Here is a 230,686-nt window from a genome sequence, read left to right on the forward strand (position 1 = left end):
TTGAGGCAAGCGCCAAACTGGCGATTAATATTGAATTTCGATATTTCATAGATAATAACCCTTATTTTTATAATTAAGCCGGCAAACTGCTCTCTTCATACAAAAAATCCTTTACCGATATTTGGTAAACATTTTAATCAAATTGTCACATATTGCGAATTAAACTTTTTAATTTTTACCAACAGTTTTAAGAAAAGTCGCTCAGCAATCGATGCGAATTTTGTGTTTACAGCACCTCTATGGCCTGCTGTAAACTATTTACGCCCATCACCTCCATACCGGCAACGCCGCCTTTCGGGACATTGGCTTGCGGCACGATTGCCCTTTTAAAACCGTGCTTAGCCGCTTCAAACAGGCGCTCTTGTCCACTGGGTACAGGGCGTATTTCTCCCGCTAACCCAACTTCGCCAAACACAATTAAATCTTGTGGCAAGGCTTGATTGCGCAAACTGGAAAGGATCGCAATCAATACGGCCAAATCCGCACTGGTCTCTGATACTTTGACGCCCCCGACGACATTGAGATAGACATCTTGATCCCCTGCTTGAATACCGGCATGCCGATGCAATACGGCCAGCAACATGGCAATCCTATTTTGGTCGACCCCCACTGTGACCCGACGCGGCGATCCATAAGGGGACTCATCCACTAAGGCTTGAATCTCTACCAAGAGCGGTCGAGAACCTTCCCAAATCACCATGACCACAGAACCAGGTGCGGGCTCTTCGCCTCGTGAAAGAAAAATGGCTGAGGGGTTTTTCACCTGCTTCATCCCCTTATCTGTCATGGCAAACACCCCCAACTCATTGACCGCTCCAAAACGGTTTTTGATGGCGCGCAGCGTACGGAAACGACTATCAGATTGCCCTTCTAAAAAAAGCACGGTATCCACAATATGCTCAAGTACACGCGGCCCCGCCACTTCACCAGATTTGGTCACATGACCAACTAAAAAAATGGTTGTCTGTGTCTGTTTAGCAAATCGAGTCAAAAAAGCTGCGGTTTCACGCACCTGTGACACGCCACCTGCCGCCCCCGACACTTCTGCTAACTGCATGGTTTGAATCGAATCCACCACCATAATTCTGGGTTTTTCCAGCTCTGCTGAGGTCACAATGGCCTCAACATCTGTTTCGGTCAATAAGCGTAATTTGTCATCTGGTAACTGCATGCGTTTCGCGCGCATCGCCACTTGTTGCAAAGATTCCTCACCGGTGACATAGAGCACAGGCAGCTGCTGACTGAGTCCGCACATCACTTGGAGTAACAAAGAAGACTTCCCCACGCCAGGATCGCCGCCAATGAGCACAACGGAGCCCGGGACAATACCACCCCCTAAAACACGATCTAACTCTGAAATACCAGAAGGGGTCCGCGGTTGCTCAGCTAAATCCACCTCTTGAATGCCACGAACACGATTTTCAGTCAGCCCAGTATAACCCGTCGACTTTGTTCGCTGCTTTTTCTGACTTTGCGAAGCGCCGAGCCGCACTTCTTGAAGGGTATTCCATTCCCCGCAAGCGGTACACTGCCCTTGCCACTGTCCATAATCTGCACCACATTCTGTACAGACATAAGCACGTTTTGCCTTTGCCATATGCTTTTCATTTACCTAATAGAAGAGACCTTTGCACGAGATGGCTCGACAGCTCACTCATGCAAAGGTCCCTAGAAAAAACCCATGCGACCTCAATCGGTTTACATGGGTTTTAAATGGTTTAAACCTATAGAGACCCTTGTCCCTACAAAAGCCTATTTTTTGACATCACGCCAATACTCTTTTTTCAACAGATAAGTCAAAATAAAGAAGAACGCTAAGAAGAGAAGAACCTTCCACCCCAAGTCCCAGCGTTGAGTTTTCACTGGCTCACTCACATACTCTAAGAAATTTGCCAAATCTCTGACATTTTGCTCAACGACCGCTTTCTTTTCATGGCGCTCAAGACCCAATAAAACATTGGGCATTGCCGTACCGGGTAGCAGTTGATTATCCCATTGCCCCTTCTCTTTTTGATAAAACCCTAGAAGGAAACTATAAATATAATCTGTCCCTTTTAAGCGCGCCATTAATGATAGATCTGGCGCAACCGTTCCAAAGACTTGATGCTCTACATCCGCTGGGATTCTTTGAATCACATCGTCGTAGAATTTATATTGGGTAAACGCCATCTTTTGCAGAACCTCTTTCTCGGTCCAGCCCAAATCTCTCGCAATGCGATTGAAGCGCATATATTTTAGACTATGACAGGAGAGACAATACTCTGAAAAAAGAATTGCACCTCTTTGTAAAGAAGCTTTATCCCTCAAATCGTTATTCGCCTTTTGTAATTGAATATGCCCCCCACTTGCCATGGTCACGCTCGAGAGTGACATTAAGAAAAAGCTGAGAATTGTAATCATTTTTTTCATCTAACTCACCCTCTTTGGTAATGGCTTCGTATGCTCGTGTGCCGAAGTGAATGGCAAAATTAGGAAGAAAGCAAAATAAGCAGCCGTAAAGATTCTGGCTAATTTTGTCAATTCAGGCGTCGCAGGCTGCGTGCCTAAATAGCCTAAAGCCAAAAAGCTGATCACCAACATGGCTAACAAAAGCTTATAAGATAGACCCCGATAGCGGATAGAACGGACTTTGCAGCGATCCAGCCAAGGTAATGCAAACAAGACGGCAATCGCCCCTCCCATCGCCAGCACCCCTAACAACTTGTCTGGGATGGCGCGTAAAATCGCATAGAAAGGAGTAAAGTACCACACAGGCGCAATATGTTCCGGTGTTTTCAACGGATTGGCCGGTTCAAAATTAGGGGGTTCCAAAAAGAAGCCACCCCCTTCAGGGAAATAAAAAATAACTGCCGCAAAGAAAAACATAAAGGCCACCGCCCCCATCGAATCTTTGACGGTATAGAATGGATGAAAAGGAATCCCATCCACTGGAAGCCCATCTTTATTCTTGTTCTTTTTAATATCAATCCCATCTGGGTTATTGGAGCCCACTTTATGTAAAGCCACAATATGCATAAAGACCAGAATCAACAGAACCAATGGCAATGCAATCACATGCATGGCGAAGAAGCGGTTGAGCGTAACATCAGAAATAACGTAATCGCCACGAATCCATAAGGCTAAATCAGGACCGACGACAGGAATCGCGCTAAAGAGTGAGATAATCACCTGAGCGCCCCAATAAGACATTTGTCCCCAAGGCAACAGATACCCCATAAAAGCCTCGGCCATTAGCACCAAGAAAATCATCATACCAATGAGCCAAACTAGTTCTCGGGGCTCTTTATAGGAGCCATAGAGTAAGCCGCGGAACATATGCAGATAGACAACGATAAAGAAAGCGGAAGCGCCGGTGGAGTGCATATAGCGAATCAACCACCCCCAGTCTACATCCCGCATAATATATTCAATTGAATTAAAAGCCTCTGCTGCACTGGGTTTATAGCTCATCGTCAGCCAGATACCGGTAACGATCTGATTGACTAAAACCAGAAGCGCTAGGGCGCCAAAAAAGTACCAAAAATTTAGATTTTTAGGCGCATAGTATTGCGCAATATGTTCATTCCAGGTACTAATCAGTGGATAGCGCTGGTCTAACCAATGCAGCAGTGTGCCTTTTTTTGGGCTGTTTGAAGTTGCATGATTCATGCTTGCGCCCCCTCTTTGACAGTTTTAGGATCTTCTCCAACCTTAATCACTGTGTCTGTGACATAGCGATGCGGTGGAATTTCTAAGTTAATCGGTGCCGGCACCCCTGTATACACTCGTCCGGCTAAATCAAAGCGAGAACCATGGCATGGGCAGAAAAAGCCCCCTAACCAATTTGGCCCTACTTCCTCAGCACCCGGATTAGGTCGATACATCGGAGCGCACCCTAAATGCGTACAAACGCCCACCACAACAAGAAATTCAGGTTTAATGGAACGCGTTTTATTTTTGCAATATACCGGTTGCTGACTCTCATCTGAGTTTGGATCTCTTAATTCAGGCTCTACTTTAGACAAAGTCGCTAGCATCTCGGGGGTACGATTGACCACCCAGACGGGCTTTCCTCGCCAAGCAACCGTCAGCATTTGACCCGGTTGTGCGGCACTAACATCAATCTCCACTGGCGCTCCAGCCGCCTTTGCTTTTTCACTTGGCATCCAAGAGCTCACAAATGGTACCGCCAACATAGTTGCCCCTGTGGCCCCGACCACACCGACCGCACCGGTTAAAAGTTGTCGGCGTTTAAGTCGATTTATACTGATTTCTTGTTTATCAGACATAGCGTCCTTCCTAATTTAAACCTTATGCTGTCATCGACGAGCATTCAGAGTTATCGCATAATTTGAATGTCTATATCATATAAGCAAATTACAAACAAAACCATAAATTATATTTATGACCTTATTATAGATATCAGAAGAAACTAATGTAATCTTCTTGTAACTTTTTGTATTTTTTAAGATTACTATTTTATTCTAGAACCTTAACTTATTTGGAAACTTATTCAGTACGCGCCTGACTACACCGGATTATCTATATCAATAAACTGTGTATCCACACCAAATTTCTGTTGCAAATGTTCGCCCAAAGCCTTCACGCCATAGCGCTCTGTTGCATGGTGACCTGCAGCCAGATAGTGAATCCCTAACTCTTTAGCGAGATGTGTGGTCTGCTCAGAAACTTCCCCTGAAATATAGAGATCCGCGCCCATCTCCGCTGCCTGCTCAATATAATGCTGCGCGCCACCGCTGCACCAAGCGACTTTCTGAATAACCTGCGGCCCACCTGGTAGATGCAAGGGCTTGCGCTTCAAAGTTTGGGTCACCCGTTGCATAAATTCCGCCATCGATACCGCAGCGTCAAGTTGTCCAATACGCAAAAGGGATCCAGGTTCACCCAAATCTTCAATTTGCCATAGCTTTGCTAATTGCGCATTATTCCCCAGCTCTGGATGCGCATCCAATGGCAAATGATAAGCCAATAAATTGATCTGATGCGCTAATAATTTTTGAATACGTCTCTGTTTATAGGAGGTAATCGTCTGCCGCTCATTTTTCCAAAAATAGCCATGATGCACCAACAAGGTATCTGCACCCGCCTCAATCGCAGCCTCAATCAAATCCAAAGAAGCCGTCACGCCGGTCACGACTTTATTCACCGTTTCTGAACCGGCGACTTGCAATCCATTAGGAGCATAGTCCTTAAACTGAGAGACTTGGAGTAACTCCTCTAAATAAGCCAATAATTCATCTCTTTGCATCTTGTTCTCCTATTAGACACAAAAAAGCCAAATGTTTCGGTAAACTTTTACCGAAACATTTGGCCGATTTTTTAAGAAACCTTTGCATGCATGACACTCAAGCTAAAATTTCAGCCATTTGTAGCCGTAGCATCATGTTGTACAAAGGCTTTGCGGAAGATAAAGCTAATCTTTCACCCGATAACGTGCTGAAGCTGCATGCGCTTGTAAGCCTTCTCCATCTGCCAAAGTGGCTGCAATACGCCCTAAATGACTGGCCCCTTCTTCAGAGCACATAATCAAACTCGAGCGTTTTTGGAAATCATACACACCCAATGGAGAGGAAAAACGGGCGGTACGAGATGTAGGTAGAACATGATTGGGTCCAGCCACATAGTCTCCTAGCGCCTCAGCCGTATAGCGACCCATAAAAATGGCTCCTGCATGACGGATTTTAGGCAGTAGCGCTTCAGGATCGTCCACAGATAACTCCAAATGCTCTGGGGCAATCTTATTGATCATCTCGATGGCTTGGGCTTCATCTTCCACCACAATCAGCGCACCACGATCTTCCAAGGCTTTTTGGATAATGGCTTGACGAGGCATCTCAGGCAGTAACTTGTTCATGCTTTGATAGACTGCTTCGGCAAAATCGGCATCTTGCGTCACTAAAATCGCTTGCGCATCTTCATCGTGTTCAGCCTGTGAGAAAAGATCTACGGCAATCCAGTCAGGATTGGTTTTCCCATCACAATAAACAAGAATCTCTGAAGGACCTGCGATCATATCGATGCCCACTGTGCCAAAGACTTCGCGCTTAGCTGTGGCCACATAAATATTCCCCGGCCCCACAATTTTATCCACTGCTGGAACGGTTTCTGTACCATAAGCTAAGGCGGCAACCGCTTGCGCTCCACCTAAAGTAAACACACGATCCACACCACAAATGGCAGCAGCCGCCAGTACCATCTCATTGACCTCGCCCTCTGGCGTTGGTACGACCATAATCAAGTTAGGCACCCCCGCCACTTTAGCGGGGATCGCATTCATAATCACAGAAGAAGGATAGGCTGCTTTTCCGCCTGGTACATACAAGCCAACACTGTCTAGACAGGTCACTTGTTGTCCCAAAAGGGTGCCATCTGCTTCACGGTAAGACCAAGAGTCCATGACCTGTTTTTCGTGATAATCTTTAACCCGTTGTGCCGCAATCTCTAGCCCTTCTCGTTGATCTTGTGGAATATTGTTTAACGCTTCATGTAAGCGGGCCCGCGGGATCTCCAACTGATCAGCAGAATCCAACTGTAACCGATCAAATTTCGCAGTGTACTCCAACAGCGCTTCATCCCCACGTTGACGGACATCCTGTAAAACTTGTTTAACCACTGCATTGACCGAATCATTGGATACGGTATCCCACGCTAAAAGTTGATCTAATTCTTCATGAAAGCCCACATCATTGGCAGATAATCTTCTAATCTTCAACATTTCTCTTTCTCTCAATTAATGGCAGTTTTAAATTTTTCGACGATCTCATTCACCTGATTAAATTTGGTTTTATAGGCATGCGCATTCACAATTAAACGCGAACTGATATCCGCAATATGCTCTAGTGGCTGCAACCCATTGGCTTTTAAGGTATTCCCCGTATCCACCAAATCGACAATGCGATCGGCCAAATCAATTAAAGGCGCAATTTCCATTGAACCATACAATTTAATTAAATCGACCTGCTCCCCTTTTTGCGCATAATAGGCGCGCGCTGATTTTAAATATTTCGTCGCAATTTTCAGACGATGGCCATGTGGCTTCTCATCAACAGGCCCAGCCACCATCAATTTACATTGCGCGATTTTCAAATCTAAGAGTTCATATAAATTATCCGACGGTGCCTCTATTAAAACATCTTTACCAGCCACCCCCAGGTCTGCCGCACCATGGCTCACATAAGTGGGGGCATCGGTTGCGCGTACAATCAACAGACGAATATGATCATGATTGGTTGGAATGATCAACTTTCGACTTTGGCTAGGATCGACCAAAGGCCGAATATCTGCCGCTTCCAGCAATGGCAAAGTGTCTTTATAAATGCGCCCTTTAGACAAGGCAATCGTCAACTGTTCAGACATATTTATTATCCTACTCGTACAATATCCGCACCCAATCGGTGGAATTTTTCTTCAATGAGTTCATAACCACGGTCAATATGATAAATGTGATTCACCACGGTCTCTCCTTCAGCGGCTAAACCGGCCAAAATCAAACTGGCAGAAGCACGCAAATCTGTAGCCATGACAGGGGCGCCTTTCAATTTTTCCACCCCTTTAATATATGCCGTATTGCCTTCTACAAATATATCCGCCCCCATGCGAATTAACTCCGACACATGCATAAAACGGTTCTCAAAGATAGTCTCTTCTACTTTGGAGCGCCCTTGTGCTAAAGCATTCATGACCACAAACTGTGCTTGCATATCGGTAGGAAAACCTGGATAAGGTTCGGTGACAATATCCACGGGTTGCAGTGTTCTTCCCTGCATATCCAGTGTAATTTGATCTGCTTCAACCTCAACCTTAGCCCCAGCTTGTATAAATTTTTCTAAAACTGCAGTTAAATGTTTTGGAATGACTTTGGTGACAGTCACCTTCCCATAGGTCACAGCGGCGGCTGCTAAATAGGTACCCGCCTCAATACGATCGGGAATCACCCGATAAGAAATTCCCTCCAGTCTCTCCACACCTTCAATCTCAATGACATCTGTTCCAGCGCCTCGAATCTTAGCTCCCATAGCATTTAAGAAATTGGCCAAGTCAACCACCTCAGGTTCCTTCGCAGCATGACGAAGCGTGGTTTTCCCCTCAGCTAAAGCAGCAGCCATCATCAAGTTTTCAGTACCGGTCACCGTCACCGGCGACATGACAATCTCTGCACCTTTAAGGCGCCCATTCACTTTGGCATTAATATACCCCTCTTCGACCACCACTTCTGCCCCCATCTTTTCCATCCCATTAATATGAATGTTAACAGGACGGGAGCCAATGGCGCAGCCGCCTGGCAAGGCAACTCGAGCCTCTCCAAATCGAGCCAGCAAAGGACCTAAGACTAAAATCGAAGCGCGCATGGTTTTCACCAAATCATAGGCGGCTTCCTTAGAGGTCACATGCGTTGGGTCAATTTCGATATTCAGATGCTCGTCAAACAACAACTCAACACCCATTGAGGCCAGTAACTGTAAGGTGGTCGTCACATCTTTAAGGTGTGGAATATTTGAAAGCGTCACGGGTGTTTGCGCCATAATACAGCCCATTAAAATCGGCAACGCAGCGTTCTTAGCACCTGAAATCTCAACCTTACCCTGAAGCGGAGCCCCTCCCTGAATGACTAATTTATCCATAAACGATTTCTCTGCCCTTCACTCGTGCTCTGGCACTTTAGTCTTGATTGAGAGGGCATGCAAAGCCCCTGACTCAAGATAAGGTTTAAAAATGTCATTAATCATGCGGTGACGCTGTAAGGGCGACTTGCCCACAAAAGCCTCACTGGTCACTTCAATGGTAAAATTGCACTCTTCCCCCGCCGTTGTGACTTGGGCATCAGGCAGTTGCGCCTGAATCATTTCTCTAATTTTCTCTGGAGACATAAGCTTTTTTCCAAAATTTAATGGCGTATTTTAACGCCTTTTTTTAATAAAATCAGGTTTATCCCTGTCAAAAGTAGCAAGAATCCCACCGTAACTCCTAAGCTCAACCAAGGATTCACGTCCGATTGTTGAAAAAAACCATACCGAAAACCATCAACCATGTAAAAGAATGGATTCAAGTGCGAAAAGTGTTGCCAGAAGGGTGGCAGATCCCGAATTGAGTAGAAAACCCCACTGAGGAATGTCAAAGGCATAATCACAAAATTCTGAAATGCCGCCAAATGATCATATTTTGTCGACAAAATTCCCGCCATTAAGCCAAAACTACCGAGCACTGCCGCACTGAGTACCGCAAACAAAAACACCCAACCAGGCATCAATAGGGTCAAATGATATCCCATCACACCCACTGCTAACACACCAAGTCCAACCACTAAACCGCGCACCACCGACGCCGCCGTAAATGCCAAGTAGATTTCTAATGAAGAGAGTGGACTTAACAATACAAAAGTCAAATTCCCATGCATCTTCGCTTGAATTAAACTTGACGAGCTATTCGAAAAAGCGTTTTGCATTAATGCCATCATCACCAGACCTGGAATTAAAAACTCGCTATAACCAACGCCTTGAAAGGGATTGAGCTGAGTATCGATCACCTGACCAAAAATCAACAAATAGAGGAGCGTGGAAACAATCGGTGCAAAAATGGTTTGAATCGCTACCGAATAAAATCTTCTGACCTCTTTTTTAAATAGGGCCCAACAGCCCGCCCAATTGAATGTAAAATTATGCATGATTTTTCCCCACCAAATCTAAAAACACCTCTTCTAAAGACGCATCTCTTGAAGAAATATCCGTCACCTCTATACCCGCTTCATTGAGCCAACCGAGCATTTGATTTAATGGCACGGATTTTTCTAACTTAAACAGCGCGCCATCCGTTTCGACCTCTTCCAAGCGTTCTAAAAGTGGTGGTGTCCACTGAATCGGCATCTGCTGAACTTTGACGCGTATATAACGATAGGGATGACGGTTTAATAAATGGTCTGTCCGATCCAAGGCTTTTAGCATGCCTTGCTGTAAAACCGCTACCTGTTCACACAAAGCTTCTGCCTCTTCAAGATAGTGTGTTGTCAAAATAATGGTATGTCCTTCCCGATGCAACTCTTGGGCAAAAGCCCAAAGCGTATGGCGTAGATCCACATCCACACCCGCTGTCGGCTCATCTAAAACAATAACCTCCGGTTTATGCACCAGTGCCATGGCAATTAATACGCGCCGTTTCATTCCCCCTGAAAGCTGATGCGTAGCTGCATCTGCTTTATCTTCCAACGCCAAACGCTGCAAAAGCATCTCAATCCACCGCTTCTGCTCTGGCCCATTTAAACCAAAATAACCGGATTGGATGGTGAGTAATTCACGAATGGAAAAAAAGGGGTCTGCAATTAACTCTTGTGGCACCAACCCTAAGGAGCGGCGGGTTTGACGATAATCTGCAATGACATCCTTACCCATGACTTTTATCTGACCCGCAGTCGGAATCACCAGTCCTGCCGTCGCATTAATCAGCGTTGACTTTCCTGCGCCATTCGGGCCTAACAAACCAAAAAAACTTCCTTTGGGGATTTGAAAACTAATCTGCTCTAAAGCCGTAAATTCCCCATACTTTTTATAAACATCACGATACTCAATGGCTGACATGAATACTTTTCCTTTCAAACTAAAAAACCCTGCTTATGCAGGGCCATAAAATAACATGCAATGCGTGCAGTAGCCGGCTTCAACTAGCCTTCAAAAACCAGAATTTTTTCTAAATCATAAAGCTGACGTAAAGTTTTTAAAGCTTCTGAAGTATGACGAACAATAATTGAACCCGTCCCCAGCCGGTGTTTGACTGCCTGCAGCCACAATAAAAAAGCCAAAAAACTACTGTCCACTGATTGAAGCTGCTGACAATCTATCACTTTGATTTGGTGAGCAATGGCATATAACTCTTGATGCAATTTTGTAATATTTTTAACTGACACTTCTCCCGAAAGCTTGACAGTCTCTGTCTCGATGACGACTTCTAACGGCTGCGGCTGCTGAATAGACATCTCACTCAAACTCTTTATTTTTTGCGCACATTTCAGAGATCACTCCCTCAATCCCTTTTTGCTGAAAGGCTGTCGCATAGGTTTTACGATAATTGAGTAACATCGACACCCCTTCAATCACCACATCATAGAGTTTCCATAAGTGCGTTTTTCGATCTTGGAAAGCCCGATACTGCACTTTTGAAACATTCCCGTCCGCCTGAACCACCTGAGAGCTGACAATCACCCGATCACCACGACTACCTTCTGGGCTCACACCTGTCACTTCAAAGGATTTAATTTTCAGATTCAACATGCTGTTTGCATAAGACCGCAGCAAGGTTACGGTAAATTCATGAACAAAAGCTTTTTGTTGCGCTGGCGTTGCTATGCGCCAATAGCGCCCCATTACATAACGCGCCATCTTTTCGGTATCCACATAGGGTAAAATATATTGATTTGCAAAGGCTTTAATTTTTTGGGGATGATTACTTAATTCCTCCCGTTGTGCGTTTAACTGTGTTATCACGGTTTGCGATAAAGTCTGCACCAACTTGACAGGATCTGTTTGATCGACCTGAACATCAGCCGTCGCATTAACCGTACTTACAATTAATCCCCATCCAAATAAACAGCTTAATAGGATTCTCTTCATTTTATTTATCCTTATTTATCACTCAACTTCACTAAAAACTGACCAATTAAGTTTTCTAAAATCAGTGCTGATTGGGTGATGGTAATTTCATCTCCATCTTGTAAGAGGTCTTCTTCCCCTCCTGGGGTTAAACCTATATATTGATCTCCTAATAGCCCTGATGTCAAAATTGCCGCAGACGTATCGATTGGAAACTCATGGTAGTCTTGATATATTTTCATCTCTACTTTTGCCATAAACGTTTTTTGATCTAAAGAGATATTTTCCACTCTCCCCACCACAACGCCGCTGACTTTAACCGGTGCTCTGACCTTGAGCCCACCAATGTCTTGAAACTTTGCCGTCAAATGATAAGCAGGGCGATCTTGAATACTGGAAAAGTTACTCACCTGCAAAGCGATAAACATTAAAGCAATCATTGCGATTAAGACAAAAATCCCAACCCAGATCTCAATTTTGGTTTGTTGTTTCATTCCTTTTCCCTAAAACATTAAAGCCGTTAAAATAAAGTCTAACCCGAGCACACCTAAAGAGGCGTGTACCACCGTTTTCGTCGTAGCAGAGCTCACCCCTTCTGAAGTCGGCATCGCCTCCTCACCTTGAAACAGTGCGACGACTGCAATCAGAAAAGCAAACACTATAGACTTAATCACACCATTTATCACATCATCGTGCCAATCGACTGCATGATTCATCTGCGACCAAAAAGCCCCAGAATCGACGCCTAACCAATCGACCGCGACCAAATAACTTCCCCAAATCCCCAGTCCTGTAAACATTAAAGTCAGCAATGGCAGGGTAATTAAAACCGCAAAGAAACGGGGCGCAAAAATAAACTTTGTAGGGTCTACTGCCATCATTTCCAAAGCCGAAAGCTGCTCTGTGGATTTCATCAAGCCGATTTCGGCAGTCAAGGCCGAACCTGCTCGACCTGCAAAAAGTAAAGCGGCGACAACAGGTCCAAGTTCACGCAGCAGTGACAAAGCGGTCATGGTACCCACTGCATTTTCAGAGTTGTAATCCACCAAGACATTGTAGCCCTGCAAACCTAAAACCATCCCCACAAACAGACCCGCAGTCAGAATAATTGGCAAGGAGAGTACGCCTGTAATATAAACTTGTTTCAATAATAATGGAAAACGATACAGTACATAAGGCAGTGCGGGAAACATTGACAGAAAAAAGAAAAAACCTCTTCCCACTGTGGCCGTCAACTCGAGAAAATGCTGACCTAACCTTTGTAAAAAAGCCATCAATCCCTTCATGCGACCCCACCCCCTAAGACATCCTCCAAATAGGGCTGTGCTGGGTAGTGGTAAGGCACAGGACCATCAGGCAATCCTTGTAAAAACTGCTTAACAAACGGCGAATCTGAGTGAATAATCTCATCTTTATTGCCTTGCGCCACCACCTGACCCTCAGACATCACACACACAAAGTCTGCAATCGATAACACCTCATCTACATCGTGAGAAACCACAACACTGGTTAAGCCAGGTAAACTGTCATTCATTTTCTTAGTCAAGGCCACCAGCACCCCCATGGTAATCGGATCTTGCCCCACAAAAGGCTCATCGTAAAAAATCATCTCTGGATCCAATACCATCGCTCGAGCCAAGGCTGCTCTACGCGCCATACCTCCAGACAGTTCGGCAGGCTTTAAGGTTTGTGCACCACGCAAACCGACTGCTTGTAACTTCATTAAAACTAAGGAACGAATCAATGCTTCGGGCAGATCGGTGTGCTCACGCAAGGGAAATGCGACATTGTCAAAAACCGTTAAGTCAGTCAATAAGGCGCCACTTTGAAACAGCATGCCTAAAGTTTGCCGCATCTGATAAAGCCGCTGCCGGGACATTTTATGCACATCCTCACCATTGACCAAAATCCGTCCACTGTCAGGTTGTAACTGTCCAGCAATCAATTTTAAAAGCGTTGTCTTCCCCGTCCCACTCGGTCCCATGATGGCGGTAATTTGATGACGTGGGATGCTTAAGGAAAAGCCATCAAAAATTTTCCGACTGCCTCGATAAAAGGTGAGATCTTCAATTTCAATAATGGCATCCGAAACCGTACTTTGTTCTGGCATTGAAACTCTCTTTCAAAAGGTTGAGCCATTATTGTGGACAATTTATGCCGATGAAGCAAGTTTATTCCATTTCTGCGCGCTTTATGCCAACATTTCCAGCAATAATTTTAATGATTGTGCTTGCGCCACTGTTTGTGGCCGAACAAAATGCCCTCCTTCACCACCTACAAATACGGGTATCTCAGAAACCCTTATTTGTGAAGTCTGTTGTAAAACTTGAGCAAAAAATTCTTTAGCCCACTGCCCTTGGGCCTTAGGATTCGTTATCGAAACTGGGTAGATCCCCAACCACATCACATCTTGCCCCAGACTCTGCTGATACAGACCAGCCCCCTTTGACACCAGCTTTTCAGAGTCAATGGCCCCACCACAATAATCGCCCAAAACAGAGCACACTTGCTGCAGCCTTTCCGTTTCTTGTGCATTCAATGGATGTTCAACGGATAAATAAAACAGAAAAGGTGGCTGTGCATCATAAGCCTCTTCATCCTCAAAATCATCTTCATCTAATTGTACAGAATCCAGCCATTCCTCAATCTCCTCTTCTTCGGCATTCAACCATTGGCTGTGAGGCACTAACACTGTTCGGAAATAATTCGCATAAAAATCCAACTGCCATTCTTCAGGTAAATCTTCTGGATAAAACGAATGCTCCCACTGAGACCACTGCCAGCCATAACATCCCACTCTCACTTCAACCTCCATTCACCCCTATTAATCCACTATGACTCGTTATAAATTTTCTTTATTCAATAAGCAAATCGGTGTAAAATATCGCGATCATTTTTTGATTTTATAAAAAGCAGATCAAAAACTTTTCAAAATTATACATGACGAATGGAACCTTTATGACCGAATTGATCTTACCAGCCATTGGACTGGTCATTGGCCTTTTTTTACTGGTAAAAAGCTCAGATTACTTCATTGAAGGTGCAGCCAGCACTGCTGTTCATTTAAATATTGCCCCCCTCATTATCGGGGTCGTCGTATTGGGTTTTGGGACCTCTGCACCAGAGATCATTGTCTCTATCTTAGCTTCCTTAGATGGTAGCCCTGGACTGGCCATTGGCAATGTCGTCGGATCAAATATCGCCAATATTGGTTTAGTGTTAGGAAGCGCAGCTCTTATCGCCCCCATTGCCGTCAAGTCGTCTATTCTGAAACATGAACTTCCCTTACTTCTCCTTATCAGCACGGCCAGCATTTTATTAATTATCGATGATGATCTAGACCGAATTGATGGCATTATTCTCTTGATCACCCTTGTGGGAACAATGTTTTGGATGGTTAAAACCAACAGCAGCCCACAGGCTAAATCCGATCCCATGGAACAGGAAATCGAACAAGAGCTGAATGAAATCCCTAAGCTCACCCTTAGACAATCCATCACCTATTTGCTCTTAGGCCTCATTGTACTTATGCTCAGTGCCAAAATGATGGTTTGGGGTGCGGTTGAAATTGCACATTTTTTTGGTGTTTCAGAAACCATTATTGGTTTGACGATTATTGCCATCGGTACCAGCCTGCCGGAATTAGCCGCTTCAATCACTGCAGCACGCAAAAATGAAGCGGATCTAATGATCGGTAATATTTTAGGGTCTAACCTTTTCAATCTGTTAGCCGTCATGGCCATGCCAGCCCTCATCGCACCCGGTAAAATTAATGATTCAATCTTACTCCTAGACTATCCTATTATGCTTGCTTTAACCCTAGTCATGCTGCTGGTGGCGATCCCCAGAAAAAACTTAGCGGTCATTACACGTATTGAAGGGGCGATTTTACTCGCCTCCTATATTGCCTATCTTCTCTTTTTATATTATCGTACTGTTTCAGCCTAATTTTTGAGACCATAATTATGAACTATTCGCCAGAACTGCAAACTAAAGCACGTCAAATTAAACTGCTTTTACTGGATGTGGATGGTGTATTAACCGACAACAAGCTTTTTTATGGTGACAATGGCGTAGAATATAAAAGTTTTCACACTCGAGACGGCCACGGTATGGTCTTACTACAAAAAAGCGGCATTGAAATTGGCATTATTACCGGTAGAAAATCCGAACTCGTTAAACGACGAATGCAAGATTTAAAAGTCGCCCATCTCTATCAAGGCGTCCCCGACAAACTCCCGACCTTTCTCAAATTGGTGGAACAACTGGGGCTCGAAATGGATGAAATTGCCTATATGGGCGATGATATTTTAGACCTACCCATTCTTACCCGTGTTGGGCTGTCTTCAACCGTGGCCAATGCCGATCCAGAAGTGTTAAGTCGAGTCGATTTTATCTCTCAATACAAAGGCGGAGAGGGCGCCGTCAGAGAGTTATGTGAATTGATCCTCAAATCTCAAAGCCTCTGGCAACAACACATGGACTTTTTTCTTCGGTCATGAGCCAGACAAAGCGTCTCCTTCCTTGGTTATTACTCATTATGCTCCTTCTGGGACTCTTTCAATACTTTTCGCAACACGTCTCTTCCAAATCATCTCTTAATGAACACGCTCTCGAAGAACGTACACAATGGCATATCACACAAGTCCACCGTTGGCAAATCAATCCTCAACAAGACAAACAAATCTACCTACAAGCTCAGTCTGCAACGCAAACCGAATTAAAGGGAAAGGAACACCTTTATTTTACACAGCCACAAATAGTGGTGATTTCAACAAATAGAAATCATTATATAGAGAGTCAAAAAGGGGTCATGATCAAAACCCCTAAAAAACAACTGCTCACTTTAGAAGGGGACGTTAAAATGCTCAGCCGTCGTGATCCAACAGACCCTTTACAAACCCTAACCACAGAACTGGCCATCTATGATCTCTCTCGACAATTATTATTTGCCCCCAATTTTGCTAGAATAACGCAACCCAATATAGAAATCACTGGGATAGGTTTAACTGCTGATCTTCAACAGGAGCAGTTTCAGTTAAAATCCTCTGTGAAGACCTACTATGAACCCCAACAACAAAGTACCCCCTAATGAAAAGTTTAACCAAACACATTTTTCAAACTCTCCTCTTAAGCTTAATCACTCTCTGGCAAATCCCCGCTTGGTCCGCAGAAAATGAAGATCCAGATGCCCAAAAACCCATAGAAATCACAGCAGATCAATTAGAATTTTCCAAAAAAAGTGGAAAAAGCATCTACACCGGTCACGTCATTGTGACGCAAGGCTCCATGAAACTCACTGGAGACAAAGTCATTATTCTTCACCCACAACAAAAAATTCAAAAAGTAGAGGTGTATGGTCGTCCCGCTTATTTTAAAAAATATCTCCCAACTGAAAAAAAATGGAACCAAGGCCACGCCCAAATCATTATTTATTGGGCCACCAGTAAAAAAATACGCCTGATCGGTCAAGCTTTTTTCCAACAGGGTAACAGCAACCAAATTTCCGGACCTGAACTCATTTATGACATGAATCAGCAAACACTACAGGCGCACGCAACTGAGCAAGAAAAATCTCGCATCCATGTGATCCTGCAACCTGAAACGACAGAGAAACAGTAACCCTAATGGCACATTTCTATGCAAGAGGCTTGGCTAAAGCCTACAAAAAACGCACTGTAGTCACATCCGTTGACATTGATGTTTTCAGTGGTCAAGTAGTCGGTCTCCTAGGGCCCAATGGCGCAGGAAAAACCACCACCTTTTATATGATGATGGGGTTAGTCACCAATGATGCAGGTGAGATTTATCTCAATGATGAAGAGATTTCTACACTTCCCATCCATGAAAGAGCCAAAAAAGGGATTGGTTATCTGCCACAAGAGGCTTCTGTTTTCCGTAAACTTACCGTCAAAGAGAATATTATGGCCATTTTAGAAATGCGGCCTGAACTGTCTCGTGATCAAAGAGCGCAAAAATATGAAGCGCTGATTGATGACCTCCAAATAGGACACATTACCACCCAACTAGGCCAAGCCCTCTCTGGTGGCGAGCGACGGCGCGTAGAAATTGCGCGTGCACTGGCAATGGAACCCAAATTTATCTTACTGGATGAACCTTTTGCCGGCGTAGACCCTATTTCGGTGAAAGACATTCAAGCCATTATCCGTCACTTAAAAAAGAAAAAGATTGGCATCCTGATAACCGATCACAATGTGAGAGAAACGCTCGGGGTTTGCGATACCGCCTATATTCTTCATGCAGGCACGATCTTGGCAAAAGGCACCCCTGAGACGATTTTACAAGATACCAAAGTTCGACAAGTTTATTTAGGCGAAGACTTTCAGTAATTTCTCTTCCCTTCGCCTGTCCACACTCTTCTAAGCATGATATACTGAAACGAAAGAATCTTGTGGATTCAAAAATGGGCTCAATATTGCACTCATTAGCATAAAAAAACACAACTCGATGAGCGCTTGAGTTTCGGACAGTCATCCCTATAAAAACATTATGAATATTATAGGTGGGATTTAATAAGGAGAAAAATATGCAAATCAATATTACTGGACATCACATTGAAATTACAGATGCACTTCGTAACCATGTGACTGAAAAATTACAAAAATTAATGCGTCACTTTGATCATGCCACTAGAGCTAATGTGATTTTAACGGTTGAACCTCATAAAGTTCAGCGTGCTGAAGTAGAGCTTCATGTCCCAGGTGCAAATTTATTCGCAAAAGCGGAAACACATGATATGTATGAGGCGATTGATACTATGGTCGATAAATTAGACCGTCAAATTATTAAGTATAAAGAAAAATTAACTGACCACCACCAAAAATCTGGTGGTATCAATGGGATTGAAGAAGTCGAAGAAGCTTAAGATACCCTAAAACATACCCACCTACTCATTAAGGGGCTCAAGATAGAGCCCTTTTTTATGCAAACCGGATTCTGACTATGAGTGAAAAACTGCTCTCCAGCGAAAAAGTAAAAATTACAGATCACCTCCTTAAAGCGCTCGAAAACAGCGATCAGGCTCAACTTCAATCCCTAATTCAATCGCTTTCCGAAGAAGATATTGCTGAAATTTTAGAAGCCACCCCACCTTCTCAAAGAAATGCACTCTGGGATAACCTCCCTCCCGAGCTCCAGGGCCAAGTGTTGGCTCACCTTAATGATGAAGTAAAAAATAGCCTTCTAGACCGATTGAATCAAGAGGAAATTATCGAGGTCGCCGGAGACCTGGAAACCGATGAGCTGACCGATTTGATTCAATCCTTAGAAGGAGATGAAAAACAAAAAGTTCTAGATGCCCTGGATCAAAGGGAAAGGGCTGCAGTCGAACAAGCATTACGCTACCCAGAGGATACCGCCGGTGGTTTAATGAACACCGATGTGATCGCCATCCGAGAAGATGTGACTGTCGGTGTCGTTTTACGCTATCTTCGTAAACTAGGCGAACTTCCCGAAAATATACATGAGCTTTATGTGGTCGATCGAGAAGGACATTTTATTGGCGCATTACCGATTACCTACTTGCTTACCCAAGATGAAGACACCCCTATTGCCAAACTGGTAGATAAGTCTCAACCTTCCATTAAAGCTTACACCTCTGCCCAAGAAGTGGCGCATCTGTTTGAAAAATATGACCTCATCGCTGCACCCGTAATTGATGAAAGTGGCAAATTGATTGGGCGCATCACCGTAGATGACGTGGTAGATGTCATTCGAGATGAAGCTGAGCATGCACAAATGGCCAGCGCCGGTTTGGATGAGGATGAAGATCTTTTTGCCCCCCCCATTAAGTCAGCCAAAAGCCGGAGTTTTTGGCTGGGCGTTAATCTCATTACCGCGATTCTCGCTTCCATGGTGATTGGCCTCTTTGACGGTACCATTCAACAGGTCGTCGCTTTGGCTGTTCTCATGCCGATTATTGCCAGTATGGGCGGTATCGCCGGCACACAAACTGCCACCATTGTGATTCGCGCCATTGCAACCGGTAAATTAACGCCTAATAACAGCCGCCTTCTGCTCTATAAAGAGCTAGCTGTCGGTTTTCTTAATGGGTTGATTTGGGCCATTTTAACTGGCATCGCAGTCGCCTGGCTTTATCAGGATATTTCACTCGCGGGGATATTTGCAGCAGCAATGATCATTAACCTTGTTGCAGCCGCTTTAGCGGGCACCATTATTCCACTCGTTTTGGAACGCATGAAAATTGACCCCGCTTTGGCTTCAGGACTGTTACTAACGACGGTCACCGATACACTCGGCTATTTCGTCTTTTTAGGCCTAGCTTCTTGGTTACTGATACATCACTAATGTTCTCGTGTCGCCACAAATTGTAAATTGGGCCAGCGCTCTTCGGTCAATTGTAAATTAACACGCGTGGGTGCAATATACACCAATTGATCGGCGGCATCATAGGCCACATTCTCATGCACCTTCGCCAAGAATTTCTCAATCTCCTCAGGCTCACCAATCACCCAACGCGCCGTGGCGACATTGACCGCTTCAAATTGACAGGTCACATTATATTCATCTTTCAAACGCTGAGCGACCACCTCGAACTGCAACACCCCAACCGCGCCTAGAATCAAATCATTATTGGCAATGGGACGGAACAACTGGGTAGCCCCCTCTTCCGAAAGCTGTTTTAACCCTTTCTGCAGCGCTTTCATCTTCATCGGATCTTTTAACACTGCACGCCGGAACAATTCAGGTGCAAAGTTCGGAATACCGGTAAACTTCAGATCCTCCCCTTCAGTAAAGGTATCCCCAATTTGGATGGTGCCGTGATTATGCAAGCCAATAATATCTCCGGCATACGCCTCTTCCGCCTGCTCGCGTTTATTCGCCATAAAAGTAATTGCTTTCGCCACGCGAATCTCTTTACCTATGCGCACATGTTTTAACTTCATGCCCTTTTCGTACTTACCAGACACAATCCGCATAAAGGCCACTCGATCTCGGTGCTGTGGATCCATATTGGCTTGAATTTTAAAAATAAAACCGGTCAGTTGAGGCTCATCGGCTGATACAAAGCGCTGTCTAGCGCCACGACCTTCAGGCGGTGGGGCAAACTCGGCAAAGCCATCCAATAGCTCTTGCAGACCAAAATTGTTCACTGCCGAACCGAAAAAGACTGGGGTTAACTCTCCAGACAAAAAGCGTTTAAGATCAAATTCATGACTGGCCCCTCGAACCAACTCGATTTCATCTCGCAGCTCTTCAGCCTGCTCCCCTAAAATCTCATCTAATTCTGGATTGTCCAACCCTTGAATCAGCTTGCCTTCTGCAGCATGAATGCCATCGGCTTTTTCAAACAGGCGTACTGTATCATTCTGCAGGTGATAGATGCCCTTAAAGCGTTTCCCCATGCCAATTGGCCAAGTCACCGGGGCACAGTCTATTTTTAAGACTGACTCTACCTCATCCATTAAATCGATCGGATCTCGACCTTCACGATCCAGTTTATTAATAAAGGTTAAAATGGGGGTATCTCGTAATCGGCAGACTTCCATTAATTTAATGGTGCGCTCTTCCACCCCTTTAGCCACATCAATCACCATTAAGGCGGAATCAACAGCTGTCAAGGTTCGATAAGTGTCCTCTGAAAAATCCTCATGCCCTGGCGTATCCAGCAGATTGATAATCACCTCTTTATAGGGAAACTGCATGACAGAAGATGCCACCGAGATGCCCCTTTCTTGCTCCATCTTCATCCAATCTGAGGTTGCATGGCGATCCGTTTTTCGACTTTTTACCGCACCCGCCAATTGAATCGCGCCTCCATAAAGCAACAATTTTTCTGTGACGGTAGTTTTCCCTGCGTCTGGATGCGAAATAATCGCAAAAGTCCTTCTTTTAGTAATTTCTTGCTGAATGGGACCGTTTGACATGGATTAAAAACCTTAATAGATATATGGAGAGAAACGGGCATTCTACAAATAAAAGGAGACACAATCAACTGACATTTATCTGTCATCCATTTGTCATGAAAGTTTGTAAAAATAAAGAGTCAATCATTTATAAGAACGGCAAACAAAAAGATGGTCATCAATATTCGCAAAACGATTCTAGAAAAATCTCCAAATTTTGAAAAGAAGATCGGTGGTAAGCAGCTTATCCAGTTACTAGAAAAGCTGACACACCAAGATGACATCAATCAATTTATTTTAGAAAACCAACATCTCAAAGGATTTGCTTTCTTAGATAAGGCGCTAGAACATTTTAATTTCAGCTATCAAATTGACAACCGTTCTTACAATCACATTCCCTCAGAAGGGCGGGTGATTATTGTCTCCAATCATCCCATTGGTTCATTAGATGGATTGGCGCTCCTCAAGCTGATTCGATCCATACGACCCGATGTACGTATTGTGGCCAATGAACTACTGAATCAGGTGACCCCTTTTCAAGGCCTCTTTTTAGATGTGGACAATATGTCTCAAAAAACCAGCCACAAATCGCAATTCAAAGCGATGCTTCAAGCTTTAGAAAACGACGAAGCCTTGATTATTTTCCCGGCTGGGGAGGTCTCTCGTATCCGTCCCCAAGGCGTCCGCGATGGGAAATGGAAAACAGGCTTTTTAAAACTTGCTGAAAAAACTCAAGCCCCCATTTTGCCTATCTATACCGATGCTCGCAATTCAGCGCTGTTTTATGGATTATCGACTATTTATAAACCGCTTGGAACGCTCATGCTGGTTAAAGAGATGTTCAATAAACAGAATCAAACCATCCATTTTCATGTGGGCAATCTCATTCCCTGGAAATCTATCCAAAACAGTCGCTTTAATTACAAACAAAGCGCACAGCTGATACGCAAGCATATCTATCGTCTCGATAAACCCAAAAAAGCAAGCAAAAAACTGCCATTTAAAGTGGAAGAAACCATCGCCCACCCTGTCGACCGAAAAGCACTTAAACAAGCCTTAAAAGCTGGAGAATTACTGGGCAAGACTGCCGACGGAAAAGTGATCTATCTTTTTGATTATGATTCTGATTCCCCCGTCATTCGAGAAATCGGTCGTCTGCGTGAATTAACCTTCCGCACTGTAGAAGAAGGCACAGGCAGTGCTTTAGATTTAGATCCCTATGATGCAGACTATAAACATCTCGTCCTCTGGGATGAAGAAGACTTAGAGATAGTCGGTGCCTACCGGATGGGAGAAGCGGGTAAAATCATCGAAAAGAAAGGTAAAGAAGGCCTTTATACCAACACCTTATTTGATCTTAAAGAAGCATTTGACCCAATTTTGCCTAACGCTTTGGAAATGGGACGCAGTTTTGTTCAACCGCGCTACTGGGGCAAACGCAGTCTAGACTACCTCTGGTATGGAATTGGGGCTTATATTAATCACCATCCTAATATCCAATATATGTTTGGTCCTGTCAGCCTTTCAGACGCCTACCCTCATGAAGCCAAAGAGCTGATTATTGCTTTCTACTTGCAACAATTTAGCGCTACACAAAAATTGGCAGAGGGCAAACGACCTTTTAAAGTTTCAAAAACTGTTAAAACCTTAGCCGAATCTGAATTCAGCGGTGATTATAAAGAGGCCTATACCAAATTGAACACTCTGCTTTCAGAGTATGGCATTAAGGTCCCCACCCTGTTTAAACAGTATGCAGAACTATGTGAACCAGGCGGCACGCAATTTATCGACTTCAGTATCGATCCTGACTTCAATAATTGTGTAGATGGCTTAATTATTGTCGATCTCAATCAGATCAAGCCTAAGAAACGCCAACGGTATCTTGCCTCTTCTATTTCTTAAAATCGCACTTTCAGCTACAATGATGCTTATTTTTATGCATTATAATCATGAATACTGAATTAGAAGCTTGCAAACACGCCTTAGAAGCCACAGGGGACTATCAAGTCCTTGTGCGCTTTAAACCGATTCCTCAATATCACTCGCCCCAAAATGTCAAAACCTTTAAAGCCTGCATCATTGATACAGAAACCACAGGGTTAGATACTGAAAATTGTGAAATTATTGAACTTGGCTACCAAGTGATTGAATTTGATTCTGCGGGTAACTTTTACCGCGTTTTATTGACGCAAAACTTTCTCAATGAACCCGAAGGGGGGATCCCAGAAGAAGTGACGCAAGTGACTGGCATCACACTAGAAGAAGTTAAAGGACATCAAATTCCTTGGGAACAAGTGGTCACAGAACTCAACGATATGGATCTGTTTGTGGCACACAATGCAGGATTTGATCGCCCCATCCTAGAACGCTACCATCCGCTTTTTGCTGAAAAAGTTTGGGGCTGTTCAGCAAGCCAAATTGACTGGTTTGCACTGGCACATGTGAGCTCACGCAGCCAAGAATTTCTCTGCTGGAAAGTCGGGAAATTCTTCTATGATGCACATAGAGCCATAGATGATGTACAAGCGTTGACACACCTCTTATCCCAACCGATAGGCGAGCCCCAACACCCTGCCTTTTTCTATCTCTTACAAAGTGTCCGCCAATCAAAAATTATGATTAAAGCCACCGGCGCCCCTTTCGATGTTAAAGATGATCTCAAAAAACGCGGTTACCGTTGGAATAATACTGAAAGGGTCTGGCAAAAAGTCCTACCTGCCGCCACTCAAGAAGAAGAGCTCAATTGGCTCATAGAACACAGCACACCCAATCCCCAAGTCATAAAACTCAAAGCCACCGACACCTTCTCTGTTCGCGCCCAATAAAAAAGCCCGTTAAAACGGGCTTAAAAAATGCAAAGTGTGCTTGATGCTTACAGTTGTGGAAGATATTCAGGCAAGCGCTTGCGAATCTCTTCTGCAGACATTTTGGCCACATCTTTAGCCTCTGTATGCGCCACAATACGCGCAATTTTACTGTCCAACTCTTTTTTCAGCAATCCTAAGAAATGCGCTGGTGCCACCAAATAAAGCTGTTCAAATTCATGATTATCAAACCCTTTCTTTAATTCCTTAGCCAACTCTTTAGCAAACATAATGGCCTCTTCTTCTGTTGGTAACACCTTAGGCTCATAATTATGCGCACCTATTCCTGTATCATTACTATGACGACCTGGCAGATCCGTCACCAACTGCTGATCGTGAATTTTGGCAGCGATATGGGTTAAATCTTTCAACTCCTCTAAAGGCGCTGTAGGCGACTTGGTGGTAAAGATTCTTGCTCTTGCACTGTCTGCAACTAAAATCCAACTTTTTTTCATTTTTTTACCTCTCTTTTTGCTTTTTATTATTCTGTACGTTCAGTCACTTCCACTAAATGATAGCCAAAAGCCGTTTTAACTGGCCCTTGGACTTCTCCAACCGGAGCAGAAAAACAGACTTTGTCAAACTCTGGCACCATCATTCCAGGTCCAAATTGACCTAAATCCCCTCCAGATCGTGCAGAGGGACATTGAGAATGCGCTTTGGCTAATTCTGCAAAGTCGGCCCCTTCTTCAATCTGCTTTTTCAGATCCAAACACTTCTCTTCACTGTCTACTAAAATATGTCTTGCGGTCGCGAATGCCATTTTTTACTCCTTTTTCTCAGCCACAATTCTAACAAACCTGCCAACTTTTTGTGGCGTATTAGCCACAATCTCAAAGCCTCCCATCTCTAACATCGCGACGATGTCTTCTGGATGATAGCGATTATGCTCTAAAAAATGCTCAAAGGCATCTTCCAAATCTTCCACAGAAGTTTGATCATCATACGGTGAAATGTCTGGGTAACGGTAAGCCAGATACTCGGCTAAAGGTTGGCGCACGATATCAATCACGCATAATCGCCCTCCCGGCTTTAACCATTGATAAGCCGCTTTAAACATTTTGATAGGTTGCGTCAATTCATGCACCACCATATTCGCCATGACCATTCCTAAACTATTCGCCTCAATGGGTGCATGCGGATCATGTAAATCATCTACCAAAATTTGAGCATTCTCTGGCAAATCTAACTGAGCTTCTAACATATAGGGCGCTGCCTCAATACCATATACAGTGGATTTAGGGTAGCGCGTTGCACACGCTGCGACAAATTGACCAATGCTTGCCCCTAAATCCAGAATGCCATCACCAGGCTGGTAGTTCTTAGCAACCGACTCTTCCCAAAATCGCCAAAAATCCTCATCATGCCGCTTATCAAAGGTTTTCGCTATCCTTTCACACGCTTTTGCACCATCTCCGCCATGATGTTTCAAAATCTGTTGCTGGGTCTTTTCGAGTGTCATATTCTCTCTCTTCTTTATTTCTCTTTTTGATATATAGTACCAAACCCGTCCTGGTTCAAGCCATCGCCTCGCAGGAAAAGAGAAAAAACTACACAAATTAAAATTTCTTGTTTGATGGATTTGACACGCTGTTAAAAGCTCTCTATAATACGCATCTCTTTTGAGCCAGTGTGGTGAAATTGGTAGACACGTCGGATTCAAAATCCGATGCTAGTGATAGCGTGGCGGTTCGAGTCCGCCCACTGGTACCATTCTTTGTACGACCGTAGCTCAGTTGGTTAGAGCACCACCTTGACATGGTGGGGGTCGGTGGTTCGAGTCCACTCGGTCGTACCAATTCCTATTTATGATCCAACGCACGAATCAGAGCTTTACCCAAACGTTGATTCAGCATAGCGGTGGTCACAGCATCTGCAGAGTTTGCAATCACTTTATCCCCGAGTGTTCCGCCTAATTGTCGAGCAATTTCATCGCTTACTAAATCGGATAACGAGCTAGCTGCAAGATTTTCTAAGGCTATGCCAAATAAACTAAAATTTCCAATGAGACTTGGTCGCACGCCATAGACAAACGCAATATTTTTAAGGGTACGTAAACTCACCCATAAGAGGCCTAAAGTTTGAATCAGCGCATTGGGACTTAAAAAGGCAATGGCACCTGCGCGTATATTTTCTTGTTTTAAAGTGGATTGAGCCTGCTTCAAAATAGGCATCCGCACCTTTTCTTGATAGATTTGTAGCACTTCTTCAGCCGAATGATGAGGCTTAATCATTTTTAGAAAGCGTTGATAGTGTTGATAAGCAGGACTTTGACGCTCAGCATGCGTATAGTATTGGGCAAGTTTTTTTAAAATCACCTCTTTATCACCTATGGTCTTTAATTCTTCTAAAGTAAAAGGCTTATGCGCAATGGCTTTTAAGGTCATCACCCCTTTCATTTCACGATAAATCAGAAAAAATAATCCTAAGACCAACCCCACTAACAAACTTCCCAAACCGATAGATAAAATGGGATCTGTTTTCCATAAGTGAACAAGGGTTAAATAAGCTTGGAGCAAAGAAAAACTCATTAAAACAAACAGCGCAAAACCGATAAATTTTAGCCAGCCACTTAACGTAGACTTGGGCGCCTGCAATGGCATCTCTGGGGGAGATAGGTTTGAATCTTTAGGTGTCTCTATTTCAGGTTGCGGTTGATTTAATACTTTTTTCTGAACGCGTGCTTCATACGGTGGTCTGTCCATGGTCATGCCTTTTTAAGATTGGATGATATAATCCATTAGTTTATCAATGCCTTGTGCATGATTCATTCTTGCCAGCACATCTTTGGGCACTGCCGCTTTTATCGCAGGATAAATATGATTGTCCTCTAACGCCTTTAGGGTATTGGGAATGGGATCGAAGCACCACTCTTGATATTGCCCTGCTTCATCCGTGAACCTTAAACAGTTAGGGTGCTCACCGGGATCCGTCACTTGTATGGCTGAAAGTAAAAAGTGCTGAAATTCGACCTGTTGCGCTTTAAGATGACAACGCACACCTGAAGTCAAATCTTGTAACAACTGCATTAAATGATCGTGCTCAACTGTTGGAATCAAATCTACTTTTGTTGCCACAAAAGCTACTTTGCTAATCTGTTCTCCGAATAAAATTTTCGGCTTATACCACTTATTCGCACCATAGACAAAGCTGTTCGCTAAATTACTCAGCGTCTCTTTAAGTTGCGCTAGATGCGCCCGGCTGTGGCTTAGACCTTCATGCAGATCCAGCAAAATGATCTGTTTATCGGCCTTTGAGAAGTAGTTTTCTTGTAACGGACGCAACCAATCTTGCTGAAAGTTTTGATAGTGTTGCTGAAAACATTGGGTCCAAGGATGGCTCGGGTCACTGCTAATGTGACTCGGCAAAGGGGCAAAACCTTGCTTCTGCCAATCCCAAACGGGCGTCTCCACCAGTAGCGTTCCAGGTTGCAAGAGGGTGATGCCATAGGATTTAGCCGTTTTTAAATAGTCTCTGTAGGCTTCAATATAGAGATTGATCGAATCTTCAGTCGGCGCACGATCAAAATCAAAATTGGCAACCCATGCTTGCCAATCCTGTGCATAAAATTTTTGGGGTGGATTGCACTGCTGTGACCAAGCGGTATTGGACCATTCAATAAAATCCATTTGCAACATAGGTAAATCCGTCAACAATTCACCCGGATAATCATAAAAGCGAAACACCATTTCTGAAGAAGACGTAAAAACTCTTTTCAGGGGATGCGTCTGCTTGAGTTGAATCACTAATTCAAAGCCATAAATCTGATCCGTTGAAGATGGCCATTGCCCATTTTGCAACTGGTTAAGACATTGATCTAGCGGGAAAAGGGGTTCCCCTGGAATGGGACGGAGCTCAAAAGACTCTATAAGCGGTTGCGGCAAAGCTTTTAACAGTGGCAGAGGGTCTATGGTCTGGTTGACTCTTTGCCCGAGTAACGACATCAGTGTGGTAAAAAACATCGTTTTACCACTGCGACTTAGGCCGGTGATAATAATGTCATGTGACTCTCGGCGGAGCAGTGCGTCTAACTGCTCTGCCCCTTCATTGACTAAACGGCTAAAGCCTTGTTCAACTTTATTGAATAAGGCCTTCAAACAGACTTCCTGACGATGTCTCTACGAAACAATAAGCAAGCTTTATCCATTGGTTTTAACAGGTGTTAACTGCCAGATATCCTGGTTATACTCACTAATGGTTCGATCGGTTGAAAACAGACCACTTCTTGCCGCATTAATAATACTCATCTTCGCCCAATGGTCTGTATCTTGATAGAGTAACGCGGCTTTTTCTTGTGCATCGACATAGCTACGAAAATCTGCCAAAACCATCCAAGGGTCGTGAGGGGATTTAAGGGCATGAAGCACATCATCAAAAATATGGGGTTCAAATTGATTAAAGTGTCCCGACTCTAAAAGCGCCATAACCGCCTTGAGTTCTTCATCATTATCAATATAGTCCTGCGGCTGATACTGAGGTCTTAAGGCCTCCACTTCCTCCTTTTTTAAACCAAACAGAAAGAAGTTCTCTTCTCCAACTGCTTCGAGAATTTCAATATTGGCGCCATCTAAAGTCCCTATGGTCACGGCTCCATTCATCATGAATTTCATATTACCCGTACCTGAAGCTTCTTTTCCAGCAGTTGAAATCTGTTCAGACAGATCTGCTCCTGGACAAATGACCTCCATGACGGACACTCGGTAGTTGGGAATAAAAACCAGTTTCAACTTATCACCAACTTCATGATCATTGTTGATAATATCCGCAACATTATTGATTAATTTAATGATTTTTTTCGCCATTTGATATCCAGGCGCAGCTTTACCGCCAATCAAAACACAGCGATTGGTCCAATGATCGGTCTCCCCCTTTTTAATCTTCAAATAGAGACGAATCACATGCAAAACATTTAACAATTGACGCTTATATTCATGAATGCGCTTCACTTGCACATCAAACAGGGAATCTACATCAAAAACCACCCCCGTCGTTTTCTCTACCAAAGCCGCCAACCGTTCTTTATTTTCACGCTTAATGGCTCGCCAGGCTTGCTGAAAAGCGGGATCTTCTGCATAAGCTTCTAGTTTACTCAGTTGCGCAAGGTCTGTTATCCACCCTTCTCCAATTTTTTCATTTAATAGCGCACGTAATCCTGGATTACACCCTGCAAGCCAACGTCGTTGAGTCACCCCATTGGTTTTATTGTTAAAACGCTCGGGCCACAGTTCATAAAAGTCATGAAATAGATCCTCTTTTAGCAGTTGAGAATGAAGTGCAGAGACACCATTAACAGAGAAGCTGCCCACGATCGCCAAATACGCCATACGGACATGATTTGTTTCATCAATTAATGACATACGCTGATAGCGTTCCCTCTCTCCTGGCCACTTCATGGAAACTTCTTTGAGAAAACGTCGATTGATTTCGTAAATAATCTCTAACAGTCGCGGTAGAAGTCTTTGGAAAAGCGCCACTGGCCAACGTTCTAGCGCTTCGGGCAACAGCGTGTGGTTGGTATAAGCCATACAGTGCAAAACAATTTCCCAAGACGCTTCCCAATCCATATGATAGTCATCTAGGAAAATGCGCATCAATTCCGCCACCGCCAAACTCGGATGCGTATCATTTAACTGAAAAACATTACACGCTTCAAAGCGACTAAAATCGCCTTGGTATCGCTCATCCCATTGCGCCACCACGTCCTGTAATGAAGCAGAAACCAAAAAATACTGCTGCTTCAACCGCAACTCTTTACCATTTTCGCTGGTATCATTTGGATAGAGCACTTTGGTGATATTTTCTGCCTCGGCCTCTTTGGCAATCGCTTCAAAATAAGAACCGGCATTAAACTCAAGCAGATTAAACCCTTCTTCGGAAATGGCTGACCAGAGTCGTAACGTATTGACGGTATTATTTTTATAACCGGGAATTGGGACATCAAAAGGCATGGCAATCACATTTTCCGTCTCTTCCCATAACACTGTCAGTTTGCCAGTTTGCGAATCCGTAAATTGATGTGTATGTCCCCCAAACTTAATTTTGCGGGCATACTCCATTCGCTGAATTTCCCAGGGAAAAGCACCAAAAGCGAGCCAATGATCAGGCTCTTCAACTTGATAACCATTTTGAATGCGTTGTTTGAACATGCCATACTCATAACGCAAACCATACCCTAATACAGGCAGTTGCAGAGTCGCACAAGAGTCCATAAAACAAGCCGCTAATCGCCCTAAGCCTCCATTACCCAGTCCTGCATCTTTTTCTGCTTCTTCAACCTCTTCTAGGGATAAGCCCAACTCATAGAGTGCATCCTCTACTTCATTTTCTATCCCCAGGTTCAGCAGGTTATTGGTTAAAGAGCGGCCAATCAAAAATTCCATGGAGAGGTAGTAGGCTTTTTTGTAATCCGTTTGATGGTAGGCTTTCCACGTCCCTTTCCAATTTTTGACCAGTCGATCGCGCACGGTATAAGCCATTGATTGAAATTGATACTCAGGCTTATCCTCAACACTGCGTCCAAGAAACGCATATAAATAATGAACAAAATCATTTTCAATATTATTTTTGGACAAACCCAGACCTTCTTGGCATTTCGAGATTTGTTGCGCAAGCTTTGTTTCTTTTTTCTTAGACATTTTAAATTCCTTCTTTAAACAGGGTTAAATACTGCTTAGCACTTTTCTTCCAACTAAAATCCTGTTTCATTGCGGTTTTTTGAATCTTTTGAAAGGTTCTTTTTTTACCCAGAATAAATAACGCATGAAGCAAGGTCGAATTTAATGCGTGGACAGAGGGGTCATAAAAAACAAAACCGGTCGCCGTTCCATTTTTAATATTCTCTTCAGTGGCGTTGACAACCGTATCTGCCAAACCGCCCGTGTGATGCACAATCGGTAAAGTGCCATACACTAAGCTGTACATTTGGTTCAAGCCACAAGGCTCAAAGCGTGAGGGCATTAAAAACAGATCTGCTCCTGCTTCCACCTTATGTGCCAAGGCTTCAGAATAACCAATATAAACCATGACTCGTCCTGGATAGCGATGGGCCAATTCATTCAGAGCATATTCATAACCCGCATCTCCAGAACCGACAATAATAAATCGAGCAGAGGTCTGTTTAATCAACTCTGGCAATGCTTCTAACAGTAAATCGATCCCTTTTTGTAAAACAAGCCGCCCAACAAACCCCACAACCGGCGCTTCTGAGGCAGCTTCCTCTTCTGTTAAATCCCAAAAATCGAGTAAATCTTTTTTATTCACTTTTTTAGCGGCGACACGCCCCTTGTCCACATCATAATGGCGTTTAATGTAAGGGTCATTTTTAGGATTCCAAATCTCGGTATCAATGCCATTCAAAATCCCCACCAAACGCCCTTCTGCATGGCGTTTACATAATACCCCTTCTAAACCATAACCATATTCAGGCAGACAGATTTCACGCGCATAAGTGGGACTCACGGTTGTCACCCAGTCGGCATAGAGAATGCCTGCTTTCAACATTGAGAGATTGCCATAAAACTCTACCCCTTCAGGATTCCACCACTCCCAAGGCAACCATAAACACTCAAACAACGATTTTGGAAAAAGCCCCGCATAGGCCATATTATGAATGGTAAATAGGGTTTTTGGACGTTGGGCTTCCAAAGAGAGCAGTGCAGGCACCAAACCGGTCTGCCAATCATTACTATGCACCAAATCCGGCTGCCATTCTAAGCCAACACGTCCCATTGCCACTTCAGTCACCGCTTTAGCAAAGACGCCGAATCGCTCACCATTATCCCACCAATCATCCCCTTCAGGGGACAAGTAAGGATTGCCAGGACGCTTGTAAAGTTCAGGAATATCCACTAACCAAACAGGTACATTTAACCCTTTTGCCTTAGCTTTAAAAAGCCGGACATGGTATTCTCGATGACATCCCCCCACTTTAAAGTCTGTCAGCGCTTTGACCTCTTTAACCTTTTCCCAAACATCTCCATAGGCGGGCATGATTAACTTAACGGAATGACCCAGTTTCGCATAAGCACTGGGCAGACTGCCTGAAACATCCCCTAATCCACCTGTTTTAATTAAAGGATAAGCTTCGGAAGTAGCAAATAAAATCTTCATCTTGATTGACTCTCTTTAAACATTGTCGACCCGTTTAAGCACAATGATGGCTAAAGGCGGTAAAGTTAATTCAACAGAATATGGGTGGCTCATCCAAGCAATCTCTTGTGTAGAAACCCCATCAGGGTTGCCCATATTGGCCCCCCCATAGCATTCGGCATCGGAATTTAACAGCTCTCGATAAACGCCCGCCTCAGGAACGCCAATACGATAGTGCTCATGGGGCACTGGGGTAAAATTACAAATACAGATTAAGGTTTCATCCTCTGCGAGGCGCCTAAAACTCAAAATCGATTGTTCATAATCATGGCAATCAATCCATTCAAATCCACTGGGTTCAAAATCTCTTTGATGCAGTGCTGGATGGGCTTGATAAAAATGGTTGATCTCACGGGCCCATAATTGAACCCCCCGATTTTCGGGCTGATCACATAAATACCAATCTAAAGCTCGTGCTTCTGACCACTCTTCATATTGAGCAAACTCTCCCCCCATAAATAGGAGTTTCTTACCTGGACTTGCCATTTGATAGCCAAACAGGAGCCTGAGATTCGCCATTTTTTGCCACAAATCACCTGGCATTTTATTGACTAAAGAGCCTTTCATATGTACCACTTCATCATGCGATAAGGGCAGGATAAAATTTTCTGAATACGCATACATCTGACTAAAAGTCAGTTCATTATGGTGATATGGACGATAAATGGGATCTTTCTCAAAATAACTTAAGGTGTCATTCATCCATCCCATGTTCCATTTCATGGAAAACCCTAATCCGCCCATCCAGGTTGGGCGTGAAACCATGGGCCAAGAAGTCGACTCTTCTGCCATCATCACACTGCCGACACACTGACCATGCACCTCTGTATTTAAGATTTTCAAAAATTCCATGGCTTCCAAATTCTCTCGTCCGCCATATTGATTGGGGATCCATTGCCCAGGTTCCCGCGAATAATCCAAATAGAGCATAGAGGCAACCGCATCCACTCTTAGACCATCGATATGAAACTTTTTTATCCAGTAAAGGGCATTGGCAATCAAAAAATTGCGCACTTCATTGCGCCCATAATTAAAAATATAAGTCCCCCAATCTTGATGCTCGCCCTGTCTAGGATCTTCATGCTCATAAAGAGCGGAACCATCGAATCGAGCTAAAGCAAATTCATCTTTTGGAAAATGCGCCGGCACCCAATCCAAATACACGCCAATACCATTTTGATGACAATGATCAACGAAATAACGAAAATCATCTGGCGTACCGAAACGAGAGGTTGGAGCATAATAGCCAGTGGTTTGATATCCCCAAGATTGATCCAACGGATGCTCTGTAATCGGCAAGAGCTCAATATGAGAAAAGCCCATCCATTTCACATACTCGACCAGACGATGGGCAATCTCGCGATAATTCAAAAAACTGCCATCGTCAGCTCTCTGCCAAGAGCCTAAATGGACTTCATAAATATTCAGCGGGGATATGGCCCATTGATCCTTGGCGCGTTCAGTCAACCACGCCTCATCCCCCCATTCATAATCCGAGTGGTAAACCACGCTGGCCGTCTTGGGACGCAGTTCCATCCATTGCGCATAGGGATCCGTTTTAACCAAACAATGCCCCGTATGTGCATTACGAATTTCAAATTTATAGAGATCTCCAGGTTGAAGCCCCGGAATAAACAACTCCCAAACCCCACCACCGACTGTTCGCATCGGATGACGCAAACCATGCCAACCATTAAAGTCACCGACCACTGAAACGCGGCTGGCTGCGGGAGCCCACACGCCAAACTGCACACCTGCAATACCATCAATGGATTTATAGTGCGCACCGAGCACTTCATAAATTTGCCAGTGACGACCTTCTTGAAAGAGGTGCAAATCCAATTCACCCACCGTCGGCAAAAAAGTATAAGGCGAAATCACTTCATGGCTGCTGCCATCAGCCTCTATCCACTGTACTGAATAATGTTGAGGCATCGTTTTTTTATCTGTTGGTTTGATTTTGGCCACAAAAAGCGCTGTGCCCTCAATGCGTGTTAATTTATGCGTATGTGCTACAGTTGCCTGCTCAGCAGTGGGCAACCAAACTCGGATCTCCCAGTGGTCGCCCACCTGATGCCAACCCAACACCTGAAAAGGATCATGGTGGGTGCCTGTTTGTAAGCGCTCTAGGTGTGATTTCAATTTTTGTTCAGATCGTTGCATAGTTTCTCTTTATGTGCCACTCAAGGCGGATATTTTGGGTGCCATCGGCCCCTCTCGATGATAGATCTCAGTTAAGTGTTTAATTCGGTTCGATAAATGTTCTGGAAGGTCTTGCCAATCTAGTTGCCAAGCCCAATTCCCTTCGCAAGTCCCTGGAACATTCATTCTCGCCTCAGTCCCCAATCCTAAATAATCTTGCATCGGAGCGATCATCATAAAGGCTGGCGAAGCCATAGCCGCAGCGATCATGGGCCAAGGCATCTCGCCGGCAAACTGATAATCCGCTAAGGCCGCAGTCACTTTTTGCCGAGCTTGTTCTTCTAATTGGTTCCACCAACCTAAAGTGGTATCATTATCATGGGTACCGGTATAGACGACAGAATTCTCCACTTGCGACTGCAAACTATTTGGATTCTGCTGAGGATCCCCTTCAAACCCAAACTGTAACACCGACATGCCTGGTAAATGAAACGCCTCTTTTAACGCTTTCACTTCTGGCGTAATTTCCCCCAAATCTTCTGCCACCAGTTTCATCTCTGGAAACCGTTGATGTAATACAGAGAGCAACTCTTTACCTGGCACAGGCTGCCAATGGCCGTGTTCAGCCGTTTTCTCTTGAGCATCAATCTCCCAGCAAGCCACCAATCCGCGAAAGTGATCAAAACGAATATAATCAAACTGTGCCATCATCTGCGCAAAACGTTTGATCCACCAATCGAATCCCGTCTCGGCCATCACTTCCCAATGATAAAGCGGATTACCCCAATATTGACCCGTTTTGGAAAAGTAATCAGGGGGGACCCCTGCCACCACGCTCGGTTTAAGCGCATCATCCAATTTAAATTGATCGGGATTCACCCATACATCCGCACTGTCATAAGCCACAAACATTGGCATATCCCCAAACAGCTGAATACCTTTGGCGTGAGCATCGGCTTTCAATTGCTGCCATAGCTGATCCAGCATAAACTGCTGTTGTTTTAACAAAGTTATTCGAGATTGATGCTGTTGTGCAAACTCGGCAAGCGCTTGCGGATCCCGTTTTTTATAGGCCTCTGGCCAATCTGACCAGGGTTGGCATTGAAAGGTTTCTCTTAAAGCGATAAACAGTGCATAATCATGGAGCCAATGGGGGGGATGGTTTAAAAACTGCTCATAAGCCGCTTTGTCTAGTTGCTGCTGCCAATTATCCGGTAAAAGTGCAGGATTCATGGCGAATGCGGACAGACTTTGATAAGGCGATAACCCTTGCGCTGGCTGGGTCAGCGGCAACATTTGCCAAACACTCAAACCTGATGCCACCATCCAGTCTAAAAATCGCCAGGCCGCTTCATCCAACTTACCCAACCCACTGTTATTCGGAAGTGAGGTGATATGCATTAAAACGCCCGCTTGCCTGGTTCGCTTCATTCAGACACCCCTCTTTGCATGACGCCACCATTTTCCATGTCTCCGCCGCCTTTAGACAAAGGCGTATGCAAAGAATCCGGGACGGGGGCCTCTAATAACTGATAGAGTTTTTGTAGATGTCGGCGGTACAGCGCCTCAAAATCCTGCACACTACTGGCTGGATTATAATCGCCCAACCACCAGAACCAATCTGAACTTTCACAAATGGCCAATTGCCCAGTGGCTGCCGTTTTTTGTTCATCGGTCAATTTCCCAGAAGCGACCACTTGATCATAGGTTTGTTTGGCTTCAACCAACAGATCCCAACCCGCATTTTTATGCGGCTCACCAATCCAAGTCGAAAAAGAGCCATACACCCAACTGCCTGCCCTCAACACCGGTAAAGCTCTTAAAGGCACCTGCTCTGCCAAAGCCTCAGCAAAGGTGGTCATTTTAATTCTTGGATCTTTTGCCAGTTTGGCATAAAAAGTACTCAAAAAATGGTAACCGTTCTCTGGATAATACTCCCAAGCATTCTCCCCATCAAGAATCACCGACACCACATGCTGTTCCACCTGTTCGCCTAGAAAATCAGCAATATTGTGTAGATGGCTTATAAAATTATTAACTGCATCCTCTGCATTCCACGTCTTGTATTGAAATCCGATTAAATCGGACAAGCCATCATCTCTAAAAAACAGGGCGCACTTTTGTTCTGCATGCTGGAACGGCTGATAAAGTGCTCTTTTAGAAGAGATGTCATGATTATCTAAATGGGAAGCTTCACAAGAGTGTCGCCAGACCCCTTCACCAGAAGCTGTCCACTGAATGCCATATTGATCTAATAACGCCACCGCTTCACTACTCACGCCACCTTCCGATAGCCACACCCCTTTAGGTAGGGTGCCAAAATAGTGTTGAAAAACTTCAAAACCTTTCTCCAACTGCCATTGTGCACGTTTCTTTCCACCCGGGTAATAAGGGCTTGATGGCATCGGTGCATAAGGCATCGCATCCTTCATCGCCTTAAAGTCAATTAGCAGCGGAATCATCGGATGACTATAGGGAGACATGGAAATTTCAATCTGGCCTGTTTCCATTAAGGCACGGTAGCGGGGAATCAGCCCTTCCAAAGCATCGGCCATCACCTCAATGACGGTTCGCTGATCTTTCGCTGAAAAATGCGCGCCTAAACTCCCTTTTTGAATGAGCGCCGCCACTCTCTGATCTGTCAAACGCAAACTGGTGCCCATCCATGCCAAGTGATACCACATTAACAGATCGATAAAATACTGATCATTAAAATAGACCAGTGCTTTAAAATCCTTAAAAGGAATCTCATTATCGCACTGAGCCATCTTCACCAGGCTTTTAAAAGCCGGATAAGGATCAATCATGGTAGGGGCAAACGCTTTTTGGCAAGCTTGCACAATCTCCAAGCGTTGTCCATAGTCAGGGGTGATGGCCGTGGCGCCGCTGACCCAATTCAGTAAAGGGTCACACATTTCTTGACCTGAATTCAGCCAAGCGCGCATTTGCTGCGCATAATCCTCTATCTGCTCTAACAGTACAGGCGTGAAATTCACCACCACTTTTGCCTTGGGGGTATTTTCTAAATGCGCTGCCATATCGGTGTAATCTTTAATGGCATGCAGATAGACCCAAGGCAAACGATAAAGGCCATCTAAACCATCTCGATAATGCGGTTGGTGCATATGCCAACAGATCACCAATTTAAGCTGTTTGTTTTTCATCCATTATCCTTAGCGTACAAAATGTAACCGTTGCCCCAACATCTCTGATGTCACTAAAACAATTCCCGAACTGGGTTCCACATAAAAATTTTGCGCATCCGCTTCAGGATCTTCACCAATCACCATCCCATCGGGAATCACGGCCCCCTTATCAATCACTGCATTTTGAATACGACAGTGCCTACCGACTTGAACCTTAGGCAACAAGACGGAATCTTTAATTAAACTGTAACTATGAACACGACTGCCACTTGATACCACTGAACGCTTAATACGCGCACCAGAAATGATACAGCCACCGGCCACCATGGAGTCGATGGCCTCACCTCGACGCCCTTCATCATCAAAAGTAAATCTCGCTGGCGGCATCTGTGCTTGATAGGTCCAAATCGGCCAATTACTGTCATACAAGTTCAACTGCGGCACAATACTGCACAAATCCAGATTGGCTTTCCAATAGGACTCAATAGTGCCCACATCTCGCCAGTAGGCCTGCTCTCCGTGTTCATTCACAAAGGGATAAGCTTTTACTCGGCACTCATTAATTAGGGAAGGAATAATATCCTTACCAAAATCATGGGTTGAATTGGGATTATCGTAATCTTCAATCAACTTTTGAAACAGAAATTCCCTTGAAAAAACATAGATGCCCATCGATGCCAATGCCTTATCGGGTTGATTGGGCAGCGTATCCGGTTGATCGGGCTTCTCGGTAAATTTCGTAATGGTCAAATCCTGATCGACTGACATTACCCCAAAACCTTTCGCCTCTTCAATGGAGACTTCAATACAACCAATGGTCACATCCGCACCCGAATCCACATGTGCCAGCAGCATTTTGCTGTAATCCATTGAATAAATATGGTCCCCTCCTAGGACGAGCACATACTCTGGTGTATGGCGGCGTAAGATATCCAAATTTTGAAATAAAGCGTCTGCAGTGCCTCGATACCACTCTTTATCCACTCGCTGCTGAGCAGGCAGCAGCTCTACAAACTCTCCCACTTCATAACGCATAAAAGACCATGCGCGCTGGATATGTCGAATTAAAGAGTGTGCCTTATACTGGGTCAAAACGCCAATTTTGCGGATGCCTGAATTGACACAATTGGAAAGTACAAAATCGATGATTCGGTATTTACCCCCAAATGGGACAGCCGGCTTTGCACGCCATTTGGTTAAATCTTTTAATCGGCTTCCTTCACCGCCTGCCAACACCAACGCCAAAGTATTTTTGGTTAAATCACTCTCTGTTTTCATATCACGATAATACTTCATGCCACCCCCGTTTTTATCTGTTAAATTTTTGTTTAGCCAAATAATAGGCCCCTAACAAACCGATCTCCTCACTCATCACCAAGTACACCGGCATCGATTGCACCCAATTCGAAAGTCGACCTTTGGCGGTCATCGCTTGCTTAAAATAGGGTTGCTGTAACCAATCATAAATCTTAGGCGCAATCCCACCTGCAATATAAATACCCGCTTTAGCCGACCAAAAAAGAGCAAGATTTCCAATGTAGGCGCCATAAATTTCGACAAACATTTTCATCGCTTGCTGTGCAATGGGTTCACCTGCATTCGCTTGCACATGCACCTGTTGCGCAGTCTTCACCGTCTTTAATAAAGCAGGCCGCTCGCCCAGATTTTTGGCGTGGTAAAAGGCATACAGACGTTCCAGACCTTTCCCAGAAAGAAGCCGCTCATAAGAGACATGCGTCCATTGATTTTCTAAGACTTGTAGTAGCTCAAACTGCTGCGCATTCGCAGGCGCAAAATCCATATGCCCGCCTTCTGAGGCTTCGGGAATCCAGTTGCCGTCGCAATTTTTAATGGGCGCTACGCCCAATCCCGTTCCAGCGCCGACAATCAGACGATTCCCCTTTACCTCTTGCTTACCAACCTGTAAACAGCGCATTTCTTCGACAGACAAAAGGTTAAGTCCCCAAGCGGCAGCGGTAAAGTCATTCTCTAACATCACCTGGTCAATATGACAAGTCGCCGCTAAAGCCTCAGCATCGACGACCCAAGGTAAATTAGTTAAATGAACTCTACTTGAAGTCACAGGTCCGGGAAGCCCCAAACAAGCAATGTCAAAATGGGGTAAAGAAAAGGTTTGTTGAAAGGTTTGAATCAGTGCGGTTAAGGAAGGAAAATCTGCGCTGAGATAGCGTTTTTGAGCCAGCGGGAGATCGGCTTCAACCTCATAGGCCGAAAGCAACACTTTGGTCGCACCGACATCCCCCACTAATAACCTGCCCATAAAAGGCTCCTCAACTTTCAACTTTACATGATTTCAATTCTAGCATGAAAATTGAGGTTAAAATGACAATTCAGTGAAAATCAATCTCTTCTGGGATAATTCCCCCGAGCGATTAAGCCACCATCTAAGGTCAACACAGAGCCGGTCATCCAACTGGCTTCATCTGACAACAGATAGGCGGTCGCATACCCCATCTCTTCTGGTGTACCATACCGCCCCAATGGCATATTTTGCGTCCACTTTTTCTCCATCGCGGGTTGGCTTAAAATCGCCTGTGTTCGCTCCACTGGCACCACGCCAGGGGCTAATACATTGACGCGAATCCCATAGGGTCCCCACTCAACGGCTTGCGCTTGGGTCATCGCATCTAAGCCCGCCTTTGAGGCGGCATAAGCAGAAAACCATTCACAAGTGGCTTGCGCGTGAATACTGCTGTTATTTACAATCGCTCCACCTTGTTTGGCCGCTATACAGGCTTGGGCAAAAGCGGTTGAGAGCAGATAAGGCGCTTGAAGATTGACCGCTAAGGTCTGATTAAACTGTTCGCCCACAGGATCTTTTAAAGCCAAACTTTTGGTCACAATACCCGCATTATTCACCAGAGCATCCAGCCCTTCAAAACAGTCCCATGCCTTTTGAAAAAAGGGCTGAACCTGTGCCAACTGACGAAAATCACACTGCAAAACCTCAGCTTCGGCGCCTAATTCAGTCACCGTTTGCAAAGTCTGCTCAATGCCGGATTGATTTTGGTTGTAGTGTAAAACCAAACGACAACCCGCTTCCGCCAAGACTTTTGCCATCCCTGCACCTATGCCGCTTGAGGCACCGGTAATCAGGACCCGTTTATTTTCCAAACCTGATAACTTCATAAACATTTCTCCAAAAGTTCAACGATTTTTTCGGTGGCGTGATGAGGCGCCTGCTGACGAATCGCTTGCGAAGCTTGCTGTAATTTTTCTTCAGCCAGCCAAGTTTCCAACGCGCATTTCAGTCTCTCTTCCGTCAACTCTAACTGCTGAATCACTTCACCGCCCCCCATCTCAACCAACACTTGGGCATTGGCCGTTTGATGGTCATCGACCGCATAGGGAAAAGGCACCATAATGGCTGGCCGAGCGGTTGCCATCAATTCACTCACGGTCAAAGCACCGGATCGACAGATCACCAAATCCGCCCATTCATAAGCCTCTTGCATCTCAGCAATAAATGGCGTCACCTTAGCTTCAACGCCTGCTTGTTGATACGCTTTTTGGGCTTGCTCAAAAGTTTTCTCACCGCTTTGATGCCACACTTGTGGTCGCTTATCCGGGGAGAGTTGGGCTAATGCGAAGGGCACAATCTCATTTAAAGCCAACGCTCCCCGACTACCTCCCAACACCAATAAATGGCGCGGCTGATGCGGCTGAACAGGGGGCACCTTTTCTAACTCTGCACGCACGGGATTGCCCACCAACTTCACTTTATCGCCCTTCAAAGAGGCTTGCGGAAAAGCGGTGAACACTTGGTCCGCTAAATGCGCTAAAAGACGATTGGTTAACCCAGGAATCGCGTTCTGCTCATGAATCACCAAGGGTAAGCCTTTCATTTTAGTCGCCAGCCCGCCAGGACCACAAACAAAACCGCCCATCCCCAAAACCAAATCTGGTTGCTGCTGCTTTATAATCGCCTTTGCTTGCCACATCGCACGCGTCACATTGATGGGCGCTTGCAGCCAACCCAATAAGCCGTTGCCACGCAACCCACGAATATCAATCGCATCAAATGGAATTTTTGCTTTTTCTACCCAAGGTTTTTCCATGCCCACCTGTGTCCCCAGCCAAACGACTTCAATGCCTTTTTTGCGCAACGCATGGGCAATCGCGATGCCTGGGAAAACATGTCCACCCGTTCCTCCGGCCATAATCATCACTTTTTTCGTGGTCGTCATGCGTGCTCCTCCCGCTTCATTGCAAGCTGGCGTGTTTCATAATCCACACGGAAAACGATTCCCAACGCGATTAAAATCAATAAGGCACTCGACCCCCCATAACTCATCAATGGTAAGGTCAGCCCCTTAGTGGGGAACAGACCTAAATTGACCCCCATATTAATAAAGGCTTGCAAAATAATCCAAATGCCCACGCCATAAGCGATCATGCCACCAAAAAACAACCCTTTTTCCAGCGCACGACGACCAATCGCAAATATTCGGAACACCATAAACAGATATAACGCCACTAAAACGACAACGCCGATTAAGCCAAACTCTTCAGCAAAGATGGAAAATAGAAAATCGGTATGCGCGTCTGGTAGGTAGAGCAATTTTTGCACACTTTCGCCCAAGCCTACCCCATCCCAGTAACCTCGCCCTGAAGCGATTAAGGCCTGCGACAATTGATAGCCTTTACCAAATGGGTCAGCCCAAGGATCCAAAAAGCTGGTCACGCGCTGCATGCGGTAGGGGCTGGTCACCACCATAATCGCCAAAAAAGTCGCCATAGGAACCACCGCAATCACAAAATACCGCCAAGGCGCACCGGCAATCAACAACATGCCCGTAATCACCACCGCGATCACAAAAGTCGAACCAAAATCGGGTTCCAATAAGAGCAACATGGCCGTCAATCCAAAAGGCAGAGCCAAACGGATCACTGCCTGAAAGTTCTCCCGAACCGCCTCAGCATGTCGATCCAAATAACCGGCCAAAAAGATAATGACCACAATTTTCATAAACTCCGAAACCTGAAAATTCATCAGCCCCAACGGTAGCCAGCGTTTGGAACCATTAATCTCACGACCTACCAATAACACCAGCAGCAGTGAAGCCAAGCCAATTAATAACAGCAGTTGCCGTTTTTTTTCCCAAAACACTAAGGGCACTCTAAACACTAAAAAAGCAGCAAAAGTGCCTAGCCCCATGGCAAATGCTTGGCGCAATAAATAATGAAAAGGAGAGCCGAAGCGTTGTTCACTGATGGCAATCGACGCGGAAAACACCATGGTTAATCCCAAGGTCATTAAAATGGCTATCGCCGCCATCAAACCATAATCCACTGGCCAGCGTTCATGGTTTGGAAAAAGATCCAGCCCCTTCAACATGACGCATCCTTATTCAGGGCGAATACCGAGCGCTCAAAGGCTTCACCACGCGCCACATAGTTAGCAAACTGGTCAAAACTGGCACAAGCGGGTGAAAACAGCACAATATCCCCCGATTCCGCCAATTCAAAAGCCTTTTGCACGGCCTGCTGGAGCGTTTCCACCTGCTCTAGCTTTAATTCACTAGGCAGGACTGGGGATTTTGACAATTTTTTCTCTTTTTCTGTGCTCTGAGCATCTGTCAATGGCTGAGCTAAGCTTTGAGCGATTAAGGGCCCATCTTGACCGAATAAAATTGCCGATTTACAAGATAAAACGGCGGGTTGTAAAGCTGTAAAATCGGCGGCTTTACCTACTCCACCGGCAATTAAAATCACTTGACCTTGTCTCTCCGCCGCTTGGGGCACAAAACTCTCAATGGCAGCAAGGGTTGCACCCACATTGGTGCCTTTAGAATCATTAATCCATAAGACCCCATCGATCTCAGCCACAGGTTGTGTCCGGTGTGGCAACCCCTTAAAGCTTTTTAAGACCTGTTGATAAACAGAGAGTGGAAGCTCAAAAGGTTCGGTTAAGGCCATTGCAGCCAAGGCATTAAGCTGATGATGTCGAGTTTGTATCATCATCTCTGGGACCGCAATTAATCGCGCCAAAGTTCCATCCGCATTTTTTCTGACTAAAAAATCGCCCTTCTCAAAAGAAGCACGACCATAATGCCCGACTTGCTGCGGCGGTTGCAAACCAAACCGGATCAGACGCTGAGGATGGTTCATTGGCAAAAAGTGAAAATCTTCCGGCACTACGGCCAAATCCGTTTGATCTAAAAGGCGTGTTTTCGCTTGAATATAGGCTTCAAAACTGTCATAACGGTCCATATGGTCTTCACTGAGATTCAAGACACTGCTAGCAGTGGTTTCCAACGAATAGGTGGTCTCCAGCTGAAAACTAGACAGCTCTAATACATAAACTTCATATGCCTGATCATCCAGCAGCAGATCTAATGCGGGTGTGCCGATATTACCCCCAATCCCAACGCGATAGCCGGCTTGCGATAAAAACTGCCCCACTAAAGTGGTGACCGTACTTTTCCCATTTGAACCGGTAATGCCAATAATGGGTTCGCCGACCGCACGTGCAAACAGCTCGATATCCCCAATAATCTCTTTCCCCAGAGCTTTTAAATGCTCAACCCAAGGTTCAGATTGCGCAATGCCTGGACTGAGAACCACCTTATCAAACTTTGTTAACCATTCCGTTGGTAACGCCCCCACTGCGAAAGGAATGGTTGGAAACGCCTCCTTAAGTGCTGCGAGCTCTAAATCCGTTCGCGTATCAAATGCAAAGCAGGGCTCCTCCATTTGTTGAAAATAGCGTAAAACCGACTGTCCTGTAATGCCTAAACCTGCGACTAAATACATTGTCTCTACCGAATTTTTAAACTGGCTAAGCCAATCAAAACTAAGATAATGGTGATAATCCAAAAGCGCACAATCACCTGTGATTCATGCCACCCTTTCTGCTCAAAATGGTGATGCAAAGGGGCCATTAAAAATATGCGTTTCCCATTGCGCAGACGGTATGAACCCACTTGTAAAATCACCGAAAGGGTCTCTGCGACAAAGATCCCGCTCATAATAAAGAACACCAACTCTTGTTTAACTGAAATCGCCACCACCCCCAGTGCCGCACCAATGGACAAGGAGCCAACATCCCCCATAAAGACTTGGGCCGGATGCGCATTAAACCAAAGAAAACCTAAACCCGCACCCGCCAAAGCTCCACAAAAGATGGTCAACTCTTCAACGCCGGGGATATAGGGAATGTGCAGATAATTTGCAAAATAATAGTGTCCAGAAGCATAGGCAAACACCCCTAATGCAGCGGCAATCATCACCGATGGCATAATAGCCAACCCATCAAGCCCATCGGTAAGATTCACCGCATTGGAGCTCCCCACGATCACAAAATAACTTAAAATAATGCTCCAAGCGCCCAGGTAAATATAGGTCTCTTTCATATAAGGGATCAACAGATCTAACTCTGCGGGCACTTGATGAAAGGCATAGAGACTGTAAGCGGCAACCAACCCCACAATCGATTGCAAGGCATATTTGACCCGGGGCCGCATCCCTTCCGGGTCTTTATGCACCACTTTCATATAATCATCCCAAAAACCAATCAACCCAAATGCCAACATGGTGAAAGCCGTAATCAGTAGATAGTGATTAGTCAGTTCACCCCACAGTAAAATCGAAACCCCGACTGAGAACAGAATCATCACCCCGCCCATCGTCGGCGTACCCGATTTCACTAAATGGGTCTGCGGACCATCTAAACGGATACTCTGCCCAACTTTCAGACGAATCAACCAGCGAATGACTCTTGGACCAATATAAAAGGAGATCAATAGCGCGGTTAACACCGCCATAATCGCACGCAGGGTGACGTACTTAAACACCCCAAATCCAGAAATATAGTGCTGAAGATAATCTGCCAAATAAATTAACATCTTGTAATCCTTATCATTTAATGGGATGCTTGCAAGGCTTGCTGCAAAGCCTGCACCACCTTTTCCATCTGTGCGGAACGTGACCCTTTAACCAAAACATGAGAAATGCCGGCTAATTGCCCCTGTTGTAATTGTGTCTTTAAGGTTTCCGCCAAAGCCTCTGCCGTTGGAAACCCCTGACTGCCCTCACCAAACGCCAAAGCGGCCGGTAAAGCCGACTCGCCTGCCGTCCAAAGATGCGATACCCCCATCTCTTTCGCAAAGCGTCCCACCTCTTGGTGAAGCTGAAAACTTGAATCACCCAACTCCGCCATCGCCCCTAAGCAGAGAATCGTCTGCCCTTGTGTAGCTTGCCCCAAGCTCACCAATGTCTCTATGCCTGCCTTAACCGAACTCGGATTGGCATTATAACTGTCATCTATAACTGTGATTTGCGGACGCGATTGATCAGCTGTTGTGGGTAAAGTTTGCACTTGTAAACGTCCAGACTCCCCCACATAATTCTGTAAAGTCGCCGGCACCAATCTCAAATCCAACTTCAACGCCAAACAGACCGCAAAAGCTGCACAGGCATTCATCGCATTGTGTCGACCAAAGGTGGGTAAACAGAGATGAAACTGCTGTCCACGCCAACTTGGATGATTGACCTGCAAGCTAAAACAGATGCGATCTGTTTTTTGTTCAAAATCCAATAATTGCACATCTGCATTTGCAGACTCACCAAAGGTTAAAAAGGCTCTCCCCAATGCCTGACACTGCTGTTGCCATACCTCACTGCCTATGCTCTCTGCAGGAAAAATCGCAACGCCGTCCTCTAGCAAACCCTGAAAAATTTCCCCTTTGGCCTGAATAATATTTTCAAGTCCCCCAAACCCTTCAATATGCGCGGGCGCTAAGCTGGTGATTAAGGCAATATTAGGTTGTGTTAAGGCGGTGAGGTAAGCGATCTCTCCTAGATGATTCGCTCCCATTTCAATCACGGCAAAAGCGTCTTTAGGCGTCACCGTAAGTAAGGTGCGCGGCACGCCCAATTCATTATTCAAATTTCCTTGTGTCGCCACTGTCGAGGCAAAATTTTCTAAAATGGTTCTCAAAAGGGTTTTCGTTGTCGTCTTACCATTACTGCCAGTCACCCCTATCCACGTGGTCTGCGTCAATTGCTGACGGTGCCATGCAGCAAAGGCACCCAGTGCCTGCCGAGTATCCCTGACTACCACCCAAGCAACCTGAGCATCATACTGCGGATGCTGTTGCCGCAATGTTTGCAGTTGAGATTCATAGGTCGATTCCAATAGCACAGCGACCGCACCGGCTTCTATCGCTGGTAAAATAAATTGATGGCCATCAAAACGCTCCCCCTTTAAGGCGATATAGAGCGCAGGCGCCAAAATTTGTCGGCTGTCGGTAGAAACCGAGCTAAAAACCGTCTCTATTTGTTCTGGATTTAAACAGTGCCCGCCCACTTTTTCCGTGGCCTCTACGAGCTGTTTAACACGCCATTGGGTCTGCTGCATGAGATTTCCTTTTTTGCAAGGCGGCTTTGGCCACTGCCTCATCTGAAAAATAGATTTTTTCTTTGCAAAACTGCTGCGTTGTTTCATGACCTTTTCCGGCAATCAACACCCCTTCTCCAGGCTGCGCTTGGCGAATGGCCCACTCGATCGCACGCGCTCGATCTTCAATAATCTGCGCGGCTTCTGGATGCTGAAGACCTTGCACAATCTCTTCAATAATGCTCATTGGCGATTCACAACGCGGATTATCACTGGTAATCACTATTTGATCCGCCAAGCGCTCTGCAACGGCGCCCATTAAAGGGCGTTTTCCCCGATCTCGATCTCCACCGCACCCAAATACACAAGTCAATTTCACATTCGGCAGATGTTGGCGAAATGCGGCCAACGCTTGCGCCAGCCCATCCGGTGTATGCGCATAATCAATCACAACCATAGGCAATTTGCTCGCCTCTTGCGTCTGCAACTCAACGCGTTGCATGCGCCCAGCAACCGGTTGTAGCGCCTTTAAATGTCGAGCAAGTTTGGGTAAAAAATCCGCTAAAGCATCCTGAGTCTGACCGCTGACAATACCGATGGCACATAACACATTCTCAATATTGAATGCCCCCAATAAATGCAGCTGGCAAGTTTCATGCACGCCGGAAAATTTTACGATACCGTGGATACCACTGGGCAGAAATTGCGGTTGCCCACAAGTCAAATCAATCGCTTCGGAGTCCACACCTTTATCAAAGGCGGCATATTTAAGACAAGCGTGCCCCTTTTGCGCTGCACAAATGGCTTGTCCCACCGCATCACTGACATTCACCACCCAGCGTTTTGCCGAATGCCCATACTTTAAAAACAGCTGTTTTTTGGTTGCCTGATAATTCGCTTCACAGCCATGAAAATCGAGATGGTCACGTGTCACCTGCGTCAGCGCCAGCGTATGAAATTGCACAGCCTCAATTCGACCCAAGGCAATGGCATGCGAAGAGACCTCCATCACCACCGCTTCTGCCCCCTTGCGGGCAAACTCCGCCAATAATCGATGCACGGTCACCACCTCTGGCGTCGTATTGAGACTGGGGGTTAACGCTTCTAAAAAGCCACACCCTAAGGTGCCAATAACCGCCGTCGGCTTACCCAAAGCCTGTAACAACTGCGCCGTATAAAAGGCTGTAGATGTTTTGCCATTCGTGCCGGTAATACCAATCACAGCGAGCCGTTCTGAAGGGGCATCATAAAACCAATGGGCAAAAGCCCCCAGCCGTTCAGATAGCCCCTTGACTTCTAATACGCGCTGTCCCTGAGCGCGCAGCATTTGGATTTTGGCTTGAATCTCAGGCGAGGCCTCATCCGGCGTTAAAATGGCCACACAATTTGTATCGCCCTTGATAAAATCCAAACCGTGCGCCTGAGTGCCCGGCAAGGCAATAAAAACCGCATTCGCCGTCAACTGACGGCTGTCTGTTGTCAGCTGCCAAACATCCCCGTCGATACCCTCGTTATTCACGTCCAACCACGCAGCGATTTGTTGAAAAGACTTCCTCCAACTCGGATCCATGGTGTCATTTTTAGAGACTATGTCAGACAAACCCTTACTCCTTCAAGTCAGAAGAGGGATGACCATCATGAGCTAACCCCTTTCCATCTCTGTTTTTCGTCTGTGCATCATAAGGGATATGCTTTAAACGCAACACTTCTTGCATCACCTCTTTAAAAATCGGCGCAGCGACCAGTCCACCATAGTAGATCCCACGACTGGGTTGATTGACCACAACGGTCATAATAAATTGCGGATTGGAAACCGGCACTATGCCTGAAAAAACTGCACGATAGGTATTTTTTTCATAACTCCCCTCCTTACTTCTATGCACTGTGCCCGTTTTACCCGCGACACGATAGCCTGGAATGGCCGCTTTAGGCGCGGTTCCCCCTTTTTCAGTCACCGCCTCCATCATCTCTAACACTTTTTGAGCCACTTCAGGCGAGATCAGTTGATGGTGTTCAGTCGCTTGATTAGGCTGTTTTTTTAGCATGGAAAGGGGCATAATGGCACCTTCATTGGTGAACAGTAAATAAGCATGCGCCAGTTGTAATAAATTGATATCAAATCCATAGCCATAAGAGGCCGCCGCCTGATAAACTTTGCTCCAATCTTGCCAAGTTTTCATAAACCCCATGGATTCTCCTGGCAAAAACAGACCACTGTCTTGACTAAATCCCAATGCATGATAGAAATGCCAAATCTGTTCAGGTGTCATTTTTAACGCCACTTTTAACGCCCCAATATTACTTGAGTGTTTAATAATCCCTGCAGGGGTTAAAAGCCCATGATTACGCGTATCCGAAATCACTCTGTCAGCGATTTTGACATAGCCAGGCGCTGTTTGAATTTTCGTACTTTCATCAATTACCCCCTCATCCAGAGCCTTAGCAATAATAAATGGCTTAACGGTTGAACCCGGCTCCATCAGATCGGTAATCGCACGATTGCGCAAACCGGTACCCGCTATTTGACTTCTATCATTGGGGTTAAAGCTTGGCACATTGACCATGGCCAAAATTTCGCCGGTTTTCGCATTCAATACCACTGCAGAAGCCGACTTAGCTTGATGCTGAATCAACGCCTTTTTTAGTGCTCGATAGGTAAAATATTGAATATCCTTATCAATGCTTAAGGTGATCTCATGACCCGGTTTTGCCGGTTTCAAATCCTTAACAAACTTAACCACATGGCCCGCTCTGTCCTTAATCACCAATTTTTTCCCAGGGACCCCTTTTAACCAATCATTATAGGTGTACTCAATACCATCCTGACCTTGGTCATCAATATTGGTATAACCCACCACATGGGCCAAGATCTCTCCTGATGGATAATAGCGCTTATATTTTTCTTCTAAAAACAGACCGGGAATGTCTAATTTGGCTAACTCCTCAGCGATATTCGGCAGCACCTGACGCTTTACATAGATAAAACGTTTGTCCTGATAGGCCATCGCTTTTAAACGCAAGGATTCCGATGAGATCCCCAATGCTTTTGCCAATTCAGGTAGCCGTTCTAGATGTCGATTAAAATATTTTGGATCCACCCACACATCCACCACAGGAGTGCTCAACGCCAACAGCTCTCCATTCCGATCGAAAATTTCACCCCTTGGTGCAGAAATAGCCATCTCTCGAATTTGACGCTTATTTCCTTCTGACGCTAAAAAGTGGTGTTGATAAATTTGAATATAAATAGCGCGCCCTAAAACAGCCAGTGCCGTCAAAAAGATGATGGCTAAAATTAAAATATCACGACGCATTTTCAATCGAGAAAAGTGGTTCATTGTGAGTCTTCACCGTTTGCATTCTGAGGCAGATAAATGGTCTGAAGATTTTTGAGTTTTGGATTTTTCTCTAACCGAAGATGCAGCTGCTTTTCCGCAATCTGCTGAACACGCGCCCTTGCAGTCAAATGAGACTGTTCTAACCGCAACTTTCCCCATTCTGTCTTTAAGGCTTGTTGCGTCTTCATTTCAGCATAATAATTTGTTTCCAGATGACGCACTTGATGCTGTACCCAAACATTCAAAACCGCCAAAAGTAAGACGATCAGCAGAAGACTCGTCAATAATCCAACCGAAAAAAGCCCGCGCCGCTGTGCGATCCAGCGGGCGGGCTCAAAGCGCCTTATCCAACTCATAAAGCTTTAAAAACTAATCGGCTTGACGGCGTAGGAAAGCGGGAATATCCAAATAGTCTTGACTCCCTGTCTGTGCAGTAGTGCGACTGTTAACCGCCACCTTAACCACTTCCGGCTCGTCAATCGCCAAAGAAGGTTGTTGTGCAGATCCTTGTGCCAAAGGAGAGATGACCTTCTCCTGAGTTTGCGCTTCAACCTCTACAGAATCTGCCCCTGCAGCATGCGCCAATTTAACTTGAGGCTGGTCAACATTTACTTCCGTTGATTTTTTCTCTTGTTGGCTTGATTGAGGTCGATTCAACTCTACACGCTGAGGTTTTGCAGAAGCCGCTCTCGCCTCTTCCAATCCAGTTGCCACCACGGTAACACGAACCTCATCTGTCAAGGTTTCATCAATTGAGGTTCCAATAATCACGCGCGCGCCCTCAGCGGCCACCTCTTCAATGAGGTCTCCCACTTCATTGAATTCACCCAAGGTAAAGTCTAAACCACTGGTAATATTGACCAACACCCCGCGTGCACCCGCAACGGTCACTTCTTCTAATAATGGGTTGGCGATGGCTTTTTGTGCCGCTTTTACTGCGCGATCTTCACCTGTTGCCAGTCCCATGCCCATCATAGCCAAGCCGCGTTCGCTCATGACTGTGCGTAAATCTTCGAAATCCACATTAATTAAACCAGGACGCGTCACCAACTCTGAAATCCCTTGAACAGCGCCATGCAAAACTTCATTGGCATAATCAAAGGCTTTTGCCAAAACAAAATCCTTGCCTAACACATTCAACAACTTATCATTCGGAACCGTAATCAAGGAATCTACATGTTGTGTCAACTCGGCAATCCCTTCCTCTGCGACTCGGTCTCGACGTTCAAAACGGAAAGGTTTTGAAACCACACCCACCGTCAGAATCCCCATTTCACGCGCAGCTTGTGCCACGACAGGGGCAGCGCCTGTTCCTGTGCCACCGCCCATACCTGCGGTAATAAACACCATATCAGAGCCACGAATCGCTTCTTTTACCTGTTCAATATTTTCTTTGGCGGCAGCCCCCCCTTTAGTTGGATCTGCACCCGCACCTAAGCCATTTTCTCCCAATTGAATGCGAATATCCGCTTGAGAATTGGCTAAAGCTTGTGCATCCGTATTGGCCACAATAAAATCCACGCCCTCAACTTGAGAACGCACCATATAATCAACGGCATTACCGCCGCCTCCGCCAAGCCCAACGACTTTAATGACAGGCATTCCAGCTGGTTGAACAGGTGTCGTTTCTTTTCCAACGAACTTCATGACATTGACTCCCCTCAATGGTATTTACGTTAATTTTTCCGCCACACGCAGCACCGCACTGCGCGCTCTTGGATTCTGAGTTTGTTCCATACTAGATGGAAAAATGGGTTTCCCCACCCGTTTCAGCACAGGCTCAACGCCTGCCACTGGCACGGGGGACTCCGGAAATAAATCGATATAAGTCGATTTATCTCGCATAAACTGTTTCACAATACGGTCTTCTAAAGAGTGAAAACTGATCACTGATAACCGGCCGCCAGGCGCCAATACCTCCACTGCGCCTTCTAACACTTGATGTAAAGCGTCCAGCTCACCATTCACAGCAATCCGAATTGCCTGAAAAGTTCGGGTTGCTGGATGCTTATGTTTTTCAGTTTTTGGTGAGACGCGTTTTACTAATTCCGCTAAATCTAATGTCGTTTGCAACTGACCTGCGTTCACCGCCTCTTTAATCGCGCGCGCAATGCGCCCCGAAAAACGTTCCTCTCCATATTGACTCAACACTTTTTTCAGTGTCTGCTCATCCACCTGCTCCAGCCAGGCTTTAGCACTCAAGCCTGTCTGTGGATTCATCCGCATATCTAGTGGACCTTCTCGCATAAAGCTAAAGCCTCGGCTCGCATCATCCAATTGTGGCGAAGAGACACCTAAATCTAATAAGACGCCCTTTACTTTTCCCACCCAATCACGCGCTTCACAATAGGTTTTAATATCAGCAAAACTGCCATATTGAATCTCAAAACGCGGATCTTGAAAATGGGTTTGTGCATATTCAATGGCGACTGGATCTTGATCAATGGCCAATAAGCGACCTTGTGATCCCAACTGTTCCAATATCTTGCGACTGTGGCCACCGCGGCCAAATGTGCCATCAATATACTTTCCTTCCGCCTCAATCGCCAGTGCTTCCACAGACTCACGTAACAACACTGAATCATGGCTAAATGTTTGCGGCTGGCTATCCATTTATAGGCTCAAATTAGTTAAGGCTTCAGAAGGCTGCTGAGTCGCGGCTTCATCCAACATCTCAGGTCGACTCGCTTCCCACTCAGCCTGGGACCATAATTCAAATTTATTCCCCTGTCCGAGCAAAACTGCTGCTTTTTCTAATTTTGCATGCTCTCGTAACATGGGGGGAATCAATACACGCCCTTGTCCATCCATCTCCATTTCGGTCGCATGTCCCAAAAGCAAACGCTGATAGAGACGAGCTTGTGGGTCTACATTCGGTAGAGCCATTAATTTTCTTTCAATCACTTCCCACTCATCCAATGTATAGAGCAGCAGACAAGGGCTATGCAGATCAATGGTGGCAACCAGTTGTTTATCGCTTGCCTCTGCAATCGACTCACGGTAACGCTTGGGAATCGCAATGCGTCCCTTCGTATCCATATTGATTGCATTGATGCCTCGAAAAAACAACATTGTAATTCCACTTTTCACCACTTTTCACCACTTGTCGCCACTATATTCATTTTCTCCCCACTTGTCAACACAATTGAACCCAATAACAGATAAATTTGCATTAAAAGACAACAACTTAGCTCACAAAGGGAAAGTTGTGGACGATTTTATATTCTTGTTATTTTTCATTAAATTAGGATAGAAACTCAATAAATAGGATGAGATAGATTTATTAAGACATTGAATAGACAGCCCTTATGAGTTTACCGAAGTAAAACTATATATTGTGTCTATGAAAAACAGACCTACTACATAGAGTGGATATTGTCAGGTGGGGAATTTTTTTAAAAAAAATTTATAAAAATGGTAAAAAACAGTAAAAAAGGAGAAAAAAAATCATTAAGTGGGTCTATAAGCCGGGTTCTGTACCCCTTTGCAGGGCGACAATCATTCATCTAGGACAAACATCACTGTTTGCCTCAAGCAACCTACCCGAAAACAAGGTGCGAGCCACACCTTGCGCCAAAGGCGCCTGTTTTCCTATTTGGTCTTGCACCGGATGGGGTTTACCCTGCCACAAACGGTTACCCGTTGTGCGGTGCGCTCTTACCGCACCCTTTCACCCTTACCTGTGATATCAGGCATACACCTGATATCCATCGGCGGTCTACTCTCTGCTGCACTTGCCGTCGGCTCACGCCGCCCAGCCGTTAGCTGGCATCCTGCTCTATGGTGCCCGGACTTTCCTCGAGTCTATCGACGCGCGATTGTCCGACCCACTTAATGAAGGAGAAGCATTATGCCTATCTATTGAGTCAGTGTCAAGGAGAACCTAAAAACGCTTAACATTAAGCGACTCAATAACTTAGAGAGACCTGTGCACGGCTAAAATTCATTCAGAACTACAACTCATCTGATGCCAAACTGTTTTCTTCATCGGCTTGTTTGAAAGCCAGTACTTGCTGATAAACCGCATTCTTTTTTAAACCTAAATAGGCCGAGACAATCTGAGCCACCTGCTTGACGGGCAAACCTTGTTCCAATAGCAAACGTATTAAACCTTCGCCAGAGGCCACTGCTTTTTCCACTTTCGGCGCGCCTTGCAACATGATGACAAACTCACCCCGCACCTTGTCAGGATGGGCATAAAAATAGTTCAACACCTCTTGCACACTACCCGAGACAAACTGTTCGAACTGTTTGGTTAACTCTCTAGCGACCACCATAGGGCGATCGCCTGCAAATACTTCAGAGAATGCCTGTAAACTCTCCAGCAATCGATGTGGACTTTCATAAAACACCAAAGTCCTTGGCTCAGTTTTTAAAGCTTGCAAAGTTTGCAACCGTTTTTGCGATTTCGCCGGCAAAAACCCTTCAAAAGTAAAACGATCGGTAGGCAGCCCCGCAACTGACAAAGCGGTAATGATGGCTGAAGGGCCAGGAATAGGCACCACCCTGACGCCTTCCTGGCGCAAAAGGTGCACCAAATGATAACCAGGATCACTAATTAAAGGGGTTCCGGCATCTGAAATTAAGGCACCTTGCTCTCCAGCCTGCAACTTCTGATGTAAAAATTCGCGCTTCTGTTGCTCATTGTGATCATGTAAGGCAATGAGCGGTTTTTTAATACCCAAATGCTGTAATAACCTTTGCGAGTGGCGCGTATCTTCCGCTGCAATCCAATCCACCTGTTCTAAAGTTTCAATTGCTCTTTGGGAAAGATCTTTTAAATTCCCAATGGGCGTCGCCACAATATAAAGCGTGCCACACTTTTCTGTTTGCATATATAATATGTCCCACTAACGAATTTGAGTCTTGAGTCATTATACCCAGCATGCAATTTCCCACTCGAACAAATTTTATCCGTCCCTTCTTATGGGCACTCACACTCTGGAGTTTTTTCTCACTCCATGGCTGTGGCACCGCACCTAAACAACCGCCTAAAGTGCCTGGGCAAACCAGCCAAGAACTCCCACCACCCCCTCCACAACAAGCGCCAACCTTAACGCCTCAACAACTTGAACAACAGGCACGCCAAGCCTTAGAAGATCAAAACTATGCCGAACTTACTCGGGTGGCACAGCAACTTTGGCAATCCACCAATGACCCTGATCAACGCGCGGCCATTCAGTATCAACTCTGGCAAGTGTTTAAACATTTAACGCCTGAACAACTTGATGCGCTGCAAACAGATTCTAAAATGGAAACTGACATGGATATGGAATCTGAAGCGAGCTCTGAAATGGATTCTGAAATGACATCCGACACGGAAACCATGCTCAACACCTGGGTGAATCTAGCCAAAGCATGGCAGACGCAGCAAGGGGTCAATCGACTCAGTGCCATTGAAAATGAACTCGATTTTATCGATAACCCGGAATTTTTTGCCCCCGTCCTCATGCTCGCTAAACACGATGCATTGCGACCACAGCCGCTCAAAAAATTGGCCGTTTTTTTACCATTAAGTGGAAAGTATCAACCGCTGGCTTTTCAAATCAGGGATGGTTTAATTAAAAACATTTTATTAAAACACCCAGAAATTTCAGTCTCATTTTATGACACTGAAGAAAACCCAGATATGGTGACCCTTTACCAACAAGCCATGTCTGAGGGCAATGATTGGGTCATCGGCCCCATCAAAAAACAGAATATCCAACAACTGGAAGCATTACCGGCCACGAATATTACGGCGCTCAACCAATTGGACACCCCCACCGATTTTATGCAATTCAGTTTACGCACGGCATCCGAACCGGTACAAATTGAAGACAAACTCTGCCAGTCCCACTATCGACATCTTGGGATTCTTTCCAGCCAGACCCAAAGTGACCTCAACTTAGGTCAGACGCTGACTTATCTTTGGCGTCAAATCCCCCTGCATCATGCCACTTTTAACAGCTATCCAGCACGCCGTCCTAACTTACGCAAAGCGCTGGGCGATCTGATCAATGAAACGCAATCTCAATCTCGTAAAGCAAACTTGCGCTGGTTATTACAAGAAAAGCTCTACTTTTTTCCGCGTACGCGCAAAGATTTACAAGCTATTGTGCTGATTGGCAATCGAAAAAGAGTGGCGGTGTTTAAGCCTCAATTCAAATTCTTTAATCTGAAACTGCCTGTCTATGGTAGCTCAAATTTATCCCCCACCAACCTGCAACAGGCTGAGCCGATCAAAGACTTAAGTGATGTGGTTTTCCCAACCTATCCAGCCGTTGTTTCCCCTTCGCCAGTGATGACGCTATTAGAAGCCTTCGGTTGGGACAGCGTTGAACTGACACTCAACCACACACGCTTAGCGCCAAACCTCTGCTTTAATCCAAGTCTAACCGGCGCCCTACAAATTGAGTCGAATAAAAAAGTGGATCGCCACTTAATCTGGGCGAAATACAGACGAGATGGCACCATCCAACCGATTGAATAAATTGAAAGCGATCTAATGGGACTTTTTAGCAAGCTCAAAGGCCATGCGGTGGAAAATCGCATGGCTGACTGGCTTAAACAACAAGGGCTCACGCTCATTGCGCAAAACTTCCACTGTAAAGGCGGTGAAATTGACCTCATTGGCTTAACCGCACCTCAACCCCTCAGCCGCTTCAATCCAAAGCCCCAATCCATCTTACTGTTTATAGAGGTCAAATACAGCCAAAGCGATCAATATGGAGAACCCTTTGAACGGGTTGACCGGCAAAAACAGCAGCGTCTGATTCGCTGCGCCCAATATTTCCTCAAGACCCATCCGCAATATCAAGCCTATCCGATGCGCTTTGATGTGATTAGCCAGATAGGCGAGGAATCCCCTCTCTGGCTACAAGACGCTTTTCAAGCATCTTAAACGGCTATGGTCGACACTTCTACCCACTGATTGACATCACTGAAATAGAGCACCCAGCGCTGCGCATTGTCCTCTTGTTGGGCAAATAGCGCACCATAGCGTGCCAATTGCGGTCGATAATACGCTGCCTTCTCTTTTAGCCACTCATCCAATTCCGTTTCATTCCCTGCAAAACGTGAGGTTTTATAGTCCACAATCCAACGCACCCCTTGGTCATCGATAAAGGTGCGATCCACAATATGCTGAACCACGGTTTGATCTGGCAACACTTCATGTAACGCCAACTCAACTGCCGACGCTGGGTGGCGACTGTCCAATGCCCAGCACAATTCCTCATGCGCTAAGGCGTTTTCCAACCCTTGTAACAACCGCTGACACCCCATTTCCGCTTCAGTCACTGTCAACCCCTGCTGTTGCAACCAAGTTTGATACAAGGGCTTCTGTTTAGGTAACATTTTCGCAAACATCTTTTTTTGCTCGGGCGTAAACCCTTGCCGCACCCACTGCTCCAATTGCTGATGCAATAGCACCCCCACCAGACGTCCCGTTTCATTCGCCAAATAAAAAGTGGACTCCGTGTCCGGTTTCGCCAATTCTGACGCTGTCTGCACTGACGGTTTTGTAGGACGATGGATCGGTTTTAAAAAACCGACCTGAGACAAAGCGGACAATGGCAGCCGTGGGACACAGAGCTTAAGCGGCTCTTCGGGCTGATCGCACTCAAAATCCACCTCCGTTAATAAGGGGGCAAATTCTTGCTTCACTTCCGGCCACATTAATTCCAATAAGCTGCCCGCTTGGGGTCTTAAAGACGCCTCATCTGCCATCTGTTTTTCTGTGTAGGTAACCGTGGCAAAAAGATGCAGCTGCTTTTTGGCTCGCGTCGCAGCAACATACAGCAGACGCAAATTTTCATACTTCTGTTTTTCTTGATCATACTGCTTAATCAGATTTAACAAGGCTGGGCGATCTTGGCTATTTTTTTGGGTTAAGGGTGCAAGTACCCAATAGGCTTTCTCACCCTGACGAAATTGCAGCCAATTTAAAACCTGCTCCTCATTATGCCGTCCCTTTTTCCCTAAACTGGGGAGCAACACTGTATCAAACTCCAAACCCTTAGATTTATGCATGGTCATCAACTCAATCTTGCTCGCAGTCTCCTGAGTATCTGGCAATGCATAAAGATGCTCTAGCTGCTGCTCAATGGTGTCAAAACGCAATTCAGATGCGGGTATTTGCCCCAACATCTGCAAATAAGCCTCAATATTTTCCAATGCCGTCGCATCCGGCACGGTCTGTGCGCCCAAAAGCGCTAACCAAGTCGCTTTCACCAGCGCCACCGGATGTTCAGAGTGCCACTGATTTAACGCAGCCTGCAAAACGGGCACTGCCTTTTTCAGCCTAAACACCCCCTCTTCAGACAACTGATAAAGCTGTTTTTCTGCCAAATCGCGCAAGCAGGACTGGGAATTCTGGCTTTTTTCTAAGTTTTTGTCAGGGTGTTGTGCCTCCGCTTGCCAAAGCGCATTAAGCGCCTGCAAAATCTGCCATAAGCTCCATTTTTTTTGTTCTCCAGGGGTTAAACCAGCCAATACGGTTAAGTCGGGCAAATTTAAGCCGATCAAAGGCGAACGCAGCAGCGCCAACCAAGCATCTCGATCTCCCAAATGCAATAGCGCACGCGTCAAGGCTTGAATGTCCTGCACCTCTTGTCGCTGATTAAGCTGCTCCAACTCCACCGCCCGGAAAGCGATCCCTGCTTGTTTCAGTTGCACCGCCACGGCAACCAAATGACTGCGACTTCGACCCAGTACGGCGATTTTTTCCTTTTCTGGCAACGCTGAAAGCCGCTGTTGGATGACCTCGACCATCTGCTGATAATGCTCAACATCTGTTTGGTTAATCGCCCAATGCGTCATAACAGAGACGGCATCGTGCTCTTTTTCCGCAGCGGCTGCTTCAGCTGGGCTATAGCTCACAGCGCCCTTTGCCATATCGTTCTGTTTAGGGAACAAGCGCTTAAACGTCTGGTTGACCCACTTAATTACCCCTTGGGTTGAACGAAAGTTCACCTGCAACTGCAAAGGCGTGAGTGCAACCTCTCCTAATGCGGCCTGATGGTTTTCTGAACCCCATGCCTGCAAAAAATTCCCCACTTCTGCTTCTCGAAATCGATAGATGGACTGCATTGGGTCGCCGACAATAAACAGTGTCCGCCCATCATCCGGCTGCCAACCCGCCACCAACTTTTTCAACAATTCACTCTGCGTGACACTGGTGTCCTGAAACTCATCAATCAACAGATGTTGAATGCGATAATCCAACTGCAAGGCTAAATCGGTCGGCGCCTCTTCAGACCCCAAAGCTTGATTGGCCGCCAACGCCACTTCAATAAAATCACTTTCTCCACTCTGAATAAAAAGCAGTTTCAAATGTGCAGCCGCTTGCTTCATTAAATCCATTAAATGCTGTAAATCCTGCCACTGCGCTTCTTCATAATGGGGTTGTGGCAAATCTCGTAATTTTGCTAACGCCTCGTCTGCACCTGCTATCTCTCTAAGGTCGTTTAAAAGCGCTAACATCTGATCCTTTTTCTCTTTTGCCGCCCCTTTTCCTGCGGGAAAACCTTGTGCTTTAGTGATCTTTTTAAGAATAGTGTTCTTCGAAGTCAATACCCAATTTGCCAAAGCCTGCCAATGTGGCAATGAATCCAATGATTCAGTTAAATCAAACCCCACCACTTTCTCTAGAGGCTGCTCAGGTTCATGCGCAATCGCATCATCGGCTAAAGCAATGATTTGCGCTAAAATGGATTTCGCCGGTTGCAAAGTTTGCAAAGCGGCCTGCATCTCCTGCTGCACAATCACGGCTAGGGCAGCTTCCAAGTCGTGCCTATTTTGCCCATTAAACACCGCGCCTAGCCATTGATCCCGTTTGTAAAGCATGGCGACAATCAGCTCCACCGCTTGTGAAAAACGCCCATTAACCAGTCTTAATAAAGCGCTGCTGGCCTCTTGCGCGGTTTCATCCTGCAATGCTTGCACCGCTGCTTGGCGATAGAGTGTATCCACCTGCTCACTCACCTTAGATTGCGCACCAAATCGGGACAGATAGGGCATCTGCTGGACTAAGTAGCCGTTCATCGAATCCAAGGTACGAATGCGTAATCGTGAAGGATTTTCCAGTAGATGCCAACCTTGCTGGTTGCTGTGCGCTAAAGCAGCTTGCGCCAGTCGGTGGGTATTGCGATCATACAGCGAATCGGAGGAGGGTAAAGGCTGCTGACCAGCTTGTAACGCTTCTAAAATACGATTGCGCATCTCTGCAGCCGCTTTTTTGGTAAAGGTCATCGCCACCACTTGCTCAGGAGCTTGCACCGTACATAACAGTGCTAAAAAACGCTGGGTTAAAAGCGCCGTTTTCCCTGAGCCTGCAGGGGCCTGGACAATATAGGATGCAAAAGGATTAATCGCCTCTTTGCGCTGAACGCCATCCGCCAAGGCGTGATCTACTTCCAATTGCTGCCATAGATCTTTAATCTCCATCCGACTCCCCTTTTTGCTTATTGGCTTTTTTGAGACCTTTGCACGAGATGGTTCTACGGCTAAAAATGGCTAAAATTTCCCATACCGTTGTTGGAAAACTTGGCAATAGCTGGCTATTTTCTGCGTTTCCCGCCTAGATATGGAAAATTTTTTCTCATTTTTAGCTCGCATCCCACTCATGCAAAGGTCTCATTTTAATATCAGCCCCTCTTTTTTGGGATGCTTTTTACCTTAAAACAATACCGCCTGCTTTTTATCCTGCACAATTCCTGATAAACTGATAAAAATTTGTAATTAGAGACTGGGTATATCGCATTGAAAACGCTTAAAATCGCACTCTTAAGCACTTTATGGCTTGCAACACTCGCAGGTTGCAGCAGTGAGTCACCGAAAAAGGGATTTGATCAGAGCAGTTATGATCGACAACAAAATGCCGCCAAACAAGCTGACCGCGAGCTTGACCATGAAGTCCAAAAAATAAAAAAATAAATCACAAACCCTATGCACACACCTTCACACTACGCTCAAATTCCCATGAAATCCGTGGGGCCGCTTAAACTCATTGGAGATATTGAAGCGGAGGATATTCTGGTTCCTTTAGCCACCTATGAAACCCCGCTCTGGCCCTCGGTCGCGCGTGGCGCGCGTGTCACCCAAATTGCGGGCGGCATTCGTGTCACGGTCATAGATGACCGCATGAGCCGCTCAATTTTATTGGAAGCGCCACATGCAGCCGCTGCGCGTCAAGCCGTGCAAAGCATTCAGAGTCGGCAAATGGATTTACAAACCGTGGTCAGTGAAAGCAGCCGTTTTGCCCAATTATTGGCCATCCATCCGCAAATTGTGGGGAATCTCATTTATCTGCGATTTGAATTCCAAACGGGCGATGCCTCTGGACACAATATGGTTACACATGCAGCCGACCGCTTAATTCCATGGCTGCTTGAGCAATACCCAACGCTCAATTATGTGTCTATTTCCGGCAACTACTGCACCGACAAAAAAGTCTCTGCTGTCAATGGTATTTTAGGACGTGGCAAAAATGTCGTCTGCGAAACCCTCATTCCACGCAAGCTCTGTAAACGTTTTTTAAAAACTACCCCAGAAGCCATTGTGAATCTGCACATTAAAAAAGATCTAATTGGCAGCATTGTCTCTGGCGGCCTGAGAACCGCGAATGCCCATGTAGCGAATATGCTGCTGGGCTTCTATCTCGCAACGGGCCAGGATGCAGCCAATATTGTAGAAGGCTCTCAAGCGATCAACCATGTGGAAGTCACTGAGCGCGGCGAGCTCTATTTTTCGACCACTTTGCCCAATCTAATTGTGGGCACAGTGGGCAATGGTAAAGGGCTGGACTTTGTACAAGCCAATCTCGAACAGTTGGGCTGTACCGCTGCAGAGAAACAGCCTGGCGATAATGCGCGCCGCCTTGCTTGTATTGCCGGTGCAACGGCCTTATGTGGGGAACTTTCTCTGCTGGCCGCCCAAACCAATCCTGGCGAACTGATGGCTGCCCACCTTAAGCTTGAACGTCAATCTGGAGATGCCTCTTAAGATGAGTGGCATCACCCAACGCAAACAGGATCACATCAGCGCCTTGGCAGAAGATCCGGCAATTGAGCGTCAACAAAGTGGATTTGACCAAATTCAGCTAACGCATCGCGCTTTACCTGAACTGGATTATCAACAAGTCGATCTCTCAGCCCCTTTTTTAGGAAAAACCCTCAGTTTTCCTTTTCTGATTTCCTCCATGACCGGTGGCGGTGCAAACAACCTTCATCGCATTAACCAACATTTGGCAGAAGCGGCAGAAACGTGTCAAGTCGCTATGGCGGTGGGCTCTCAACGCAGCATGATTTTAGAACCCGCCGCTGCCAAAAGTTTTCAGTTGCGTCGCTACGCCCCCACAGTTCCTTTAATTGCCAACCTAGGTGCGGTGCAGCTCAATGAAGGCTTTGGCCTAAAAGAAGCCCTTCAAGCCATTGAAACCTTAGAAGCGGATGCGCTCTATCTCCACCTCAACCCTTTGCAAGAAGTGATTCAACCCGAAGGCGACACCAACTTTGCCCAGCTATTACCCAAAATTGAACAACTGAGCAAACAGCTCCCGGTTCCCATTATTCTCAAAGAGGTCGGTTGCGGCCTTTCCAGTGAAGACATTCGTCGAGGCATTGAAGCCGGTATTCAATGGTTTGACCTCGCTGGACGGGGCGGCACCTCTTGGAGCCGAATTGAAGCGCATCGCGCCAAAGAGGGTCCCCAAAACGAACTCGGAAAACTGTTCCAAGATTGGGGACTGACCACCCCGCAAAGCCTGCAACAAGCGGCCCCCTTCCAATCCCAAGCGCACTTTATCGCCAGTGGCGGTATCCGCAATGGTATTGATATGGTGAAATGTGTTATAATGGGCGGCTGCGTTTGCGGGGTTGCAGCGCCGCTAGTTCAACCGGCTCTAGAACATCCTCAAGCCGTTGTCGATGTGATTGAGCGCTTTAAGACGGCTTACCAAACCGCACAGTTTTTGTTGGGTGCACCGAATTTTGACCACCTTTTTTTAAATTCAGATTTGATTCTGCCCAGTTAATGGCCAGCAAATCTTTTAAAGACATAGATTCAACCTTATGACAAATGTTGGCATTGATTTAATTCACTTCGCAACCTCAGACTATTATTTGGGGCTGGATACCTTTGCCAATCAAAAAGGGATCGATTACAACAAATACAAAGTAGGCATTGGGCAGGAAAAAATGTCCATTGCGCCCCCGGATGAAGACATTGTGACCCTAGCCGCCAAAGCGGCAGATCCTATTTTGCAACAGATCAATCCTAGTGAAATTACCGCGGTGCTTTTTGCGACCGAATCTGGGGTTGACCAGTCAAAATCGGCCGGTGCTTTTTTACATGGCTTGCTTAACCTGTCTCATCGTTGCCGGGTGATTGAATTTAAACATGCCTGCTATGCAGGCGCCGCTGCCTTGCAAATGGCGAAAACCATGGTGCAAGCCAATCCTAAAGAGCAGATTCTGGTCATCGCCTCTGATATCGCCAAATATGATATTGACTCCTCAGGAGAAGCCACACAAGGGTGTGGTGCGGTCGCTATGCTCATTAAAACGGCTCCGCGTATTTTAGAGCTCGAATCTGGCTCCGGCTATCACACCGACGATGTAATGGATTTCTGGCGTCCCAATTATCGCAGCACAGCGCTGGTCGATGGTAAATATTCCACCAAGGTTTATCTCAATAGCCTCAAACACGCTTGGCAACACTTTACTGAAGAAACGGGGAAAGGATTTCAAGAGATAGACTATTTCTGCTACCACATTCCTTTCACTAAGATGGCGGAAAAAGCGCATAAAGCCTTAGTCAAACAAGCTGGTATTTCCTTAAGCGAAGAGGAATTTAACCAACAATCACAACCCGGTCAAATCTATAACCGTGTGGTGGGTAATAGCTACAGCGCCTCGGTATTTATCGGTTTCTGCTCTCTATTGGACAATGCACCTGAAAATTTAGACAATAAGCGCATTGGCTTTTTTAGCTATGGTTCCGGCTGTGTGGCTGAGTTCTTTACCGGTAAAATACAGCCCGGCTATCAGTCCGTGCTGATGACCCAAAGTCATCAACAGCAAATTGCCCAGCGCACGCCTTTAAGTTATGAGCAATATCTTGCCTTCCACAAACTGATGAACAGCAGTGAAGAAAATATCACCTATCCCGTTTATAATCGAGGCCCCTACCGATTGGCGGAAATCAAGGACCACAAACGCATTTATCAGCGTCAGCAAATCCCTCAGGAGTCTTAAATGACTGCACTGCACTGCACCGCACCGGCGAAACTTCTAATCACCGGTGAGCATGCAGTGCTCAATGGCATTCCTGCCTTAAGCTTAGCCATTAACTTACATAGCCATACGCAGTTACAACACCAACCACAAACGCCCGATAGCTTACTGATTGAACTGAAAGATTTTCAACAGCTGTATGAGTTCCCTTTTCCACTTTGGGAAAAGCTGGCGATTGAGGCCGAAGCACGCTATCAAAACTTCTTAAATCACCATCTGCCTATTCAAGCGGTCTTAAAAACGCCTGTTGATTTGGTTCTACTGCTTTTCTATCACTTCCATCAACACCATCCGCTTAAAAAAGGCTGCTGGAAACTGAGCCTAAATTCAGAGATCTGGCAAGGACGCGGGCTGGGTAGCTCGGCCAGTATTATCGTCTCCTTACTTTCAGCCCTCAATGAGGCACATGGTAAGCCACTGTCTCTTGTAAACCTCAAACAGTTGGCGCAAACCATTGAAAGTCGACAACATGGGCATGCCAGTGGTGTCGATACCACGACCGTCATCCTAGGCGGCTTGATTCAATATCAATGGGTCGACGGTGTCGCCCAAATAGAAACCCTGCCCCAGCGACCTTTACAAGGTTATTTGATTGATACTGGCAAGCCCAAAAGTACCACTGGAGAGTGTGTGGAACACGTGCGACAACATTTCCCACAGACAGACCCCATCTGGCAGCAATTTAGAGCCGTTTCAGAAAAAATGATTCAAGCTTGGCTCGCCTCCTCCAGCAAACAGTTAAAAAACCAAATCCGTGAAAACCAAGCCTTATTAGAACGCATTGGTGTCGTCCCTTCCCGAGTCGCTCACTTTATTGAAACGCTCCATCAAGATGAACACACTGCGGCTAAAGTGTGTGGTGCCGGCAGCCTTAAAGGTGAGCATGCCGGGGTGGTGCTCTGCTTAGCACCGGAACCGCCCAAAGCACTTTGCGAACACTATGGCTATCGCTGGCAAAAAATCAAAATCGCCCCACAAGGAGCTCAGTGTGAATCTATCTAAGCGCTTTTACAGCCGAGCCCCTGCCAATTTAATGCTAATGGGAGAACATGCGGTTGTACATGGCTATCCCGCACTTGCTTGCGCCATTGATCAGTGGATTCAGATTGAGTGGCAATGCCTGCCGAAGAGTACTCAAGTGCAAATTCATTCCGATTTGGCACATCACACCACCGATTGGCAAACATGGGAAATTCACCCGCAATTGCAATTTGTACAAGCTGCCTTAGCCACGGCTCGTCAAACCCTACAACCCCAAAAAATTGGCCTCAAACTCACCATTCAAAGTGAATTTGCTTCAACGCTTGGATTGGGGAGCTCCGCAGCGGTCTTAGCCGCCACCTTGAGCGGCCTCTATGCGATAACACAGCCTGAAAAAGCGCTCACCACAGCGTGCAAACAGCAACTGTTTCAGACTGGACTGAAGATTATTCATCAAATTCAAAAACGCGGCTCCGGTACTGACCTGGCCGCCAGTCTATTTGGGGGGTTGATTTATTTTGAACCCAATAGGGCTAAAATTACGCCGCTTCCCCTTTCTCAACCCCTGCCATTAACCTTAATTTACAGTGGTTATAAAACACCAACTGCTGAAGTGCTGCAAACCGTCAACCAGCAGTGGCAAACCGAGCCCAAATTGTTACAACAGCTCTACCAACTGATGGGTGAAACCACCCAAGCGGCCAATCAAGCTTGGCAAACAGGGGATCGGCAGCGCTTTGATCATTTAGTGAACGCCTATCAAGGTCTCATGGATGCGCTCGGCGTGAATGATGCCACCTTAAGCCAAATTGTCTATCAACTCCGAGAAACGCTTCCCGCCAGCAAAATTTCGGGCAGCGGACTGGGTGATTGTGTCTTAGGCTTTGGAGAACTTTCGCCTACATTACACTCAAAATTCTCCACCCCCATGCAAGTTTTTTCTCCTAAAATTTCTCCGATTGGATGCCATCTAAAATGAATAGACAAACGTTTATTGACCAATTTTTACCGCATAAAACTCCGACTCATAGCAAGAGCTTCGGTGAAGCGCCTGTCAATATCGCTTTAGGTAAATACTGGGGCAAACGTAATCTGGACCTCAATCTCCCGATGAACAGCAGCCTCTCCATCAGTCTGCCTGGCTTAGGGACACAAACCCAAATTCAACTGTTAGACAGTGCGCAAAGTGATGCCGTCATCCTCAATCACAAACTTCTACCCATAGATCACCCCTTCGCGCAAAGAGTGCAAAAATTTTTAGACCTCTTTCGACCCGATGCAGACTGCTATTTTGAGATAGAGACGCGCAACAGCGTGCCAACTGGCGCTGGACTCGCCTCTAGCGCTTCCGGATATGCTGCTTTGGTCTTGGCATTAGAGGCATTATTTCAGTGGGGATTGACTCGACAACAGCTCTCCATCTTAGCGCGTATTGGCAGCGGTTCAGCCAGCCGTTCACTGTTTGATGGTTTTGCCATTTGGCATAGAGGAGAACAAGCGGATGGCCTGGACAGCTTTGCCGAGCCCATTGCCGACACTTGGCCTGAGCTCTGTATTGGATTGGTCAAAGTGGATATTTCAGAAAAGCCTATTGGATCCACAGCAGGCATGCAAAGAACCGTAGAAACTTGTCATCTCTACCAAGCCTGGCCGCAGCAAGCAGAACAGGAGGTTCAAACCCTACAGCAAGCCATAGCCGAAAAAAACTTTTCCCTCTTGGGGCAAACCGCAGAGCACAATGCACTTAGCATGCACGCCACCATGATCGCCACCTGGCCCCCCATTCTTTACTGGCAGGCCGATTCGATCAAGGCGATGGAAAAAGTTTGGCAATTACGTCAACAAGGCTGTGAAGTCTACTTCACGATGGATGCCGGTCCCAACTTAAAGCTGCTGTTTGAAGAAGCTGACATCTCAACCCTTCAGAAGGCTTTTCCTGAGATGGAAATCATTCGACCTTTTAAAGTGGTGTCTAAATAAGAAAAGGCCAGGTGCTTTTATTTCACGACTGAAAGATGAGGCCGTTTTTTACCCTTTTTCTCTTTCGTTGCCGTTCCGCTTTGAGCCTTGTCCCCTTTATCCCCTTTGCCTTCAATGGTAGAAAAGACCGACTTCTCTTCTTCCGCAGCCGTTTCTTCCACCTCTTCAGGATAGGGTTCGGGCGGGAATGGCATACCTTGCCCATTTTCACGGGCAAATATTGCTAAAACAGCCTCTGGCGGAAAACCTAAATCCTGTTCCACGCCGCCAAATCGAGCACGAAAGTGAATCCAATCATTTTCTATGCGTAACCCCAGTACCGCATTCGGACCGATGTTTAAAATAATCATCCCATTTTCAGCATGCTCAAAAGGAATCTGAATGCCTGGCCAATTGGCATCCACCTGAAGATGCGGCGTCCAACCATTGTCTACGATCCATTCATACATGGCTCTCAGAAAGTAAGGACGATTTGAAATTTCACTCATGGAACACATCCTTAAATATCGTCACGCATATCAATTTCATCATCGCTCAAGCTATTTGGAAACTCTTCGCGAGCCAGCATCCGTTTGGCATAATCACTGATAGGCTTCGCGGATTTTGGCAATTCAATCCCTAAATAAGGCAAACGCCACATTAACACAGAGAGACTCACATCCACTAAAGAGTAGTCGTCACTCATAAAATAGGGCTTATGCTCAAACACTGGAATCATCTGAATCAAACGCTCTTTCAGTTCGCGTCGCGCTTGTTTCACCTTCGCTTCATCTTCCGAGGCTTGAATGGTCTCCACTAATGGGTACCACTCCATCTCAATCTGACGCAGCATCTGACGCGAACGCGCGCGAGTTGTTGGATCCACTGACATCAAAGGTGGGTGTGGGAATCGTTCATCTAAATACTCTAAGGCTGTTTGCATATCATACAAAATCAAATCCCGATCCACTAAAGTCGGTACGGTTCCATAAGGGTTTAATTCCAAGAGATCCTCCGGTAAATGATTCGGATCCACATCAATAATTTCCATGGGAATCTCTTTCTCTTTCGCCACAAGACGAATACGGTGAGAGTTGGGACTTTTAGGGTCTGAAAACAAAACCATGGTCGAACGCTTAGTAACAGGAATATCGGACATACGCACCTCGTTATCTCTTATGAATTAATCTATTATAAACCCCATGTCAAGTCCTTTAACCTTCCCCCTACCTTTAATCTAGATAAAAAGAGAGCGTGGAACGAATATCGGTCCGTGATTGCTGTAACATAAAAAGACGGTCTACCCCCAATGCAATGCCGCTACAGCGGGGCAAGGGGTGTTGTTGCAGCGTTTCAATTAAAGCGAGGTCTACCAGGACTGGGGATTTTGACATTTTTTGACGCTTAGCCAAGGCTTTTGTAAACGCGGTTTGGTATTCTTCGGCTTGCTGCAATTCAAGATAGCCATTGGCGAGCTCCATGCCATCGATATAGATTTCAACGCGCTGAACAAGCCACGGTTTTTGTGGATGCGGTTGCGCGAGAGAGGCGATATGATTCGGGAACTCAGTAACGCAGGTAATTTGGCGCTTACCTTCTGCGTCTCTTCCTAATTGCGGTTCAATGATTTCAGTGAGCAAAAGTTGCTCCCAAAGGATTTTATCGTTTTTTTCAACCCCCACAATTTCAGGTAGCCCATGCTGTTGGTAGGTTTGATAACAGGTTTCAGCAGATGCATGGTGAATATCGGCGATCCCTAAAACGCTTTGAAACAGCTGCTGATAGGTCAAAGTTTCGCTCGGTAACGCTTCACCTAATACTTGGCGACAGAGTTCAACGGTTTCAACGATTAAATCTTTTAACTCAAAGCCAAGCCGATACCATTCAAGTAGCGTAAATTCTGGCTGATGTCGGGGGCTTAAATCGCCATCTCTAAAAACCTTACCTAAATAGAACAGATCTCCAGCACCTTCTGCCAATAATCGCTTAAGCGTATATTCCGGTGACGTGTGTGCATACAGCTTCTGTGGCTGCGCAAAACCTGGCAGATGAAATGGCGCTTGAACACTGTCTAAATGTGCATCTGGCGTAGCATAGGGCGTAAAAATGGGGACATCGACTTCGGTAACGCCTCTTTCATAAAAAAACGCCCGCAACTGTTGTAGCAGTTGCGAGCGCTTTTGAAGTGTGGGCCAATCAGCGCCCTGCTTGAGCTGAAGGTCAGTCATTATTTTGCGCGGGACACATATTCTCCCGTTTGCGTATTCACAATCACCTTATCGCCAATCTGCACAAACAGCGGCACTTGCACCACAGCACCGGTAGAAAGGGTAGCTGGTTTGCCGCCCGTTCCAGCAGTATCCCCTTTTAAACCTGGATCGGTCTCCACCACTTCAAGCGTCACTTGCTTCGGTGGTTGTACCGCGATTGGCTCACCATTCCATAGAGTCACCGTACACATGTCCTGTTCAATTAAGAATTTTTCAACATCCGCCACAGCAGATTGCGGTGCTTGATATTGATCAAAGGTTTCAGGATCCATAAAGTGCCAAAACTCACCATCGGTGTATAGATACTGTAAATCGGTATCTATCACATCAGCTGCTTCTACTTTTTCCCCAGACTTAAAGGTTTTTTCTAAAACACGCCCAGTCATCAAGTTACGGTATTTAACGCGGTTAAAGGCTTGCCCTTTTCCAGGCTGAACAATCGTATTGTCTAAAATGGTGCAAGGCTGACCATCCATCAAAAACTTTAACCCATTTTTAAATTCATTGGTGCTGTAAGTTGCCATGTCTTTTCTCACTTAATCTCGTAAAATAGTCGCACTATTCTAACCGACAGCCAATTTTTTTACCAGTTATGCACTTTAAGTCCCTGACCGAATTCGCCGATTTTATAGCGCTCTCTTTAGAAGACCTAGCCGCTTTAGGCGGGGATGCGGAAAGTGATTTTGCGCTGAAGGTCCCCAAACATTTTGCCGAGAAAATTCAAAAAAATAACCCGCATGACCCGCTGCTATTACAAGTTTTACCCCGCAAGGTAGAAAAACAAATCACTGTCGGTTTTAGTCAAGATCCAGTAGGAGATCTGCAAGCCAACCCCACCCCTGCCCTGCTGCATAAATACCATGGACGCGCTCTATTAATGACCAGCCCACGTTGTGATATTCACTGCCGCTTCTGCTTTCGCCGCCATTTTCCCTATGAACACCAGATTAAACAGTCGCATTGGCAAACGGCGCTACAGCAAGTGGCACAAGATCCCAGCCTAAAAGAACTCATTCTAAGCGGCGGCGATCCCATGACCTTAAGTGAGCCGCAACTCGTGCATTTATGTCAGCAGATTGAACAAATTGAAACCCTGCAAACACTTCGCATTCACAGCCGCACACCGATTGTTGCTCCCGACAAAGCGCCCAGTCATCATTGGCTCACATTTTGTCAAAACACTCGCTTAAAAGTCGTGCTGGTAGTCCATTGCAATCATCCACAAGAACTTTCTGCACAAACCGCAGCGCTCTTTAGACGCTATCGACAAGTGGGCATCACCCTGCTTAATCAAAGCGTGCTGTTAAAAAATGTGAATGACAATGCCTCAACTTTAGAACAACTCAGTCATGCGCTCTTTCAACAAGACATCTTACCCTACTATCTCCATCAACTGGACAAGGTGCAAGGGGCAGCACATTTTGAAGTGTCTGATGAACAGGCCTTATCCTTAATGCAGCAGCTTCGCCAACGCCTGCCCGGCTACCTCGTACCCAAATTGGTGAGAGAAATCGCCGGTGCAGCATATAAAGTCCCTGTAGATTCACATTTAACTTGTTAAAATGAGCTTTTTCCAACCGACTAGTGCCCATGCCTTCAGCCAAACTGTTTCAACTAGATGAGATACCGCGACACCGCCCTGCGCTCTGGCTGATTGCCGGCTTGACCCTGCTGCATCTCTTGTTAGCGGGGCGAGTGAATTTAAGTGTCGATGAAGCGCACTATGCACTCTACGGTTTAAAACTGGATTGGAGCTATTTTGATCATCCGCCGATGGTCGGCTGGCTCAATGCGCTGCCTGCGCACTTTTTCCCTTCTGATTTTGGCATGCGCTTGTTGCCCATAGGGCTCTATGCAATAAGCAGCTGGATACTTTATCGCCTGACGTTGCGTCTATTTACCCACCGAAATCACCCCCAAGCGCCTTGGCTCGGTTTTTGGACACTGGTGCTGTTAAATTCGGGCATTATGATGCAGCTGCTCAGCCAATCCATGCTGCCCGATTCACCTTTAATGCTGTTTGCCCTTTTGGTAGTCTGGCAGACGCTTAATTTGCGGCAAGCGCCGACCTTGAAAAATTGGGGATTGCTGGGCGTGTGGCTGGGACTGGCCGGTCTGTCAAAATATACCGCCATCACCTTGGTGCTTTCACTGGTGCTCTTGGTAATCATTGAGCGACGCTGGTGGTGGTTCAACTGGCGCTATGAATTTTATAATGCCGGCATCTGGGGTCTATTGACTGCAGTGGGCATCGCTTTTATTCTCATTACGCCGGTGATTTACTGGAATGCCACCCATGACTGGATTTCGATTCTCTATCAGCTCAACCATGGTACTCACCATGCGGACTGGCGCTGGTCACGTGTCTGGGCCAGCCAAGGCACTCAGCTGGTGGTCTATAACCCTGCACTCTATTTAATCGCCCTGTTTTTAATGGTTCGTTTTGGCTTATTACTCAAATCAAAACTCGAAACGGCCGCAGAGCATACGCGCTTTCTTGCCCTGTTTGCGCTGCCTATCGTATTGCTATTTGCCCTAAACTCCGGTCACGAAATGAGCCTGCCCCATTGGACGCAACTTGCGTGGCTGTTTATGGCGCCTGCGGTGACTTATTGGCTATGGATGCATTGGCAACAAAAAAGCTGGCGGTGGTTTACCCTCAGTCTCACCGCTATCAGCTTAGCGCTCACAGCCCTTCTACTTTCACACCTTGCCAAACCTTGGCTACCTTTTAAACCGGGTCAAAATCCTGTGCAAGAGCTGCATGGTTGGCCGCAAGCTCTAAAACGCGCGCAGCAATATCAAACCCAATTCAAACGGGACGCTCACCAACCTCCCCTGTTTGCAGCCAACTGGACGCAAGCCAGTCATATCGGTTGGTATGGGCGGCCTCAGCCGGTGTATGTCACCGATAATCGCTTTGACCAATTTGATCTATGGTATGGGAATCCGCCCTCTGGCAGCGATGGGATTGTCATCATTCCCAACTATGAGTCCGCTTTTAAACACTATCAACGTATCAGCCAAAGCCCTCAACCTCCCACGCCGGGGCAATTTGAGAAGTGCCAAGCGCTACCAAGCTTAAATTTTGATTATTCTCCCGCCTTTAGCGGTCAAACCACGCTATTGGTGGGCTACCACTACTTTTATTGTCAACATTACCATCCACCCCGTTATCAGGGATGGATCAGTCAACTGCCAATTGTGAGCCAGCGCCATGAGTCATCTCATTAAACTCCTCCTTTCTATTGTCATTGTGGCCGTTATTCTCTATAAGGTGGATTTTGCCAGTGTGTGGCAGCTCATGCTTTCTGCCAATCCTTGGATGCTCTTAGGGGCACTCTTTTTCCAAATTTTGAGCTATATTGTAGCCGCTTACCGCTGGTATTTGATTATGCAACTGCTCGCTTTTAAGCACCGGTTTTTCTTTTACCTGCAAAGTTACTTTAAAGGCGCGCTTTTCAACCAAGTCCTCCCCACCAGCATTGGAGGAGATGCCTATCGAGTAATGGAAGTGGCCAGCAAAGGAGGCTTAGCCAAAGAAGCTTTCTATGGCGTATTTATTGACCGGATTGTGGGACTGGTCGGGTTGTTGATTCTAAACTTTTTCGCCAACCTATTTGAGCATAACCTTTTACCCCGTGAAGTGTTTTATGGAATCAATTTCATTACCCTGGCTGCGATCTTGGGACTGCTGGTGTTAATGGCTTTACACAAATTTCCGATTTTAGAGCGCTACAAAGCGACACGTCTATTTTTTGAGCTCTCACACCGCTTCCGCTTTATCTATAAAACCCCCATCCGTATTTTTCAACAGATCGGGTTATCCATTCTCATTCACTTTTTCTCTATCTTTGCCATTTTCGGTATTGGGCACAGCGTTGGCATTAATGAACCGATTGATGTTTTCTTAATCCTTGTGCCGCCTGCACTGCTGCTGACACTCCTGCCGATCTCTTTTGCCGGCTGGGGGGTTCGTGAAGGTGCTTTAGTCGGACTCTTTATGCTGATTGGCATCCCGAAAGAGCAAGTGCTGGCGATGAGCTTACTCTATGGTATCATACTCATTTTAAGCAGCCTGCCTGGGTTGTATTTCTATCTTAAAAGCCAACATAAATATTTATAGAGTTCTCCATGAATGTAGATTTAATGCGTAAAATTGACCACCATGTGGGCATACCACTCACCTTTATCAGCACGCTGGTACTCAAACTGGTTTGGAAATTGACACGCCAAAAACCCACACCCGTCAAAAAAATCCTCTTTATCGAGCTCTCAGAAATGGGCAGTACCATTCTCGCCGACCCTGCCATGCGCCATGCGCAACAAAAATTTGACGCTGAACTCTATTTTGTGATTTTCAGTAAAAATAAACCCAGTTTAGATCTGCTCAATACCATTCCACAAGACCATATCTTTTGCCTACGCGAAGAGAGTCTTTTCACACTGATTTATGATGCCATTCGCTATCTTTTCTGGTGCCGTAAACAGCAAATTGATACCGCCATCGATTTAGAACTGTTTTCGCGCGTTTCTGCCCTACTTACCGGCTTTAGTGGTGCCAATAAACGCGTCGGTTTTCATAATTTTCATGGCGAAGGGCTTTATCGTGGCGATATGCTCACCCATAAAGTGCTCTACAATCCACATATCCATATTGCGCAAAACTTTATGGCCCTTATCCATCCTTTAGAAACCGAAAAAGACGAGCACCCCTTTTCTAAAGTGCAAATCCCTTTAGAAAGCATCCATCTCAAACAGATGACCTATTCAGAGGCGCAAAAAGAGAAAATACGCCAAGTCATTCAACAATGCTATCCAGAATATCAAGCGGACAAACATCAACTGGTCTTAATCAATCCCAATGCCAGCGATCTATTGCCTCAAAGACGTTGGCCGAAAGAGAAGTTTATTCAGCTGATGCAACGCATTACTTTGCAATATCCTAACGCACTCGTGCTCATTACCGGGGCGCCTGGAGAAAAGGAAGAGGCGGAAGCACTGCGCAAAGCGGTGAAACATGAACGCTGTCTTAATTTTGCGGGACAGTTGAAATTATTAGAAATGCCGATTCTTTACAGCATTTCCTCATTAATGGTGACCAATGATTCTGGTCCGGGACATTTTTCCGCCATCACTCCTTTAAAAACCTTTGTCTTATTTGGACCGGAAACACCTAAACTTTATGGCTCGCTCGGCAACAGTACGCCAATTTACGCTGGGCTGGCCTGCTCACCCTGCGTCAGCGCGGCCAATCACCGTAAAACTCCCTGCACCGATCCTGTGTGCATGCAAGCCATCTCTGTGGATGAGGTTTTTCAAGCCATTGTGAAGACATTAGGCGAGCCTTTAATGGCAGATCCAGCTTAATCTAACAAGCCACCCTTATTCCGGTAGTGGGGTGTTCAGATAAAAATTGTTATAGCGATAAGCAAGGCCATTAAGACACGAAATGGCTTTTTATCTGCGCATTGACAACCTGAATCGCTAAGCAGTCGCATAGGGTTCTCATTCTGGTGAGGCTAACGGATGCCATCAGATGCAATGCGTTACAGATAAGATAAGGCATACTAGCCACAGCTTAATGGTCAAAAAAAGCCCCTAATGACAATGTCATAGGGGCTTCTAAAGAAATTTTATCTATTGATAAATTAAGTACTTACTTGGTATAAGCCGTTACTTTAATATTTGTAACTAAGCCTTCTTTATGTTGAGAAGGATCAATCCCACCTAATCTAATTGTGACCGCATTCCGATTAGGCATTCTCCCACCAACAATGCCGCCAGCAATTGGCGCCTGATACATTCTTACACCATCAATAAATACTTTGATGCGACCCTCTTTTTGTTGAATCACAAAGTGATGAATTTTGTCCCCTTCTACCTTCATTTTTTGTAACACCTGGTCAGACCATTTGGCATATTTATCAAAAGGCCGCCAGAATAGGTTATCTGGGCTGTGCTCATTCCCTAAATAGAGGCTCATATTAGGATGCCACCATTTAGAGGGTAAAAACAGGTCGGCTTCTACGGCAAACGCTTGTGGCAAATCGATTTTTTTGGTGACCACCACATCTCCACTTAATGCTCTCAACCACTTTTTGCCATTAAATTGTGCAACTTCAACCTGTCCTTTAACCAAGGTTAAACTGGTGGGTATGTCTCCTACTTGATATTTGGAAAAGTCCTCTGCAAATAACACCTTATCGCCAGGAACAAATGTTTCACCCCCGCCAATAATCCCGCCGGAAACTGGCTGAGCTGCAGGTGCAGCCTGTGGTGCTGATGAATTCACGGGTTGACCATTAGGTTGATAGCGATAGTAATTTTCAGGAACTAACTGTGAAATGCTTTGTACCGCATTATCGATCATCACCCTCACCGCTTTTTCCATGGGCGTGTTTTTATAAACACTCAGCCCACCGCCTAAAGCGACTGAACCAACAAGGCCTCCTCCTAAGCCACCGACTTTCCAATTACTGGCTTTACCTTCAACCGTCGTTGCATTAATCACGCGCCCAGTTCGCACATCAATCAAACGAATATCTGCTGCAATATAGGCCTCTTTTTTTCCCACTTTAACGCCGCCAATTAAAGGCACATTGCCTGGAATCACAATACCCCCTACTCCCATGCCTGATGCATTCGGCTCAAAGGCGGTAATGGATCCAATGACTAAAATATCCGCCCCTTCCATCAACCCTTTACGAGCTGCTTTGGACGGCTCAATATAGCCAGAACCTGAAAGATTTAACTCTTCCTTAATGGCCTCTAACCCTTCCCCTCTTTCAAGGACAATAAATCTTCCACTCTGAAAAAGAGAGGTTGACAACATATCGGATACGCCATCCCCAATCTCACCATTACATTTAGCTGCCTTACATTTAAAACCAGCAATCGCAATACGTGCCTTAGGTCCCTGATAGGTCACTGCTTGTTTAACTGTTGGCCCACCTGTTTTTACATTCGTAGACACCTGAGAGCCACATCCTGCAACAAACATGACAAAAAGTGGCATCAGCCACCACCAAATTTTCTTCACCATCGTTCCTCTCCTTTTGAGTTATCCCAATTAAATTATGGTGCCTTAAGAGATATCCTTCAAGATCATAATAAAAAAAATTTGATTACAATCAAAAAAGAAACATTAATATGAATACGGTTTTACAAAGGTTAGAAAAAATAGATAAAGCGAATCAAACGCAAATTCACAGCATTAAGAAAAAGAGAGAACAAACGAAGGAGAAAAGTAGAGAATAATGGAGGCTGGACCCGGAGTCGAACCGAGGTCCACGGATTTGCAATCCGCTGCATAGCCACTCTGCCATCCAGCCATTGGAGCGGGAAACGAGGATCGAACTCGCGACCCCAACCTTGGCAAGGTTGTGCTCTACCGCTGAGCTATTCCCGCAAATAATGATGGTAGGTATTATAGAGACTTTTTAAAGAATATCAAGTTTTTTAAGCGACTTAATCTCGAGTGGATTCCATAATAACCGGTAAGGCAGCTTTAACGTATTGCACCCAAGTCACGACGGTTAACACTGCAGCGATATACAGTGCAGGAAAGCCTAAAGCGCCCCAATTGACCCCCCATAACTCTCCGCCATAGATAAGCCAGGTCAAAGCCGCCAACTGCGTGGCGGTTTTGACTTTTCCCAATTTAGAAACCGCCACCACTTCTCTCGCATTATTTTCAGCCATCCATTCACGCAATGCAGAAATACTGATTTCTCGCATCATAATCAAAATGGCGGAGATCAACACCCAAAGATTGTCATGATATTCCGCCGAGACCACAATTAAAGCCGCACTGACAATCAATTTGTCGGCTACTGGATCCAAAAAAGCGCCCAGTTTACTGTCTGTGCCCAATTTTCGAGCCAAATAGCCATCAAACCAGTCGGTAATAGAGGCAATCATAAAGGCCAAACCCGCCCAAAATCTCGCATCTTCAATCGGCGCGTAATAACAAACAATAAAAACCGGGATTAAGATGACCCGAGACCAAGTCATCCACATGGGGATCTGTTTAATTAAGGAATTCTGCATCAGGCACAAGCTAATCAATAAATAGAAAGAGAATTATACTGCATGCAGCACCTATTTCGGGCTCGATAGCCGAATTTTCTAATAAAAATTTTCAATCCCACAAGCCTTTCATTAAGCCTTTACAACAGGTTGACTTTTATTCACCATGAAAAAAGTCATAGATCCGCTGCGCTTTTTCAGCACTAATGCCTGGCACCTTTTTTAACTCGGAAACCGCTGCATTTTTCACTTCTGCCAGTCCACCGAAATGGCTAAGCAGTTTTTGTCGAGTTTTCGGACCGATGCCCTCTATCTGCTCTAAGGTCGATTGTGTTTGCGCTTTCTGTCTGCGTTGGCGATGACCTGTGATCGCAAATCGGTGCGCCTCATCTCGAATATGATTGATTAAATGCAACGCTTTATCATCTGGCGGCAGAACAATGCCTTCCGTCTCATGGGGCGTATATAGCACCTCCAATCCAGCTTTACGCCCCTCCCCTTTAGCGACAGAAACCAAAGGCAGCGTGTCGAGCTCTAGCGTTTTTAACACCTCAATCGCTTGATTCAACTGCCCCTTTCCGCCATCGACAATAATTAAATCGGGCAAATTTTGCCCCTCTTTTTTCTGTCTCTGATAGCGACGCGTCAAAGCTTGATACATGGCCGCATAATCATCGCCGGGTTGAATGCCTTCAATATTAAATTTGCGATAAAGCCTAGGTTCTGGCACCCCATCCACAAACACCACACAACTGGCAACCGTTAATTGTCCCTGCGTATGACTGATGTCAAAACACTCCATCTGCTTGGGCAACTTTTCCAACATCAGCACCTCTTGTAAAGCTTTCAGTCGATCAAGTTGAGACGCTTTTTGGGTTAAATGCTGTTTTAAGCCCGCTTTCGCATTGGTTTGCGCCAACTGCATTAAGCCTTTAGCTGTCTCTTGCACAGGCGTTTTGAGCTGAACCTTGCGCGCATGCTCCGCCTGCTCACTTAGCCAAGTGGACAATAGTCGTTGATTCGTCAATTTGAGCGGCAATAAAATTTGGGCAGGAACCGGATGATGAGCATAATGTTGCGTAATAAAAGCCTCTAATAAGGTTTGCGACTGTTCTGCCTCCGTCTCTCCCACTAAGGATTTCGTATTGGGATAGTAGTTTTGACTGCCCCATAGATTCCCCCCGCGATACATCATCAGACTTAAACAGACCTGCCCAGCTTGCCAAGCCACCCCGATTACATCCAAATCTTTCTGTCCGGGTTGATTGATCAGATGCTGACTCTGAATCGCCCGCAGTGCTGAGATCTTATCGCGAATCTCAGCCGCTTTTTCAAATTCTAACGCAGCGGAATAGGCTTCCATCTGTTTGGCCAACTCTTCAACCACCTCAAAGCTTTTGCCTTCTAAAAACATTAAGGTATGACGGACATCTCGGTCATAGTCCGCTTTGGACACCAAACCGGCAACACAGGGGCCAGAACAACGCTTAATCTGATACTGCAAACAGGGACGAGAGCGATGCGCAAAAACACTTTCCGCACACTGACGTATGGGGAAAATTTTTTGTAAGGCATCTAACGTCTGATGCACTGCGGCCGCATTGGGAAAAGGTCCAAAATAGCGCCCGGGACGGCGTTTTGCCCCTCGATGGTAACTTAAAGCGGGAAACATTTTACCCGTTGAGACATAAATATAAGGGTAGGATTTATCGTCTCGAAACAAAATATTGTATTTAGGTTTATGGCGCTTAATCAGCGTATTTTCTAAAATTAACGCTTCGCTTTCTGTATCGGTGACCGTGACCTCAATTTTAGCTACTTGCGCCACCATTGCCGCTGTTTTCAAATCATGGTGCTGCTTTTTAAAATAGCTACTGACGCGCCGTTTTAAATTTTTCGCTTTGCCCACATAGATAATCTCATCTTGTGCATTGAGCATACGATAAACGCCCGGCCGCTCGGTCAGGTGTTTTAAAAAGGCTTCGATATCAAAATCTGGCTTCTCTGTCATTTTGACTCTGATTTTGTTTAAAATAAGTGAACAAATTTAAGGAGTGAAAGATGAGCGATTATAACAATTCTGATTCTGGCTGGGGCGTTCCTGAACACCCCCCGAAACAATCTACTCAAAACCCAGACCATCTGGCGAAACTCTCCGACTTGGCAGAGAACTATCTCAAACAGGATCGCTGGAGCCGTCGCTGGACCAATCTACTGAAAATTGCCGCTATTGTCTATATCGTGGTGTTACTCATCATGACCACCCAACAATTTGGTGAACTGTCAGAGGCAGAATTGATTGACAGCAAACCTCACGCAGCGATTGTGAAGCTCGAAGGCACCATTATGCCTGGTAATGATGCCAGTGCAGAAAAGATGATTCCCCTCTTGCAAGCCGCCTTTAAAGATCAAAATGCCAAAGGTGTCATTATTCAAGCCAACTCTCCAGGCGGCAGCCCTGTTCAATCTGCACTGATTAATGATGAAATCTTTCGATTAAAAAAATTGTATAAAAAACCGGTGTATGCTGTGGTCGAAGATATGTGTGCTTCAGGCTGTTACTACATTATTTCGGCGACGGATAAAATCTATGCCAATAAAGGCTCTATTGTCGGTTCCATTGGCGTGCGCATGGACAGCTTTGGCTTTACCGGCTTAATGGAAAAATTGGGCATTGAAAACCGTTCCATGACCGCAGGTAAACACAAAACCTTTATTAACCCTTTTGGTCCAAAAGATGAAGAAGGGCGTGAATTTTTCCGCAAACATGTCCTCGAACGTACCCATCAACAATTTATCAATACCGTGAAAAAAGGGCGTGATGATCGCTTAGACAATGATCCAAACCTCTTTACTGGTCTTGTTTGGCTTGGAGATGAAGGGATTCAGAAAGGACTCGTCGATGGTTTAGGCGATACCGGCTATGTCATGCGTAATGTACTCAAGGTGAATCACAGCCGCACCTTTGAAACCCAAAAACCTTTGCTTAAACAGTTAATGGGGACCATGGGAGAAACGACAGCCAGTCAGCTTTCTCTACTGCTCAAAACTTTAAACTAATATAACTCATCTCAAGCAGATATAAAAAAAGGGCCTTTGAAAGGCCCTTTTCTATTTATGCTTTAAACTCTAGTCAGCTCGACGCATGTGCGGGAATAGCAAGACATCCCGAATCGAAGGAGAATCGGTGAAGAGCATCACTAAACGGTCAATCCCGATGCCTTCCCCAGCAGCAGGCGGCATACCATGCTCAAGTGCGGTGATGTAATCGGCATCATAATGCATCGCTTCATCATCCCCGGCATCTTTGGCCGCGACTTGCGCTTTAAAGCGTTCAGCCTGGTCTTCCGCATCATTCAACTCTGAGAAACCATTGGCAAGCTCACGACCACCAATAAAGAGTTCAAAGCGATCGGTGACAAAAGGGTTTTCATCATTACGGCGTGCCAAAGGGGATACTTCTGCTGGATACTCGGTAATAAAGGTCGGATCCATTAGGCGCTCTTCCACCGTGGTTTCAAAGATCTCTGTCATCACTTTGCCCAAGCCATAGCTCTCTTCCCAATGCACTCCTAAACGGTCTGCCACCGCGCGTGCCCCTTCAAGGCTTTCCAACTCTTCTGCTTTGACTTCTGGGTTGTATTGCAAAATGGATTCTTTCATGGTCAAACGCGCAAAAGGTTTGCCAAAATCAAATGTTTGTCCTTGATAAGGAACCTTAGTATCGCCCACTGCAAGCTCTGCCAACTCTTTAAGGAGCTCTTCGGTGTAATCCATCAAGGTTTTATAATCGGTATACGCCTCATAAAACTCAACCATGGTGAATTCCGGATTATGGCGAGTTGAAAGGCCTTCATTACGGAAATTGCGGTTGATTTCAAATACTTTCTCAAAGCCGCCCACCAACAAACGCTTAAGATAGAGCTCGGGGGCAATACGCAAATAGAGCTCCATATCCAGTGCATTGTGATGGGTAATAAATGGTTTTGCAGTGGCACCTCCAGGAATCACTTGCATCATGGGCGTTTCCACTTCTAAAAAGCCTTTACGGTTTAAAAAGTCCCGCACATGCTGCACAATTTTGGAACGCAAAATAAAGGTCTCACGACTCTCTTGGTTCACAATCAAATCGAGATAACGCTGGCGATAGCGCACTTCTTGATCTTGTAAACCGTGGAACTTATCAGGTAAAGGTCGCAGTGCTTTGGTGATTAACTCAATGTTTTCCACGTGAATTGAAAGCTCACCTGTATTGGTCTTAAACAGATAACCTTCGACCCCTACAATATCCCCTAGATCCCATTTTTTAAACTGCTGGTTATAAAAACCTTCAGGCAGGTCATCGCGTTGCACATAAATTTGAATGCGGCCAGTCATATCTTGCAAGGTAGCAAAACTGGCTTTTCCCATAATACGACGCATCATCATACGACCCGCCACCTTAACGCGAACTGGGGCTTGCTGCTCAAGCGCTTCCTTGCTCAAAGCATCAAATTCTTGATGCAAATCCGCCGCTAAAGCATCACGACGAAACGTATTTGGATACGCATTGCCTTGTTCACGCAGGGCTTGTAACTTAGCGCGCCGCTCTGCAATAATTTTATTCTCATCTTGTTTTTCTGCCTGACTACTTTTTTTCTGCTCTGTCATCTGTTCTCTCGCCTTTTATGCTTCAATGCCCGCTTTTAAGCTGGCCTCAATAAATTGATCTAAATCCCCATCCAACACGGCTTGAGTATTACCGGTCTCAACACCAGTGCGTAAATCTTTAATCCGTCCTGAATCCAACACATAGGAACGAATCTGACTGCCCCAGCCAATATCAGATTTGGAATCCTCCAGCGCTTGCTTTTCCTCATTGCGCTTCATCATCTCCAATTCATACAGTTTTGCACGCAACTGTTTCATCGCATCAGCTTTATTTTGATGCTGTGAACGCCCATTTTGACATTGAACCACCGTATTAGTTGGAAGATGCGTAATCCGTACTGCCGAATCGGTTTTATTGACATGCTGTCCACCTGCCCCACTGGCACGATAGACATCAATCCTAAGATCAGCCGGATTAATATCGATTTCAAAACTGTCATCAATCTCAGGCGACACAAACACCGAAGCAAATGAAGTGTGACGACGATTGCCCGAATCAAAGGGGGATTTGCGCACCAGACGATGAACGCCCGTTTCTGTTCTCAACCAACCATACGCATAGTCGCCTTGGATATGCACGGTCGCACCTTTAATGCCGGCAACTTCTCCAGGTGAAATTTCTGTAATTTCAGCTTTAAAACCATGACTGTCCGCCCACCGCAGATACATGCGTAACAGCATATTGGCCCAGTCTTGCGCTTCTGTTCCGCCAGAGCCGGCTTGGATTTCTAAATAAGCATTATTCGCATCCAGCTCACCGCTGAACATGCGCTGAAACTCCAATTTATCCAGCTGCGCTTCTAAGGTTTCCAGTTCAGAAACCACTTCATCGACCATCTCTTGATCTTGATCCATCTCCGCCATCTCAAGCAGCTCTTTTGCTGAACTCAGGCCATCATCCAGGTTCTGAATGGTCGACACTACAAATTCTAATTGAGACTTCTCTTTGGCTAATGCTTGAGCCTTTTCAGGTTCGTTCCAAATATTCGGATCTTCTAACTCTCGCTCAACTTCAGTCAAACGCTCTTGCTTAGCCTCATAGTCAAAGATACCCCCTCAGCACATCGGTGCGTGCTTGGTAGTCTTTTATTTTTTGATAAATAGCACCCAGTTCCATCTATTTTTTCCTTCAATTTAATCGGAAAATCATACCACTTTTTTGCTTTTTTTTCTTGATGGATTTTCATCTTAATGAAGCTCAAGAAAATCCTTTTTTCGCCGATTATAAAAGATAAGTCATCCTACAATAATTAGGAGTATGCTATGGCCATCACACCGACCTCCATTTCAAAACAAGTTCTCTCAGCTTATCAAATACAACAGTCTGCTGCTTCACAAAAGACTAACCATGCTGAGTTGAAAGAGGTGACGGTTCGCAATGAAAAACAAGCGGTTTTTGTCTCTCATTTTTTTGAAAATAGTCAGGATCAAAAAGAAGGCGCCTTGAAAATCACCTATCAACTCGCCATTGAAAAGCTCAATGAAAGGTTAGAAGCCGATAGCGGTCAAAAAAATACCCTCTCAGAAGAGAAGCTTAAAAAACAAGGGGGCATTGACTACTGGTCACCCGAAAATGTAGCACAGCGTATTGTACAAGGGGCAACTGGATTTTTAGATGACTATCAAAAAAATCATCCTGAACTCTCAGGCGAAAAGCGCATCAATTCATTCTTAGAGCTCGTCGGTAATGGGGTTAAAAAAGGCTTTTCTGAAGCGCAATCCATTCTTAAAGAGCTCAAAGTGTTTGACGGTGAAATCGCTGACAACTACCACAAAACATTTGATCTCGTACAAAAAGGGTTTGAAGCCTTTAGAAGACAGCAACTGGGCTTGCCCCCTTTGGAAAATCAAGAAACAACGGCTGATGAAAAATCCGTTGACGTTGAAACCGCCGATAAATAATAGGCAATAAAAAACCCTGGCTAAAAAGACAGGGTTTTAGAATATGGTGGGTCGTGCGCGATTCGAACGCGCGACCAATTGGTTAAAAGCCAACTGCTCTACCAGCTGAGCTAACGACCCTTGTATTAGTGCGCTCAGCGATGGGTGCGTATTATACAGTCGTAACTTTTGAGCGCAAGCTTTTTTCTAAAAAAAAATTAAACTTTCGCCGTCAGACTGTTCTGATAGCGTGTTGGATCCTGAATACCCGCTTGTTCAAAGCCTTGCTTTCTCAAGCGACAGGAGTCACAAACGCCGCACGCCTCCCCAGCGTCATTTGCTTGATAACAAGAGACCGTCAAACTGTAATCCACGCCTAATGCTAAGCCTTTTTGAATAATCTGCGCTTTGCTAAGGTGAATCAAAGGCGTTTGGATTTTTAAAGGATGCCCTTCAATGGCGCGCTTAGTCGCCAAATTGGCCATTTTTTCAAAAGCTTCAATATATTCAGGTCGACAATCTGGGTACCCTGAATAATCAACGGCATTGACACCAATAAAAATATCATCTGCGCTTAAGACCTCTGCCAAAGCCAGACCATAAGAAAGAAAAATGGTATTCCTAGCGGGCACATAGGTGACCGGAATCTCATCTTCGACACCTGTGGTGGGTACGGCAATCTCATTATCCGTTAGCGCCGAGCCGCCAATATTTCGCATATCGACTCTCATCACGCGATGGGTTTTGGCGCCCATCGCTTGCGCCAATTTGGCTGAAGCATTCAATTCTGAACGATGACGTTGACCATAGTCAAACGCCATCGTATGACATTCAAAACCTTGTGATTTAGCAATGGCTAACACCGTCGCGGAATCTAAACCACCAGACAGCAAGATCACAGCAGGCTTCTGACCGCTCATTTCGCTCATTTGGCAGCGCCTTTGTTGGAAGCGGCTTTTTGAGTTTGGGTTGAGGAAGCCTCCTGCGCTTTTTCAGCGATGGTATCGGCTAAAATTTTTAAACGCTTTTGCACGCTTTTGGCGGCTCGAGAATTCGGATACTGTTTCGCGACTTGTTGATAAAGCTTTTTCGCCTCTTCCATTTTCCCCATCAACACTAAAGTATCCGCTTTTCGAAGCATCGCATCCGGCACCTTTAAACTATTTGGATAGCGATTCAACACCTGATCAAACGCCTTCAAAGCCTGCGCATTCTGTTTTTGCAACAGACTGACCTCACCCAACCAATAGGCAGCATTGGCCGCTAATTTACTATTAGGGTACTGTTTGACAAAAGTTGTCAATGCTTGAGTCGCTTCTTGGTACTTGCCCTCTTTAATTAAAGCAAAAGCAGCCTTATACGCTTGCTTCTCTTGATCGGTCGGGAAATGCGTCTGAACCGGTTTTTCTTTAGATGGAGATAACGGGCTTAATGGCGCCTTTGCTGCTTTAACCGCTTTTTCTGCTGGCTTCGGTAAAGGGGTCGCTACGGAACTGACATCAGCCGATGGCGTGTCCGATTTTGGCTCAACACCTAATGGCAACCTCTCTTCTTTTATCGACTGCAGTTGAGATTGAATTTGCTTGAGTGCCGCCTCTAGTTGACTGAGACGATCGTCGTTTTCTGTATATCGTTTATCCGCTTGTTTTTTGAGAAGATCCACCTGATACACCAGCCGATCCATACGATCTTGCAAACGCTGTACCTCTTTTTCTTGCGTTTCAAGTCGGCGCATCAATTTCAGATAGATGGGATTTTCAGCCATTTTTTCCAGCCGCTGCAAACGGTGGTCTAACTCGGTGGTGGTGACTGCCTGTACAGAGGAGATCACGCCCAACAAAGAGACCATCACAACCAATTTTAAGCGTTTTAATACGATTTTCATAAGACGATTCATTAATAGATCACAATTTCAACACGACGATTTTTGGCCCACGCCGCTTCATCATGTCCTTCTACCGCAGGCTTCTCTTCTCCATAGCTGATCACTTCAAAGCGATCCGGCTCAACCCCAAAAGTCATCATCACTTCTTGCACCGCTTTGGCTCGCCGTTCACCTAAAGCTAAGTTATATTCGGGCGTTCCGCGCTCATCTGTGTGCCCCAATAATTTAACTCGCTTCATCGGCTCATCCAATAAGATTTGTGCATAATAACGAACAGTTTGAATGGCTTCATCTGATAAAGCATTCTGATCATAATCAAAATAAACCACCGGTTCAAACTCGATAGCCCTCTCTTGTTTTGATTTTTCTGCGCTTTGTTCTTCCTCGGAGCTTAAATCGACAGTTTTCAGTTCCGTACCTTCAGGCATCGGCTCCTCCGATTGGATACCTAAGACTTTAACTTTATCTTGTGTTTCTTTATCCGGCTGAACATATCGCCATTTATTTTTTTTCGGTGCTTGTTGTTCTGTCGACTGCTCTTCCATTTGTCTGGATTCATCCGGTTTTACATTTTTTTCCCCAACACAAGCTGTCAAAAAGAAAGACAGCCCTAGGACGGATAGCACATAAATAGGGTGACGCCAATTTAAAATTTTCTGCAATTTCATCTACTCTTCTTCCTTATCATTTATTTAAGGTAAGGTCCCCAAGCGGGTTCCCGAACCTCTCCATCCTTCACACTGAGCGTAGTTGAAGCTTTTCCATCAATGTCGACTACCGCCAATTCCCCTTTGCCATGTTTATTCATCGCATACAAAATCATTTCACCATTTGGCGCAAAGGTTGGGGATTCATCCAGTTGGGTATGGGTTAAGACCTTAAAATCATTCGTAAACAGATCTAACAATCCAATATGGAATCCTTCCCCACCTGGCGCATGCACCATGGCCAAATAACGTCCATCAGGTGAAACCACTGGATTCGCATTATAGCGCCCATCAAAGGTCACACGACGCGTTTCTCCAGTATCTAGAAACCCTTGAAAAACTTGTGGTTGACTCCGTCGATCTGAATTAAAGAACAGTGAATGTCCACTGGGTGCCCATACGGCCTCAGTCTCAATTGCCCAATGACGCGTGACACGACGTGTAATTTTTCGGGTTTTCAAATCCATTAAGTAGATATCGGCACTGCCATCTTTTGATAAGGTCAGCGCCAACTGCTTGCCATCAGGTGAAAACGCCGGTGCCCCATTAATCCCTTTAAAGCCAGCCAGCTTCACTCTCTGTTGACCATCTAAGGTCTGCATAAAGATTTCTGAGCGGCCGTTTTCAAAAGAAACATAGGCTAACTTTTTCCCATCCGGCGACCAAGCGGGCGACATAATCGGCTCATTTGAAATAAGAATCGGCTGTTCATTCGCGCCATCCGCATCCGCAACATTGAGTGTATACACTTTCCGTCCGCCGACTTTTTTTAACACCACATAGGCGATTTGGGTATTAAAGGCGCCTTTGACACCCGTGAGCTCTTGATAAAGAAGATCGCTTATCTGATGAGCCACACGCCGCAACAGTTTTTGAGGCACATGGTTCCAACGTTTGCCCATTACCTGCTGTTTGCGCAGAATATCGACAAAGCGCATCTCTACTTGATAAAAACCTGGCGACTCTTCTTTAATTTTGCCAATCAAAATATTATCGACATCCAAACTTCGCCAAGCTGAATAGTCGATATCCGCCAATCGATGGGGAATTTGCGGCAAGTTCTCTTCGGCAATCGGTTTAAATTTACCACTGCGACGCAAATCATTGCCCACAACCTCACTGATGGTTTCAGGTAGAGGTTCGTTAGGCTTAAGGCCTTGCCACTCAAAAGGCACAACCCCGATGGGCACGGCATTTTCATAGCTGTCATTGATTTCAATGGTCAAAGTCGCTTGAGCCATTTTCGCAACAAGCAGAAAAGCCAGCGTTAACCATAGTTTTTTTATTAAGTTGTTTTTAATCATAAGACTCTCTAGGGTTTAAACACAAAACGAATATTTCGTTCAAACAATTCTTTTTCTGGTGGAAGCGGCAGAGGCTGAGCACGATAGACCGCATCTTTTGCTGCCTTTTTAAATTGTGGTGAAGCATAGCGATTACAATTTTCTACTTTGACACTACTCACATACCCTGAGGGGGTTTGCGTGATGTACAGATCACACTGAGCTTTGTCCGAAATCTTCGCTGCCGTTCGCCAATTTTCTTGTACCTTTGCTCTAATCGCTGAAATATAGGCCTGACGCAAACTTTCTAACTGTTTCTGTCTCTCTGCTTCACGCCGTTTCGCCGCTTCTTCTTCCATTTGCCTCTGAAGTGCGGCCTCCTCTGCTGCCTGTTCCTGTTGCAATTTAGCTAAAATAGCAGCTTGCTCTAATTTCTTCTTCTCTTCCGCTTTACGTTTGATCTCAGCTTCCAAAGCTTTTTTCTTCGCCTCTTCCAAAGCGCGTTTTTTCTTGGCTTCTGCTAACAGACGCTGCGCCTCTTTTTTTGCTTTTTCCCGTTCTTTGGCGGCCAATTCTGCTTTACGCTTGGCTTCAGCAGCTTTCTTTTTTAAAGCCTCAGCTTTCTGTTTCTCCAACTCTGCCAATTTTTTGGCTTCTAAGGCCTTACGTCGTTCAGCCTCCGTGCGTTTCTTCTCTTCTTCAGCTTTTTTCTTCGCCAAAGCTAATTTTCGTTTTGCTTCCTCCGCCTGTTTACGCGCTAATTCTGCTTTACGCTTCTCTAATGCCTGACGTTTTTTAAGCTCTGCTAATCGTCTTCGTTCTTTTTCCGCTTGTTGGGCTAAGGCTTTCTGTTTTGCCAGCTTTTCTGCTTGCTCTTTTTTAATCCGGGTAATCTGCTGCTGAACCAAATCCTGATCAACCGTAAACGTGTGCATCGGTTCCTCTAAAGTCGGCGTATTTTTACGATTTTGAGGGGCATGAACAGGCGCCGTCAAGGGCTTTGGGGATGAATTCAAACCAACCACTGTGGGCTTTTCCGTCTTTGTTTGCCAGACAAATAAACCCACAATGCCCACATGCAACAACAAGGCCGCTAAAAATGCAAAAGGGTGCTGCAAAATAAAACGGATCATGATTCCGGCTCCGTTAATAACGAGACTTGAGTCACCCCATTAGCTTTTAACAAGGTAAATAAATGCACTACCTTACCATAAGGTGCAGCCTTATCGCCTTGAATATAGATGGGCTGTTCAGGGTTCAGTTGTGCACGCGCCATGGTTTCAGCGACCAACTTTGCCAACTCCCTCTGATTAATCACAACATTCGGCGCCTCACTGGTTCTATAAAGCCCCTCTTTGGTCACCGTAATAATAAAAGGCTCCGCCGCTGTTTGCTTCGTTTGTTTTTTGACGGTCGGGGTTTGGGGTAGATCAACGGTGACCGCTTGCTGCACAATTGGCGCTGTCACCATGAAGATAATCAATAACACCAATGTGACATCAATATAGGGCACAACATTAATCTCAGCCATCAATTTTTTGCGCCCCAAAGTTTGACGACGAAAACCTGATTGATTCATAGAGTCAACCTTTATGCCGCATCACTGGGTTTGGAAAGCAGATGCGCTTGGCGTTGCAATACAGATAAAAAGCCATCTGCAAAGATTTCATACTGTCCTAACACCTTATCTGCCTGACTGCTCAAATGGTTGTAAGCGATCACCGCTGGAATCGCTGCAAAAAGACCGACGGCTGTGGCAATCAAGGCCTCTGCAATCCCAGGGGCGACTGCGGCCAACGTGGCATGTTGGATATTCCCCAAGGACAAAAAAGCGTGCATAACGCCCCAGACGGTGCCAAATAGACCAATATAGGGCGCTGAAGAACCGATTGTCGCCAAAGTCGGCAGCTGCGCTTCTAACCGTTCCGCCTCTTTAGAAAAGGCCACTTTAATTGCTCTTTGCGTACCTGCCAGCAAGTCATTAATATCACAGACCCCCTGTTTTTTCAGCCGCACAAATTCTTGGTAACCGGCTTCAAACAGTTTTTCCATGCTTTTATTTTTAGGGGTTTGCTGATGAATGTCATAGTAAAGTTGCGTTAAGTCATCTGCTAAATCAAATCGCTCTTGAAATTTCTCCGCTTGTTTAGTCGCCTTACGAATTTGCGCCCGTTTGGCAAAAGCAATTGTCCAAGCCAAAATGGACATGAGTAATAACAAAACAATCACCGCCTGAACCACGGGGCTGGCTTGTAAAAGAATCTGCAGTATATTTATTTCATTCATTCAATCGTTTCCTTTCCATCCGGTAATTTCAATCCTAAATGTTGATAGGCGTGTGGGGTGGCAATACGACCTCGCGGCGTACGCATTAAAAACCCATGCTGCACTAAAAAAGGTTCAATCACATCCTCAATCGTGCCTCGCTCTTCGCCCAGTGCCGTCGCCAAACTTTCAATACCGACCGGCCCACCCGCAAATTTTTCGATCATCAAAGACATCATGCGTCGATCCATCTTATCCAAGCCCAATGTGTCCACTTCAAGCATATCTAATGCTTGGGCGGCGATCGGCTGCGTAATCACGCCATCGCCTTTCACTTGCGCATAGTCTCGTACCCGGCGCAAGAGACGATTGGCGATCCGTGGTGTGCCCCGTGAACGACGTGCCACCTCTTCCGCGCCTTTTTCTTCGGCTTCAATCCCTAAAATCAACGCCGATCTTTGCACGATTTGGGTCAATTCTTCCACTGAATAAAACTCCAGCCGCTGCACGATCCCAAAACGGTCTCTCAAGGGTGAAGTCAACAAACCTGCTCGCGTGGTCGCACCCACCAAAGTAAAGGGCGGCAGATCAATTTTCACACTCTGCGCAGCGGGCCCTTCCCCGATCACAATATCCAGCTGAAAATCCTCCATCGCTGGATAGAGCACCTCTTCCACGATCGGGCTCAATCGATGAATTTCATCAATAAACAGCACATCATTCGGCTCTAGGCGCGTCAAAATCGCAGCCAAATCGCCAGGACGCTCAATGACCGGTCCAGAAGTTTGCCGCAACTTGACCCCCATCTCATGGGCGATAATATTGGCCAGCGTTGTCTTGCCCAATCCCGGCGGGCCATAAAGCAGCACATGATCTAAATGCTCTTTGCGCATTTTTGCTGCATAAATGGCCATCGACAGCTGTTCGCGCACTTTGGTTTGCCCGATATACTCTTCAATATGATTAGGGCGCACTGAGGGCGCCGCATACATATCTTCTTCGGTCTCCAAATTGCCGACGATACGATCTGTTTCAATCATGTCAGCTTCACCTGCTGCAGCGCTTGTTTAATCACGACTTCCAGTGTCAGGCCTTCTATGTCAATGCCATTTAACAGCGATTCTGCCTGTTTCGCCGTATAGCCTAGGGAGATTAAAGCCGCCAAAGCGGATTCTGCAATCTGATTCTGCTGCTGACGCGTGTCCATTTCAACCACTGGATTTTCAGAGGGTATTGTATCGGCCGCTTGTTGCAGAAGTGTGTCATCTTTTAATTTATCCCGCATCTCAATCAGCAGCCGTTCAGCGGTCTTTTTCCCCACCCCAGGGATACGCGTTAAACTCACAATGTCATCTTGCATGACATAGCCGCAAAATTCAACCACTGACATTGAAGAAAGGATGGCAAGTGCCATTTTGGCGCCTACCCCATTCACCTTAAGCAACAGGCGAAACAGCTGACGCTCTTCTTCTGTGGCAAATCCATAGAGCAGCATCGCATCTTCGCGGACATGCATATGGGTTAAGATCACCACCTCTTGGTCAGGCGAAGCTTGTTGCGCCAATTGGTAAAACGTGCTCATTGGCGCTTCCACCTCATACCCCACGCCGTTGACATCAAGCAATAGCAGCGGCGGCTGTTTACTGACCAGCTGTCCGCGTAAAAAACCAATCATTAAAAATGCGTTCCTTTCTTTAAACGAGCGGGATCAATGCCCAAAGTCAGATAGCGATCATGACAGAGGGCGCAGGCCAAAGCGTCGGCGGCATCCTCTTGGGGAGATTCGGTCAATTTTAATAGATTTTGCACCATATATTGAATCTGTTGCTTATTCGCATGTCCTCGACCGACAATGGTATTCTTAATTTGGGTGGGCGTGTACTCCATAATCGGGATCTCTTTCAACGCCGCCGCACAGAGAATGACGCCACGCGCTTGCCCTAATACAATGGCACTATTGGGGTTTTTATGGACAAACACTTTTTCGATTGCCATAACGTTAGGCTGATACTGCTCGATAATCTGTAAAATGGATTGAAAAATATTTTTTAACCGCTCGGCCCCTTCAAGCTTCTCAACCCGAATCACCCCACTGACTAAATAACGCGGATGATAGCGACCCGATTCAATCACCCCAAAGCCAGTTTTGCGTGAACCGGGGTCAATGCCTAAAATGCGTTGCAGTTGCGCCAAAACCTCTCCAAAAAACCGTCAAAAAATGCCAAAATCCCCAGTCCTGCCTATTTTGGGGCGGCAGAAATCAACCCTTGTTGACGCGAAAAATCCAACATTCTCTGAATGGATGCCTCGGCTTTTTGCCGGACACTTTCCTCAAGCAGAATTTCCCCTGTTTCCTGTTCTAAACAAGCCGCCAGATTTTCCAAACTGTTCATCGCCATCCAAGGACAGTGTGCACAACTCAGACACTGTTTTTCTTTGCTGCCCGTCGGGGCCACAATCAACTGTTTTTCTGGCGCCAGCTGCTGCATTTTGTAAAAAATGCCATAATCGGTTGCCACAATAAATTTCTCATCGGGCAAATTCTGCACCGCATCGATCATCACGCGGGTTGAGCCGACCACATCTGCCAATTCAATCACCTTTGCCGGTGACTCAGGGTGCACCAAAACTTTCGCATCTGGATGTTTCGCTATCAGCTGCTCCAGTTCAAAAGTCTCAAATTCATCGTGCACAATACAGTGCCCCTGCCAGCGAATCATCTCAATGCCCGTCTCTTTTTCAATCCAGTGCCCCAAATGACGATCCGGCGCCCAAATAATTTTTTGTCCTTGCTCTTTGAGATGAGAGACAATTTGCAAAGCATTGCCTGAAGTGACCACCCAATCAGCAACCGCCTTCACTTCCGCACTGGTATTGGCATACACCACCACTTGATGTTCAGGATATTGAGCGCAGAACTGAGCAAATTCATCCGCAGGACAGCTTAAATCCAACGAACAGGTCGCCTCTAAATCCGGCATTAAAATCCGCTTTTCTGGAGAGAGAATCTTAGCCGTCTCCCCCATAAAGCGCACGCCGCACACCACTAACATTTCAGCATCAGCCTGCGCGCCAAAGTTGGCCATCTCGAGTGAGTCCGCCACCTTACCACCGGTCTCTTCAGCTAAGGCTTGCAGCTCATCATCCACATAGTAATGCGCCACCAATTTTGCATTTTTCTGCTTTAACAGCTGCTTAATCTTCTGCTTAAGCTCTGCTTTTTGCGATGCCGTTAACCAAGGCGCTGTTTTCGCCGATTGCGCCAATTGGTCAATCCGGCTCTGCAGCGATTTCGGTAAACGCTCGGCTAACGACGCTGTATCCTGAGACATTAAGCTTGCTCCAATCCTTTGCGAAAACGCAGGCCTAACTCTTTCAACTGCTCATTGCTCACTTCACCTGGCGCTTCGGTCAATGGACATGCTGCCGATTGTGTTTTCGGGAAAGCAATCACATCACGAATAGAGTCGCGTTCTGCCATGAGCATTACCAAACGATCCAAACCAAATGCCATTCCAGCATGCGGTGGACAACCATACTTTAAGGCTTCTAATAAGAAACCAAACTTATCTTCAGCTTCCTCGTCAGAAATGCCTAACAATTTAAACACGGCCGCTTGCATATGAGTGTCATGAATCCGCTCAGATCCCCCGCCCACTTCAATGCCATTAATCACCAAATCATAGGCTCGAGACAGCATCTGTTCTGGGTTTTTGTGGTTCAAAATCTCTTCTGTGGTCGCTTTTGGCTGCGTAAAGGGGTGATGGATGGCGGTCATTCGCGCTGTTTTTTCATCTTCTTCAAACATTGGGAAATCCACAACCCAAACCGGTGCCCATTTTTGCGTGATCAGGCCTAAATCTTCACCAATCTTCACTCGCAAAGCCCCTAAGGCTTCATTCACCACCTTCGCTTTATCTGCACCAAAGAAGACAATATCCCCATCTTCTGCGCCCACGCGCTGCATAATTTCCATCACTTGATCAGGGAAGAATTTCACAATCGGTGACTGCAATCCCTCTAAGCCAGCGGCAATATCGTTCACCTTAATATAGGCCAACCCTTTGGCACCATAGATACCCACAAACTTGGTGTATTCATCAATCTCTTTACGCGTCAGTTTGGCGCCACCGGGCACTTTTAATGCTGCCACACGCCCTTTCGGATCCTTAGCTGGGCCTGCAAACACCTTAAACTCAATGTCTTGCAACAGATCCGCCACATCCACTAACTCCAAAGGAATGCGCAGATCGGGGCGATCAATCCCAAAACGTCGAATCGCCTCTGCATAAGGCATTCTTGGGAAATCGTCTTTAAACTCGACGCCAATTCCCTCTTTAAAGATGGTTTTCGTCAGCCCTTCCATCAGTGCCATCACCCCATTTTCATCGAGGAAAGAAGTCTCAATATCCAATTGGGTAAACTCTGGCTGACGATCGGCACGCAAATCTTCATCCCGGAAACAGCGAGTGATCTGATAGTAACGATCAAAACCAGACATCATCAGGAGTTGTTTAAACAGCTGAGGCGACTGCGGCAATGCAAAAAACTTATTGGGATGTGTGCGGCTTGGCACCAAATAATCCCGTGCCCCTTCAGGTGTGGATTTGGTTAAGATGGGCGTTTCCATATCGATAAAGCCATGGTCATCTAAATAACGACGCATGGAACGCGTTACCTTGTAGCGCAACAACATGGCTTCACGCATCTCATCTCTACGCAGGTCAATATAGCGGTATTTTAAACGCACCTCTTCTGAAATGTGCTTATCATCCAGTTGGAAAGGAATCGGTTCCGCCATACTTAAGACCTCTAAATCTTGTGCGAGAATCTCGATCTGCCCTGTTTTCATATTGGGGTTTACCGTCCCTTCAGGACGCTCACGCACCAATCCAGTCACTTTTAGCACACACTCTACGCGCAGACGCTCGGCCTTAGCAAAAATTTCCGCTGTGTCCGGATTCACCACCACTTGCACTAAACCTTCACGATCTCGAAGATCAATAAAAATCACGCCCCCATGATCTCGGCGACGGTGAACCCAACCTGCCACGGTGACAGTTTGATCTAAAAGTTTTTCTGTAACTTCTCCACAATAGTGTGTGCGCATCTGTTTATTTACCTTTTTATAGCTATTTTTTAAAATATTTTTTACTGATTTTTTGTTTGTTCAGAAAGCGTCTCCGCTTCATGCGTTAATTTTGCGACATGAGTGTGCCAATCTGGTACCACAACCCCACCCGAGATCACCATTTTCAAGGCATCATCGACTGGCATCTCAAGCTCAATAATCTCATTTTTGGATGCCATAATAAAAAAGCCAGAAGTTGGGTTCGGTGTCGTCGGGACAAAGAGATTAACGACCTCATTTAACCCTGTCTTATATTGGGCTTCGCCTTGCGTCTCACTGGTCTGAAAGGCTAAGGTCCATAAGCCATTTCGTGGATATTGAATCAAAAACGCTTTTTGAAAGGTTTGCGAACCTGATCCCAAAACCGCTTCGGCAATCTGCTTCACCGCAGAATAGATGGAACGCACCAAAGGGATACGGGACAAAATATTCTCCCAAATGCGCATGATCCGGTTGCCCAAAAAATTGGCCACAAACATTCCGGTGAGCAAAATAATTCCCAATGAGAGAATAATACCTAACCCTGGAACCCGAAAACCTAACCATGTTTCAGGCCGCAAATGCTCAGGCAGTAATAGCAAACTTTGGTCAAACAAGTTCACTAGAAAAATCAATGCAGCAATCGTCACTCCAAGCGGAAGCCACACCAACAAACCAGCAACCAAATAGCGCTTAAACCAACCCATGGCTTACCTCGGCCTTTAATCATTCAAATAGGGGAACATTATAAAGTAAACCTAATGCCTTTGCATAAGTGATACACAGGCAAAAAATGCCGCCCACACAGAAACACCCCCACGGGCGTGGGGAAGACCTTGAATTAAAAAAGCACCTGTTACTATATTATTTAGAGGGTCGCATTAATCGCTTTTAGCGTTTCGATAGGGTTTTCAGACTGTGTAATCGGACGGCCAATCACCAAATAGTTTGCGCCGGCTTGGATGGCTTTTTCTGGTGTCATCACCCGTGTTTGATCTCCCAAGGCTGCATTTGCTGGACGAATACCTGGGGTCACTAATTGAAATTCTGGGGTTACGATTGTTCGTAAAGCTTCGGCTTCTTGCGCAGAACAGACCACGCCATCTAAACCTGAGGCTTCGGCCAATTGAGCTAAGCGCAGGACATTTTCTTGTGCTGTGCCTTGCAAACCGATTTCATGCAGTTCTTCATCCGAATGGCTGGTCAAAATGGTCACGGCAATCAACAAGGGCTGATGTTCACAGGTGGAAATGGCCTCTTTTGCTTGCATCATCATTCTTCGCCCACCCAGTGCATGCACATTAAGCATCCAAACCCCCAGCTTGGCCGCCGCTTGGCACGCTTTGGCAACTGTATTAGGAATATCGTGATACTTTAAATCTAAAAAGACATCAAACCCTTTGGCCACCAATTTTTCGACTAAAGCAGGACCGGCGACCGCAAAGAGCTCTTTACCGACTTTGAGTTTACATAAATCTGGGGTAAGCGGTTCAACAAACGCTAAGGCTTGTTGTGCGTTGTCAAAATCTAGAGCGACAATGACTTTAGGATCAATTTTTGCATCATTTTCAACCATTTTTTAACTCTTCTTATCTGGCAGGACTGGGGATTCTGGCAAATTTTCATCTTGCTGTGAATGTGATTCTGCTTTTTTCATTAGCTGTTGGGCGTTGAGGTCTACAATTTTCGCTTCAGCACGATCTAAGGCTTTTTTCTGTTTGGCTAAACGCCATTTGCAAGCGATGAGCTGCGAGGAAAAAATAAATGCGGTGATGAGCATGCCTAAAATAAAGCTGAATGCCAACAACAAGGAGAGTGGGTACTGTCCGCGAAAGAAGTAGCCATCAAATAGGACTTCATGCGGGTTGAGCAATCCTAAAATGAGACCCAATAGGATAAACAGAATGGCGATTAAGATTGAAATGAGCTTAAGCATAAAATTCACGCTTCTTATATCTGAGTGAAAGGATATTTTAACGCAAATTGACCGAGCAGATTTTCATTAATGTCTAAGAAAAAAGCCACCCTAAGGTGGCTTTTTTATCAAGTCAAAACGAATTATTCAATAATCTCTGTGGTTTCTTTAGCAGCATCCACTCTTTCACGCAAAGCTTTTCCAGGTTTGAAATGTGGGACTCGCTTTGCAGGCAGAGCCACTTTCTCTCCTGTTTTTGGGTTGCGACCCATTCGCGCTTTTCGATGATGGAGACTGAAACTGCCAAAACCGCGAATCTCAATTCGTTCACCTGCAGCCAAACTTTCAATCATTGAATCAATGATCTGATTGACGGCAAGTTCAACATCTTTTTGTGTAAACTGAAGTTGCTTTCTCGCAATCAATTCAATAAGTTCAGATTTTGTCATCTTTAAAAGACTCTTTTAAAGAGACCCAGAAAACTGGGCCTCGATCGTAAAAAATAAAATTATAAAAGCTCTGTTAGCTCAAATTATTTTTCAGCGATCTTGTCTTTTAAAAGATCCCCTAAAGTTGCCGCTGCAACTGGTTCTTGATTGCCAGAGAAGTTTTTCAAAGCTTCCGCTTCTTCTTGCGCTTCTTTTGCTTTCACTGAGAGAGAAATTGAGCGGTTTTTACGGTCAATGTTCATAATCTTCGCTTCAACCTTGTCGCCTTCTTTCAACACTTGACGCGCATCACGAGTATCTTCATTCAACTCAGAGGTACGAAGGAAACCTTCAACTTCATCGGCCAACTCGACCACTGCACCATTTTCTTCAACAGACTTCACAGTCCCTTTAACGATGCTGCCTTTTCCATGTTCTGCCACATATTGACTGAATGGATCTTGTTCAAGCTGTTTTAGACCTAAAGAGATACGCTCTCTTTCAGGATCGATTGACAAGATAACTGTTTCTAGCTCATCGCCTTTCTTGAAGTTACGAATTGCTTCTTCACCTGGCTCTGACCAAGAGATATCGGTCAAGTGAACCAGACCGTCAATACCCCCTTCTAGGCCGATAAAGATACCGAAGTCAGTGATAGACTTAATTTTACCTGTAATTTTTTCACCCTTAGAGTGTGTCGCAGCAAAAGCTTCCCAAGGATTGGTGGCAGTTTGCTTAATACTCAATGAGATACGGCGACGCTCTTGATCCACATCCAATACTTTCACTTTAGTTTCTTGACCTAAGTGAACCACTTTAGATGGGTGAATGTTACGGTTGGTCCAATCCAATTCAGAGGTATGTACCAAACCTTCAATGCCTTCTTCAATTTCAATAAAGGCACCATAGTCGGTGATATTCGCAACTTTACCCATCACTTCAGAGCCGATTGGGTAACGTGCAACCATATCTGACCATGGATCTTCTTCAAGCTGTTTCAAGCCGAGAGAAACGCGGTTTTTCTCTTTGTCAAACTTCAATACTTTCACTTCAATTTCATCACCGACTTGCACCACTTCTGATGGGTGATTGACACGACGCCATGCCATATCGGTAATGTGCAACAATCCATCTACCCCACCAAGATCGATAAAGGCACCATAATCAGTCAGGTTCTTAACAATCCCTTTCAGAACTGCGCCTTCTTCCATATTGGCCAATAGGGCTTCGCGTTCAACGCTGTTTTCTGCTTCAATCACCGCACGGCGAGAAACAACGATATTGTTGCGCTTACGATCGAGCTTAACAATCTTCACTTCAATTTCTTTGCCTTCTAGGAAGCCAAAGTCACGCACGGGACGCACATCCACAAGTGAACCAGGCAAGAATCCGCGAACACCATCGACTTCAACGGTTAAACCACCTTTAACCTTACCGGTGACCAAAGCTTTAACCGTTTCATCGTTTTCCATAGCTTGCTCAAGACGATCCCAAGTTTTCGCACGTTTTGCCTTTTCACGAGACAGACGCGTTTCACCACTGCCATCTTCTAATGACTCAAGGTAAACTTCAACTTCATCGCCAACTTGAACTTCCAACTCTCCGTTGGCGTCTAGGAATTGACTCTTAGGAATGGCTGATTCAGACTTCATGCCTGCATCGACCAATACGGTTTCTTTATCAATGGCAACCACTTTACCTTTGATCAAGGTACCTGGCTTAAACTGTTCTTGCTGTTTTAAAGATTCTTCAAATAATTGTGCGAAAGATTCACTCATGGATTGTTCCAAAATTTTATTACTCTAACCAGATTCAAGTTGTCAAAGTTGGGTATCTCACTCTATCTGGGTCAGTTAAACAAAAACAAATTGCCCAACCAATTTGCGTTTAAAGAAATTGATAAAATAAAAATCCCTGAACACAGTTCAGGGACTTAAATTTAAGTTATTTGATTATTATAACTAATTTTTCAATCAGTTAGAAGCGCCTGAGGGATTTTTTGTTGAATTATTTCCACTGCGCGATTGACAACCTCTTCAATCGTTAAATGGCTGGTATCGATCACCACAGCATCGTCTGCAGGTTTTAAGGGGGCGGTTTCTCGATTTTGATCGCGTTCATCTCGGACTTTTATTTCAGCCACAATGGCCTCAAAATCTCCCTGCTCGCCTTGTTGTGCCAGCTGCTCAAGGCGTCTTTTGGCACGCACTTCTGCACTGGCGGTTAAAAAAAGCTTAACCGGCGCATCTGGAAAAACCACGGTTCCCATATCTCGTCCATCAGCAACCAAACCCGGCGGTTGGGCAAATGCTCTTTGTCGATTCAAGAGCGCTTGCCGCACCTCGGGAATGGCCGCTACCTGGGAGGCGATGCCGGCAATGGTTTCATTGCGGATGGCTTGAGAAATATCTTCCCCTTCATACCAAACCTTACCCTGCTCAAACTTGACCGGCAGCTGTTCTGCCAACTGAATAATCGCCTGCTGATCGTCAATGGCCAATCCTTGTTTAGACACCCCATAAGCTAAAGCGCGATAAATGGCACCACTATCCAGTAAATGGAAGCCTGTTAGCTCGGCCAATTTTTGCGCAAGGGTGCCCTTACCGACCCCACTGGGGCCATCAATCGTAATTACGGGAACTTGACTCATTGGACTGCCTCCTCAGACACCTGAATGCCAACCTTATTTGCCAACTGTAAAAAGGTAGGGAAAGAGGTGTTCACATTTGCACAATCCTCAATCACCACTTCAGAAGGGGCACACATGCCGGCAACCGTCATCGCCATCGAAATACGATGATCGTGATGACTATCAATCTCACCCTGTTGGGCTTGAAAGCCTACACCAGCAGTTCCGTGAATGATCATGCCATCTTCGGTTGGCTGCGCGTTGACGCCCAACGCTTGCAAAGCATCTGCCATTACTTGAATGCGATCGGACTCTTTAACACGCAACTCTTCCGCACCGGATAACACCGTTGTCCCTTCAGCCATTGCAGCGGCCACAAATAAAACCGGAAATTCATCAATGGCTAAGGGCACCAAAGCTTCTGGAATCTGAATGCCTTTTAAAGGCGCGTAACGAACATGAATATCTGCAACCGGTTCTCCACCCACAACCGTTTCGTTTTCTAAAGTAATCTCTGCGCCCATACGTTTTAAAATCTCAATCACGCCGGTACGCGTCGGGTTCACCCCCACATGTTCAATCACCAGGTCGGAGCCGGGGACGATACTGGCAGCCACCATAAAAAAAGCCGCCGATGAAATATCTGAAGGGACATCAATATGCGTGGCTTGCAGCTGCCCGCCTCCTTCTAAACAGACTTTTGTGCGTTGCGTATCTAATTTTTCCACTTGCACTGCATAGCCAAATCCCTGTAACATCCGCTCAGTATGATCTCGAGTCGGTGCAGGCTCCGTCGCACAGGTACGCCCTTGAGCATAGAGCCCTGCCAGTAATACACAAGATTTGACTTGAGCACTGGCCATTGGCAATCGATAATCGATCGCTTTTAATCCTACTTTTCGCCCATGAATTTTTAACGGAGGCCTGCCGCCCTCTGCGGTCTCGATTTCTGCCCCCATCTGACGCAATGGCTCGGTCACCCGCCCCATGGGTCTGCCTGAAAGCGATTCATCTCCAATCAATTCACTGTCAAATGCCTGTCCTGCCAAAATGCCAGCCATTAAACGCATGGCCGTTCCAGAATTACCCATATCTAAAGGGGCTTGCGGCGCTTTTAAGCCATGCAAACCGACCCCATGCAAGGTCACTTTACCGTTATCAGGGCCTTCAATTTGCACCCCCATCTGACGGAAAGCCTCTAAGGTTGCCAGACTATCCGCCCCTTCTAAAAACCCGGTCACCGTGGTGATGCCTTCCGCTAAAGAGCCGAGCATAATGCTGCGGTGGGAAATGGACTTATCGCCAGGAACACGAATACGACCTTTGATCGGGCCACTGGGCTGAACTTTAAATCTAATCATAGGGACTGACTCTCTTCAAAATCGCAATCTTGCATCGTTTCTGCATCGCGGTTAACAATATGTAAATCTCGTGCCTCTTTGGCAGCGGTAAACAGCTCAAACAACTGTTCCCCTTTTTGCGCTTCCACTAACTGGATCATCTCTCCTAAAGCCTGCTGGTAATTGCGTAACCACTTCACAATAGCGTCACTATTATTGACCGCAATATCCCGCCACATAGTGGCATCACTGGAAGCGATGCGGGTAAAGTCGCGGAAACCTCCCGCTGTATATTGGAAAACATTGCCTAATTCTTCATGCTCATTGAGCAGATCCACCAAAGTAAAGGCGAGTAGATGGGGCAGATGGCTGGTTGCCGCCAGGACTTCATCATGATATTCAGGTGTCATCTCAGACACACATGCCCCCAAGCTTTGCCACAGCTGCTTGACTTGCTGTAGCGCCTGAACATTTGTCTCCGCAGTGGGCGTCAGAATCACGCGATGATTTTCATAAAGATCTCCATCCGCTGCTTCAACACCACTGCTCTCTTTACCCGCAATAGGATGACCGGCAACAAAATTTTCAGGTATTCGGCCAAACACTTGCTTAGCCGATTGCAACACGCATTTTTTTGCGCTGCCGGCATCGGTCACAATGGTTTCCGCAGTAAGATAGGGTTGAATTTCTGCCAACAGCTGCTCAATCGCACCCAATGGCACCGCCAATAAAATCAAGTCCGCTTTCGCCACGGCTGTGGGGAGATGCATTTCATAACGGTCTAACACCCCCAACTCAACCGCTTTTTGCAGTTTGGCTTCATGAAATCCAAATCCGACCACTTCTTGGGCGAGTTTGCGTTGACGAATCCCTTTGGCAAAAGAGCCGCCAATCAACCCCACACCCATCACTAAAACCGTCTTCAAGGGGGCAGGACTGGGGATTTTGGCATTTTTTTCTGTTTTTTCAACTGCTTGATTCAACTTGCGTATTCATCCTTTTCGATTTCATCCGTTGCAACCGGTTCAATGATCTGCATGGCGAGTAAAACTTCTCTCAACACGCGCACTAAATACTGCATTTCAGAAGCGGAACCAATGGAAATTCTTAAATGGTGCGGCAGCCCGTAGTTAGCAATTGGACGCACAATTACCCCATTTTGTAATAAGGCTTGATTCACTTCCGCGGCTTTCTTTCCTATCTCTACAGTGACAAAATTTCCGGCTGAAGGGATATAGGCGAGTTGATGGCGCTCTAAAAACTCAATGAGTGCAGCCCTGCCTTGTCGATTCAAGACCACTGAACGCTGAATAAAACCTTGGTCTTGTAAGGCAGACTCTGCTGCAACCAATGCTAAGCTATTGACATTAAAGGGTTCACGTATGCGATTCAAATAATCCACCACTTGCGGATGGCCAACTAAATACCCCACACGTAACCCTGCCAAACCATAGGCCTTAGAAAAGGTGCGTGTGATCACCAAATTGGGATAACGATCTAAATAATCCAGTCCATTTGGGTAATCGTCTGCCTCCACATACTCCAAATAGGCCTCATCCAGCACCACCATCACATGTTCTGGCACCTGTGCCATAAAGGCTTCCCATTCTGCTCGACCAAATAGGGTGCCGGTTGGATTATTGGGATTGGCTAAATAGATCACCTTGGTTTTCTCGGTCACCGCTTTCGCCATTGCTGGCAAATCATGCCCATAGCCTTTTGCTGGCACCTCTACGCCTGTCGCTCCGACCGCTTTTGCGCTCAACGCATAGACAATAAACGCATACTGGGCATAAATAATTTCATCGCCCTCTGCAGCAAAAGCTCGTGCGACCAATTCAAGCACCTCATTGGAACCATTTCCAATCACCAGCTGTTCAGGCTGCACCCCTAGATGTTCACTCAAAGCCTGTTTCAGCGCATAAGCATTCCCATCTGGATAGAGACTCAAATCTGTCAAATGGTTTTGAATTGCCGCTGTGGCTCTCGAACTGCAACCCAATGGATTTTCATTTGAAGCGAGCTTAATCACCTGCTTAATCCCTAACTCTCGCTGCAACTCACTAATCGGTTTGCCAGGCTGGTAGGGGGTCATTTCAGCGACTTGAGGGCGCACAAGCTTTGAAAAAGGTTTTGAAGAAACAGGCATTTTTGACATGAATTTTTCTTTCTTTGTCTAATCTAATGGAGAAACGGGAAAGGAGCCCAAAATTTTAAAAAACTGCGCATGATCAGCCACTTCATTTAATGCTTGCAACACATTGCTTTCTGCTTGATGCCCTAAAATATCAATATAAAATAGGTAATCCCATTTTTTATTCAGCGAAGGGCGCGAGATAATGCGTGTCATACTGATCTGCCGATCTGCAAAACTTTTTAACACCTCGAGTAAAGCTCCTGCCTTATTGGGAATGGATAAAATCAGTGCGGTTTTATCTTCTCCACTCGGCTCAGTCTGCTCTTTACCCAGCACCCAAAATTTGGTGGTATTATCATGCTGATCTTCTATATGCTTTTGCAACACGCGCAATTGATACAATTGCGCAGCCTCTTCTGAAGCGATGGCGGCTAAGGTCGCATTTTCTTGTGCCATTTTGGCGGCCAAAGCATTGGAAGAGACCGCTTCAGCCTCTGCCCAAGGCAGATTGTTCTCCAACCAATGCCGACACTGACCAAGCGCTTGTGGGTGGGCCACCACTTTCTGAATGGATTCAAGCGTGTCTACTTGCGACAATAGGCAATGATGAATTCGTAAATCGACCTCACCGCACACTTTAAGATCAGTCGTTAAAAGCGCTTCCTGAGTGGCTTTAACAACACCTTCCGAAGAGTTTTCGACCGGCACCATACCATAATGAGCCTCCCCTTTTTCCACCGATTGGAAAACTTCTTCAATACTGGAGACCGCAAGCGGCTGCACAGATGAGCCAAACTGCTTCACCACACTGGCATGGGAATAACTGCCTTCAGGCCCCAGATAAGCCACGGTCATTGGGTGTTCAAGCGCTAAACAGACCGACATAATCTCGCGAAATAAGCGCGCCATTTCATTATCGGGAATGGGGCCCATATTGCGAACCTTTACCGCTCGAAGCACTTGAGCTTCGCGCTCAGGTCGATAAAACACCGTCTCAACCTTGCCACCCTGCGTTTTAATTTCGGCGACCTTCTGAGCACACTTAGCACGCTGGGTAATCAGTGCTTGAATCTGCCGATCAATGGCATCAATCTCTTCCCGAATTTTCAGCAGCTGCGCTTCTTCACTCATAGATTACACCCGATTTTGTTCAAACTGCTGCATAAACTCTGCCAGTGCGATTACCCCTTCTTCCGGCATCGCGTTATAGATACTGGCACGCATCCCCCCAAACACCTTATGACCCTTGAGATTCAGTAACCCAGCTTGCTTGGCTTCAGCAATAAACTGTTTATCCAATGCCTCATCTCCAGTGGTAAAAGTGACATTCATGCGGGAACGATAACGAGGGTCAATGTTATTTTGATATAACTGGCTGTTGTCAATCACCTCATATAAGCGATTGGCCTTGCGTTGATTAACTTCTGCCATCGCCTCAAGACCGCCCTGCTCTTTCACCCAATCAAAGACTAAAGCCGCTAGATACCATGAGTAGGTCGCCGGAGTATTAAACATGGACTCATTTTCAGCATAGGTTTGCCAGTTCAGCAAGGTTGGGGTTACTGGGCGCGCATGACCAATCAAATCTTCGCGAACAATGACAATGGCTAAACCTGCGGGGCCGATATTTTTCTGCGCACCCGCATAGATCACCCCATATTTAGAGACGTCCACTGGACGCGATAAGATATTAGAGGACATATCGGCGATCAAAGGAACCGATACCTCAGGTTCTTGCTGAAATTCAACCCCAGTAATGGTCTCATTGGAGCAGATATGCAGATACTTCGCCTCATCACTGAGTTGCCAGGTTACAAAATCCGGAATGGTGGTTTGTGCTTCAGCAACAACATTGACATTCACATAGCGACTGGCCTCTTTGATCGCTTTGGTGGACCAAACGCCCGTATTGAGATAATCCACTGTATCCTCCGCTTGCGTCAAATTCAGCGGAACACCTGAGAACTGCATTGAAGCGCCCCCATGGGTCAGCAACACCCGGTAATGGTCCGGAATGGCCATAATCTCTCTTAAAGTCGCCTCTAAATGGTGGGCCAACTCCATAAACTCGGGACTGCGATGGCTCACTTCCATCACTGACATCCCGGTATTTTTCCAATCTAAAAACTCTGCTTGAGCTTTACGCATCACCGCCTCAGGCAGCATGGCTGGGCCGGCACTAAAATTAAAAGGTCTCATTAATCTATTATCTCACTTTCATTTTCATTTTTATCCATAGAGGCGTCTGTTTCTGTGGTTGTCTGAGCGTCTGTCATCTGCTCGTCTGTATCCGCATCGGCATCCGGCTCTACTTCGACCACCGCAGCACTGACCACCATCTCATCTTGTCCAACATTGATGAGCTTCACCCCTTGCGTATTGCGACCGACGACAGAAATCTCCGCGACACGCGTTCGCACCAAGGTGCCCTTATTCGTAATCAGCACCACCTCTTGTTCGGGTGTCACCGAAAGCGCAGCCACGACTTGACCATTGCGCTCACTGGTCTTAATAGAGATCACCCCTTGGCCGCCACGATTAATGGTGGAATAGTCCTCAACCGGTGTACATTTTCCATAACCGTGCTCGGTCACTGTCAAGATCAACTCACCAGGTTGGGCGACTTGCATGCTGATCACTTTTTGCCCTTCTTTCAGCTTCATGCCTCGCACACCGCGTGCTAGTCGACCCATTACCCGGACATCGATTTCCTTAAAGCGAATCGCCTTACCAGCATTATTAAACAGCATAATCTCTTGATCACCATTGGTCAGGGCCGTGCCTACCAATTCGTCATCGTCCAATAGATCTACGGCAATAATGCCATTGGCTCTAGGACGCGAGAAATCCGCTAACTTAACCCGTTTGACAATGGCATTCTTAGTCGCCATAAAGACAAAGTGCTGATTATCAAAATCGCTGATGGGGAGAATTGAGGTAATCTCTTCCCCCTCTTCTAAAGGCAGGATATTGACGATGGGCTTCCCTCTCGCATTGCGACTCGCCAATGGCAACTGCCAGGTTTTCTGCCAATACAGTTTCCCTTTATTGGAGAAGCAGAGCAGCATATCATGCGTAGAGGCCACAAAGAGTTGCCCGACTTCATCCTCTTCTTTCATCTGCGTCGCCGCCTTACCTCGCCCACCTCGGCGTTGCGCTCGATAGTCGCTCAACGATTGCGCTTTGATATAGCCATCGCGAGACAGGGTAATAATCCGATCCTCTTCTGCGATCAAGTCCTCTTCATCCAGATCCTGTGCATTGTGATCAATCTGGGTGCGACGTTCATCACCATAGGTTTCTCGGATCTCTATTAATTCCTCTTTAATCACCTCTGTTAAGCGATCTGGATTGCGAAGAATCTCCAAGAAATAGGCAATTTTTTCTAATAACTCTTTATATTCTGCAATAATCTTGTCTTGTTCCAGACCGGTTAAACGGTGCAGACGCATCTCTAAAATCGCTTGCGCCTGGGCAGGTGACAGATGGTACACGCCGCCATCTTCCCCATAACTTTCTGCCAACCCTTCAGGACGCACATCGGACATTTCCACTTTTTCCAGCAGCTGCGTCACTGAACCAATTGGCCAAGCACGCTCGAGCATACGCTCTTTCGCTACCGATGGACTGGGCGAAGCCTTAATCAGCTCGATCATCTCATCAATATTGTTCAGCGCAACGGCCAAGCCTTCTAAAATATGCGCTTTTTCTCGGGCTTTGCGTAGATCAAAAATGGTGCGACGCGTCACCACTTCACGGCGGTGTTTCACAAAGGCTTCAATGATCTGTTTCAGATTCAGCAGCTTGGGCTGACCTTCAATCAAGGCCACCATATTAATGCCAAATACCGTTTGCATCGCAGTCTGCTTGTAGAGATTATTAATAATCACCTCTGGCACTTCACCACGACGCACTTCAATTACAATGCGCATGCCATCCTTATCAGACTCATCACGCAGTGCGGTAATGCCCTCAATTTTTTTCTCTTTGACCAGTTCCGCAATACGCTCAATCAATTTGGCTTTATTAACCTGATAGGGCAGTTCACTGACAATAATGGCCGATTTACCAGATTTATCAGTCTCCACAAAAGTCTTAGCACGCATTTTGACGCGCCCACGCCCAGTCTCATAGGCTTCACGAATTCCACCCGAGCCATAAATAATGCCATGTGTCGGGAAATCGGGTCCAGGCAAATGCGCCATCAATTCAGGCAAGGAAATATCAGGCTGATCAATAAACGCTAGGGTCGCATTCAGAGTTTCGGTTAAATTGTGCGGTGGGATATTGGTCGCCATCCCCACAGCAATCCCTGCTGAGCCATTGACCAATAGATTAGGAATTTTCGTTGGAAGGACATTCGGTTCCGATTCTGAACCATCATAGTTAGGCGTGAAATCAACGGTCTCTTTATCCAAGTCGGCCAATAACTCATGGGCAATTTTGGCCATGCGCACTTCCGTGTAACGCATGGCCGCCGGCGCATCTCCATCAATCGAACCGAAGTTCCCCTGCCCATCGACCAACATATAGCGCAGTGAAAACGGTTGCGCCATACGCACAATGGTGTCATAAACCGCAGTATCGCCATGCGGGTGATATTTACCGATCACATCCCCAACAATACGCGCTGACTTTTTGTAAGGTTTGTTCCAGCCATTACCCAGCTCATTCATCGCATAGAGGACACGACGGTGAACCGGCTTCAACCCATCTCGCACATCCGGAAGTGCACGTCCAATAATTACACTCATCGCATAACTTAAATAGGACTGCTCCATTTCATCCACTAACGAAATGGGTAAAATTTCTCTTGCAAACTCAGACATAGATTCCCGTTTTCCCTACAGAAAATAAAGGAGAATTATACCTTAAAAACGCCAAAGATTCATGGCTATCTGGTGAGGGGAGCCAAGCGTTTACCTTCGACATGAAGGGCGCTTGACTTTGCTAGGGTAAAGGATTCAATCAGAAAAGGATGAATGCCACTTTAATGGGCTAAAAAATCGATAATCGTCGGTTCTATTTCTGTTTTATCAATGACGGTATCTTGCACAATTGGTAAAGTAAACAGTTTTTGAATCTGTGGCGGAACCTCTATGCCCGCTAACTTTGATACACTTTGCAAGGCTTCAAGATCGGTCGCATCTTCCTCACCTGTGAGCGCATTGGCGACCGTTGGAGAGAATTTGGTCCACTCAGCCGTAGAATAAGCAATCGTTTTAAGCTCTGGTTTTGCTCGACTGGTCTCATAAGGCTTTAAACAAGTCGCGGTATGCGGCTCCATCAAATAACCCTGCTCAAAAGCTTGCTTAATATAAGCTTTGCCTTCGTCATCATCACAGTAGTCCGCAGCAAAAATGGATTGCAGTTGCGCCAACTCTTCAAAGGTCAGTTCATAATATTTTTCTTGATCCAACTGCTGCATCAACGCTTTAGTGCGCTCAGCACCAAACAGATCGAATAAAACCCGCTCGATATTGGAAGATTTTAAAATATCCATCGCCGGAGAGGAGGTGTGAATGACATGTAAATGACGCAAATCATAAATCCCTTCTCGAATCAGTTTAGTCAGCACATTATTTCGATTAGAAGCAATCAAAATCTGCTCCACCGGCAAGCCCATTTTCATCGCATAATAGCCGCCTAGAGCGTTCCCAAAGTTTCCGCTGGGCACATCTAGATAAACCTTCTCACCTATTTCAATCGCGCCCTGACGCACCAACGCCAAATAGCTGTATATATGGTAGATGGTCTGAAATATAATTCGTCCAAAATTGACTGAATTGGCGGCTGATAGATGGATCTGCTGCTGCTCCAGCGTTTGATTAAATTTTTCTGAAACCAGTAGGGTTTTCAATGCATTTTGCGCATCATCAAAATCACCACGAATACCGATCACCTTCAAATTGCGACCATCTTCAGTCACCATTTGTAAGCGCTGGACATCGGAAGTCCCGCCATCTGGATACAAACACGCCACTCGAACATTCTCTCGGTTTTTAAAAGATTCGAGCGTCGCAGGGCCGGTATCTCCGCTGGTCGCTGCTAAAATCAGATACCCTTCATTTCGCTGCTGCGCCAAAGAGGACAAGATTAAACCAAATGGCTGTATGGCCATATCTTTAAAGGCACGCGTGGGCCCATGGTAAAGCTCGCTAATATAGAGATCTTCATACAGCTTTACGACAGGCACTGGGTCTTGTGGATCATCAAAACGGTCATAAAGCGCCAGAGCTTGATCAACAATTTTCGAGTCAATATCAATTTCAAAAGCCTCTAAAATCGCTTTCGCCACTTCTTTATAAGAAGCATGCAGATGCTTCCGTAAAAATTCCTCGCCAAGCTTCGGCAGGGTTTTGGGGGCATAAAGCCCACCAAATGAGGACATCGGACTCAGAATAGCTTCAGAAAAAGTGACTTCAATGGGGTTTTTACCATCATTACCACGGGTTTCAATAAAGTTCATGGCGCTTATAACCTGTCTATCTATAAAAAGTAGTCATTATACAATATGAAGCCTTAGCTCGAGAGATCAAACGACTTATTGCTGATCTCCATTAATTTTATCTTGATCTAATTTATGGAATAGACGTCCCATAAAGAATAAAGTGATCCCATCAAAAAAGAGGCTAATCCCCACAAAAAGTCCGACCATCCACATTGAGCTAAATGGCCAATCCATCACAAACAGAATACCTAAAGCGAGTGAGAGCAACGCATTCACGAGCCACCAGCCCCAACCTTTATTAGGACGCATATCCATGGCAAGGGTAAAGCTACTAAAGCTATCCATAAAGAAATAAACTGCGAATAACAGTCCCATTGCGGCCACGCCAGGGAAAGGATAAAAAAGCATCACGCCGCCCATCAGCACCAGAATAAAACTTTTCAGCCAGCCCATCCAATTGCTGCGATCAGAAATCCAAGTAAAATAGCCGGCAACAATCCCACTTAACAGCATCAACCAAGCGACAAAAACAACCACCACGACGGACATAATTTGCGGAAAAAAGATACCCGCCAACCCTAACAACATCATAATCGCACCCGCGATCTTGGCATGCTTACTTAACTGCTTAAGCAAATCATTTTCCATCGGATAACCCCACATAATACACTCCTTTAATGGTTATAAAATCTCACGTAACTTTTTACTTGTGGTCAAAAAATCTCAATTCAAGGCCATCAATTAGCACAAGCTTTGACATTTTCCTCGTCGCTCATTAAAAATGGTGCAGATAAAATACAGCTTTCACTCAACAGAGTCTTGCACCTTTATATGCGCAATTAAACAATCAATAAACCTCTCTTCAACGCTTTCTCATTCTACGCCATTTTCATAACACTTCAGCAAAAATAAAAGAAAAAACCCCAGTCCTGATTAGGTACTGGGGTTTTATATGCACATGTATTGATGTCACTATTTTTGTTTTTGCGCCAATTTGGCTTCTCTTTTGGCCTCAGCTTCCAAAAAGGCTCTCTGCAATTCCGCCTCAGCCTCTTCAGCGGTCTGACCACTTTTTTCTGGCTTCATTAAATCGGCTTTAGAGACCCCCAATGCCAAAGCGATGGCACTGGCGATATAAGTGGATGAGTAGGTCCCGACCACAATCCCGACAATCAAAGCCAGCGCAAAATTATGAATGATCTCTCCACCCAAGAAAAAGAGAGCTAAGAGCACCACTAAGGTCGTCAGAGACGTCATAATCGTCCGCGACAGCATCTGGTTGACCGCCACATTGGTCACTTCGACCGGCGAACCTTCACGCATGGTACGGAAATTTTCCCGCACACGGTCAAAGACCACAATCGTATCATTCAGCGAGTAACCAATTACTGCCAAGATCGCTGCCAATACAGTCAAATCAAATTGGAACTGACCCCAAGCAAAAACGCCCAGCGTGATGATCACATCATGAATCAAAGCCGCTACAGAACCTACGGCAAAACGGAATTCAAATCGCAAGGCGACATAAATCAAAATCCCAATCAGTGCATAGATCACTGCTAGGGCTCCCTGCTCAGTCAACTCGTCCCCGACTTGTGGACCGACAAATTCCACTCGACGTACATCGATATGTTCACCCTCCGCGCGCAAGGTATCCAGCACCTTATTGCTGATTTGAGCCGAATTCATCCCCTTTTGTGGTGCAATGCGAATCAAAACATCCTCAGCAGCCCCAAAGTTTTGAACGGTGATGGATTTAAACCCCTTTTGTTGAAGAGAGGTGCGCACTTTGTCAATATCGACAGGCTTATCATAAGCCAGCTCTATAATAGTACCGCCGGTAAAATCAATGCCGAGATTCAAGCCTTTGACAAATAAACCAATTAAGGAACCGATCACCAGCACAATGGAAACAGCTGCCGCCAATTTCCGTTGCCCCATAAAATTAATCATTTTCTGTTGTTCCATCTCTCTCTCCTAAATGGGCAGCTTTTCAACCGGTTTATTACCATAGAGCCAATTCACAATCGCACGTGTACCAGTAATGGCGGTAAACATAGAGGTGATAATACCGATACTCAGCGTAATGGCAAAGCCTTTAATCGGCCCAGTACCAAAGCTAAAGAGCACAATTGCGGCTAATAAGGTGGTGATATTGGCATCGGCAATGGTGACAAAAGCTTTCTCATAGCCTGCATGGATGGCCTGCTGTACCGAGCCATTTTTCAACTCCTCTCGAATTCGCTCAAAAATCAGAACATTGGCATCTACTGCCATCCCCACGGTTAACACAATCCCCGCAATCCCTGGCATTGTCAGCGTTGCCTGCAGCAGCGATAGAATGGCCACAATGAGAATTAAGTTCAACATCAGCGCCATATTAGCAATCATGCCAAACACTTTATAACGCCATGCCATAATCACCAGCACCAATAAGAAACCGACCACGACCGACATAAAGCCTTGACGAATATTGTCAGCCCCTAAACTCGGCCCAATGGTGCGCTCTTCAACAATCTCCATGGGGGCGGCCAGAGAACCTGCACGTAACAGTAAGGCAAGATCTTGAGCTTCTTGAGGACTGTCCAAACCGGTAATTTGAAAACGGTTAGCAAATTGGCCTTGAATCACCGCCGCATTAATCACATCTTTAGTGGTGGTGCGTTTTTTCACCTTCTGGCCATTCTTTTCTACGGTAGTCAAGTGGTTTTCAATATACACCACGGCCATGCGCTTGCCGATATTGCGTTTGGTCACTTCATTCATTTTGCGACCCCCAGCAGAATCTAGGGTCACACTCACCTCTGGCGTGCCTGAACGCGTATCAATCCCTGACTGAGCATTGACCACATTGTCTCCAGAAACAATAATCTCACGTTTTAATAGAATAGGACGCCCATCTCGGAAATGGTATAACTTGGCACCGTAAGGCGCATAACCAGATTTCTCGGCACGATACGCATCGCCTCGCTCCTCGACTAAGCGGAACTCCAATGTCGCTGTCGCGCCCAAGATCTCTTTAGCACGCGCAGTATCTTGCACCCCTGGCAACTCAACCACAATTCGCCGTTCACCTTGTTGCTGAATCACCGGCTCAGCCACACCCAGCTCATTAATACGGTTACGCAAGGTGGTAATATTCTGTTTTAAGGCGTAACTTTTTGCTTCTTTAATCGCTTTAGGGGAAAGTTTGAGAATAATTTTAGGGGGCTGATGCGCTGCATCGGATTGAATTTGGAAATCCGCTGCATATTTTTCCTGAATAACTTTAAGCCCTTTTTCAAAATTTTCTTGATCTTTAAAGCTAATTTCCAACTGCTGGTTTTCGTAGACCACACTTAAATAACGCGCGCGAACTTGACGCAAGCTCGACTTAATATCATCGATATAACGCAAGTAATGCTTTTCAATGGCGGCATCCATATCCACATCCATTAAAAAGTGCACCCCGCCTCGTAAATCCAACCCTAAATACATGGGCTTGGCACCAATGGCTTGTAACCATTCAGGGGTAGCAGGCGCAAGATTTAACGCAACGACCGCTTTTCGTCCCAACACATTTTTAATCACACTCTTTGCTTTTAACTGTGCTTCCGTGCTGTCCAACCGAATTAAGATCTTACCTTTTTCAAACTTGACCGATTTAACCTGGATGCCTGCCTGATTTAAAGCTTGCACCACTTGTTGTTTCACCGACTCATCAAATTGCACGGATTTAACTGGAGAAATCTGTACCGCAGGGTCATCCCCATACAGATTCGGTAAAGCATAGAGAATCCCCAACACGGTCACCAGTACGAGTAGTACATATTTCCAGGCTGGGTATTGATTTGAAATCACTTTTTGTTGCGATTGGAACATAGCGTTATCCATTCAGAAACTTGAAACAGAAGGGAGACCCCCCATAAACGACAAAAGGGGCCACTGCCCCTTTGTCTAGAGTGTGCTTTTTATTCGCCTTTTAAGGTGCCTTTAGGGAGCACACGCGCAATATTTTGGCGTTCGACTTTAACCACCACATTGTCCGCAATCTCTACCTCTGCAAACACATCTCCTAAATCGCGAATCTTGCCCGCTAGACCACCATAGGTGACCACTTCGTCGCCCTTTTTCAAGGACTCAACCATCTGTTTATGCTCTTTGACTTTCTTCTGTTGTGGACGAATCAATAAAAAATAAAACACCACAAAGAGCAGCACCAAAGGCAACAATTGCATTAATACATCCCCCTGAGGCGCCGCTTCACCTGCAGCCATCGCATCGCTGATTAAAAACATCTTTTTCTCCTTTATTTAGAGACCGTTGCACGAGATGGTTCTACGGCTAAAAATGGCTAAAATTTCCCCTATCGTTGTTGGAAAACTTGGCAATAGTTTGGCTAATGCCTACGTTTACCGCCTAGATATGGAAAATTTTTTCTCATTTTTAGCTCGCATCCCACTTATGCAAAGGTCTCTTTAAATTTAACCCGTCGTATTGTGACACAAAATTCCTAAAAATTCATCTTTCTTCATAGCGGCGGAACTGGCTCACCTCTTTGTGCATAAAAATCACGCACAAACGCTTCCAGACGCTGCTCACTAATCGCTTCACGCAACCCTTTCATTAGACTCTGATAATAGTGCAAATTATGAATCGTATTCAAACGCGCGCCTTGAATTTCACCACATTTATCTAGGTGATGTAAATAAGCACGGGTATAATTTTGGCAAGTGTAACAATCACATTGCGCATCTAACGGCTCTAAACTGGTTTTGTGTTTGGCATTGCGGATTTTGACCACACCATCATGGGTAAACAGAAATCCATTGCGTGCATTTCGTGTTGGAATTACACAATCAAACATATCGATCCCACGGCGCACCGCTTCGACGATGTCTTCAGGTTTCCCCACGCCCATCATATAGCGCGGCTTATCTTTCGGCAGATGAGGCTCCGTAAAATCCAAGGTCGCCATCATCTCCTCTTTCGGCTCGCCTACCGAAAGCCCACCAATGGCATAGCCATCAAAACCGATCTCTTGTAACGCCTGCGCTGACTCTTGACGCAAATCTTCATACATTCCCCCTTGCACAATGCCAAACAGTGCCGCCGGATTATCCCCATGAGCCACTTTTGATCGCTGCGCCCAGCGCAGAGAAAGTCGCATGGAGTCAGCAGCCACTTCATGAGAGGCTGGATAAGGGGTACACTCATCAAAAATCATGACAATATCCGAGCCTAATTTGCGCTGCACCGCCATCGACTCTTCTGGTCCCATAAAAATTTTTGAGCCATTAATAGGACTTTGAAATAGCACCCCTTCTTCGCTGATTTTGCGCATTTTCCCCAAGCTGAAAACTTGAAAACCGCCAGAATCGGTCAAAATCGGACCTTTCCAGTTAATAAAGTCGTGTAAATCACCGTGCTGTTCAATAATCTCTGTCCCTGGACGCAAAGAGAGGTGAAACGTATTGCCTAAAATAATCTGCGCACCGGTTGCCGCCACCTCTTCTGGCATCATGGATTTCACCGACCCATAGGTTCCAACCGGCATAAAGGCGGGGGTATCGACCACACCACGTTCAAACTGCATCTGTCCACGGCGTGCACGGCCATCGGTTTGCATTAAAGTAAATTTCATTGCCTAAGACTCTTGTTTACGATGCACCAACATGGCATCACCATATGAAAAAAATCGATAACGCTCAGCAATCGCGTGTTGATACGCTTGCATCGTCTCTTGATACCCCGCAAAAGCGGAAACCAACATAATCAATGTAGATTCTGGTAGATGAAAATTGGTCAACAGCACATCCACCACCTGAAACGCATAGCCGGGTGTAATAAAAATATCTGTTTCTCCAGCGTAGGCTTGTAAAGGCTGGCCTTGCGGCATGCCGCTTAATTGCGCCGCACTCTCCAAACAGCGCACTGAAGTCGTGCCCACAGCCACCACTCTTCCCCCTTTGGCTCGCGTCTGTGCAATCTTCTCCACCAACGCTTCAGAGACCTCTATCACTTCTGAGTGCATTTTATGATCTGCAATGTCTTCCACCTGCACTGGTTTAAAGGTCCCCGCCCCCACATGCAGGGTCACAAACCCAATCTCCACCCCTTTTTCGGCTATTTTGGCCATTAAAGCCTCATCAAAGTGCAAGCCCGCGGTCGGCGCAGCCACCGCACCCGGTTTTTCCCCATAAACCGTTTGATAACGCGCTTGATCTTCTGCTTCATCGCTACGCTCTATATAAGGCGGTAAGGGCATATGACCATAGGTTTCTATTAGAGAAAGGATGGTGGATTCCACAGGTGATACTAAAGCCAACTCAAATAGAGCGCCCTCACGACCTAAAACCTCGACCTCAAACGCCTCAGCAATCTGCAATCTCGCACCGGGTTTTGGTGCATGACTGGCTCGAATATGACTGAGCACCCTACGATCGTCTAAAACCCGCTCGATTAAACACTCAATCTTCCCCCCAGTCATTTTCTGACCAAACAGTCGGGCAGGAATCACTCGGGTATTGTTAAACACCATTAAATCATTGGGTTGCAAAAACTCTAAAATCTGCGGAAATTGACAATTCTGCACGCCCCCATCCGGCTGCATCACCAGTAAGCGGCTATCGGTACGCTTTTCAGGCGGGTATTGTGCAATCAACTCAGCAGGTAAATCAAAATAGAAATCTTGTCGTTTCAAAGGGAGGACCGTTTTGATCAAAACGGATATTTTACCGAAAAGTAGGAGAGAACTCTGAATAAATTCAGGCTCAAGCCAATCTAATGACTTGAGCCTGCTGAAGTTTATTTTGTCTCAGTCAACCAAATATCAATTTGTTTCACGGAAGGCACGCCACCGGCATGCACAACCTTGCCATTAATGACCACACCAGGCGTCGACATCACACCATAACTGGCAATATCAGCAATCTCTTCAACTTTTTCCAGCTGAATGGGTACGCCTAACTTTTCGGCCTGTTGCTCAAATAGTTGATAGGTACTGACGCAGTTCGCGCAGCCGGTTCCCAAGACTTTGACTACTAAAACACCTTCTGCAGCAGTTTCATCCTGAGCTTCACTTGATCCCTGGGCAGAGTTTGAGGTTGTCGTCGCATCTTGCTCCGTTTCTCCCCCCGAACAACAACTAGAACTTTCCTCTGCTTTGCTCTCACTGCCTGTGCAACAGGTCCCTGTGGTATCTGCACCACAGCAAGCGCCTGTTTCAGGATCTTGTCCAAAAAACTTCGCCATTGGACAGAAACCGGTAAAGGTAGCTTGAATCATCATCACCGCCATAAAAACCGGAATCCACAACCAAGTTGGCTGGGTAAAGTCCGCTTGGCCACTCCACTGCGCTAAAATGGATGAAACAATAATACCTAATCCAATCAAACGATAAATAGGATTTCCCTTCATTTTGACTCCTTTCTATGATTAATAAAAATTAAAAAATTGGTGTTTATGATAACAGAAGATTAAAAATCCAACCGACCCCCATAAAGGCAATTGCAAGGACTGAAGCATAGAGCGCCAAAGCTGGCCAACGAATCACTTTGCGCAAAATCAACATTTCCGGTAGAGAAAGTGCAGCAATGCTCATCATCAGCGCTAAGGTCGTTCCGATCGGCACCCCTTTGCCCAACATCGCCTCGGCAATCGGGATCACCCCCGTGGCATTGGAATATAGCGGAACCCCTATTAAGACGGCTGCCGGCACGCTCCACCAATGCCCCTCTCCAGCTAAATTTTCCGCCACCCACTCTTGAGGGACATAACCATGAAACGCAGCACCGACGGCAACCCCAATAATGACCCATTTCCAAAGGCGTCGAATAATCTCTTTGACCTCATGCACCGCAAATTGGTGATGCGCTTTTAAAGTCATCGAGCGTTTCTCGGCTTCCCCCGAAGATTGCGCCATATGAATTTTCCATACATAGTCCTCCACCCAACGCTCGGTTTTAAACCATTCCATCACAATACTTCCGACATAAGCCACCACCATGCCGGCGACCACATAAAGAAGGGTAATTTTCCAGCCCACCACGCCGATTAACACCGCCACAGCGACCTCATTAATCATGGGACTCGCAATCAGAAAAGCATAGGTAATACTTAAAGGAATACCCGCTTCAACAAAACCGATAAAGAGGGGAACTGAAGAACAGGAACAAAACGGCGTTACAGACCCTAACAAAATAGCCATTAAACGCGCTAACCATTTAGGTTTACCTCGCACGATATCACGAATTTTTTCAGGCGTCATAAAGGCGCGCAGAAACCCCATGACATAGATAATGGCGAATAACAGCGCAAAAATTTTGGTGACATCCATCACAAAAAATTGCACCGCATTGCCCAAATGACTTGTGGGATCTAGCCCTAAAAGTTGAAACGCGACCCAATCTCCTAGCTGTTGAAACATGTTGCTTATCCTCTAACCTCTAACCTCTAACGCTCAAGAATTTTTTAGTATTATATATGGATATGCAAATATTAGCAATTTATTTACACCTATTGACAAGATAAACTATAATTAAATATATGAATACTTTAGAACAACACGCTCAGATTTTTAAGGCGCTTAGTGAACCCGTTCGCTTGCGAATCGTCTGCCTACTTTTACAAAGGCCGTCACTTTGTGTCTGCGATTTAGTCACAACCCTGGAACTTGGACAGAGCCTTGTTTCCCGCCACCTGACAACCTTAAGACACGCTCAAATTGTTGAAGCTGAACGGCAAGGGCCTTGGATGAACTATCGAATTACAGAAACGTTTAAACAGAACGCGCCTCATTTGATTCAACACCTAGAGGATCTGTTACAAAAAGACGCTCAGCTAAAAAAAGACACCCAATCTCTTGAACAGTATGAACTCGGCCCTAAAGGGTGTGAAATAGATCAATAAACCATTATAACCATTGATGGTGGGCTTGGTCAGCACGAATACTCTTGGGCTCTTGGTGAATGATGACATCAGCAGGCGAAAATGCCTGCTTCAATTCTGCGGTCACCTCTTCTGTAATCCGATGTGCTTCATATAAGGGCAGCGTGTCTTCTAATTCCAAATCGAGTTGAATAAAAGTGATCGGCCCTGAACGATAGGCACGCAAATCATTAAAGCCCGCCACTTCGGGATGGGCCGAAATGATTTCTGAAATTTTGGCTTGGTCTACTTCAGACAGCTGGCGCTCTAAAATTTGATCTAAGGCCCCTTTCAGTAGGGAGGCGGCACTCCAAAGTAACCACAGACTTAATAATAAACTCAGCCAACCATCTACACCGATATACCCCAAACCCACCAGCCATAATCCGATTAAAACTAAAATATTGCTGATTAGATCCGCTAAATAGTGCAAAGCATCCGCAGCAATGGCTTTAGAGTCTGTTTGTGAGATGACATAATATTGAAAAAGATTCAGCAGTGCCGCCAAAACAATCGACACCACCATCACCCAGATGCCAATGGCCAAATTTTCAACCGCTTGAGGATGAAAAATGCGATTAACGGAATAGACCATCAAAAAAAGCGCGGCGGATAAAATAAAAGTGCCTTGAACAAGAATCGCCAAAGGTTCGGCCTTGCCGTGCCCAAGACGATGTTCATTATCCGCAGGTTTTTGGGCAATATTGACCCCAACTAAAATAATTAAAGCCGCCAGTAAGTCCATGCCTGAATCTGCCAGAGAAGCTAAAATACTGACAGAATCCGTATGCCACCAGGCATAGAGTTTTAATAAAATTAAAATAACAGCAACCGAGACCGACGCATAGGTCGCCCAGCGGGTTAAACGAAATTGCCGCTGTATCTCTTCGCTTGAATTTTGATGTGTGATATTTTGAGTCATGAATATATTATAAGGTACGCCTGTCATCATTTTATGACAGGATAAAAAATTTTATCCTGGGTTATGCTTGAATATTCTTGGGGGATTTCCTAAACTAGCTGAAATCAATAATTAAAATTAACATCTCACTAGGAGCTTTAACTATGAAAAAAATTGCACTGATTGTCATGACCTCTCTTTTTATCTCTGCCAATGCATCCGCTAATGAAGCCCCTCAAGGTTTTGGTGCTGACATGGCGGCTGGCTTTATCGCTTGGAAAAAAGATCTTCAACGTTACGGCGGTAAAGAGGGTCAATTATTGAGCCATGAAGTGGATACTTGGATTCAAACTTTAAAACGTGTCGCACAAACGCAAAAAAACCGATAAGATCCTTAAAATATTTTCCTCTCTAAGCCGGTTATTAACCGGCTTTTCTTTTTTACCTTAATGTCAAACGCTTACCTATGCATTTTCATCCCATCCGTTCATTGAGGCACCGACAGCTTATTCATATTCTGCATAAAAGCAAAATCCCACTTAAACTGTGGCATCAAGTCACTGCTAAAATGCCGATGATGCAGCGCTATACAGCTGAAGAAAGAGCACGATTGAGAATTTTGGCCAGTGATATTCTCTATCGTAAAACCATCAGCCCAGCTCGGGGCATGAAATTAACGGATGAAATTCGCGTCACGCTGTCTGCGCAAGCCGCCATCCTTATTTTTGGTTTAGAAGACCCTGAAGAAGATCCTAGCTTAGAGTGGTTCCGCAACTGGCATGAAATTGTGGTTTACCCGACCCCTTTTCGAAATACAAAAAAAGCCGTCTTTAATGCTGAGGGCTGGTTGGTGAGTTGGGCCGGCATTGAAACTGGAGAAACACAATATCAAGGGCCCGTCATCATTGACTGGAGCAATGATAAACCTCATCCGTTACGCAGCCATGCGAATCAAGTACTCATGCATGAATTAGCACACAAATTAGATATGCTTGATGGCTCGATCAATGGCCATCCACCTCTACATCGCGGCATGTCAGAGAAAGATTGGTATGAAGCCTTTGAACCCGCTTATGAAACGTTAAAATCAGCTGCACGCAATGGTCGCCATACAGCAATCAATCCTTATGCAGCGACCAATCCCGCTGAATTTTTTGCCGTCACAACGGAATATTTTTTTGAAGCGCCGGCAAGGCTACACCAAGTTTACCCAAAAGTTTATCGACAACTTTCACACTTTTATCGTCAAGATCCGTTGCAACGAGAAAGAATTCTTAAAAGAATTAAACACCATTAGGCACCCTTAAAAGGACTTTCCTTCCGGATATAGAGATAGAGAACAGGCAGTAGAATACTTTGAAGCGCCTTAAAATATAAGCTCTTGAAAAATAGGAGAAATAGATAAAATCAGAAATGGCGGTGGGACAGGGATTCGAACCCTGGGTAGGCTACAAACCTACAACGGTTTTCAAGACCGCCGCCTTCAACCGCTCAGCCATCCCACCATGTTTGGAATGGTGCGTATTATAAAGGCTGGATTTTATTTTGCAAGCAAAATACACCCTAATTCAAAGAAAAAATAAGCTTAAAACGCACCCGCAATGAATGCAGGACTGGAGAATTTAACTCAAAAAACTGATTTTTTCAGAATGGATTGAATTGGTTTATAAGAGTGACGATAACCCTCTATTAAACCATATTTTTTAATGGCGGCTAAATGCGCTTGAGTGGGATAGCCTTTATGTTGAGCAAATCCATAGTGTGGATAGCGTTGATCCAAAAGTTGCATCTCTCTATCGCGGGTCACTTTGGCCAAAATAGAAGCCGCAGCAATCGCCGCCACCTTACCATCACCCTTAACCACCGCTCGACAAGGTTTATCAACATTTGGGCAACGGTTACCATCCACCCACACCTCATCATATGGCTGCTTTAATTGAGCCACTGCACGCCGCATGGCTAATAAGGTCGCCTGAAGAATATTGAGGGTATCAATCTCTTCAGGCGAGGCAAACGCAATTGCATAATCAACGGCTTCAGATTGAATCTGTGCAAATAACGCTTCGCGTTTAGCTGCCGAGAGTTTTTTAGAGTCGTTTACGGGCAAGTCACACCCTTCCGGAAGAATAACGGCAGCTGTGACCACATTGCCAATTAAAGGTCCGCGTCCGACTTCATCCACCCCCACAATCACCGGTTGCTTGGCTTGGTGTGCAAAATCCAACCCTAATTGACTCATAAATTCGCCCATCGACAAATCGCATCACTTGCCAGTTTTGCGGATGGTTGTTTAAGTTGTTCGGCTTGCTTTTTAAACGCAGTGAGCTGTGCTTTCCGTTTGGAAATATCCACGACCAAACGCCCCAATTCAAGCGCAATTTTTTCTGGCGTCGCCTCCTGTTGAATCAATTCAGGCACAACTGACTGTTGCGCCAATATATTCGGCAAGCCAATCCACTGGGTGGTCGCAAGACGCTTCATAATCCAGTAACTAATGGGGTGCACCTTAATGGAAAGCACCATCGGCCTTTGCATCAAAGCCGCTTCTAGTGTTGCCGTCCCCGAAGTGACGATTAATTGATCTGAAGCCTCCATAACGGTTTGCGCTTGTTGTCGATAGAGGTGAATGGGCAACTGTGGGGCAAATTGGTCGATCGCTTGCTGCATTCGCTGTTGTGCTTTTTCATGCACACAAGGAACCAGAAATTGCATTTCAGGATAGAGCAAAGCCAGCTGTCTGGCTGCTTGAATATAAATATCCGCCATCTTATCAATTTCGCTCATACGCGAGCCAGGCAGAATGCCGGTAAACTGCCCCTGTTCAGGTAAACCCAATTTTTTCCTAGCACGCTGTGCATTCGGGGTTTCTGGCACCTGATTGGACAAAGGATGACCGACATATTGAACGGGAATCTGATATTTATCATAAATCGGCGGTTCAAATGGAAAAAGCACCAACATGCCATCTACAGCATGCTTGATTTTCTCTAACCGTTTCTCACGCCACGCCCAAACAGAGGGGCCAACATAATGCACAGTCGGAATCCCTGCCGCCTTTAATTGGCGCTCAACAGTAAAATTAAAATCTGGCGCATCGATGCCAATAAAGACATTGGGTTTTAAAGCAAGCAGGTTTTGAATTAAGTCTTTGCGAACTCTCAACAACTCAGGTAAATGCTTCAGAACCTCAAACAGCCCCATGACCGACAGTTTTTCCATCGGTACCCAACTTTCAAAACCTAAAGCTTGCATTTTAGGACCACCAATGCCAACAAAACGGGCATGCGGATAACGGCTTTTGAGTTCTTGAATCAGATCTGCACCTAAGGTATCACCAGAAGCTTCTCCGGCAACCAGAGCAAAAACAGGAAAATGCGCTATGGACGCCATAGGAGTTAGCGAACAATGCCTCGCTGGCTTTTTTTAAGGAATTCGATCAGATCGCTCAGCGTGCCCTGTTCATCATTGAGACACTCTATTTCAACCAAGGCCTCTTCCAAGCGACGCCCCGTGCGATAAAGCGCTCGATAGGCTTTTTTAATCAGTTGAATCTGATTTTTATCAAAGCCTCGACGCTTGAGCCCTTCAATATTGACCCCTCTTGGACCTGCCAAATTCCCAGAGACGGTAATAAAATTAGGGACATCTTGATTGATCACACTCCCCATGCCACAGAAGCTGTGAGCACCGATGTGACAAAATTGATGCACTAAGGTATAACCTCCTAAAATGGCCCAATCCCCTACCACAACATGCCCCGCCAAAGCGGACGCATTGGCAAAAATACAGTGATTGCCCACTTCACAATCATGCGCAATATGCACCCCTGCCATCACCCAGTTGTCATCTCCTATGCGGGTTTCCCCTCGATCTTGAGCCGTTCCGCGATTTAAAGTGACATTTTCTCGAAAGGTATTTCCCTTTCCAATCACCAAAGTGGTCGGCTCACCCGCATATTTCTTATCCTGAGGTGCGGCACCAATCGAAGCAAACTGATAAAAGGTATTGTTTTCACCAATCACCGTTGGCCCTTCTATCACCACATGCGGTCCAATTTTACAACCTGAAGCAATTTTGACATCAGCCCCGACAATGCTGTAAGGTCCAATGCTCACATCATCAGCAATTTCAGCATTTTTATCAATAATGGCCGTTGGATGGATCATAGGCTTCCTTAATTAAACTTTTCTTTCCGCACACATCATATCGCAAGAAGCGATAATTTGACCATCCACGCGCGTTTCACACTCAAATTTCCAGATGCCGCGTTTGTTGTTGACCGTTTTGACATAAAAATCTAAACGATCACCAGGAATCGCTGGTTTACGAAAACGACAATTATCGACCGCGGCTAAATAGTACATGGAAGTGCCATCAGGCTTCACTTGCTGGGTACGAAAAGCCAAAATCCCTGTACATTGTGCCATCGCTTCAATAATCATCACGCCAGGCATAATCGGGTTTTCAGGGAAATGCCCAGTAAACTGAGGTTCATTATAAGTCACATTCTTATAGGCTCTTAAGGACTCTCCCATTTCAAATTCAGTGACACGGTCAACCAAAAGGAAGGGGTAACGATGAGGTAAATACTCAAAAATTTCTCTAACATTTAAAATATCTTCTGACATCTGGGATCCTAAAACATGAAATAAAAAATATGATTATACACTGCATACCCTGCTTAGAAACTGGAAACCTTAGCGCCCAGGCTAGAAAAGCCGTCGGTTTTACAATTTCGATTCTAATTCTGCTAACTGCTTCTGCAGCATTTTTAATTGCTTGGCCATCTTATCCAGCTGACGACTGCGAACCGTATTTTTTTGCCATTCTGCGGTTGGCTGTGCCGGAAACCCAGAATAAGATCCGGGTTGTTTAATCGAATGGGTCACGCCCGATTTTGCCATAAACTGACAGCCGTCAGCCGTCTCAATATGTCCGGCAAAACCGACCTGTCCCGCAATAATATTTTGCTTACCTATGGTCGTACTGCCTGAAATGCCCGTTTGCGCAACAACCGCTGTTCCAGCGCCCAATTGAACATTATGGGCAAGATGCACTAAATTATCGATAATACAATCATCTCCAATTTGCGTATCTTTTAGCGCGCCACGATCGATGGTCACATTATTGCCGATTGAAACACGATTGCCGATGACCACGCGGCCAAGTTGCGGAATCTTTTCCCAGCGCCCTTGATGGGGTGCCCACCCAAAGCCATCGCCACCAATCACTGCGCCCGCTTTAATAATGACCTGATCGCCGAGTATACAATCGTGATGAATCACCACATTCGGCCCAATACGGCACCCTTCACCAATTTGCACATTGCGTCCTATAAAAGCGCCTTCTCCAATCACACAATGCGCGGCTATCTGTGCACCCTTTTCAATTGTCACAAATGCTGAAATTTGGCTGCTAGGGTCCACCATTGCACCGCCATTCACCTCCGCTTTGGGATGAATACCCGGCTTAATGGCTGGCAGAGGATTTAATAGCTGTGCCACAATCGCATAAGCATAATAAGGATCTTGCACCAAGAGCTGAACGGAAGACAGCCCCTCCTCAGGTTCACGTAAAAGAACGGCGCCCGCATTCGTGTTACCTAGCTGCGATTTTAACTTTGGATTATTAAAAAAGGTGATGTGTTGCGGGCCAGCCTCATCCAGTGGGGCGACTTGTTCAATTTCAATATCGTTAGAACTTTCAGTTTCAGGAAACAGCTTAACCTCAACGCCTCGTGCCTCAAGTTCCTTTATAATCTGAGAAAGTTTCATACCTAGCCTATTTATTAAATTCTGTTTGCTTCTGTTTGTTTAATTTTTCTAAATATGCTAAGACCTTTTTGGTGATATCCAACCGATTATTGGTATAAGCAATCCCTTCATAAAGAATTAAATCAAAATGCTCTTTTTCCCCGACTTTTTTAATCGCTTCATTGACCAACTTTTGGATTTGCGCAAGCTCTTCATTACGGCGAAGATTTAATAATTCTTGAATGTCATTTTTTTTGCGTTGAATTTCTCGAGATAACAGCGCCAACTCTCGCTCTTTCGCCTGTTTTTGAGCGTCTGTCATCACCAGTTTATTTTTATTGTACTCAGACTGTTTTTTATTTAAATCCATTGCCAGTTTCTGCAGGGCTTCTTGTTGCGGCATAAACTCTTGTTTTAATTTTTGACTGGCTGCAATGGCTTGCGGAGACTTTTCTAAAAGCAGGGCAACATTGACCACCCCTAATTTAGCTGGTTTTTCAGCAGCTTGAAGGCTAGGCATTCCGCCGATCAACAATCCAATGGCTAGGATTAAAGTTTGAATCTGTTTTCTCATCATGTTTTCCTTTATTAAGTACTTTGCCATTTTATAAAAAATGAATTCTTTTTGCATAAATTCCATTTTTATCACAATGGTACCCCTAAAACAAACTGGAAAGTTTGCAACTCATCCGCATCACTATACCCCACTGGGCGCGCAAAACTAAATGAGAGTGGCCCAACAGGTGTGATCCAAGAGAAGCCAACCCCCACGCTGCTGCGTAAACTTTCTATGCGTGCTTCATCCAAACTCGCGTACACATTCCCTATATCCATAAATAGACTTAAGCGCATATTACTGGAATCTTCTATAAAGGGCATAGGAGAGACCAAGGCAAAAGTAGAAGCGGCTTTAAAATCTCCACCTGCTGGACTGCTGCTACCATCCGTTGCAGAATCATATTGCGGCCCTAAAGAGTTCGGTTCAAACCCTCTGACACTGCCAATTCCTCCAGCATAAAAGCGTTCATAAAAAGGTAACCCTTTAAATTGCCCAAAGCCATCCCCATAGGCCAAACTCAATTTAAATTTAAAGGTGATGGCCGAACTGACGGGGTGATACCATTTTTCATCAAAATAGAGTTTATAAAACCCTGCGTCTTTCTCTAAATAGGGCGTGACGGCAACATTGATGGCACTGCTTTGCCCTTTGGTCGGGAAATAAAAACCATTTTTATCATCATAACGCCACCCCATTGAGAGTGTCGCAGAGCTGGTATGCTTACCATAGTCAGCCACATGATTCGTACATACAGTAAAGGTATCAGAACATATCAACTCCTGGTCCTGCAAGCTCACACTATAATTCAGCCGCGTATATTCAGAAGTCGGGTAAGACAAATTAAGATCACCGCCAAATGTATTGGTAGTGTAATCTGCGACGCCAAGCTCAGAAGCATCAACCTGATTATAGAAAAGACCATAGCCTAAGCTAACCCCTTCTGGAGTAAAGTAAGGATCCGTTAAATTAAAACTAAATGACTGTGTTGAGCTACTGTAGCTAGCCTTCAAATCTAAACTATGACCGGTTCCCAGTAGATTGCGTTCTGAAAGACCTAAATTAAACCCTGCACCATCTACTTGAGAATAGGTGATCCCTGCCATAAAAGAACCGGTGGGTTGCTCCTCGACATTCACCACCAAATCCACCTGATTAGAAGAGACACGACGCGTTTCAACCTTCACAGCCTTAAAATAACCTAAACGTTCAAGACGACGCTTAGAGTCTCTTACCGCTTTAAGCGAATAAGGGGCGGTCTCAAATTGTTGCATTTCTCGCCGGATAACGGGGTCTTGCGTTCGGGTATTGTTTTCAATCAATATCTTACGCACATAAACACGATCCTTCGGTTCAATTCTAAAATCTAATACCACCGTTTTTTTCTGATCATCAAATTTGATCAGAGGTTCAACTTCAGCAAATGCATAGCCTTCCTCACTTAAGCGATCTCGTATGCGATTGAGCGCACCAATAATTTTCTTACGTGAATAGAGTTCACCAGACTGAATATCGACAATGGTGTTGAGTTGCGCCGGTTTTAAAACCGTTTCTCCTGAAAACTTCACCTGCGCAATATGATACTGTAACCCCTCTTCTAGGTTAATGGTGACAAAGACCTGCGTGTAATCCAAAGAGAGGCTGACTTGTGAAGAGCGAATTTTAAAGCGGGCAAATCCATTGTCCATATACATCGAACGAATGGTTTCAAGATCTGCCTCAAGTTTCGGTTTCGCATACTTATCGCCTCCGCCAGTCCACGAGTGCTCAGAAAGCAATAAACGACTTTTGATCTTATCATCCCTAAAGTAATGGTTGCCAACCAAGGTAATGCGACCAATTGTGGCCGGTTTTCCTTCAACCACCACCAGCTTAAGCGCAACTCGGTTGCGAGGAAGGGGCGTCACTTTAAATGAAACCTCTGCCCCATAATACCCCTGATTTTGATAACGGCGCTTCAAATCCAATACAACTCGATCTAAAGTCAACTGATCTAAAATACGCCCTTTTTTAATCCCCAGCTGCTCGAGCGCGGTCTTCATATCCTCTTGACTGATCAGCTCATTCCCTTCCATGGAAATTTCAGCAATGGCGGGGCGCTCTGCTATTTGAATAATCAGCGTAGCGGGTTCTTGGTGATAAACTTGAACATCTGAGAAAAAATGTGTCTGATAAAGGTCGTGAATGATTTTTTTAACTTTCTCATCGTCCACGTCATCCCCGATCTCTACTGGCAGATAACTATGAATGGTTTCATAACTGATGCGCTGGTTTCCAACCACCTTAATCTCTTTGACCTGGAAGTCAAACGCATAAACTACACTGCCCCAAAACCAGCAAAAACTGATTAAAAGCGCAGTAAAAGGTTTGAAATAGGAGGGACTTAATGGGTGCTTAAACATAATCTCTCTTTATTTTAAGAAGCAAATAGTTTGCTTAAATCGTTAAAAATTGCAAATAGCGTTAAACTCAAAATCAAAAACAGCCCAACCATCTGGGCCGCCTGTTGAACTGAATCACTCAAGGGTCGCCCGCTTACCATTTCTATCAGATACATAAACAAATGCCCCCCATCTAAAACAGGAATGGGCAATAAATTTAATAACCCAAGACTTAAACTCAATACGCCTAGAAAGCTGATAAAACTGATCACGCCACTTTGTAATGCCTGACCTGAAACCTGAGCAATACCAATCGGTCCGGATAAACTTTCTGTCCCTACATCCCCTACGAGCATGCGTTTAATCATCTGGCCGGTTAATACCGTTAAAGACAAACTCTTTTCAATCCCCAATTTTAAAGATTCCCACACATTATAGGAAGTTTTGACTAAATAGGGTTTCAATTGATCCGCTGAAACTTGGACGGCCACACCCATAAATCCTGTCGTTTCCCCTTTGACAACCTTTTCGCCCAGCTTCACTTTTATTGGAATCTTTTTTCCTTGTCGTAAAACGGTAAAGGTCGCCGTCACCCCGGGATGTTCAGAGATCCACTGCACCAACTCTTGCCATTGCTGAATGGGTTTCCCATCAATCGCCACCACTTGATCACCTGGCTGCAACCCAGCGATTTGTGCGGGAGAGTCGGGCATCACTTGGCTGATAACAGGGGGAATCGGCGGCCGATAAATTTTGATCCCATTAGCATCAAACCACTGCTTTAACACCGTTGAAGCGTCCTGAATCGGCATATGTGTGCTCTTAGGGGGCGTAAGATTGAGTTCTAAATATTGGGATCTATTAAACGCTTTCACCATGAGCGTATGGTCTCGTGAAGCCTCTTCATCATTTAAGATTTTTTGTAAAAATAGTCTTTGAAATTGCGTCCAGCTTTGGACTGGCTGAGCATCCAGTGCCACCACTTCCCAAGGCTGATAATCCGCTTTTGGCAGCTCAATCAGAGGCTTCAGCTGAGCCACCCCCAACCCATAAACCAGAGCAAATGCCAACCAGGCAAAAATAATATTCACCGCTGGCCCCGCCAAGACCACCAAAAATCGTTTCCAAACCGGTTGACGATTAAAGGCGCGCGGTAAGTCGGCCTCATCCACGGGGCCTTCTCGCTCATCCGTAAATTTAACATAGCCACCTAAAGGGATGGCCGCCACTTGAAACTGGGTCTCGCCCCACTGCCGCATCCAAATAGGACGACCAAAGCCAATGGAAAACCTTTCTACCTTAATATTAAACAAGCGACCGACAATATAATGGCCCCACTCATGCAGTGTGACTAAAATACCGATCGACAACACTAACCCCAAAAGAGACCAGAGAAAACTCATTTCAGCATACTCCCCAACCAGAGCAAGGCAAAAAGCGGCATGGCAATTAATAAGCTATCGATACGATCCAAAATGCCACCATGCCCCGGTAAAATATGTCCACTGTCTTTTAAACCGACTTGGCGTTTCAAGACACTTTGAAAAAGGTCGCCATACACGGACAATAGAGCGATCAATGTACCTATGACTGTAAATAGCCCAATCGACAGTGTGCCTTGTTGAATGCCGATTAAGCTTCCTAAAAGTAGCACCGCAAAAGCCAGTAATCCACCGCCAATCACCCCTTCCCAAGTTTTACCAGGACTGACATGCACGGCTAATTTAGTTTTGCCGAAACGGCGCCCTGTAAAATAAGCACCGGTATCAATCGCCCATACCGCTAGCATTGACAGTAAAATCTCTGAAGGTGAAAGGGTTGCTCTTAACAAAACCATCGCATAAGTAAACAAAGCGATCATCCACACCCCCAACAACAAGATCACGCCAGGATGGGTGAGCACTGCTTCTTGCCCCTTCTTTTTTTGATAACGCGACACCCAGACAACAATCGCCAACAATAGAGGGATTGAAGTGAGCAGCGGTATGGCTGCGGTAAAATAATCATCGCGCCAATCGGTATTCCACGCCTGAACTAGGCTATAGCTCACAGCAAAGACCACAATCATAAAAGCAATTCTTTCAGGCAAACGATCCCTCTTGGCAAAGGCTGCCCATTCCCACGCAGAATGTACGGCTACCCCCAAAAAAGCCCACTGCCAAACTTGTTGTGAAGCTGCAAACAAGAGCCACAATACGACTGCCACTAACACAACGGCAGTAAGCACACGCTGTCTAAGCATCTTCTATAAGCTCCTGCTGCTGTTTTTCAGCCATCACCTGCTCACTGGTTTTCCCAAATCGTCGCTCTCTTTGGGCATAACTTTCCAAAGCTTTATCCAGCTCTTTTTCCGCAAAATTGGGCCACAAAGTTTCGGTAAAATAGAGTTCAGTATAAGCGCACTGCCAAATCAAGAAATTAGAAATCCGTTGTTCCCCCCCAGTGCGAATCAGTAAGTCGGGTTCGGGTTGATCAGCTAAACAGACAAACTGCCCTAATTGCGCTTCCGTCAACTCTGCTACTGAAGCCTTAGGATGCGCTTCTTGCCAGCGTTTAACCGCCTGCACAATATCCCAACGCCCTCCATAATTTGCCGCAATATTGAGTTGTAATCCCGTATTATGCGCGGTCTGCTGCTCCGCCTTTTCAATATGCTCAACAATTTCTGGCGCAAATTTATGCGTATCACCAATAACTTTCAGGCGCACATTATTCTCATTAAGTTTTTTCACTTCTCGTTGTAAAGCTGAGAGAAACAACTGCATCAGTTGTGACACCTCTTCTTCCGGTCGCTTCCAGTTTTCTGTACTAAACGCAAATAGCGTTAACGACTGAATGCCTAGCTTGGCACAGTGCGCAACAATCTTTTTCACATTTTTCACCCCCCTCTGGTGTCCCATAAAACGGGGTAAAAAATGCTTTTTGGCCCATCGACCATTTCCATCCATAATAATGGCGATGTGCTGTGGTAACTGATTCATAATGTTCTTTAAATAAAAAAGCTCGTTAAACTAAGTCTAACGAGCCGCAATACATTTTAAGAGACCTTGCTCAGATCTCTATTCCAGCGGCAAGTTGTGCATTATGCCGCAAATGAGGGATTTTTTCAGCTATATTTCCAATAAGGCTTTCTCTTTTTCTTCTAGCATCTTTTCAACTTGAGCCACATATTTATCGGTCAACTTCTGAATTTCATCTTCTGCTCGACGCGCTTCATCTTCTGTAATCTCTTTCTCTTTTAACAGTGCCTTAATATCTCCATTCGCATCCCGTCGAATATTGCGAATGGCTATGCGCGCATTTTCTGCCTCTTGTCGGGCCAATTTGGTAAATTCTTTACGTCGCTCTTCCGTCAACATCGGCATGGGCACTCGAATTAAATTCCCATGGGTGGAAGGATTGACACCTAAATCCGACTGCATAATTGCCTTCTCCACCTTTTGCAGCATCGGCTGCTCCCAAGGCTGCACGGTCAATGTACGCGCATCTTCCACATTAATATTGGCCACTTGGCTAATGGGCACTTCTGAGCCATAATACTCAACCTTAACTGCATCTAAAATACTGGGGTGCGCACGTCCTGTACGAATTTTGGCAAAATTTGCCTCTAAGCTTTCAATGGACTTCTGCATCCGTTGTTCAGCATCTTGCTTAATCTCATTTAACATTAGGCTTTCTCCTCTGTTACTAGGGTGCCTTCATCTTCACCCTGTAAAATTCGTTTAACGGCATCTTTTTTAAACATATCAAACACGCGAATGGGCATTTTATGGTCACGACACAGCACAAAAGCGGTCAAATCCATCACCTGTAACTGCTTCTCAATCACTTCATCATAACTTAAAACCGTATAGCGCGTAGCGGTTGCATCCTTAAACGGATCTGCTGTATAGATGCCATCGACTTTGGTGGCTTTTAATACAATATCCGCCCCCACTTCAATGCCCCTTAAGGCGGCAGCCGTATCTGTGGTAAAAAAAGGATTGCCGGTACCCGCCGCAAAGATCACCACTTCACCCGCCTGCAATTTTTTCTTCGCTTCATTCGCATTAAAGCCGACAGCGACACTTTCAATAGGCATGGCCGACATAATGGTAGCCGTCATCCCAGCGGCTTCAATCACATCCCGCAAAGCTAGGGCGTTCATCACTGTGGCCATCATGCCCATCTGATCACCGGTGGTGCGCTGAATTTGCGTGCCTTGAATTTGCACGCCGCGAAACACATTTCCGCCTCCCACAACAATTGCCATTTCAGCCCCTAGGGTTTTCGCCGACTGAATCTGCGCCACCACTTTTTCCAGAGTCGCAGAATCTAAGCCAAAATCATTGTCCCCCATGAGCGCTTCGCCGCTGAATTTTAATAGAACTCTTTGATATGCCAGTGCCATGATTTACCCGTTTTCTGATTGAATTGATCTTATCTATAGACATTAAACAAATGTTTATAGATAAAACAAAGGCCGCATAACCTTGCCAATAGATGACAAGCCATGCAGCCTCTAGATGCAAAAATTAACCTTGCTGAGCTAGACGTGCTGCTTCTGCAACTTCATCTGCAAAGTTGGTCTCTTCTTTTTCAATCCCTTCACCCACTTCAAAGCGGATAAAATCAACCACTGTTGCATTGTTGGCTTTCAACAGCTTTTCAATTGTTTGATCAGGATCTTTCACAAAAGGTTGACCCACCAAGGTAATTTCTTGCAAGAACTTACGCATACGCCCTTCAATCATTTTCTCAATGATTTCCATCGGCTTACCGCTTTCTTGCGCTTGTTCAATTTGGAAAGCGCGCTCTTTCTCAACGACTTCAGGGTTTAAATTCTCCGCATCGATCGCTTGAGGGTTAGTCGCAGCGATATGCATGGCAACATCACGCGCTAAGGCTTCATCGCCCCCTTCGATCGCCACAATCACACCAATTTTTTCACCATGTTGATAGCTGCCCACCAAACCGGTTGTTTCCAATTCACCAATACGGCGAACGGCAATATTTTCACCGATCTTAGCGATCAACTCACGACGACGCTCATCAACAGTTAAACCACTTGCCATTTTTTCATTCAAGATTGCTTCTGGATCCACGACATCGCGTTCAAGCACAATCTGGACAACTTCATCAGCAAAAGCTTTGAAATCCTCTCCTTTTGCCACGAAGTCTGTTTCACAGTTTACTTCAGCAATGGCGCCTTTTTTCTTATCATCAGAAATGGCAATTGCAATTCGACCTTCTGCAGCGACACGACCGGCTTTTTTATCAGCGCCTGCCATCCCTTTCTTACGTAGGAATTCAATCGCTGCTTCCATATCACCATCAGTTTCTGCTAACGCTTTTTTACAATCCATCATCCCTGCGCCAGTGGTTTCACGCAGTTCTTTCACCATTTTTGCTGTAATTGCTGCCATGATCTTTTCCTTTAATTCAATTAAAAATAAAATCCCACCTAATACGATTAGGCAGGACTGGATAAAACTTTCCACCAAACTATGTTTAGCGGTCAAATGCGTTCGTTTTAGGCTTTAGCAGCCTCTTCTGAAACTTCTTCTTCAGCTTCTACGAACTCATCTTCTTTTGCAGCAGTGGTAATGCTCTCTTTACCTTCAATAATGGCATCCGCTGCAGCTTCACAATAAAGTTTAATCGCACGAATCGCATCATCGTTTCCAGGAATTACATAATCCACTTCACGAGGATCGTTATTGGTATCGACCACGCCGATCACGGGGATACCCAAATGCTTCGCTTCATTGATGGCAATATGTTCTTTACCGGTATCAATCACAAAAATGGCATCCGGCATGGCACGCATATCTTTAATCCCGCCTAATGCACGCTCTAATTTCTCTTTCTTACGCGTCAGCATTAAAGCTTCTTTTTTGGTCAATTTATCTAAAGTGCCATCCGCTTCCATCGCTTCAAGCTCTTTTAAACGTTTAATAGACTGCTTAATGGTTTTAAAGTTGGTCAACATCCCACCCAACCAACGATGATTCACATAAGGCATGCCACAACGTTTCGCTTCGGCTTCTACAATCTCTTCTGCCGCAGGCTTGGTCCCGACAAACAACACAGTCCCTTTATCAGCAGCGATTTTGCCCATAAAGTTAAGCGCATCATTCAGTAAAGGAAGGGTTTTTTCAAGGTTGATAATATGGATCTTATTGCGCTCACCAAAGATGTAAGGCGCCATCTTTGGATTCCAATAACGTGTTTGGTGACCGAAGTGGACACCGGCTTCAAGCAGTTGACGCATGGTAACTTTTGCCATGATTTTTTCTCCTAATAATGGGTTAAACCTCCATTTATCCAACACCTGAACCGAATCTATTTAATGCACTTCGGCACCCCAGGGGTTGTTCTGATAAATGTGTGGATTTCTGTTAAAATTAACTTCCATGAGGAAGCGGCGGCATTTATACCACAGACTGCTCAAATACTCAAGAAATAAAGGAAATTATATTCGCCCAAGACCTTCATATCGGTTGATTTTTTAAAGCGGCAAATAGGCAAAGCGCATCTATATGCAAACCTTAAAAAAATATGAACGCTTTGGGCTCACCCAAATAAAGGACACGCCATGGCAATTAAAATCAAAACCCCTGAAGAACTCGAAAAAATGCGCATAGCCGGCAAACTTGCAGCCGATGTTTTAGTCATGATCGAACCTTATGTTAAGCCAGGCATCTCTACAGGGGAGCTGAATCAAATTATGCACACCTATATGACGGAAGTGCAAGGCACCATTCCTGCCACTTTAAATTACCACGGCTTTCCAGCCTCCAGCTGTATTTCAATTAACCATGTCGTCTGCCATGGCATTCCTGATGACAACAAAAAACTTAAAAATGGCGATATTGTCAATATTGATGTGACGGTTATTAAAGATGGCTATCACGGAGATACCAGTCGCATGTTTGAAGTGGGTCAAGTCAAACCTTTTGCCCACCGTCTCTGTCAAGTGGCGCTTGAGTGTATTTGGTTGGGCATTGAACAGGTTAAACCGGGCAATACCTTATATGAAGTGGCTTCAGCGATTGAAGACCATGCACATAAAAACAACTTCTCAGTCGTACGAGAGTATTGCGGCCATGGCATTGGTTCTGAGTTTCACGAAGAGCCTCAAGTGCTGCATTATGCCTCTCCTGAGCTAAAACAAGTTGTTTTCGAGCCGGGAATGGTGTTTACCATTGAGCCGATGATTAATCTCGGTAAACCGGATGTGAAAGTTTTAGGGGATCAATGGACCGTGGTGACCAAAGACCGCAAACTGTCTGCGCAATGGGAACATACCTTAGCCGTCACCGAAACAGGCTATGAAATTTTTACCCTTCGCCCTAATGAAACGCCAGTGCTGCCTAATTCTTATGTCTAACTCCTCCTCAAACACACTGCCCTCTTTTATTCAAGCGCTCCATGCGGGAGATATGACAGAGACGCTCTTGGCAGGCAAACAGATACTGAAAAACTTCAACGATCATCAGTTTGAAAATTTTAAAAAAGGCACACCCACCGCCCAGCTACTTCATGAACGCAGCCTCTTTATTGATCAACTGCTACAGCAAATTTGGAAACATTTTCTTCCAGAAGAGCCCACTGCTGCTTTAATTGCAGTGGGCGGGTATGGACGCGAGGAGATGCAACCCTACTCCGATGTGGATCTGCTTGTGGTCTGCGAATCGTGCGATTCTTTATCTGAAGCCCTGTCATCCTTTTTCACTCTATTATGGGATTTAGGCTTTAATGTCGGGCATGCGGTTCGCACGGTTGAAGCTTGTAAAAGCGCTGGGTTAGAAGATATTGTCACTGCCACCAACCTATTAGAAGCCCGCTGGCTAACGGGCGATTATGCACTATTTGAACAGGTGCAATCCCTGTGGAAACAGCCCGATTTTTGGCCTAGCCAACAGTTCTTTCTGGCCAAAAGTGAAGAACAGCAACAGCGGCACGCGCGTTATCATGACACCGTTTATCAACTGGAACCTAATGTCAAAGAGAGCCCTGGCGGCCTGCGCGATATTCAAACCCTCTTTTGGGTGGCCAAACGACACTTTAACGCCAACTCCATTAATGATTTGGTGCGCCATCAATTTATTACCCCAGTTGAGTTTCAAGAGTTAGAAGCGGCCTATCTTCACCTCAATCGCATTCGTTTTGCGCTGCATATGCTCAAAAACCGGCATGAAGATCGTTTGCTCTTTGAAAATCAACAAAAGGTGGCTGCATTTTTTGGCTACGAAGACAACGAAGATAAGCTAGCGGTTGAGCAATTTATGAGCAGCTACTATCGCACGGCACAAATCACCATTAACCTCAATGAAACCCTCCTGCAGCATATGCGTGAAGAGATTTTTGCCAGCGAGGTGCCTAGTGTGACACCGATAAACGCTCGATTTCAAATCATTGACCGCTATTTAGACATTCGAGATGTCCAGCTATTTGCGCAGAATCCAACCGCGATTTTTGAGCTTTTTATTATTTTAGAACATTATCAAGGCCAAATTGATGGCATCCGCGCGCATGCCATCCGCACGATTCGACGCCATCTGCATCAAATTGATGAGGCCTTCCGTCAAGACCCCATTAATAAGGCCTTGTTTATTGAGATTTTACGTCAGCCGAAGGGGGTTTACGCCTCTCTAAAACGCATGCATACCTATGGTATTCTCGCCGCCTACCTGCCTGCTTTTCAAAAAATCAGTGGCTTAATGCAATTTGATATTTTTCACGCCTACACCGTTGATGAACACACCATTCTGGTGATACGGAATCTTCGCCGCTTTTTTGTAGATGCCTACGCCTACGAATTTCCAACCGCGCATAAGGTCGCAGCACAAATTTGTAAACCCGAAGTGCTGTTTCTCGCCGGTCTTTTTCATGACATTGCCAAGGGACGCGGCGGCCGTCATGAAGTCTTAGGGGCCGAGGAGGCGATGCATTTTTGCCAAGCCCATAACCTGCCTTCAAAAGACAGTCAAATGGTCAGTTGGCTTGTACTTCATCATCTGGATTTCTCTGATTTTGCATAACGCCGAGACCTCTATGATCCTAAAGAGATTCAACAATTTGCTGAAATTGTCAAAGACCAAGAACACTTGGACTACCTCTATCTGCTCACCTTAGCCGATGTCATCTCGACCTCCAGCGGTGTGTGGAATGATTGGAAAAATGCGCTGTTTCTACAACTTTATAATGAAACGAGCCAAGTGCTGGACAGCACCACTCAAAGCCCTAAAGATAAAAAGAAAAAAGCGCTGCAAAATCAAGAAAAAGCGCGTGAGCTGCTCAGTAAACGAGGCATCGCCACCCGCGACTATGGTAACCTCTGGCAGAGTTTTGAAAAAACCGACTTCTTTAGCCGACAAACGCCCGCAGAAATTGTTCGCCTTACTCAAAAACTCCACCAAACTGACTTTAAAGGATTAATCGTCAACTTTGAGCCTACCACGCAGCGTGGGGCTTCAGAGCTCATGGTGTTTATGCCGGATCGAAATTATCTATTTGCAGATATCACTCAGATTCTGGAAAAACAGAACCTGAATATTGTGGAAGCCAAAATCTATTCTGCATACCAACAAGGTGAGCAGAGCATGACACTGGTGCTGTTTTACCTATTGGATGGACAACAGCAACCCATTACGGATGAAGCCATCATCCAAAGACTGATTGCACAGTTTGCAGAAATTGTCGCTCAACCGATCACCACCAGAGCCCCTAGACCGCTCACCATTCCACGACGTATGCGCTGTTTTGAAACCCCCACTCGCATTGAATTTCATAAAAAATCCAAACGCTATACAGAGCTTTTAATTGAAACCAAAGATATCCGTGGTCTGCTCTCGCGTATTGCGTTGGCCTTTAAAGCTTGTCAAATTCGTATCCATGATGCCAAAATCAATACAGTGGGCGAAAAAGCGGAAGATCACTTCCTCATCAGCACACCAGAAAATCAAGCTTTAAATGCTGAACAACAAGCCCAATTAGAATCCACCCTTTTAGACTTCATCGAAACAGATTAAATATGTCAACCTCCCTTTTTTGGCTCAACACCTTTTTGGTCATCCTTAGCTTAGGCCATATGCTCTATCAACGACGTCCGGCACAAAGCCTGATTGCTTGGATGCTGACGCTCATTTTAATCCCCTTTGGTGGGGTACTGCTTTATTTGATTTTTGGCTCGCGCAAGGTGCTTTATCGAAAGCCCAAGCCATTGATTAACTTTGAACCTTTAAGAAACATCAATTCGACGGTCGCCACAGAGGGAACAGTTGCGGAAAAACTGGCGAAACTTATTGAAGGCAACCATTTAACGCCCCCCAGTGCGAACAATCAATTGCAACTCTATACCGATGCTGAACAAGCTTTTGCAGCCCTGTTAGAAGCTATTGATCAAGCACAAAAGACAATCTATTTTGAAACCTATATTTTCGAACTCGATCACATCGGAAAAACGCTACTTGAACGGCTGGCGGAAAAAGCTCGACAAGGTGTTAAAGTCTGTTTATTAATCGACGCTTTTGGTGCCTTGCCCCTCTATTTGCATCAATGGAAGCTTCGCCCCTATCGTCAAGCCGGTGTCGAAATCGCTTTTTTTCATCCCTTCGAAACCCTCTTTAAAAATCGCCTTAATCTTCGAACCCACCGCAAAATCTATCTGTTTGATGAACACCGGCTATTTACCGGTGGCATTAATCTATCCAAAGACTATTTGGCACTCCCTGGCGCAACACTGAATCACCCCAGTTGGATAGACCTCTGTTTTCAGATCCAAGGCGATGACTGTCTGCCTTATGCCACCGTCTTTAAAGAGGATTGGCAATATACCACCGGACAGACCTTGCCGAAAAATCCCCCCAAAAAAGTCAATTTCCCCAGTCCTGCTCAAGGGTTTTCCCCCATTCTTTTACAAGCTGTGCCTTCAGGCCCCGATATTGAAAGCGATCCCTTGCTAGAAGCGTTGCTGCAAGCGATTATCTCTGCTGAAAAAAGCATTACCCTCGTCACCCCTTATCTCATTCCCAGTCATAACCTATTGGACGCCCTTCATATCGCTTTAAAAAAAGGGGTGCAAGTCACGCTGCTGACACCACAAAAAACCGACCACCTGATATTTGATTGGGGACGCAGCTCCTATATGCGGGAACTGCATGAAATGGGGGCACAAATTTTTTGCTATGCGCACAATATGATCCATGCTAAGTTGCTGATTTTTGATGATGACGTTTGCATGCTTGGCTCTGCTAACCTGGATTATCGCTCTTTACTGGTCAACTATGAAATGGTCAGCTTTTCCTATGACGCGCACTTAGCGCAAACCATGCAACATTGGGTGAAAGATCTGATTCAACGCGCCCAGCCCTATCAGCCCAACCCCTCTAAGTTCGTTCAAAGCCTAGAAAATGGGTTTCGCATCTTTACTCCTTTACTTTAAAATCATCATCATGCTTAAACCTAAACAACAACCCACACATCCCCCTTTGCAAGCTGCAGCACAGCCACTGCCCAGCCGTTTTAATCTTTTGGTGTGGAACCTTCAAAAAACCGCCACGGAACAACTGTCCCCTGAAAAACTCCAGCAACTGATCCCCGTTCTCAGCCACACACCTATTCATCTCTATGCATTGCAAGAAGCTGTGATTCAGCATCCTGAACACAGCTACTTAAATTTACCCTATGCCATGAGCTGTAATATGCAAGGTAAAACACAGCACTATGGCGTGATTACGGCCAGCAACTATCAAATGCAATGCATAGAGCAATTTCTCACCCAACGGCGAGAGCTAGGGCTACTCACGCATAAGAGCGCCTTACTCACCGCCCATTTTTTACCTGATCAGACCCCGCTCTATCTGCTTAATCTGCATGCGATGATTTTTGTACCCTATGTTTTTTTTAAAAAAGAGTTACAACGCCTTCTCAGTCTAATCTCAGACCTCGAAAATCCCTTGATTGTCGCCGGAGATTTTAACACTTGGTCACAAAAGCGCAGTCAGCTACTGGACGACTGTCTTGAACAATATCAACTGCAAAAAGCGCCTATTGAAACCCCGCAACACATTAAGTCCATTCACCATCACCCATTGGATCATATCTACTACCGCGGTCTTAATTTGATTCAAGCCCAAGCGTTAAATGTGCCACAATGTTCTGACCACAACCCGCTAATCGCTCAATTTGTTTATCCACTATGAAACTCTGTCTCGCGCCACAAGCCCCCGACACCCTACTGCCTCAACAAAAAACCGTCGCTGAACTGCAAGCGCAACTCCAGCTGCCACTGTGCACGGAAGCGTTTCCATCCAATGGCATGCAACTGGGTTGGCAACAGAATCGGCTCGCCCTCTTTAGCGACCCTAAAACAGCCATTTCCATTGATTTCTGTTCTGGAAAACTGCTCCATCGCCTCAAATTCGGCGGTGGGAAAGGGCAACCCTTAGCCAAGGCGGTTGGTTTTCATAAATATGAAGATTTTTCCATTATCGATGCCACAGCGGGGCTCGCCGGTGACAGTTTTGTTTTTGCCTCCTTAATGGAAAAACACGCATTTTCTGGCAGTGTCACCCTGATTGAGCGCCATCCTGTGGTCGCGAGTTTAATTGAAGATGCGCTGATTCGAGGACAACAGTGCGCTTTACCCGAAGTGCAAAGCATCGTGGCCAAAATGCAACTCCACTGTGGGGCGGCCGCTGAACTGATACCCCAACTGCCCGCAGCGGATGTCATCTATCTGGATCCGATGTATCCAGAAAAAAAGAAAAAAGCCGCCGTAAAAAAAGGGATGCAGGCACTGCAGCAGCTGGTCGGACCAGATCAAGACAGCGAAATTCTACTGCAAGCCGCCTTAGAGTGCGCCCTAAAACGCGTGGTGGTCAAACGTCCCAAAGGCGCACCGCCGCTCAAAGGCCCACAACCCAGTGCCAGCATACAAAGCCCCAATACCCGCTATGATCTTTATATCAAATCCGCTAAGATAACGATATGAAAGTCCCCCAGCCCATCCCCCAAGCGACGCCCTCCAATACGCCTGTCTCATCAGGTACAGGCAGTGCGACAACGGCAACAGCGAATGCATCGACGGCTGTCAAAAATTTAAATTTACAACCGGGTCAACTGCTGAATATCAAGGTGATCAATCTACAGGGGAATCGCTTAACCTTTACCCTGCCCAATCAAGCTCCCCATGTTTCCTCATCTCAAACTTTTCAAGCGGAAACGCAAAGCCCAGTCAAACCTGGACAGCAATACACCGTCAAAGTGATTGCCACCCAACCCAAACTACAGCTTCAATTACAAACACCCGCTCAAGCCACCAATACGCAAGCCTCCGCCTCCTCTCAACTCTATCGCCAACTGCTGCCCAATATGCAACCCTTGGCACAAGCCTTACAACAACTGTCACAACCCGAGCTTCTTAAACAACTGCCTGTTTCCTTGCAACAGCAGATTCAAAAACTGCTGGATACGCTCTTAAAACCACAAAAAAACCTGAGTGGTAAGCAGCTGAAACAAGCCACAGAAATCAGCGGACTTTTTTTTGAAAACAAACTCAGTCAAGCGGCTCAAGGGAAAGCGTCTCCTCCGCAGCAAGACCTCAAAGCCCAACTGCTCAAACTACAAAGTGCGCTGCAAACATCTCCTTCAGAACCTGGGCTCGAAAAAACCAAAAGTTTGATCGATAAAATGCTCAATCGCATCACCCTTAATCAAATTCAGAGCCTGGAAAATCCATGGTGGATCACCGATTTGCCCTTGACCCCCAATCCTTACTTTAAACAGATCAGCCTTCAGGTACGTGCGCATCCTGAAGCCGACCCTCAAAGCTGGCATCTGACTTTAAATCTTGAAACCGAAGAGGGGCTTTGGCAGAATCTTTTACATTTCAATGCCCACAATGAATTATGGCTAACCCTTTGGGTTGAATCGCCATCACTGAGGGGGCAGATTGCCAGCCAAGAAGCCACCTTAAAGCAGCAACTAGAAGCGGCTGGCATTCAATTAAAACAGCTCAATTATTTACAAGCACCACCAGAAACCGACAAGCAACCTTTGCCCAATTTAATTGATATTACGCTATGAGCAAACACGATCTTAAAAAAGCGGTCGCTTTAAAATATGATGGCACCGGCGCCCCAAAGGTCACTGCCAAAGGGGCTGGGCTGCTGGCAGAGCAAATTCTTAAACTGGCGCAAGCTCACAATATTCCGATTCAACAAGAGACCGAGCTGGTGGAACTACTCGCGCAAGTTGAGCTGGATCAAGAAATCCCAGAAGCCTTATTTGAAGCCGTCGCCCAAATCCTCGCTTTCGCCTATCAAATCAGCCAAAAACCCTTTCCCCGTCCTGACGACAATCCTGAATAAATCCTTAAAATAATCAGAGATCACGGAAATAGTTGCTATAATATATTCTCTCAAAAAGAAGGAAAATCTATGAGAAAACAAACTGTTACCTTAATTTCCAGCCTGATGCTAACTGGGCTTTTTTTATCCACCCCCGCTCAAGCCGAAATCCGTCCTTTAGGCAAAGACCTTACGCAAAGTCGGACGCTAGACCTCTGTGGAAACTACTATAACAATCCTAATGAAAAACAGAAAAAAGCGATTGTGAAAGAGTTAGAGCGGCGTGCACAACTTGGGTTTAAAGACTATAAAGACGTTAAAAAACACCAAATCCAACATCATCATATCGAAAAAGGGATGACCACGTGCGGCATGTATATGGCCAATGGCAAACCGCTCAAAGAAGGCGTGCGTCAAATTCGACCTTTTGTCTATAAAGCGGTTCATGTTTATCCTAAACACTATGTGGTCACGCAGACGGGAATGGTTGTTGATGTGATGGAGCGCAAAAAAGGCAGTCTGCCACCTAAGCTAATTCATCAAGCGCCAAAAGTGCAACCCGCACCCATGATTATGGATGCCCCCGGTGGTCAGGCACATCATCAGCCTGCGCAAACACAAAAATAGCTTTTAGCCACCTATTTTGATTAAAATAGACGCATCCAAAAAATCGTTAAAGGAGTCTCCTCATGACACAAGATGAAATGAAACAAATGGTGGCCAAAGCCGCAATCGAGTATGTGGTGCCGGATACTGTAATTGGCGTGGGCACTGGCTCCACAGCCAACTACTTTATTGATGAACTGGCCAAAATCAAACATAAGATTGAAGGCACTGTCGCCAGCTCTGAAGCTTCGGCAGAACGTCTAAAGTCTCACGGTATTCCTGTCCTTGACCTCAACAGCGTCGCAGAAATCTCCGTCTATATTGATGGCGCCGATGAAGCTGATCGCCATCTACACCTTACGAAAGGTGGTGGCGGTGCTCTAACACGAGAAAAAATTGTCGCCGCTGTGGCGGATAAGTTTGTCTGTATTGCTGACGAATCGAAGAAAGTGGATCTGCTTGGCAAATTTCCACTGCCTATTGAAGTCATTCCAATGGCGCGCAGCTATGTGGCTAGAGAGATTGTCAAACGCTTTCAGGGTGAACCCGTATGGCGTGAAAATTTTATCACCGATAACGGTAATGTGATTCTAGATGTACACGGGCTGCAAATTGTTGATCCTGTGGGGCTTGAAACCGAACTCAATAACATTGTAGGTGTGGTGACCAATGGTCTCTTTGCACGCCGTAAAGCAGATGTTATCCTCTATGGCACCCCCAATGGGGTAGAAGTGGTGACTGAGTAAACGCTATGCAAAAGCTCAGTAGCAAGATTTTTACGCTTCTCGTCGTTGCGCTATTAGGCACCTTGGTCTATCTCACCGTTTTTTCCGATGGCTTAGGCCAAGCACCTGCGCTCAAAATCCAAACGGCGCAGGGGCAAACGCTCAATTTAGCCAAACCGAAAAAGCCGGTGCTGGTCAATTTCTGGGCGACGTCTTGTCCAGGCTGTGTGATGGAAATGCCGCATCTGGCTGAAATGAAAAAGCGTCTCGGAGACCGATTTGAACTGATCGCCGTCTCCATGGCTTATGACCCTCAATCTCAGGTACAAAAGTTTATTCAAAATCACGACTATCCCTTTACCTATGTGATGGATAGTGAGGGCAAAATCGCCGAAGCTTTTGGCGGCGTTCAGCTCACCCCCACCAGTTTTTTGATTGCGCCCAATGGCAAAATTGTCTATCAAAAAATTGGAGAACTGGATTTTCAACAAGTGGAAGCTCGCATTAAGCAGATGAGTCCTCAGATTAAATGACCGCTTCCATTCAAGGCCTCTATGTCATTACCGATCCCCACCTTTCTCCCGGCACACAACTGCTAACAGATGTGGAAGCCGCCCTGAAAGGGGGGGCAAAAGTGGTACAGTATCGTGACAAAGTCAGTGGTGATTTAGATAAATTGGCGAACGCCAAATATTTGCAATCCCTCTGCCAGCAGTATGGTGCGACCTTTATTATTAATGATGATATTGAACTGGCCAAACTCATCGGAGCCGATGGGGTACATATTGGCAAAAATGATGCGGATATTAGATGTGCTCGGCAAGCTCTGGGACCCCATGCCATGATTGGCGTCTCCTGCTACAATGATTTATCACGTGCCAAACAGATGGCCGCTTTGGGAGCCAATTATGTCGCATTTGGTCGTTTTTTCCCTTCTCAAACCAAACCTAATGCCCCTGCAGCGGAACTTGCTACGCTAAAGCAAGCGAAATCTGAACTCTCTATTCCCATCGTTGCCATTGGAGGGATCACGCCTGACAATGCCCCCGAACTGCTTGCCGCAGGTGCTGATGCGCTCGCCGTCATTCATGCTGTCTTTGGTCAAGCAGATAAACAATTTGCAGCACAACAATTTGAGATTTTAATGAGGAAATGATATGACACACTCAACACAACATTCCCATCAACTGTTTGCACAAGCACAGAAACACATTCCTGGCGGGGTCAATTCACCCGTACGCGCCTTTAAAGGCGTAGGCGGCGATCCCATTTTTTTTAAAGCGGCCAAAGGCGCCTATCTCACTGATGAAGACATTAACTCATATATTGATTATGTCGCCTCTTGGGGACCCGCCATTCTAGGGCATGCGCATCCTGAAGTGGTTGAAGCGGTGCAAAAACAGGCTGAAAAAGGGTTGAGCTTTGGTGCGCCGACAGCATTAGAAACCGAAATGGCCGACTTAGTCTGCGAACTCATCCCCTCTATCGATATGGTGCGCATGGTCAGCTCCGGCACGGAAGCCACCATGAGTGCCATTCGCTTAGCCCGTGGTTACACCGGACGCGACAAAATTGTCAAATTTGAAGGCTGTTATCATGGTCATTCAGATTCCCTATTGGTCAAAGCCGGCTCCGGTGCCTTAACTTTAGGGGAACCCTCTTCTCCTGGCGTACCTGCTGCCTTAGCCGAACTGACGTTAACCCTACGCTATAACGATGCAGAACAAGTAAAAGCTGTCTTTGAGGAAATGGGGGATGAAATTGCCTGCATTATTGTTGAACCCGTTGCTGGCAATATGAACTGTATCCCGCCTGAAACGGGCTTTTTAGAAACCTTACGTGAAGTCTGCGACCAACATGGCAGTGTACTGATTTTTGATGAAGTGATGTGCGGCTTCCGTGTTGATTTAACAGGGGCTCAAGGACGTTATGGCATAACCCCCGATTTGACCACCTATGGCAAGGTCATTGGCGGCGGCATGCCTGTAGGCGCTTTTGGTGGCAAACAGGAAATTATGGAAAAAATTGCCCCACTCGGTCCAGTTTATCAAGCCGGTACTTTATCGGGTAACCCGCTCGCGATGGCCGCTGGGCTGAAAACTTTACAACTGATTCAACAACCTGGCTTCTTTGAAACCTTAGATGCCAAAGCCAAAAAATTGATGGCTGGATTCCAAGCCGCTGCAGATAAAGCTGGGATTGCATTCACCACCAATCAAGTCGGCGGGATGTTCGGTTATTTCTTTAATCCCAATAAAGCAGTGCGTCGCTTTGACCAAGTCACTCAAGGCAATATGGAACAGTTCAAACAGTTCTATCATGGTATGTTAGACGAAGGCATCTATCTCGCTCCCTCTGCCTTTGAAGCTGGCTTTATCTCAGCCGCACACAGTGACGAAGATATTGAAACCACCATTGCCGCTGCAGAAAAGGTCATGCAAACTTTGCGTTAGCCACTCGAAAACGCGCTTTGATTACAGCTCTGAATACCCAATCAAAGCGCATTTAAGCCAATTTATACCCACGATGTGCAGCCTTTATTTGTCAACAATGAGCTGTTGTAGAAGCTGATATTGGTTGAACCTGTTGATGATAGAAAACAACACTGTTTCGACCCGCTTCTTTTGCCTGATAAAGTGCCGCATCCGCTTCTTTCAACAGATCCTCGAGTGATTGATCATCCCTCCGATAACGAGTCATCCCTATCGAAACGGTAAAATGAAGTATGCTATTGTTATCTGGCTTTATTTCTGATGATCGGAGATCATTTTGAAATTTCTTTGCCCAAGCGCGCCCGCCTTCATAATCCGTAAACACTAACAAAACCACAAACTCATCCCCGCCCAGCCTGATCACTAAATCGGATGCTCGAACTGACTCTTGCAAAAGCTTTGCCAGCTTCTGAATGGCTCTATCTCCAATTTGATGGCCAAAGTTATCATTAATCTGTTTAAAATAATCGATATCCATGATGGCCACAATAAAAGGGGCGCGTCGGCGCTGATGAACCTCCATAATATGATGCGCTTCTTCATAAAGCCCTCGCCGATTTAAAAGTCCAGTCATCTCATCGGTTTGACTTAATTGTTGCAACGATTTCATTTGATTATGAATTAATTCATTCGCTTGCTGCATTTTCCAAGAAACCAATTGCCCGATCACAACCATACCCATAATTAAGAATCCCAAAACAATTTCCCCATGAAGGTTGGCAATGGGTTCTCCTAAAAATAGACGGGGAAACACAAAAAGCGAAATCATCGAAAGCCCAGCAGCGATGAGCCCCGCCCAAGGGGCAATAAACAGATATAAAAAAATAATATACAAAGGAAACCAAAACGCACGAAACGGATTATCGGTCATATAAAGATTCACCAAGGAAAGCTGGATAAAGCCAACCAATAGTAAAAGTACAATCATCAGTGTCCGTAGGCGAGGAAAACGCGTTAAAGCCGCACCAATCAACAGATAAGCCAGTCCACAATAAAAGTTGATCGATGCAAAAATCGGAGGGCTGTGAAAAATATGATTATGGATCATCCATGAAGAAAAAAGGGAGACCACACTACCAAAATAGATAGCAAAAGACATACCCTGATTACTCAGATGCATAATTAATTGATCTGTTTTAAGGCGAGTCCTCATCATTTGCCTTTGCTCTTAAAAGTCTAAAAGCAGAAAAATATCTACCCTACTTTTTTACGTTTTCCTCCCTCAACGCAGTTTCAATCTTAAAACATTATCGACATAAATACCATATATTTTATAGCATTTTCTTAACGATCATTTGCACTCTAAGGGTGAGACCTCTTAGAGACCGGCTAATAATTTTCCGTTTAATGGAATGCGTAATTTTTTCCCAGCATACAGCTGATTCGCATTCTGAATATGGTTCAAGCGTTTGAGTTGTTTGACCGAAATTTTATAGTTCGCTGCAATTTCAGAGAGCGTATCCCCTTTTTGTACACGGTAATGTACGAACATGGTTTCTCCCCAGATAGGTTCATCTGCTCTGTTGTGAACAAAACGTTTGACACCTCTAACGATGGACTTCGCCAATTTCGTTTGGAAATAACGTTTAGTTAATTTCCGCTCTTCAGATGGGTTTGAAATAAAGGCGGTTTCAATCAATAATGAAGGAATGTCAATCGATTTTAAAACGGCAAAATTGGCAGACTGGACTTGATGCTTATGCACTGCCACGCTTTTTTGCATTTCAAATAACACATTTTGCGCCAGCTTACGACTCGCGCGAATATTGGCTTCGCGTGCCATGTCACTGAGCGCAAAAGCCACATCTTTATTTTTTTGGCTCAATAATTTGGGATCCATTAAATTGGCATTTTCACTATTGGCCAACAATTTGGCCATGAGACTACTGGCCCCCTTGGTCGAAAGCACATACACAGAACCCCCTCTAACTTTTTTGGCTGGATATGAATCGGCATGAATCGAAACAAAAAGATCTGCATGTTTACGATGGGCAATTTCAACCCGTTTTTTAAGTGGGATAAAAATATCTCTATCGCGAGTCAAAACCGCTCGCATACCTGGCTGCGCATCAATATAGCGTTTTAACCGTTTAGCAATCGCTAAGGTCACCGTTTTCTCATAAGTTTTATGTGGGCCAATGGCACCTGTATCCTTCCCACCATGGCCGGGATCAATGGCGACAACCAATGTTTTTTTCTTATGCAAAGGCGCCTGGGTAAAATTTTTCAACAATGCCTGCGTTTCTGAATCAAAAGCAGGATGTGGATGCGTTGGATGTTGTCTGGCCACAGGTTTTGAGTTTGAAGTCTTCGAGACAACCTGAATAGGCTTGGCCTTTTTGGCTACCTTTGTCTTTGATTTGACTTTCTTCACTTTAGCTAAAACTTTCGGCTGTTTTTTTGCTGGCTTTTTTGCTGTTTTGGCTTGCTGAACAGGCTTTGTAAAAAGGTCAATAACCACCCTTTCATTACCGCGCGCATTCTTACCCAAAGTAAAATAACGATAATCTACTGAGCGCTTTAAATCTAAGACCACGCGGATGCGTTTTTCAGGTCGATGTAATTGATTCTTAACACGCACTCGCTGAATAAACCGATCTTCCTTGAACTTTTTACGGGTGAATGTGAGATGATTTTGAGCCTTTTTAAAATCCACAACCACTCTCGGTGGATGATCTAAGGTATGGATCTCAAAGCCCTGATTACGTTTAATCTCAAAAACCACTCGCGATTTATCCAGATGTTGTCCAACGCGAACATGGTTTAACTCAGGCGCTGCTTGAGCCGCATTGACCCATAAAAATTGTAAGAATAGGCCAAGCCCTATATAAGTGAGCGCCTTTATCTTTTTAAGGCTAAAAAAACAAATTTTATACATCTGTTCTGCATATTTATTCATCATTTTTATATTCAACATAGCTGACAATCCCTTGACGAACCCTTTTGGTTATTAACTTAGCTGTCCATAGTGAAGAGGCTCAACACCAAAAAAGCAACATAGATGCCAGAATGAATTTTTTACTTAAAATAGAACCTTTGATGACGCTGAGTCTGTGCTGAGTCGAGCATCCAAAAGCGCATAATAACGCGCTCATCACCCTAGTAACAAGGCGCCTGCTGTTACGCCACCCCTTTTTATTATTTGGGAAAAGAAGATCAATAAAATTTAGAACATACGAAAAAATAAGATCGAGGTGTCAATTTTTCGTAAACACCCTAAGCATTGTGCACATAGACTTATAAACAAATTCAAACCTGCTCAAGATTATTTTTTTCTAATGTACTCAATAGCTGCACACCCTGTTGAGTTGCCCCTTCCATCGTTAATGCACGTCCCACTTTTTCATGGACGGTTATTGGTTGCAAATGGATCAATAGATCCGCTTCAGGTGTCCAATCTGCCCCTTTTTGTGGCCATTCAATCAAGGCAATAAAAGGCGGCGTCAATAAATCTCTAACCCCCAAAAAAGCCAATTCTTCAGGATCGCAGAGGCGATATAGATCAAAATGGTGAACGGTAAAAGTCTCTGCATCAAACGATAGTGAATAGCTCTCCACCAAGGTATAAGTCGGACTTTTCACCTTCTGTTCGGGTGCAAAGGCCTGAATTAAACTGCGAACTAAAAATGATTTCCCCGCCCCTAAATCCCCCAAAAGGTGCACCACTAAACCTTGCTGCCAAAGTTTGGTTTGCTTTAGGGCCTCTGCCATCTGTATCGCAAATGCTTGACTGGCGTGCTCATCTTCTAAAATAAAACGCAAACGCTGCGCGGGCGCTTCAATACTTTCCATATTCAAACTACTAACTTTGTTAAACTTATAAAGATCTTTATCACTATTTGAACATGATGCCACAACCAAATCAATCGCTTGCTCAGAAAATCAAACAATGGGGCCTATCGCTGGGCTTTGCCGATGTGGGAATAACCCAGCCTGACCTCAGCCAATATGAACCCCACTATTTTGATTGGCTCAAACAAGGCTATCACGGCACCATGGACTATATGAGCCGCCACGGAACGAAACGCACCCGCCCAAGCGAATTGGTGCCCGGCACGCTCAGCTTAATCAGTGTGCGTTATCCATATTACCGACCTGAAGGCGAAGCCCCCACAGCCCTCTTACACCAAGCAGACCATGCTTATATTTCTCGTTATGCCCTCGGTCGGGATTACCACAAACTGATGCGAAAAAAACTGCAACAGTTAGCGGAAAAAATAAAAACTGAGGTGCCAGAACTGCAATACCGCGCTTTTAGCGACAGTGCACCCGTTTTGGAGCGTCCGATCGCGGAGCAAGCAGGCTTAGGGTTTATTGGCAAAAACAGCCTAATTATTCATCCACGTGCCGGCTCTTGGTTTTTTTTAGGGGAACTGTTTGTCAATATTGAACTGCCTGCAGATCCCCCTTTTACACAACAAGGCTGCGGTCCATGCACAGCCTGTATCGTGGAATGCCCAACCCAAGCCATTGTTGACAATGGCGTGGTCGATTCCCGTCGCTGCATCTCCTATTTAACCATTGAGTACAGCGGCGTAATTGAACGTGAATTAAGTGAAAAAATGGGCAATCGCATCTATGGGTGCGATGATTGTCAGCTGGTCTGCCCTTGGAATCGGTTTGCTGAATGGTCTCAAGAAGCGGATTTCTCCCCCCGGCACCAACTAGACAAAGCCACACTACTGGACCTTTGGCAATGGGAAGAACAGCAATTTTTAGATAGAATGGCCGGCTCCCCCATTCGTCGCATCGGCTATCAACAATGGCTGCGAAATCTCGCCATCGCTCTAGGCAATAGTGATTTGGGGCCTACAGCAATCAAAGCTTTACAACAGAAAATTCACAAAGCTGATGCCGTTGCACGCACCCATATTGAATGGTCCATTGAAAAGCTGGTACGGAACGAAAAAAATGCCAAAATCCCCAGCCCTGCCCCTCAAAAAAGGCCTATTCGACCCTTTAAAGCCAAAAAATATTACCTACCCTTAAATATCCCACGAAAGAAAGATCTAAAATTTACTTCAACAAATAAAGGGTAAAATCATTGGGTAAATAGCCTTCGACCCGTACCACTTTCTTCGCAAAAGTCTGACAAAACGCCATCATCGCATCAGGTTCATAACCCTGTAGATTATTTGCCTTAGCCACCTCTTCATGACGGTTGTCTAATAAATTAAAGGCGAAACCTAAACTCGCGATGTGGTAAGCCTGCTGAATCACCTGTTTCACATAAGATTCTGCCTCTGCAAAAGGTTCATTAAGCGCGCCTGAAAGCATCACCAAATCAAATTGATTTTCGGTAAAGTCAAAATCCATCAACTCCCCTTGCTTCACCTGAATACCTGGATATTGGAACCTTGCGCTCTCGACCATGGCAGGGGTAATATCGATACCTAAATACTCAAATTCAGGAAATGCGCCTGCCTGCAATTGCTGCTGTAAAAAAGGGTAAAGATCCCCAAAACCGCAACCAATATCCAAAATATTGAGCGGAGCTGTAACTTCAGGCAAATGTTGAATCACTTCGCTCAACACTTGAAATCGAATTTTCTGCACCTCTTCATCTTTCCAAAACAGGGCTTGCGGTCGATAACCAAAATGCTCAATCGCAACCTGATGTCGGGTTTGAATATGCAAACGCTTTTTTTCAGGCAATTTTTGAAAATGACGCATCATGTTGACTTTGTGCAGGAGGCTGAATCCATTTGTGCTAACCACGCAAGTTCTTCATCGCTAAAGCCGGCCTCACGACGCGCTTCATAATTAAAGGGACCCCTTAACTCACCATGATAATGCGAATCGAGCAATTGCTGAAAAGTGGTAAAAGGATTTAGCCCTCTTTGTTCACACGCATAACGAAACCAGCGTGTGCCAACTGCGACATGCCCAATCTCATCATGCAGCAACACTTTTAAAATCTCGATGCCGCGTTTATCCCCCACTGCACGCAACTTATGAATCATATCAGGCGTCACATCTAAACCTCGCGCTTCAAGCGTTCTAGGCACCAGAGCCATACGCGCCAAAACATCATGATCTGTTTCATAGGTGCTCAGCCAGAGACCATTATGAGCAGGAAAATCCCCATATTCATAGCCCAATTCTGCCAAATGCTCACGCACCATCTGAAAGTGATACCCCTCTTCCGTCGCAACCCGTAACCAGTCTACATAATAGGCCATCGGCATCTGTTGAAAACGATAGAGCGCATCCAGTGCTAAATTAAGCGCATTAAATTCAATATGTGTAATCGCATGCATCAGTGCCCCTAACCCCTCCCTGGAGCCTAAACGACGTCTCGGCAACTGCTTAGGTGGCACCAATTTAGGTTTAACTGGACGGCCAGGCTCTGGAATGCGTTCGACCGGAATCGCATTAAAAGTGAACTGATCCTCCGCAAAGGCTTGCTGAATCTGATCTAAAAGGCGCACCTTCTGATCAATATCTTGCGCCATTAAACAGTGATAGACTTGCTGAAAGAAATTAGAGGACATTATCAATCGTTAAACTTTTAAATTAGGTTAAACAAAAAAGCCGGCAAAAGCCGGCTTCCAATAACAAACAAATTAAAACTTACTTCTGTTTACCATAATAAGCAGCTTGTAGATAAGGAACACCACGGAACTGCTTAGCATCAATTGCAGAGAACAGTTTTGCCCACTTTGCGCGATCTTCTTTTGTCATCACATAAGAGGGGTTCTTCGCTTTCGTTTTATCACCATATTTAGCTTCAATTTTATTCAACTCTGCAAAACACTGCTCAACAGTTGTTTTTTGCTTAAGTTCATGAGCGGCTTCTGCTCCTTTTTCTTTGGTCGTTTTCACAACTGCTTGACCATCTGCAATACAATCATCATAAACAGAAGCGTTAGCATTCAATGAAACGGCTGCAATGGCAGCAACAAATAGCGCTTTAATAGAGTGGTTCATTCAATCTCTCCAGTAGGGGTTAATATTTTCTTTAACAATGCTATTTTCTCGTTTTTATAAATCGTTTGCAAGGGAAAACGCTCACTTTCCCCATTAGAAAATAAATAAATACGATAAAGATAATTTATAGGACTGTCGCACGCTGCAACCGAGTGAGAGCGAAAAAACAATAAAGCACAAGCAAACAACTTGTTAGATAGAGCAGCTGTGAAATCCCATGGAGCATCGCAAAATGCGCCCACTGAGAAGAAGCCTGGCTCAAATGCTGCCCTGTTTGTAAAAACGCTTGTGCTTTCAGCGCTTTCATCTCTGGTGAGATGATGAACAGTTGTCCACATTCCATAAGCAAGAGAAACAAACAGGGCAAATGTAAGCGCCATCCAACCTTTTCAGCGCCTTGAAAACGTTTGACGGCCAGCATCCAAACTAAAATCACCGCAAAAAGCATTATCCAATGTGCGGTATTAAGATAGACACCGGCAATCTCACCTGCTTCAGGTTTAGGCAAAAACTGAAAGAGAACAGGAACCGCAATATAACCTAAGGTGACAAAAATGGTTAAAGCCACCAATAACAAGCTTCGCATAAATGAACGGCCGGTAAAGCTAATGAGACCTTTGTATGAGTGGGATGCGAGCTAAAAATGAGATAAAATTTTCCATATCTAGGCGGGAAACGCAGGCAATAGTCCATCTATTGCCAAGTTTTCCAACAACGATAGGGGAAATTTTAGCCATTTTTAGCCGTAGAACCATCTCGTGCAAAGGTCTCAAATATATTGTACCTCTACAATTTCATAAGTGACATTGCCACCTGGGGCCTCTACAACCGCTTCATCCCCTTCTTCTTTACCAATTAAAGCGCGTGCGATAGGAGAACCTACAGAGATTTTATTGTGCTCAATGTCTGCTTCTTCATGCCCCACAATTTTATAGGTCACCTCTTCATCACTGTCTAAATTGAGCAAGGTCACTGTGGTGCCAAAAACCACTTTACCGGTTTGCGGAAGTTTGGTCACATCAATCACTTGCGCATTGGCTAAAAGCCCTTCGATTTGCGCAATGCGCGCCTCAATTAATCCTTGCTGTTCACGTGCAGCATGATATTCAGCATTCTCTTTTAAATCGCCATGCTCTCTCGCTTCAGCAATGGCTTTACTGATCGCTGGACGTTCCACCTTTTTTAAGCGATCCAATTCTTCTTGGAGCTTATCGGCGCCTTCTTTTGTCATTGGGAACTGTTGCATATACTTTCCTCTTTTTATTTTTTATGAGACCTTTGCATGAGTGGGATGCGAGCTTTTTTAGCCGTAGAACCATCTAGTGCAAAGGTCTCTTTATATGTTATGTAAATCTTGTTGGCAATTGATGGTGTAATCATCCAAATAATCCATCGCTGCCACCAACGCAAATGCACCGGCCATGGTCGTGGTGTAACACACCTTATGCATCAAAGCCTCCCGGCGAATACTGGATGAATCCTTAATGCTGACAGAGCCATCCGATGTGTTCACAATCAAATCAATCTCATCATTTACAATCATATCTACAATATTGGGGCGACCTTCAGTCACCTTATTCACCGGCGTGACTTCAATGTCGTTTTCTTGTAGATTCTTAGCGGTTCCACGGGTGGCTACAATATTGAACCCTTTCTCCATCAGCTGCTTCGCCAGCTCAACCGCTTTGGCTCTATCGGCTTGACGCACACTGATAAAGGCAGTTCCTGAACGTGGAATTTCGGTCCCTGCCGCTAACTGCGCTTTGGAATAAGCTTGTCCAAAGGTATCCCCTACCCCCATGACTTCACCAGTGGATTTCATTTCAGGCCCCAAAATCGGATCGACACCTAAGAACTTAATAAATGGGAAAACCGCCTCTTTTACCGAGAAATAATCAGGTTTCACTTCTTCTGTGAACCCTTGATCTTCAAGCTTTTTCCCGGCCATACAACGCGCAGCAATTTTCGCTAAAGGATAACCTATCGCCTTAGAAACAAAAGGCACGGTTCGCGATGCACGAGGGTTGACTTCTAGCACATAAATATCATCCCCCTTGACCGCAAACTGAGTATTCATTAAACCGACCACATCCAACGCTTTCGCCATCTTGCTGACCTGATCACGAATCTCATCTTGAATGTGCGCGGGAATACTATAAGGCGGCAATGAACAAGCCGAGTCACCAGAGTGAATACCGGCTTGCTCAATATGCTCCATCACCCCGCCAATCACCACTTTTTCACCATCGCAAATGGCATCCACATCCAACTCAATCGCATCATCTAAAAAGCGGTCGAGCAAAACAGGGGAATCATTCGAGACCTTGACCGCTTCTGTCATATAACGCGATAGGTCCGCATCACTATAAACAATTTCCATGGCGCGCCCACCCAATACATAAGAAGGGCGAACCACCAATGGATAGCCGATTTCATTGGCCAATGCCAAAGCCTGCTCTTCAGAACGCGCTGTGCGGTTAGGAGGTTGACGAAGTTCTAAACTTTCCAAGAGTTGTTGGAAGCGCTCACGGTCTTCAGCCAAGTCAATTGACTCTGGCGAAGTGCCAATGATAGGGACCCCGGCAGCCTCCAAATCCTCTGCCAATTTTAAAGGGGTTTGCCCTCCATACTGCACAATCACCCCTTTGGGCTGTTCAACTTCCACAATCTCTAACACATCTTCTAGCGTAAGCGGTTCAAAATAGAGGCGATCGGAAGTGTCATAATCGGTTGAAACCGTTTCTGGATTACAGTTCACCATAATGGTCTCATAACCATCTTCTCGCATCGCCATCGCTGCATGCACACAACAGTAATCAAACTCAATCCCTTGACCAATGCGGTTAGGCCCACCCCCTAAAATCATGATCTTTTCACGGTCTGTAGGATTGGCTTCGCACTCTTCATCATAAGTAGAGTAGAGATATGCCGTGGAAGTTTCAAACTCAGCCGCACAGGTATCGACCCGCTTATAGACAGGTCGCACGCCAAGCGTATGACGGAATTTGCGAATAAAGGCGCTGTCTGTATTGAGCAGTTTGGCCAAACGACGGTCAGAGAACCCTTTACGCTTCAATTGACGTAATAGATCTTCATCTAACGCTTCTAATCCACGCTGCTTTAGATCATCCTCCATGTCAACCAACTCTTCAATTTGCGCCAAGAACCACGGATCGATTTTACTGATCTCATAGATCTCATCTGCGTCCCATCCCGCTCTAAACGCATCAGCAACATACCATAAACGTTCTGAACCAGGATCTCTTAATTCCCGACGCAAGACATCCTTAATCTCTTTTTCATCCATATTGGCAAGGTCCATCACCTCATCAAGACCATCCTTGCCAGTCTCTAAACCACGCAATGCTTTTTGCAGTGACTCTTGGAAGTTGCGTCCCATCGCCATTACTTCCCCAACGGACTTCATCTGCGTTGACAAACGATCTTGCGCTTGTGAGAATTTTTCAAACGTAAAGCGTGGTACTTTGGTCACCACATAATCAATGGTCGGCTCAAAAGAAGCGGGAGTTGCCCCACCGGTAATCTCATTAGACAGTTCATCTAGGGTATAACCTACCGCTAATTTCGCTGCAATTTTGGCAATTGGGAAACCGGTCGCTTTCGAAGCCAAAGCGGAAGAGCGCGATACTCGGGGGTTCATCTCAATAATAATCATGCGACCCGTTTCAGGATTAATTGAGAACTGTACATTCGAACCACCTGTTTCTACCCCGATTTCACGCAATACGGCCAAAGAGGCATCTCGCATGATTTGATACTCTTTATCCGTTAACGTCTGGGCGGGCGCCACGGTGATCGAATCCCCTGTATGCACCCCCATAGGATCCAAGTTTTCGATGGAGCAGACAATGATGGCGTTATCATTTTTATCGCGCACCACCTCCATCTCATACTCTTTCCACCCAAGAATGGATTCTTCAATTAACAGCTCATTCGTCGGCGAAAGCTCTAAACCAAATTTACAGATCTGTTCAAACTCTTCTTTGTTATAAGCAATCCCGCCGCCAGAACCGCCCAGGGTAAAGGAGGGACGAATCACCGTTGGAAAACCAACTTCCCGTTGAATCTCCCACGCCTCTTCCATATTATGCGCGACTGCAGATTTCGGCATATCTAGACCGATCTTCTCCATCGCTTGACGGAAGCGATCTCGGTTTTCTGCCTTATCAATCGCATCGGCATTCGCCCCGATCAACTCGACGCCATATTTTTCCAATACGCCATGCTCATATAGATCCAAGGCACAATTGAGCGCAGTTTGTCCGCCCATCGTCGGTAAAATGGCATCTGGACGCTCTTTAGCGATAATCTGCTCAACGGTTTTCCACTCAATGGGCTCAATATAGGTGGCATCCGCTAACTCCGGATCCGTCATAATGGTCGCGGGATTGGAGTTCACCAAAATAATTCGGTACCCTTCTTCTTTCAACGCTTTACACGCTTGGACCCCAGAGTAATCAAATTCACTTGCCTGACCAATAATAATGGGGCCGGCACCAATAATGAGAATACTTTTTATATCTGTTCTTTTTGGCATGTCGTTCTTTCCTAATAAACTGGGGAGGTTCTATTTTTTAAACTGTTCAATATCGGCAATAAACTGATCAAATAGCGGCGCTACATCATGGGGTCCTGGACTGGCTTCAGGATGTCCCTGAAAACTAAATGCCGGCTTATTTTTTAAGCGAATCCCTTGAAGGGATTGATCAAACAAAGACTTATGTGTCGCTTCCACATGCTCTGGCAAAGTGGCTTCATCGACAGCGAAACCGTGATTCTGCGAAGTAATCATCACATGTTGGCTGCTTAAATCCTGCACAGGATGGTTCGCGCCATGATGACCAAATTTCATCTTCACAGTTTTTGCGCCCGTGGACAGCGCTAGCAGTTGATGGCCTAAACAGATACCAAACACCGGAATATCCGTTTTTAAAATTTCTTGAATCGCTTCAATGGCATAATCACAAGGCTCTGGGTCACCTGGACCATTTGACAAGAAAATGCCATCTGGATTCATTGCCAAAACCTCTTTAGCGGGCGTTTTCGCCGGCACAACAGTTAATTTACAGCCGCGTTCAGCCAACATTCTCAAGATATTGCGTTTGACACCAAAATCATACGCCACGACATGATATTTCGCTTGCTCCGCACGATCGGGATAACCTTCCCCCAAGCGCCAAGTGCCCTCTGTCCAAACATAGGTTTCAGGCGTGGTCACTTCTTGTGCCAAATCCATACCTTTTAGACCACCAAAAGCTTTGGCCTGGGCAACAGCGGCTTCAGCATCCGTCTCAGTCACTTCATCTTTGGCGACAATCACCCCTGATTGCGCACCTTTATCGCGTAAAATACGGGTCAATTTACGGGTATCAATATCAGTTATGGCCACAACGCCCTGCTCCCAAAGATACTCTGGCAAAGATTTCTCCGCCCGGAAATTACTCATCTTTGGCGGGCAATCTTTAATGATCAAACCTTGTGCCATAATCTTTGAGGACTCTTCATCCTCGGAATTCACCCCCACATTTCCAATATGGGGATAGGTTAAGGTCACCAGCTGTTTAAAATAAGAAGGATCGGTTAGAATTTCTTGATAACCTGTCATCGAAGTATTAAAGACCACTTCACCAACCGTTTCACCCTGTGCCCCTAATGACTGCCCCCAAAACAGTGTGCCATCTTCCAATGCAAGCAATGCTGTATATTTCATATCATCTTATTCTCTATTTGTTGAACCCACAAAATCTGACCATAAAAAAACGGAGCCTACTCAATTAAGAATACACTCCGTTTCATCTTGACTTCTGTCCCGATCCAGTCGATTTCGCCATTCTTTGACCCTTTAATAATTCCGTAAATTGTACTTGATTCAACGATTTCTGTCTATGATTTTTATTCTCCAAAACACGCTGTTTAAAGCCTATTGAGGATTTTTAAAAGGGCTTATACATAAATAATTTTTATGGATACATAAAAATTAATTTTTGTGTCATATTCCCCTCTCTCTAACCCTCTATCTATATAATAATAAAAGATAAGACTCACCCAATACAGAGGATTTTTTATGAATATTACCATCTTAGGCACTGGCTTTGCCGCCTTAACGGCCGTTAAAAATGTGCGCAAACAAGCGCCTGATGCGACCATTACGGTCATTGCCCCCAAGGATGAAATGATTTACCTTCCTAGCTTAATTTGGATTCCTTCTGGGTTACGTAAGAGCGATGATCTGCGCGTCAATCTGCATAATTTTTTTAACCGCCAAAGAGTCCAATTTATTCAAGGAACTGTGCAAAATGTCACCAATGGGGGGCGCACGGTGATCACTGACCAAGGGGAATATGAAAATGACGGCTTGATTATCGCGAGCGGTGGGCGATTTATTAAAAAACTGCCCGGCATTGAACATGCGATTACCCCGTGTGAAGGGATTCCAGCCGCAGAAAAAATCAAAGAAAAAATTCACAATATGGCCGGCGGCACCATTGCAATTGGCTTTGGTGGCAATCCCAAAGAGCCCTCCGCCATGCGTGGAGGCCCGATGTTTGAATTCCTTTTTGGAATTGACACCCTCTTGCGCCGACAAGGTTTGCGAGACCAGTTTAAATTAGTCTTCTTTAACCCTTCTCCCAAACCTGGCCTGCGCTTAGGAGAGCAGGTGCCTGATGCAGTGCTTAAATTCATGGCCAAAAAAGGCATTGAAACCCATCTAGGGCATAAAATGAAAGGCTTTGAAGCCGACAAAGTGATCACTGAAGGGGGTGAAATTCCTGCCGATTTGATTCTCTTTATGCCAGGGATGACCGGCCCCGCTTGGGCAGCCAATTCAGACCTGCCTCTCTCTGAAGGTGGATTAATTAAAGCAAATGAATTTTGTCAGGTAGAAGGTTTAGAGAAAACCTATGTGGCTGGAGATTCCGGCAGCTTCCCTGGGCCTGACTGGCAAGCGAAACAAGCGCATGCAGCAGACCTTCAAGCCACCAAAGCCGCTGAAAACTTGGTAAAAGAGTTAAAAGGTCAAACCAATTTTGAAGCTTTCAAGCATGAGCTGATCTGTATTATCGACACCTTAAGCCATGGCATTTTAATTAAGCGAACAGAAGCAGGCACAACCATGTTACCGCCTTGTCGTCTTATGCACTGGGCAAAACGCTTTTTTGAAGGCTTCTACTTGCGCCAATATCGCTAATACCTTTTCTTTAAACCCACTAAAACCCAGCCCTAAGGCTGGGTTTTTTATTTGCGGACACGGCTGATTTGTTACACACAGGTCATTAAGTTATAATATGACCTCATTATTTTTTCTTATGAGGATATTATCAAGTATGAAACAGACAACATTTAAAGAAACCTATCCCATCTACACAATCGAGTTCAAAAAATCTGAACTTAAACAAGACTCTGTAGAAGCCTTAATCGAATATTTCAAAGGTAAAATTGATGAACACCCTAAAGCGGCTTTTATCACTACCTTTGATCACTATGCGCATACCACCAAAATTGATGGGGAGATTAATCCAGAAATTAAGGCTGCCCAGCATGTTGTTTTCTGCTTTGGCATGCAACTACCTGCACCTGGCGCAATGGCAGTTCGTCCTCGTTCAATTGGGGTCACAGAATTAGAAGATAGCTTTGTGATCAATTTTATGGAAGCCCCAAATCCTGTTGCCAATGAAACAATGGAAAGTTGGGTTAAAAGCTTAGTTGAATAAATTATTTAAGTATAAACTTCAACGCTCCAGAACTTAAAAGCCATCTTTTTAGATGGCTTTTAAGACTCCAAAATCACCGTTGCCACCGCATAATGCTGTTCATCGCTGATCGTCAGATGGGTATGCTTTACTCCTCGTTTCCTCATTAAGGTTGCGACCTCTCCCTGACAAGTCCAATAGGGCTGACCACTTTCATAGTGATCAACCTGCATCTGCTGAAAAGTCACTCCTTGTGCAATCCCTGTCCCTAAAGCCTTAGCCAAAGCCTCTTTCGCAGCCCAGCGTTTGGCTAGAAAGCGTTCCGGCTGCGGACTTTCATGTAACGCTTGTAATTCAACTTCGGTCAGCAACCGCTGTGCAAATCGCTCACCTTGTCGTTGCCATAAATGACGAATGCGCGCAATTTCAACAATATCGGTGCCCAAGCCCACAATCATAAAATCAACTCAACTGGCGAGCTTCAACCATTAATCGTTTCATCTCTTGAACAGCCGCTGGCAAACCACTAAAAATCGCTTGTGCAATAATCGCATGCCCAATATTCAGTTCATGAATCTGCGGAATCGCCGCAATGGGCTGAACATTGTGATAATGTAAACCGTGCCCTGCATTCACCGTCAATCCTAACTCGGTTCCCAGCTCGGCCGCTAAAATAATGCGATCCAGTTCGGCTTGTACCTCTTCCTTTAATTCAGCTTCTGCATAAGTCCCGGTATGCAGTTCGATCACAGGCGCACCCACGGCTTTAGCTGCCTCAATCTGGGGTTTATCTGCATCAATAAACAGAGAAACGCGACATCCTGCTTTCGCCAAACGTTCACACACCTCGGTCAACCAATCCATTTGTCCCACGACATCCAAGCCACCTTCTGTCGTCAGTTCTTGGCGTTTTTCTGGCACTAAGCAAACATCTTCTGGTTTTAAGCGCTCTGCAATCTGCACCATCTCTTCGGTGGCGGCCATTTCCAAGTTCACTTTGGTTTGACGACACTGCACCAGTCGCTCAACATCCGCATCTTGAATATGACGACGGTCTTCTCTCAAATGCAGCGTAATACTGTCAGCCCCCGCCATTTCAGCATCCAAAGCCGCTTTAATTGGGTCAGGATAGCGTGTCCCTCGAGATTGGCGTAGGGTCGCAACATGGTCGATATTCACCCCTAAATAGATTCTTTTTTTCATGATAAACTCCGAAAAAGTTGACGCGTCATAAGTGGCTTAGCCCCCAATTGACTGCTTAAAATGGTTCGAAAGAGTTTTTTCCACGCTGGTAGACAGCGAGGACAAAACTGCCAAGCTTGCAAAGCGAGTAGGCACTCTCCTGAAATTTCGATGGGTAAATGTGAGCTGTGAACGCCTTCCAGCGTCATCTCTGTTTCTAAGGCGCCTAATTCTGGGTAGTAAAAGTAATTCTTTTCTGCAACTAGAGCACGCTGTTGCAGATCTGTTTCCACATTTAAGGGAATCCCTAATTCCTGTAATAACTGAAACTCAAACTGACGTAAGATCCAGTTCATTTGGGGTCTATCTTTAGGCTCGCCATTCAAATCACTCAGCGCAGACAATTGGCTCTGATAGGCGTCAAATAAAGATTCTGCAGCAACACGAGGAAACAGTAAACGGTAGAGCAATTCATTCATATAGAGCCCGCAAAAATTGGCTTCTCCTGATAACGACAAAAAACGGCTGTAATCTGAGGCAGGCTCAAACTGCCGTAAGGTCACCAAATCGGGATGCTGTCCGGATTTTTCTTGCCAACTGACTTGCAAGGGACGAAAAGGCTGCAACCAAGCCTGTTTTTGCACCGATGTTTTACCACGGCCTCTACTGGGCTTAATGCCTTTCACCACAGCAGAAAATTTGCCTTCTGAAGCTGAAAAAAAAGTGGTTAAAAAACTGGTCTCCCGGTAAGGACGGCGGTGGAGTACAAAGGCTGAGACCTCATACACCTGCACAAGCGCTACCCTTGATGGTCTTCGGTATACCCTAAACTGGCCAAGGCGCGTTCATCATCTGACCAATTTTCTTTAACCTTCACCCACAACTCAAGATGGACACGCCCTTCTAACAGCTGAATCAAATCTTGACGGGCTTGCATCCCCATTTGCTTAATCAGCTGACCTTTTTCACCAATCACAATTTTCTTTTGTCCGGGTCGCTCAACCAAAATAAGCGCATGAATCACCCAACGTCCCTCTTCTTCCTCATACTTAAATTGCTCTATCTCAACCGTTGCCCCATAGGGAACCTCTTCCCCTAATGTGCGCATTAACTTTTCACGGATAATTTCAGCGGCCAAAAAACGAGTTGAACGGTCGGTGACATAATCTTCTGGAAAAAGCGGTGGCTGCTGCGGCAGATACTTCACAACCTCTTGCACAATGCGATCAAGTCCCGATTTCTTATAGGCAGATACAGGAACCGCGGTGACAAACTCAACCGTCTCCCCCAGCTTTTGCAGAAAAGGTAAAAGATCTGTTTTCTTTTTAAACAGGTCGATTTTATTCACCACTAAAATGACCGGTGCTTGCGCATGTTTCAATTTTTGCGCCACCGCTTCATCTTCTTTCGTCCATTTCCCAGCTTCCACCACAAACAGAATCACATCCACATCCACCAAAGCACTGCTGGCAGCACGATTCATATACTTATTAATCGAACGCTTTTCACCCAAATGCATACCGGGCGTGTCCACATAGACAATCTGCTTCTGTTCATCAGTATAAATACCGTGAATTCGGTGGCGCGTGGTTTGCGGTTTATGAGAAGTAATGCTGAGCTTTTGTCCCAATAACTCATTCATCAAAGTGGACTTACCAACATTTGGACGCCCGACCACAGCCACAAATCCAGATTGATAGCTTTCCGACATCTGTTGTTCATTCATCTTATTTTTTTGCATGGTTTCCATTATTCACCTAATGCCTTCAGCGCATTTTCTGCGGCTTTCTGTTCTGCTTTGCGTCGACTACCAGCGGTCGCTTCAAATTTGGTTTTTAAGGGTGCCACATAACAAGAAACGGTAAATTGTTGTGCATGGGCTGCGCCGTTGACACTGATAATGCTATACACTGGCAACTCATATTGACGAGACTGCAAAAACTCCTGTAAGCGAGTTTTCGGATCTTTACCGACCGTTTTCGGATTTAAATCGGTCAAACGATCTTTAAAAATGCGCTTAACAAATGCTCGACAGGGTTCGATGCCGCCATCTTCATAAATCGAGGCAATAATCGCCTCCACCGCATCGGCAATAATCGACTTTCGCGTATGACCGCCACTTTTAAGTTCACCCGGTCCCAGCGTGAGATAGTCGCCCAATTGATATTCTGCACCAATTTTGGCTAAGGTTTCTCCTTTGACCAAATAGGCTCGAATCCGGCTTAAGTCCCCTTCAGGGATTGTTTTAAATTGATGATACAGCAGATCCGCCACTAAGAAGTTGACCAAACTGTCTCCCAAGAACTCCAATCTTTCGTTATTGCGCGCGCCCACACTGCGATGACGCAAAGCCAATGCTAATAAATCAATGTCTTGATATTCATAGCCCAATTTACGAGAGAGCTCTCTTAATTTGGCTTGTTTTTCCACTTCAGACATTATTGAACCCTTTTACCTATCCGACGCCAATGAATGCCATGATCCCAATTCATCCAAATCATAAAAGCGCGCCCTTTTAAATTTTTCTCTGGCACAAAGCCCCAAAAACGACTGTCGTAGCTGTGATCACGATTATCCCCCATCATAAAATAATGACCTTGTGGCACCTTAACCGGTGGCAAATCAATACTCGATTTATCCTGGTCAATTAAAATCTGATGCGTTTTATAGCCACCTGATTTAAGCGGTAATTTTTCTTCTACTACTGTCGCACCATTCATTATGCGCCCAGAATCCACCCCCACATAAGGCCCTAGAATTTTTTGCGTCGCCGGTTTTCCATTAATATAGACCACTCGATTTTTATAGGCGATGGTATCGCCCGGTAAACCAATCACTCGCTTAATATAGTCCACATCTGGATTTTCTGGATACTTAAAGACAATCACATCGCCACGCTCCGGCTCCCAAGTGGGTATAATTTTTGTGGACACCACCGGTAACTTTACCCCATAAGCAAATTTCTCTACTAAAATAAAATCACCAATTTCTAAAGTGGGATACATAGAGCCCGAAGGAATGCGAAAAGGCTCTACCACAAAAGAGCGCAACACCAATACAATCAAAAAAACTGGAAACAGCGATCTTGAATACTCAATCCAAATCGGCTCTTTCACCGTGGTGACCGATTTTACCCTTTGAGGACGCCAAACGATTTTATCCAAATAGGCAATTACCCCCGTCACAGCAGTCGCTATGACTAAAATCAGTTCAAAATTCAAGACTCATCTCCTGTATTCAATATCGCCATAAAGGCCTCTTGAGGCAGCTCAACATTCCCAATCTGCTTCATTCGCTTTTTCCCTTCTTTCTGCTTCTGCAACAGTTTTTTCTTACGGGAAACATCCCCCCCATAACATTTTGCAGTCACATTTTTACGCAAGGCTTTCACATTCGTACGCGCAATAATCTTACTGCCGATGGCCGCTTGAATGGCCACATCAAACATTTGGCGCGGAATAATTTCACGCAATTTTTCAATCATCACTTTGCCGCGCTGTACCGCATTGCTACGATGCACAATCACTGCCAATGCATCAACCGGCTCTCCATTGACCAAAAACTCCATTTTGACCAGATCTGAAGGTTCAAAGCGTTTAAATTCATAATCCATTGACGCATAACCGCGGCTTGTGGATTTCAGGCGATCAAAGAAATCTAACACCACTTCATTCAACGGCAGTTCATAAGTCATTGACACTTGGTTACCACTGTACTGCATATTTTTTTGCACGCCCCGCTTCTCAATACAGAGCTTCATAACCGCGCCAACATACTCCTGTGGCACTAGGATATTCGCTTCCACAATCGGTTCGCGAATCTCTTCAATTAAAGATAAATCCGGCAAACTGGAAGGGTTATCCACTTCCAAAACTTCCCCTTTTTTAGTCAGCACTTGATACACCACTGTGGGAGCCGTGGTAATCAAATCTAGATTGTACTCCCGCTCTAACCGCTCCTGGATAATCTCCATATGCAGCATGCCTAAAAAGCCGCAGCGGAAACCAAAACCGAGTGCGTCAGAACTTTCAGGCTCAAAATGCAGTGCTGCATCATTTAATCGTAATTTACGCAAAGCTTCGCGTAAATCCTCATAGTCTTCTGAGCTAATCGGGAAAAGACCTGCAAACACACGCGGTTGAACAGGGGCAAAGCCTGGAAGAGGCTCTATATCCGTCGCCTTAGCATCCATAATCGTATCCCCAACTGGGGCACCATCAATATCTTTGATCCCCGCCACCACAAAGCCGACTTCTCCAGCATTCAAGGTTTCGGTGGGCGTTCTACGAGGTGTAAAAATCCCCACCTGATCGACTTGATGCTCCTCTTTTGTCGAGGCGATGCGAATTTTAGACTTTTTACCAATCTGACCATCTACAACACGCACCAGAGAAACCACCCCTAAATAGGGATCAAACCAAGAATCAATAATCAATGCCTTCAACGGCTTTTCGGGGTCGCCTTCTGGAGGCGGGACACGATTGACGATCTGTTCTAAAATATCCTCTACGCCAATCCCTGACTTGGCACTTGCCTGCACCGCATCCTGTGCTTCAATGCCAATAATCTCTTCAATTTCATTGATCACCCGCTCAGGTTCCGCCGCTGGCAGATCAATTTTGTTCAAGACCGGCAAAACTTCCAGTCCTTGCTCTATCGCGGTATAACAGTTCGCCACGGTTTGTGCTTCTACGCCTTGTGAAGCATCTACAACGAGCAAGGCCCCTTCACAAGCAGCCAAAGAGCGAGAGACTTCATAAGAGAAATCCACATGACCTGGCGTATCGATAAAGTTCAGTTGATAAGTTTTTCCATCTTTAGCCTGATAATTTAAAGTGACGCTTTGCGCCTTAATGGTAATCCCGCGCTCCCGCTCAATATCCATTGAATCTAGCACTTGTGCTTCCATTTCACGGTCACTCAACCCTTCACAATGCTGAATAAAGCGATCTGCTAGCGTCGATTTCCCATGGTCAATATGGGCAATAATGGAAAAGTTACGAATATGTGTTAAATCTTGTTTTGACATGAATGCTCTAGAGTTTAATCGAATCAGAGTATTTTACGATATATCTACTTTATAAACGAGAGAGAATAAGAGAGACCTTTGCACGAGATGGTTCTACGGCTAAAAATGGCTAAAATTTCCCCTATCGTTGTTGGAAAACTTGGCAATAGCTGGCTATTCCCTGCGTTTCCCGCCTAGATATGGAAAATTTTATCTCATTTTATAGCTCGCATCCCACTCATGCAAAGGTCTCTAAGAAGTGGGCACAAAAAAACCACGCTTTTAAGGGCGTGGTTTTTTACTCTCGTCGACTTTTCAAAGGCGATCTATTTTTTACCTAACACTAAAGGTAAAAAGAGTGAATGACCATCACGTATGACGCGGACCGGAATGGCGCGACCTTTTGGCGCATCCTTCAAAATCCGAATCAACTGTGGAATGGATTTAACCGGTTGAAAGTTTAAGGTCACCAAAATATCACCCGGTAAAATGCCCGCTTTTTGCGCAGCACCACCCTCGACAACGCTAACAATTTGAACACCAAACGGCAAATTTAATGCTTTTAACTCTTCTGGCTTAAGCTCACGAACCATTGCACCAAAATTGCCTGTATTGCTGTTTTCCCCAGCAGAAGCCAAAGACTCTTCATCTGGCAAGGGTTGTAACTTCACTGTTAACGTTTTTTCTTTGCCTTGACGCAAAATCTTCATCTTCAATGGTTTACCCACTGGCGCAATGCCAACAATAGGCGGCAATTCAGTCGAACGATGAACGGTATGGCCATCAAATTCAATGATAATATCCCCTGGTTTTAAACCGGCTTTATCTGCTGCTGAGCCTTTCACCACTTCCGCGACCAAGGCGCCTTGAGGCTTATCCATGCCAAAAGATTTAGCCAGCTCGCCATTAACCTCTTGCACCTGCACCCCTAAGAAACCGTGGACCACATGACCATTTTCCTTGATCTGCTCGGCTACATTCATCGCAATATCAATCGGGATTGAGAAGGAGAGTCCCATATAACCGCCAGACTTACTGTAAATCTGTGCATTAATTCCGACCACTTCACCTTTCATATTAATCAAAGGTCCCCCAGAATTACCTGGGTTAATCGGTACATCCGTCTGAATAAAAGGCACATAAGTATCTGACGGCAATGCACGACCTAGCGCACTGATAATGCCGTGGGTAACGGTATAAGATAGACCAAAGGGTTCACCAATTGCCAACACCCATTGTCCGATTTTAAGGTTTTTAGCACTGCCAATCTTGGCGTAAGGTAAGTCTGTCGCATCAATTTTAAGCAAAGCCACATCTGTTTTGGGATCTGTCCCAACCACCTTTGCTTTCATCTCTTTGCGATCATAGAGCTTGACGACCACTTCATCAGCACCGGCCACCACATGGTTATTGGTCAAAATATAACCATCAGAGCTAATAATAAAACCTGACCCTAAAGAACGCACTACCTCTTCAGGTAACTGACGAGGCATAGGCTGTCCAGGTATCGCCCCCGGCGGCATTCCAAAGAAGAAGCGCAAAATATCATCTGGCATCCCGTGAAAAACAGGGGGAACACTCGCTTTGATATGCTTAGTGGTACTGATATTGACCACCACCTTCGTATTCTCTTCCGCCAATTTTGTAAAATCTGGCAGTTGAGCCGTACGGTTACTGTCAAAAATCCCCGCTTGAGCAGGCATTGACGCCATCCCTAAAGTCGCCAGTGCTAAAGCACCCGCCACAAAGAGTTGTTTTAATTTCAACATTTTCCTTTTTCCTTTCTTAATAATTTTAATTCTCTAAATTTCTGGCAACAGGTAAACAGGGACGATACCATTTTTTGACGCCCCACCAGCCCATCAACATTCCGAGTGCACTTCCCAATACCACAAACCCTTCAGAGCCTTGCCACCAGTGCCAATGCTGCTGTATCGCTTGGAAAGCCAAAGCCCCCGTAAACAATCCTACTAAAGGTATACCATAAGCCATAAAAGCATGTTGGATTAAGTCTGACTCTTTAAGTTCCAATACCACCTGATCACCTTCCAAAACAGGCGAATCGGTGGCATTGAGCACTTTTAAAGGTTGTGAGCGATCAGCGGTAAACAGTTTAGACAAGGTGGCCGTACCACATGAAGATTGAGCATGACAGCCACTGCAACCACCTTGATTCGGTTCGGTTTTAACCCAAAGATAAGGAGGGTCAACGCGTAGCACCGTAGCCGTAGCATGATTTAATCCTTCTTCTAGCGAACGAGATAAGGTCTCCAAATTCAAGTTGGTGACTGTTTCAGGTCGGCTAAAAGTGTCTGTTCTCTTTTGACTCTGATTCATGCTCATAAGATCTACTTATTTCTGCTTATTTGAGTCCCCATCTTACCAAAACTTGCCGATAAAAACGAATCCTACCTTCCCATTCCGTCAATGATTTATAATGATCTCAATCATTTTTTCAAGGATCTTTCATTGAAGCCGCTCAAAACAAAACAGCTCACGGATGTGCTGATTATTGGAAGTGGTATTGCCGGCTTAACTGCTGCACTGAAACTGGCTGACCACCATCAAGTGATTGTACTGGCCAAATCAAATCTCTGTGACGGCAGCACGCAATATGCACAAGGTGGAATTGCGGGGGTTCTTGCGCCTTTTGACTCCATCGAATCTCATATTCAGGATACACTCATCGCCGGAGCCGGACTGTGTGATCCAAAAGCGGTACGTTTAGTTGCAGAGCAAGCCAAACCGGCCATTGAAGAGTTAATTCAACTGGGCGTCCCCTTTAGCCGCTGTGAAGAAGAGAGGTGTGAATACCCTTTTCACCTGACCAAAGAAGGCGGTCATAGCCACCGCCGAATTATTCATGCAGCTGACCATACGGGGCGCTCCATCTCTGAAACCCTCATTGGAGCGGTGAAACACCATCCCAATATTCAAATTTTCGAACAGCACACCACCATTGATTTGATATTAGACAAACAGCAACGTTGTATCGGCGCCTACGTCCTCAACAATGCCACCCGACAAATCAAAACCATAGGCGCAGCGCATACGATTCTCGCAACAGGCGGTGCCAGCAAAGCTTATCTCTATACCAGCAATCCAGACACCTCCACCGGGGATGGCATTGCCATGGCTTGGCGAGCAGGCTGTCGCGTCGCGAATATGGAATTTAACCAATTTCACCCTACCTGTCTCTATCACCCCAAAGACCGCTCTTTTTTAATTAGCGAAGCGGTACGCGGTGAGGGCGGCATTTTAAAGCGCCCTGATGGCACCCCTTTTATGCATTTATATGATGACCGCAAAGAACTGGCACCGCGAGACATTGTCGCCCGTGCCATTGACCATCATATGAAACAGAATGGACTCGACCATGTACTGCTCGACATTAGCCACAAAGGGGCTGACTTTATCATCGAACACTTTCCGACCATCTATCAGCGCTGCTTAAAGGTGGGCATAGACATCACCCAACAACCAATCCCAGTGGTACCCGCTGCGCACTACACCTGTGGCGGCATTATCACAGATTATCAAGCGCGCAGCGACATCCCCAATCTTTATGCGATCGGCGAAACCGCCTACACCGGTCTCCACGGCGCCAACCGCCTTGCCAGTAACTCCTTAGTCGAAGGCTTAGTCTTTGCGCGCATTGCGGCTGCGGATATACTCAAAAATAGCGCCAAACGCCCAGCCGAATCCTCACTGCCTTTTTGGGACGATGCCCACGTCACCCAACCCCATGAAAAAGTGACCATTGCCCACGACTGGGATGAAATTCGACGAGTGATGTGGGATTATGTCGGCATTGTACGACGAGACAATCGTCTGCAACGCGCTTTAAAACGCATCAAACTCGCTAAAGCAGAAATTAAAGAGTATTACAACCAGCATACGGTGGAAAAAGACCTTTTAGAATTGCGCAATCTCGTGACCGTCTCCGAACTGATGGTGCGCAGCGCAATAAAACGCAAAGAGAGTCGAGGACTGCATTATAATCTCGACCATCCAACACAATATAAAAAACCCAAACCCACCATCTTAACCCCAACGAAAAATAACAAAAATTACACAATGAGGGCTTAATCCTATGAATGCAAACTGGCTACAATTTTTACAAACACAAGGCGCCACAGTTGAAGAGAATGGCGCGGTTAAAACCTTTGGTCATCCTGAACTGGAACGTTTTTTGGTGAAAAACGGGCCGGTGCTGTCCAGTCAAGCCCATCAAGGGCTGATTCAAGTCAGTGGCGCAGACGCCTTTGACTTTCTGCAAAACCAACTGACCAATGATTTAGCTGAAGTGAGCGACGAAAAAGCCCAGCTCTCAGCTTGGTGTGATCCACAAGGCCAAGTACTCGCACTTTTCGTAGTGATTAAACAGGGAGAGGATTTTTATCTGATGCTGGATGGCTCAATTAAGGATACCATTCTTAAACGGTTACAAATGTTTATTTTACGCTCTAAAGTCACGCTCACCGACTTGAGTGATGAATGGGCGCAAATCGGCTATGCGGGGGAATTTGCCGACTTAGAAATTCAGCGCCTACTGCAAAATAAAAACAAAGAGCTGTACGAAGTCACTCGCTGCACGCTTGAAACCGAAAATGATATTATCTTGGTTAAACTGCCCGGGCTTTACCACCGCTATCAACTGATGGGCAATATCGACAGTTTAAAATCAGCTTGGCAAAAGCTACGCAATCAGACAGACCCAATTAATAACCATGATTGGCAACTACTGGATATTGCGGCAGGCATTCCACAAATCAATCAAGCCAATCAAGGCAAATATATCGCCCAATTCCTCAACTTGGATAAGCTCGGCGCCATCAACTTCAAAAAAGGGTGCTTCCCCGGACAAGAAATCATTGCCCGCATTCACTATCGCGGCAAAGTCACCAAACGCATGTTCCGCTTACACCTATCTGAACTGTTGGAACTCCATACTCAAGATACCCTCACCGTACAAGACCAGGCGGGACACACCTTTAAATTTGAAGTGGTATTAGCCAACCCAGATATTCTTCATGGCACCTTATGTCTCGCGGTGAGCACTGTAAAACCCCTCCTGTCAGCCGAAGGGCAATTGAAGTTAGAGAGTGGCGCTGTGGTCAATCTTGAACCGCTGCCCTATGAAGTGCTAGACGAGGCAACGGTTTAATCACTGCTCTATTTTTTCAAATGGTAGGCGGCTTGCAAAGTATTTTCTAACAGCGTTGCAATCGTCATCGGCCCCACGCCACCTGGAACAGGCGTAATCCAGCTGGCGCGCTCTTTGGCCGTTTCAAATTCCACATCGCCCACTAAGCGTCCGCAATCCAAACGGTTAATGCCCACATCAATGACAATGGCACCCGGTTTAATCCACTCCCCTGGAATAAACTCAGGAATGCCCACACCCACGACCAATAAATCCGCTCGCCGCACCTGCGCTTCTAAATCCTTAGTTGCACTGTGACACACCGTGACCGTCGCCCGAGCATTTAACAACTCCAACGCCATCGGCACCCCCACAATATTTGAAGCGCCCACCACCACAGCATCTAACCCTCGCAACGGAATCTGCGTTTTCGCCAGCATCGTCATTACCCCATGAGGCGTACAAGGCGCTAACACCGGCATGCGCGTTGCCAAACGCCCCACATTATAAGGATGGAAACCATCCACATCTTTTTCTGGCAAAATCCGCTCAATGATCGCTTCTGGATCAATATGCGCCGGCACAGGCAACTGCACAATAATGCCATGAACGGCAGGATCCGCATTCAATTCATCAATTAAAGCAAGCACCTCTTCTTGTGTGGTACTGGCAGGCAACTCTTTAGAGACATCATTAAAGCCCGCTTTCTCACACGCAATCTTTTTATTGCGCACATACACCTGAGAAGCAGGATCTTCACCTACCAAAATCACCGCCAATCCAGGGCGAGGTAACCCTTGCGCCACCTTCTCTTCCACCTCTTGACGAATTTTTTCCCGCAATTCAGCCGCAATGGCTTTACCATCCAAAATTTTTGCAGACATACCACACTCCTTAATTAATACCTAATTTAAATATGGACAATATCATACCTGATTTAACCGATTTCTACCCAAAAAGCACGCAAACAGCATCCGGCACACAACTAGGGATTCCCAACAGACGCGCCTTTTTAATTTGGATAAACATTTTTGCAAAAAACCCATTGACAGCACTGCAGCGCATCTATAAAATACGCACAACTTTTACGGAGTATAGCGCAGCCTGGTAGCGCACCTGTTTTGGGTACAGGTGGTCGGGGGTTCAAATCCCTCTACTCCGACCAGATTCAAGAAGCTGTTTAAGGTCTTCTTAAACAGCTTCTTTAATTTATGTGCGCCCAGCACAACCGAGCGCCCATAGCTCAACTGGATAGAGCATCGCCCTTCTAAGGCGAGGGTTGCAGGTTCGAATCCTGCTGGGCGTGCCATTTATATCTTTTCTACTATGGCGGATGTAGCTCAGTTGGTAGAGCCCAGGATTGTGATTCCTGTTGTCGCGGGTTCGATCCCCGTCATTCGCCCCATTTCCCTGATGTTTTTCTGTCCTTTTAAATTTACGCTCTAAATTCTAATCATTAGATTATCCACCTCAATTGCTTTTCCACAAAATCTCTCTCGATTAACAACATACCGCCCTTGCACACGCTAAAACGTTAAGCGCTTTTAAAATGGTTTGCGTAACGGGTTTATGCTCGACTTTAAACTTGAGTTTTTATATGATGCTAAATCAAATTGATTTTAAACAACATCACTCAAATAAAACCCTTATAAACCATAGGAAAAGATATGACCAGTGTGCAACAACGTCAAGCACTTCAACGCCAGATCTGGGCCATTGCAAATGATGTACGCGGTGCAGTGGATGGTTGGGATTTCAAACAATATGTCTTGGGAACGCTGTTTTACCGCTTTATCAGCGAAAATTTTGCCAACTACATCGAAGCAGGCGATGAAAGCATCCACTACTCCGAACTCTCCGATGATATCATCACCCCAGAAATCAAAGAGGACGCCATCAAAACTAAGGGGTATTTTATCTACCCCAGCCAACTGTTTTCTAATGTGGTTAAAAACGCCAACAGCAACCCCGACCTTAATACCGATCTAGCCAACATCTTCAAAGACATTGAAGCTTCAGCCATTGGTTATCCATCCGAACCAGACATTAAAGGCCTATTTGCCGATTTCGACACCACCAGCAACCGCTTGGGTAGCACCGTTAAAGAGAAAAACGCCCGTTTGGCCGCCGTACTCAAAGGCGTGGCAAACCTAGATTTTGGCGCTTTTGATGAAAACCACATCGATCTATTCGGTGATGCCTACGAATATTTGATTTCCAACTATGCGGCCAATGCTGGAAAGTCCGGCGGAGAGTTTTTTACACCACAGCAGGTTTCCAAACTGTTGGCCAAACTGGCCATACACGGACAAAGCCGCATCAATAAAATCTACGATCCCGCCTGCGGTTCCGGCTCACTGCTCCTGCAAGCCAAAAAACAGTTTGATGAGCATATCATCGAAGAAGGCTTTTTCGGCCAGGAAATCAACCACACCACCTACAACCTGGCACGGATGAATATGTTCTTACACAACATCAACTACGACAAATTCAATATCCAACTGGGAGATACATTAACAGAACCGCACTTTAGAGAGGAAAAACCCTTTGACGCTATTGTTTCCAATCCACCCTATTCGGTGAAATGGATTGGTAAAGACGACCCCACGCTGATCAATGACGAGCGTTTTGCCCCCGCCGGCGTGCTGCCCCCTAAATCCAAAGCCGATTTCGCCTTTGTGCTACACGCGCTTAACTATCTCTCTGCCAAAGGCCGGGCGGCTATTGTTAGCTTCCCAGGCATTTTTTACCGTGGCGGCGCTGAGAAAAAGATTCGCCAATACTTAGTCGACAACAACTATGTGGAAACTGTCATTGCACTCGCCCCCAACCTCTTTTACGGCACCTCGATCGCCGTAAATATTCTGGTGCTCTCCAAACACAAAACTGACAACACCACCCAGTTTATCGACGCCAGCGAACTGTTCAAAAAGGCGACCAACAACAATCTGTTGCTAGATGAACACATCGACAAAATCCTCTCCGCATTCGACAGCAAGGAAAATATTCAATACTTTGCCCATTCAGTACCCAATGGGCAGATTGCTGAAAACGACTACAACCTCTCGGTCAGTAGCTACGTGGAGGCCAAAGATACCCGAGAAGTGATTGATATTACAAAACTAAACGCCGAACTAAAAACCACTGTAGCCAAAATCGACCAGCTGCGTAAAGAGATTGATGCCATTGTGGCTGAAATCGAAGACGAACATAATCCCCCTCTTTCGGAAGACTCCTCAAAAGACAAGGTGGTCTCATGAAAAAAATCAGTTTTTTAGAAAAACTACTGGATGGTGCTGAAGTGGAGTGGAAGAAGTTGGGGGAAATTCTAGTTCGCACCAAAGGCACAAAGATTACTGCTGGGCAGATGAAACAGTTGCATAAAGATGGCGCACCATTAAAGATTTTTGCAGGCGGTAAAACTATCGCATTTGTTAATTTTGAAGATATACCAGAAAAAGACGTAAATAGAGAACCTTCCATTATTGTCAAATCTCGAGGTGTTATCTCATTTGAGTACTATGACAAACCTTTTTCTCATAAAAATGAAATGTGGTCGTACCATTCAAAATGTAAAGAAATAAATATCAAGTTTGTCTACCATTTTTTAAAGCTAAATGAACCTCACTTCCAGAACATTGGAAGTAAAATGCAAATGCCACAAATTGCAACGCCTGATACTGATAACTTTAAAATCCCTGTCCCCTGTCCAAATAACCCGGAAAAATCCCTGCGCATTCAGCAGGAAATTGTGCGCATACTAGACACCTTCACCGAGCTGACCGCCGAGCTGACCGCCGAGCGTAACCTACGCAAACAACAATATCAATACTACCGAGACCAATTATTAAACTTTAAGGAAGACAAGCGCCACCCTTATATAGAAAAGCTACTGGATGGTGCTAAGGTAGAATGGAAAAAGTTGGGGGAAATGGCGGAAATATATGATGGCACTCATCAAACTCCAAAATATACAAATTTCGGAGTCCCTTTTGTTAGCGTCCAGAACATTAAAAATATATACGCCACAGAAAAATACATATCAGCTGAAGACTTTGAGCAGTACAAGCACAAGCCACGTAAAAACGACATATTAATGACAAGGATTGGAGATATTGGTACGTGTGCTGTTGTTGATAATGATGAACCACTAGCTTATTACGTTACTCTTGCATTAATTCGTGTAAACCAACAAGTTATTCTACCGAAGTTTCTTATGCATGTAATCGAAAGTGGAATCGGCAAGTCAGAGCTTTATAAGAGAACACTTGTGCATGCTGTACCTATGAAGATTAATTTAGGGGAAATTGGGAAAATTATTATCCCCATCCCCTGCCCAAACAACCCAGAAAAGTCTTTGGCTATTCAGCAAGAAATTGTGCGCATTCTCGACAAATTCGACACCCTAACCCACTCCATTAGTGAAGGACTGCCACGGGAAATCGAACTGCGCCAGAAGCAGTATGAATATTATCGCGACCTATTATTTAACTTCCCAAAACCGGAAAAAGGCGCAGCCTAGTAGGCTGATAGAAAAAGTAAAACGTTTCTAATTCCCCTCCTCTGGAGGGGAATAGACAGAGACTGGGGAAAACAGATTATGACAAATTATAAAACCATTGCTGAATCCAATAACTTCATTGTGCTGGATCAATACACCAAAACGTGGCAAGTCGCCGAAAGCTATCAGAGCGAAGCCGATCTGGAGCGTGAGCTGATTCAAGACTTACAGGCTCAGGGCTACGAGTATCTGACAGAGCTAACTACCCCACAGGCGATGCTGGCTAATGTCCGCACCCAGCTACAAACACTCAATGACGTGGAGTTTAGCGATAATGAGTGGCAACGATTTGTAGAAGAATATCTGGACCGCCCTAATGACACGCTGGTAGATAAAACCCGCAAGCTGCACGATGATTACATCTATGACTTTACCTTTGACAATGGCCGAATTCAAAACATCTATCTGATGGATAAAAAACATCTTGCCCGTAACAAGGTGCAGGTGATCCGCCAGTTTAAGCAATCTGGCCATTTTGCCAATCGCTACGATGTGACGATTCTGGTCAATGGCTTGCCGCTGGTGCAAATTGAGCTGAAAAAGCGCGGGGTGTCAATTCGCGAGGCGTTTAATCAGGTGCACCGTTACAGTCATGAGAGCTTTAACAGTGAGCACTCTTTGTATAAGTATTTGCAACTGTTTGTCATCTCCAATGGCACTGACACGCGTTACTTTGCTAACACCACCAAACGGGATAAAAACAGTTTTGATTTCACCATGAACTGGGCACAGTCAGATAACACGCTGATTAAGGATCTTAAAGACTTTACCGCAACCTTCTTGCAAAAGGACACTCTGCTGAATGTGCTGCTGCACTATTCGGTGTTTGATGTCAACAATACCCTGCTGGTCATGCGCCCTTATCAGATCGCCGCCACTGAGCGGATTTTATGGAAAATTAAAAGTGCCTATGAAAACAAACAGTGGAGCAGTACCGAGGGAGGTGGCTATATCTGGCATACCACCGGTTCGGGAAAAACGCTAACCAGCTTTAAAGCCGCACGACTGGCCACCGAGCTACCCTTTATCGACAAGGTGTTCTTTGTGGTGGACCGTAAAGATCTAGATTACCAAACGATGAAGGAGTATCAGCGTTTTTCACCAGACAGCGTTAACGGCTCCGACTCCACTGCTGGACTGAAACGTAACATCGAAAAAGACGACAATAAAATTATTGTCACCACCATCCAAAAGTTGAACATTCTAATGAAGAGTGAGGCGAACCTTGAGATTTATAACAAGCAGGTGGTATTTATTTTTGATGAGTGCCACCGCAGTCAGTTTGGTGAAGCGCAAAAGAATCTGAAAAAGAAATTTAAACGCTATTATCAGTTTGGATTTACCGGCACGCCAATCTTCCCGCAAAACGCCAGTGGCGCAGAGACCACCGCCAGCGTGTTTGGCCGAGAGCTGCATGCTTATGTGATCACGGATGCCATTCGCGATGAAAAGGTGCTTAAGTTCAAGGTGGATTACAACAATGTGCGTCCCAAATTCAAGAGCATAGAAACTGAGCAGGATGAACAAAAACTCAGTGCACTGGAGAACAAACAAGCACTGCTGCACCCGGAACGAATCCGCGAGATTTCCGAATATATCCTTAAAAACTTCCGCCAAAAAACTCATCGATTACAGAGTAATGACCAGGGCTTTAATGCCATGTTTGCAGTCAGCAGTATAGAGGCGGCTAAGCGCTACTATGAGACACTGAATCAACTTCAACAAAAGAGCGAAAAACCACTTAAAATTGCCACCATTTTTTCCTTTGCCGCCAATGAAGCACAAGATGCCATAGGGGATATTGCCGATGAGAGCTTTGAGGTATCCGCCATGAATTCAAGTGCCAAGGCATTTCTAAATGCGGCTTTGGCTGACTATAACGCCATGTTCAAAACCAGCTTTACCTTGGATAGCAAAGGCTTTCAGAATTACTACCGCGATCTGGCCAAGCGGATGAAAGCCAAAGAGGTCGATTTGCTCATTGTGGTGGGCATGTTCCTGACCGGTTTTGATGCACCGACGTTAAATACCTTATTTGTGGATAAAAACCTACGCTATCACGGTTTACTTCAGGCCTATTCTCGCACCAACCGCATTTATGATGCGACCAAAACTTTCGGCAATATCGTCACCTTCCGCGACCTGGAACAGGCCACCATTGACACCATTACCCTGTTTGGTGATAAAAACACCAAAAATGTGATTTTAGAGAAAAGCTATCAAGAATATATGGAAGGCTTTATCGATGCGGTAACCGGTGAGGCGCAGCGTGGCTTTATGGAGGTGGTCAGCGAGCTGGAACAGCACTTTCCAGACCCGGCTAATATTGAAAAAGAGGCGGATAAAAAAACCTTTGTCAAGCTATTTGGCGAATACCTGAAGATGGAAAACATCCTACAGAATTATGATGAGTTTAATACATTAAAAGCCCTACAAACATTGGATATCAACGACCCAGAGGCAGTCGCTACATTTAAAACTGAGCATTATCTAGACGATGAACAATTGGCAGCATTGCAATCCATTCGACTTCCCGCCGATCGTAAAATTCAAGATTACAAATCGACCTATAACGATATACGAGACTGGCTACGCCAACAACAGACTGCAGAGGCGCAAGCTGAATCCACCATTGACTGGAACGATGTGGAGTTTGAGGTGGAGCTACTCAAGTCACAAGAGATCAATCTCGACTACATTCTGGAACTCATCTTCGAGCAAAACCAAAAGAACCCAAGCAAAGAGGCTTTGGTGGATGAGGTGCGCCGCCTGATTCGTGCCAGCTTGGGACAACGGGCTAAAGAGAGCCTAGTCGTAGACTTTATCCATCAGACCGATCTGGATCAAATCGCCGACAAGACCGATATCATCGAGGCTTTCTTTAAGTTTGCACAGGCTGAACAGCGCCGCGAAGCACAAGCGCTGATTCAAGAGGAAAATCTCAATGCAGAGGCAGCTAAACGCTATATTCAGATCTCACTGAGACGAGAATATGCCAGCGATGCCGGTACGGAGCTCAACAGCATTCTGCCCCGCATGACTCCTCTGAATCCTGAGTACCACACCAAGAAGCAAACCGTGTTTCAAAAGATCTCTGATTTTGTGGAAAAATTTAAAGGCGTGGGCGGAGAGATTTTGTAATCCCCTCATTTTTAACTGATGTTAAAAGTAGAGGGTTACGCCGCTTCCAGTGAGCGAATGACTCTTTGGCTCGGCATGGAAAATATCAACATCGATGTATAGACCTTCACGGTTATAGCCCTCGTTCTGAAGCGCCTGGTTAGGCACAACTTTTTGACTTCTGAGTTTGGTTGGCATCTTGTAGAATTTTTACACCGCCGCGAATGACCACAATTGATATGATTGTTCCTACAATTAGGTCTGGATAGCGACTGCCAAGGACGGCAACAAGCACACCAGAGATAATGACCCCTAAGTTTGCAATGACATCATTCGTTGAAAATATCCACGAAGCGCGCATGTGTACACCGCCATCTTTGTGCTTGGAAATGAGCATTAAACAAATGATATTTGCCAGGAGCGCAAGCGCACCAACAACCATGATGAGCGTGCTTTGAGGTTCACTGCCAAAAATCATACGCCTGATCGCCTCAAATAAAACGCCAAGCCCCAAAATTATTTGTAGGTAACCGCTGACTCTGGCTGCCTCTGCTTGCTTCACAACGCCTTTCCCAATTGCATAGAGTGACAGACCATAGACAACAGCATCTGCTAGCATATCTAGTGAATCAGCGATCAGCCCCGTAGATTGCGCCAGCCAGCCCAGTGTCAACTCAGTAACAAACATAAATGCATTGATAGATAATAGAATGATAAGCGTTTTCTTTTCCAGACTCTCCGCTGCTTCTACACCACAACCACAACCTGACATATTTTCTCCTGATTCAATAATGCGCATAACGGTGAAGCGTCCGACACGAGCGCATTGTTAGAGTTGATTCTTCCCAAAATGACGTTGTTTAGATTGTAAAACATCTCGATTTTTATATCTCTTTCGTTTGATTGGAGTGGATGGAGCGCTTTTATTTCCACACCAAATAATAGATCACATAGCCGCCATACATCACAATCATGAGGATACTTAAGAGGGTGATGGGACGAAAACGTTCTTTGGGCAGCGTTTGTCCTTGCTGTTTGAGTTTTCGGTGTAAAAAGAAGCGCTTGGCCATATAGTAGAGAAAAAAGAGTACGGCGATAACGGTTAGCAATTTAAACAGCTTGCCCATCTCTCTTCCCTATGGCTGTGCTTGCATCAGTGCAGAGACGCGAATTAAATCCTCTTCGGTGTCCACGCCAACCCCCGCATCCATTTCCGCTTCTAACACTAAAATTTTCTCACCATGCCACAGCACGCGCAGCTGCTCTAATTTCTCCACTTGCTCTAAAGCGCACTCGGGCCAAGCCACGTACTGTTTGACAAAGCCTGCTCGATAGGCATAAAGCCCAATATGGCGATAGTATTGAAAATCTTTAGGTAAAGCGGGGACAGGTTGACTGAAGGTGTCTCTTGACCAAGGTAGCGGGGCGCGACTGAAATTAATGGCGCAATTTTGTGCATTTCGGCTAACCTTAACGGCATGTGCATCAAAGACCGTTTCAATGTCATTAATCGGTTCACACAGGGTCGCCATCGGTATTTCCGGATGGTCAATTAACCCTTGAGCCACCTGTTGCACCAGCTGATATGGCAACATCGGCTCATCCCCTTGTACATTGACAATAATTTCTTCATCTGGCAAACCACACTGCTCAATCACTTCTGCAATGCGCTCTGTCCCCGATTGATGGTGTTCACCCGTTAAAGCCACCTCGGCCCCGAAGCCTTCACACACTTGCTGCACTTCAACAGATTCCGTGGTAATAATCACTCGTTGCGCGCCCGCTTTTTGAGCTTGTAGCCAAGTCCACTCAATCATCGGGCGTCCATGAATCAATTTGAGTGGCTTGCCTGGCAGACGACTTGATGCGTAACGCGCTGGAATCACAATGACAAAACGGTTCACTAGGCGTGCTGTCCTTTCAGTTTACGATATTTTTCCACTTCTTCTTCCGACAGTGGGCGCGCTTCATCCTCTAGCATAATGGGAATGCCATCACGAATCGGATAGGCCAGTTTTGCGGCTGTGGAGATCAACTCTTGTTGTGCTTTATCATAATAAAGCTTGGTTTTGGTCACCGGACACACCAAAATTTCTAATAGCTCTGGATCCATTATTTTTCCTTTTGTAACACCACTTGAATCTTCTGCCAAAGCGCCATCGAAGCCTCTGGCGCAATCTCTAAATACCAAGCATTTTTTAGCCAATGCGCTGTTTGCGTCTTGTTAAACCCTTCACATTTTACCGCATCTTTCTCAGTCATAAGTAAAGGTTTCTCACTGTCTGAACGCAGGGATTGCAAAAGCTGTGGCGTGATCGCTTGATGATCCTTTAAAGGGTGCGCTTCTACTTCTGCCCCCAGCTGCTGCAAAGTCTTAAAAAATCTTGGTGGGTTGCCAATGCCAGCCATCGCCACCACAGGCTTGTGATTAAATGCTTCTAAAGGTAAGGTTTTCTGGGGTGCCAGGACTGAGCGGAAGCAAACAGGCGTTAACTGCATACCAAACTTTTTTTCAGAGGGCAAATTTTGCCAGAATTCCCAGTCCTGCCTTGGTGGACTGTCTGGTTGGGCACCATTGACCACCACTGCATCGACAAAATCAAGCCGCTGAATCGGCTCACGTAAGGGGCCAGCGGGCAGACAGAGTCCATTTCCGATGCCTCGCTCTCCATCCATTAACACCACTTCAAAATCTCTGGGCAACGCAAAATGTTGTAGACCATCGTCTGCAATCACCACAGCCACCTGCGGATAATGTTGTGTTAAAAACTGTAAAGCCGCTCGTCTTTTGGGTGCGACCACGACCGGACAATCAAAATGCTTTTTTAACATCAAAGGTTCATCACCCGCCTGACTGGCTGGCGTCTGTTTTTCGACCTCTAAAGGGTAGTGCTCGGCTTGTCCACCATAACCGCGACTGATAATGCCAAAGGGGATATGAGCACGGTTGAGTTGCTGACCTAACCATTGAATAAAAGGGGTTTTACCACTGCCGCCCACCACTATATTACCCACCACAATCACTTTAGGACGCGGTGAAAAATCTGAAGGCTGTTTTTGGAATTTATGAAAACGACGACGCGCAATCTGGCAAGTGATTGCGGAGAGCGGTTTAAGCAGTTGCGTCTGCCAAGTATGGGTTTTCCAGAAAGTCGGCCAAGTCATGACCGATATTGTAGCAAGAGTGACATAAAAAAACCGGTTAAGGGCACTGACCTTAACCGGTTTTATCTCATAAAGCAGACAGTACTTACGTACTAAGCTTTATTTTCTTCGGTTTTTTGCTCTGACGGAGAAGCATCCTCTTTACAATCAGGATCATCTGCATCTGGGCAAACATTTTCATTAGAAGCGGTAGGTGCTTCAGACGCTTCTTTTAAAACAGGCTCAAGTTTTTGGAAAATAGGCATGACCACCGTATGGGCATACTGCCAACGAACAATGCTATCTGCTGCCAAAACAAAGATAGACACTAAACTGGCGCCCCAGAAAAAGCCTTCGAGAATAGAGCCTGAGGTCAAACCAGAGAGCAAATCTAGATTCAAGGTCAGTACCAAGCCACTTAATAAGAGATACAAGCCTAAATACGCATAGCGATAAGGCTCAAAGCGCTCTAACCAGATGGTGGCAATACCAAACTCGGTTAACTCTTCTGCAAGAGCACGTTTATCTGCCCCACTCTCTTGTGCCGCCTGCGCTTTCTCGTGCTCTTCTAAATTGTTATTAGCCACCTTATCCAAAAATTCACTCAAATGACCATAACCAAAGAAAAGAGTATTAGCCATTAAGTAGAAAACGCCTGCGCCTAAAATAAAGGCGACTTCTTCAGGCAGCCAAGTGATCGTAAAGAGCCCCCAAATGAGCAGTGCAACAAATAACCCCAATGAAAATACCATTGCCCAAAAGAGCACCTTTTCTAGGGTTTGATGTTTTTGTACGTTTGCCATCTTTTACTCCTTATTTCGCTGCTGAAGCTGCGGATTTTTTGTCTGATTTTTTATCAGTAGGATGACCTTTCACAAACATATGGGTCATTTCAAACACATCAGGCAACAGCGGATAGGCGTATTGAATGGTGGTGGCGACAACATCTCCATTCACCAAAGTGGCTGTATCCGCTTTTAATTTCACACGCAAAGTGGCCACGGAAAAAGGCTCAATACGGATAGGCTGTTCAAATTGGGTAAATGCCAATGCATACCCATCACCTTGTTTAGGTTTAAAGGTCAACCCTTTCCCTAAAATATCAATGGGTTGTCCGCCTGCATTGGTGAAAGTTAAAGAGAGTGTTTTGCTTTTCTCATCATAACCTGAAGCGATTACGACAGGCGCCGCAGGCACTTCATCTAAAGCCGCTCTGGCTGTCGCCCCCGTTAAATAAGAGCCGGTACCCCAGCCCACAATTACACCAAGTAAAGTCATTAATAAGACTAACGCGTAAGGTTTTTTCATCTGATTCATCCTCTGTTGATTGATTTTAAAATACTGTTCAAAGATAGTAACTTGCATGGATAGGTAAAATGAACATGCGTCTATGTAATGGGACTGATAAGAAAAAATTCAATATGTAAATTAATAAAATTAATAAAAACCTGTACAACGAGATCAATGCTCAATTAAGAGTGACTAACAGTATGCTTAAAATGATACCAAACGGCCTTTTGTGCTCGGTAGCCTTCCACTTGTAATGACTTTAAAGTGGCTAGGACGGTAATGGCACCTGCTTCAGCCGTATTTAACCACGGTATGCCTAACTGAGCTAATCGATCGCGAACGGCTTGGCTTGGAAAGTGGTATCGATTCTGAAATCCACTGGAGAACAATATCCATTTAGGCTGCACCGCTTGCAAAAATGCCAGTGAACTGGCTGTTCGGCTACCGTGATGACCGGCGATTAAAATATCTGCTTTTAGCAATGACTTCGGTACCTGATTGAGTAAGTATTGCTCAACTTTAACGCTGGCATCCCCCATATCCAATAGTGAAAATCGCTCATTCTCAATACGCACCACACAGGACTGGTCATTATCGTCCTTAAAAGGCCAAGGGGGACTGGGCGCTAAGATTTGAAACTTCACCCCCTCCCACTGCCACTGCTGACCGGCTTGACAATGCTGAAACAGATGTGGATCCAGATGCGCGATTTGCGCCACTTTCTGCGGCTCACCTGAAAGCCTTTTTTGAACCGGCACACGCTCTAGCAGCTGCTGTGTGCCCCCCGTATGATCCAGATCGCTGTGTGACACCACTAACCTATCCACTTGCTTGATGCCTTCATTGCGAAAATAGGGCAGAATGGCTAAACTGGCGCCATTGTATTGTGCGTTCCATCTCGGACCGGTATCTAAAACCGCCACATGACGCGCTGTTTGTACCACCAAGCTCTGCCCTTGCCCCACATCTAACAAAGTGGCTTTAAAATCGCCCGGCTGCACACTCGGCTGCCACCATTTGGGGAGCAGCCAGATGAGCGCAAGAGTGAGTCCGATCATCAGCCATTGCTTTAAATTCGCTTTTTTCCATAAACCATAAAACAGTAAACCGTAAATCGCACTTACCTGCCAACCGCTGAGTGCCCCTATAGTTAAAGGTGGCTGCCATTGCGCTAACAAAGACAAAAACTGCATCAACATCTGCCAAAACGCTTCATTCAGTGACTGCAAAAACGTAAACGGCAACAGTGCACTGATCATTAATAGGGGCAACCCCAACAAGCTGACAGCAGGCACGGCGATAAGATTGGCCATCAGTGAAACAAGGGGGAATTGATGAAAATAATAGGCTAATAGCGGCACTAATCCCACGGTTAAAACCACTTGAATCACGATCAGCTTCTGCCAATTTTTCAGCGGTTGAATGCGGGGATGATATAGACAGGCAAAAATCAAAGCCACCGCGGTAAAGGAGAGCCAAAATCCGGCGCTTAATACCGACGACGGATGCCAAAAAAGCACCAACAGTGCCGCCAAAGCCAAGGCAGACCAAGGTTGAAAGGGTCGCCGCAACCAGACAAAAAGCAGCATGGCCATCACCATCAGCCAGGCTCTTTGTGTCGGAATACTCATACCGGCCAAGAAGGCATAGAGGGTTGCAAAAATCAACGCCCCCACGGCCATCCATTGCACTTTAGGCGTTCCGTGCAACCAATACCAAGGTCGATGTGGAAATAAGCGAATCCCCCACTGCCATAGCAAGGCCGCAAAAAAAGCGCCCATTCCGGCTGCAATACCGACATGTAATCCGGAAATGGCCATTAAATGGCTGGTACCAGTTTGTTGAAACAGTTGCCACTGATCCTGAGTTAAGTTTGAACGGTCGCCCAATAATAGAGCCAAGTAAACGCCTACATTAGGACTGTCTGCAAACTGCTGCTGCCAATGCGTTCTCAGCTGTTCTCGCCAAGCTAAAACAGAAAAAGGCGACGCATCAGACAGTTTTTTTGCCGCCTCCCAGTGACTTTGCTTGCCATGCTTAACCCAACCTTTGGCAACAATACCTTGCTGAAATCTAGCCGCTTCTAAATCATAGCCCCCAGGATTCATCAACCCATGAATCGGTTTTAAGCGAATGACAAACTGCCAAGTTTCCCCGGCGTGCGGGATTTTTTTCGCCTGATAATCACTCAAGCGAATCAACAGTCGGCGCCCCCAACTAAATTGCCAATGACACGGCTGTAATCTCGGGGTACAGTTGACCGCTTTCAACTGCTGCAAGCTTAAATTGAATTGAACCTTTTGCTGATGAGCCGATAATGGCTGAATACGTGGCAGAGAAACCACTTCCCCCGTCACTTCCCATAAACGAGTCGATCCCTGTGTCTGACTCATTTCAGTTTGCACCGGATCCGGCAATTTTGGCTGAAAAAAACTGTGCCAAAATGCCCATTGAAAGCCTATAATAAGTCCCACATAGAAATGACCTGTCTTATAGGGCCACCAATAGCGTTTAAATGCAAACAGTGCTAGGGTGACAGCCGCTGAAACAGCCATTGAAGTGACGCTAGGAAGTTCAAGGCGATGATAGAACAAAATCATCGAAACCAGTACACCGAGCACAAAACTCAAAAACATGACTTTTTCCTATGCCTAGAAAACTGTTAAAAAAATATTCGCCTGATCCCGATAAAATCCGCAATATGAAAGGGTTAGGGTTTTTAGGGAAATGGCTAGGAAATCCCGCCTTGTGGCATTTTCACCGTCACAGCGTTGCCCGTGCTTTTGTCATTGGCTTATTCTGGATGGCCATTCCCATGCCTTCGCAAATGGTCGCCGCCGCGCTAACCGCGATTATTTTCCGTGCCAACCTCCCCATCAGTGTGGCTTTAGTCTGGATCAGCAACCCCCTTACCATGCCCCCGATATTCTATTTCAACTATCTGGTCGGCACTTGGATTTTACACACTCCAGCACAACAGGATCTGCATTTTGAACTCAGCTGGCACTGGATGATGACCACCCTTGACCATATCTGGCTGCCTCTTTATTTGGGCAGTGCTGTCGTTGGGATTGTGCTGGGTGTCATTTTCTACTTTCTCGTTCAATGCTATTGGCGCTGGCATGTGGCGCACCGTTGGAAACAGCGTCATCAAACCGTTTAAGAAGAACAACTCAAGCGGATGCCTCTCTGAGTCCGTTCGGGGGCTGCTTGAGCACTCGCCATTTCCGGGCGTTCAATAAAAGGCGATTGTAAGATTTCTAACCACTGTTTAAGCGGTGCAAAATCCCCCTGTTCAGCGGCTGAAATCACGGAGTGCGCAATGCTATTGCGTAAAATAAATTGCGGATTCACCCGCTTCATCTGGACAATATCCGCCCCTTGTTGCAATCGTTCTTGGTAGGCTTGCAGCCAAGGTTGAATCAATTTCGGTTGCGAAAAGAGGCTTTCCAAATCTAGACGATGCTTTTCACTCGGCGCTTCTGCCCAAGCCTGCAACTTTAACCAAAAATTTAACCCATCCACCCGGCTTTGATCTAGCCGTTTTAATAATTCTGCGATAAGCTGTTTATCTTGGGCATCCACTTCAGCCTTGTCCGCTTCTGCCGCCACGGTCCACCCCAGTTTTTGCCGCATCAACCGTAAATAATGCTGATTGTAGGCTTGGATATAGGCATCAACCGCTAAATCCTGCTCCGATTCCCCTAATAAAGCGTGAAAACTCTTTGCCAAAATCTGACAGTTCCATAACCCTACTTTGGGCTGTTCATTAAACGCATATCGACCGTAGCTATCACTGAGGTTGCAGACAAAATCGAGTTGAAAATCATCTAGAAAGGCAAAGGGGCCAAAATCAAATGTCTCGCCTAAAATCGACATATTATCGGTATTCATCACCCCATGATTAAACCCAACTGCCTGCCAGTGGGCGATCATTTCACCGGTTGCACGACAAATGGCGGTCAACACCTTTTGAGCTTGCTGAGCAACGGGTAAATTTTGCCAATCAGGAAAATGGTGTTGCACCACATAGGAAAGCAGCTGCTTAAAATCCGCCTCTCCTTGACTCGCAGCCCATTGAAAATGACCAAAGCGAATATGGGTTTTTGCCACCCGAATCAAGGTCGCTCTAGGCTCCACCTGTTCGCGATAAACCACTTCATTGGAACAAGCCAACGCCAAGGCGCGTGTGCTTGGAATCCCCAGTCCTGCCAAAGCTTCTGAGACCAAAAACTCTCGAATACTGGATCGTAAAACCGAACGTCCATCCCCTTGACGTGAATAAGGCGTGCGGCCAGCCCCTTTTAAATGCAAATCCCATGCAGCGCCTTGAGGATCCACCCACTCCCCTAAAAGCACTCCCCGACCATCACCCAGTTGTGGGTTGTAAAAACCAAATTGATGACCGGTATATTTTTGCGCCAAGGGCTCACAGTTTGGCAAGCCGGCTTCACCGCACGCTAAGGCTTTAAGCCTTTTGTCATCAACCGGCAGCTGTAACTGTTGCCGTAAGCGTTCATTGGTAAGGATCAACTCACCGGATTGCAAAGGTTCAGGCTGCACGACGGTATAAAAGTGCTGCGGTAGCGTCGCATAGGGTTGATGGAACGTCCCTTGCTCAGTCATGGCAGTTAGATTTTTCATTCATCTGCTCCAGTCGCTGATGAATCCGCGCATCCACCTTCTCCATGTCTACACCGCTTAGCAAGGTCACCGCATCCTCTATTTTCTCCATGCTATACAGATGGAACTGACCGCGTTCCACCGCTTTGCGTACAGCTTCATTGAGCATGAGATGACGCACATTGAGCTCAGGAATCAAAACCCCCTGCTGACCGGTTAAACCGCGTGCTTGGCAGATTTTAAAATATCCCTCTATTTTCTCAATTACCCCTCCAATCGGCTGAATTTCACCAAATTGATTGACCGATCCAGTCATGGCAATATCTTGTCGCATAGGGACTTCTGCCAAAGAGGAAATTAAGGCCAGCAGCTCTGCTGAAGAGGCGCTATCACCTTCAATCCCATCATAGGTTTGCTCCATCACAATGGAAGCAGAAAACCCATAGGCTTTGTTTTTCATATAGCGGCCACGTAAATAGCCTTCTAAAATCAACACCCCCTTAGAATGAATGGGGCCTGAGAGTTCAATCTCACGTTCAATATCCAAAACCCCTTCATCTCCAGCCGACACTTGCGCGGTAATGCGTACCGGTTGTCCAAACGACTGCTTGCCTACCGAGATATAGGTTAAACCATTCACCTGTCCTATCCGCTGGCCTTCTAAAGAGATCAGCACCTGCTGTTCAATAATCCCTTGATGGAAAGCATCCTCCATCAAGCCGGTATGGAAAGCTCGCTGTTTTAAAGTAGCTTCCACCGTGCGGCGTGTCACGACTTGCTCATCATTCGCACGTGCATAGGCAAAGGCTTCTGCCATCAGATCGCGCAAGATGGCTTTATTGGTATAGAGCTTCCCTTCATCTTCAGCCTGCTGCGCGGCATACTCAATTAAGCGTTCAAAAGCGGAAATATCAACCTCTAATGGCTCTAAATCCTGCCACTGCTCTACTTCCGTCGCCAACTGCTTAGCAAGCGTCAATTCATGATCCGCATTGCGAACCAACTCGACTTCAAATTCGACCTGGACTTTAAACAAGCGGCTAAACTCTGCATCCGCTTCTAACAGCGCATAAAAGTGCACCGGCTGACCCACCAAGACCAACGTCACGTCTAAAGGAAAGTCCGGTAGGTGATAAGGCACTACACTGCTTGAGGAAGGAATCTCAAATGTCAACTTTTTGGTTATTAAGGCCGATTTTAGATGCGGCCAAATTTCCGGATCTTTTAAAATGGATTGAATATTGAGAATCAAAAAGCCGCCATTGGCTTGTTGGAGCAAACCCGCTTGATGATTCATCGCCAAAATCAAGGTGTCGGTGGCATTGGTTTGCGCAGAGTTAATGGTGTAACCAAACAACTTAGGTAAGGTTGCATTTTGCTCATAAATCACTGGCGCATGGTCTAAGTCTCGATGATCCACCAACAGATTGACTTCAAAAACAGACATCCCCTGCTGCTCTGCCAGCAACTCTTCCATACTATTTTGCGTGGTCTGCACCGTCACTTGATCGGCATTTTGATCCCAAAACAGATGCAATTTAGCGACAATCGCCTTTTGCAGATCCTCTAAATATTGGCAAACCGCTTCATTTTTGCCAAACTCCATTTTTAAGGCTTCAATCAAAGGAGAAATATGTTCATTGGCCACCTGGGTATTGAGCTTCTTCCCAGCATCTAAATATTGATGCTGTAAAAAAGGGAAATGGCTCAATCCTTTATTCAGCGCCTCTTCAACCTTATCCATCGCCTCAGAAAAATACTTTTGTTGCGCCTCGTCCAACTGCTTCAATTCAGAGGCACTGAGACGCTTATCCCCAACGATCGCCTTGAGCACAAAATTATTCTCATTCTGAATAATCTCAACGCCCAATTCATCCGCCAACTCAAAAGCCGGTTCCAAAGCCTCATTCTGTTTTGCCGCCAGTTCATTTTCCAGCCGCTGGCTTTGCAACTGATAAGCATGTCCATCAAACACCACTGGCAGTTGTGTTTTTAACTGGGTAATCAGCTCTTCAATCGCTTGTTTAAAAGCGTGTCCCCAACCGGCTGGAAAATAAAGATATTGAGTTTTATTGGCTTCCGAAAAATCTGAAGCCAAAATCACATCATCAGGCACCGGGCGTTTTTGAGCCGCTCGTAACAGCATCGCTTTGGTCATGCCAATACGGCCGACGCCAGACTCCCCCATCACAAAGATATGGTTTTGATTACGTTTTAAATGCAATCCAAAATTGAGTGATTGATAAGCACGCGGATGAAAGCGTTGCATAAACTCGTAAATATCGGCCTTTTGACTATAAAAAGCTTCACGAGAAAGATGGGTAAAACGGTAAAGTTGCTCAGTTGTTAGTTGTTTAATCATACGATCCTAAAACGGGCAAACAGCCCGTTTGTTGAGTGTTTTAAAAGTCTTCTCTAGGCGGATTGGCGCGGACATGGTGGAAAGTTAAGTCTGCCCCTTCATACTGCTCTTCATCATCCATTCTGAGCGGCGCAAAATGATTGACCAGTTTATACACCAGCCAGCCACCGATGACCGCAATGGCAATTCCGATCAAGGTGCCCACCAGTTGTGACATCAAGGAAACTCCGCCTAAGCCTCCCAACGCTTTACTGCCAAAAATACCCGCAGCAATGGCCCCCCAGACACCGCAAAGGCCATGCAGTGGCCAAACGCCTAATACATCATCGATTTTCATACGTTGTTGCGTCCAGATAAAGGCTTTGACAAATAAAGCCCCAGCAATCGCCCCAATGACTAAAGCGGCCAAAGGATTCACCACATCTGAACCTGCGCAAATCGCTACCAAGCCAGCTAAGGGGCCATTATGCACAAACCCTGGATCCTTATCACCGATAAATACGCCGGCAAGAATACCCCCGACCATTGCCATAAGGGAGTTGATGGCCACCAAGCCTTGAATCCCTTCAATGGCTTGCGCAGACATCACATTAAAGCCAAACCAGCCCACAATCAAAATCCAAGAACCTAAGGCTAAAAAAGGAATACTGGAAGGGGGATGATTAAACTTAATGCGTCCATCTTTGGTATAGCGGCCATGACGTGCGCCAACAACCAAAATGGCCATTAATGCAATCCAACCGCCCATGCCATGAACTACCATAGAACCAGCAAAATCATGAAAACTTTCACCAAATTGTGTTTTTAGCCAATCTTGAATCCCAAAATGACCATTCCATGCAATCCCTTCAAAGAATGGATAGACCAAACTCACAATAAAGAAAGTTGCAATAAGCAATGGATAAAAGCGTGCACGCTCCGCTATTCCGCCAGAAACAATGGCCGGAATGGCCGCCGCAAAAGTCATGAGAAAAAAGAATTTGACCAGCTCATAGCCGGATTTTTCGGTCATTGCCTGCATCAAGCTGTCTTGCGCATTAAACCCAAGAAAAACCCCATAGGCGATGCCATAACCGATAAAAAAGTAAGCGACCGTTGACACAGCCAAATCAGAAATAATTTTAACTAAAGCGTTGACCTGGTTTTTATGCTGGACGGTCCCCACTTCCAAAAATGCAAAACCTGCATGCATAAAGAGTACTAAAATGGCACCCAATAAAAGAAACAAAACATCCAAACTGTTGACTAAATGTTCCATCGATTACAATGACCTCTTTTTTATTTTGTGAAGCTTATTTTACCAAATGAACCATATGCAGGTTTTAAATATCACGCCTTTGTCCCCTCTGGAACATCCCTTGTTTGCACGCGCACAAATAGAGGTGTGGATTAAACGCGATGATCTCACTGATCCTGAAATTCAAGGCAATAAATGGCGAAAACTTGCGCCGAACCTAATGGCCATGCAACAAGCCGGCAAAAACCAACTATTGACTTTTGGCGGCGCCTACTCCAATCATATTGCTGCCACTGCCGCAGCAGGTCATCGTTTGGGCTTTCAAACACTCGGCATGATTCGCGGCGAGGAACTGGCCAACCGCCCGGAACGCTGGTCTCATACGCTAAAACAAGCGGCCAAAAATGGCATGCAACTGCAGTTTTTGAGTCGCCATGCTTACCGCCAGCGCAATCAACCAGATTTTCTAAAATCACTGCAACAACAATATCCTCAAGCTTATCTATTACCGGAAGGCGGGAGCAACGCTCTAGCCGTTTCCGGCATGGCAGCAGTGGTTCAGCAACTCAATCAGCAATGTGAAAACTGGACACATCTCTATACCGCTGTAGGCACTGGCGCCAGCTTTTCGGGGCTGGTCAAAGCGGCTGAAGCCATGACACCATCACCTCCATTTTCAAAATCTATTCAAGGGATTGCGGTTTTAAATCAAGCCGACTATCTACTGCCGCAAATTCAAGACTGGATCGGTCAAACGCAAAAGACCGATTGGCAGTTACATACCCAATCGGCTTGCGGAGGTTATGGGAAAATCACCCCCGAATTGCTGGCGTCAATGAAATGGTTTGAACAGACCTTCAATATTCCCCTTGACCCCATCTACACCGCTAAAATGGTATTTCATTTTTTAAATTCCGTTAAAAATGGACAAATACCAGCTGGAAGTCGTGTCATTCTTTATCATTCAGGCGGATTACAAGTCAGACAAAAGTATTCACAGCAGAGCAAGATTGAGAGATAAAAAAACCCCGCAGGAGAAAGTTTCCGGCGGGGTCAACATTATCTCTAAACAGAAATAATCAGAGGAGGATACTCATGAAGAAACATGAATGACGATATAATATTAGAATTTAATCATATTGTCAAACGCTAATTTGTTCTAAATCAATAAAATTTAACCTAACTGTCATAAAAGATGTGCTAGTCGTTATAATTTCCGCCAACTGGTTCCTTCTGGCGTATCCAATAGCTCTATGCCTTGTGCTTGCAACGCATCTCGAATCTCATCAGAACGTTGGAAATTTTTCTCCGCACGCGCTTGCTTACGCTCTTCGATTAAGACCTCAATCTGCTCTACCGTCAAATCTGACTGGGAAGGCTGCGATTGAAAAAAGTCTGCGGCCTCTTCAGTGAGCAGGCCTAATTGACGACCCAACTTTTGCAAGAGTCCAGCTAGAGCAGCCTCTTGAGTCTTATTCACCGCTTTGGCCAACTCAAATAGAACAGCCAGCGCTTGGGGCGTATTAAAATCATCATTCATCGCCGCCATAAACTGTTGTTCAAACTCCGTATCCACTGCCGCTTCGGCAATCGATTGGCCCTCTAAAGCGGAATAAAGCCGATTCACCGCCGCCTTGGCACTCTCTAAATTCTCTTCTGAATAATTGACCGGGCTGCGGTAGTGACTTGCCAATAGAAAATAACGAATCACTTCAGGGTGATACTGTTTCAACACTTCACGAATGGTGAAAAAATTGCCCAAGGATTTTGACATCTTTTCATCATTAATGCGCACAAAGCCGACATGCATCCACGTATTGACATAATGTTCTCCCGTTGCGCACTCAGCTTGTGCAATTTCATTTTCATGGTGAGGAAAGGTTAAGTCCATGCCTCCGCCGTGAATATCAAAATGGTTCCCTAAACACTTCGTGGACATAGCGGAACACTCAATATGCCAACCCGGCCGCCCTTCACCCCAAGGGGAGGTCCAAGCCGGCTCTTCTGGCTTGGATGCTTTCCACAAGGCAAAATCGAGCGGATCTTTCTTCGCTGTGTTGACCTCTACTCGGGCACCCGCTTCTAAATCTTCAATATTTTTACCCGACAAACGCCCATAATCCGGATCGGCTTTCACATTGAAATAGACATCCCCATTGTCTGCCTGATAGGCACAGCCCTTATCCACCAGCGACGCAATCATCTCCTCAATCGCATCCATATACTCTGTTGCACGTGGCTCAATATCGGGTCGCATCACATTCAAAGCGGCTTCATCTTCATGCATGGCATCAATAAAACGCGCGGTCAACGACTGAATGGTTTCCCCTTTTTCAATGGCGCGATTGATGATTTTGTCATCAATGTCGGTAATATTGCGCACATAGGTCACATCATAGCCTAAAGCACGCAGATGCCGTACCACCGTATCAAACACCACCATCACCCGTGCATGACCAATATGACAGTAGTCATAAACCGTCACCCCACAGACATAAAGCCCAACTTTCCCTTCATGAATCGGTTTAAAAGTCTCTTTTTGACGACTTTCAGTATTGTAAATTTTTAATGCTTGCATTATTTCTGCTCCCAGGTATCTCTTAAGGCGACCGTCCGATTAAAGACCAGAGGGGTTTGATCCATAGAGCGATTATCTCGGCAGAAATAGCCTTCTCTTTCAAACTGATAGGCTTTCTCCGCCTCGGCATGCAGCATATTTTTCTCCACAAAACCGTGTTTAACCGTTAATGAAGCCGGATTGAGCACCTTTTCAAAGTCTTCTTCTTTGCCAGGATTGGGCACCGTAAACAGGCGGTCATACAGACGAAACTCTGCAGGCACCGCAGTGGTCGCTTCGACCCAATGGATCACCCCTTTCACTTTGCGACCATCGGCTGGATTTTTGCCCAAAGTCTCTGGATCATAGGTGCAATAGATTGTAGTAATCTCACCGTTCTCATCTTTCTCTACACGTTCGGCCTTAACCACATAAGCATTGCGTAGTCGAACCTCTTTGCCCAATACCAAGCGCTTGTATTTTTTATTGGCTTCTTCTCGGAAATCCGCACGATCAATATAGACTTCTCGACCAAAGAAAATCTCTCTTTTGCCCATGGCTTCATCTTGAGGATGAATCGGTGCTAACAACAGTTCAGTTTTGTCTTCAGGATAATTTTCAATCACCAGTTTTACTGGATCCAATACCGCCATCGTTCGAGGCGCTTTCACATTCAAATCATCACGCACACTCGCTTCTAAAATCGACATAGAGGTCATGCTATCCACCTTAGAAACCCCGATTCTTTCAGCAAAATCTCGAATAGAAGCGGGGGTATAGCCTCGACGACGCATACCGGAAATGGTGGGCATTCTAGGATCATCCCAACCTTCAACCAAGCCTTCCTCCACCAGCTTCAGCAGCTTGCGCTTGGACATCACGGTGTATTCTAAATTTAAACGAGAGAATTCATACTGATAAGGACGCTGCTGTTTGAAGTCCTCCAAGTTATCCAATACCCAATCATACAAACGACGATTATCTTGAAACTCAAGTGTACACAGTGAGTGGGTAATGCCTTCAATGGCATCTGAAATCGGATGGGCAAAATCATACATCGGATAGATACACCACTTATCCCCTGTCTGGTGGTGCGTTTGATAGCGAATGCGGTAAAGCGCCGGATCACGCAAACACATAAAAGATGAGGCCATATCGATTTTAGCGCGCAGGACACACTCGCCTTCTTCAAACTCACCGTTTTTCATTTTCTCAAACAGCGCCAGATTCTCCTCCACTGAGGTATCCCGATAAGGGCTCGGTTTGCCTGGCTCAGTTAAGGTTCCGCGGTAAGCGCGCGTCTGTTCCGCATTGAGAAAGCAGACATAAGCCAAACCTTTTTCGATCAACTCCAGCGCATACTGATAAAAGGCATCAAAATAGTCCGAAGTGTAATGCACATCTCCTGCCCATTCAAAACCGAGCCAGCGCACATCACGTTCAATCGCGCGTACATATTCCACGCTCTCTTTTTCTGGATTGGTATCATCAAATCTCAGATTACACAAGCCGTGATAGTCTTCCGCTAAACCAAAATTTAAGCAGATCGATTTCGCATGGCCAATATGCAGATAACCATTCGGTTCAGGTGGGAAACGGGTATGCACCTTCTGGTACTTACCGCTGGCCAAATCCGCTTCAATAATATTACGAATAAAGTTAGTGGGTTTTGACTCTTCCACAGCGCTCATAAGAACTCTCTCAAATTTAAAATTAAACGCAAATTATACCTTAAATATAACACCACTTCGCATTTTGCCGCCCTCTGGCAGAGCAACTTCATGCTTCATCCATTCTGTTTTAGCCCCCTCCCCTTTAAAAGAGACCTTTGCATGAGATGGTTCTACGGCTAAAAATGGCTAAAATTTCCCCTATCGTTGTTGGAAAACTTGGCAATAGCTGGCTATTGCCTGCGTTTCCCGCCTAGATATGGAAAATTTTTTCTCATTTTTAGCTCGCATCCCACTCATGCAAAGGTCTCAAAAATGCTAAAATCGCCCCATATATTCGACTTAAACAGGAGTTTAATCATGATCAGAAGACAGTTTTTAGCTTTAGCCACAACATTTTTAACCATGATCAGCTTTGGGGCATACGCTGACGGTGAACAAAGTAACCATGCTGCGCACCCACAAGTACTGCTTGAAACCAACTATGGTAATATTGTTGTTGAACTATATCCTGAGAAAGCCCCTGAAACCGTTAAAAATTTCTTACGCTATGTGAATGAAGGGTTTTATGATGGCACCATTTTTCATCGCGTCATCCCCAACTTTATGATTCAAGGGGGTGGCTATACCGAAGATATGCAGAAAAAAATCACCCATGCCCCCATCCATAACGAAGCAGACAACGGCCTGCATAACCGCATCGGCACCATCGCCATGGCCCGCACTTCAGATCCGCACTCGGCAACGGCACAATTTTTTATTAATGTCGCCAATAATACCTTCTTGGATTTTAGAGAAAAGACCCCAAGAGCTTATGGATACGCCGTCTTTGGCCGGGTGATTAAAGGGATGCGCGTAGTCAATAAAATTCGACAAGTTCAAACTGGTTTTAAAAACGGCATGAAGGATGTCCCCCTTAAACCTGTCGTGATTATTAAAGCCAGACAAATTAAATAATTTAAGTAATAAGGAGAGATTCTATGGCACAAGTCATCTTTAAAACCAATAAAGGCGATATCACCATTGAAGTGGATAAGGAAAAAGCACCCATTGGCGCGGAAAACTTTCTACACTATGCGAAAGAGGGCTTTTACAATGGCACCCTCTTCCATCGTGTAATTCCCAACTTTATGATTCAAGGGGGTGGCATGACTGAAGGCATGCAGGATAAACCTGCGGGAGAGCCCATTGAAAACGAAGCGGACAATGGTTTGAAAAATGTGCGCGGCTCTGTCTCTTATGCACGCACCATGGACCCCCATTCGGCCACCACACAATTCTTTATTAATGTGGCGGACAATGATTTCCTTGACCATAAGTCGAAAGACATCAATGGTTGGGGCTATGCGGTATTTGGTCAGGTCGTCGACGGCATGGACATTGTCGATGAAATCGCCAAAGTAGAAACCACCAGCCGCATGGGACACCAAGATGTCCCCGTAGAGGACATTATTATTGAAGAAACCATTGTCAAAGACGACGAATAAATCGTAATAGGCCCTCGTTTTTCGAGGGCTTTTTATTTATGAGCCACCCTGTATTCCCTATCTGCATTGCAGACGTTCATCTGCAACCTGACAGCCAGCATCCAATTAATCGAGCTTTTCGGGCTTTTTTAAAGCAGGCAGGTCAAAAAGCGTCAGCGCTCTATATTTTGGGCGATCTGTTTGAGATGTGGGTCGGGGATGATATTGGTCTCAAAACTTATGCAGACGACATTGCCACGCTCAAACAACTGACTGATTCGGGTGTACCGGTCTATATTCAATTTGGCAATCGCGACTTTTTAATGCGCCAAGCCTTTTGGCAGGCGACTGGCGCCACCCCTCTTAAACAACCCCACCTTGCGAAAATCGAGCAACACACCTATCTCATGCTGCATGGGGACACGCTTTGCACCGATGATAAAGCGTATCAAAGAATGCGGCTGTTACTTCGCAATCCATTGGTCACTTGGCTGTTTTTAAAGCTCCCGGCAACCAAAAGACAAGCCATCGGGGAAAATATGCGTGCCAATTCGCAAAAATACAGCCTAAATAAAGCAGAAAACATTATGGATGTGTCAGAGAGCGCCGTACAAAAACTGTTACAAAAGTTTCCTCAAGCCACAGGGATCATCCATGGTCATACCCATCGACCCGCAATACAAACACATTTTAAGGAAGGAAATCATTATCAACGCTGGGTACTTGGCGACTGGCGTCACCAAGCTCACACCGTCACCATGCAAATGGTTCAATTTAAGCCTGAGCCACAATTAATTAAGTGGGAATACGCCATTTAAAAAAGGCGCTTAACGATTTTCCCAGTCCTGAGAGTGCGTTAAATATAGGCAGGACTGGGGATTTTGGATGGTCGTGTCAAATTTAAGGCGTCGCTTTCAACCTTTAGGCGGTGCCACTTCCCTCTGGCGAAACGCCTCATAAAGCACCACACCTGTCGCTACAGAAACATTTAAGCTTTCCACACTGCCGACCATTGGAATGGCGGCAAGATGATCGCAAGCCTCTCGCGTCAGTTTTCGTAAACCTGACCCTTCTGCCCCCATCACAATGCCGATCGAACCTTTAAAATCCATTTGATAGATGGTCTGCTCTGTCTCTCCAGCCAGACCAATCATCCACATCCCCTCTTTTTTCAAAGATTCCAAAGTGCGAACGAGGTTGTTTACCACAATCAACTTTACCGACTCTGCAGCACCACAAGCCACTTTGCGCACCGTGGCATTGACCCCAACTGAATTGTGTTTTGGGATCACCACTGCATCAACGCCCACCGCATCGGCGGTGCGTAAAATCGCACCGAGATTATGCGGATCTTGCACTTCATCTAAAAATAGAAACAGAGGATTTTCACAGTTCGCTAGGATTTCCGGTAAAGCTTTCTCGGTCAAATCCGGACGGCTCGCCACTTGGGCTACCACACCTTGGTGAGGGCCTTCTAACTTATTAAAATAAGATTTCGGCTCAAATTGAACATGCAATCCCGCCGCTTGCGCCGCATCGACTAAAGCTTGCTGGCGAGGATTGAGTTTGCCTTTGATAACAGAAAGTACATAGATCAGATGCGGTGATTGTTTAATAAACTTCTCAACCGCATGAATGCCATAAATCAGCTCTTGACCGTTACGACTCATTTAGTCGCCTGTTTTTCCTGGGAACCAGATTTTTTACTGCGATTACTTTTCCGCTTCCCACGGTAATAGCGTTTTTTCTTACGCGGTTTGCGTTCTTCCTGTACGGAATCTGCATCGGATGCAACCTGATCCCCTTCTTGCTCTGAATGTTCAGATTCAGAGAGGTCCGCAACCAAGCGTAAGTCAATCTTACGGTCTTCTAGGTTAACTTGCGCCACCTGCACCTTAAGGCGATCGCCTAAGCGGTAGATCTTACCTGTTCGCTCCCCTCTTAATTGATGACGGTCACGATCGAAAATAAAGTAATCATCTCCCAACTCGGTAATATGCACCAAACCTTCGACATAAAGGGGCTGTAACTCGACAAATAGACCAAAATTGGTGGTCGCAGTGACCAATGCTTCGTACTCTTCGCCTAAATGGTGAGAAAGGAATTCGCATTTTAAGAACGTCACCACATCTCGTGTCGCTTCATCCGCGCGGCGCTCTGTGGCGGAACAGTGAACACCAAAGGTTTCCATGTCCTTTTCAGTATAAATGAACCCTTGAGCCCCCTGTTTCAACCAAGCGTGACGAATGCCGCGGTGAATAAGCAAGTCAGGATAACGACGGATCGGTGACGTGTAGTGCGTATACAGATCATAATTCAAGCCAAAATGCCCTTTATTTTCGGGCGAATAGACCGCTTGATTCATAGAACGCAACAGCACCGTATTCACCAAGTGCTCATAAGGCTTTCCTTCCACCGCTTTAGCCACCGCTGCAAAATCACGCGGTGTAGGATTGTCTCCACCCCCGAGTTCAATGCCAAAATCTTTTAAGAAAGTTCTTAAGCTCTCAATTTTTTCGGGTGTTGGTGGCTCATGCACACGATATAAGAATGGAATTTTATGCCACTTCAGATAACGGGCTGTCGCCACGTTCGCCATCAGCATACACTCTTCAATCAGCTTGTGCGCATCATTACGTTTGACTTCCACAATCTCTTTAATCTTGCGATCATCATCAAACACAATTCGCGTTTCAACCGTATCAAACTCTAAAGCCCCGCGCTGCTCTCTTGCCGCATGCAACACTTTATAAAGCGCATAAAGCTCATCTAGGTCAGACTTAAATTCACCAAATTCCGCTAAGTATTCACTGTTTTCATTGGTCAGCATGTCATACACCTGATCATAGGTGAGACGCGCCTTAGATTTCATGACCGCTTGATAAAATTGACTGCGCTCAAGTTTCCCTTCGGCATCGATATACATATCGCACACCATACAGAGGCGATCCACCTTGGGATTCAATGAGCATAAGCCATTTGATAACTTCTCTGGCAACATCGGCACCACTTGCTGTGGGAAATAAACCGAGTTGCCGCGTTCATAAGCATCTTTATCTAATGCAGAACCGGGTTTCACATAATGAGAAACATCCGCAATCGCGACGACCAAACGCCAGCCACCTGATTTTCTCGGCTTAGCATAAACCGCATCATCAAAATCTTTAGAATCAACGCCATCAATGGTCACCAAGTTTAAATTACGGATATCTTTGCGACCTTGATAATCTTCAGGTTGAATCTCATCCGGAATCGCATCCAACTCTTCCAAGGCTTCTTGGGACCACTCATGAGGGATATTAAATGTATGCAGAGCCGACTCAATTTCCAAGCCGGGGTCTAGATAATTGCCCAATACCTTTTTAACCTGGCCTACTGGACCAGAACGTGCAGAGGGCTGGTGTAAAATTTCCACCAAAACAACTTGCCCCTCTTGCGCACCATGAAGTCCATCTTTAGGAATAAAAATATCCTGCGTGATTCGATTATTTTCAGGCCGCACCCAAGCCATGCCATCTTCAAAAGAGAGTCGACCAATCACTTCTTTATTGGCGCGCTCTAGAATCTCAACAATGGTTCCTTCTGGACGACCTCGACGATCTTCCCCCGTAATAGAGACTAAAACAATGTCTCCATTTAGCACCTTACGCATTTCCCGCTCTGGGAGAAAGATATCTTTGGTATCCCGCACTTCCGGAATCAAAAAGCCATAGCCATCTGGATGTCCAAGGACTCGACCTTTAATCAGGTCCATCTTTAAGATAGGTCCATAAGCGCCGCGACGATTTTGCATAATTTGCCCATCACGCACCATCGCCTTTAATCGACGGCTTAAGGCTTCTAGCCGTTCTTCATCTTCAATATGAAGGGCCGCTGCAATCTCTTTAAATTTGAGGGGGTGATCTTGACTTTCAAGGAATTCGAGAATGGCTTCTCGACTAGGAATAGGATTTTCGTACTTTTCCGCTTCGCGTTCTGCATGCGGATCATTTATAGATGTTTCTTTTTTCACTTGTATTTTTCTTTCTCTTTACAACCCCATCCAATCCAGCGGAAAACGATCTTTAAATCATTCAAATCGTTGAAAGCAACTGCTCGAATCAGGTTGGTTTGGGTTTGTTTTAAATATATCACTCTGCCGAAAACTGTCACTGGCGGAGTCTTCTAAAGACCTTGACAAATCCAAAGTCTGCTCACCAACTCACTTACTTTCTCCGAAGTTGGCTTATATTTACTAAAACGTTCCGAATCGTATTGATTATACGATTTTTTTATTATAACAGATGCTTCTGTTCTATTTCTTTTAAAAACCCTTCTGATGCTTTTTGTACTAAATCAAATACATGCTCAAAGCCTTGAGGGCCGCCATAATAAGGATCTGGCACCTCTTTTTCACTCACTTCCGGTGCAAACTCTAAAAACATACGAATTTTCTCATGATGTTCAGGCAGTGCCAAATCCATTAAATTTTGATAATTGGCTTCATCCATCGCCAAAATATAATCGAACTCATACAAATCACCAAAATCCACTTTGCGTGCGCGCAGATCATGCATCTCTATACCGCGATTTTTTGCCGTCTGCATCGCCCTCTGATCAGGCATTTCACCAACATGATAAGCATGCGTCCCTGCCGAATCGATCTCTATCACATCTGCTAATCCCTTCTCTCTGACTAACTGACGAAACACCGCGTGCGCAGTAGGTGAACGGCAAATATTCCCCATACATACAAAGAGCACCTTCACTTTTTTCATTTTTCATCCCTATTTCAGTAAAATGAAATTATTTTAAATTATTGTACTGAATCCAGAACTCAATTTTTATGAAACTCCGTCAAGCCCCCACCAAAATCTTTCACTTTCAAACTGACTGGATTCTTTTTGAAGATGACGACCTAATTGTCGCCAATAAACCTTCCGGTCTGCTCTCTGTTCCGGGGCGCTTACCTGAGAATAAAACCAGTCTCGTCACACTCCTAGAAAACTATTGCCAGCACCCTTTACATATTGTGCACCGTTTAGACATGGACACATCTGGCCTTATGGTCATTGCAAAACACAAAACCGCCCTTCGTCATCTGAATCAACAATTTCAAAATCGCCAAACCTTTAAACGCTATGAAGCGATCTGTGCAGGTATTGCTGAACGGCAAAAAGGACGGATTCATCTGCCCATGCGCTGCGACTGGGAAAATCGTCCACGTCAAATCATTGACTACCGAAATGGAAAACATACGCACACGGAGTGGATCGTCCGCCACCAATTTGACAACGCCTTTGAGGTTTCCCTAATTCCGCATACCGGTCGCTCCCATCAGCTTCGTGTCCATATGCAAATGCTGGGACACCCCATATTAGGCGATAATCTTTATGCTGACCCTCATAGCCTACAGGCAGCTTCTCGCCTGCTATTACACGCTGCAGAGTTGCATTTCCAACACCCCACGCATCAGCAGTTAATGACCTTTTGTCAGCCTGGATCCCTAACAACTTTTATGAAAACAACACCTAAAAATGGCACACTTCCTGCTTTTATCTCTACAAACTCGTTGACTCATTAAATAGGGGGAACACTCTCATGTCAGAAACCACTTTAACTCAAGACGAATTGGCCACTCATGAGATGCTGGCTATGCAAGCAGAAACAAACCCAGAAGAAACAACCCCCTCAGAATCCGGTGCGGGCGAAGCGGATAATTTACAAGAAATCGATGCGCTTTTAGAAACGATGGATGAAGGAAACTCTGAAGATCATTCAGAAAATGAAGAGCCTGCAATCACTGAATCTATGGAAGAGATAGAAGAGGTTCTAGCGCCTGAAGAGACTCAAGCTGAGGAAGCAGAAATTCCCGAAGCCCAAGTGGCTCCTAAACCTCAAGCAGAACCTGCGCCAATAAATAGCGAAAAGGTTTCCCCTGAACAAGCCGTTTCTGAACTCGAGGCTGCACTCGAGCTGCAAAAAGAAACCGAATTGCTGGCAGAAAAAGTTAAAAACTCTTCTCAACAAGCCATTGAACTGGCGCTTCAAGCCACGAAAACGGCACAAGAACGCACACTCAAATTGCAAGAAGAGATTAATACAACTTACCAAGCGGCTGAACGCGCACGCACATTGTTGGAAAAAAGTGGCATTGAAATTGATCAGATTCCTAGCTACAGTGAAGAACAGCTGCCAAGCATTTTGCAGGAAATTCATGCCAGAAATGAAAAACTTAAAGCACAAAATGAAGCCATTAAAAGTGCCTTAGCCGAATAACCTTACCTTTTAATCAACTGTTAAAAGCAGGCGAAATATGAACGATCAAACTGATGAACTCTTAAATGCACTAGACAATATGGACACGCCAACTTCTTCTCAGGCCGAGCATCTGACGCGAACCTTAAAAGAGAATGAAATGTCTAAAAAACAGCCTACATCAGAAACCCCTGATTCTTCGCCTGCGAGTGACGACTTCAATGATCTACTTGAATTAATGGATGAAGAGGTGACACCTGAAGTTCAAACAAATCATTCTGCTCAAGACACGCCTCAACAGGCACCTTACTCAGCCCCCATGAGTGAGTTAGAAGCTGTGGCCATCGCACTCGAAGCAGCCAAAGCTGCTCAAGATGCTGCTGAGAGCAGTCAAAAATCCTCTGAACTCGCCATTAAAAATGCACATGAACTTAAAGCTGAGCTCATTGAGCTCAGTGACGCCAATCATGCATTACGGCAACTCATTAAAAACGAATCTAAGCAGCTAACAAAAAATAAAAATGCAGTTTCATTGCTGACCACTATTAGTCTTATTTTCTCCCTATCAGCTGCAGGCGTCATGGGCTACCTGCTTTACGCTCAAAATAAAAAATTCAATGAATTTAAGGGGGAAGTGACGGATATTATCCAAACGAACAACACCCTGTTTCAAAATAAAATCAATACAAAAGTAGATGAACTCTCTTCTTTAATTGAAACTCTTTCCACAAAATTAGAGAAAACTGCTGCCCTTCCCCCTGCAACAGTGCCGTCAACACCGGTTAATATTCATCGCAATGCTCATGGAACCCCTCCCGAAACTGAGGCCGCTCAACCTACTGAACAACACACAGTGCCTGACAATGGCGCTTCTCATTCAGATCATGCGAATCACGTCCCTGCAACGGATGAAACGCCCTCCTCTTTGCATTCAGAAGCACATACACCGGAACACGTGCCAGAACACGCGCAAGAATATTCACCAGAGCATGCGCCAGAACACTCACCTGAATCTTCATTAAAAGAACTCGGAGAAATCAAACAAGTCATTCAACAAATTTTACACAAACAACAATCCTTGGAAGCGCTTGTGCATCAAGCCATTCAAGCAAACAAAGCGACGCCCTCAGCACATGCAAGCCCGCAAACTGTGATTGCCAAACTTTCACCAGAAGACGCCAAAAAACTGGCCGCTATTCGCTGGTTAATAAAAGTTCAAGGTCGTCAAATCAAACAGATACAAGCAGACCTAAAACAAAAAACCGTCAACAACGTTGTTAAAAGTCATAATTTAGACTTAATTCAAGAGAGTTTAAAAATGATCCAACAACAGGTTCAGACCTTACAAAAACAGCAGGACGCCCTAAAGAAAGAGGTGGAAGCACTGAAACAAGAGACGCAAAAGCTCTCAGCACACCGCCCTTATGTCTATCATGCACCGGAACTGGATCCCTAGAGACAGCTTCGGAAAAGAAAATCAATTATTTAGTTGACTTTATCTACAACACTCTATACACTGGGTCTCGAGTTTAGTTAAACGCTAAACTTTTGAAAGTTGACCGAATTTTTCAGTCAATAAGTTTTTACAACCTGCAATAGCGGGTTAAGCAAGAGAAAGAGTAATACATGTCAAATCAAGTTACAGGCACAGTTAAATGGTTCAACGATGAAAAAGGTTTCGGATTCATCGAACAAGAAGGTGGCAAAGATGTTTTTGTTCACTTTAGTGCTATCGTAGGCGAAGGGCGCAAAACCCTTCAAGAAGGCCAACAGGTCTCTATGGATGTTACCCAAGGTCAAAAAGGACCTCAGGCTGAGAACGTTCATCCTATGTAATTAAAGGGCTTGCCCCTTAAAAGCTATAAGGTTTTCTACGCCTATTGAATTGAGATGGTTCGAAAACTTATTGGCTGCATAAAAACCCTGTTTGTTTTTCAAACGGGGTTTTTTAATACCCCATCCAAATAGAGCCTTTTTCAGCTAAAACCTGCTTAGCTGCCTGATATTGCGGAAAGTGCGTTTCAACAATCCGCCAAAATCTCTGCCCATGATTACGCTCAAATAGATGCGCCAATTCATGCACAATCACATAATCCACCACCCACTCTGGCGCAAACACCAACCGCCAATTAAACTGCACACCCCCTTTCGCATCACAACTGCCCCAGCGCGCTCGATAATTTTTCACTTTAATACTTGTGGACCGAATCGACATCTCTCGCTCCCAAAATGCCAATTTGACTTGCAACCATTGAGCAAAATAGTGGCTTAATGCCTCTTGAATCGCGCTTTGAACCAACCCCTCTAACCCCGCTCTACTGGGATGACTCAATGCATAATTGACTTTTCTTTGTGAAATCTGAATCACAGCAATACTCGAAGAGGCCAATAATTGAAATCCTGACTTTTTTGCCCACACAATTTCCAATCGATAAGGCTCTCCAAGCAATTCAATTAACTGTCCTCTGGCAAGTGTAAGCACTTTAGGTTGCGCGGATAAACGCTCTGCCCCCCTAATAAACCAGCTTTCGTGATTTTGAAGAAATTGAAATAGAGCCGTTTTTGACCAACTGTCAGGGGTGATGCACTGCAACGCACCTGATTGACTCACTTTTAAGGCAACAGACTTTTTGCGACGGGCACTTCTAATCCATTCAAATTCAATCGCTAAAAAATTTAACTTCATCTCAAAGTTCACAACCAAAAAGGGCCTTCAACTGAAGGCCCTTTAAAGCATCAATAATGAAAACTATTCCCACTCAATCGTAGCCGGCGGCTTACTGGAAATATCATAAGTGACGCGAGAAATACGAGGCACTTCATTAATAATCCGGCTCGAAACTGTCTCCAAAAACTCATAAGGCAGATGCGCCCATCGCGCAGTCATAAAATCGATGGTCTCCACGGCACGTAGTGCGACCACATAGTCATAACGACGCGCGTCCCCGACGACTCCTACAGATTTGACCGGCAAGAAAACCGCAAAGGCTTGAGAAGTTTTTTCATACAGATCCCATTTACGTAACTCTTCAATAAAGATATGATCGGCCAGACGTAAAATATCGGCATACTCTTTTTTGACTTCTCCCAAAATACGCACCCCGAGTCCAGGTCCAGGGAATGGATGGCGATAAACCATATCAAAAGGCAAGCCTAAGGTCACACCCAATTTGCGAACCTCATCCTTGAACAACTCTCGCAATGGCTCCAAGAGCTTAAGCTGCATATCTTCCGGTAACCCGCCCACATTATGATGAGACTTAATCACTTTCGCCTTACCGGTTTTAGCGCCTGCAGATTCAATCACATCTGGATAGATCGTACCCTGTGCCAGCCACTTAACATTCGTCAGCTTGCTCGCTTCTTCATCAAACACCTTAATAAACTCATGACCGATAATTTTGCGCTTTTTCTCTGGATCTGTTTCCCCTGCCAAAGCCTCCATAAAGCGTTGCTCAGCATCAACACGAATCACCTTAACGCCCATATTTTCCGCAAACATGGCCATCACCTGATCGCCTTCACCGTAACGCAGCAGACCATGATCGACAAAAACACAGGTCAGTTGATCCCCAATGGCTTTGTGCAGCAGTGCCGCTACCACTGAAGAGTCTACACCACCGGATAACCCCAATAAGACCTCATCTTCTCCCACCTGCTCTCGAATGCGAGCAATGCTGTCTTCAATGATGTTTTCAGTGGTCCATAAGGCTTCACAACCACAAATGGTTTTCACAAAGCGTTCAAGAATGCGCCGACCTTGTTTCGTATGGGTCACTTCAGGGTGAAATTGAATGCCATAGAAATCTTTCTCTTCATTGGCCATTCCGGCAATAGGACAACTGTCTGTACTCGCCATCAGCTTAAACCCTGGTGGCATTATCTCTACACGATCCCCGTGTGACATCCAGACATCCAATAAGGCATAGCCTTCAGGGGTCACATGATCTTCAATGTCTTTTAACAGTTTAGTATGGCCGCGCGCACGAACCTGCGCATAGCCGTACTCATGCTCATCTGCATGAATCACTTGCCCACCCAACTGTTCTGCCATGGTCTGCATGCCATAACAAATGCCTAAGACAGGTACCCCTATCTCAAAAACAATCTGCGGTGCGCGTGGTGCATCTTCCCCAATGGCCGTTTCGGGCCCACCAGATAGAATAATCCCTTTAGGCTTAAACTTTTCAACGACTTCAGCCCCCGCATCCCAAGGCTCTACTTCACAGTAGACGCCTATTTCACGAATACGACGGGCGATCAATTGCGTATATTGAGAACCAAAATCTAAAATTAAAATCCGGTCTTGATGAATATCGTGTGTTGTCTCTGTCATATTTTTTCCAATTAAACTCGGTAGTTAGGGGCTTCTTTGGTAATGGTCACATCATGCACATGACTCTCTGCCATACCAGCGCTGGTCACACGCACAAAGCTGGGCTTCGTATTAAACTCAGGAATATCTTTACAGCCGGTATACCCCATGCTTGAACGCAGTCCACCCACCAACTGATGAATGATCGGCGCCAAAGGCCCTTTATAAGCCACTCTTCCTTCAATCCCTTCTGGCACCAACTTATCTGCTGCATTAGAAGATTGGAAGTAACGGTCACTGGAACCTTGTTTCTGACTCATTGCCCCCAGAGACCCCATGCCACGATAGGATTTATAGGCGCGTCCTTGATAGTAAATCACTTCCCCTGGTGCTTCTTCCGTTCCGGCAAACATGCTCCCCATCATTGCACAAGAAGCGCCAGCAACCAAAGCTTTAGCCACATCGCCTGAAAAACGCATGCCACCATCAGCAATAATGGGCACGCCTGTTCCTTTTAAGGCTTTAGCCACATTAGAGATCGCTGTAATTTGAGGGACACCGACACCTGCAACAATACGTGTCGTACAGATAGAACCCGGACCAATACCGACTTTTACCCCATCTGCACCGGCTTTAACTAAATCTAAAGCCGCTTCTCCCGTCGCAATATTCCCACCAACCACTTGCATACCTGGGTAGTTCTGTTTGACCCAAGCCACACGATCCAATACCCCTTGGGAATGTCCATGAGCGGTATCTACAATAATTAAATCAACCCCTGCATCCACCAATGCCGCAACACGTGCTTCCGTATCCGCACCGGTACCTACAGCCGCGCCCACACGTAAGCGACCATTTTCATCCTTACACGCATTTGGGTGTTCTGAGGATTTCATCATATCCTTAACGGTGATCATCCCCTTCAGATTAAATTCATCATCCACCACCAGCAAACGTTCAATTCGATAGTCATGTAATTTTTTCATCACCTCTTCGCGAGAAGCTTTTTCATGCACAGTAACCAACTTATCTTTAGGTGTCATCACCTTAGAAACGGGTTTACTTAAATCCTTCACAAAACGCAGATCTCGAGAAGTGACAATCCCCACTAAATCTTCACCATCCATAACCGGCGCACTGGAAACACGGTTCTGTTTGGTAATGTCCATCACCTCTTTGACTGAATCAGTCACTTGAACCGTCACCGGTTCAGTAATCACACCATGCTCATATTTTTTGACCTTAGTGACCACATGCGCCTGCTCTTCAATGGTCATGTTTTTATGAATAATCCCTATCCCCCCTTCCTGAGCCATAGAAATCGCTAGACGGGCTTCTGTCACCGTGTCCATGGCAGCAGAAACAAACGGAATATTTAACTCAATTTCGCGAGTGATTTTAGTTTTTAAACTGACCTCATTCGGCAACACAGTTGAGTGCGCGGGGACCAAAAGAACATCATCGAACGTTAAAGCTTCTTGTAGAATTCGCATAATTTTTCCTATCTCATTTTTCGAGTGCTTTTTGAACAGAGAGGCTCATCACCCTTCTACTTCTATCAATAGTGACAGAGACCTTTGCATGAGTGGGATGCGAGCTAAAAATGAGAAAAAATTTTCCATATCTAGGCGGGAAACGAAGGCAATAGCCAGCTATTGCCAAGTTTTCCAACAACGATAGGGGAAATTTTAGCCATTTTTAGCCGTAGATCCATCTCGCGCAAAGGTCTCTTATACCCATATTAATATTTTAAATTTACATCATTTTATAGTTGGCAAACCGAATGAAAACAATATTTTTCTTAATTTTCAATGGGTTATGATAAACTTAAATTCAACTGGGTACAAAAAGCACTTTATTTCAATAAACTTTTGTACATTATAAGGATTGACAGTGTCAGGGTAAACTGGATAACCTATTTTCGATACTTAATTTTTCCAAATAGACTGTGCATAGACCTTTACTATTTGGTTAAACCCGCTAAAATTGTAGTTGCTGTCATCATGTACAGAACGACAAACATAAAAATAAAAGCTCATCAATTGGAGGAACCAATGAAAAAATTACTGATTGCTGCAACCATTGCCACCACTGTCACCCTCGGTGCTTGCTCAAACAACCCAATGTCAGCCTCAAATTCATACAGTGACATTGTTGCCCAAGCCAAAGCTGCTCATAAAATCGCTGCTGAGCGCGGCGACGTCTGGAAACAGAAAAAAATGAAGTTGCCTTATGTAGAAGATTACTTAGCAAAAGCAGAAGCTGCACACAAGAAAGGGGATAAAGCGACCGCCATGAAAAATGCGAAGCTTGCACTCAAGGTTGCTAAGGCAGAAGTTAAACAAACAGAAGATTATGCAAACATTACCCCACTTTGGGCAAGAAAATAATCGCTATCAACCTTTAATTTAAATAAAAGCCAGCGCAAGCTGGCTTTTTTAAAGAGATCTTTGCATGAGTGGGATGCGAGCTAAAAATGAGAAAAAATTTTCCATATCTAGGCGGGAAACGCAGGTAATAGCCCGCTATTGCCAAGTTTTCCAACAACGATAAGGGAAATTTTGACCATTTTTAGCCGTAGATCCATCTCGTGCAAAGGTCTCTCTACCTACTTCCCTTTTAAATAGACTTCATCACTAAAACACGCCAACCACTGCGGCTTAAACAGCACCATTGCTGTCAATAAAAAGCCATTCAAAAAGCCTTCTGGCAAAGCTAAAATCGGCACCAATCCCATATACTGTTTAGACACCACAGCCCAACTCTGTAAGCCACTCAAACTCATCACCCCTCCAATAAGCAGTAAGGCGATCACTGTTGACAAAACCGCAGCAAAGAATCCATTCAGCAACACAAATACAAAAAAGTTTCGATCTAAATAACGATAAGCCAACTTTGCCAACCACCAAGTGATGGCAATAGGGACAACCCCCATCAATAGATAATTCCAACCCAAAAGTGCCCAATCCCAACTTCCTGTTAATGTCATACCAATGGTCACTAGAAAAGCCAACAATAGGGCAAAAGGAAAGCCAAACATTAAAGTGGGTAAGGTCATTAATAGAAAGTGAAAATTCAACCCATTACTGATTTCAGTATCTGTATGCCAGATTAAAAACACAATGACCGTCATCCCCAAAAAAACACTTTGCGCACCACTGTCCCCCATCACCTTGTGCCAAGGTGCATGGCGCAAAGACCAGATGACCATCATTAAAGCCCCTAACCAACCTACCAATACCCAAGAAAGTCCCACTTCACCGGATAGGTTCATCCGCACTTCTCCTTAAACTTGTCTAGTAATTCAGGTATTATAAGTCACATGAAAACTGCGCTAAAAATCTTGTTTGCTTTTTTATATGACCTCCTGCTCTTACTCGCCGTTTGGTTTGCCGCCACACTGCCCGTTGTCCTTTGGCTAGGCCCTGGATTTGAGCAAGACTCTCGAAATTTAATCAGTTTTCAATTCTATTTAATCGCCATCACTTATCTCTACTTCACCCACTTTTGGCTTAAAACCGGCCAAACCCCAGGGCTCCGGACTTGGCATTTAAGACTGGTGAGGGAAGATGGCTCACTTCTAACTCGACACGACGCCAATGTCCGTTTTTTCTGGGCCGCATTACTTCTCCCCATCAGTTGGTTATGGCTTTTCTTCTCGCCTAAAAAACAATTTTTGCATGACCAACTGGCACACACTAAAATAATTGACTTAAATTACGCTTAGGAAATACCATGCCACTCTACCTGATTCACACCCCACAACTTGAAAACGCTCAACAACTCGAAATTGAAACCGTTCTTGGCGCCCCCCTGTATGCTAAAAAGAATCATTACCAATGTGATGCAGCACACAAAATTAGCAAAGAGCGACTCAACGCCTTGCGACAACAACTGAAACTCGACATCAATCTTCTGCCTGAAACCTATCAACCTGAAGCGATCCGCTTAGTCATCAGTGACATGGACTCTACCTTAATTGCCATAGAGTGCGTAGATGAAATTGCCGACATGCTCAATATTAAAGCGCAAGTCTCCGCCATTACTGAAGCCGCTATGCGGGGTGAATTGGATTTTTCTGCCTCTCTTAAAAAACGGGTGGCACTGCTGAAAGGTCTAGAAGTGCAAGCTCTGGAAAAGGTTTACCAAGAACGTCTCTGTCTCAATCCAGGCGCAGAGCAGTGGCTACAAGGGTTAAAAGCCAAAAATATCGCTTTCGCCCTCGTTTCAGGCGGCTTTACTTATTTTACCGACCGACTGAAAGCCGAATATGGTCTAGATTTTACGCGCGCCAATATTTTAGAGGAACTAGAGGACAAACTGACCGGTACGGTAGATAGTGACATTATCGACGCCCAAGCCAAAGCCGACTACCTGCATGAACTTTGTCAGCAATTAAAAATCACACCGGATCAAGTGATCGCTATTGGGGATGGCGCCAATGATTTACTGATGATGCAGGAAGCGGGACTCAGTATAGCCTATCACGCCAAGCCAACTGTACAAGCGCAAGCCGATACCGCTATTAATTTTCGGGGATTAGATGCCTGTTTAGACTTTCTAGAAATCTAAAGCTTATTCAAGATTTGTTCACGCTTTAAAATTGCTTTTCCTACCTAAGTTTGACAAACTCTGACCCAATTCAAAGAGACGCTAATCATGGAACTTTTGCGCGAATATCTTGACCCTATTATCTTTAGCACTTTAGGATTAATGGGGTTTATCACACTTTGGTTGAGCATTGAGCGCCTGCTGTTTTTTAAACAGTTGGATCTCTCTCAATACACCCAACCCGAACTGCTAACCATCGACTTAACCCGCCACCTCACCACCATTGCCAGCATGGGCGCGAATGCCCCCTATGTGGGTTTACTCGGCACCATTTTAGGTATTTTAATCACCTTTTATGACCTCAGCCACAGTGCACACCTCAATAGTGGCGCCATTATGCTCGGTTTGGCTTTGGCGCTAAAGGCCACCGCCGGAGGGATTCTGGTTGCCATCCCTAGCATTATGAGCTATAACGCCCTAATGCGAAAAGTAGAAGTCCTGCAGCTAAAATTTCAAGCCCAAACGCACTCATGAAAAAGTTTGACCAAATCAATGTCATTCCGATGATTGATGTCATGCTGGTGCTGTTAGCCATCGTCCTAACCACCGCAAGCTTTATTGCGCAAGATCAACTGAATATCGATCTCCCGCAGACTAAACACACCCAACCCATTTCAACGCCTACCGCCTCAAAAACAGTACAAATTGCAATCAACGCTCAGGGGAAAATTTTCTTTAATCAAGACCCTCGTAGCTTAACTGAACTCAAACAAACCTTATCACAGCTTCCCTCGCATCAACCGATTCAACTTAAAGTGGACAAAAAAGCCCACTTTGGTCGCTTCACCCAAGTCATCGACATGCTCAAAGCACAGCATTTTGACCATCTCACCATTTTGACTCAACATCAAGATTAACCCATGACCCCTGCGCGCAAGGCCTTTCTTCTCAGCATCGCTCTTTATCTGCTCATCCTATGGGCGCTCTGGTCTTTTTTATCTCAACTCAGCCCCATCACACAAACCTTAAAACCGGTTCCCATCACTTTAAATATGTTTGCTGAACCCGCTCCAACGATAAAAAAGCCCTCATCTATCCAACCACGCACAAAAGCCGCACCAACTCACCCCATTCACCCCCCTACCCAACCCGTTCAAAAACTAAAGTCAAAACAAAAGTCTAAACCAAAACCCAAACAGGAGTCTAGTCAAAAACCCAAGACCAAACCGCTCCCTAAACCTCAACGCCAAGCCAAAACAACCCTCCCCCCAAAAAACTTAAAAGAAAAAACAGCGCCACAGGTCACTCAACCCATAGCGAAGCCAGACTCTACCCCCCCAAAAAAAACTTCTGTAAAGAAAAACCCGACGACTCCGCCTACAAAAATAGTAACGCCTCATGCCTTACCTAGCAAACAGACCGCGACAAACCCTCCCCTTCCCCATAAATCGGCTGCTTCATACAAAGCGATTGAACAAAAATATTTGACAGAACTGAGTCAAAAAATCGCTTACTATGCTCAACAAAACTACCCTTATCGCGCACGGCGACGCCATCAACAAGGCACCGTACGACTTCGTTTCACACTTCATCCAAATGGTCATATCACCCATATTGAAATTCAAACTTCATCTGGATATCAAGCGCTAGATCAAGCGGCTTTAGAAGTTGTCCAGCAACAAATGCAGGCGCAATTTAAACCCTTCCCACCAGAAATGCCGCCAAAAGCCAAAAAGCTTGTGATCCCGATCCATTATTCTTTACAATGAACTTTTGTTTAGTCGACCCTAAAATAACTCTAAAATCCTAATACAATTAAGGTGGACTGGATACGCTACGATACCGAGGGTTTAAATCCGGCTTTGCCTTCATTGGAAACAGATCTTTAATGCCCTTGAATCTCAATCATAACCTCATTGCGACGCATAAAGGGTAATGTCCATGGAGGGTTATAGAAGGCATATTTGGGTGTGCCGATGACGGAAAGATCGTTAGCTTTTACATATTCGAGCAATATCTTTTCATGTGCTTTCACATTTTCGTCTGAATTAGTACCAGAAAATGTAATCGCCGCGAAAGTCTTGGCAGGTATTTTTATTAGAGTCACATGCTCGTTTACTGGCGTAGGCAGTGTGTCCATCGTGTATTTGGAAGGCATGACAAAACTTACCAGCCAATCATCACCTGTTGATTGCTGCTGTACGGGAGCTGTCATAGCAATTTTTGTGCTTTCCTGCTGCTGCACTGGTGCCGTCATCCCGATGTCTTTGTTAGCAATGTTGTTGCCAAAGATATAATCTGCCAGTAAGCGGAAACCGTCACCAATAGCCTCTTCGCGTTTACCGTTCACCCGCACTTGTGCAATGATCATTGGTTCATATTGCCTGATCTCAATAGAACCCTTTGATTTGACTACTTCATATTTAGGCGTTTCTACATTACTCATAATAGGCCCCGCAGCAATTGCGCCAATAAGAACGATTCCAATAATTGTAAAAATCATAATCCATCTCTTTTTCATGTGGCATTATCTTCACTTGGTAATGTTAGCATCTCAACATTGTTTTCATCAGCATCGCCCAACTATCATCCTGATATTCAATCTCAGATGCAAAGCGCTCTGTGTACCATGTAACAGCGTGGGCAATATTTTTCACCTGTATGGCGGTGTGGTGAATAGTATCAAGTGGTTTCGTCATGGTTATTTCCTGTTTATTGAATGTAGTGCTTTTCCAGTACTTCTCTAGGTATAAAATCGAGTGCTTTCTCATGGGTCGCTTCTGGTTTTAAAGGCGGTGCAACGCCTGCTTCATATGCCTCTTTCCAGCGCAGCGCACACAAGCACCATCGATCTCCAGATTTTAAACCAGGAAACTGAAACTCTGGTCGCGAAGTACTGAGATCATTACCACGTGATCTGGTGAAGGCGAGAAATTCATCCGTCACGATGGCGCACACCACATGCGTTCCCTGATCCAATTGATTGGTGTTGCAGTAACCATCCCTAAAGAACCCTGTCATCGGTTCAGTGCAACAGGACTGCAGCTCGGTACCGAGTATATTTTTTGCCCTGTCTTTTATCTTTTCTTCTGCCATTTCGGGAACTCCATGCGTAAATATTAAAAAATGAGTAAAATGATTCTAACGGTTTTTTCCTCACCAATATGCCAGCCACCATTAGCACTAGAGTTAGTGTCAAATCTGGTGTATGAGAATGTTGAAAATTAAGCGGCATATCCCGTTTAACCCTCTGGTTTTTCAATTTTCTCACCGTCTTTTAAAAGACTCCCTGAATCACTTCCGCTAGTTTTTTATAACCTATCAGCCGTTTACAGAGTTTCTCTGCGCTTTCTATTGATTTAAATGACATGGCCAAAGTCGTCTCTCGATTACCACAGTTTTTTATTGTTTTGCCTCTCAATCGAACTGTTGCAAAGACCGATTCTCCTAGGGAGTTTATTGAGCACATTGACCGTCTTGTGTACCCAGAAACGCTGCTGAGTGGTATTAGGCCATTGCTCATTGACTGCCGCCCAAAAGCCTAAATCCCCATCTCCTATCGCGAGCTTGGGCGGTTTTTTAGACCATGAGGCTTTGGTGTCTGCAACTGCGGTATAACCCATATTTTCATCGCGGTCAACGCAATCAGTCATCCGACCAATAACCAATCAATGGGTCGGTGACCACATCAAGCAGACGCGCCAACATCAAGACACCGCCAATCACCGTCAGAGAAACCTGCTGCCAGTTATCAAACAGATAACTCGGCACATAGAGGTAGAGCAACCCCCCCAACAACACCAAGGGTAATGCCATGAATCCATAGCCGACATCGATTTTGAGCACCACTTTGTTTGACGCCATTACCGAAAAACCCAACCTGGTAGATTTTTCATGAGTTTACCTCCCATCAAAAATCGACTGCATCGCTCGCTGAACAGTTGGATAACGAAAACTAAACCCCGCCGCCAATAACCTTTTGGGGATAACAGCAGAAGAATGGGTCAACACCTGTGCGCCCTCGCCAAAAACGATTTTCAGAAACCAAGCAGGCAGCGGCAACCAGAAAGGTCTATGCAACACCTTGGCGAGGGTCGCACCAAACTCGCAATTGGAAACAGGCGTTGGCGCACAAAGATTATAAACACCAGATGAATGAGGGTTATTTATCAAAAACAGTACCGCTTCGCATAAATCGTCAAGATGAATCCAACTCATGCACTGTTGTCCACCGGCAACCGGTCCGCCCACCCCCATCTTAAAAGGGGGCAGCATTTTCGCTAAGGCCCCGCCATGCTTTTCCAGCACAACCCCAAACCGCATTATGACCGGTTCTGGTGATAAGCCTCTGGAAGCCTGCTCCCATGCCGATCCTAAAATCCCCAGTTCGGACTGACCGATTTGCAAACAACTTTCATCAACAGGGTTAGTACAATCGTTTTGTGGATAGATACCAACCGCTGATGCTGAAAATATTCGCTTGGGCGGCAAAGATAGTTCGCTGAGTGCGGTGGCAAGCATCGCATTGGTTTTCAACCGACTATCCCAAATCGCCTGTTTATGTTTCGCCGTCCAACGCTCACCGATATTGGCGCCTGCCAACATGATTAAAATGTCAGAGCCTTCCAAAATCGATTTCAGATTTTCAATGCAATTGAACGCATTTCGTCCATAGGAAACCACATTCATTCCGGCAAGCCTCAATTTTTCGGTCAAGGCAGTTCCGACAAAGCCTGTGCCACCTAATAATACAACCTTCAAATTTGTGCCTTGAGCATCCATCTCCATAGACCATTCCTCACAAGTTTGGGCTTCATGAATCTTGAATTTCATTCAAAACTTAACATGCATCATCAGATTGTACAATATTCGTATAATTATTTGACAATACTTATACATAATTTTATCGTATTGATGAAGCAACTATTTTTTAGGCATCACTCAAAGGTTGTTCTATCCCTCTTCTAAATTAACTTAACCATGCAGTTAAGCGAAAAGCACTAAACAACTAAGCTTATGCATTGGTGGTTATAGGTGTTTCATGCTTGAGTTTGCGGTTCAATCAGTTTGAACCGCTTTTTTATCTGGCAAGACCTTGCACAAGGAAATGCGAAAACAGGAACCTTTCAACGTCGTAACAAGCAAGGACAGGATGATAGATTTTTCGCTGCTAATCAGACAACTTCGATTATGGATTTGCCGACAATTTCTTAGCGACCAAGTTATTGAACCAGCCCAATAAAGGCACTTTGCGGTAAACGTATTCGCCACTATCCCAAAAGTCTATATGCTCCTTACAACGCCCTTGTTCATCAAACCTCACTCGGCTCATGCCTTCAATCACCTGACTAGAGCCATCATGACCGATACGGAAGAAGAAGCGCCAATCAATATAGCCCTTGTCTCCCTCCAACAGCGCAGATTGAATCTGGAACTTGGGACTGTCCAACGTTGCATACATATGTTCAAACACCGCCAAAATGCGCGCATGACCTTTAACGTCGTTGAACGGATCCTTAAAACGTGCATCCTCACTAAAACAGACCGCCAATTTTTCACGGAAATTGACACGCGTCATTTCCTCAAAATTTTTGGTATAGGTTTGCAGTGCCCGATGATAAAAATCGTCTTGATTCATTTAACGTCATCCTTGTTGTTTAACATTTTCTTGGTCATTGCCAGTGAAAGTCGGTAGGGCAGCAACTTCAATAGTCTCAACAGGGTTCCTAGCCCAAAAGGAAAACGTATTTCAAACCCTTTGCCATGATCAACGGCTTGTGCGATTTTGACCGCCGCTTCGGAAGCTTCCATCACCCCCGGCATAGGAAAATCATTCTTTGCTGTCAAACGAGTATGCACAAAGCCATGGTTAATGACCTGAAGCTGAATGCCCTCAGTTGCCAATTCGGGTTGAATCGATTGCGCCAGATTCAATAAAGCAGCTTTGGGTGCACTGTAGGCGCCACCGTAAGGTAACCCAAAGTCAGCGGATAAACTCACATTCCAAACCCATCTTCCACCCCCGTATTTGCGAAAATAGGGCAGTAACCTGACCATCAAACGCACCGCACCCAAGTAATTGGTTTGCGCAAGATTGATAAAAACCTTCTCGTCCCAATCATTCAGAGTCATAGGTTGATAAGCGCCAGCATTGTAAAACCAGAGGTCTAGTCCTTCATAAGCCTGCCAAACCTGATCTAAAACTTCCTGGGTAAGGGTGCTTGAGTCAGTGACGTCGATATCGATCAACCGCAACTGGCCGTCAAACGCCTGTACAAGTTTTTGCAACTCATCATTCTGGGTCGCGGTTCTGGCGGACACCACCAAACGCTTACCCTGCTTGAGCCAGACCTTCACCAACGCCATCCCGATACCCGATGACCCGCCAACTAGCCAAACCCTCTCTCCTTGCGCTTTCTGCCGTTTACGTGTCCCGTCCATTTCATACCCTCCTTCAATATTTGAGACTAAAGCTTACGCAACCATCTCCCTTTATTGATAGCGATTTAACCAGTCAACGCTTCCAAATAAACCGTTCAAAAACGGCTTGGAAAATATTTTATTTGAATCTTTGTATAATTTATGTATAAATATTATCAAAATGTTGTACAAGAGTATAGCTTAAACCCCTCAAGGCAACACTCGATTTGGCTACAACTTGTAAAGGAAAAGTTATGAAAAAGAAAGTCGCCGTAATCGGTAGCGGTATCAGTGGTATCAGTAGCGCATGGTTTCTTGCTCAAGAACATGAGGTTACCCTTTTCGAGAAGAATGATTATATTGGCGGGCATACCCACACGGTCGATGTTCCTTTTACTGAGCAAGGTATGCATCAAGCGGTTGATACCGGCTTTATCGTTTACAACGAACCCAACTACCCGCTTTTAACCAAAATGCTTCATTATCTCGACATTCAAACCGAGGACACTGACATGAGCTTTGGGGTTTCCATCAACCAAGGCAAACTGGAGTATGCCGGTAGCAACCTCAACACTCTGTTTGCCCAAAGACGCAATCTATTCAGCGCTGATCACTGGGCTTTAATCTTCGAGATTTTACGCTTCAACAAACAGGCGAAATCAGACCTGAATACTGGCCTAGACAGTATTACGCTCTCACAAATGCGCTTAGGTGATTATCTTGAACAGCATGGCTTTTCTGATGCATTGCAACGCCATTACTTGTTACCGATGGCGGCTGCCATCTGGTCATGCCCTACTGAATTAATGAAACAGTTTCCAGTCATCAGTTTTCTAAGATTCTTCAATAATCATGGGTTGCTGAATGTTAAAGACCGCCCGCAATGGAAAACAGTCACTAATGGCAGTCGTAGTTACCTTGATGCAATATTAAGCAAGATGAGCTTTAAAGTCATTCAATCCGAGGTCATTGCCGTTGAAATGCTGGCCGAAGGGGTACGACTACAAGACAGCAACCAAGATTGGCATGTTTTTGATGAGGTGGTGTTTGCTTGCCATGCCGACCAGGCACGCAAGCTCTTACCGGGTGAGGATTTTGCACTATTGGATGCTTTCAAATACCAGCCTAACGATACCTGGCTGCACAGTGACGAAAGCCTAATGCCGAAAAACAAACTGACTTGGTCATCCTGGAACTACCTCAGCGACCAGCAAGGCACCGAGCCATTTGTGTCGGTGACCTATTGGATGAATCATTTACAAAACTTCAAAACCCCCAAGCCTGTGTTTGTAACCCTCAACCCTCCTCATCCTCCCGCAGATGAACATGTTTGGATGCGGATGAGCTATGACCACCCCGTATTCGATGAGGCCGCCATGGTGGCACAAACACAACTTAGAAAACTGCAAGGCAGAAGTCACTGCTGGTTTACCGGCAGCTATTTTGGTTATGGATTCCATGAAGACGGACTGCGTAGCGCCGCGGAGTTAGCCAAGCTTTGGGGACTGGCACTGCCTTGGGAAAGCAAACAAAACAGTCATGAAGACTTAACCGACAAAATGCCATCCCCCCACTCAATGGGCGATAACCGCAACCACATTGAACCGGATCGAAAATATGGCTAATAACATCGACTATACGCAAGGACTTTATGTTGGAGAGGTGATGCATCAGCGCAACGCACCTTTATTTTACAAATTCAAGTATAGCGTGTTCAGCTTGAAGGTCGACATTGATCGCATTGAAGCCACTGCCCGTAAATTACGCTGGTTGTCATTGAACCGTTTCAACTTGCTCGGCCTATACACCAGAGATCACGGTTCGCGCGATGGTCGCCCTTGGCGCGAATGGTTTGACGAATTTATGCTGAATTATGGTTTAAAACAGCCCGCTAAACGGGTTGAATTGCTGTGTTTGCCAAGAGTATTAGGCTATAGCTTCAATCCACTTTCCATGTGGTTTGCTTATGACTCTGAGGAGAGATTGATTGCAGTGATTGCCGAAGTCAGCAACACTTTCGGACAATGGCATCACTATGTACTTTGTAATCAAGGCAACCCGTTAGATGGTGTCAACATCGCACATAACAGCGCTTCACTCGAAACGCAGGCTGATAAGGTGTTCCACGTATCGCCCTTTATCAACATGGCACAACGCTATCAATTTCGCTTCAAGGCCCCAAGAAAGCGTTATCAAATGCACATCGAGGAATGGGCAAAGCCGACTGTCGCATCTATGACAGCAACAGGGGCAGAAACCGACAACCCAGTTTTTCCCTTGTTGATTGCAACCCAAAGCGGTATTCATCAGCCTTTGAACAACAGCAACCTGCTCAAACAGTTTTTAAGGCTGCCTTGGCAAAGCCTAAAAGTCATCGGCATGATTCATTGGTGGGCACTGAAAATTTGGCTTAAAGGCGGCAAATTCCACCGAACACCTGCTGCCCTGAGGGATATCGACTATAGCCACAGCGAAATGCAATTCAAACAATCTTAATTATTTATGGTGCAACTAGGAGGCACAGGATGAATCCAGATTTGCAAACAGATTACAGCCCTTCCATTAACAAAGCTTTTGCCGAGCCGGAAGGTTGGTCAGGCTCCGCCAACGTCATCAAACGCTTCTTTGCCCGCTGGGTACTGAAAAAGCTGCCTTTTGATGCGCTTGAAGCCGGCGTTCTTCACATCAGTTATGCAGGTATCAATCGTCACCTCAAAGGAAAAAGAAGCGGTTGCCAAGCAGACTTACAACTATTGAAACCCATGCGCTTTCTTTGGCTGCTCTCCACCCAAGGAGTACTAGGGTTCGCTACCGCCTATGCAGAAAAAGCCATCGAAACGACTTCGCTCTATAACCTGCTACTGCTCGGCAAACAAAATGAAACACTGCTGCGTGAGACACTCAAACCTAAGAATGGATTCATGCGTCGCTTGCAAAAACGCCATGCAAACTCCCATAACAGCGTTGAAAATAGCAAACGCAACATTGCCGCGCACTATGACCTTGGCAATGATTTCTATCGCCTATGGCTCGACGAAAGCATGACTTATTCAAGTGGACTGTTTAGCCACACTGAGACTGATGAAAATGTTGCTCTGCGCACAGCGCAAGAACGCAAATACCAAAGACTGCTGGATAAGCTTGATTCGCGTCCAGGAGAGCATATTCTGGAAATCGGCTGTGGTTGGGGTGGGTTTGCCGAACTCGCCACAAGACAACTGAGAAACGTTACTGGCATCACGCTTTCCAAAGAACAACATGATTATGCACGTGAACGACTTGCCAATGCAGGTTTATCTCAACGGGCAATGATTCGTTTAATCGACTACCGCCATATGCAAGGCCAATTCAACCACATTGTCAGCATTGAGATGTTCGAGGCCGTTGGTAAAGAATATTGGCAAACCTACTTCACCCAACTGAACAAGCTGTTGAAACCTGGTGGGCGCGCTGCTTTACAAATTATCACCATCGATGAGGCTTATGCTGACAGCTATCAGAACAGTGTCGACTTTATTCAGGCCTACATCTTCCCGGGCGGGCTTCTCCCAAGCCCAACGCAAATAAGAACATTGGCAGAGAATCATGACCTTGACCTAATTGATGAATTTGCCTTCGGTCAGGACTATGCCAAAACACTCCATCAATGGCTACAGAACTTTGAATCCCATCATGAGAAACTACTGAAAATGGGTTATGACGAAAGTTTTCAGCGAATTTGGCGTTATTACCTAGATTACTGTCGTGTCGGATTCGATACCGAGCAAATCAATGTCTATCAATTTGTGCTCGAGAAACCAAGAAGTACTCGATCAACTCGATCCAAAACCTTAGCCAACGCTAAGTCCGGCATCAATTCCAAAGGAATCTAGTATGAATCGATTATCACTAAAACCATCATCACTTTTTAAAGCCGTTATTTACACATTTGGAGGCCTGTTTATGTTTATGCTCAGCGGTTGTAGCTCAACCAATGTTAAGGACTATGCTGATACCAAGCCGGTGTTTAATCTATTTGAATATTTCAATGGAAAAACCTATGCTTGGGGACAATTTTCAGATCGCAGTGGCAAAGTTATCCGCCGCTTCAAAGTCAATATTGAAGGCAAAATCAACGGCAAACAACTGACCCTTGACGAGAAGTTCATCTACCATGACGGCGAACGTCAAGAGCGTGTGTGGCAAATCACCGACTTGGGGAATGGGCATTATCAAGGCAAAGCAGGAGATATTGTCGGTATTGCACAAGGAGAATCCGCTGGCTCGGCACTGAACTGGCGATACACATTAAGGCTGCCATACAAAGACGGCACCATTGATGTGAAGTTCAACGACTGGATGTTCTTACATGAAGGCGAAGTCATGCTCAACACCGCGCACGTTACCAAGTTCGGATTCCATGTTGGTACTGTGAATCTGTTTTTTGCAAAACAGGACTTGAGTGAATCCTAAACAGGTGACTGACATGAAACGATTCACTCTACTTTCAAGCCCCTCAACGTTAGCATTCACAAATCTTGCTGCAAAGACTAGGAAGCTGTTACTGCTGAGCCTGTTATTCAGCTTTACGAACGTGGCACATGCGGCGCTCCCGCTGGCCGGTAGTGCAGAGGCTTATTGGTTAGGCTGGGTAAAACCCCTCTTTCAACCGAGGTTAGAGAACAATTACTGGCAAACCTTTGAGGAAAAGATGATCAGCTTCTTCACCCATACTAATTTATCGTAAAATAGTCGCCATGAGTATGAACGATTTACAAAGCCCCCTCGTCACCGAGGAGCATAATACAAAGTCCCTCTATCCAATCCGAGAGGTTGCGCGTTTAACGGGCATCAACCCTATCACACTTCGCGCGTGGGAACGCCGTTATGGTTTAGTTGAACCGATTCGCACACAATCCGGGCACCGCCTTTACTCACGAGACCACATTCAGCTAATACAAAAGGCAATGAATCTTGTCAATGAACAGGGCGTACCTATCAGCCAAGTCAAACAAATACTTGAAGCTGACAATGAACTCAATTTACAGACGCTTAGCGAAGCCACCAATAATGCCTCACCCGAAGCCCTAAAGAAATCATTGATAAGCGCTATTAGGAATATCGACCAGCCAAAGCTCCATAGCTTAATCGAAAGGATTTTTAGTGAACTGCCTTTTACGATTTCGGCTCATCTACTGATTCAAACATTTCTTTCGATAGAAGCGCAAAATGAGGCGGCGGATAACGTTGGTAAAATGCTGTTTGACAGCCTTTTGCAACAACGCCTGCAGGCAAGACTCTATTATCTGCAACAACAATACAGCATTAATCGACAAACCTTGTTGATACAAACTACTACAAGCAACCAGCCGAAGTGGCTGAGTGCATTGGTCGCTCATTTCATTGGGGAATATCACTTCAACGTGGTTCTACTGGACAATTGGGTGAGTCCCGACACTCTGCTAGATACCATAAAAGCCCTAGAATGCGATGGTATCTGTCTGGTTGACCCCACACTGAACAAAGAAAATTTGTCTATCTGGCTACCTTGGCTAAAAAAACATACCACGCTCAACAACTTACTATTTGGCTCAGCAGACGCCAAACAACATCAAGACAAGCTCGGCTCTTGTCGCATTCGCGAGCTTAACGACTGGTTCAAACCATTAAAATAATAAACAGAAAAAACACTTCTAAAGAGACTAGAAGTGCTTCAGAACTGGAAATCGTTAACTGAGCTGTTCCTTGAGTTGTGCGATGGTCTTTTCCGCTTGTTCAAGCTTCTTCGCCAACTCAACTTGTTCCGTAACGTCTTTTTGAATCCCTATATAATAAGTCACCCTATCAACTTCATCGTAATAAGGCGTGATGCTCAACTCATTCCAAAACACCGAACCGTCTTTACGATAGTTTTTCAAGACCGTTCTCACAGGGCGGTTTTGCTCAATTCCTTTGCGAATAACATCGACCGCCGCTCTATCAGTGTCATCACCTTGTAGAAAACGACAATCCTGATACAAGACTTCATCGGCTTTATAGCCAGTTAAACGTTCAAATGCATTATTCGCATAAAGCAAAATTGTGTCATTGCCTTCTTTTTCAGCGATCGTCACGCCATCTTGTGCATTTTCCACCAATTGGAGAAGCAATTCGTACCTTAACTTACTGTCTTTCATCTGCATCTTCATTCAACAAGTTTCATTCATTGTACCTATAAAAACGGGTTGATGAAACCGCAAAAATTCACAAAACACTGGAACCCTACTCGAAGTTCACAAAGAAGAAATCACAAGGCACTGTACGACTTCGTTTCACACTTCATCCAACAACAGATGCAGGCGAAATTTAAACCCTTCCCTCCAGAAATGGAGCCAAAAGCCAAAAAGCTTGTGATCCCGATCCATTATTCTTTACAATGAACCTTTATTTATTAATTTCAAAGAAGTGCTATGCAACACACTCTCCCTACCCAAAACATTGAAGAAGTTCAACAAGACTTAGTCAAACGTTTTACCCATTTTGACAACTGGAAAGATCGTTATAAATATTTAATTGATATGGGTAAAACTTTACAGAAAATGGATGAAAGCCTAAAAACAGAAGAAAACCGCATACACGGCTGTCAGTCTCAAGTCTGGATTCATATCGAAGAAGGTGAAGATGGCCGACTTTATATGCAGGCCACCAGTGATGCCGCCATTGTGGCTGGATTGATTGCCATGTTGCTGAAAATCTACAATGGCCGCACGCCTGAAGAGATTGTCAATGCCCCCTTAGACTTTTTAGCTGAGATCGGGCTATTACAACACCTATCGCCCAACCGCTCCACAGGGCTATACCATATGATCAAGCGTATTCAAGCAGAAGCCAACAAACGATTAGCTTAATCACGCGCACTTAGGGCTTTGAAGCCCTTTACCCATAGACAACAGAAATGAAAAACCCCCGCTTGCTAATGTGCTAATGCAAGCGAGGGTTTAGAATATGGTGCGCCTGAAGGGAGTCGAACCCCTAACCGCTCGGTTCGTAGCCGAGTACTCTATCCAGTTGAGCTACAGGCGCGTTGTTTTGAAGTGGCGTATTTTAGTCACTCACCTTTAAACTGTCAAGCATATTTAAAGGATTTTTTAACAATGAAATGGCGGAGACGGAGGGATTCGAACCCTCGATGGAGCTACAAACCCCATACTCCCTTAGCAGGGGAGCGCCTTCAGCCTCTCGGCCACGTCTCCAATTTCGAGATGGGTATCATACAGATTTGTTAAGGCATTGTAAAGCAAAAATCACAAAACGTCCTGATCTAAATTCAGAGATTTTGCAACCTCTCCATCTTCTGCCAATTGATAAATAAAAAGCTTTGTTTTGCGTGCATCTTCTAACTCCCATATCTCGGTTGGATTCACCTCCGGAACGGCAAAACTGTTACTGATAAAAATCGCTCCAGGCTGCATTTCAGTGACCACCTTATGCCACAGCTTTGGCATTGGCTCGGGTGATAAAAAAGCATAGACCACATTATAGTGAGATAAATTCACCTTCCACAAACTCTTCCAATAAACCTTTCCCCCTTTTATCGCGGTCACCACTTTAGAGATCCAATAAGGAATCGGCGCAGTTTCAACGCCCTCAGCCACTTCAACATTGGGCTGCTGCGCCATAAAAGCTACGGTTCCCCCTAGACCACTGCCTAAGTCGATAAAACGCACATGATTTAAAGGTTCAATCAATTTTTTTAGGGCGGCTCTCGTCGTATTGTTTGAAAGATAAAGCGGTACGCGCTCGCCTGAAGCATTAAAAAAGACCAAAAATAGAATCACAAACGCCACCAATGCCCACCAGGCATCCACTTGATAACTTAAGGCGTAAAACAATCCTACAGGAAGAAAAAACTGAATCCACCGCCACCAACAGGGCAGCCCCAATCGACAACTTAAAATCGCGGCTAATATACCTTGAACAATGACCAAAACCCATAAAGGATAAGGTGGCGCGATCCAGTAATGCATCACCCAAACCCCGCCCGCTAAGATCGCCAAAGCAAGCCCCTGTATGAGCAAAGCCAAAACAATTTTAGGTAAACGGTTCAATCTCAACACACTTTTCTCCCAAAATAACCATTGTGGTGCAATTATGCACCATAGACAATACAAAACCTATTGAAAAACCCATTTAAAATTTATTAACTATTTGTTTTTTAATTACTTTTTAAGTATAGGCACAGACATAGCTTTAATAAAAACGAACCCTAAGATTCACTTATAAAGCAGAGGTTAGTATGAAACTAGTGATTGCAATTATCAAACCTTTTAAGCTCGATGATGTACGCGAAGCGTTACATGAAGTTGGGATAGAAGGGATGACCGTTATTGAGGCTAAAGGTTATGGCCGACAAAAAGGGCATACAGAAATTTATCGAGGCGCAGAATATGCGATTGAATTTCTGCCCAAAATTCGCATTGAAGTTGCCATTCCGCAAGAAAAGGTGGAAAGCGCCATTGAGGCCATCGGGACTGCCGCACGCACAGGGAAAATCGGAGATGGAAAAATCTTTGTTTTACCTTTAGAGCAAGCTGTCCGTATTCGAACTGAAGAAACTGGCGAAATCGCCCTTTAAAAAGAGGATTAAAAATATGGAACAATATACGCAACTTAGTTATGCCCTAGACACCTTTTACTTCTTGGTTTCTGGTGCACTCGTTATGTGGATGGCGGCTGGCTTTGCCATGCTTGAAGCCGGACTGGTCCGCGCCAAAAACACCACTGAAATTTTAGCGAAAAATGTCGGACTTTTCGCCATTGCCTGTATTATGTATATGCTGGTTGGTTATAACATTATGTATGGTGACTCCAGCAGCAGTGTCATTCCAGGCCTTAGCTTCCTACTCGGCGAAGATAACAGCGTTAAATCGGTGCTCACCGGTGGTGAAGAGGCGCCTTACTACTCCAATATGGCTGACTTTTTCTTCCAAGTTGTGTTTGTCGCCACCGCCATGTCAGTGGTCTCTGGAGCCGTTGCTGAACGCATGAAGTTAATGTCTTTCTTTGTATTCGTCATCTTTATGACCGGCTTTATCTACCCTGTGGAAGGTTTCTGGAAATGGGGCGGCGGCTGGCTTGATCAGTTAGGCTTCTTGGACTTTGCAGGCTCTGGGATTGTGCACATGACGGGTGCGGCAGCAGCTTTAGCAGGTGTCCTGCTACTAGGCGCACGTAAGGGCAAATATGGTCCAAATGGTGAAGTCCACCCTATTCCAGGTGCCAACCTTCCTCTTGCCACCTTAGGAACCTTTATCCTATGGTTAGGTTGGTTTGGCTTTAATGGGGGATCTGAATTGAAGATTTCCAATATCGATGAAGCTAACGCGGTTTCCATGATCTTTGTGAACACAAACATGGCAGCAGCTGGCGGTGTCGTCGGTGCACTGCTCATCTCTAAGCTCTTATTCGGTAAAATCGACTTAACCATGATTTTAAACGGTGCGCTGGCCGGTTTAGTTGCCATCACAGCAGAACCCCTCACGCCAACGTCACTGGAAGCGACTTTAATCGGTTTTGCTGGCGGTGTGATTGTGGTCTACTCCATTTTACTAATGGATAAGCTTAAAATTGATGATCCTGTAGGTGCGATTTCGGTGCATGGGGTTGTCGGTATCTTCGGTCTGATTGCCGTGACCTTTACCAACCCAGATGCTTCCTTAACCGCTCAGCTCATCGGTATCGTAGCCATCTTCGGCTGGGTATTTATCACCAGTTTAATTATTTGGTGGGTCATTAAGAAGACAATGGGTATCCGGGTTTCCGAAGAAGAGGAGTATGAAGGGGTCGATATTGGCGAATGTGGTCTGGAAGCTTATCCAGA

The 230,686-nt window shown here is 45.4% G+C and carries 221 protein-coding genes, 11 tRNA genes, 1 other RNA gene and 1 pseudogene (2 of these 234 running past the window's edge); 75 read left to right on the forward strand and 159 right to left on the reverse strand.

What is annotated here, in order from left to right; genetic code table 11:
* The 18 genes from ACYQ05_RS03645 to ACYQ05_RS03730 form a co-directional block, all read right to left on the reverse strand.
* Nucleotides 1-49: the start of an OmpP1/FadL family transporter gene (locus ACYQ05_RS03645; protein ID WP_459818426.1), read on the reverse strand. The gene continues 1,238 nt to the left of window position 1, outside the view; only the first 49 of its 1,287 coding nucleotides appear in the window; it begins with the start codon at nucleotides 47-49; its stop codon lies beyond the left edge, outside the window.
* Between the two features lie 177 nt (nucleotides 50-226).
* On the reverse strand, nucleotides 227-1,597 hold the full coding sequence (gene radA / locus ACYQ05_RS03650) for a DNA repair protein RadA (RefSeq protein WP_459818428.1): 1,371 nt from the start codon (nucleotides 1,595-1,597) through the stop codon (nucleotides 227-229).
* A gap of 155 nt (nucleotides 1,598-1,752) precedes the next feature.
* The gene (locus ACYQ05_RS03655) at nucleotides 1,753-2,409 is read right to left on the reverse strand and encodes a cytochrome c1 (RefSeq protein ID WP_459818430.1); all 657 of its coding nucleotides are present in this window, start codon (nucleotides 2,407-2,409) and stop codon (nucleotides 1,753-1,755) included.
* Nucleotides 2,410-3,648, reverse strand: coding sequence for a cytochrome b (locus ACYQ05_RS03660; protein WP_459818432.1), 1,239 nt, complete (start codon nucleotides 3,646-3,648; stop codon nucleotides 2,410-2,412).
* Nucleotides 3,645-4,268 carry a ubiquinol-cytochrome c reductase iron-sulfur subunit gene (gene petA / locus ACYQ05_RS03665; protein ID WP_459818433.1) on the reverse strand — a complete coding sequence of 208 codons (624 nt, stop codon included), beginning with the start codon at nucleotides 4,266-4,268 and terminating at the stop codon, nucleotides 3,645-3,647. The genes ACYQ05_RS03660 and petA overlap by 4 nt, the downstream gene beginning before the upstream one ends.
* 239 nt (nucleotides 4,269-4,507) lie before the next feature.
* Nucleotides 4,508-5,248, reverse strand: coding sequence for a Nif3-like dinuclear metal center hexameric protein (locus tag ACYQ05_RS03670; protein WP_459818435.1), 741 nt, complete (start codon nucleotides 5,246-5,248; stop codon nucleotides 4,508-4,510).
* Nucleotides 5,249-5,413: 165 nt separating this feature from the next.
* On the reverse strand, nucleotides 5,414-6,715 hold the full coding sequence (gene hisD / locus ACYQ05_RS03675; protein ID WP_459818437.1) for a histidinol dehydrogenase: 1,302 nt from the start codon (nucleotides 6,713-6,715) through the stop codon (nucleotides 5,414-5,416).
* 11 nt (nucleotides 6,716-6,726) lie between these two features.
* Nucleotides 6,727-7,356 carry an ATP phosphoribosyltransferase gene (gene hisG / locus ACYQ05_RS03680; protein WP_459818438.1) on the reverse strand — a complete coding sequence of 210 codons (630 nt, stop codon included), beginning with the start codon at nucleotides 7,354-7,356 and terminating at the stop codon, nucleotides 6,727-6,729.
* 5 nt (nucleotides 7,357-7,361) lie between these two features.
* Nucleotides 7,362-8,621, reverse strand: a complete 1,260-nt coding sequence (murA, locus tag ACYQ05_RS03685; protein ID WP_459818440.1) for a UDP-N-acetylglucosamine 1-carboxyvinyltransferase — start codon at nucleotides 8,619-8,621, stop codon at nucleotides 7,362-7,364.
* Between the two features lie 18 nt (nucleotides 8,622-8,639).
* Nucleotides 8,640-8,867, reverse strand: coding sequence for a BolA family protein (locus tag ACYQ05_RS03690; protein ID WP_459818442.1), 228 nt, complete (start codon nucleotides 8,865-8,867; stop codon nucleotides 8,640-8,642).
* 17 nt (nucleotides 8,868-8,884) lie between these two features.
* Complete coding sequence (locus tag ACYQ05_RS03695) at nucleotides 8,885-9,661, reverse strand: ABC transporter permease (protein ID WP_459818444.1); 777 nt, start codon at nucleotides 9,659-9,661, stop codon at nucleotides 8,885-8,887.
* Nucleotides 9,654-10,568, reverse strand: a complete 915-nt coding sequence (locus ACYQ05_RS03700; RefSeq protein WP_459818446.1) for an ABC transporter ATP-binding protein — start codon at nucleotides 10,566-10,568, stop codon at nucleotides 9,654-9,656. Before ACYQ05_RS03700 ends, ACYQ05_RS03695 begins: the two co-directional genes overlap by 8 nt.
* 83 nt (nucleotides 10,569-10,651) lie before the next feature.
* The gene (locus ACYQ05_RS03705) at nucleotides 10,652-10,963 is read right to left on the reverse strand and encodes an STAS domain-containing protein (RefSeq protein ID WP_459818447.1); all 312 of its coding nucleotides are present in this window, start codon (nucleotides 10,961-10,963) and stop codon (nucleotides 10,652-10,654) included.
* Between the two features lies 1 nt (nucleotide 10,964).
* Entirely contained in the window at nucleotides 10,965-11,597 is a 633-nt protein-coding gene (locus tag ACYQ05_RS03710; protein ID WP_459818449.1) for an MlaC/ttg2D family ABC transporter substrate-binding protein, read from the reverse strand.
* An 11-nt stretch (nucleotides 11,598-11,608) separates the two neighbouring features.
* Entirely contained in the window at nucleotides 11,609-12,070 is a 462-nt protein-coding gene (gene mlaD, locus ACYQ05_RS03715) for an outer membrane lipid asymmetry maintenance protein MlaD (protein ID WP_459818451.1), read from the reverse strand.
* Between the two features lie 9 nt (nucleotides 12,071-12,079).
* The gene (gene mlaE / locus ACYQ05_RS03720; protein ID WP_459818453.1) at nucleotides 12,080-12,862 is read right to left on the reverse strand and encodes a lipid asymmetry maintenance ABC transporter permease subunit MlaE; all 783 of its coding nucleotides are present in this window, start codon (nucleotides 12,860-12,862) and stop codon (nucleotides 12,080-12,082) included.
* Nucleotides 12,859-13,686 (reverse strand): ATP-binding cassette domain-containing protein, encoded by an 828-nt coding sequence (locus ACYQ05_RS03725; protein ID WP_459818455.1) that lies wholly within the window; start codon nucleotides 13,684-13,686, stop codon nucleotides 12,859-12,861. Before ACYQ05_RS03725 ends, mlaE begins: the two co-directional genes overlap by 4 nt.
* An 81-nt stretch (nucleotides 13,687-13,767) precedes the next feature.
* Entirely contained in the window at nucleotides 13,768-14,379 is a 612-nt protein-coding gene (locus ACYQ05_RS03730) for a DUF72 domain-containing protein (protein ID WP_459818456.1), read from the reverse strand.
* A gap of 155 nt (nucleotides 14,380-14,534) precedes the next feature.
* On the opposite strand from ACYQ05_RS03730, the gene ACYQ05_RS03735 reads away from it, so the two are divergent.
* The 7 genes from ACYQ05_RS03735 (at nucleotide 14,535) to mgtE (ending at nucleotide 19,904) form a co-directional block, all read left to right on the forward strand.
* The gene (locus ACYQ05_RS03735) at nucleotides 14,535-15,524 is read left to right on the forward strand and encodes a calcium/sodium antiporter (RefSeq protein ID WP_459818458.1); all 990 of its coding nucleotides are present in this window, start codon (nucleotides 14,535-14,537) and stop codon (nucleotides 15,522-15,524) included.
* A gap of 17 nt (nucleotides 15,525-15,541) precedes the next feature.
* Nucleotides 15,542-16,078 carry a KdsC family phosphatase gene (locus ACYQ05_RS03740; protein WP_459818460.1) on the forward strand — a complete coding sequence of 179 codons (537 nt, stop codon included), beginning with the start codon at nucleotides 15,542-15,544 and terminating at the stop codon, nucleotides 16,076-16,078.
* Nucleotides 16,075-16,668: an LPS export ABC transporter periplasmic protein LptC gene (gene lptC / locus ACYQ05_RS03745; protein WP_459818462.1), complete on the forward strand. Its 594-nt coding sequence runs from the start codon at nucleotides 16,075-16,077 to the stop codon at nucleotides 16,666-16,668. The genes ACYQ05_RS03740 and lptC overlap by 4 nt, the downstream gene beginning before the upstream one ends.
* A complete protein-coding gene (gene lptA / locus ACYQ05_RS03750; protein ID WP_459818464.1) occupies nucleotides 16,668-17,198 on the forward strand; it encodes a lipopolysaccharide transport periplasmic protein LptA in 531 nt (176 codons plus the stop codon). The genes lptC and lptA overlap by 1 nt, the downstream gene beginning before the upstream one ends.
* Nucleotides 17,199-17,203: 5 nt before the next feature.
* Nucleotides 17,204-17,926: an LPS export ABC transporter ATP-binding protein gene (lptB, locus tag ACYQ05_RS03755; RefSeq protein ID WP_459818466.1), complete on the forward strand. Its 723-nt coding sequence runs from the start codon at nucleotides 17,204-17,206 to the stop codon at nucleotides 17,924-17,926.
* A gap of 197 nt (nucleotides 17,927-18,123) precedes the next feature.
* Nucleotides 18,124-18,462, forward strand: a complete 339-nt coding sequence (hpf, locus tag ACYQ05_RS03760; RefSeq protein ID WP_459818468.1) for a ribosome hibernation-promoting factor, HPF/YfiA family — start codon at nucleotides 18,124-18,126, stop codon at nucleotides 18,460-18,462.
* 77 nt (nucleotides 18,463-18,539) lie between these two features.
* The gene (gene mgtE / locus ACYQ05_RS03765; protein ID WP_459818470.1) at nucleotides 18,540-19,904 is read left to right on the forward strand and encodes a magnesium transporter; all 1,365 of its coding nucleotides are present in this window, start codon (nucleotides 18,540-18,542) and stop codon (nucleotides 19,902-19,904) included.
* Here the strand turns inward: mgtE and ACYQ05_RS03770 are convergent.
* Nucleotides 19,901-21,484 (reverse strand): peptide chain release factor 3, encoded by a 1,584-nt coding sequence (locus tag ACYQ05_RS03770; RefSeq protein WP_459818471.1) that lies wholly within the window; start codon nucleotides 21,482-21,484, stop codon nucleotides 19,901-19,903. The two genes, mgtE and ACYQ05_RS03770, sit on opposite strands and share 4 nt — an antisense overlap.
* A gap of 150 nt (nucleotides 21,485-21,634) precedes the next feature.
* Between ACYQ05_RS03770 and olsF the strand changes: the two genes are divergently transcribed.
* Nucleotides 21,635-23,365 (forward strand): bifunctional ornithine lipid synthase OlsF, encoded by a 1,731-nt coding sequence (gene olsF, locus ACYQ05_RS03775; protein ID WP_459818473.1) that lies wholly within the window; start codon nucleotides 21,635-21,637, stop codon nucleotides 23,363-23,365.
* 47 nt (nucleotides 23,366-23,412) lie between these two features.
* A complete protein-coding gene (locus ACYQ05_RS03780) occupies nucleotides 23,413-24,288 on the forward strand; it encodes a 3'-5' exonuclease (RefSeq protein WP_459818475.1) in 876 nt (291 codons plus the stop codon).
* A gap of 47 nt (nucleotides 24,289-24,335) precedes the next feature.
* On the opposite strand, the gene ACYQ05_RS03785 is transcribed toward ACYQ05_RS03780, so the two are convergent.
* The 3 genes from ACYQ05_RS03785 to ACYQ05_RS03795 are packed head-to-tail and all read right to left on the reverse strand — an operon-like array spanning nucleotide 24,336 to nucleotide 25,789.
* The gene (locus ACYQ05_RS03785) at nucleotides 24,336-24,782 is read right to left on the reverse strand and encodes a host attachment protein (protein ID WP_459818477.1); all 447 of its coding nucleotides are present in this window, start codon (nucleotides 24,780-24,782) and stop codon (nucleotides 24,336-24,338) included.
* 26 nt (nucleotides 24,783-24,808) lie between these two features.
* Nucleotides 24,809-25,090 carry a peptidylprolyl isomerase gene (locus ACYQ05_RS03790; protein ID WP_459818479.1) on the reverse strand — a complete coding sequence of 94 codons (282 nt, stop codon included), beginning with the start codon at nucleotides 25,088-25,090 and terminating at the stop codon, nucleotides 24,809-24,811.
* Nucleotides 25,091-25,093: 3 nt separating this feature from the next.
* Nucleotides 25,094-25,789, reverse strand: a complete 696-nt coding sequence (locus ACYQ05_RS03795; RefSeq protein ID WP_459818481.1) for a class I SAM-dependent methyltransferase — start codon at nucleotides 25,787-25,789, stop codon at nucleotides 25,094-25,096.
* A gap of 164 nt (nucleotides 25,790-25,953) precedes the next feature.
* On the opposite strand from ACYQ05_RS03795, the gene ACYQ05_RS03800 reads away from it, so the two are divergent.
* Nucleotides 25,954-26,040 (forward strand) — tRNA-Leu (locus ACYQ05_RS03800).
* Nucleotides 26,041-26,048: 8 nt separating this feature from the next.
* Nucleotides 26,049-26,125: transfer RNA gene (locus ACYQ05_RS03805), tRNA-Val, on the forward strand.
* Between the two features lie 4 nt (nucleotides 26,126-26,129).
* Here the strand turns inward: ACYQ05_RS03805 and ACYQ05_RS03810 are convergent.
* The 23 genes from ACYQ05_RS03810 to rsmI form a co-directional block, all read right to left on the reverse strand.
* Entirely contained in the window at nucleotides 26,130-27,032 is a 903-nt protein-coding gene (locus tag ACYQ05_RS03810; RefSeq protein ID WP_459818483.1) for a DUF697 domain-containing protein, read from the reverse strand.
* 12 nt (nucleotides 27,033-27,044) lie between these two features.
* Entirely contained in the window at nucleotides 27,045-28,424 is a 1,380-nt protein-coding gene (locus ACYQ05_RS03815) for a YcjX family protein (protein WP_459818485.1), read from the reverse strand.
* A gap of 42 nt (nucleotides 28,425-28,466) precedes the next feature.
* Nucleotides 28,467-30,962, reverse strand: a complete 2,496-nt coding sequence (locus ACYQ05_RS03820; RefSeq protein ID WP_459818487.1) for a glycogen/starch/alpha-glucan phosphorylase — start codon at nucleotides 30,960-30,962, stop codon at nucleotides 28,467-28,469.
* A gap of 1 nt (nucleotide 30,963) precedes the next feature.
* Nucleotides 30,964-32,436: a glycogen synthase GlgA gene (glgA, locus tag ACYQ05_RS03825; protein ID WP_459818489.1), complete on the reverse strand. Its 1,473-nt coding sequence runs from the start codon at nucleotides 32,434-32,436 to the stop codon at nucleotides 30,964-30,966.
* Between the two features lie 15 nt (nucleotides 32,437-32,451).
* The gene (glgB, locus tag ACYQ05_RS03830) at nucleotides 32,452-34,638 is read right to left on the reverse strand and encodes a 1,4-alpha-glucan branching protein GlgB (protein WP_459818491.1); all 2,187 of its coding nucleotides are present in this window, start codon (nucleotides 34,636-34,638) and stop codon (nucleotides 32,452-32,454) included.
* 9 nt (nucleotides 34,639-34,647) lie between these two features.
* The gene (gene malQ / locus ACYQ05_RS03835) at nucleotides 34,648-36,048 is read right to left on the reverse strand and encodes a 4-alpha-glucanotransferase (RefSeq protein ID WP_459818493.1); all 1,401 of its coding nucleotides are present in this window, start codon (nucleotides 36,046-36,048) and stop codon (nucleotides 34,648-34,650) included.
* Nucleotides 36,045-37,781, reverse strand: a complete 1,737-nt coding sequence (locus tag ACYQ05_RS03840; RefSeq protein ID WP_459818495.1) for a glycoside hydrolase family 57 protein — start codon at nucleotides 37,779-37,781, stop codon at nucleotides 36,045-36,047. The genes malQ and ACYQ05_RS03840 overlap by 4 nt, the downstream gene beginning before the upstream one ends.
* 9 nt (nucleotides 37,782-37,790) lie before the next feature.
* A complete protein-coding gene (gene glgC / locus ACYQ05_RS03845) occupies nucleotides 37,791-39,059 on the reverse strand; it encodes a glucose-1-phosphate adenylyltransferase (protein WP_459818496.1) in 1,269 nt (422 codons plus the stop codon).
* Between the two features lie 13 nt (nucleotides 39,060-39,072).
* A complete protein-coding gene (gene glk, locus ACYQ05_RS03850; protein WP_459818497.1) occupies nucleotides 39,073-40,044 on the reverse strand; it encodes a glucokinase in 972 nt (323 codons plus the stop codon).
* Nucleotides 40,045-40,124: 80 nt separating this feature from the next.
* Nucleotides 40,125-40,913 (reverse strand): SDR family NAD(P)-dependent oxidoreductase, encoded by a 789-nt coding sequence (locus ACYQ05_RS03855; protein WP_459818498.1) that lies wholly within the window; start codon nucleotides 40,911-40,913, stop codon nucleotides 40,125-40,127.
* The gene (gene murG, locus ACYQ05_RS03860) at nucleotides 40,910-41,971 is read right to left on the reverse strand and encodes an undecaprenyldiphospho-muramoylpentapeptide beta-N-acetylglucosaminyltransferase (protein ID WP_459818500.1); all 1,062 of its coding nucleotides are present in this window, start codon (nucleotides 41,969-41,971) and stop codon (nucleotides 40,910-40,912) included. Before murG ends, ACYQ05_RS03855 begins: the two co-directional genes overlap by 4 nt.
* Nucleotides 41,968-43,122: a putative lipid II flippase FtsW gene (ftsW, locus tag ACYQ05_RS03865; RefSeq protein WP_459818502.1), complete on the reverse strand. Its 1,155-nt coding sequence runs from the start codon at nucleotides 43,120-43,122 to the stop codon at nucleotides 41,968-41,970. The genes murG and ftsW overlap by 4 nt, the downstream gene beginning before the upstream one ends.
* A complete protein-coding gene (gene murD / locus ACYQ05_RS03870; protein WP_459818504.1) occupies nucleotides 43,116-44,540 on the reverse strand; it encodes a UDP-N-acetylmuramoyl-L-alanine--D-glutamate ligase in 1,425 nt (474 codons plus the stop codon). The genes ftsW and murD overlap by 7 nt, the downstream gene beginning before the upstream one ends.
* A 5-nt stretch (nucleotides 44,541-44,545) precedes the next feature.
* Nucleotides 44,546-45,631: a phospho-N-acetylmuramoyl-pentapeptide-transferase gene (mraY, locus tag ACYQ05_RS03875; RefSeq protein ID WP_459818506.1), complete on the reverse strand. Its 1,086-nt coding sequence runs from the start codon at nucleotides 45,629-45,631 to the stop codon at nucleotides 44,546-44,548.
* A 17-nt stretch (nucleotides 45,632-45,648) separates the two neighbouring features.
* Complete coding sequence (locus ACYQ05_RS03880) at nucleotides 45,649-47,145, reverse strand: UDP-N-acetylmuramoyl-tripeptide--D-alanyl-D-alanine ligase (RefSeq protein ID WP_459818508.1); 1,497 nt, start codon at nucleotides 47,143-47,145, stop codon at nucleotides 45,649-45,651.
* On the reverse strand, nucleotides 47,120-48,724 hold the full coding sequence (locus ACYQ05_RS03885; RefSeq protein WP_459818510.1) for a UDP-N-acetylmuramoyl-L-alanyl-D-glutamate--2,6-diaminopimelate ligase: 1,605 nt from the start codon (nucleotides 48,722-48,724) through the stop codon (nucleotides 47,120-47,122). The genes ACYQ05_RS03880 and ACYQ05_RS03885 overlap by 26 nt, the downstream gene beginning before the upstream one ends.
* Before the next feature lie 4 nt (nucleotides 48,725-48,728).
* Entirely contained in the window at nucleotides 48,729-50,462 is a 1,734-nt protein-coding gene (locus tag ACYQ05_RS03890) for a peptidoglycan D,D-transpeptidase FtsI family protein (protein WP_459818511.1), read from the reverse strand.
* Nucleotides 50,459-50,818: a cell division protein FtsL gene (ftsL, locus tag ACYQ05_RS03895; protein WP_459818513.1), complete on the reverse strand. Its 360-nt coding sequence runs from the start codon at nucleotides 50,816-50,818 to the stop codon at nucleotides 50,459-50,461. Before ftsL ends, ACYQ05_RS03890 begins: the two co-directional genes overlap by 4 nt.
* A gap of 13 nt (nucleotides 50,819-50,831) precedes the next feature.
* The gene (gene ftsZ, locus ACYQ05_RS03900; protein ID WP_459818515.1) at nucleotides 50,832-52,109 is read right to left on the reverse strand and encodes a cell division protein FtsZ; all 1,278 of its coding nucleotides are present in this window, start codon (nucleotides 52,107-52,109) and stop codon (nucleotides 50,832-50,834) included.
* Nucleotides 52,110-52,133: 24 nt separating this feature from the next.
* Nucleotides 52,134-53,075: a 16S rRNA (cytosine(1402)-N(4))-methyltransferase RsmH gene (gene rsmH, locus ACYQ05_RS03905; protein ID WP_459818517.1), complete on the reverse strand. Its 942-nt coding sequence runs from the start codon at nucleotides 53,073-53,075 to the stop codon at nucleotides 52,134-52,136.
* Nucleotides 53,076-53,534 carry a division/cell wall cluster transcriptional repressor MraZ gene (mraZ, locus tag ACYQ05_RS03910; RefSeq protein WP_459818519.1) on the reverse strand — a complete coding sequence of 153 codons (459 nt, stop codon included), beginning with the start codon at nucleotides 53,532-53,534 and terminating at the stop codon, nucleotides 53,076-53,078.
* Nucleotides 53,535-53,909: 375 nt separating this feature from the next.
* An RNA gene (gene rnpB / locus ACYQ05_RS03915) (RNase P RNA component class A) lies at nucleotides 53,910-54,296 on the reverse strand.
* A 119-nt stretch (nucleotides 54,297-54,415) separates the two neighbouring features.
* Nucleotides 54,416-55,297, reverse strand: coding sequence for a 16S rRNA (cytidine(1402)-2'-O)-methyltransferase (gene rsmI, locus ACYQ05_RS03920; protein WP_459818521.1), 882 nt, complete (start codon nucleotides 55,295-55,297; stop codon nucleotides 54,416-54,418).
* Nucleotides 55,298-55,347: 50 nt separating this feature from the next.
* On the opposite strand from rsmI, the gene ACYQ05_RS03925 reads away from it, so the two are divergent.
* Complete coding sequence (locus ACYQ05_RS03925) at nucleotides 55,348-56,934, forward strand: penicillin-binding protein activator (protein ID WP_459818523.1); 1,587 nt, start codon at nucleotides 55,348-55,350, stop codon at nucleotides 56,932-56,934.
* A gap of 15 nt (nucleotides 56,935-56,949) precedes the next feature.
* On the forward strand, nucleotides 56,950-57,345 hold the full coding sequence (locus ACYQ05_RS03930; RefSeq protein WP_459818525.1) for a YraN family protein: 396 nt from the start codon (nucleotides 56,950-56,952) through the stop codon (nucleotides 57,343-57,345).
* Here the strand turns inward: ACYQ05_RS03930 and ACYQ05_RS03935 are convergent.
* Complete coding sequence (locus ACYQ05_RS03935) at nucleotides 57,342-60,890, reverse strand: UvrD-helicase domain-containing protein (RefSeq protein WP_459818527.1); 3,549 nt, start codon at nucleotides 60,888-60,890, stop codon at nucleotides 57,342-57,344. The two genes, ACYQ05_RS03930 and ACYQ05_RS03935, sit on opposite strands and share 4 nt — an antisense overlap.
* 501 nt (nucleotides 60,891-61,391) lie before the next feature.
* Between ACYQ05_RS03935 and ACYQ05_RS03940 the strand changes: the two genes are divergently transcribed.
* The 6 genes from ACYQ05_RS03940 to mvaD are packed head-to-tail and all read left to right on the forward strand — an operon-like array spanning nucleotide 61,392 to nucleotide 67,699.
* Nucleotides 61,392-62,447, forward strand: coding sequence for a hydroxymethylglutaryl-CoA reductase (locus ACYQ05_RS03940; protein ID WP_459818528.1), 1,056 nt, complete (start codon nucleotides 61,392-61,394; stop codon nucleotides 62,445-62,447).
* Nucleotide 62,448: 1 nt separating this feature from the next.
* Nucleotides 62,449-63,477, forward strand: a complete 1,029-nt coding sequence (gene fni / locus ACYQ05_RS03945) for a type 2 isopentenyl-diphosphate Delta-isomerase (protein ID WP_459818530.1) — start codon at nucleotides 62,449-62,451, stop codon at nucleotides 63,475-63,477.
* A 37-nt stretch (nucleotides 63,478-63,514) separates the two neighbouring features.
* Nucleotides 63,515-64,699: a hydroxymethylglutaryl-CoA synthase gene (locus ACYQ05_RS03950; protein ID WP_459818532.1), complete on the forward strand. Its 1,185-nt coding sequence runs from the start codon at nucleotides 63,515-63,517 to the stop codon at nucleotides 64,697-64,699.
* Nucleotides 64,700-65,740, forward strand: a complete 1,041-nt coding sequence (locus tag ACYQ05_RS03955) for a mevalonate kinase family protein (protein ID WP_459818534.1) — start codon at nucleotides 64,700-64,702, stop codon at nucleotides 65,738-65,740.
* Nucleotides 65,727-66,698: a mevalonate kinase gene (gene mvk, locus ACYQ05_RS03960; RefSeq protein WP_459818536.1), complete on the forward strand. Its 972-nt coding sequence runs from the start codon at nucleotides 65,727-65,729 to the stop codon at nucleotides 66,696-66,698. The genes ACYQ05_RS03955 and mvk overlap by 14 nt, the downstream gene beginning before the upstream one ends.
* The gene (gene mvaD / locus ACYQ05_RS03965; protein ID WP_459818538.1) at nucleotides 66,695-67,699 is read left to right on the forward strand and encodes a diphosphomevalonate decarboxylase; all 1,005 of its coding nucleotides are present in this window, start codon (nucleotides 66,695-66,697) and stop codon (nucleotides 67,697-67,699) included. The genes mvk and mvaD overlap by 4 nt, the downstream gene beginning before the upstream one ends.
* Nucleotides 67,700-67,716: 17 nt before the next feature.
* Here the strand turns inward: mvaD and ACYQ05_RS03970 are convergent, their stop codons facing one another.
* The 4 genes from ACYQ05_RS03970 to efp form a co-directional block, all read right to left on the reverse strand.
* Nucleotides 67,717-68,187, reverse strand: coding sequence for a ClpXP protease specificity-enhancing factor (locus ACYQ05_RS03970; RefSeq protein WP_459818540.1), 471 nt, complete (start codon nucleotides 68,185-68,187; stop codon nucleotides 67,717-67,719).
* An 11-nt stretch (nucleotides 68,188-68,198) separates the two neighbouring features.
* Entirely contained in the window at nucleotides 68,199-68,837 is a 639-nt protein-coding gene (locus ACYQ05_RS03975; protein ID WP_459818542.1) for a glutathione S-transferase N-terminal domain-containing protein, read from the reverse strand.
* Between the two features lie 73 nt (nucleotides 68,838-68,910).
* Nucleotides 68,911-69,906, reverse strand: a complete 996-nt coding sequence (gene epmA, locus ACYQ05_RS03980; RefSeq protein WP_459818544.1) for an EF-P lysine aminoacylase EpmA — start codon at nucleotides 69,904-69,906, stop codon at nucleotides 68,911-68,913.
* The gene (gene efp, locus ACYQ05_RS03985) at nucleotides 69,906-70,472 is read right to left on the reverse strand and encodes an elongation factor P (RefSeq protein ID WP_459818546.1); all 567 of its coding nucleotides are present in this window, start codon (nucleotides 70,470-70,472) and stop codon (nucleotides 69,906-69,908) included. The genes epmA and efp overlap by 1 nt, the downstream gene beginning before the upstream one ends.
* Nucleotides 70,473-70,540: 68 nt before the next feature.
* Here efp and epmB point away from each other — a divergent pair, with 68 nt between their 5' ends.
* Genes epmB through ACYQ05_RS04005 form a run of 4 tightly spaced genes read left to right on the forward strand, consistent with a single transcriptional unit; the run spans nucleotide 70,541 to nucleotide 75,318 of the window.
* Nucleotides 70,541-71,509, forward strand: coding sequence for an EF-P beta-lysylation protein EpmB (gene epmB, locus ACYQ05_RS03990; protein ID WP_459818548.1), 969 nt, complete (start codon nucleotides 70,541-70,543; stop codon nucleotides 71,507-71,509).
* 29 nt (nucleotides 71,510-71,538) lie between these two features.
* Nucleotides 71,539-73,182 (forward strand): ArnT family glycosyltransferase, encoded by a 1,644-nt coding sequence (locus tag ACYQ05_RS03995; protein ID WP_459818550.1) that lies wholly within the window; start codon nucleotides 71,539-71,541, stop codon nucleotides 73,180-73,182.
* Entirely contained in the window at nucleotides 73,166-74,074 is a 909-nt protein-coding gene (locus tag ACYQ05_RS04000; RefSeq protein WP_459818552.1) for a lysylphosphatidylglycerol synthase transmembrane domain-containing protein, read from the forward strand. Before ACYQ05_RS03995 ends, ACYQ05_RS04000 begins: the two co-directional genes overlap by 17 nt.
* 8 nt (nucleotides 74,075-74,082) lie before the next feature.
* Nucleotides 74,083-75,318, forward strand: a complete 1,236-nt coding sequence (locus ACYQ05_RS04005; RefSeq protein WP_459818554.1) for a glycosyltransferase family 9 protein — start codon at nucleotides 74,083-74,085, stop codon at nucleotides 75,316-75,318.
* 289 nt (nucleotides 75,319-75,607) lie between these two features.
* Here ACYQ05_RS04005 and ACYQ05_RS04010 read toward each other — a convergent pair whose 3' ends face one another.
* The 5 genes from ACYQ05_RS04010 to uvrC form a co-directional block, all read right to left on the reverse strand.
* Nucleotides 75,608-76,993: a CsgG/HfaB family protein gene (locus tag ACYQ05_RS04010; protein ID WP_459818556.1), complete on the reverse strand. Its 1,386-nt coding sequence runs from the start codon at nucleotides 76,991-76,993 to the stop codon at nucleotides 75,608-75,610.
* Nucleotides 76,994-77,208: 215 nt separating this feature from the next.
* Nucleotides 77,209-77,282, reverse strand: a tRNA-Cys gene (locus tag ACYQ05_RS04015).
* Between the two features lie 2 nt (nucleotides 77,283-77,284).
* Nucleotides 77,285-77,359 (reverse strand) — tRNA-Gly (locus ACYQ05_RS04020).
* 59 nt (nucleotides 77,360-77,418) lie between these two features.
* Nucleotides 77,419-78,000 (reverse strand): CDP-diacylglycerol--glycerol-3-phosphate 3-phosphatidyltransferase, encoded by a 582-nt coding sequence (gene pgsA / locus ACYQ05_RS04025; protein ID WP_459818558.1) that lies wholly within the window; start codon nucleotides 77,998-78,000, stop codon nucleotides 77,419-77,421.
* A 136-nt stretch (nucleotides 78,001-78,136) separates the two neighbouring features.
* Complete coding sequence (uvrC, locus tag ACYQ05_RS04030) at nucleotides 78,137-79,990, reverse strand: excinuclease ABC subunit UvrC (protein ID WP_459818560.1); 1,854 nt, start codon at nucleotides 79,988-79,990, stop codon at nucleotides 78,137-78,139.
* 50 nt (nucleotides 79,991-80,040) lie between these two features.
* Between uvrC and ACYQ05_RS04035 the strand changes: the two genes are divergently transcribed.
* Entirely contained in the window at nucleotides 80,041-81,039 is a 999-nt protein-coding gene (locus ACYQ05_RS04035; RefSeq protein ID WP_459818561.1) for a S49 family peptidase, read from the forward strand.
* Between the two features lie 69 nt (nucleotides 81,040-81,108).
* Here the strand turns inward: ACYQ05_RS04035 and lysS are convergent, their stop codons facing one another.
* Nucleotides 81,109-82,629, reverse strand: coding sequence for a lysine--tRNA ligase (gene lysS, locus ACYQ05_RS04040; protein WP_459818563.1), 1,521 nt, complete (start codon nucleotides 82,627-82,629; stop codon nucleotides 81,109-81,111).
* A gap of 15 nt (nucleotides 82,630-82,644) precedes the next feature.
* Nucleotides 82,645-83,746, reverse strand: a protein-coding gene (gene prfB / locus ACYQ05_RS04045) for a peptide chain release factor 2 (RefSeq protein ID WP_459818565.1) whose coding sequence is annotated in 2 segments (ribosomal slippage) — nucleotides 82,645-83,673 and nucleotides 83,675-83,746 — 1,101 coding nt in all. Because the reading frame shifts where the segments join, the coding sequence is not laid out codon by codon here.
* 146 nt (nucleotides 83,747-83,892) lie between these two features.
* Here prfB and ACYQ05_RS04050 point away from each other — a divergent pair.
* On the forward strand, nucleotides 83,893-84,531 hold the full coding sequence (locus tag ACYQ05_RS04050; protein ID WP_459818567.1) for a DUF5610 domain-containing protein: 639 nt from the start codon (nucleotides 83,893-83,895) through the stop codon (nucleotides 84,529-84,531).
* 44 nt (nucleotides 84,532-84,575) lie between these two features.
* Here ACYQ05_RS04050 and ACYQ05_RS04055 read toward each other — a convergent pair.
* The 34 genes from ACYQ05_RS04055 to ACYQ05_RS04220 form a co-directional block, all read right to left on the reverse strand.
* A tRNA-Lys gene (locus ACYQ05_RS04055) sits at nucleotides 84,576-84,651 on the reverse strand.
* 77 nt (nucleotides 84,652-84,728) lie between these two features.
* Complete coding sequence (gene queC, locus ACYQ05_RS04060) at nucleotides 84,729-85,439, reverse strand: 7-cyano-7-deazaguanine synthase QueC (RefSeq protein WP_459818569.1); 711 nt, start codon at nucleotides 85,437-85,439, stop codon at nucleotides 84,729-84,731.
* Nucleotides 85,436-86,395: a tol-pal system protein YbgF gene (ybgF, locus tag ACYQ05_RS04065; protein ID WP_459818570.1), complete on the reverse strand. Its 960-nt coding sequence runs from the start codon at nucleotides 86,393-86,395 to the stop codon at nucleotides 85,436-85,438. The genes queC and ybgF overlap by 4 nt, the downstream gene beginning before the upstream one ends.
* An 11-nt stretch (nucleotides 86,396-86,406) precedes the next feature.
* Complete coding sequence (gene pal, locus ACYQ05_RS04070) at nucleotides 86,407-87,063, reverse strand: peptidoglycan-associated lipoprotein Pal (protein WP_459818572.1); 657 nt, start codon at nucleotides 87,061-87,063, stop codon at nucleotides 86,407-86,409.
* A 20-nt stretch (nucleotides 87,064-87,083) separates the two neighbouring features.
* Complete coding sequence (gene tolB, locus ACYQ05_RS04075; RefSeq protein WP_459818574.1) at nucleotides 87,084-88,406, reverse strand: Tol-Pal system beta propeller repeat protein TolB; 1,323 nt, start codon at nucleotides 88,404-88,406, stop codon at nucleotides 87,084-87,086.
* A gap of 8 nt (nucleotides 88,407-88,414) precedes the next feature.
* Nucleotides 88,415-89,518: a cell envelope integrity protein TolA gene (gene tolA, locus ACYQ05_RS04080; RefSeq protein WP_459818576.1), complete on the reverse strand. Its 1,104-nt coding sequence runs from the start codon at nucleotides 89,516-89,518 to the stop codon at nucleotides 88,415-88,417.
* On the reverse strand, nucleotides 89,515-89,964 hold the full coding sequence (locus ACYQ05_RS04085) for an ExbD/TolR family protein (RefSeq protein WP_459818578.1): 450 nt from the start codon (nucleotides 89,962-89,964) through the stop codon (nucleotides 89,515-89,517). Before ACYQ05_RS04085 ends, tolA begins: the two co-directional genes overlap by 4 nt.
* An 11-nt stretch (nucleotides 89,965-89,975) precedes the next feature.
* On the reverse strand, nucleotides 89,976-90,671 hold the full coding sequence (gene tolQ / locus ACYQ05_RS04090; protein WP_459818580.1) for a protein TolQ: 696 nt from the start codon (nucleotides 90,669-90,671) through the stop codon (nucleotides 89,976-89,978).
* Nucleotides 90,668-91,690 carry a Holliday junction branch migration DNA helicase RuvB gene (gene ruvB, locus ACYQ05_RS04095; RefSeq protein ID WP_459818582.1) on the reverse strand — a complete coding sequence of 341 codons (1,023 nt, stop codon included), beginning with the start codon at nucleotides 91,688-91,690 and terminating at the stop codon, nucleotides 90,668-90,670. The genes tolQ and ruvB overlap by 4 nt, the downstream gene beginning before the upstream one ends.
* A complete protein-coding gene (ruvA, locus tag ACYQ05_RS04100) occupies nucleotides 91,687-92,325 on the reverse strand; it encodes a Holliday junction branch migration protein RuvA (RefSeq protein WP_459818584.1) in 639 nt (212 codons plus the stop codon). The genes ruvB and ruvA overlap by 4 nt, the downstream gene beginning before the upstream one ends.
* Complete coding sequence (ruvC, locus tag ACYQ05_RS04105; RefSeq protein WP_459818586.1) at nucleotides 92,325-92,843, reverse strand: crossover junction endodeoxyribonuclease RuvC; 519 nt, start codon at nucleotides 92,841-92,843, stop codon at nucleotides 92,325-92,327. The genes ruvA and ruvC overlap by 1 nt, the downstream gene beginning before the upstream one ends.
* Before the next feature lie 47 nt (nucleotides 92,844-92,890).
* Complete coding sequence (gene nadA, locus ACYQ05_RS04110; protein ID WP_459818588.1) at nucleotides 92,891-93,982, reverse strand: quinolinate synthase NadA; 1,092 nt, start codon at nucleotides 93,980-93,982, stop codon at nucleotides 92,891-92,893.
* Nucleotides 93,982-95,760, reverse strand: a complete 1,779-nt coding sequence (gene aspS, locus ACYQ05_RS04115) for an aspartate--tRNA ligase (protein ID WP_459818589.1) — start codon at nucleotides 95,758-95,760, stop codon at nucleotides 93,982-93,984. The genes nadA and aspS overlap by 1 nt, the downstream gene beginning before the upstream one ends.
* 41 nt (nucleotides 95,761-95,801) lie before the next feature.
* Nucleotides 95,802-96,467, reverse strand: coding sequence for a DUF502 domain-containing protein (locus ACYQ05_RS04120; RefSeq protein WP_459818591.1), 666 nt, complete (start codon nucleotides 96,465-96,467; stop codon nucleotides 95,802-95,804).
* Nucleotides 96,468-96,628: 161 nt separating this feature from the next.
* Nucleotides 96,629-97,336 carry an orotidine-5'-phosphate decarboxylase gene (gene pyrF / locus ACYQ05_RS04125; RefSeq protein ID WP_459818593.1) on the reverse strand — a complete coding sequence of 236 codons (708 nt, stop codon included), beginning with the start codon at nucleotides 97,334-97,336 and terminating at the stop codon, nucleotides 96,629-96,631.
* 3 nt (nucleotides 97,337-97,339) lie between these two features.
* Entirely contained in the window at nucleotides 97,340-97,696 is a 357-nt protein-coding gene (locus ACYQ05_RS04130) for a LapA family protein (RefSeq protein WP_459818595.1), read from the reverse strand.
* A gap of 122 nt (nucleotides 97,697-97,818) precedes the next feature.
* Complete coding sequence (locus tag ACYQ05_RS04135; RefSeq protein WP_459818597.1) at nucleotides 97,819-98,124, reverse strand: integration host factor subunit beta; 306 nt, start codon at nucleotides 98,122-98,124, stop codon at nucleotides 97,819-97,821.
* 83 nt (nucleotides 98,125-98,207) lie between these two features.
* Nucleotides 98,208-99,881, reverse strand: coding sequence for a 30S ribosomal protein S1 (gene rpsA, locus ACYQ05_RS04140; RefSeq protein WP_459818599.1), 1,674 nt, complete (start codon nucleotides 99,879-99,881; stop codon nucleotides 98,208-98,210).
* A 191-nt stretch (nucleotides 99,882-100,072) separates the two neighbouring features.
* A complete protein-coding gene (gene cmk, locus ACYQ05_RS04145) occupies nucleotides 100,073-100,753 on the reverse strand; it encodes a (d)CMP kinase (protein ID WP_459818601.1) in 681 nt (226 codons plus the stop codon).
* Nucleotides 100,750-102,093, reverse strand: coding sequence for a 3-phosphoshikimate 1-carboxyvinyltransferase (gene aroA / locus ACYQ05_RS04150; RefSeq protein WP_459818602.1), 1,344 nt, complete (start codon nucleotides 102,091-102,093; stop codon nucleotides 100,750-100,752). Before aroA ends, cmk begins: the two co-directional genes overlap by 4 nt.
* Nucleotides 102,090-103,055 (reverse strand): prephenate dehydrogenase, encoded by a 966-nt coding sequence (locus ACYQ05_RS04155; protein ID WP_459818604.1) that lies wholly within the window; start codon nucleotides 103,053-103,055, stop codon nucleotides 102,090-102,092. Before ACYQ05_RS04155 ends, aroA begins: the two co-directional genes overlap by 4 nt.
* Nucleotides 103,052-104,230, reverse strand: coding sequence for a histidinol-phosphate transaminase (gene hisC, locus ACYQ05_RS04160; RefSeq protein WP_459818606.1), 1,179 nt, complete (start codon nucleotides 104,228-104,230; stop codon nucleotides 103,052-103,054). Before hisC ends, ACYQ05_RS04155 begins: the two co-directional genes overlap by 4 nt.
* 18 nt (nucleotides 104,231-104,248) lie before the next feature.
* On the reverse strand, nucleotides 104,249-105,340 hold the full coding sequence (pheA, locus tag ACYQ05_RS04165; RefSeq protein WP_459818608.1) for a prephenate dehydratase: 1,092 nt from the start codon (nucleotides 105,338-105,340) through the stop codon (nucleotides 104,249-104,251).
* A 3-nt stretch (nucleotides 105,341-105,343) separates the two neighbouring features.
* Complete coding sequence (gene serC / locus ACYQ05_RS04170; RefSeq protein WP_459818610.1) at nucleotides 105,344-106,408, reverse strand: 3-phosphoserine/phosphohydroxythreonine transaminase; 1,065 nt, start codon at nucleotides 106,406-106,408, stop codon at nucleotides 105,344-105,346.
* Nucleotides 106,408-109,038, reverse strand: coding sequence for a DNA gyrase subunit A (gyrA, locus tag ACYQ05_RS04175; RefSeq protein WP_459818611.1), 2,631 nt, complete (start codon nucleotides 109,036-109,038; stop codon nucleotides 106,408-106,410). Before gyrA ends, serC begins: the two co-directional genes overlap by 1 nt.
* A 161-nt stretch (nucleotides 109,039-109,199) precedes the next feature.
* On the reverse strand, nucleotides 109,200-110,678 hold the full coding sequence (gene thrC / locus ACYQ05_RS04180) for a threonine synthase (RefSeq protein WP_459818613.1): 1,479 nt from the start codon (nucleotides 110,676-110,678) through the stop codon (nucleotides 109,200-109,202).
* 75 nt (nucleotides 110,679-110,753) lie between these two features.
* Entirely contained in the window at nucleotides 110,754-111,323 is a 570-nt protein-coding gene (locus ACYQ05_RS04185; RefSeq protein WP_459818614.1) for an HdeD family acid-resistance protein, read from the reverse strand.
* Between the two features lie 309 nt (nucleotides 111,324-111,632).
* Nucleotides 111,633-112,628: a protein translocase subunit SecF gene (secF, locus tag ACYQ05_RS04190; protein ID WP_459818616.1), complete on the reverse strand. Its 996-nt coding sequence runs from the start codon at nucleotides 112,626-112,628 to the stop codon at nucleotides 111,633-111,635.
* A gap of 9 nt (nucleotides 112,629-112,637) precedes the next feature.
* Nucleotides 112,638-114,521 (reverse strand): protein translocase subunit SecD, encoded by a 1,884-nt coding sequence (secD, locus tag ACYQ05_RS04195; RefSeq protein WP_459818618.1) that lies wholly within the window; start codon nucleotides 114,519-114,521, stop codon nucleotides 112,638-112,640.
* Nucleotides 114,522-114,610: 89 nt separating this feature from the next.
* Entirely contained in the window at nucleotides 114,611-114,937 is a 327-nt protein-coding gene (gene yajC, locus ACYQ05_RS04200) for a preprotein translocase subunit YajC (RefSeq protein ID WP_459818620.1), read from the reverse strand.
* 233 nt (nucleotides 114,938-115,170) lie between these two features.
* Entirely contained in the window at nucleotides 115,171-116,283 is a 1,113-nt protein-coding gene (tgt, locus tag ACYQ05_RS04205; protein ID WP_459818622.1) for a tRNA guanosine(34) transglycosylase Tgt, read from the reverse strand.
* Nucleotides 116,284-116,286: 3 nt separating this feature from the next.
* Nucleotides 116,287-117,342: a tRNA preQ1(34) S-adenosylmethionine ribosyltransferase-isomerase QueA gene (gene queA, locus ACYQ05_RS04210; protein WP_459818624.1), complete on the reverse strand. Its 1,056-nt coding sequence runs from the start codon at nucleotides 117,340-117,342 to the stop codon at nucleotides 116,287-116,289.
* Nucleotides 117,343-117,446: 104 nt separating this feature from the next.
* Nucleotides 117,447-118,058, reverse strand: a complete 612-nt coding sequence (locus ACYQ05_RS04215) for an MTH895/ArsE family thioredoxin-like protein (protein ID WP_459818626.1) — start codon at nucleotides 118,056-118,058, stop codon at nucleotides 117,447-117,449.
* Nucleotides 118,059-118,101: 43 nt separating this feature from the next.
* Entirely contained in the window at nucleotides 118,102-119,067 is a 966-nt protein-coding gene (locus ACYQ05_RS04220) for a permease (protein ID WP_459818628.1), read from the reverse strand.
* Nucleotides 119,068-119,186: 119 nt separating this feature from the next.
* On the opposite strand from ACYQ05_RS04220, the gene ACYQ05_RS04225 reads away from it, so the two are divergent.
* Entirely contained in the window at nucleotides 119,187-119,549 is a 363-nt protein-coding gene (locus tag ACYQ05_RS04225) for an ArsR/SmtB family transcription factor (protein ID WP_459818630.1), read from the forward strand.
* 4 nt (nucleotides 119,550-119,553) lie between these two features.
* On the opposite strand, the gene ACYQ05_RS04230 is transcribed toward ACYQ05_RS04225, so the two are convergent.
* Nucleotides 119,554-120,489, reverse strand: coding sequence for a cation diffusion facilitator family transporter (locus ACYQ05_RS04230; RefSeq protein ID WP_459818632.1), 936 nt, complete (start codon nucleotides 120,487-120,489; stop codon nucleotides 119,554-119,556).
* A gap of 143 nt (nucleotides 120,490-120,632) precedes the next feature.
* Here ACYQ05_RS04230 and ACYQ05_RS04235 point away from each other — a divergent pair, with 143 nt between their 5' ends.
* Together ACYQ05_RS04235 and ACYQ05_RS04240 are read left to right on the forward strand one after the other, a co-directional pair.
* Nucleotides 120,633-120,857, forward strand: coding sequence for a hypothetical protein (locus ACYQ05_RS04235; RefSeq protein ID WP_459818634.1), 225 nt, complete (start codon nucleotides 120,633-120,635; stop codon nucleotides 120,855-120,857).
* 77 nt (nucleotides 120,858-120,934) lie between these two features.
* A complete protein-coding gene (locus tag ACYQ05_RS04240; protein ID WP_459818636.1) occupies nucleotides 120,935-121,765 on the forward strand; it encodes a M90 family metallopeptidase in 831 nt (276 codons plus the stop codon).
* 117 nt (nucleotides 121,766-121,882) lie between these two features.
* Here ACYQ05_RS04240 and ACYQ05_RS04245 read toward each other — a convergent pair.
* The 15 genes from ACYQ05_RS04245 to rpsB form a co-directional block, all read right to left on the reverse strand.
* Nucleotides 121,883-121,973 (reverse strand) — tRNA-Ser (locus ACYQ05_RS04245).
* A gap of 122 nt (nucleotides 121,974-122,095) precedes the next feature.
* Nucleotides 122,096-122,707 carry a ribonuclease HII gene (gene rnhB, locus ACYQ05_RS04250; RefSeq protein WP_459818637.1) on the reverse strand — a complete coding sequence of 204 codons (612 nt, stop codon included), beginning with the start codon at nucleotides 122,705-122,707 and terminating at the stop codon, nucleotides 122,096-122,098.
* On the reverse strand, nucleotides 122,704-123,858 hold the full coding sequence (gene lpxB / locus ACYQ05_RS04255) for a lipid-A-disaccharide synthase (RefSeq protein ID WP_459818639.1): 1,155 nt from the start codon (nucleotides 123,856-123,858) through the stop codon (nucleotides 122,704-122,706). Before lpxB ends, rnhB begins: the two co-directional genes overlap by 4 nt.
* Nucleotides 123,859-123,863: 5 nt before the next feature.
* Nucleotides 123,864-124,634 (reverse strand): acyl-ACP--UDP-N-acetylglucosamine O-acyltransferase, encoded by a 771-nt coding sequence (gene lpxA / locus ACYQ05_RS04260; protein ID WP_459818640.1) that lies wholly within the window; start codon nucleotides 124,632-124,634, stop codon nucleotides 123,864-123,866.
* A 12-nt stretch (nucleotides 124,635-124,646) separates the two neighbouring features.
* Nucleotides 124,647-125,096 carry a 3-hydroxyacyl-ACP dehydratase FabZ gene (gene fabZ, locus ACYQ05_RS04265; protein WP_459818642.1) on the reverse strand — a complete coding sequence of 150 codons (450 nt, stop codon included), beginning with the start codon at nucleotides 125,094-125,096 and terminating at the stop codon, nucleotides 124,647-124,649.
* A 99-nt stretch (nucleotides 125,097-125,195) separates the two neighbouring features.
* On the reverse strand, nucleotides 125,196-126,242 hold the full coding sequence (lpxD, locus tag ACYQ05_RS04270; protein ID WP_459818644.1) for a UDP-3-O-(3-hydroxymyristoyl)glucosamine N-acyltransferase: 1,047 nt from the start codon (nucleotides 126,240-126,242) through the stop codon (nucleotides 125,196-125,198).
* Nucleotides 126,243-126,249: 7 nt separating this feature from the next.
* Nucleotides 126,250-126,795 carry an OmpH/Skp family outer membrane protein gene (locus ACYQ05_RS04275; RefSeq protein ID WP_459818646.1) on the reverse strand — a complete coding sequence of 182 codons (546 nt, stop codon included), beginning with the start codon at nucleotides 126,793-126,795 and terminating at the stop codon, nucleotides 126,250-126,252.
* A gap of 71 nt (nucleotides 126,796-126,866) precedes the next feature.
* Nucleotides 126,867-129,179 carry an outer membrane protein assembly factor BamA gene (gene bamA, locus ACYQ05_RS04280; RefSeq protein WP_459818648.1) on the reverse strand — a complete coding sequence of 771 codons (2,313 nt, stop codon included), beginning with the start codon at nucleotides 129,177-129,179 and terminating at the stop codon, nucleotides 126,867-126,869.
* Nucleotides 129,180-129,193: 14 nt separating this feature from the next.
* Nucleotides 129,194-130,561, reverse strand: a complete 1,368-nt coding sequence (gene rseP, locus ACYQ05_RS04285) for an RIP metalloprotease RseP (protein WP_459818650.1) — start codon at nucleotides 130,559-130,561, stop codon at nucleotides 129,194-129,196.
* Nucleotides 130,558-131,400 (reverse strand): phosphatidate cytidylyltransferase, encoded by an 843-nt coding sequence (locus ACYQ05_RS04290; RefSeq protein WP_459818652.1) that lies wholly within the window; start codon nucleotides 131,398-131,400, stop codon nucleotides 130,558-130,560. Before ACYQ05_RS04290 ends, rseP begins: the two co-directional genes overlap by 4 nt.
* Nucleotides 131,393-132,139, reverse strand: a complete 747-nt coding sequence (gene uppS / locus ACYQ05_RS04295; protein WP_459818654.1) for an undecaprenyl pyrophosphate synthase — start codon at nucleotides 132,137-132,139, stop codon at nucleotides 131,393-131,395. The genes ACYQ05_RS04290 and uppS overlap by 8 nt, the downstream gene beginning before the upstream one ends.
* 129 nt (nucleotides 132,140-132,268) lie before the next feature.
* Nucleotides 132,269-132,826 (reverse strand): ribosome recycling factor, encoded by a 558-nt coding sequence (gene frr / locus ACYQ05_RS04300; RefSeq protein ID WP_459818656.1) that lies wholly within the window; start codon nucleotides 132,824-132,826, stop codon nucleotides 132,269-132,271.
* The gene (pyrH, locus tag ACYQ05_RS04305) at nucleotides 132,826-133,548 is read right to left on the reverse strand and encodes a UMP kinase (protein ID WP_459818658.1); all 723 of its coding nucleotides are present in this window, start codon (nucleotides 133,546-133,548) and stop codon (nucleotides 132,826-132,828) included. Before pyrH ends, frr begins: the two co-directional genes overlap by 1 nt.
* A gap of 124 nt (nucleotides 133,549-133,672) precedes the next feature.
* Nucleotides 133,673-134,563, reverse strand: coding sequence for a translation elongation factor Ts (gene tsf / locus ACYQ05_RS04310; RefSeq protein ID WP_459818660.1), 891 nt, complete (start codon nucleotides 134,561-134,563; stop codon nucleotides 133,673-133,675).
* A 107-nt stretch (nucleotides 134,564-134,670) separates the two neighbouring features.
* A complete protein-coding gene (gene rpsB / locus ACYQ05_RS04315) occupies nucleotides 134,671-135,426 on the reverse strand; it encodes a 30S ribosomal protein S2 (protein WP_459818662.1) in 756 nt (251 codons plus the stop codon).
* 309 nt (nucleotides 135,427-135,735) lie between these two features.
* Here rpsB and map point away from each other — a divergent pair, with 309 nt between their 5' ends.
* The 13 genes from map to hemL all read left to right on the forward strand — a co-directional run bounded on the left by map (nucleotide 135,736) and on the right by hemL (nucleotide 147,278).
* Nucleotides 135,736-136,530, forward strand: a complete 795-nt coding sequence (map, locus tag ACYQ05_RS04320) for a type I methionyl aminopeptidase (protein WP_459818664.1) — start codon at nucleotides 135,736-135,738, stop codon at nucleotides 136,528-136,530.
* A complete protein-coding gene (gene glnD, locus ACYQ05_RS04325) occupies nucleotides 136,523-138,184 on the forward strand; it encodes a [protein-PII] uridylyltransferase (protein ID WP_459818666.1) in 1,662 nt (553 codons plus the stop codon). The genes map and glnD overlap by 8 nt, the downstream gene beginning before the upstream one ends.
* Nucleotides 138,185-138,250: 66 nt before the next feature.
* Nucleotides 138,251-139,174: a hypothetical protein gene (locus ACYQ05_RS04330; RefSeq protein WP_459818668.1), complete on the forward strand. Its 924-nt coding sequence runs from the start codon at nucleotides 138,251-138,253 to the stop codon at nucleotides 139,172-139,174.
* A 2-nt stretch (nucleotides 139,175-139,176) separates the two neighbouring features.
* Nucleotides 139,177-140,586 carry a cardiolipin synthase gene (cls, locus tag ACYQ05_RS04335; RefSeq protein WP_459818669.1) on the forward strand — a complete coding sequence of 470 codons (1,410 nt, stop codon included), beginning with the start codon at nucleotides 139,177-139,179 and terminating at the stop codon, nucleotides 140,584-140,586.
* A gap of 10 nt (nucleotides 140,587-140,596) precedes the next feature.
* Entirely contained in the window at nucleotides 140,597-141,346 is a 750-nt protein-coding gene (locus tag ACYQ05_RS04340) for an endonuclease/exonuclease/phosphatase family protein (RefSeq protein ID WP_459818671.1), read from the forward strand.
* Nucleotides 141,343-142,137, forward strand: a complete 795-nt coding sequence (locus ACYQ05_RS04345) for a class I SAM-dependent methyltransferase (protein ID WP_459818673.1) — start codon at nucleotides 141,343-141,345, stop codon at nucleotides 142,135-142,137. Before ACYQ05_RS04340 ends, ACYQ05_RS04345 begins: the two co-directional genes overlap by 4 nt.
* Nucleotides 142,134-143,231, forward strand: a complete 1,098-nt coding sequence (locus ACYQ05_RS04350; protein WP_459818675.1) for a hypothetical protein — start codon at nucleotides 142,134-142,136, stop codon at nucleotides 143,229-143,231. Before ACYQ05_RS04345 ends, ACYQ05_RS04350 begins: the two co-directional genes overlap by 4 nt.
* The gene (locus ACYQ05_RS04355; protein WP_459818677.1) at nucleotides 143,228-143,515 is read left to right on the forward strand and encodes an EscU/YscU/HrcU family type III secretion system export apparatus switch protein; all 288 of its coding nucleotides are present in this window, start codon (nucleotides 143,228-143,230) and stop codon (nucleotides 143,513-143,515) included. The genes ACYQ05_RS04350 and ACYQ05_RS04355 overlap by 4 nt, the downstream gene beginning before the upstream one ends.
* A 69-nt stretch (nucleotides 143,516-143,584) precedes the next feature.
* Nucleotides 143,585-144,121 carry a hypothetical protein gene (locus tag ACYQ05_RS04360; protein WP_459818679.1) on the forward strand — a complete coding sequence of 179 codons (537 nt, stop codon included), beginning with the start codon at nucleotides 143,585-143,587 and terminating at the stop codon, nucleotides 144,119-144,121.
* A 62-nt stretch (nucleotides 144,122-144,183) separates the two neighbouring features.
* On the forward strand, nucleotides 144,184-144,846 hold the full coding sequence (gene rpiA, locus ACYQ05_RS04365) for a ribose-5-phosphate isomerase RpiA (RefSeq protein WP_459818681.1): 663 nt from the start codon (nucleotides 144,184-144,186) through the stop codon (nucleotides 144,844-144,846).
* A gap of 5 nt (nucleotides 144,847-144,851) precedes the next feature.
* Nucleotides 144,852-145,358, forward strand: a complete 507-nt coding sequence (locus tag ACYQ05_RS04370; RefSeq protein ID WP_459818683.1) for a TlpA family protein disulfide reductase — start codon at nucleotides 144,852-144,854, stop codon at nucleotides 145,356-145,358.
* Nucleotides 145,355-145,981, forward strand: coding sequence for a thiamine phosphate synthase (gene thiE / locus ACYQ05_RS04375; protein WP_459818685.1), 627 nt, complete (start codon nucleotides 145,355-145,357; stop codon nucleotides 145,979-145,981). The genes ACYQ05_RS04370 and thiE overlap by 4 nt, the downstream gene beginning before the upstream one ends.
* A 1-nt stretch (nucleotide 145,982) precedes the next feature.
* Nucleotides 145,983-147,278: a glutamate-1-semialdehyde 2,1-aminomutase gene (gene hemL / locus ACYQ05_RS04380; RefSeq protein WP_459818687.1), complete on the forward strand. Its 1,296-nt coding sequence runs from the start codon at nucleotides 145,983-145,985 to the stop codon at nucleotides 147,276-147,278.
* Between the two features lie 91 nt (nucleotides 147,279-147,369).
* Here the strand turns inward: hemL and ACYQ05_RS04385 are convergent, their stop codons facing one another.
* The 3 genes from ACYQ05_RS04385 to tsaE form a co-directional block, all read right to left on the reverse strand.
* The gene (locus tag ACYQ05_RS04385) at nucleotides 147,370-148,473 is read right to left on the reverse strand and encodes a GGDEF domain-containing protein (protein ID WP_459818689.1); all 1,104 of its coding nucleotides are present in this window, start codon (nucleotides 148,471-148,473) and stop codon (nucleotides 147,370-147,372) included.
* 162 nt (nucleotides 148,474-148,635) lie between these two features.
* Nucleotides 148,636-150,234, reverse strand: coding sequence for an N-acetylmuramoyl-L-alanine amidase (locus ACYQ05_RS04390; RefSeq protein WP_459818691.1), 1,599 nt, complete (start codon nucleotides 150,232-150,234; stop codon nucleotides 148,636-148,638).
* A 332-nt stretch (nucleotides 150,235-150,566) separates the two neighbouring features.
* Complete coding sequence (tsaE, locus tag ACYQ05_RS04395; RefSeq protein ID WP_459818693.1) at nucleotides 150,567-151,109, reverse strand: tRNA (adenosine(37)-N6)-threonylcarbamoyltransferase complex ATPase subunit type 1 TsaE; 543 nt, start codon at nucleotides 151,107-151,109, stop codon at nucleotides 150,567-150,569.
* A 56-nt stretch (nucleotides 151,110-151,165) separates the two neighbouring features.
* On the opposite strand from tsaE, the gene queG reads away from it, so the two are divergent.
* On the forward strand, nucleotides 151,166-152,356 hold the full coding sequence (gene queG / locus ACYQ05_RS04400) for a tRNA epoxyqueuosine(34) reductase QueG (RefSeq protein ID WP_459818695.1): 1,191 nt from the start codon (nucleotides 151,166-151,168) through the stop codon (nucleotides 152,354-152,356).
* Here the strand turns inward: queG and ACYQ05_RS04405 are convergent.
* The 7 genes from ACYQ05_RS04405 to carA all read right to left on the reverse strand — a co-directional run bounded on the left by ACYQ05_RS04405 (nucleotide 152,334) and on the right by carA (nucleotide 159,978).
* On the reverse strand, nucleotides 152,334-152,990 hold the full coding sequence (locus tag ACYQ05_RS04405) for a class I SAM-dependent methyltransferase (protein WP_459818698.1): 657 nt from the start codon (nucleotides 152,988-152,990) through the stop codon (nucleotides 152,334-152,336). The two genes, queG and ACYQ05_RS04405, sit on opposite strands and share 23 nt — an antisense overlap.
* A complete protein-coding gene (locus ACYQ05_RS04410; RefSeq protein WP_459818700.1) occupies nucleotides 152,990-153,811 on the reverse strand; it encodes a ferritin-like domain-containing protein in 822 nt (273 codons plus the stop codon). Before ACYQ05_RS04410 ends, ACYQ05_RS04405 begins: the two co-directional genes overlap by 1 nt.
* 79 nt (nucleotides 153,812-153,890) lie before the next feature.
* On the reverse strand, nucleotides 153,891-154,247 hold the full coding sequence (locus tag ACYQ05_RS04415) for a hypothetical protein (protein ID WP_459818702.1): 357 nt from the start codon (nucleotides 154,245-154,247) through the stop codon (nucleotides 153,891-153,893).
* A gap of 124 nt (nucleotides 154,248-154,371) precedes the next feature.
* Complete coding sequence (locus ACYQ05_RS04420; RefSeq protein WP_459818704.1) at nucleotides 154,372-154,833, reverse strand: DUF4149 domain-containing protein; 462 nt, start codon at nucleotides 154,831-154,833, stop codon at nucleotides 154,372-154,374.
* A 183-nt stretch (nucleotides 154,834-155,016) separates the two neighbouring features.
* A complete protein-coding gene (gene greA / locus ACYQ05_RS04425) occupies nucleotides 155,017-155,493 on the reverse strand; it encodes a transcription elongation factor GreA (protein ID WP_459818705.1) in 477 nt (158 codons plus the stop codon).
* A gap of 90 nt (nucleotides 155,494-155,583) precedes the next feature.
* A complete protein-coding gene (gene carB, locus ACYQ05_RS04430; protein ID WP_459818707.1) occupies nucleotides 155,584-158,805 on the reverse strand; it encodes a carbamoyl-phosphate synthase large subunit in 3,222 nt (1,073 codons plus the stop codon).
* A 30-nt stretch (nucleotides 158,806-158,835) separates the two neighbouring features.
* On the reverse strand, nucleotides 158,836-159,978 hold the full coding sequence (gene carA / locus ACYQ05_RS04435; RefSeq protein WP_459818709.1) for a glutamine-hydrolyzing carbamoyl-phosphate synthase small subunit: 1,143 nt from the start codon (nucleotides 159,976-159,978) through the stop codon (nucleotides 158,836-158,838).
* A 354-nt stretch (nucleotides 159,979-160,332) separates the two neighbouring features.
* Between carA and ACYQ05_RS04440 the strand changes: the two genes are divergently transcribed.
* Both ACYQ05_RS04440 and ACYQ05_RS04445 read left to right on the forward strand, forming a co-directional pair.
* Nucleotides 160,333-161,457, forward strand: a complete 1,125-nt coding sequence (locus ACYQ05_RS04440; protein ID WP_459818711.1) for an NAD(P)/FAD-dependent oxidoreductase — start codon at nucleotides 160,333-160,335, stop codon at nucleotides 161,455-161,457.
* 136 nt (nucleotides 161,458-161,593) lie between these two features.
* Complete coding sequence (locus ACYQ05_RS04445) at nucleotides 161,594-161,980, forward strand: DUF6858 family protein (protein ID WP_459818713.1); 387 nt, start codon at nucleotides 161,594-161,596, stop codon at nucleotides 161,978-161,980.
* Between the two features lie 59 nt (nucleotides 161,981-162,039).
* On the opposite strand, the gene acpS is transcribed toward ACYQ05_RS04445, so the two are convergent.
* The 9 genes from acpS to ACYQ05_RS04490 form a co-directional block, all read right to left on the reverse strand.
* Nucleotides 162,040-162,417 (reverse strand): holo-ACP synthase, encoded by a 378-nt coding sequence (gene acpS, locus ACYQ05_RS04450; RefSeq protein WP_459818715.1) that lies wholly within the window; start codon nucleotides 162,415-162,417, stop codon nucleotides 162,040-162,042.
* A 4-nt stretch (nucleotides 162,418-162,421) separates the two neighbouring features.
* Nucleotides 162,422-163,162, reverse strand: a complete 741-nt coding sequence (pdxJ, locus tag ACYQ05_RS04455) for a pyridoxine 5'-phosphate synthase (protein WP_459818717.1) — start codon at nucleotides 163,160-163,162, stop codon at nucleotides 162,422-162,424.
* Nucleotides 163,159-163,929, reverse strand: coding sequence for a DNA repair protein RecO (gene recO / locus ACYQ05_RS04460; protein WP_459818719.1), 771 nt, complete (start codon nucleotides 163,927-163,929; stop codon nucleotides 163,159-163,161). The genes pdxJ and recO overlap by 4 nt, the downstream gene beginning before the upstream one ends.
* A gap of 11 nt (nucleotides 163,930-163,940) precedes the next feature.
* Nucleotides 163,941-164,891, reverse strand: coding sequence for a GTPase Era (gene era, locus ACYQ05_RS04465; protein WP_459818721.1), 951 nt, complete (start codon nucleotides 164,889-164,891; stop codon nucleotides 163,941-163,943).
* Nucleotides 164,891-165,580: a ribonuclease III gene (rnc, locus tag ACYQ05_RS04470; RefSeq protein ID WP_459818723.1), complete on the reverse strand. Its 690-nt coding sequence runs from the start codon at nucleotides 165,578-165,580 to the stop codon at nucleotides 164,891-164,893. The genes era and rnc overlap by 1 nt, the downstream gene beginning before the upstream one ends.
* On the reverse strand, nucleotides 165,580-166,362 hold the full coding sequence (lepB, locus tag ACYQ05_RS04475) for a signal peptidase I (RefSeq protein WP_459818725.1): 783 nt from the start codon (nucleotides 166,360-166,362) through the stop codon (nucleotides 165,580-165,582). The genes rnc and lepB overlap by 1 nt, the downstream gene beginning before the upstream one ends.
* Nucleotides 166,359-168,170, reverse strand: coding sequence for a translation elongation factor 4 (gene lepA / locus ACYQ05_RS04480; RefSeq protein ID WP_459818727.1), 1,812 nt, complete (start codon nucleotides 168,168-168,170; stop codon nucleotides 166,359-166,361). Before lepA ends, lepB begins: the two co-directional genes overlap by 4 nt.
* Before the next feature lie 305 nt (nucleotides 168,171-168,475).
* On the reverse strand, nucleotides 168,476-169,918 hold the full coding sequence (locus ACYQ05_RS04485) for a DegQ family serine endoprotease (RefSeq protein WP_459818729.1): 1,443 nt from the start codon (nucleotides 169,916-169,918) through the stop codon (nucleotides 168,476-168,478).
* 25 nt (nucleotides 169,919-169,943) lie between these two features.
* Nucleotides 169,944-170,492: a SoxR reducing system RseC family protein gene (locus ACYQ05_RS04490; RefSeq protein WP_459818731.1), complete on the reverse strand. Its 549-nt coding sequence runs from the start codon at nucleotides 170,490-170,492 to the stop codon at nucleotides 169,944-169,946.
* A 126-nt stretch (nucleotides 170,493-170,618) separates the two neighbouring features.
* On the opposite strand from ACYQ05_RS04490, the gene nadB reads away from it, so the two are divergent.
* Both nadB and ygfZ read left to right on the forward strand, forming a co-directional pair.
* On the forward strand, nucleotides 170,619-172,238 hold the full coding sequence (gene nadB, locus ACYQ05_RS04495) for an L-aspartate oxidase (protein ID WP_459818733.1): 1,620 nt from the start codon (nucleotides 170,619-170,621) through the stop codon (nucleotides 172,236-172,238).
* A 4-nt stretch (nucleotides 172,239-172,242) separates the two neighbouring features.
* Nucleotides 172,243-173,316, forward strand: a complete 1,074-nt coding sequence (gene ygfZ / locus ACYQ05_RS04500; RefSeq protein ID WP_459818735.1) for a CAF17-like 4Fe-4S cluster assembly/insertion protein YgfZ — start codon at nucleotides 172,243-172,245, stop codon at nucleotides 173,314-173,316.
* 8 nt (nucleotides 173,317-173,324) lie between these two features.
* Here the strand turns inward: ygfZ and folD are convergent, their stop codons facing one another.
* Nucleotides 173,325-174,179: a bifunctional methylenetetrahydrofolate dehydrogenase/methenyltetrahydrofolate cyclohydrolase FolD gene (gene folD, locus ACYQ05_RS04505; RefSeq protein ID WP_459818737.1), complete on the reverse strand. Its 855-nt coding sequence runs from the start codon at nucleotides 174,177-174,179 to the stop codon at nucleotides 173,325-173,327.
* 204 nt (nucleotides 174,180-174,383) lie between these two features.
* On the opposite strand from folD, the gene ACYQ05_RS04510 reads away from it, so the two are divergent.
* The 6 genes from ACYQ05_RS04510 (at nucleotide 174,384) to ACYQ05_RS04535 (ending at nucleotide 180,997) form a co-directional block, all read left to right on the forward strand.
* Nucleotides 174,384-174,460, forward strand: a tRNA-Pro gene (locus ACYQ05_RS04510).
* 67 nt (nucleotides 174,461-174,527) lie between these two features.
* A tRNA-Arg gene (locus tag ACYQ05_RS04515) sits at nucleotides 174,528-174,604 on the forward strand.
* Nucleotides 174,605-174,624: 20 nt separating this feature from the next.
* Nucleotides 174,625-174,700: transfer RNA gene (locus tag ACYQ05_RS04520), tRNA-His, on the forward strand.
* A 262-nt stretch (nucleotides 174,701-174,962) separates the two neighbouring features.
* Nucleotides 174,963-176,555: a type I restriction-modification system subunit M gene (locus ACYQ05_RS04525; RefSeq protein ID WP_459818739.1), complete on the forward strand. Its 1,593-nt coding sequence runs from the start codon at nucleotides 174,963-174,965 to the stop codon at nucleotides 176,553-176,555.
* Complete coding sequence (locus tag ACYQ05_RS04530) at nucleotides 176,552-177,817, forward strand: restriction endonuclease subunit S (protein ID WP_459818741.1); 1,266 nt, start codon at nucleotides 176,552-176,554, stop codon at nucleotides 177,815-177,817. Before ACYQ05_RS04525 ends, ACYQ05_RS04530 begins: the two co-directional genes overlap by 4 nt.
* A gap of 78 nt (nucleotides 177,818-177,895) precedes the next feature.
* Nucleotides 177,896-180,997 (forward strand): type I restriction endonuclease subunit R, encoded by a 3,102-nt coding sequence (locus ACYQ05_RS04535; RefSeq protein ID WP_459818743.1) that lies wholly within the window; start codon nucleotides 177,896-177,898, stop codon nucleotides 180,995-180,997.
* Between the two features lie 139 nt (nucleotides 180,998-181,136).
* On the opposite strand, the gene ACYQ05_RS04540 is transcribed toward ACYQ05_RS04535, so the two are convergent.
* The 8 genes from ACYQ05_RS04540 to ACYQ05_RS04575 all read right to left on the reverse strand — a co-directional run bounded on the left by ACYQ05_RS04540 (nucleotide 181,137) and on the right by ACYQ05_RS04575 (nucleotide 188,046).
* A complete protein-coding gene (locus ACYQ05_RS04540) occupies nucleotides 181,137-181,775 on the reverse strand; it encodes a cation efflux transmembrane domain-containing protein (RefSeq protein ID WP_459818745.1) in 639 nt (212 codons plus the stop codon).
* Nucleotides 181,776-181,899: 124 nt separating this feature from the next.
* On the reverse strand, nucleotides 181,900-182,103 hold the full coding sequence (locus ACYQ05_RS04545; RefSeq protein WP_459818747.1) for a hypothetical protein: 204 nt from the start codon (nucleotides 182,101-182,103) through the stop codon (nucleotides 181,900-181,902).
* Between the two features lie 9 nt (nucleotides 182,104-182,112).
* Nucleotides 182,113-182,880 (reverse strand): 3-deoxy-manno-octulosonate cytidylyltransferase, encoded by a 768-nt coding sequence (gene kdsB, locus ACYQ05_RS04550; protein WP_459818749.1) that lies wholly within the window; start codon nucleotides 182,878-182,880, stop codon nucleotides 182,113-182,115.
* Nucleotides 182,880-183,089, reverse strand: a complete 210-nt coding sequence (locus tag ACYQ05_RS04555; protein ID WP_459818751.1) for a Trm112 family protein — start codon at nucleotides 183,087-183,089, stop codon at nucleotides 182,880-182,882. The genes kdsB and ACYQ05_RS04555 overlap by 1 nt, the downstream gene beginning before the upstream one ends.
* Nucleotides 183,089-184,141 carry a tetraacyldisaccharide 4'-kinase gene (lpxK, locus tag ACYQ05_RS04560; RefSeq protein ID WP_459818753.1) on the reverse strand — a complete coding sequence of 351 codons (1,053 nt, stop codon included), beginning with the start codon at nucleotides 184,139-184,141 and terminating at the stop codon, nucleotides 183,089-183,091. Before lpxK ends, ACYQ05_RS04555 begins: the two co-directional genes overlap by 1 nt.
* Before the next feature lie 92 nt (nucleotides 184,142-184,233).
* A complete protein-coding gene (locus tag ACYQ05_RS04565; RefSeq protein ID WP_459818755.1) occupies nucleotides 184,234-184,923 on the reverse strand; it encodes a hypothetical protein in 690 nt (229 codons plus the stop codon).
* Nucleotides 184,924-184,933: 10 nt separating this feature from the next.
* Nucleotides 184,934-185,428, reverse strand: a complete 495-nt coding sequence (locus tag ACYQ05_RS04570) for a hypothetical protein (RefSeq protein WP_459818757.1) — start codon at nucleotides 185,426-185,428, stop codon at nucleotides 184,934-184,936.
* 164 nt (nucleotides 185,429-185,592) lie between these two features.
* On the reverse strand, nucleotides 185,593-188,046 hold the full coding sequence (locus tag ACYQ05_RS04575; RefSeq protein WP_459818759.1) for a DNA internalization-related competence protein ComEC/Rec2: 2,454 nt from the start codon (nucleotides 188,044-188,046) through the stop codon (nucleotides 185,593-185,595).
* Between the two features lie 11 nt (nucleotides 188,047-188,057).
* Between ACYQ05_RS04575 and ACYQ05_RS04580 the strand changes: the two genes are divergently transcribed.
* Complete coding sequence (locus ACYQ05_RS04580; RefSeq protein WP_459818761.1) at nucleotides 188,058-188,573, forward strand: DUF2062 domain-containing protein; 516 nt, start codon at nucleotides 188,058-188,060, stop codon at nucleotides 188,571-188,573.
* On the opposite strand, the gene ACYQ05_RS04585 is transcribed toward ACYQ05_RS04580, so the two are convergent.
* Genes ACYQ05_RS04585 through ACYQ05_RS04595 form a run of 3 tightly spaced genes read right to left on the reverse strand, consistent with a single transcriptional unit; the run spans nucleotide 188,570 to nucleotide 193,653 of the window.
* Nucleotides 188,570-190,054 (reverse strand): protein adenylyltransferase SelO, encoded by a 1,485-nt coding sequence (locus ACYQ05_RS04585; RefSeq protein WP_459818763.1) that lies wholly within the window; start codon nucleotides 190,052-190,054, stop codon nucleotides 188,570-188,572. The genes ACYQ05_RS04580 and ACYQ05_RS04585 overlap by 4 nt on opposite strands.
* Complete coding sequence (locus ACYQ05_RS04590) at nucleotides 190,029-192,395, reverse strand: Lon protease family protein (protein WP_459818765.1); 2,367 nt, start codon at nucleotides 192,393-192,395, stop codon at nucleotides 190,029-190,031. The genes ACYQ05_RS04585 and ACYQ05_RS04590 overlap by 26 nt, the downstream gene beginning before the upstream one ends.
* A 40-nt stretch (nucleotides 192,396-192,435) precedes the next feature.
* Nucleotides 192,436-193,653, reverse strand: a complete 1,218-nt coding sequence (locus ACYQ05_RS04595; protein WP_459818767.1) for an ammonium transporter — start codon at nucleotides 193,651-193,653, stop codon at nucleotides 192,436-192,438.
* Between the two features lie 46 nt (nucleotides 193,654-193,699).
* On the opposite strand from ACYQ05_RS04595, the gene ACYQ05_RS04600 reads away from it, so the two are divergent.
* Nucleotides 193,700-194,653: a 1-aminocyclopropane-1-carboxylate deaminase/D-cysteine desulfhydrase gene (locus ACYQ05_RS04600; RefSeq protein WP_459818769.1), complete on the forward strand. Its 954-nt coding sequence runs from the start codon at nucleotides 193,700-193,702 to the stop codon at nucleotides 194,651-194,653.
* A gap of 186 nt (nucleotides 194,654-194,839) precedes the next feature.
* On the opposite strand, the gene cysS is transcribed toward ACYQ05_RS04600, so the two are convergent.
* Nucleotides 194,840-196,210 (reverse strand): cysteine--tRNA ligase, encoded by a 1,371-nt coding sequence (gene cysS, locus ACYQ05_RS04605; protein WP_459818771.1) that lies wholly within the window; start codon nucleotides 196,208-196,210, stop codon nucleotides 194,840-194,842.
* Nucleotides 196,210-197,880 carry a glutamine--tRNA ligase gene (glnS, locus tag ACYQ05_RS04610; protein ID WP_459818772.1) on the reverse strand — a complete coding sequence of 557 codons (1,671 nt, stop codon included), beginning with the start codon at nucleotides 197,878-197,880 and terminating at the stop codon, nucleotides 196,210-196,212. Before glnS ends, cysS begins: the two co-directional genes overlap by 1 nt.
* Nucleotides 197,881-198,219: 339 nt before the next feature.
* On the opposite strand from glnS, the gene ACYQ05_RS04615 reads away from it, so the two are divergent.
* From ACYQ05_RS04615 to ACYQ05_RS04625, 3 genes are read left to right on the forward strand one after another with little or no spacing between them, the layout of a single operon-like run.
* Nucleotides 198,220-198,816, forward strand: a complete 597-nt coding sequence (locus tag ACYQ05_RS04615) for a peptidylprolyl isomerase (protein ID WP_459818774.1) — start codon at nucleotides 198,220-198,222, stop codon at nucleotides 198,814-198,816.
* A 23-nt stretch (nucleotides 198,817-198,839) separates the two neighbouring features.
* Nucleotides 198,840-199,346, forward strand: coding sequence for a peptidylprolyl isomerase (locus ACYQ05_RS04620; RefSeq protein WP_459818776.1), 507 nt, complete (start codon nucleotides 198,840-198,842; stop codon nucleotides 199,344-199,346).
* Between the two features lie 38 nt (nucleotides 199,347-199,384).
* The gene (locus ACYQ05_RS04625) at nucleotides 199,385-200,143 is read left to right on the forward strand and encodes a UDP-2,3-diacylglucosamine diphosphatase (protein WP_459818778.1); all 759 of its coding nucleotides are present in this window, start codon (nucleotides 199,385-199,387) and stop codon (nucleotides 200,141-200,143) included.
* A 96-nt stretch (nucleotides 200,144-200,239) separates the two neighbouring features.
* Here ACYQ05_RS04625 and rlmB read toward each other — a convergent pair whose 3' ends face one another.
* The 3 genes from rlmB to ACYQ05_RS04640 all read right to left on the reverse strand — a co-directional run bounded on the left by rlmB (nucleotide 200,240) and on the right by ACYQ05_RS04640 (nucleotide 204,082).
* Nucleotides 200,240-200,995, reverse strand: coding sequence for a 23S rRNA (guanosine(2251)-2'-O)-methyltransferase RlmB (gene rlmB / locus ACYQ05_RS04630; RefSeq protein ID WP_459818780.1), 756 nt, complete (start codon nucleotides 200,993-200,995; stop codon nucleotides 200,240-200,242).
* Entirely contained in the window at nucleotides 200,992-203,337 is a 2,346-nt protein-coding gene (rnr, locus tag ACYQ05_RS04635; RefSeq protein WP_459818782.1) for a ribonuclease R, read from the reverse strand. The genes rlmB and rnr overlap by 4 nt, the downstream gene beginning before the upstream one ends.
* Before the next feature lie 262 nt (nucleotides 203,338-203,599).
* On the reverse strand, nucleotides 203,600-204,082 hold the full coding sequence (locus ACYQ05_RS04640) for a low molecular weight protein-tyrosine-phosphatase (protein WP_459818784.1): 483 nt from the start codon (nucleotides 204,080-204,082) through the stop codon (nucleotides 203,600-203,602).
* A gap of 68 nt (nucleotides 204,083-204,150) precedes the next feature.
* On the opposite strand from ACYQ05_RS04640, the gene ACYQ05_RS04645 reads away from it, so the two are divergent.
* From ACYQ05_RS04645 to ACYQ05_RS04660, 4 genes are all read left to right on the forward strand, one after another.
* Nucleotides 204,151-204,888 (forward strand): RluA family pseudouridine synthase, encoded by a 738-nt coding sequence (locus ACYQ05_RS04645; RefSeq protein ID WP_459818786.1) that lies wholly within the window; start codon nucleotides 204,151-204,153, stop codon nucleotides 204,886-204,888.
* A 17-nt stretch (nucleotides 204,889-204,905) separates the two neighbouring features.
* Nucleotides 204,906-205,583, forward strand: a complete 678-nt coding sequence (locus ACYQ05_RS04650) for a hypothetical protein (protein WP_459818788.1) — start codon at nucleotides 204,906-204,908, stop codon at nucleotides 205,581-205,583.
* 37 nt (nucleotides 205,584-205,620) lie between these two features.
* Nucleotides 205,621-207,018, forward strand: coding sequence for a hypothetical protein (locus ACYQ05_RS04655; RefSeq protein ID WP_459818790.1), 1,398 nt, complete (start codon nucleotides 205,621-205,623; stop codon nucleotides 207,016-207,018).
* 170 nt (nucleotides 207,019-207,188) lie between these two features.
* Nucleotides 207,189-207,398, forward strand: coding sequence for a cold-shock protein (locus ACYQ05_RS04660; protein ID WP_459818792.1), 210 nt, complete (start codon nucleotides 207,189-207,191; stop codon nucleotides 207,396-207,398).
* Nucleotides 207,399-207,510: 112 nt separating this feature from the next.
* On the opposite strand, the gene ACYQ05_RS04665 is transcribed toward ACYQ05_RS04660, so the two are convergent.
* The 3 genes from ACYQ05_RS04665 to guaB all read right to left on the reverse strand — a co-directional run bounded on the left by ACYQ05_RS04665 (nucleotide 207,511) and on the right by guaB (nucleotide 211,370).
* Complete coding sequence (locus ACYQ05_RS04665; RefSeq protein WP_459818794.1) at nucleotides 207,511-208,248, reverse strand: M48 family metallopeptidase; 738 nt, start codon at nucleotides 208,246-208,248, stop codon at nucleotides 207,511-207,513.
* Between the two features lie 63 nt (nucleotides 208,249-208,311).
* On the reverse strand, nucleotides 208,312-209,898 hold the full coding sequence (gene guaA / locus ACYQ05_RS04670; protein ID WP_459818796.1) for a glutamine-hydrolyzing GMP synthase: 1,587 nt from the start codon (nucleotides 209,896-209,898) through the stop codon (nucleotides 208,312-208,314).
* A gap of 11 nt (nucleotides 209,899-209,909) precedes the next feature.
* Nucleotides 209,910-211,370 carry an IMP dehydrogenase gene (gene guaB / locus ACYQ05_RS04675; protein ID WP_459818798.1) on the reverse strand — a complete coding sequence of 487 codons (1,461 nt, stop codon included), beginning with the start codon at nucleotides 211,368-211,370 and terminating at the stop codon, nucleotides 209,910-209,912.
* 561 nt (nucleotides 211,371-211,931) lie between these two features.
* On the opposite strand from guaB, the gene ACYQ05_RS04680 reads away from it, so the two are divergent.
* Nucleotides 211,932-212,267, forward strand: a complete 336-nt coding sequence (locus ACYQ05_RS04680; RefSeq protein ID WP_459818800.1) for a hypothetical protein — start codon at nucleotides 211,932-211,934, stop codon at nucleotides 212,265-212,267.
* Nucleotides 212,268-212,485: 218 nt separating this feature from the next.
* Here the strand turns inward: ACYQ05_RS04680 and ACYQ05_RS04685 are convergent, their stop codons facing one another.
* The gene (locus ACYQ05_RS04685) at nucleotides 212,486-213,151 is read right to left on the reverse strand and encodes an energy-coupling factor ABC transporter permease (protein ID WP_459818802.1); all 666 of its coding nucleotides are present in this window, start codon (nucleotides 213,149-213,151) and stop codon (nucleotides 212,486-212,488) included.
* 48 nt (nucleotides 213,152-213,199) lie between these two features.
* On the opposite strand from ACYQ05_RS04685, the gene ACYQ05_RS04690 reads away from it, so the two are divergent.
* The 5 genes from ACYQ05_RS04690 to ACYQ05_RS04710 all read left to right on the forward strand — a co-directional run bounded on the left by ACYQ05_RS04690 (nucleotide 213,200) and on the right by ACYQ05_RS04710 (nucleotide 216,197).
* Nucleotides 213,200-213,604 carry an RDD family protein gene (locus ACYQ05_RS04690; RefSeq protein ID WP_459818804.1) on the forward strand — a complete coding sequence of 135 codons (405 nt, stop codon included), beginning with the start codon at nucleotides 213,200-213,202 and terminating at the stop codon, nucleotides 213,602-213,604.
* Nucleotides 213,605-213,612: 8 nt separating this feature from the next.
* Nucleotides 213,613-214,449: a phosphoserine phosphatase SerB gene (gene serB / locus ACYQ05_RS04695; protein WP_459818805.1), complete on the forward strand. Its 837-nt coding sequence runs from the start codon at nucleotides 213,613-213,615 to the stop codon at nucleotides 214,447-214,449.
* A gap of 87 nt (nucleotides 214,450-214,536) precedes the next feature.
* Nucleotides 214,537-214,962 carry a TonB-system energizer ExbB gene (exbB, locus tag ACYQ05_RS04700; protein ID WP_459818807.1) on the forward strand — a complete coding sequence of 142 codons (426 nt, stop codon included), beginning with the start codon at nucleotides 214,537-214,539 and terminating at the stop codon, nucleotides 214,960-214,962.
* A complete protein-coding gene (locus ACYQ05_RS04705) occupies nucleotides 214,959-215,345 on the forward strand; it encodes an ExbD/TolR family protein (protein ID WP_459818809.1) in 387 nt (128 codons plus the stop codon). Before exbB ends, ACYQ05_RS04705 begins: the two co-directional genes overlap by 4 nt.
* Before the next feature lie 3 nt (nucleotides 215,346-215,348).
* A complete protein-coding gene (locus ACYQ05_RS04710; protein ID WP_459818810.1) occupies nucleotides 215,349-216,197 on the forward strand; it encodes an energy transducer TonB in 849 nt (282 codons plus the stop codon).
* Between the two features lie 116 nt (nucleotides 216,198-216,313).
* Here ACYQ05_RS04710 and ACYQ05_RS04715 read toward each other — a convergent pair whose 3' ends face one another.
* The 8 genes and pseudogenes from ACYQ05_RS04715 to ACYQ05_RS04750 all read right to left on the reverse strand — a co-directional run bounded on the left by ACYQ05_RS04715 (nucleotide 216,314) and on the right by ACYQ05_RS04750 (nucleotide 220,869).
* Complete coding sequence (locus ACYQ05_RS04715; protein ID WP_459818812.1) at nucleotides 216,314-216,931, reverse strand: SOUL family heme-binding protein; 618 nt, start codon at nucleotides 216,929-216,931, stop codon at nucleotides 216,314-216,316.
* Nucleotides 216,932-216,974: 43 nt separating this feature from the next.
* On the reverse strand, nucleotides 216,975-217,127 hold the full coding sequence (locus ACYQ05_RS04720) for a VOC family protein (protein WP_459818814.1): 153 nt from the start codon (nucleotides 217,125-217,127) through the stop codon (nucleotides 216,975-216,977).
* A gap of 13 nt (nucleotides 217,128-217,140) precedes the next feature.
* The gene (locus ACYQ05_RS04725; protein ID WP_459818816.1) at nucleotides 217,141-217,524 is read right to left on the reverse strand and encodes a DUF2237 family protein; all 384 of its coding nucleotides are present in this window, start codon (nucleotides 217,522-217,524) and stop codon (nucleotides 217,141-217,143) included.
* A 350-nt stretch (nucleotides 217,525-217,874) separates the two neighbouring features.
* Nucleotides 217,875-218,000: pseudogene (locus ACYQ05_RS04730) on the reverse strand (IS256 family transposase); the annotation flags it as partial.
* Nucleotides 218,001-218,073: 73 nt separating this feature from the next.
* Nucleotides 218,074-218,292, reverse strand: a complete 219-nt coding sequence (locus ACYQ05_RS04735) for an MFS transporter (protein WP_459818818.1) — start codon at nucleotides 218,290-218,292, stop codon at nucleotides 218,074-218,076.
* A 36-nt stretch (nucleotides 218,293-218,328) separates the two neighbouring features.
* Complete coding sequence (locus tag ACYQ05_RS04740) at nucleotides 218,329-219,216, reverse strand: TIGR01777 family oxidoreductase (protein ID WP_459818820.1); 888 nt, start codon at nucleotides 219,214-219,216, stop codon at nucleotides 218,329-218,331.
* A 400-nt stretch (nucleotides 219,217-219,616) separates the two neighbouring features.
* A complete protein-coding gene (locus ACYQ05_RS04745; protein WP_459818822.1) occupies nucleotides 219,617-220,066 on the reverse strand; it encodes a nuclear transport factor 2 family protein in 450 nt (149 codons plus the stop codon).
* Nucleotides 220,063-220,869 (reverse strand): SDR family NAD(P)-dependent oxidoreductase, encoded by an 807-nt coding sequence (locus tag ACYQ05_RS04750; protein WP_459818823.1) that lies wholly within the window; start codon nucleotides 220,867-220,869, stop codon nucleotides 220,063-220,065. Before ACYQ05_RS04750 ends, ACYQ05_RS04745 begins: the two co-directional genes overlap by 4 nt.
* Nucleotides 220,870-221,102: 233 nt before the next feature.
* Between ACYQ05_RS04750 and ACYQ05_RS04755 the strand changes: the two genes are divergently transcribed.
* The 5 genes from ACYQ05_RS04755 to ACYQ05_RS04775 all read left to right on the forward strand — a co-directional run bounded on the left by ACYQ05_RS04755 (nucleotide 221,103) and on the right by ACYQ05_RS04775 (nucleotide 226,502).
* The gene (locus ACYQ05_RS04755; protein ID WP_459818824.1) at nucleotides 221,103-222,473 is read left to right on the forward strand and encodes an NAD(P)/FAD-dependent oxidoreductase; all 1,371 of its coding nucleotides are present in this window, start codon (nucleotides 221,103-221,105) and stop codon (nucleotides 222,471-222,473) included.
* Nucleotides 222,466-223,344, forward strand: a complete 879-nt coding sequence (locus ACYQ05_RS04760; RefSeq protein ID WP_459818826.1) for a DUF1365 domain-containing protein — start codon at nucleotides 222,466-222,468, stop codon at nucleotides 223,342-223,344. The genes ACYQ05_RS04755 and ACYQ05_RS04760 overlap by 8 nt, the downstream gene beginning before the upstream one ends.
* Before the next feature lie 29 nt (nucleotides 223,345-223,373).
* Nucleotides 223,374-224,720: a class I SAM-dependent methyltransferase gene (locus ACYQ05_RS04765; protein WP_459818828.1), complete on the forward strand. Its 1,347-nt coding sequence runs from the start codon at nucleotides 223,374-223,376 to the stop codon at nucleotides 224,718-224,720.
* 1 nt (nucleotide 224,721) lies between these two features.
* Nucleotides 224,722-225,300, forward strand: a complete 579-nt coding sequence (locus tag ACYQ05_RS04770) for a DUF3833 domain-containing protein (protein WP_459818830.1) — start codon at nucleotides 224,722-224,724, stop codon at nucleotides 225,298-225,300.
* Between the two features lie 284 nt (nucleotides 225,301-225,584).
* Nucleotides 225,585-226,502, forward strand: coding sequence for a MerR family transcriptional regulator (locus ACYQ05_RS04775; RefSeq protein ID WP_459818832.1), 918 nt, complete (start codon nucleotides 225,585-225,587; stop codon nucleotides 226,500-226,502).
* A gap of 54 nt (nucleotides 226,503-226,556) precedes the next feature.
* On the opposite strand, the gene ACYQ05_RS04780 is transcribed toward ACYQ05_RS04775, so the two are convergent.
* Complete coding sequence (locus ACYQ05_RS04780) at nucleotides 226,557-227,015, reverse strand: PAS domain-containing protein (protein ID WP_459818834.1); 459 nt, start codon at nucleotides 227,013-227,015, stop codon at nucleotides 226,557-226,559.
* Nucleotides 227,016-227,276: 261 nt separating this feature from the next.
* Here ACYQ05_RS04780 and ACYQ05_RS04785 point away from each other — a divergent pair, with 261 nt between their 5' ends.
* A complete protein-coding gene (locus tag ACYQ05_RS04785; RefSeq protein WP_459818836.1) occupies nucleotides 227,277-227,714 on the forward strand; it encodes a SufE family protein in 438 nt (145 codons plus the stop codon).
* Between the two features lie 98 nt (nucleotides 227,715-227,812).
* Here ACYQ05_RS04785 and ACYQ05_RS04790 read toward each other — a convergent pair.
* From ACYQ05_RS04790 to ACYQ05_RS04800, 3 genes are all read right to left on the reverse strand, one after another.
* Nucleotides 227,813-227,889: transfer RNA gene (locus ACYQ05_RS04790), tRNA-Arg, on the reverse strand.
* Between the two features lie 77 nt (nucleotides 227,890-227,966).
* A tRNA-Ser gene (locus ACYQ05_RS04795) sits at nucleotides 227,967-228,059 on the reverse strand.
* 51 nt (nucleotides 228,060-228,110) lie between these two features.
* A complete protein-coding gene (locus ACYQ05_RS04800; RefSeq protein WP_459818838.1) occupies nucleotides 228,111-228,923 on the reverse strand; it encodes a class I SAM-dependent methyltransferase in 813 nt (270 codons plus the stop codon).
* A gap of 179 nt (nucleotides 228,924-229,102) precedes the next feature.
* Here ACYQ05_RS04800 and ACYQ05_RS04805 point away from each other — a divergent pair, with 179 nt between their 5' ends.
* A complete protein-coding gene (locus ACYQ05_RS04805; RefSeq protein WP_459818840.1) occupies nucleotides 229,103-229,441 on the forward strand; it encodes a P-II family nitrogen regulator in 339 nt (112 codons plus the stop codon).
* Nucleotides 229,442-229,457: 16 nt separating this feature from the next.
* Nucleotides 229,458-230,686, forward strand: partial view of an ammonium transporter gene (locus ACYQ05_RS04810; protein ID WP_459818842.1) — the 5' portion only. The gene runs 13 nt beyond the window's last position; only the first 1,229 of its 1,242 coding nucleotides appear in the window; its start codon is at nucleotides 229,458-229,460; its stop codon lies beyond the right edge, outside the window.

The organism is Galenea microaerophila (assembly GCF_054657255.1).

Coding starts and splice junctions, on each gene's coding strand:
- radA (WP_459818428.1), bottom strand. CDS start 1,597: ATGGCAAAGGCAAAACGTGCTTATGTCTGTACAGAATGTGGTGCAGAT.
- ACYQ05_RS03655 (WP_459818430.1), bottom strand. CDS start 2,409: ATGAAAAAAATGATTACAATTCTCAGCTTTTTCTTAATGTCACTCTCG.
- ACYQ05_RS03660 (WP_459818432.1), bottom strand. CDS start 3,648: ATGAATCATGCAACTTCAAACAGCCCAAAAAAAGGCACACTGCTGCAT.
- petA (WP_459818433.1), bottom strand. CDS start 4,268: ATGTCTGATAAACAAGAAATCAGTATAAATCGACTTAAACGCCGACAA.
- ACYQ05_RS03670 (WP_459818435.1), bottom strand. CDS start 5,248: ATGCAAAGAGATGAATTATTGGCTTATTTAGAGGAGTTACTCCAAGTC.
- hisD (WP_459818437.1), bottom strand. CDS start 6,715: ATGTTGAAGATTAGAAGATTATCTGCCAATGATGTGGGCTTTCATGAA.
- hisG (WP_459818438.1), bottom strand. CDS start 7,356: ATGTCTGAACAGTTGACGATTGCCTTGTCTAAAGGGCGCATTTATAAA.
- murA (WP_459818440.1), bottom strand. CDS start 8,621: ATGGATAAATTAGTCATTCAGGGAGGGGCTCCGCTTCAGGGTAAGGTT.
- ACYQ05_RS03690 (WP_459818442.1), bottom strand. CDS start 8,867: ATGTCTCCAGAGAAAATTAGAGAAATGATTCAGGCGCAACTGCCTGAT.
- ACYQ05_RS03695 (WP_459818444.1), bottom strand. CDS start 9,661: ATGCATAATTTTACATTCAATTGGGCGGGCTGTTGGGCCCTATTTAAA.
- ACYQ05_RS03700 (WP_459818446.1), bottom strand. CDS start 10,568: ATGTCAGCCATTGAGTATCGTGATGTTTATAAAAAGTATGGGGAATTT.
- ACYQ05_RS03705 (WP_459818447.1), bottom strand. CDS start 10,963: ATGTCTATTCAGCAGCCGCAGCCGTTAGAAGTCGTCATCGAGACAGAG.
- ACYQ05_RS03710 (WP_459818449.1), bottom strand. CDS start 11,597: ATGAAGAGAATCCTATTAAGCTGTTTATTTGGATGGGGATTAATTGTA.
- mlaD (WP_459818451.1), bottom strand. CDS start 12,070: ATGAAACAACAAACCAAAATTGAGATCTGGGTTGGGATTTTTGTCTTA.
- mlaE (WP_459818453.1), bottom strand. CDS start 12,862: ATGAAGGGATTGATGGCTTTTTTACAAAGGTTAGGTCAGCATTTTCTC.
- ACYQ05_RS03725 (WP_459818455.1), bottom strand. CDS start 13,686: ATGCCAGAACAAAGTACGGTTTCGGATGCCATTATTGAAATTGAAGAT.
- ACYQ05_RS03735 (WP_459818458.1), top strand. CDS start 14,535: ATGACCGAATTGATCTTACCAGCCATTGGACTGGTCATTGGCCTTTTT.
- ACYQ05_RS03740 (WP_459818460.1), top strand. CDS start 15,542: ATGAACTATTCGCCAGAACTGCAAACTAAAGCACGTCAAATTAAACTG.
- lptC (WP_459818462.1), top strand. CDS start 16,075: ATGAGCCAGACAAAGCGTCTCCTTCCTTGGTTATTACTCATTATGCTC.
- lptA (WP_459818464.1), top strand. CDS start 16,668: ATGAAAAGTTTAACCAAACACATTTTTCAAACTCTCCTCTTAAGCTTA.
- lptB (WP_459818466.1), top strand. CDS start 17,204: ATGGCACATTTCTATGCAAGAGGCTTGGCTAAAGCCTACAAAAAACGC.
- hpf (WP_459818468.1), top strand. CDS start 18,124: ATGCAAATCAATATTACTGGACATCACATTGAAATTACAGATGCACTT.
- mgtE (WP_459818470.1), top strand. CDS start 18,540: ATGAGTGAAAAACTGCTCTCCAGCGAAAAAGTAAAAATTACAGATCAC.
- ACYQ05_RS03770 (WP_459818471.1), bottom strand. CDS start 21,484: ATGTCAAACGGTCCCATTCAGCAAGAAATTACTAAAAGAAGGACTTTT.
- olsF (WP_459818473.1), top strand. CDS start 21,635: ATGGTCATCAATATTCGCAAAACGATTCTAGAAAAATCTCCAAATTTT.
- ACYQ05_RS03780 (WP_459818475.1), top strand. CDS start 23,413: ATGAATACTGAATTAGAAGCTTGCAAACACGCCTTAGAAGCCACAGGG.
- ACYQ05_RS03785 (WP_459818477.1), bottom strand. CDS start 24,782: ATGAAAAAAAGTTGGATTTTAGTTGCAGACAGTGCAAGAGCAAGAATC.
- ACYQ05_RS03790 (WP_459818479.1), bottom strand. CDS start 25,090: ATGGCATTCGCGACCGCAAGACATATTTTAGTAGACAGTGAAGAGAAG.
- ACYQ05_RS03795 (WP_459818481.1), bottom strand. CDS start 25,789: ATGACACTCGAAAAGACCCAGCAACAGATTTTGAAACATCATGGCGGA.
- ACYQ05_RS03810 (WP_459818483.1), bottom strand. CDS start 27,032: ATGGACAGACCACCGTATGAAGCACGCGTTCAGAAAAAAGTATTAAAT.
- ACYQ05_RS03820 (WP_459818487.1), bottom strand. CDS start 30,962: ATGTCTAAGAAAAAAGAAACAAAGCTTGCGCAACAAATCTCGAAATGC.
- glgA (WP_459818489.1), bottom strand. CDS start 32,436: ATGAAGATTTTATTTGCTACTTCCGAAGCTTATCCTTTAATTAAAACA.
- glgB (WP_459818491.1), bottom strand. CDS start 34,638: ATGCAACGATCTGAACAAAAATTGAAATCACACCTAGAGCGCTTACAA.
- malQ (WP_459818493.1), bottom strand. CDS start 36,048: ATGAAGCGAACCAGGCAAGCGGGCGTTTTAATGCATATCACCTCACTT.
- ACYQ05_RS03840 (WP_459818495.1), bottom strand. CDS start 37,781: ATGAAAAACAAACAGCTTAAATTGGTGATCTGTTGGCATATGCACCAA.
- glgC (WP_459818496.1), bottom strand. CDS start 39,059: ATGAAGTATTATCGTGATATGAAAACAGAGAGTGATTTAACCAAAAAT.
- glk (WP_459818497.1), bottom strand. CDS start 40,044: ATGGGCAGGTTATTAGTGGGGGATGTCGGTGCGACCAAAGTGTTGCTT.
- ACYQ05_RS03855 (WP_459818498.1), bottom strand. CDS start 40,913: ATGAAGTTATCAGGTTTGGAAAATAAACGGGTCCTGATTACCGGTGCC.
- murG (WP_459818500.1), bottom strand. CDS start 41,971: ATGACGACCACGAAAAAAGTGATGATTATGGCCGGAGGAACGGGTGGA.
- ftsW (WP_459818502.1), bottom strand. CDS start 43,122: ATGTTGAAGGGGCTGGATCTTTTTCCAAACCATGAACGCTGGCCAGTG.
- murD (WP_459818504.1), bottom strand. CDS start 44,540: ATGTATTTAGTCGCAGGTTTAGGCATTACAGGACAGTCGGTTTTACGC.
- mraY (WP_459818506.1), bottom strand. CDS start 45,631: ATGTTAATTTATTTGGCAGATTATCTTCAGCACTATATTTCTGGATTT.
- ACYQ05_RS03880 (WP_459818508.1), bottom strand. CDS start 47,145: ATGCAGCAGACCCAATGGCGTGTTAAACAGCTCGTAGAGGCCACGGAA.
- ACYQ05_RS03890 (WP_459818511.1), bottom strand. CDS start 50,462: ATGAACCACTTTTCTCGATTGAAAATGCGTCGTGATATTTTAATTTTA.
- ftsL (WP_459818513.1), bottom strand. CDS start 50,818: ATGAGTTGGATAAGGCGCTTTGAGCCCGCCCGCTGGATCGCACAGCGG.
- ftsZ (WP_459818515.1), bottom strand. CDS start 52,109: ATGAAGTTCGTTGGAAAAGAAACGACACCTGTTCAACCAGCTGGAATG.
- rsmH (WP_459818517.1), bottom strand. CDS start 53,075: ATGGATAGCCAGCCGCAAACATTTAGCCATGATTCAGTGTTGTTACGT.
- mraZ (WP_459818519.1), bottom strand. CDS start 53,534: ATGTTGTTTTTTCGAGGCATCAATGCAATCAATATGGATACGAAGGGA.
- rsmI (WP_459818521.1), bottom strand. CDS start 55,297: ATGCAAACAGAAAAGTGTGGCACGCTTTATATTGTGGCGACGCCCATT.
- ACYQ05_RS03925 (WP_459818523.1), top strand. CDS start 55,348: ATGCAATTTCCCACTCGAACAAATTTTATCCGTCCCTTCTTATGGGCA.
- ACYQ05_RS03930 (WP_459818525.1), top strand. CDS start 56,950: ATGGGACTTTTTAGCAAGCTCAAAGGCCATGCGGTGGAAAATCGCATG.
- ACYQ05_RS03935 (WP_459818527.1), bottom strand. CDS start 60,890: ATGGAGATTAAAGATCTATGGCAGCAATTGGAAGTAGATCACGCCTTG.
- ACYQ05_RS03940 (WP_459818528.1), top strand. CDS start 61,392: ATGCACACACCTTCACACTACGCTCAAATTCCCATGAAATCCGTGGGG.
- fni (WP_459818530.1), top strand. CDS start 62,449: ATGAGTGGCATCACCCAACGCAAACAGGATCACATCAGCGCCTTGGCA.
- ACYQ05_RS03950 (WP_459818532.1), top strand. CDS start 63,515: ATGACAAATGTTGGCATTGATTTAATTCACTTCGCAACCTCAGACTAT.
- ACYQ05_RS03955 (WP_459818534.1), top strand. CDS start 64,700: ATGACTGCACTGCACTGCACCGCACCGGCGAAACTTCTAATCACCGGT.
- mvaD (WP_459818538.1), top strand. CDS start 66,695: ATGAATAGACAAACGTTTATTGACCAATTTTTACCGCATAAAACTCCG.
- ACYQ05_RS03970 (WP_459818540.1), bottom strand. CDS start 68,187: ATGAGTGAAATTTCAAATCGTCCTTACTTTCTGAGAGCCATGTATGAA.
- ACYQ05_RS03975 (WP_459818542.1), bottom strand. CDS start 68,837: ATGTCCGATATTCCTGTTACTAAGCGTTCGACCATGGTTTTGTTTTCA.
- epmA (WP_459818544.1), bottom strand. CDS start 69,906: ATGACTGACCTTCAGCTCAAGCAGGGCGCTGATTGGCCCACACTTCAA.
- efp (WP_459818546.1), bottom strand. CDS start 70,472: ATGGCAACTTACAGCACCAATGAATTTAAAAATGGGTTAAAGTTTTTG.
- epmB (WP_459818548.1), top strand. CDS start 70,541: ATGCACTTTAAGTCCCTGACCGAATTCGCCGATTTTATAGCGCTCTCT.
- ACYQ05_RS03995 (WP_459818550.1), top strand. CDS start 71,539: ATGCCTTCAGCCAAACTGTTTCAACTAGATGAGATACCGCGACACCGC.
- ACYQ05_RS04000 (WP_459818552.1), top strand. CDS start 73,166: ATGAGTCATCTCATTAAACTCCTCCTTTCTATTGTCATTGTGGCCGTT.
- ACYQ05_RS04005 (WP_459818554.1), top strand. CDS start 74,083: ATGAATGTAGATTTAATGCGTAAAATTGACCACCATGTGGGCATACCA.
- ACYQ05_RS04010 (WP_459818556.1), bottom strand. CDS start 76,993: ATGGTGAAGAAAATTTGGTGGTGGCTGATGCCACTTTTTGTCATGTTT.
- pgsA (WP_459818558.1), bottom strand. CDS start 78,000: ATGCAGAATTCCTTAATTAAACAGATCCCCATGTGGATGACTTGGTCT.
- uvrC (WP_459818560.1), bottom strand. CDS start 79,990: ATGACAGAGAAGCCAGATTTTGATATCGAAGCCTTTTTAAAACACCTG.
- ACYQ05_RS04035 (WP_459818561.1), top strand. CDS start 80,041: ATGAGCGATTATAACAATTCTGATTCTGGCTGGGGCGTTCCTGAACAC.
- lysS (WP_459818563.1), bottom strand. CDS start 82,629: ATGACAGAGCAGAAAAAAAGTAGTCAGGCAGAAAAACAAGATGAGAAT.
- ACYQ05_RS04050 (WP_459818567.1), top strand. CDS start 83,893: ATGGCCATCACACCGACCTCCATTTCAAAACAAGTTCTCTCAGCTTAT.
- queC (WP_459818569.1), bottom strand. CDS start 85,439: ATGAGCGAAATGAGCGGTCAGAAGCCTGCTGTGATCTTGCTGTCTGGT.
- ybgF (WP_459818570.1), bottom strand. CDS start 86,395: ATGAAAATCGTATTAAAACGCTTAAAATTGGTTGTGATGGTCTCTTTG.
- pal (WP_459818572.1), bottom strand. CDS start 87,063: ATGAAATTGCAGAAAATTTTAAATTGGCGTCACCCTATTTATGTGCTA.
- tolB (WP_459818574.1), bottom strand. CDS start 88,406: ATGATTAAAAACAACTTAATAAAAAAACTATGGTTAACGCTGGCTTTT.
- tolA (WP_459818576.1), bottom strand. CDS start 89,518: ATGATCCGTTTTATTTTGCAGCACCCTTTTGCATTTTTAGCGGCCTTG.
- ACYQ05_RS04085 (WP_459818578.1), bottom strand. CDS start 89,964: ATGAATCAATCAGGTTTTCGTCGTCAAACTTTGGGGCGCAAAAAATTG.
- tolQ (WP_459818580.1), bottom strand. CDS start 90,671: ATGAATGAAATAAATATACTGCAGATTCTTTTACAAGCCAGCCCCGTG.
- ruvB (WP_459818582.1), bottom strand. CDS start 91,690: ATGATTGAAACAGATCGTATCGTCGGCAATTTGGAGACCGAAGAAGAT.
- ruvA (WP_459818584.1), bottom strand. CDS start 92,325: ATGATTGGTTTTTTACGCGGACAGCTGGTCAGTAAACAGCCGCCGCTG.
- nadA (WP_459818588.1), bottom strand. CDS start 93,982: ATGTCTCAGGATACAGCGTCGTTAGCCGAGCGTTTACCGAAATCGCTG.
- aspS (WP_459818589.1), bottom strand. CDS start 95,760: ATGCGCACACACTATTGTGGAGAAGTTACAGAAAAACTTTTAGATCAA.
- ACYQ05_RS04120 (WP_459818591.1), bottom strand. CDS start 96,467: ATGGGTTGGTTTAAGCGCTATTTGGTTGCTGGTTTGTTGGTGTGGCTT.
- pyrF (WP_459818593.1), bottom strand. CDS start 97,336: ATGGTTGAAAATGATGCAAAAATTGATCCTAAAGTCATTGTCGCTCTA.
- ACYQ05_RS04130 (WP_459818595.1), bottom strand. CDS start 97,696: ATGCTTAAGCTCATTTCAATCTTAATCGCCATTCTGTTTATCCTATTG.
- ACYQ05_RS04135 (WP_459818597.1), bottom strand. CDS start 98,124: ATGACAAAATCTGAACTTATTGAATTGATTGCGAGAAAGCAACTTCAG.
- rpsA (WP_459818599.1), bottom strand. CDS start 99,881: ATGAGTGAATCTTTCGCACAATTATTTGAAGAATCTTTAAAACAGCAA.
- cmk (WP_459818601.1), bottom strand. CDS start 100,753: ATGAGTCAAGTTCCCGTAATTACGATTGATGGCCCCAGTGGGGTCGGT.
- aroA (WP_459818602.1), bottom strand. CDS start 102,093: ATGATTAGATTTAAAGTTCAGCCCAGTGGCCCGATCAAAGGTCGTATT.
- hisC (WP_459818606.1), bottom strand. CDS start 104,230: ATGTCAAAAATGCCTGTTTCTTCAAAACCTTTTTCAAAGCTTGTGCGC.
- pheA (WP_459818608.1), bottom strand. CDS start 105,340: ATGAGTGAAGAAGCGCAGCTGCTGAAAATTCGGGAAGAGATTGATGCC.
- serC (WP_459818610.1), bottom strand. CDS start 106,408: ATGAGACCTTTTAATTTTAGTGCCGGCCCAGCCATGCTGCCTGAGGCG.
- gyrA (WP_459818611.1), bottom strand. CDS start 109,038: ATGTCTGAGTTTGCAAGAGAAATTTTACCCATTTCGTTAGTGGATGAA.
- thrC (WP_459818613.1), bottom strand. CDS start 110,678: ATGAACTTTATTGAAACCCGTGGTAATGATGGTAAAAACCCCATTGAA.
- ACYQ05_RS04185 (WP_459818614.1), bottom strand. CDS start 111,323: ATGTGGGGTTATCCGATGGAAAATGATTTGCTTAAGCAGTTAAGTAAG.
- secF (WP_459818616.1), bottom strand. CDS start 112,628: ATGGAACAACAGAAAATGATTAATTTTATGGGGCAACGGAAATTGGCG.
- secD (WP_459818618.1), bottom strand. CDS start 114,521: ATGTTCCAATCGCAACAAAAAGTGATTTCAAATCAATACCCAGCCTGG.
- yajC (WP_459818620.1), bottom strand. CDS start 114,937: ATGTTTTTAATCAGCGATGCGATGGCTGCAGGTGAAGCGGCGCCTCAG.
- tgt (WP_459818622.1), bottom strand. CDS start 116,283: ATGAAATTTACTTTAATGCAAACCGATGGCCGTGCACGCCGTGGACAG.
- ACYQ05_RS04215 (WP_459818626.1), bottom strand. CDS start 118,058: ATGAAGGGAAATCCTATTTATCGTTTGATTGGATTAGGTATTATTGTT.
- ACYQ05_RS04220 (WP_459818628.1), bottom strand. CDS start 119,067: ATGTTTCAACAGCTAGGAGATTGGGTCGCGTTTCAACTTTTAGGGCTA.
- ACYQ05_RS04225 (WP_459818630.1), top strand. CDS start 119,187: ATGAATACTTTAGAACAACACGCTCAGATTTTTAAGGCGCTTAGTGAA.
- ACYQ05_RS04230 (WP_459818632.1), bottom strand. CDS start 120,489: ATGACTCAAAATATCACACATCAAAATTCAAGCGAAGAGATACAGCGG.
- ACYQ05_RS04235 (WP_459818634.1), top strand. CDS start 120,633: ATGAAAAAAATTGCACTGATTGTCATGACCTCTCTTTTTATCTCTGCC.
- ACYQ05_RS04240 (WP_459818636.1), top strand. CDS start 120,935: ATGCATTTTCATCCCATCCGTTCATTGAGGCACCGACAGCTTATTCAT.
- rnhB (WP_459818637.1), bottom strand. CDS start 122,707: ATGAGTCAATTAGGGTTGGATTTTGCACACCAAGCCAAGCAACCGGTG.
- lpxB (WP_459818639.1), bottom strand. CDS start 123,858: ATGGCGTCCATAGCGCATTTTCCTGTTTTTGCTCTGGTTGCCGGAGAA.
- lpxA (WP_459818640.1), bottom strand. CDS start 124,634: ATGATCCATCCAACGGCCATTATTGATAAAAATGCTGAAATTGCTGAT.
- fabZ (WP_459818642.1), bottom strand. CDS start 125,096: ATGTCAGAAGATATTTTAAATGTTAGAGAAATTTTTGAGTATTTACCT.
- lpxD (WP_459818644.1), bottom strand. CDS start 126,242: ATGAAACTTTCTCAGATTATAAAGGAACTTGAGGCACGAGGCGTTGAG.
- ACYQ05_RS04275 (WP_459818646.1), bottom strand. CDS start 126,795: ATGAGAAAACAGATTCAAACTTTAATCCTAGCCATTGGATTGTTGATC.
- bamA (WP_459818648.1), bottom strand. CDS start 129,179: ATGTTTAAGCACCCATTAAGTCCCTCCTATTTCAAACCTTTTACTGCG.
- rseP (WP_459818650.1), bottom strand. CDS start 130,561: ATGAGTTTTCTCTGGTCTCTTTTGGGGTTAGTGTTGTCGATCGGTATT.
- ACYQ05_RS04290 (WP_459818652.1), bottom strand. CDS start 131,400: ATGCTTAGACAGCGTGTGCTTACTGCCGTTGTGTTAGTGGCAGTCGTA.
- uppS (WP_459818654.1), bottom strand. CDS start 132,139: ATGAATCAGTTACCACAGCACATCGCCATTATTATGGATGGAAATGGT.
- frr (WP_459818656.1), bottom strand. CDS start 132,826: ATGTTAAATGAGATTAAGCAAGATGCTGAACAACGGATGCAGAAGTCC.
- pyrH (WP_459818658.1), bottom strand. CDS start 133,548: ATGGCACTGGCATATCAAAGAGTTCTATTAAAATTCAGCGGCGAAGCG.
- tsf (WP_459818660.1), bottom strand. CDS start 134,563: ATGGCAGCAATTACAGCAAAAATGGTGAAAGAACTGCGTGAAACCACT.
- rpsB (WP_459818662.1), bottom strand. CDS start 135,426: ATGGCAAAAGTTACCATGCGTCAACTGCTTGAAGCCGGTGTCCACTTC.
- map (WP_459818664.1), top strand. CDS start 135,736: ATGGCAATTAAAATCAAAACCCCTGAAGAACTCGAAAAAATGCGCATA.
- glnD (WP_459818666.1), top strand. CDS start 136,523: ATGTCTAACTCCTCCTCAAACACACTGCCCTCTTTTATTCAAGCGCTC.
- cls (WP_459818669.1), top strand. CDS start 139,177: ATGTCAACCTCCCTTTTTTGGCTCAACACCTTTTTGGTCATCCTTAGC.
- ACYQ05_RS04340 (WP_459818671.1), top strand. CDS start 140,597: ATGCTTAAACCTAAACAACAACCCACACATCCCCCTTTGCAAGCTGCA.
- ACYQ05_RS04345 (WP_459818673.1), top strand. CDS start 141,343: ATGAAACTCTGTCTCGCGCCACAAGCCCCCGACACCCTACTGCCTCAA.
- ACYQ05_RS04350 (WP_459818675.1), top strand. CDS start 142,134: ATGAAAGTCCCCCAGCCCATCCCCCAAGCGACGCCCTCCAATACGCCT.
- ACYQ05_RS04355 (WP_459818677.1), top strand. CDS start 143,228: ATGAGCAAACACGATCTTAAAAAAGCGGTCGCTTTAAAATATGATGGC.
- ACYQ05_RS04360 (WP_459818679.1), top strand. CDS start 143,585: ATGAGAAAACAAACTGTTACCTTAATTTCCAGCCTGATGCTAACTGGG.
- rpiA (WP_459818681.1), top strand. CDS start 144,184: ATGACACAAGATGAAATGAAACAAATGGTGGCCAAAGCCGCAATCGAG.
- ACYQ05_RS04370 (WP_459818683.1), top strand. CDS start 144,852: ATGCAAAAGCTCAGTAGCAAGATTTTTACGCTTCTCGTCGTTGCGCTA.
- thiE (WP_459818685.1), top strand. CDS start 145,355: ATGACCGCTTCCATTCAAGGCCTCTATGTCATTACCGATCCCCACCTT.
- hemL (WP_459818687.1), top strand. CDS start 145,983: ATGACACACTCAACACAACATTCCCATCAACTGTTTGCACAAGCACAG.
- ACYQ05_RS04385 (WP_459818689.1), bottom strand. CDS start 148,473: ATGATGAGGACTCGCCTTAAAACAGATCAATTAATTATGCATCTGAGT.
- ACYQ05_RS04390 (WP_459818691.1), bottom strand. CDS start 150,234: ATGTTGAATATAAAAATGATGAATAAATATGCAGAACAGATGTATAAA.
- tsaE (WP_459818693.1), bottom strand. CDS start 151,109: ATGGAAAGTATTGAAGCGCCCGCGCAGCGTTTGCGTTTTATTTTAGAA.
- queG (WP_459818695.1), top strand. CDS start 151,166: ATGCCACAACCAAATCAATCGCTTGCTCAGAAAATCAAACAATGGGGC.
- ACYQ05_RS04405 (WP_459818698.1), bottom strand. CDS start 152,990: ATGCGTCATTTTCAAAAATTGCCTGAAAAAAAGCGTTTGCATATTCAA.
- ACYQ05_RS04410 (WP_459818700.1), bottom strand. CDS start 153,811: ATGTCCTCTAATTTCTTTCAGCAAGTCTATCACTGTTTAATGGCGCAA.
- ACYQ05_RS04415 (WP_459818702.1), bottom strand. CDS start 154,247: ATGAACCACTCTATTAAAGCGCTATTTGTTGCTGCCATTGCAGCCGTT.
- ACYQ05_RS04420 (WP_459818704.1), bottom strand. CDS start 154,833: ATGCGAAGCTTGTTATTGGTGGCTTTAACCATTTTTGTCACCTTAGGT.
- greA (WP_459818705.1), bottom strand. CDS start 155,493: ATGCAACAGTTCCCAATGACAAAAGAAGGCGCCGATAAGCTCCAAGAA.
- carB (WP_459818707.1), bottom strand. CDS start 158,805: ATGCCAAAAAGAACAGATATAAAAAGTATTCTCATTATTGGTGCCGGC.
- carA (WP_459818709.1), bottom strand. CDS start 159,978: ATGAAATATACAGCATTGCTTGCATTGGAAGATGGCACACTGTTTTGG.
- ACYQ05_RS04440 (WP_459818711.1), top strand. CDS start 160,333: ATGAATATTACCATCTTAGGCACTGGCTTTGCCGCCTTAACGGCCGTT.
- ACYQ05_RS04445 (WP_459818713.1), top strand. CDS start 161,594: ATGAAACAGACAACATTTAAAGAAACCTATCCCATCTACACAATCGAG.
- acpS (WP_459818715.1), bottom strand. CDS start 162,417: ATGATTGTGGGCTTGGGCACCGATATTGTTGAAATTGCGCGCATTCGT.
- pdxJ (WP_459818717.1), bottom strand. CDS start 163,162: ATGAAAAAAAGAATCTATTTAGGGGTGAATATCGACCATGTTGCGACC.
- era (WP_459818721.1), bottom strand. CDS start 164,891: ATGGAAACCATGCAAAAAAATAAGATGAATGAACAACAGATGTCGGAA.
- rnc (WP_459818723.1), bottom strand. CDS start 165,580: ATGTCTGAAGTGGAAAAACAAGCCAAATTAAGAGAGCTCTCTCGTAAA.
- lepA (WP_459818727.1), bottom strand. CDS start 168,170: ATGTCAAAACAAGATTTAACACATATTCGTAACTTTTCCATTATTGCC.
- ACYQ05_RS04485 (WP_459818729.1), bottom strand. CDS start 169,918: ATGTTGAAATTAAAACAACTCTTTGTGGCGGGTGCTTTAGCACTGGCG.
- ACYQ05_RS04490 (WP_459818731.1), bottom strand. CDS start 170,492: ATGAGCATGAATCAGAGTCAAAAGAGAACAGACACTTTTAGCCGACCT.
- ygfZ (WP_459818735.1), top strand. CDS start 172,243: ATGAATGCAAACTGGCTACAATTTTTACAAACACAAGGCGCCACAGTT.
- folD (WP_459818737.1), bottom strand. CDS start 174,179: ATGTCTGCAAAAATTTTGGATGGTAAAGCCATTGCGGCTGAATTGCGG.
- ACYQ05_RS04525 (WP_459818739.1), top strand. CDS start 174,963: ATGACCAGTGTGCAACAACGTCAAGCACTTCAACGCCAGATCTGGGCC.
- ACYQ05_RS04530 (WP_459818741.1), top strand. CDS start 176,552: ATGAAAAAAATCAGTTTTTTAGAAAAACTACTGGATGGTGCTGAAGTG.
- ACYQ05_RS04535 (WP_459818743.1), top strand. CDS start 177,896: ATGACAAATTATAAAACCATTGCTGAATCCAATAACTTCATTGTGCTG.
- ACYQ05_RS04540 (WP_459818745.1), bottom strand. CDS start 181,775: ATGCGCATTATTGAATCAGGAGAAAATATGTCAGGTTGTGGTTGTGGT.
- ACYQ05_RS04545 (WP_459818747.1), bottom strand. CDS start 182,103: ATGGGCAAGCTGTTTAAATTGCTAACCGTTATCGCCGTACTCTTTTTT.
- ACYQ05_RS04555 (WP_459818751.1), bottom strand. CDS start 183,089: ATGGATCCAGAGCTATTAGAAATTTTGGTGTGTCCGGTGACCAAAACC.
- lpxK (WP_459818753.1), bottom strand. CDS start 184,141: ATGACTTGGCCGACTTTCTGGAAAACCCATACTTGGCAGACGCAACTG.
- ACYQ05_RS04565 (WP_459818755.1), bottom strand. CDS start 184,923: ATGGCAAACGTACAAAAACATCAAACCCTAGAAAAGGTGCTCTTTTGG.
- ACYQ05_RS04570 (WP_459818757.1), bottom strand. CDS start 185,428: ATGAAAAAACCTTACGCGTTAGTCTTATTAATGACTTTACTTGGTGTA.
- ACYQ05_RS04575 (WP_459818759.1), bottom strand. CDS start 188,046: ATGTTTTTGAGTTTTGTGCTCGGTGTACTGGTTTCGATGATTTTGTTC.
- ACYQ05_RS04580 (WP_459818761.1), top strand. CDS start 188,058: ATGCCTAGAAAACTGTTAAAAAAATATTCGCCTGATCCCGATAAAATC.
- ACYQ05_RS04585 (WP_459818763.1), bottom strand. CDS start 190,054: ATGAAAAATCTAACTGCCATGACTGAGCAAGGGACGTTCCATCAACCC.
- ACYQ05_RS04590 (WP_459818765.1), bottom strand. CDS start 192,395: ATGATTAAACAACTAACAACTGAGCAACTTTACCGTTTTACCCATCTT.
- ACYQ05_RS04595 (WP_459818767.1), bottom strand. CDS start 193,653: ATGGAACATTTAGTCAACAGTTTGGATGTTTTGTTTCTTTTATTGGGT.
- ACYQ05_RS04600 (WP_459818769.1), top strand. CDS start 193,700: ATGAACCATATGCAGGTTTTAAATATCACGCCTTTGTCCCCTCTGGAA.
- cysS (WP_459818771.1), bottom strand. CDS start 196,210: ATGCAAGCATTAAAAATTTACAATACTGAAAGTCGTCAAAAAGAGACT.
- glnS (WP_459818772.1), bottom strand. CDS start 197,880: ATGAGCGCTGTGGAAGAGTCAAAACCCACTAACTTTATTCGTAATATT.
- ACYQ05_RS04615 (WP_459818774.1), top strand. CDS start 198,220: ATGATCAGAAGACAGTTTTTAGCTTTAGCCACAACATTTTTAACCATG.
- ACYQ05_RS04620 (WP_459818776.1), top strand. CDS start 198,840: ATGGCACAAGTCATCTTTAAAACCAATAAAGGCGATATCACCATTGAA.
- ACYQ05_RS04625 (WP_459818778.1), top strand. CDS start 199,385: ATGAGCCACCCTGTATTCCCTATCTGCATTGCAGACGTTCATCTGCAA.
- rlmB (WP_459818780.1), bottom strand. CDS start 200,995: ATGAGTCGTAACGGTCAAGAGCTGATTTATGGCATTCATGCGGTTGAG.
- ACYQ05_RS04640 (WP_459818784.1), bottom strand. CDS start 204,082: ATGAAAAAAGTGAAGGTGCTCTTTGTATGTATGGGGAATATTTGCCGT.
- ACYQ05_RS04645 (WP_459818786.1), top strand. CDS start 204,151: ATGAAACTCCGTCAAGCCCCCACCAAAATCTTTCACTTTCAAACTGAC.
- ACYQ05_RS04650 (WP_459818788.1), top strand. CDS start 204,906: ATGTCAGAAACCACTTTAACTCAAGACGAATTGGCCACTCATGAGATG.
- ACYQ05_RS04655 (WP_459818790.1), top strand. CDS start 205,621: ATGAACGATCAAACTGATGAACTCTTAAATGCACTAGACAATATGGAC.
- ACYQ05_RS04660 (WP_459818792.1), top strand. CDS start 207,189: ATGTCAAATCAAGTTACAGGCACAGTTAAATGGTTCAACGATGAAAAA.
- ACYQ05_RS04665 (WP_459818794.1), bottom strand. CDS start 208,248: ATGAAGTTAAATTTTTTAGCGATTGAATTTGAATGGATTAGAAGTGCC.
- guaA (WP_459818796.1), bottom strand. CDS start 209,898: ATGACAGAGACAACACACGATATTCATCAAGACCGGATTTTAATTTTA.
- guaB (WP_459818798.1), bottom strand. CDS start 211,370: ATGCGAATTCTACAAGAAGCTTTAACGTTCGATGATGTTCTTTTGGTC.
- ACYQ05_RS04680 (WP_459818800.1), top strand. CDS start 211,932: ATGAAAAAATTACTGATTGCTGCAACCATTGCCACCACTGTCACCCTC.
- ACYQ05_RS04685 (WP_459818802.1), bottom strand. CDS start 213,151: ATGAACCTATCCGGTGAAGTGGGACTTTCTTGGGTATTGGTAGGTTGG.
- ACYQ05_RS04690 (WP_459818804.1), top strand. CDS start 213,200: ATGAAAACTGCGCTAAAAATCTTGTTTGCTTTTTTATATGACCTCCTG.
- serB (WP_459818805.1), top strand. CDS start 213,613: ATGCCACTCTACCTGATTCACACCCCACAACTTGAAAACGCTCAACAA.
- exbB (WP_459818807.1), top strand. CDS start 214,537: ATGGAACTTTTGCGCGAATATCTTGACCCTATTATCTTTAGCACTTTA.
- ACYQ05_RS04705 (WP_459818809.1), top strand. CDS start 214,959: ATGAAAAAGTTTGACCAAATCAATGTCATTCCGATGATTGATGTCATG.
- ACYQ05_RS04710 (WP_459818810.1), top strand. CDS start 215,349: ATGACCCCTGCGCGCAAGGCCTTTCTTCTCAGCATCGCTCTTTATCTG.
- ACYQ05_RS04715 (WP_459818812.1), bottom strand. CDS start 216,931: ATGATTTTTACAATTATTGGAATCGTTCTTATTGGCGCAATTGCTGCG.
- ACYQ05_RS04720 (WP_459818814.1), bottom strand. CDS start 217,127: ATGACGAAACCACTTGATACTATTCACCACACCGCCATACAGGTGAAA.
- ACYQ05_RS04725 (WP_459818816.1), bottom strand. CDS start 217,524: ATGGCAGAAGAAAAGATAAAAGACAGGGCAAAAAATATACTCGGTACC.
- ACYQ05_RS04735 (WP_459818818.1), bottom strand. CDS start 218,292: ATGGCGTCAAACAAAGTGGTGCTCAAAATCGATGTCGGCTATGGATTC.
- ACYQ05_RS04740 (WP_459818820.1), bottom strand. CDS start 219,216: ATGGAGATGGATGCTCAAGGCACAAATTTGAAGGTTGTATTATTAGGT.
- ACYQ05_RS04745 (WP_459818822.1), bottom strand. CDS start 220,066: ATGAATCAAGACGATTTTTATCATCGGGCACTGCAAACCTATACCAAA.
- ACYQ05_RS04750 (WP_459818823.1), bottom strand. CDS start 220,869: ATGGACGGGACACGTAAACGGCAGAAAGCGCAAGGAGAGAGGGTTTGG.
- ACYQ05_RS04755 (WP_459818824.1), top strand. CDS start 221,103: ATGAAAAAGAAAGTCGCCGTAATCGGTAGCGGTATCAGTGGTATCAGT.
- ACYQ05_RS04760 (WP_459818826.1), top strand. CDS start 222,466: ATGGCTAATAACATCGACTATACGCAAGGACTTTATGTTGGAGAGGTG.
- ACYQ05_RS04765 (WP_459818828.1), top strand. CDS start 223,374: ATGAATCCAGATTTGCAAACAGATTACAGCCCTTCCATTAACAAAGCT.
- ACYQ05_RS04770 (WP_459818830.1), top strand. CDS start 224,722: ATGAATCGATTATCACTAAAACCATCATCACTTTTTAAAGCCGTTATT.
- ACYQ05_RS04775 (WP_459818832.1), top strand. CDS start 225,585: ATGAGTATGAACGATTTACAAAGCCCCCTCGTCACCGAGGAGCATAAT.
- ACYQ05_RS04780 (WP_459818834.1), bottom strand. CDS start 227,015: ATGAAGATGCAGATGAAAGACAGTAAGTTAAGGTACGAATTGCTTCTC.
- ACYQ05_RS04785 (WP_459818836.1), top strand. CDS start 227,277: ATGCAACACACTCTCCCTACCCAAAACATTGAAGAAGTTCAACAAGAC.
- ACYQ05_RS04805 (WP_459818840.1), top strand. CDS start 229,103: ATGAAACTAGTGATTGCAATTATCAAACCTTTTAAGCTCGATGATGTA.